Raw genomic sequence first — 227,019 nt, forward strand, 5'->3', positions numbered from 1 at the left:
GTACTGGGCGAGCTGGTCGATGCGGCGCTGGTGGCGCGGGTCGTGCGAGAACGGCTCGTCGACGAACAGCGTGACCAGCGCGAGGGCATCGTCCACGGAGTGCTGACGGGCACCGATCGCGACCACGTTGGCGTCGTTGTGCTGCCGCGCCAGGCGGGCGGTGTCGTCGTTCCAGGTCAGGGCCGCGCGGACGCCCGTCACCTTGTTGGCGGCGATCTGCTCACCGTTGCCCGAGCCGCCGATCACCACCCCGAGCGAACCGGGGTCGGCGACGACGGCCTCACCGGCCTCGAAGCAGAACGACGGGTAGTCGTCCTGCGGGTCGTACGTGTGCGCGCCGTGGTCCACGACCTCGTGGCCGGCCGCGCTCAGGTGCTCGACGACCGCGTTCTTCAGCTCGAAGCCGGCGTGGTCGGAGGCGACGTGGATGCGCATGGCGTCATCCTGCCAGCCCCGTGCGCCGCCCGACGGGCCGCGTCCGCCGTCCCGTCGGTGCCGGTCCGTAGGCTGGCGCCCATGACCCGTAGCGGCATCGACGTCACCGCCCTCGACCCGGCCACCCGTCCCGCGGACGACCTGTTCGCCCACGTGAACGGACGCTGGATCGCCTCCCACACCATCCCAGCCGACCGCGCGTCCGACGGCGTGCTGCGCGCGCTGCGTGACCGCTCCGAGGAGCAGGTCCGCGACATCATCACCGAGCTCGGCGAGCAGGTCGCCGCCGGGCAGCAGCAGGACGACGATGCCGCGAAGGTCGGCGCCGCCTTCGCCAGCTTCATGGACACGGAGGCGATCGAGGCCGCCGGGCTGGCCCCGCTGCGCACCGACCTCGCGCTGATCGAGCAGGCGAGCACGCAGGCGGAGCTGACCGGCGCGCTCGGCGCCCTGCAGCGCACCGGCGCGGGCGGCGCGGTGGCGTTCTTCGTCGACAACGACGCCAGGAACCCCGACCGCTACGTCGTGCACCTGACGCAGTCCGGGCTCGGCCTGCCGGACGAGGCGTACTACCGCGACCCCCAGTACGCCACCTTCCTCGAGGCGTACCGCCCGCACGTCGCCCGCATGCTGCTGCTCGGCGGCGTGGCGTCCGACCAGGCGGACTCGGACGAGCGCGCCGGCCGGGTGGTCGCTCTCGAGACGGCGCTCGCGGCGCACCACTGGGACGTCGTCAAGGACCGTGACGCGGAGCTGACCTACAACGCGACGACGCTCGCCGACCTCGCCGACGAGGCTCCCGAGTTCGACTGGCACGCCTGGGCGCGTGCGCTCGGCGCGCCGGAGGGCTCGATGGACGACCTGGTGATCCGGGAACCGGACTTCGCCCGCGGATTCGCCGGGCTGTGGGAGACGGAGCCGCTGGCGGACTGGAAGGACTGGATGGCGTTCCACGCAGTCAGCGCCCGCGCCGCCTTCCTCACCGACGAGCTTAGCCAGGCGAACTTCGACTTCTACGGCCGCACGCTGACCGGCGCCCAGGAGCAGCGCGAGCGCTGGAAGCGCGGCGTCTCCTTCGTCGAAGGTGTGCTGGGCGAGGCCGTCGGCAAGCAGTACGTCGCCCGGCACTTCCCCCCGGAGCACAAGGCGCGGATGGACGCCCTGGTGGGCCACCTGGTCGATGCGTACCGGGAGTCCATCTCGGGCCTGGAGTGGATGGGGGCGGAGACCCGCGCGAAGGCGCTGGCCAAGCTCGACGCGTTCACCCCGAAGATCGGCTACCCGGTGCGGTGGCGGGACTACTCGGACCTGGTGGTGCGCGCGGACGACCTGGTCGGCAACGTCCGCCGGGCGTCCGCCTTCGAGCAGGACTGGGAGCTGGCCAAGATCGGCAAGCCGATCGACCGCGACGAGTGGTTCATGACGCCGCAGACGGTCAACGCCTACTACAACCCCGGGATGAACGAGATCGTCTTCCCCGCCGCCATCCTGCAGCCGCCGTTCTTCGACGCGGACGCGGACGACGCGGTGAACTACGGCGGCATCGGCGCGGTGATCGGCCACGAGATCGGCCACGGGTTCGACGACCAGGGCAGCAAGTACGACGGCACCGGCCGGCTCGCCGACTGGTGGACCGCCGAGGACCGCGCCGAGTTCGAGGCCCGCACCAAGGCCCTGGTCGACCAGTACGACGGGTACTCCCCCGCCCAGCTGGACGGCAGCCACCACGTCAACGGCGCCCTGACGATCGGCGAGAACATCGGCGACCTCGGCGGCATGGCGATCGCGCTGAAGGCGTACCGGATCGCGCTCGGTCGACCGCTGGAGGAGGCGCCGGTCATCGACGGGCTCACCGGCGTGCAGCGGGTGCTGATCGGCTGGGCGCAGGCGTGGCGGTCCAAGGGCCGCGACGCCGAGGTGATCCGGCGCCTGGCCGTCGACCCGCACAGCCCCGAGCAGTTCCGCTGCAACGGCGTCCTCCGCAACCTCGACGCGTTCTACGAGGCGTTCGACGTCCAGCCGGGCGACGGCCTGTACCTGCCGCCGGAGGAGCGCGTCAGCATCTGGTGACGGGAGCTGGGGACGGGATCTGGTGACGGGCGGGGCCGGTCCGCGGATCAGCCCTTGCCCTTGCCCTTCCCCTTGCCGCCCACCGGACCGGCCGCCGGGCCGCCGCTGGTGACGTTGGACGCGGTGGTCGCGGACGGTGCGGCGGTCGCGGACGGTGCCGTGCCCTGCGGGAGGAGCGTGAGGGACTCGCGTGCCAGCCGGAAGCCGACGCCCCGCGCGTCGGTGCACGTGACCCCGTCCGTCGCGCTGGTGCACGTCCGTCCCCCGAGCGTGCTCGAGCTCCCGTAGGGCAGCGTCGGGACGTCCTCGCCCGCGGGTCCCGGAGCGGGCCCGGTCTCGCAGGGGGTGGCGACACCGTGGGCGTCGAGCACCACCGTGTGCCCGACGGTGCCGGTGCACCCGGCGACCGGCGGCACGGTGAAGGTCGCGTTGGCGATGGTGCACGTCACCGAGTCGGCGGTCAGCGTGCAGGCGATGTTGCCGCTCGGCAGCCGGAAGTGCGCCGGGCCCGAGGACGCCGAACCGCTGGGGGCAGCCGAGGCCGAACCGCCCACCGAGCTGCCGGTGGTGGCAGCGGTGCCGGTCCGGTCCCCCCGGTTGAGCCCCGTGACCACCAGTGCGATGACCAAGGCACCGACCAGCACCGCGTCCACGGCCACGAGGATGCGGATCAGCCGATTCTGGTCCGGACGCCCGGCGCTCACGGCACGCACCTGGTCCGGGTACGGACGGTCCTGGTCCGGGCACCGACGGGCGTCGTCTCGGCACGAGCGGGCACACGGGCTCCGATCTGTCGCAATTGGCCTGACTCGGCTCGAGTCTGCCTGCCCGCAGGGGCCCGGCGCACCTCGGCACCGCCCGCAGGCCGTGTGCACGGGTCGCGTGCCATGATCGTCCGCGGCCGCCACCCGCGGCCTCCGCGCCGGCCCGATCGGTCGGCACATCCCGCAGGAGTCGCACGTGCCCGGACAGAACCTGACCCGTGACGAGGCGCGCCAGCGCGCCTCCCTCGTCCAGACCGCCAGCTACGAGGTGGCTCTCGACCTGACCACGGGCCCGAGCACGTTCCTGTCCCGCAGCACGGTGCGGTTCACGGCCACCGAGGGTGCGTCGACCTTCATCGACCTGATCGCGCCGACGGTGCGCGAGGTGGTGCTCAACGGCCGGGGCCTCGATCCCGCCGACGTGGTGGCGGACTCGCGGATCCGGCTGGACGGGCTGGCGGCCGAGAACGAGCTGGTGGTCGTGGCGGACTGCGCGTACATGAACACCGGTGAGGGCCTGCACCGGTTCGTCGACCCGGTGGACGACGAGGTCTACCTGTACAGCCAGTTCGAGGTGGCCGACAGCCGGCGGGTGTTCGCGGTGTTCGAGCAGCCGGACCTCAAGGCGACGTTCACGTTCACCGTCACGGCGCCGGCGCACTGGACTGTCGTCTCCAACGGGCCCGCGGTCGGCCAGCCGGTCCGCATCGAGGGCGGCGTGAACCGCAACGGCGGCACCGACCACGGCATCGCGGTGTGGCAGTTCGAGACGACACCGCGCATCTCGTCGTACATCACGGCGATCGTGGCCGGCCCGTACCACGGTGAGCACCGGGAGCTGACCAGCATCGACGGGCGCACCATCCCGCTCGGGGTCTACTGCCGCGCCTCGCTGGCCGAGCACCTGGACATCGACAACATCGTCGACATCACGCGCGCCGGCTTCGCGTTCTACGAGAAGACGTTCGGCACGCCGTACCCGTTCGCCAAGTACGACCAGCTGTTCGTCCCGGAGTTCAACGCCGGCGCGATGGAGAACGCCGGCTGCGTCACCTTCGTCGAGACCTACGTGTTCCGCTCCAAGGTGCCGGACGCGACCGTCGAGCGCCGCGCCGTGACGATCCTGCACGAGCTGGCCCACATGTGGTTCGGCGACCTGGTCACGATGCAGTGGTGGGACGACCTGTGGCTGAACGAGTCGTTCGCCGAGTTCCAGTCGACCCGCGCGACCGCCACCGTCACGCCGTGGACCAGCGCCTGGACCACCTTCTCCTCGTTGGAGAAGAGCTGGGCGTACCGGCAGGACCAGCTGCCGTCCACGCACCCGATCGCCGCGGACATCCGTGACCTCGAGGACGTCGAGGTGAACTTCGACGGCATCACGTACGCCAAGGGCGCGAGCGTGCTGCGCCAGCTGGTGGCCTGGGTGGGCGAGGAGGAGTTCGACGCCGGTGTGCGGGCCTACTTCGCGAAGCACGCCTACGGCAACACCCGGCTGCGCGACCTGCTGAGCGAGCTGGAGGTCACGAGCGGCCGGGACCTGAGCGCCTGGTCGCGGCTGTGGCTGGAGCAGGCCGGGGTCACGCTGGTTCGGCCGGCGATCGAGGTGGACGACGACGGTGTGATCACGGCCGCGGCCGTGCTGCAGGAGGTTCCGGGCACGCACCCCGTGCAGCGTCCGCACCGCCTGGCCGTCGGCGGCTACGACCTCGACGCGTCGGGCCGGCTGGTGCGCACCACGCGCATCGAGCTCGACGTCGACGGGCCGAGCACCCCGGTCCCGGAGCTGGTCGGGAAGCACCGTCCTGACCTGCTGCTGGTCAACGACGACGACCTCGCCTACGCCAAGACGCGCCTCGACCCGGTGTCGCTCGCCTTCGCCACGGAGCACCTGGCCGCGTTCGACGCGTCGCTGCCCCGCACGCTGGTCTGGGCGGCCGCGTGGGACGCCACCCGGGACGGCGAGACCCCGGCCCGCGGCTACATCGACCTGGTGCTGGGCAACCTCGCGCACGAGACGGACTCGTCGGTGGTGCTCGTCCTGCTGCGCCAGCTGACCACGGCCCTCGACCTCTACGTCGCCCCGGAGCACCGTGGTGCGACGGCCGCCGCCGCGGCCGACCGGCTGCTCGAGCTGGCCCGGGCCGCCGCCGCCGGCTCGGACCTGCAGCTCCAGCTGGTCAAGGCGTTCGCGGCCCGCGCCGTCACCGAGGCCCAGCTGAGCCTGGTGACGGATCTGCTCGACGGCCGGCTGCACCTGCCGGGCCTGTCGGTGGACACCGACCTGCGCTGGGAGCTGCTCAGCTCGCTCGTCACCGGTGGCCGCGCCGGGGAGCCTGACATCGCGGCCCAGCTCGCCGCCGACCCGACGGCCACCGGTCAGCGTGCCGCCGCCGCGGCCCGTGCAGCCGTGCCGACCGCCGAGGCGAAGGAGTCCGCCTGGACCTCGGTGGTGGACCGGGACGACCTGCCGAACGCGGTGCAGGCCGCCACCATCGCCGGCTTCGGCCGGGTGCACGACGTGGACCTGCTGGTGCCCTTCGTCGACCGCTACTTCGAGGCGATCGAGGAGGTGTGGCGCACGCGGACCAACGAGATCGCGCAGACGATCGTGTTCGGCCTCTACCCGGTGGAGCTCGTCGGCCACGCGGACGTCGACCTGCTGGCCCGCACCGACGCGTGGCTCGGCGCCCACCCGGACGCCGCCCCGGCGCTCCGCCGGATCGTGTCGGAGAACCGCGACGGCGTGCGCCGCGCCCTGGCGGCGCAGGAGGCGGACCGCCGCAGCTGACGCCCAGCGCCCGTGGCCGTCCCGCCGTCGCGGTGGGCCGGCCACGGGCCGAGCTCGTCCGTGGCCGGCCCAGCGACCGGCCCAGCGGCCGATCAGTGGCCGATCAGCGGCCGTTCATCACGGCCGCGAGCGAGAGCAGCCGCTGGTTGTCGAACAGGTCGTCGACCAGCACGACGGCCCCGGAGCTGTCCGTCAGCGGGATCTTCCAGTTCGGGTACTCCGTGTCGGTGCCCGGCTGGTTCTGCGCCCGCCGCTCCCCGACCGCGTCCGCCAGGGACACCCCGATCAGCGCCGCCGGAGTGGCCAGCACCCAGCGGTGCAGGGCCTCGACGATCTCCCGCTCGGACGGGTCGTCGCCGAGCATGCCGCGCTGCCGGAGGGCGGTCAGCATCCGGTTGCGCTCCGCCTCGGCCTCGGCGCGGACCTGCTCCACCGGCGCCGTCAGCAGGCCCAGCCGGTTGCGCAGCGTCACGTGCTCGCCCGCGAGGTAGCCGGCGGTGGGCGGCAGGTCGTGGGTGGTCACCGTGGCCAGCGCCAGCCGACGGTAGTGCTCCGGGGGCACCGGGTTGCCGTGCATGTCCTGCTCGAACCACAGGACCGAGGTGCCGAGGATCCCGCGCTCGGACAGGTAGTCGCGGACCCACGGCTCCACCGTGCCGAGGTCCTCACCGATCACGAGCGCGCCGGCGCGGTGCGCCTCGAGCGCCAGGATGCCGACCAGCGCCTCGTGGTCGTAGCGGACGTACGCGCCCTCGGCGGCCGACATGCCGGTGGGCACCCACCACAGCCGGAACAGGCCGATCACGTGGTCGATCCGCAGCGCCCCGGCGTGCCGGAGGATGGTGCGCAGCATGTCGCGGTAGGGCCGGTAGGCCGCACGAGCCAGGGCGTCCGGCCGCCACGGCGGCTGCGACCAGTCCTGCCCCTGCTGGTTGTACATGTCCGGGGGTGCCCCGACGGTCGCGCCGGACGACAGCACGTCGCCCAGCGCCCAGACGTCGGCACCCTCCGGGTGCACGCCGACCGCGAGGTCGTGCATGACGCCGATCGCCATGCCACCGGACCGGGCGGCGCGGTGCGCCTCCGCGAGCTGGGTGTCAGCCACCCACTGCAGCCACTCGTGGAAGACGATCCGCTCGGCGAGCTCGGTCCTCGCGGCCTTCACCAGCTCGGACGACGGGTCGAGCGCCTCGGCCGGCCACCGCGGCTGGTCGGCGTACCGCTCGCACAGCGCGCACCACAGCGCGAACGTCTCGAGGCCTGCGCCCTGCTCCGCGACGAAGTCGTCGAACGCCTGCTGCCGGGCGGCGGACCGCGGCGCGGCGAACACCACCTCGAGCGCCGCCTTCTTCGCGGTCCAGGCCGCGTCCCGGTCGATCGGACCCGGATCGGCGTCGAGCGCCAGCACCGGCTCGGCGGCCCACTCGACCAGCGCGCGGTCGGCGGCCGACAGGTAGGCCGTCTCCCGCACGTCCTCGACGCGGATGTACACCGGGTTGATGAAGCGCCGGGAGGTCGGCAGGTACGGGCTCGGCGTCATGTGCCCGGCCGGCTCGGCGGCGTGCAGCGGGTTGACCAGGACGAAGTCGGCACCGCACCGCTTCGCTCCGAGCCAGCCGATCTCCGCCAGGTCGCCGAGGTCGCCGATGCCCCACGACGCCCGCGAGCGCACGGAGTACAGCTGCGCCATGTAGCCCCAGGTGTGCCGACCGGCCAGTGCGGCGGGCAGCTCCAGGCGGTCCGGGGTGACCACCACGGCGCAGTGCGCACCCGCGCTCGGTCCCTCGGCGTGCAGCTCGTGCCAGCCCAGCGGGAGGTCGGCGGGCAGGGTGAACGTCGCCCGTCCGACGCGCCGACCGTCCACCACCCGCGGCTCGACGTAGACGTCGATCTGCGTCAGCTCGAGCCGGCCCCCGCCGGTCTCCTCGTCCAGCGCGAGCCAGACGCGGACCGGGTCGCCGTCCGTCACGTGCACGGGCACGTGCGCCTGGCGCCCGCTGCGGGTGACCACGACGGGCGGCACCACGCGGCGCCACGGCATGTCCTCGACGTGCGCGACGGCGAGCGCCACCCGCTCCGGCGAGGACGCGTCGACACCCAGGGCCGCGAGCACACCGCGGAGGGTCGCCTCGGAGGCCCAGTGGTGCAGCCCGTCGTGCCCGCGGTAGTCGGGGACCACCCCGTAGGCCGCCGCGAGGCGCAGCAGCGGCTCGGCTGGGCGGTCGGTCTCGTCTGGCACGGCACCGATCCTGCCAGAGCCGGTGCGGCGCGACCCGGCCACACGCGGCGGCCGCCGTGGCCTGCGTAGCCTGTCGGGTCATGGCCTCCTCGCTCCGCCTGCGCTACCCGCCCGCCCGCGTGGACGACGTCGTCGACGTGCTGCACGGGCGGCCCGTGGCGGACCCGTACCGCTGGCTGGAGGACCCGAACGACGCGTCGACCCGGGAGTGGTCGGCCGCGCAGGACGCGGTGTACGCCGCCTACCGCGCCGAGCTGGTGGAGCGGGCGGCCGGCACGGCCTTCGCCGCCGGCACGCTGGACCAGCGGATGCGGTCCCTGCTGGGGGCTGGCCACGTCGGCACCCCGGTCTGGAGGGGCGACCTGCGGTTCCAGACCCGCCGGGAGCCGGGGGCGGAGCACGCCGTGGTGGTCGTGGCGGAGCCGGCGCCGGACGGCGGCGCCCGCGAGCGCGTCCTGGTGGACCCGATGGCGCTGGACCCCGAGGGCACGACGACGCTGGACGCCTGGCAGCCGTCGACGGACGGACGGCTCCTCGCGTACCAGATCTCGTCCGGCGGCACGGAGGAGAGCGTCCTGTTCGTCCTGGACGTGCAGAGCGGCGAGCTGGTGGACGGCCCGGTCGACCGGGCGCGGTACTCGCCGGTCGCCTGGGTCCCCGACCCGGACGGCGACTCGGCGTTCTACTACGTCCGCCGGCTGGCGCCCGAGCTGGTGCCGGCGGACGAGCGGGCGTTCCACCGGAGGGTGTGGCTGCACCGCGTCGGCACGGACGCCGACCAGGACGTCGAGGTGTTCGGGGCCGGCCTGGAGCCGACCAACTACTACGGCGTGTCGGTGTCCCGCGACGGACGGTGGCTGCTGGTCTCCGCGTCGGCGGGCACGGCTCCGCGCACCGACGTCTGGATCGGCGACCTCTCGGCCGGCCCGGTGCCGGAGCTGCGGGAGGTGGCCGTCGGGCACGACGCACAGGTCGGCGCCCGGGTGGGCCGGGACGGTCTGCTCTACGTGCTGACGGACCTGGACGCCCCTCGCGGCCGCCTCGCCGTGACACGACCGGAGGACCCCGGCGTCGGCACGTGGCGGACGCTCCTCGCGCAGGACGACGAGGCGGTGCTCGAGGACGTCGCGCTGCTCGACGGAGGCGGTGACCAGACCGTGCCGACCGCCCTGCTCGCGTCCTGGCGGCGCCACGCCGTCTCCGAGGTCAGCCGGCACGACCCGGTGACGGGCGCCCGGCTCGGCGAGGTCCCGCTGCCGGGGCTCGGGTCGGTGTCCGGGCTCGTCGCCCGGCGCGACGGCGGCCCCGAGGTCTGGTTCTCCTACACGGACCACACCACGGTGCCGAGCGTGCAGGTGTACGACGGCCGCACCGGTGCCACGAGCCTGTGGGCCGCCCCGCCGGGCACTCCCCCGGACCTGCCGGCGGTGCACGTCGGACGCCTCGAGGTGCCCAGCCGGGACGGCACGGTGGTGCGCGCCTTCGTCGTGACCCGCGCCGACGCGGTCGACGAGGCGGGCCGGCCCCGCACACCCGCGCCGACCGTCCTGTACGGGTACGGCGGCTTCCAGGTCAGCCTCGACCCGGCGTACTCGGCCACCACCCTGGCGTGGGTCGAGGCCGGCGGCACCTACGTCGTGGCCAACCTGCGCGGCGGCGGTGAGGAGGGCGAGGACTGGCACCGCGCCGGCATGCGGCAGCACAAGCAGAACGTGTTCGACGACTTCCACGCCGTGGCGGAGCACCTGGTCGCGACGGGGTGGACGACGGCCGCACAGCTGGCGTGCTGGGGCGGCTCCAACGGCGGCCTGCTCGTCGGCGCCGCGGTCACCCAACGGCCCGACCTGTTCGCCGCGGCCGTCTGCTCGGCGCCGCTGCTCGACATGGTGCGGTACCAGCTGTTCGGGCTCGGCCGCACATGGACCGAGGAGTACGGGGACGCGGAGGTGCCGGAGGAGCTCGACTGGCTGCTCGGGTACTCCCCCTACCACCGCGTGGTCCCCGGTACCCGTTACCCGGCCACCCTCTTCACCGTCTTCGAAGGAGACAGCCGCGTGGACCCGTTGCACGCCCGCAAGCTCGCCGCCGCCCTGCAGGCTGCGACCAGCGCCGCGCCCGACGAGGCGCCGGTGCTGGTCCGCCGCGAGACGGGCGTGGGGCACGGCGGCAGGTCGCTGTCGCGCAGCATCGGACTGACCACCGAAGAGCTGCAGTTCGTCGCGGACCGGACGGGGCTGCTCGCATGAGGCCGCTCGTCGAGCGCTTGGCGACCGTCCCCTGGCTCGCGGCCGCCACGCCGGCACCGCACCCGAGCCAGAGCACCGAGCCCGCGCTGCTGCCGACCAACCCGACCTCGGCACGCAGCTGGTGGCACTGGTTCACCGGCGTCCCGCTGCGGATCCTGCTGATCCTGGTGATCTCCGGCGTGGTGCTCGTGGTGCTGCGCGTGCTGATCAACACGCTGACCGACCACATCGCCAAGGGCATCCCCACGCTGCGGTCGCTCGGCGAGTCGGAACGGGCGGCCGCGCTGCTCGGCACCAACCCGGTCGCGGGAGCCCGGCGCGCGCAGCGCGCGCGCACGATCGGCTCGGTGCTGCGCTCCACGGCCGGGCTCGTCGTCGGCGCCATGGCGGTGTTCCTGGTGCTGGACGCGCTCGGCGTGAACCTGGCACCCTTCATCGCCTCGGCGGGGATCGTCGGCGTGGCGGTCGGCTTCGGTGCGCAGAGCCTGGTGAAGGACACGCTGACGGGGCTGTTCATGCTGGTCGAGGACCAGTACGGCGTGGGCGACGTGGTCGACGTCGGCCCGGCGACCGGGACCGTCGAGGCGGTCGGGCTGCGCGTGACGCGGCTGCGCGATGCCGAGGGCACGCTCTGGTACGTCCCGAACGGCTCGATGGTCCGCGTGGGCAACAAGACGCAGGGCTGGGCCACCGCCACGGTGGAGATCGACGTCGACTACTTCCAGGACCTGGACCAGGTCCGGTCGCTGCTGCAGCAGGCCGCCGCACAGGTGGTCGCCGATCCCCACGTTCGGGACTGGGTGGAGGGCGAGCCCTCCGTGCGCGGGATCGAGCGGCTCAGCGCCGACGCGGTCACCCTGCAGCTGACGGTGCGCACCGCGCCCGCCCGCCAGTGGGAGGTCGCCCGGCGGCTGCGACGCGCGGCACGCGACGTGCTGCAGCGCAACGACGTGCCGCTCGGTGGTCAGCGCGACGCGATGGCCGCACGGCTCGCGGCGCGGAGCGCGGCCACCGGGCCCGGAGCCACGGACCCGGCAGGCGACGCGGGCAGCCCCTCCGCCGCGGCCGACCAGCAGCCGTCACCCGCCGGGGCGGACGCCGACGCCACGGCCCGGGACCCGCACCGCACCCCGGTGGACGAGGTCGTCGAACCGCAGCCGACCGGGTCGACGTCAGACGCCGCCCAGCAGCCGCCGGAGGGCCCGACGCGCTGAGCGGGCGGGCCCCGTCAGCGCAGGCTGTCCAGCTCCGCGGCGAGCGAGTCCGCCTCGGGGCCGACGATCACCTGGACCACCTTGCCGGACCGCACGACGCCGAACGCCCCGCTGGCCCGCAGACCGGCCTCGTCCACCTGCTGGGTGTCCGTGACCTCGACGCGCAGCCGGGTGATGCACGGCTCCAGGTCCACCACGTTGGCGCTGCCACCGAGTGCCGCCAGGATCTGCTCCGCCTTGCTCATCGGTCTCCCTCAGTCGCTCCGCCGCATCCGTCACGGCGAGGGCCGGCGTCGGACCAGCGTATCGCCGCACGTGCGAGCGGTCCCTGTCGTCATGGGTCGTGACGGGTCGTGTGAGGATGGCGCGGTGCGGTCCGACTCCTTCTACACCGCCGTCGGCGGCCACCAGACGTTCGTGCGGCTGGTCGACGCCTTCTACGCCGGGGTGGCCGCCGACCCGGTGCTCCGGCCGATGTACCCCGAGGACGACCTGGGGCCCGCCGCGCAGCGCCTGACGATGTTCCTGGAGCAGTACTGGGGCGGTCCGACGACGTACTCCGAGACGCGGGGCCACCCGCGGCTGCGGCTGCGGCACGCCGAGTTCCGGGTGGACCCGGAGGCTCGCGACCGCTGGCTGGGGCACATGCGGGCGGCGCTCGACACCCTGGACCTGGCACCGCTGCACAAGGGCGAGCTGTGGGACTACCTGGAGCGGGCCGCCCACTCGCTGCTCAACACCTTCGAGGAGGCACGATGACGGACCGGTCGCGCACGGTGGATCCCGAGCCGGTCGGACCGACCGCGCCGTCGCCCACGGGATCGCCGGTCGACACCGCCCAGGTGGAGGCGAGCGACGAGGCCGGTGCCGCAGCCCTCGGCACGGTGCTCCGCACGCTCGACCTCGACGCCGGCGACGCACCGGACACGTTCGTCGGGACGAGCCTGGCGCACCCCAACGGACGCGTCTTCGGCGGCCAGGTGCTGGCCCAGGCCCTCCTCGCCGCCGGCCGGACCCTCGTCGACGACCCCGACGCGGGCCCGCGGCTGCCGCACTCGCTCCACGGGTACTTCCTGCGGGCAGGCGAGATCGACGTCCCCATCGAGTTCGGGGTCGAGCGCCTGCGTGACGGCCGGTCCTTCAGCGCCCGCCGCACGCATGCGGCCCAGCACGGTGCGCCGATCCTGTCCATGACGGCGTCCTTCCAGCAGGAGCAGCCCGGCATCGACTACGCCGAGCGGATGCCGCACGGGGTGCCCGGTCCGGAGGAGGTGCCGACGGCACTGGACCACCTGGCGCGGATCGACCACCCGTTCGCGCGGTTCTGGGCCGACGGTGCGTTCGACGTGCGGCACGTCAACGGCTCGATCTACCTGCGCCCGGACCGGGAGCGCACCGGTCGGCAGCTGGCGTGGGTCAAGGCCCGGGCGGCGGTGCCGGACGACCAGCTGCTGCACCGGGCGCTGCTGGCGTACGCGTGCGACCAGGTGATGCTCGAGCCGGTGCTCCGCCACGCGGGGCTGTCCTGGGCCACGCCGCAGCTGTCCATCGCCTCGCTGGACCACGCGATGTGGTGGCACCGCGACGTGCACGTCGATGAGTGGCTGCTGTACGTGCAGTCCTCCCCCAGCGGTCAGGGCGGGCGGGGGCTCGGTGCAGCGCGGGTGTTCGACCAGGACGGGGCGCTGGTGGCGTCCATCGCCCAGGAGGGCATGGTGCGGGTGCCGCTGGGCTGAGCCCCGTTCGACGAGCCGGGCGGCCACGACGAACGGGGCTGCCTCGGTGGGCGGGGCGGCCTCGGCGGGCGAGGTGGCAGCCGCCAGGTGACACTGCCTGCCATGGTTCGTCTGCGCCGCTCCCGCCTGGACGCCCCGGGCTGGACACGGCGCCGGGCCGGCCGCGGTTTCGTCTACCTCGACGAGGCCGGGCGCCGCATCGACGACCCCGAGGTACGGGCCGCGATCGCCGCCCTCGCCATCCCGCCCGCGTGGCACGACGTGTGGATCTGCCCGTGGCCCAACGGTCACGTGCAGGCGACGGGGGTGGACGCCGCGGGGCGTCGCCAGTACCTGTACCACCCGCAGTGGCGCCGCCGGCGCGACCGGCTCAAGCACGACCACGTGCTCGAGGTGGCCCGCCGCCTGCCTGCCGCGCGCCGGGCCGTCCGTGCCGACGTGCGGCTCGACGGGATGCCGAGGCAGAAGGCCCTCGCGCTGGCGTTCCTGCTGCTCGACCTGGCGTACCTGCGCGTCGGCGGGGAGGGCTACGCGGTCACCAACGGCTCGTTCGGGCTCGCGACGCTGCGACGCGAGCACGTGCGGGTGCATGCGGACGACACGGTGCACCTCACCTTCCCCGCCAAGTCCGGCCAGGTGCGGGACACGCTGGTGGACGACGCCGAGGTGGCGGCGGGCGTGCGCACGCTGGTGCGGCGGCACGACGACAACCCGGAGCTGCTCGCCTGGCGGGACGAGGCCGGCTGGCACGACGTGACGAGCTCCGACGTGGCGGCCTACGTGCGGGAGCGGCTCGGCGGCGAGGCGACGCCGAAGGACTTCCGGACCTGGCACGCGACGGTGCTCGCGGCGCGCGCCCTCGCGGAAGCAGGCCCGGCCCCCGCGTCGGACCGGGCCCGTCGACGTGCCGTCACCCAGGCCGTGCGCGACGTCGCCGCGGAGCTGGGCAACACCCCCGCCGTCTGCCGGGCGTCCTACGTCGACCCGCGGGTGATCGACCTGTGGGAGCGCGGCGAGCACATCGGGCCCGTCCGGACGCAGGCGGCTGCCGAGAGGGCCACCCTGGCGCTGCTCGAGACGTCGCCGTGACTCTGCGCGGCGCGGACCGGGGACGCCGGCCGAGACCCGCGAGCGCCGGGCTGCCTGGCCTCAGCGCAGGGGTCAGCGCAGAGGTCGGCGCAGGGGTCAGCGGCGCCGGCGGAAGCTGATCGGGCCCTCCACGTAGGGCTGCCACGCGATCCGCTCGGCCTCGCTGATGCGCCGCGGGCTGCCCGTCGAGGTGTCCACCAGCACGAGCGTCGCCACCGCACGCGCGTACACCGTCGGCTCCGCGGCGTCGTCGCGCACCTCGTAGCAGACGTCGATGCTGGCCCCGCCCAGGTAGCCGAGCCACATCTCGACGATCACCGGACGACGGCGGTACGGCAGCGGGTGCAGGTACTCGATCTCCTGCCTCGCCACGAGCGTCGACACGTCGGCGCCAGGCCCTGCGTCGAGCACCGCCGTCGGCCACTGCACGGCCGGCGCGGCGTCGGCCGCCTGGTCGGACACGGGATGCCGCCAGAACGCCTGGATGCGTGCCTCCTCGAGGAGCCGCAGCATCGCCACGTTGTTGACGTGCGCGTACGCGTCCATGTCGGCCCAGCGCAGCTGCACGGGCACCTCGAGCCTGGCCATGCGGCATCTCCTTCGTCGGACGCATCCTGCCCTGCCGCCCGTCGCGGCGCCGCCACGTTCGCGGGCGCGCCGGCCCTACCGCGGTCGATCGGAACCGCTCCCGGGGTCGCTGAGCGGTGTCAGCCCGCCGCCCGGGCCGCCAGCTGACGGCACGTGCGCAGGTCGTCGAGGGCAGCCGCGAGGGGTGCCATCACCAACCGTGCCGCGACGCCCCCGACGGCCTCCCGCAGCCGACGCCCCGCCGCGCGGGCCCGCCGACGGGCGGAGATCCGCGCGAGCACCGAACCGAGGCCGGCGACCAGCAGCCCGCAGAGGACGCCGCCTAGCAGCAGCGCGGTGGGCACCGGGAACGGTCCCCACTGCGGCGTGCGCGGCTCCGGGAGCCGGAGGTACCCCATGCCGGCGAGCACGCCGAGCCAGAGCAGACCGGCCAGCGCCGCAGCGAGCAGCAGCCACTGGACCGCACCGAGGGCACGGGTCCAGACCGGTACGCGCTCGGGCAGCAGCGGCGTGGCCGCGACCGCGCGGTCCAGCTCGTCGGGGAGGTCGGCGGTGCGCAGCTGGTCCCGGCCGGCGAGCACCCAGGCGTCCGGGAGGCCCGCGAGCGCGGCGTCGGTGTAGTCACGGACGGCGGTGGCAGCAGCCGAGCGGGCCGCGGGGCTCGCCGGGGGCAGGGACGTCGTGGTCAGGTCGTCCGCCGTGGAGGCCGTGGCCAGGCGCAGCCGGCGCAGCGGGTCGGGCCGCAGGCGTGCGACCCAGCGCACGGGCGGCCAGCCGGTGCGGGCGCCCGTGCGGCGGACGGCCGACCGACGCACCGCCTCGGTCACCACGGGCACGCCGGCCGCGGTCGCCAGCGCGTCGACCAGCCGGTCGGTCGCCGCCGGACGCGACGGCCCGGCCGGCGGTCCGCACGCGGCCAGGACGTGGGCGGCGGCCGAGCGCAGGTCCGCGGTCGAGCGGTCGTTCGCCGCACGGCGACGTGCCGCCGCCTCGTCCAGCAGCCGCCGCAGCTGCTCGATGCCGGCGCCCGTCCGCGCCGAGACGGCCACGATCCGGGCCTTGTCCAGCCCGTCCTCCACGGCGAGCCGGTGCAGGTCCGCCTGCACGGCGTGCACCTGGTCGGCGGGCAACCGGTCGGCCTGGTTCAGCACCAGCACCACGACGGCGGCATGCCCGGCGAGCGGTCGCAGGTAGCCCTCGTGCAGCGCGGCGTCGGCGTACTTCTGCGGGTCGACCACCCACACCAGCAGGTCGGCGCGCTGCACCAACCGGTCGGCACGCAGCCGGTGCTCGGTGACCACCGAGTCGTGGTCGGGCAGGTCGAGCAGCACCAGCCCGCCCTGCGACCCCGGGTCCGCCGCCAGCCGGTACCGCCGCTGCACCCCGAGCCAGTCGAGCAGCGCCTGCGCGCCGTCTCCCCGCACGGCGGCCATCGCCTCCGCGGTCGTCGGTCGCTGCACCCCCACCGCGGCGAGGTCCGCGCCGGCCAGAGCGTTGAACAGGGACGACTTGCCGGAGCCCGTCGCCCCCGCCAACGCCACGACGGTGTGCTCGGCGGACAGTCCCCCGCGCTCGCGCGCCCTCGCCACGACCTCACGGCACCGGCCGACCAGCGTGTCCGGCAGCCGACCGGCACCGGCATCCAGCGCGGCGTCCAGCGACTGGAGGCGATCCTGCACGGTCAGGCTCATGCGGGCGCGTCCCGGCCGAGCAGGCGACGCCAGAAGCCTCGTCGGGGCCGCGGGGCAGCCTCCTCCACCACCGTCCCGGCACCGCGCAGCGGACGGCTGTCACCGGCGTGACCGGGCTGCACGGGCGATCTGTGCTCCCGCTCCGCGCGGGCGGCCGCGACCACGTCGTCGACCACCTCGCGCAGGGGGCCGCCGTCCGCCTGCATCGCTCCGAGGGCGTCGAGCTGTCCGGTGAACCGGGTCGCCTCCCCCTCGAGCAGCGAGGCGACCCGGACGTCCAGCCGCTCGCGAGCCTCGACCGTGAGCCGGCGCACCGCGTCGTCGCCGAACACCGCCTCGAGCAGCTTCTGCGCCAGCACCGCCGTGCCGCCGGCGATGCCGACCTCCACCCCCGTCAGACCACCGGTCGAGGCGAACGCGAGCACCATCAGGCTCACCCCGAGCGCGTTGACGCCGAAGGACAGGTACCGCGCGGTGCCGCGCCGACCGGCCCCCTGCTCGCGCACCAGTCCCAGGACGTCGGACTGCCAGCCGCGTACCTGGCGGTCCACCTCGTCGCGCAGCCCGCGGGAGGCGCGCGACAGCTCGAGCCCTCCCAGCAGCGCCGCCCCTGCGGGATCGGCACGCCAGGCGGCGTGGGCACGGCCCGCCGCCTCGTCGGCGGCATCGAGCAGCACGGCCTGCAGACCGTGCGCGAGTGCCGTCTCCACCCCGGGCGCCGCCGCCGGACGGCCGCGGAAGAACCCGGTCAGCGAGTCACGCAGCCGCCCGACGCCCTGCTCGACCGACCGGAACAGGTCACCCGTCCCGACGAAGTCCTGCCACCGCGCCAGCACCTCTCCGCGCAGCAGTGCACCGTCGGACGTCACGGCCCGCACGTGCGCCGCCGCATCGGCATAGGCGCTGCGCACCCGCTCCCGCAGCCGGGCGTCCGCCTCACGCTGGGCGTCCGCGGCCGCCGCGAGCTCCCGTGCGCGGCCCACCAGGTCGTCCACCACCCCGTCGCGCGTCGCGAGCGCGACGTCGGCCCGCGCGGCCGCGTCCGCACCGAGGTCCGTCAGCCAGCGGGAGACCGCAGCGACCGCCGGCTCGGGCAGCAGCCCGTCGACCAGCACCGTCTCCGGCACCACGAACAGCGGGGAGTCGGCCAGCCCCTCGCGCCCCATCATCCGGCGCAGGTCGTCCACCACCGCCTCGGCGCCGCGGTCCACCCGGTCGACGACCAGGGCCGCTCGGGCGCGCCGACGGGCCGCACCGCGCAGCAGCTCCCACGGCACCGCGTCGGCGTAACGGGCGGCGGTGGTGACGAACAGCCAGAGGTCCGCCGCCGCGAGCAGCTCGCCCGCGAGCGCGCGGTTCGCCACGTCGACCGAGTCGATGTCCGGGGCGTCGAGGAGGGCGAGACCCTGAGGCAGCGTGGCGCTGGGGACCAGACGGAGCTCTCGGCCGACACCGGCGGGTGCGACTGACGACGTCCGGGCCAGCGCGGGCAGCACGCGGTCCGTGCTGAACCACCGGGCGTCCAGCGGATGGTGCACCAGCACGGGCGATCGCGTGGTCGGTCGGAGCACGCCGGGAGCGGAGACGACCTCGCCGAGCAGCGAGTTGACCAGGGTGGACTTGCCTGCACCGGTCGATCCGCCGACCACCACCAGCAGCGGGGCGCTGTGCGCCCGCAGCCGCGGCAGCAGGTAGTCGTCGAGCTGCGCTATGGCGGCGTCGCGCTCGGCGCGGACCGCGTCGACCCCTGAGGTGCGCAGCGGGAGCGGGAGCGCGACCAGCCGGCTGCGCAGCCGTTCCAGCGCGTCGAGCAGCGGCACGTGCACCGCCGCCTCGAGCCGGCCGCTCGCGGCCGGGCGCGGGTCCGGCTCCGGCACACTCATCCGGTCAGTGTGCCGGAACCGCCCCGTCCGGGCCCGTCAGTCGCGATCCCGCTCGCGGCGACCGGCACGCCCTCGATCGAGGTGGCCCCGCCGCGCACGCAGGCCACGGGTCAGTCGCGGCGCAGCTTGCGGTACGTGACGCGGTGCGGACGGGCTGCGTCCGCCCCGAGGCGACCGACCTTGTTCTCCTCGTACGACGCGAAGTTGCCCTCGAACCAGTACCAGCGGGACGGGTCCTCCTCGGTCCCCTCGTACGCCAGGATGTGCGTCGCCACCCGGTCGAGGAACCACCGGTCGTGCGAGACGACGACCGCGCAGCCCGGGAACTCCAGCAGGGCGTTCTCCAGCGAACCGAGCGTCTCGACGTCCAGGTCGTTGGTCGGCTCGTCCAGCAGCAGCAGGTTGCCGCCCTGCTTGAGCGTCAGCGCCAGGTTCAGGCGGTTGCGCTCACCACCGGACAGCACGCCGGCCGGCTTCTGCTGGTCGGGGCCCTTGAACCCGAACGCGGCGACGTAGGCCCGGGACGGCATCTCGACCTGGCCGACCTTGATGAAGTCGAGCCCGTCGGAGACGACCTCCCACAGCGTCTTGGCGGGGTCGATGCCACCACGCCCCTGGTCGACGTAGCTGACGGACACCGTCTCGCCGACCTTCAGCGTCCCGGCGTCCAGCGGCTCGAGCCCGACGATCGTCTTGAAGAGCGTCGTCTTGCCCACACCGTTCGGGCCGATCACGCCGACGATGCCGTTGCGCGGCAGCGTGAAGCTCAGGTCGTCGATCAGCACCCGGTCGCCGAAGCCCTTGCGCAGGTCGGTCGCCTCGATGACCACCGAGCCCAGCCGGGGGCCCGGCGGGATCTGGATCTCCTCGAAGTCGAGCTTGCGGGTGCGGTCGGCCTCGGCCGCCATCTCCTCGTAGCGGGCCAGCCGCGCCTTGCTCTTGGCCTGCCGGCCCTTGGCGTTCTGCCGGACCCACTCGAGCTCGTCCTTCAGCCGCTTGGCGAGCTTGGCGTCCTTCTTGCCCTGGACCTGCAGGCGCTCCTGCTTCTTCTCCAGGTAGGTCGAGTAGTTGCCCTCGTACGGGTACAGACGTCCACGGTCGACCTCGCAGATCCACTCCGCGACGTGGTCGAGGAAGTACCGGTCGTGGGTGACGGCCAGGACGGCACCGTGGTAGCTGGCCAGGTGCTGCTCGAGCCACAGCACGGACTCGGCGTCCAGGTGGTTGGTCGGCTCGTCCAGCAGCAGCAGGTCGGGCTTCTCCAGCAGCAGCTTGCAGAGGGCGACGCGGCGCCGCTCACCACCGGACAGCACCTTCACGTCCGCGTCCGGCGGCGGGCAGCGCAGCGCGTCCATCGCCTGCTCGAGCTGGGCGTCCAGGTCCCACGCGTCGGCGGCGTCGATCGCCTCCTGCAGGTGGCCCATCTCGGCCAGCAGGGCGTCGAAGTCGGCGTCGGGGTCCGCCATCAGCGTCGAGATCTCGTTGTAGCGGTCGAGCTTGCCCTTGATGTCGGCGACGCCCTCCTCGACGTTGCCGAGCACCGTCTTGTCCTCGTTGAGCGGCGGCTCCTGCTGCAGGATCCCGACGGTGTACCCGGGAGACAGCCGCGCCTCGCCGTTGGACGGGTGGTCCAGGCCGGCCATGATCCGCAGGATCGTCGACTTCCCGGCGCCGTTCGGGCCGACGACGCCGATCTTGGCGCCGGGGAGGAAGTTGAGCGAGACGTCGTCGAGGATGACCTTGTCGCCGTGCGCCTTGCGCGCCTTGTACATGGTGTAGATGAACTCAGCCACTGGCCTGCTGTCCGCTCCGCTGCTCGGGTGGCCGGCGCGGGATCTCGCCGCCGGCGGTGGCTACCCGGGCCGTCGCCCGCGCAGGTGCTCCGCGCGGGTCGCAGCAGGCCGGCCACGCTGTGAGCGGGCCGGCGCCGCTGCGTCGTCGCCGGGTGCCGGTGCACCAGCCTAGGCGATCACCTGCTCCCGGCCAGCGTGAGGGCGGCCATCGACAGGTCCTCGTCGCGCTCGTCGGCCCCGTCCGCTGGTTCGAGCTCCACGGAGGACGCGCGCCCCAGCGCCCCCGCCGCGCCGTCCGGTTCCGCCGGTGCGGCGTCCGGCTGCGCCTCGTCGTCGAGCTCGGCCAACCCGCTCAGGTCGGCGGGCGCTCCCTCCGGCGTCTGGTCACGGCCCGGGCTGACGGTCCGTGCGAAGTGGGAGCTGCCGAAGGTCAGGTCCGGACCCAGCGCATCGGCCTCGATGACCAGCGTCGTCCGCGGTCCGTCCGGACCGGTCCACTCGTCCGTGGCGAACCTGCCGTGCACCAGCACCGGGTCACCCTTGCGCAGCGACTGCGCGACGTTCGCCGCGACGTGGCGCCACACCTTGACCGTGAACCACTGGGTCGCGGCGTCCCGCCACTCCCCCGAGGCCCGGTCGTAGAACCGGCGCGTCGCGCCGAGCCGGAACCAGGCGTACGGGACCGCCCCGTCGCCGCCGGGCGAGTACTTCACGTCCGATCCCAGCCAGCCGGTGATCGTCAGGGTCGACTGCGTGCTCATCGGTACCTCCATCGCCGAGGCCCCGACGGTGGCGGGGCGCGTTGGCGGCAGGCTGCCCTCGGCGCGCCGCACCCGTGGCCGGCGGGAACGGAGCCCGACGACGACGGGCGGCAGACCGGGACTGTGGGCGGTTCAGTCGTCGAGCGACCGCGCCGAGGCGACCAGCTCACGGGTGCGCCGGTGCTCGGCGATCACCTGCTGCGCCGGGACCACCAGCCGGGCGCGCGCGGTGCCCTCGATGGACGCCCGTCCGTCGGCCACGACGGCGGCCGCGCGTCGGCCGGCCGCGGCGCGGCGCACGGCCGTCGCTCCCAACCTGGCCAGCACGGCTGCCAGGGCCGTCGCAGCGGCCGAGGGAAGCGCCCAGCCGTCGACGGACCCACCGCCGAGCCATTCGCCGAGGCCCACGGCCGCCGCGATCACGGCCGCGAGGCCGAGCAGCACGGCCAGCGCGGTGAGAGCGGCCGCCCAGCGGGAGCGTCGGGCGGTCACGGTCACCCCCGCCAGGGCGTCCGTCAGCGCGAGGCCGAGCTCCGCGTCCGTCGCCACCCGCTCGTGCACGTCGCGGGCCCACCGCGCCGGCAGTCCCGCCGTGGCGTGCTCGATCCACCCGGAGCGTGCCTGTGCGACCGAGTCCAGAGGCACGGGACCGAACGTCGGTGCTGACCAGGACGCGCCGCGGACGAGGGCCGCGACGGCGTCGGCGACCGCGTCGAGCCCTACCGCGGCAGCCAGCGTCTCGACCACCGGGGCGACGGCGAGCCGAGCAGGTTCCGGCTCGGCGGGCGCGAGCTGTCCCGACAGCAGCCTGGCGGCACCGTCGAGCTCGGCGTCCGCGCGCCGCGCCGCCAAGGAGCGCTGCGCGACCATGCGGGCGAGCTCCGTGCGGACCTCCTGCACGCCCTCGCCGGTGCGGGCCGACACCTGGCGCACCGGTACGCCGCGCAGCCCGTCCTCGACCAGCAGGCGCTCCACGTCGGCGGCGAGGCCGTCGCGGAGCGCGGGCTGGACGGTGTCCACCTGGTTGAGCAGCACCGCCATCGCGGCCTCGTGACCGACGAGCCGGCGCAGGTAGCCGGCGTGCAGGGCGTCGTCCGCGTACTTCTGCGGGTCCACCACCCACACCAGCATGTCCGCCTGGGGCAGCACCCGGTCGACCACGGCGCGGTGCTCCGGGGAGACCGAGTCGTGGTCCGGCAGGTCCAGCAGCACCAGGCCGCGCAGCGCCGCCTCGTGCTCGCCGTCGAGCAGGCTCTCGCGCTCGATGCGGTCGTCCGGGTCCACCCCCAGCCACTGCAGCAGCGGACCGCTGCCCATCCCCCAGACGCAGGCGGTCACCCGGGACGTGGTGGGGCGACGTACGCCGACCTCGGCGAACTGCAGGCCGGCGACCGCGTTGAACAGGCTCGACTTGCCCGAACCGGTACCGCCTGCGAGCGCCACCACCGTGTGGTCCACGCCGAGCAGCAGCCGCTCCCGCACCCGGCCGAGCACCGCCAGCACCTGCTCCACGACCTCCGGGTCCACCCGCTCACCGGCCCGCCGGACGGCCTCCTCCAGCGCGTCCGCCCGCCGACGCAGGGCTGCGGTCTGCTCACCCTGCAGCGTCGACGCGGCGTCCGGGCTCACCGCAGGTCCGGCCGGTGCGGGAGGCGGCTGGTCGGGAAGGGCGGGGGTGCCGTTCACGTCAGCGCCTTGAGCACGGCGAGCCGCAGCCGCAACGTGCTGGCGGCGTCGGCCGCGAGGTCACGCTGCCGCAGCACCGCGTCCACCGCGGCGCGCTCGAGGTCCACCTGGTTCGCGGCGAGCACCGACAGCTGCCCGCGCAGGTTCTCCACGACGGCCGCGCCGGTTCCGCCCAGCAGAGTGCTCAGGAGCTCCTCGGCCCCGCCGACGCCGGCCGCTCCCGTCAGCGCCACGGCGGCCAGCACCGGATCTCCGACGACGCGGCGGACGCGCCGACGACGCCGCGACGCGCCGGCGCCCTGATGAGCCTCGGCAGCCAGGGCTGCGTGCAGGGCGCGCTCGCCCTGGGCCACCCAGCCGCGCGCGGCCTGCTGCGCCGCCGCGATCCGCTCGTCGACGCCGTCGTCACCGCCCAGGACCGCCGCCACGGAGGCCGAGCCGGCAGGCGCGTGCTCGTCCACCAGCGCGGCGTGGACGGCGTCCTGACCTCGTTCGCCCGCGGCGACCAGGACGGACGTGACCGTCGTGACGAGGTCACGCAGCAGCGGCGCGACGGCGGCCTCCCGAGCGCGCGCCGTCCGCGACGAGCCGCGCACCCGGCCGGAGCGCCTGACGACGCCCGCGAGGGGTGCCCCGGAGGCGGTCAGCTCCGCCCAGCGCGCCCGGACGGCTCCGTCGGCCACCGCACCGGCGGCCACGTGCTCGCGGGCTCGACGGCCGGGGGCCACGACGGCGTCGTCGAGCCGTGCACCGATGGCCGCAGCGGCGTCCGCCTGCTCCTGCACGGCGTCGGCGAGCTCGTCGACCCACGGCCGGAGGGCCTCCAGCGCCCCGCGCAGGGTTCGGGCGACCACCGTGCGGGCCCGGTCGGGGCCCGCGAGCATCGTCAGCCACCGGCGGATCGGCGCCACGACGGCCGGTGGCAGGACGCCCTCGTGCGGACCGACGTCCGGCACGACGAAGAGCGGCGCCCCCTGCAGTCCGTGGGCCCGCAGGCGCTCCAGCAGGTCCCCGCGCACCTCCGGCAAGGACTCGGGGGCGACCCGGTTGAGGACCATCGCGATGGTGGTCTGCCGTTCGACCGCGTCCTGGAGCACCCGCCAGGGCAGCGCGTCGCCGTAGCGGGCGGCTGTGGTGACGAAGAGCCACAGGTCCGCGGCCTCGAGCAGGCGGTGGGCGGACTCCCGGTTCGACTCGAGCACCGAGTCGAGGTCCGGGGCGTCCAGCACGGCGATGCCGCGGGGCACCGACTCGTGCTCGACGACCTCGACCGACTCCAGCACCGGGTGGTGGGACAGCAGGTCGGCGTCGTCCGGGTTGTGCACCAGCACGGGGCGTCTGGTGGTCGGCCGCAGCACGCCGGCCGCGCTGACCTCGGTGCCGACCAGCGAGTTGACCAGCGTCGACTTGCCGGCGCCGGTCGAGCCGGACACCACGACCACCGCGGGTGCCGAGAGCTCCGTCAGCCGAGGGACCAGGTGCTCACCCAGCTGGTCCACCAGCCTCGTGCGTGACGTCCGCGCGGGCTCCGCACCCGGCAGGTCGAGCGGGAAGGACGTCGCCTCGACGTCGCGGTGCAGGTCCCGGACGGCGTCCAGCAGCGACGTCGCCGCCAGCGGACGGGCCAGCATCGAGCGCGGATCGTCGCCGGCATGCCGGCCTCCCCCGTGCGACGAGGGGTGCGCCGGCGCGGTGCCGGGCTGCGCGCTCACGGCCCCATTCTCGTGTCCCACTGATGACCTGCACAAACGCGGCGCGCGGGTGAACGACCAGCAGCCGGGCCGGCCGCTCCGGAGCCACCTCCCGGCCTCGTACGATGGCTGCGCCGGACGACCGGCCCGCCCCCGTAGCTCAACGGACAGAGCAACGGCCTTCTAATCCGTCGGTTCCCGGTTCGAATCCGGGCGGGGGCACCGCAGGACGAGCACGCCGCCCACCCGTCGGGTGCGGCCGGCGGGTGCCGTAAATGCCGTGACCGCCCGACGGCGCTGTGGTGTCGTAGATCACGTCCACCTCACCGGTCGCCCCCTCGCACGGGGCTGCCTCGTCGCGCCCAGGAGGCGTCCATGCTGCCCGAGACCACCTACCAGCTGATCTGCTTCGACCACGCCGAGCGCATCGCGCGCGCCGGCGCGGCGCGCCGGGCCCGCACGGTGCCCAGACGTGCACAAGGCGGCGGGAGGCCCGGTCGTCGCACCGGCCACCCTCCGGCCGTGGCGTCTCGCTGACGGCACCGCACGACGAGGCAGCGCACGAGGGGCGCGGTTCTTCCCGACGAGGGCAGGGACCGCGCCCTTCGTCGTGCAGGGCCCGCGACGGCCCGGGACGTGCGACCGTCCGCGGCGTGCCACCATGGCGCCTGGCCGCGCCGTCGACTCGCCTCGCACAGGTGGCACCGCGGCCGACGAGTCCCGGGAAGGACGGCACGGATGGGTCGGCACGGTGCGCCTCCGCCCCATGGGTCCGTCCCGACCGGCCGGCACCTGCGCACCGTGCTCACCACCTGGGCCGAGCGCGCCGCGCTGGGACTCGCCGCGGGCGGCGGCACGTGGGGCGTGCTCCAGTGGGCCGGCACCACCTCCGGCGCTGCCGCCTGGGCCGCTGCCGGCGTCGCGCTCGTCGTGCCGTGCGCCGCGTGGGCGGCGTCCACGCTCCCGGGTCACGACGCGGAGAGGCACGCCGCCGAGGAGCCCCACCGGCACCGCTAGCCGGGCCGGCGCGCGTGGGCGCAGCGTCACCGCCCCGCACCGTCGCGCGACGGTGCTGGTGGGCGGCCCGATCTAGGCTGACCCCCGTGACCAGCACCCCCGCCAACGGCAGCTCCGACCGGATCGTCTGGATCGACTGCGAGATGACCGGCCTCGACCTTCGACAGGACGCCTTGGTCGAGGTGGCAGCGGTGGTGACGGACTCCGAGCTGCACGTGCTCGGCGAGGGCGTGGACGTGGTGATCGCACCGCCGCCGGAGTCTGTCGAGGCGATGGGCGACTTCGTGCGCGCCATGCACACGACGTCCGGGCTGCTCGAGGCGCTGAGCACCGGGGTGACCCTCCGGCAGGCGCAGGACATCGTCATGGACTACGTGCGCACGTGGGTGCCGGAGGCCGGCAAGGCTCCGCTGGCTGGCAACTCCGTCGGGACCGACAAGACGTTCCTCGACCGGGACATGCCGGAGCTCGTCGGGCACCTGCACTACCGGGTGATCGACGTGTCGTCGATCAAGGAGCTCGCCCGCCGCTGGTACCCGCGGGTGTACTTCGCCTCGCCCGCCAAGCAGGGCGGCCACCGTGCGCTCGCCGACATCCTCGAGAGCATCGACGAGCTCCGCTACTACCGTGCGGCGCTCATGCCCGCCGCACCGGGACCGGACTCGGCCACCGCGCGACGCATCGCCGCCGAGGTGCTGGCGAGCCCGTCCGTGGCAGGTGGGACCAGCGCCTGATCTCTCGGGCACCGCGCCCCGACCCGCGCCGCACGGGACGACGAAGGGCGCCGACCTCGCAGGCCGGCGCCCTTCGCGCTGGGGTGGCTAACGGGACTTGAACCCGCGACCCCCTGGACCACAACCAGGTGCTCTACCAACTGAGCTATAGCCACCACGGTCTCCGCGCCGCCGCAGCGGCGAGGACCGACGGAAAGTGTAGCGGGTGCCGGACGGCGGTCCGCCCCGGCGGACCACGCGACGGTCCCCCACCGGCCGACCCGGCCCACCCTCAGCAGCCGAGGGCGGACGCCCTCACAGGCGCGCCTCCACCGCCTCGGCCAACCGTTCCGCGGACCCGGGCGCGTGCTCGAGGAAGAGCGACGGCTCGATCAGCTCGACCTCGAGGATCACCGGCTTGCCCTCGTCGTCCGGGATCAGGTCCACCCGGGCGTAGAGGAGCGCACGGTCCAGGCCGGGAAAGACCTCCGGGATGGTCGCCATCACCCGGTCGGCCACGGCACGCTCCGCCTCGGAGGCGTCGCGCGGCGCCATCCGCTCGCGTCGGTACAGCACGCCCTCCGTCTCGTCACGGCGGTACGGCCCCGCGAGCAGCGCGCTCTTGCGCACGGCGTGGCTGAACTGCCCGTCGATGTACACCAGGGCGGTCTCCCCGACGGCGTCGACCTGGCGCAGGTAGCGCTGCAGCATCACGTGCCGACCGACCCCGAGCAGGTTCTTCGCATGGGTGATCGCCAGCATCCGCGACGGCGTGTCGCCGGCCTCGTAGCGACCGGTGTCGCGCGAGCCGGCGCTCACGGTCGGCTTGATGACGAAGTCACCGAACGCGGGAAACCGGGTGTGGATGGCGCGGGCGTCCATGTTGCGCTCGGGGTCGAGCCAGATGGTCGGGACGATGGGCAGGCCTCGCTGCTCGAGGTCGCGCAGGTAGGTCTTGTCGATGTTCCACGCCACCACGTCGGCGGGGTTCAGCAGGGCCGACGAGTGCTCCACCCGGCGGGTCCAGTCGGCGAACTGACGCGCACGGTCGGTGTAGTCCCACGTCGAGCGGATGAGCACGGTGGGGTACGCCGACCAGTCGACCGTCGGGTCGTCCCAGACGACGGCCGCCGTCGCCACGCCTCGCGCCTCGAGGGCGTCGCGCAGCAGGCGGTCGTCCTGGTCCAGCTCGGGGAGCTCGGCGCACGTGGCGATCGCGAGGCGAGCCGGAGCGGAGCTGGGGGGCACGGTGGTCACTCCGGCAGCGTACCGACGGGTGCGAGGGCGGTGAGCCGGTGCAGGGCGCGCTGGACCGAGGCCGGTCCGGCCCGGCCGACCACGGTGTCCCCGTCGACGACGGTGAGGGACGGCGCCTGCCCGGCGCCGCCCGGCGGGAGCGCGACCAGCGCACCGAGCACCTCGTCGAGACCCGCGCCGAGGGAGACGACACCCGCGACGGTACCGCCCCCAGCCGGCACGGCGCCGCCGACGGACCGCTCGTCACCGCCTCGCCCGGCAGCGCCGTCCGTCGCCCCGGCGGGGGCCGGCTCGTCGAGGTCCGCCCGCTCCAGGGTGCCGAGCGACAGGAGGCTCGCCGTGCGTCCGCGGCCGACCAGGTCGGCGACCGCCGCCGTGGCGGGGCGTGCCACCACCTCCAGCGGCGGGGCGAGCTGCTCCACGTGCGCACCGGTGCTGAGCACCACCATCCGGTCCGCCATCCGCACCGCCTCGTCGACGTCGTGCGTGACCATGACCACGGTGGTGCCGAGGTCGGCGTGCAGCCGCAGGAACTCGCTCTGCAGGCGCGCCCGGCCCACCGGGTCGACCGCACCGAACGGCTCGTCCATCAGCAGCACGGGCGGGTCGGCGGCGAGAGCACGGGCGACGCCGACGCGCTGCCGTTCCCCGCCGGACAGCTCGTGCGGGTAGCGGCGCGCGTACCGGGCGGGGTCCAGCCCCACCAGGGCCAGCAGCTGCACGGCCCGGTCCTGCGTGCGACGACGGTCCCAGCCCAGCAGCGCGGGCACGGTCGCGACGTTCTGCGCGACGGTCCGGTGCGGGAACAGCCCGACGCCCTGGATCACGTACCCGATGCGTCGGCGCAGCTGCACCGGGTCCACGTGCGTGACGTCCTCCCCCGCCAGCTCGATGCGGCCGGACGTGGGCTCCACCAGACGGTTCGCCATCCGCAGCGTGGTCGACTTGCCGCAGCCGGAGGGGCCGACCAGCACCAGCAGCTCGTGCTCACGCACCTCGAGCGTGAGGTCGTCGACCGCGACCTCGCCGCCGTACTCCTTGCGCACGTGCTCGAACCGGATCGCCGGTGTGCTGGTCATGGGCTCGGACGGTAGCGGAGGCGTCCGACAGCCGCAGCGGCTGCGCGTGTCGGTGGCCCTGGCTAGGTTCGGCGCATGCTCCTGCTCGTCCCCGAGCTGGTCCCCTCGCTCGTGCCCGCCCTCGCGTCGGACGCCGCGCCGAACCCGTGGCTGTCCTGGACGTACCTGCAGCGCAACAGCGGCGACGTCCTCGCGGCGACCGGGCAGCACGTCACGCTGACCCTGCAGGCGGTGGCCATCGCGCTGGTGATCGCCCTCCCGCTCGGCGCGCTCGCCCACCTGCGACCACGGCTCGCCGGTCCGGTCCTCGGCGTCACCGGGGTGCTGTACACGATCCCGTCCCTCGCGCTGTTCGCCGTGCTGGCGCCGTGGACCGGGATCGGTCGGGTCACGGTGCTGATCGGCCTGGTGTCCTACGCGCTGCTGGTGATCGTGCGAAACGTGCTGGTCGGCCTCCGCGGCGTCGACCCGGCGATCGTCGACGCGGCGCGCGGCATGGGGTACGGGCGGCTCCGGATGCTGACGCAGGTGGAGCTGCCGCAGGCGCTGCCCAGCATCGTGGCGGGGGTCCGGCTGGCGACCGTCACCACCGTCGCGCTGACCACCGTCGGCCTGGTGGTCGGCTTCGGCGGCCTCGGTCAGCTGATGTTCCGTGGCTTCCGCAGCAACTACCACGCCGAGATCATGACGGCCACGCTGCTGTGCCTGGTGCTGGCGCTCGTGGTCGACCTGCTGCTCGCCGGCATCGGGCGGCTGCTCACGCCGTGGGCGGTCCGGGGGGTGCAGCCGGCATGAACGTGCTGCTCGAGGCGCTGCGGTGGCTCAACGACCCCTTGAACTGGACCGGGCCGTCCGGCGTGCTGGCGCTGACCCGGCAGCACCTGGTGGTCACCGGCCTGGCCGTGCTGCTCGGAGCGTTCGTCGCCGTGCCGACCGGCCTCTACCTCGGCCACCGCGGGCGCGGGGCGACCGTCGGGGTGGTCGTGTCGAACACGTCCCGGGCCCTCCCGACCCTGGCGATGCTGACGCTGTTCGGCGCCACCGGTCTGTTCGGCAACACCGCGACCGCCCTGGCGTGCGCGGTGTTCGCCGTGCCGCCGCTGCTGTCCGGTGCCGTCACCGGGCTCGGCGGCGTGGACGCCGACGTCCGGGACGCCGCGCGCGGGATGGGGATGTCCGGCGCACGGCGGCTGTGGACGGTCGAGGTGCCGCTCGCCGTCCCGCAGCTCGCTGCCGGGTTGCGCACCGCGGTGGTCCAGGTGGTGGCCACCGTGCCCCTCGCAGCCCTCGTCGGCGGCCGCAGCCTGGGCACGATCGTCGTCACCGGCTTCGGCGTGCAGCGGTACGGGCAGGTCGTCGCCGGCGCCGTGCTGGTCGCGGCGCTGTCGCTGGTGGCCGAGGGGCTGCTGGCGCTGCTGCAGCGCGCGGTGACACCCGCCGGCATCCGGGCGCTGGCCCGCTCGGCGCCGGTCGAGAGCGAGTCCGGGCATACGCCGCCCAGCACGCAAGTTGCCCATGTCGTCCGGGCCGGGTCGAACGACCCCGTCCGCGATGTCTGAGTCGTCCGATCCCCGATCTACGAGGAGCACATCAATGCCCGCCAGACGCACCACCCTGCTCACGAGCCTGGCTGTCGCCGTGCTCGCCCTGAGCGCCTGCGGCGCCCCGGGCTCCGGCGGCGGCACGACGCAGGCTCCGGCCGCCGCGGCCTCCGGCACGGCAGCCGCCTGTGCGCCCGTCGCCGGCGACAAGCTCGTCCTGCTGAAGGACGACAAGGGCCTGCAGAACGCCGACAACGTGCTGCCCGCCATCAACACCAAGGCGGCGACGGACCACCCGAGCCTGGTGACCCTGCTCAACTCCGTCTCCGCGAAGCTGGACACGCCGACGCTCGTGTCGCTGAACAAGTCCGTCGACGTCGACCGGCGGACCTCGTCCGACGTGGCCAAGGAGTTCGTGCAGAAGCAGGGGCTCGCCGCGACCGACCAGTCAGGCGGGGCGCCGCCGTGGTGGTCGGAGCCGCGGGCTTCTCGGAGAGCGCCACCCTCGCTGAGATCTACGCCGAGGTGCTCCGGACGGCCGGCTACCAGGCGAGTACCCGCACCATCGGCTCCCGGGAGACCTACCTCCCGGCACTCGAGTCCGGCCAGCTCACGGCCGTCCCCGAGTACGCCGCCTCGCTGGCGACCTACCTGAACTCCCAGGCCAACGGCGCGAGCGCGGCGCCGGTCGCCTCCTCCGACGTGGACAAGACGGTCGCGGCTCTGACGCCCCTGGCCGCCAAGGCCGGTCTGACGATCGGCACGGCGTCCAAGGCGCAGGACCAGAACGGCTTCGCCGTCACCCAGGCCTTCGCCGACAAGCACAAGGTCAGCACGCTGAGCGATCTCGCGTCGGCGTGCGGCGGCGTGGTGCTCGCCGGCCCGGCGGAGTGCCCGCAGCGGCCGTTCTGCCAGATCGGTCTCGAGCAGACCTACGGCCTGAAGGTCTCCGAGTTCAAGTCGTACGACTTCGGCGCGATCGGCCAGGCGATCCGCAAGGGCGACGCGACGATCGGCCTGGTGCTGACGTCGGACGGCAGCCTGGGCTGATCCGGCGATGCGTGCTCGGGACGGCCGGCAGCCCTACAGGCCGGCCGTCTCGAGCAGCCGCAGCCACACCTCGCTGACCGTCGGGTAGGACGGCACCGCGTGCCACAGCCGATCCAGCGGCACCTCGCCCACGACGGCGATCGTGGCGGCATGCAGCATCTCGCCGACGTCGGGGCCGACGAAGGTCGCGCCGACGATCACGTCCCGTGAGGTGTCCACGACGATCTGCGCCCGTCCGGAGTAGTCCGGCGACGTGACCGTCGCACCGGCCAGGTTCTGCAGGTCGTACCCGTGGACCACCACGTCGAGGCTGGCACGTCTCGCCTCGGCCTCCGTCATGCCGACCCACGCGACCTGGGGTCGCGAGAAGACGACCTGCGGGACGGCAGCCACATCGGCGGACGCCCGGTAGCGGCTCCACGGCCGCGCCTCCTGCTCGCCGGACCGGCTCAGGCCCCGCGGCACCGATCCCGCGTCCTGGTCCGCCGAGACGTCCGGGTCCTGTCGAGGGTCGAACCGCGCGGCGATCACGTCCCCGCACACCCGCGCGTCGTACTTGCCCTGGTGCGTGGTGCCCGTCCGGCCCGTGACGTCGCCGACGGCGAACAGCCAGCCGCCGTCCACGCCGACGGCCTGCAGCGCGTCGTCCACCGTGACGGCACGGCCCGGCTCGAGCCCGATCGTCTCCAGGCCCAGGTCGCCCGTGCTCGGCCGGCGGCCCGTCGCCGCGAGCACCTCGTCCACCACCAGGTCCTCCGGGCGCGTGCCAGCCGAACCGTCCCGCGTTCGGGCACCCTCGTGCTGGTGGTGCTGCACCACGAGCTGCACCCCGCCGGGCTCGCGCCGGGCGGACACCACCTCGGCACCGAGCACCACGCGGACGCCGCGCTGCGTGAGCGCCCTGGCGACGGCCTTGCCGGCGAACGGCTCGGCGCGCTCGAGCAGCCGGTCGCCGCGGACCAGGACGGTGACGGCGGACCCCAGGTCGGCGTAGGCCGTCGCCATCTCGACGGCGACCACCCCGCCGCCGATGACGGCCAGCCGCTCCGGCACCTCGTGGGCGGACGTGGCCTCCCGGCTGGTCCACGGACGCACGTCCGCGAGCCCCGGCACCGGCGGCACGACGGCGGTTGAGCCGGTCGCCACCACGACGGCGCAGCGGGCTCGTAGGTCGACGTTTCCGTCGACCTGCTCCAGACGCAGGGTCCGGGGACCGGTGAACCGGGCGTGGCCCCGCAGCACGGTCAGGCCGGCACCCTCGGCCCACTCGACCTGGCCGGTGTCGTCCCAGTGATGGGTGACCTCGTCGCGCCGGGCCAGCACCTCGTGGACGTCCAGCGGGCCCGGGTCGCCGACGCCCCGGGCCTCACGGGCCTGCTGCACCACGTCGCCCGGCCGCAGCAGGGCCTTGGACGGCATGCAGGCCCAGTACGAGCACTCCCCGCCGACCAGGGCCTCCTCCACGAGAGCCACGGACAGGCCGGTGCGGGACGCCCTGTCGGCCGCGTTCTCCCCTACCGCCCCGCCACCCAGCACCACGACGTCGAACTCACGCTCGGTCATGGCGCCATGGTGTCCTGCAGCCCGCCCGTGCGCAGCGCGACGCCCCGCAGCACGCGGCTGCACCGCGATGTCCGGCTCTCCCGCCGCGAGCGACCGCCGCGGTTCGCTGCCGCGGACGCGTCAGGCCAGCGCCTGCACCGCCGCCCGCAGCCGTCGGCAGCCCGCCTCGAACGTGGCGGGCTCCGGAAGCAGGCTGAGGGCCAGCGTCCCGGGGGTCGGCAGGTCGTAGAAGTACCCCGGGTGTACCGCCAGGTGCGCCTCTGCCAGGAGGGTGAGCACCAGCTGTTCGTCGGGCAGGTACCGCGGCACGTCCACCAGCACGGTCCAGCCGCCTCCGCACCGGCGGACCCGGAAGCCGTCGTCGTCGAGCAGCGCGTGCGCCAGGGCCAGGTTCGCGGCGAGCCGCGCCCGCGTGGCCGTGACCGACGCGTCCGCCCGATCGAGGATCTCCGGCAGGGCGAGCGCGACCGGGGACGAGACCGACAGGTAGGTGTCGGCCACGGTCTCGAGGGCGCGATGCACGGCGGGCAGCTCGCCGGCCGGCCCGGCGACGCGCAGCCAGCTCAGCTTGAGCTGGGGCGCGCAGACCAGCTTGGAGAGCCCGTCCAGGGTGAAGGTCGTGCAGAGGCGTTCCGGGTCCGACGACGGCGGGACCGTGTCGCCGGGCGCGGCGTCCAGCCGGAAGGGTGCGAACACCTCGTCCAGCACCAGGGCGGCGCCGCCGGCACGGCACGCCGCTTCCGTCAGGACCCGCTCCTCGGCGCGCAGGTAGGCGCCCGTCGGGTTCCCGGGGCTCACCGCCACCACCGCCCGCACGTCGGGCCGGGCCGCCAGGTCAGCGACCTGCCCCGTGTCCACCGACCAGCCGTACGGGTGCAGGTGGTGCACGGCATACGGCACGGTCCGCACGCCCGCCAGGCGCGCGAGCGGTTCGACGAGCGGATAGCCCGGGGCCGGGACGGCCACCGCGTCGCCGGGGTCGCAGAGCAGCTGGAGCAACCAGGCGTACGCCTCCGAGGTGCTCGCCGTGAGGTAGTAGTCCTCCGGCACGCCGCCGTACCGGCCGGCGAGCGCCAGGCGAGCCGCGTGGGGACCGTGTGGATCCGGCTCGTAGGACGCCGCCGCGGGGACGGCTCGGGACACCGCCTCGAGCACGCCGGGGTCGGTCAGGCGGTGACGGGTGGGGTTCGAGTCGGACAGGTCCAGCACCGGCACCCCGTCGGCGGCCAGACGGGCCCGGAGACGGGCCATCTCGTTGGGTTGCTCGTCGGGCGCCGAACGCTCCGCCAGGTGCACGCCGGGATGGTAGTCCGGGGACGTCGGGGCGTCCGGCCCCGGCGGCCCGAGAGCTCGGTCACCGGCCGGCGACGTCGAGCCTCGACGCTCCTAGCATCGAGTCAGGTGGCAACGAAGCCACCAGGGTCGAAGGAGACAGCCATGGCTCGCACGTACGTGATCACGGGAGCGGCCTCCGGCATCGGGAAGGCGACGAAGGAGCTGCTCGAGTCCCGCGACAACAAGGTGATCGGCGTCGACCTGCACGACGCCGACGTGATGGTGGACCTCACGACGGCTGAGGGACGGGCCGCGCTGGTCGACGACGTCGCCAGGCTCAGCGGCGGCGCGGTGGATGCGGTCCTCGCCATCGCCGGGCTGGCGATCCCGGCCCCGAAGACCGTCTCGGTGAACTTCTTCGGCATGGTGGCCACGCTCGAGGGCCTGCGTCCGCTGCTGCTCGGCTCCGGGGCGCCCCGCGCCGTCGGCGTCTCGTCGATGGCCAGCCTGCACCCGCTGGACGACGAGCTGGTGACGCACATGACGGCCGGCGACGAGACCGCCGCGCTGGCGCGTGCCGAGGTCCTGGCCAAGGACCCGGAGCTGCGCAACCTCATCTACAGCTCCACGAAGAAGGCCTTCGCCCAGTGGGTGCGCCGCAGCGCGCCGACCCCGGAGTGGGCGGGTGCGTCCATCCCGCTCAACGCCGTGGCACCGGGTGTCATCGAGACGCCGATGACCAGCGGGATGCTCACGACCGAGCAAGCCCGCGCCGACCTGCTGCAGCTGGTCCCCATGCCCCTGAACGGCATCGCCCAGCCGATCGTCGTGGCGCGGCTCCTCGCATGGCTCACCAGCGAGGAGAACACGCACCTGTGCGGTCAGGTGGTGTTCGTGGACGGTGGCAGCGATGCGGTGATCCGCGGCGACACCACCTGGTGACCGGCTGCAGGGCGTCCTGACCTCGTCGACACCGGACATGCCAGAGGGCCCCTGACAGCGTCTCCGCCGTCAGGGGCCCTCGTCTGTGCGCCATCAGGGACTCGAACCCCGAACCCGCTGATTAAGAGTCAGCTGCTCTGCCAGTTGAGCTAATGGCGCGCGGGGCGAAACGTTAGCAGGGGTGGGCCGCGGATGCGAAACCGGAGGTCAGCGCGGCGCTGTCGCGCCGGGACACGGTGACCGGGTCAGGCACCGGGCGTCTCGGGCTCCGCCTCCCACCACGTCTCCTCCGGCAGACCCTCCGCCTCGAGGATCTCCTCGGACGAGACGACCGGCGCGACGAGGTCGACCAGCAGGGCGAGCGGCACGTGCTCGGCGAGCAGCTCCTGCGCGACGCGGGACTGCTTCTCACCGGTCGGCTGCACGGGGGGAACCGGGCTCGCCTGGGGCTGGTCGGCCGTGGTCTCGTCGTCCTGCGCCATGGGGCTCCGTCCGATCGTGGGTCCTCCATGGTGACCCACGGATCCGGATTCGCCCAGCCGCCATCCGTGCGAACCTGCGACGCACCGATCGGCTAGAGGTAGAGACCCGTCCCCTGACCCTCGCCGCGGGGCTCCGCGACGGCGTGCACGTCCTTCTCCCGCAGCAGCACGTAGGTGGCACCGGCGAGCTCCACCTCGGCACGGTCCTCCGGGTCGAACAGCACCCGGTCCCCGACCGCCACCTGCCGCACGTGCTGGCCGACCGCGACCACGCGTGCCCATGCCAGCCGCTTCGCCACCGTCGCCGTGGCGGGGATGACGATGCCGGCCGCCGAGCGGCGCTCGGAGCTGTCCTGGTCCAGGGCGACCAGCACCCGGTCGTTGAGCATCCGGATCGGCAGGTCGGCGGAGCTCGTCTCGTCCCGGGTGGTCACGACGGGCACGGTACCCGCCGACATAGGGTGGGCAGAAACGACCCCGGGAGGACCCCGTGCCTCGACTGTCCGCCGGCGACCCGGCTCCCGACTTCACGCTGCCCACCGCCGGCGGTGGCACCGTGACGCTCTCCGACCTGCGCGGTTCGCACGTGATCGTGTACTTCTACCCGGCGGCCATGACGCCGGGCTGCACGACCCAGGCGTGCGACTTCCGCGACTCGCTCGGCTCGCTGCAGGGCGCCGGCTACCGGGTGGTCGGCGTCTCGCCCGACACGCCCGAGCGGCTGGCGCAGTTCGCCGAGGCCGAGCACCTGACGTACCCGCTGGCGTCCGACCCGCAGCACCAGGTGCTCGAGGCGTGGGGCGCCTGGGGCGAGAAGACGCTGTACGGCAAGACGGTGGTCGGCGTCATCCGCTCGACCGTGGTGGTCGATCCCGACGGCGTCGTCGAGCTGGCGCAGTACAACGTCAAGGCGACCGGGCACGTCGCCAAGCTGCGGCGGGACCTGCAGCTCGCCTGACCGGCGCTGGCTCCGCCGGTCACCCCGATGGGGCTCCCGCGCCGGCCGCGTCGCCCGTGCCGCCCTGTGCGAGGATCGGCGACGCGCGGCGGTGCCGCTCGCGCGGGAGTGGTGAAACGGCAGCCACGCCAGGTTTAGGTCCTGGTGCCCTCACGGGCGTGCGGGTTCAAGTCCCGCCTCCCGCACGTCCGCTCGTCGGTCTCGGCAGGCCGACGACGCGCCCGACCTGACGAAGGCCCGCTCACCGTCGAGGTGAGCGGGCCTTCGGTTCGTTCGGGGCGCCGACCGGCGGCGCGGGCGACAGCGGCAGCCGTGGCCCGGCGCGGTCGGCGAGCCGTCAGGCGTTCGCGGTCTCGCGCTGGCTGATCTTCTCGCGCACCTCGTCCATGTCCAGGTCCTTCACCGCGGTGATGACCTGCTCCAGGGTCGGCGCGGGCAGCGCACCGGCCTGGTTGAACACGAGGATGCCGTCGCGGAAGGCCATCAGCGTCGGGATCGAGGTGATCTGCAGCTCGGCGGCCAGGTCCTGCTCGGCCTCCGTGTCGACCTTGCCGAACACGATGTCCGGGTGCTCCTGCGACGCGGCGTCGAAGATCGGGGCGAACATGCGGCACGGGCCGCACCAGGACGCCCAGAAGTCGACCAGCACGATGCCGTTGTCGCGGACGGTGTCGCCGATGGTGGCACCGGTGAGGGTGGTGGTGGCCATGAGTGGTGATCCTCTCGTCGTCGGTCCTGCCCCTTCAGCGTGCGGCGCCCCGCAGGTATTCCGCACCCGGGGTGCGGGCGCACGCGCAGCCGGTGTGCCGCCCGCCGGAGCGTACGGCCGCGTGAGCGCACCGCTACGGGGTAGAACAGGGCGGTGACCGACACCGCCGAGTTCCCGCCCGAGTCCGAGCGCCCCGCCGGCTGGCTGCGTGCCGACCAGATCGCGTCCGCCCGGCTGTGGCTGCCGATCCTGTATGTGGACGCCGTGCCCGTGCGGGTGGACGACTCCGGCGACGTGGTGGCCGTGGGCCTGCTGCTGCGCGTCACACCGGAGGGTGTGATGTCCCGGGCGCTCGTCTCGGGGCGCGTGATGTTCCACGAGCGGGTGCGGGACGCTCTCGTCCGGCACATCGAGAAGGACCTCGGCCCGATGGCCCTGCCGCAGATCCCGGCGAGCCCGCAACCGTTCACCGTGGCCGAGTACCTGCCGACGCCCGGTGTGACGCCGTACCACGACCCGCGCCAGCACGCGGTGTCGCTGGCCTACGTGGTCCCCGTCGCGGGCGACTGCCGTCCGCAGCAGGACGCCCTGGACCTCGCGTGGATCACCCCCGAGCAGGCCTGCGAGCAGGACGTCCAGCTGGAGATGAACGGCGGCCAGGGGCTGCTGCTGCGCCAGGCGATGGCGCACGTGGGGCGCATGCCCTGACCGGGCGGCTCCGTCAGGACAGGTCCAGACGGGGCCAGTCGGCGAGGTCGGCGAGCATCTGCCGGTCGTGGGTCGCGACGACGACGGCGGCCGACGTGGCGCGCAGGGCCGCCGTCAGCTCGTCGACCAGCCCGACGGACAGGTGGTTGGTCGGCTCGTCGAGCACCAGCACGTGCGGCGCCGCCAGCAGGGCCTTCGCCAGCTCGAACCGGCGGCGCTGACCGACGGACAGCTCCGCCAGCGGCCGGTCCAGGTCGTGCTCGGTCAGCAGGCCGAGCGCGGCGACCGGCACCAGCTGCGCGGGGTCGAGGCTGCCGGAGGCGAGCAGACCGAGCGCGTGCTCGGCGTAGGCCTCGAACGCCGTCGGGGCGCTGCCGTCCGGCCGACCCGACCGGGCAGCTGCTCGGGCGGTCCCGTCCGCGTCGGCCGTCACGTCGTCCGACTCCTGCGCCAGCACCCCGAGCCGTGTACCCGGTGCGAGCACCCGCACGCCGCGGTCGGTCCCGAGGGTGCCGGCCAGGACGGCGAGGAGCGTCGACTTGCCGGACCCGTTGGGCCCGGTGACCAGCAAGCGGCTGCACGGGGCCACCTCGATGCGCCGGCCGGGCAGGTCGAGCCGGCCCTCCACGAGCGGGGCACGTACGTCGAGCAGGGGGCCGCCGCCGTAGCCGGCGGGCGTGGACGGCAGGTCGGGGAACGCGAGCGCCGGCGGCGGTACGGGCACCTCGACGGACTGCTCGGCGAGGCGCTGCATCAACCGGTCGACGGTGGTCACCTTGCTGCGCGCGCGGGTGGCCCGACGGTGCGCCTGGCTGCCCTTCGGAGGGCGCCACTCGTCCGACAGCTGCTCGTAGGACTGGTCGAGCCGGTCGGCCAGCGCCGCGGCGCGCTTGCGCTCGGCGCGGTACCGCGCGCGCCACCGGCGCAGCATCTGGTCGCGGGCGTACCGGTAGTCGGCGTACCGCGCGGCCCCGTACAGCGCGGGCCGGCCGTCCATGGACGGGTCGAGGTCGAGGATCCCGGTCATCACGTCGTCCAGCAGCCGCCGGTCGTGGGTCACGACGACGAGCGCACCGCGCCACTGCCGCAGCTGAGCCGTCAGGTACTCCACGCCCGCGGCGTCGAGGTGGTTGGTCGGCTCGTCCAGCAGCAGCAGGTCGGACCGCTCCGCGAGCCGCGCGGCCAGCCGCACGCGGTACCGCTCCCCCACCGACAGCTCCGCCAGCGGACGCCGGGGGTCGCGCGGTGCACCGAACCGGCTCAGCGCCTCGTCAACCCGGCGGTCGGCGTCCCAGGCCGCCAGGTGCTCCATCGCCTCGACCGCCTCGGTCAGCGTGGCGAGCTCACCGCTGGTGTGGTCGAACGCCGCGATGGCGTGCTCGAGCGCCGCCGCAGCGGCCCGAGCAGCCTCCAGCGACGTCCGCACGACGTCGCCCACGGTCGCATCGGTCGGGGCCCGGAGCTCCTGCTCCACCACAGCGAGGGTTGCCGAGCGGCGCACCGAGCCGCCCAGCGGAGGGAGCTCACCGGCCAGCAACCGCAGCAGGGTCGTCTTGCCGGTGCCGTTCTCCCCCACCAGGCCGAGCCGGTCGCCTGCGGACACGACGAGCGACACCCGGTCGAGCACCGGGTGCGCGGGATAGCCGAACGTCAGCTCGTCCGCCACCAGCTGCACCCGGGCGGCGTCCGTCACGCTCAGCCGCCCAGGGCGTGGACCACGAGCGGGGCGAGCGCGCGGAACGCCTTGCCGCGGTGGCTGATGGCGTTCTTCTCCGCGGGCGTCAGCTCCGCGCACGTCCGCGTCTCGCCGAGCGGCACCAGCACGGGGTCGTAGCCGAAGCCGTGCGCGCCCCGCGGCTCGGTGGCGAGCACGCCGTCCAGCGCCCCGGTCCGCACCTCCTCGCGCCCGTCCGGTGTGACCAGCGCCGCCGCGCACATGAACCGGGCGGTGCGGTGCTCCGGGGCGATGTCCGCCAGCTGCGCGAGGAGGAGCTCGAGGTTGGCCGCATCGTCCCCGTGCCGGCCGCTCCACCGCGCCGAGAAGATGCCCGGCGCACCGCCGAGCACGTCCACCGCGAGTCCGGAGTCGTCCGCCACGGCGGGCAGCCCGGTGAAGGCCGCGATCGCGCGCGCCTTGATCAGGGCGTTCTCGGCGAACGTCAGCCCGTCCTCCACCGGCTCCGTGGCGCCCACGTCGCCCGCGCCCACGATGCTCGCCGGGTCCAGGCCAGGCAGCGCCGGCACGAGGATCTCGCGCAGCTCGCGGACCTTGTGGGCGTTGTGCGTGGCGAGGACGAGCCGGACAGGTGCGCTCGCGCCGGACGCAGCCGTCACGAGGCCACCTCGACGCCGGCCGTGACCCGCGCGCCGGGCGCGGCGGCGAGCGCCTGCTGCTGCAGCGCCGTGAGCCGACCGGTACCCACCAGCGCCAGGTCCAGCAGCGTGTCGAGCTCCGCGCGGTCGAACGTCGCGTGCTCGGCAGTGCCCTGCACCTCGACGAACTTCCCGCTGCCGGTCACGACCACGTTCATGTCCGTCTCGGCGCGCACGTCCTCGACGTACGGCAGGTCGAGCATGGGCGCACCGTCGATGATGCCGACGCTGACGGCGCTGACCGAGTCGGTGAGCACGGTGCGACCGGCGGGGACCAGTCCCTGCTCTCGGGCCCACGCCACCGCGTCCGCCAGCGCGACGTACGCGCCGGTGATCGCCGCGGTGCGGGTGCCGCCGTCCGCCTGCAGCACGTCGCAGTCCAGCACGATCGTGTTCTCGCCGAGGGCCGCGACGTCGATGATGGCCCGCAGGGAGCGACCGACGAGCCGCGAGATCTCGTGCGTGCGGCCACCGACGCGGCCCTTGACCGACTCGCGGTCCGACCGCGTGCTCGTCGCGCGCGGCAGCATCGCGTACTCCGCGGTGACCCAGCCCTGGCCCGAACCCTTGCGCCAGCGCGGCACGCCCTCGGTGAACGAGGCGACGCACAGCACCTTCGTCTGCCCGAACTCGACGAGGACGCTGCCCTCACCGGTCTGCAGGAAGCGGCGGGTCAGGGCGACGGGGCGCAGCTCGTCGAGCGCGCGCCCGTCGGCGCGGGCGGGCACGCCGGTGGACGGCGTCGAAGGGGGGACGGTCATGGGCGCGAGCCTATCCGGGCACCCCGACACGCTCCTGGGCTGACCGGGACACGTCCCGCGGGCTCGGCCGGGCGGCGCTCAGAGCGCGTGCACCGCGCCCGGTGCGGCCAGGTGCACGGGACCGTCGAACACCGCCCGGGCCTCGGCGAGGGACACCTCGGCGTCGTTCCACGCGGGCACGTGCGTCAGCACCAGCAGGCCGGCGCCACCGCGGGCAGCCGCCTCGCCGGCCCGTCGGCCCGTCAGGTGCACGCCGCGGAACCTGTCGTCGCGACCCTCGAGGTAGCTCGCCTCGGCGAGCAGCAGGTCCACCCCGGCCGCCAGCGCGTCCAGGCCGGGACCGGAGTCCGTGTCGCCCGTGTACGCGAGTGCGACGGAACGGGACGCGTCGCCCTCCGCGGGTCCGGTGACGCGCACCCCGAAGGTCGGCAGCGAGTGGTTCATCGCCACCGGCGTGAGCGTGAGCGGACCGACGGTCACGGGCGCCGCCGGGTCCCACACCCGCACGTCGAACTGGTCGCTGCAGTCGGCCGCCGGGTCCTTGCCCGCCAGCTGGGCCAGCCGCTCCGCCGTGCCCTCCGGGCCGTGCACAGGCACCGGCGGCAAGGGCGCGCCGCCCGGTCGGTAGCGCCGCAGCACGTTGAGCACCACCATGTCGGCGACGTGGTCCGCGTGCAGGTGGGAGATGCCGATCGCGTCCAGCGTCGTCGGGTCGGCGTACCGCTGCAGCGGGCCGAGAGCGCCGTTGCCGAGGTCGAGCAGCACCGTCCACGTCCGGCCGTCGGCGTCCTCCGCCTGCACCAGGTACGCCGCGCAGGCCGCGTCGGGGCCGGGGTACGAGCCGGCGCAGCCGACGACGACGAGCCTCATCGCAGCGCCAGCGCCGACTCGACGGCGGTCACCTCGGGTCCGAGGAAGCGCCGAGCGAGCCGGGCGAACTGCTCGGGGTCACCGGTCGCGACGAAGCGGTGCTCGGGCGGCGGCCCGTCCGTCGAGCGCAGCAGGTCGTGCGCGACGAGCGTCCGGTACACGTCCTTGGCGGTCTCCTCGGCGCTCGAGACGAGGGTGACGTCCTCGCCCATCACGTAGCTGATCGCGCCGGTGAGCAGCGGGTAGTGCGTGCACCCCAGCACCAGGGTGTCCACCCCGGCCTCACGGATCGGGTCGAGGTACTCGTGCGCCACCTCGAGCACCCGCGGTCCGGAGGTGACGCCGGCCTCGACCAGCGGGACGAACTCGGGGCACGCGGCAGTCGTCAGGCGGACGCCCGGGGCCACCGCCAGCGCGTCGTCGTACGCGCGCGACTCGATGGTCGCCCGCGTGCCGATCACGCCGATGTGCCCGTTCCGCGTCGCCGCCACCGCGCGCCGGGCCGCCGGCAGGATGACCTCCACCACCGGGATGCCCCGCCGCAGCGTGTACCGCTCCCGCGCATCGCGCAGCATCGCCGCCGAGGCGGTGTTGCACGCGATGACCAGCATCTTCACGCCGGCGTCGACCAGGTCGTCGAGCGCCGCGAGGGCGAAGGCACGGACCACGGCGAGCGGCTTGGGCCCGTACGGCGTGTTGAGCGTGTCGCCGATGTAGAGCGTCGACTCGTGGGGCAGCTGGTCGAGGATCGCGCGCGACACCGTCAGTCCCCCGACGCCGGAGTCGAAGATCCCGATCGGCGCGTCGTCCACGCTGCGAGCCTAGTCGCCCGGCCCGACCCGGCCCGGCGGACCCAGGTCCCCGCGGGCCAGCATCGCCTGGACCAGGGACTCCTGCAGCCAGGTCAGCGCGTCGTACACGGTGACGAGGTAGGCGCGGACGTCGTCGGCGCCGTGGCGACGTCGGCGACCCGCCGCGCGCAGCAGGCGGTCGGCGTCCTCGTCCGTCCGGATGCCGAGCCGCTCCGCGAGCACCAGGCGCAGGTCGGTCAGCGTGGCGGCGACGCCGGGCGCCTGCGCCACCGGCACCACCGGTCCGTCGTCCTGCAGCGCGGTCCACAGCCAGCGCAGCCGTGCCAGCTTGGCCGTCCGCAGGTCGTCCTCGGTCAGCCGCCGGAACTCGGCGGCGACGGCCGGGTCGTCCTGCGACGCGTCGGGCAGCAGGCGGCGCACGGCGGGGTCGTCGGGGGGCGGTACGGGCTCCGTGCGCAGCCGCCAGACGGGCGCGACGGACGGGTCGGAGCGCCCTGCCGCATCCGCAGCCCCGTCCGGTGACGCGTCGGCCACGTCCGGCAGCTCGCCGCCGAGCAGCTCGACGACGTTGGCGACGACGGACGCCACCACCTCCCGCTCACCGGCGTCGAGCTCGGCCCGGTAGCCGCCGGACTCGTACCGAAACCCGCGCATCAGGCGTCCTCGCGCTGCAGCGTGGCCCACAGGCCGAACCCGTGCATCGCCTGCACGTCGACCTCCATCGCCTCGCGGCTGCCGGTCGAGACGACCGCGCGGCCCTCCTGGTGCACCTGCAGCATCAGCCGCTCCGCCTTCTGCTCGGAGTAGCCGAAGTACGACCGGAAGACGTAGGCGACGTAGCTCATCAGGTTGACCGGGTCGTTCCACACGATGGTGACCCAGGGCCGGGCGACCACGGTCTCCTCGTCGGACCGTACGTCCTGCTCAGGCACGGTCTCGGTGGGCATCGCCCCACTGTAGAGAACTAGGTTGGCCGGATGACCGCCAGCACGGCCCTGCTGACCGACCGCTACGAGCTGACCATGCTGCAGGCCGCGCTGGCCGACGGCACGGCCGACCGCCGCTGCGTCTTCGAGGTCTTCACCCGTCGGCTTCCTCCCGGCCGCCGGTACGGCGTGGTGGCCGGTACGGGTCGGGTGCTGGACGCGGTGCGCGACTTCCGGTTCGACGAGGAGCAGCTCGAGTGGCTCGCCGCCGAGCGGGTGGTGGACGAGCGGACGCTGGAGTACCTGCGCGACTACCGGTTCACCGGTGACGTCGTCGGGTACGCCGAGGGGGAGGTCTTCTTTCCCCTGTCGCCGCTGATGGTCGTCGAGGGCACGTTCGCCGAGGCGGTGCTGCTGGAGACCGTGGTCCTGTCGATCCTCAACTACGACTCGGCGATCGCCTCGGCCGCGTCGCGGATGACCAGCGCGGCCGTGGACCGTCCGTGCCTGGAGATGGGCGCGCGGCGCGCGCAGGAGGAGGCGGCCGTCGCGGCCGCACGTGCCGCCGTGATCGCCGGTTTCGCCGGCACGTCGAACCTCGAGGCGGGGCGGCGGTACGGGCTGCCGACGATCGGCACCGCCGCTCACGCCTTCACGCTGCTGCACGACGACGAGGAGTCGGCGTTCGCGGCGCAGGTCGCGTCGCAGGGACGCGGGACGACGCTGCTGGTGGACACCTACGACGTGCGCCGCGGGGTGGAGCGGGCGCTCGCGGCGGCCGGCACGGAGCTCGGTGCGGTCCGCATCGACTCCGGTGACCTCGCGGCACTGGCGCAGGAGGTACGGGCCCAGCTGGACGCGGCCGGCGCCCGCCGGACGAAGATCGTCGTGACGTCCGACCTCGACGAGTACGCGATCGCGGCGCTGGCCGTCGCGCCGGTCGACTCCTACGGCGTCGGCACGTCGGTGGTGACCGGCTCGGGGGCGCCGACCTGTGGGATGGTCTACAAGATGGTCAGCCGCGAACGGGCCGACGGCTCGATGGAGGCCGTCGCGAAGGTGTCGCGGTCCAAGGCCAGCGTCGGTGGGCGCAAGGCGGCGGCGCGGCGACTCGGCCCGGACGGTCGAGCGGTCGAGGAGGTGCTGGTCTGCGGACCGCCGGAGCGGGTGCTCGCCTGGCAGGACGCCCAGTGGCGCAGCCCCGAGCCCACGTTGCGGCCGCTGCACGTGCCGCTGATCACGGGTGGCGTGCCGGACGAGCGCTGGACGGGTGCCGCCGGCGTACGGCTCGCGCAGGCGCGTCACACCGCCTCACGCGAGGAGCTGCCCCGGGGTGCCCGCCGGCTGTCCGCCGACGAGGCGGCGGTACCGACCGTCACCGCGCGCCTGGAGCCCTAGGCCCGCGGTCCTCGACGGCGGACCGGGCGTGGCGGGCACGAGACGCCGACGCGCACGCGCGGCGTGGGCGCTCAGCGGCCGACGAACCAGCGCCGCACCAGCTCCACCCGCGCGGTCAGCTGGTCGACGTCCGCCAGCGCCACCTCGGGACCACCCGCCCGCCGCCGCAGCTCGGCGTGCACCTGCGCATGGGTCTGCCCGCTGCGGCGGGCCCACGCGGACACGAGCCGGGACAGCTCTCGCCGCAGCTCCGACCGCTGCCGGTGGTCGCCGAGCGGCGGTGCCGCGGCGCCGGCGGCCCGACGAGCGCTGAGCTGGTCGGCCTGACGCTGGGCCAGCAGCGCGGACACCTGGTCGGGGTCCAGCAGACCGGGTAGCCCGAGGAAGTCCAGCTCCTCGTCGGACCCGACCTCGGCGCCGGTGCCGAACTCGCCGCCGTCGAACAGCACGCGGTCGAACGACGCCTGGGCCTCCAGCGCCTGGAACGTGCCGGCCAGACCGTCCGGACCGACGGCGTCCGGCGTGCTGCGCTCCGTCTCGGCCGCGAGCAGGAGTGCGGCCTCCGGGTCGTCCACCGCCGACGTCGGCCGGTCCAGGGCGTGGTCCCGCTCCACCTCCAGCTGCGCGGCGAGCGCCAGCAGCTGCGGCACGCTCGGGAGGAACACCGAGGCGGTCTCCCCGCGGCGGCGGGCCCGCACGAACCGGCCGACGGCCTGGGCGAAGAACAGCGGCGTCGCGGTGCTGGTCGCGTAGACACCGACGGCCAGCCGCGGCACGTCGACGCCCTCGGACACCATCCGCACGGCGACGAGCCACCGGGACGTGCCGGCGGAGAACTCGTCGATGCGGTCGCCCGAGCCGGCGTCGTCGGACAGCACGACGGTCGGCGACTCACCGGTCAGCCGCGCCAGGTGGCCGGCGTACGCGCGGGCGTCGTCCTGGTCGGTGGCGATCACCATCGCCCCGGCGTCCGGCACGGTCCGCCGGACCTCCGTCAGCCGCGTGTCCGCGGCGGCCAGCACGCTGCCGATCCACTCACCGTTCGGGTCGAGGGCCGTGCGCCACGCCTGCGCGGTGATGTCCTTGGTCAGCGGCTCGCCGAGCCGGGCGCTGACCTCGTCGCCCGTCCGCGTCCGCCACCGCATCGACCCGCTGTACGACAGGAAGATGACGGGCCGCACCACGTGGTCGCGCAATGCCTCGGCGTAGCCGTACGTGTAGTCGGCACGGCTACGTCGGATGCCGTCCGGATCGCGCTCGTAGGTGACGAACGGGATCGCCGCCGTGTCGGAGCGGAACGGCGTACCGGTCAGCGCCAGCCGCCGGGCCGCCGGCTCGAACGCCTCCCGGACCGCGTCGCCCCAGGACAGGGCGTCGCCGCCGTGGTGCACCTCGTCGAGGATCACCAGCGTCGGCGCCGCGTGGGTGCGAGCGGCGTGCAGCGCCGGGCGGCTGGCCACCTGGGCGTAGGTGACCGCCACCCCGTCGAAGGAGGCGCCGTGCCGGCCCTGGGCGTTGGAGAACGTCGGGTCGATCGCGATGCCGACGCGCGCCGCGGCGTCGGCCCACTGCCGCTTGAGGTGCTCCGTCGGCGTCACCACGGTGACGCGCCGCACCACCCGGGCATGGAGCAGCTCGGTGGCCACCCGGAGCGCGAACGTCGTCTTGCCGGCGCCCGGCGTCGCCACGGCGAGGAAGTCCCGCGGCGACCGCTGCCGGTACGCCTCGATCGCCTCGGCCTGCCACGCACGCAACCGTCCCGCCGTGCCCCACGGCGCGCGGCCGGGGAACGCCGGCGGCAGGTTGGACGCCGCCGACGGCGAGACGTGCGGGCTGTGCGGGGACGGCTCCGTCCCCGCCGTCACTTGCCGGAGCCCCGACCGAAGCCCCACCGGCGCCCGGAGCCGCCGGACTCGCCGCCGGAGGACCCGCCGCCGGGACCGTCCTGCGGCGCGCGCAGCCCGTCGTAGATCTCCTTGCAGACCGGGCACACCGGGAACTTGTTCGGGTCACGCCCGGGCACCCAGACCTTGCCGCAGAGCGCGATCACCGGGCTGCCGGACACCGCCGACTCGAGGATCTTCTCCTTGCGCACGTAGTGCGCGAACCGCTCGTGGTCCCCCGGCTCGAGCTCCTCGGCGTGCTCGGTGCGCTCCAGCACCGAGGTGCCGGCCGCCGGCTCTCCGACCGGCCCGGGCCCGAACGGGTCGTCGGGACCGGTGGGAGGCAGCGGCTCGCTCATGGGCTCCATCGTACGTTCCGGGTGCGACACCGCCCGGGCTCGGGCGGCCGCACCGGCGCTCCCCGAGCCGTGCCCGCGCGGTGGACCGCGCCGGTCGGCAGGCGTCAGGTCGGGGCGGCGGGTGCGGGCGTCAGATCCCTTGCCACGCGGGCTTGCCGGCATAGGTCTGGCGGTAGTAGTCGGCGAGCTGCAGCCGGCTGGCCGCCGCGTCGTCGACCAGCACGGTCACCCGGGGGTGCAGCTGCAGGACGGTTCCCGGCCACAGGGCGCTCACCGCGCCCTCGACCAGCTGGTGCACGGCCTCCGCCTTGCCCCTGCCGGTGGCCAGCAGCACCAGGTGCCGGGCGGCCATGATCGTGGCCAACCCCTGGGTCAGGCAGTGCGTCGGCACGGCGCCGACGTCGCCGCCGAAGAAGCGCGCGTTGTCGAGACGGGTCTGCCGGGCCAGCGTCTTGATCCGGGTGCGCGAGGCGAGCGACGAGCCGGGCTCGTTGAAGCCGACGTGGCCGTCCGTGCCGATGCCGAGCAGCTGCAGGTCCACGCCGCCGGCCTCGACGATCGCCCGCTCGTACGCCGCACAGGCGGCCGGTACGTCGTCCGCGGAGCCGTCCGGACCGCGCACCGCGACCGGGTCGAGGTCCACGCGGGACACGAGCTCGCGCTCGATCACCGCCCCGTAGCCCTCCGGGTGCCCCGCCGGCAGCCCGACGTACTCGTCGAGCAGGAAGCCGCGGGCGTGCGCGAACGACAGGCCCTCCTCGGCGTGCCGCCGGGCCAGCTCGTCGTACACGGCGAGCGGGCTCGAGCCGGTCGCCAGGCCGAGCACGGGACGCGGCGTGCCGTCGAGCAGGCGCTGCACCGCGTCCGCCGCCAGCCGTGCCAGCGCGTCCGGCGCGCCGATCACCACCTCCATCAGAACGCCCTCCGCCCGTCGCCGGCCGGTGCCGCGGCTGCGCCGTCGTGCGCCCGTGCCACCAGCGCCGCGCCGAGCGCCCCGGCCGGGACGTCCGCCGGCGCGAGCCGCACCCGCTGGGCGAGGCCGACCGACGCGAGGAACGGCGAGGCGGCCGCCTGTCGGTCCAGCGTCCGGGTGACCGCCTCCAGCAGCGGCGCGCCCACCCGGCTCACCCCGCCGCCCAGCACCACGACGTCGACGTCGCACGTCAGCACCAGCACCCGCACCGCCGCCGCCACCCCCGCCGCGACCTCGTCCCGCACCTCGACGGCGGCTGGGTCCCCCGCCGCGGCGGCCTCGAACAGCTCGGCAGGCGCCGGGCGCCCGTGCCGCGACGGCCACGCCGCCTCGATCGCGCTGCCGGACGCGTACTGCTCCAGGCAGCCCAGCTGACCGCACTTGCACGGCCGTCCGCCCGGCACCAGCGTCAGGTGCCCGATCTCACCGGCCACCCGGTGGGAGCCGCGGCGCAGCGTGCCGTCCAGCAGAAGGCCGGCCGCCACGCCCGTTCCCAGGGCGACGTAGGCGACGTCCTGGACGTCCGACCCGAGCGACGTGCGGCCCAGCGCGTGCGCGGCACCGACCACCGCGGCGTTCAGGTCGTTCTCCACGCGGACCGGGACGTCGCCACCGAGCGCCGTCGCGACCAGCGTCCCCAGCGGCAGCGGCGCCTCGAGGCCGAGGTTGACGGCGTGCGCCACCGTGCCGCCCTGCGGGTCCACGACACCGGGCAGCCCGATGCCGACGCCTGCCACGTCCGCGACCGTCAGGTCCCGGTCGGCCAGCAGGCCGCGCACCAGGGCGACGATCCCGGCGACCACCCCCGAGGGCCCCGGCACCGTGCGGGCGTGCCGCTCGGCCAGCACCGTGCCGGCGTCGTCCACCAGGACGCCCTGCACCTTGGTGCCGCCCACGTCGACACCGACCGTCGGCCCCCTGCGAACGGCCGGCGGTGCTGCCGCGGCCATCAGCCCTTCACCGCCCCGGACACCAGACCGGACGTCATCCGACCCTGCACGAACAGGAAGAAGATGATCACCGGAACGGCGATCAACGACGACGCCGCCATCACCTGCCCCCAGTCGGTGTCCCGGCTGGCGCTCGCCTGCACGAAGCTGCGCAGCCAGATCGGCAGCGTCTTGGCCGTGTCGGACTGCAGCACCACGAGGGCCACGGTGAACTCGTTCCACGCCTGCAGGAAGGCGTACACGCCGGACGCGACCAGCCCCGGGGCGAGCAGCGGGAACGTGATCCGCAAGAACGCCTTGGTGCGGGACAGGCCGTCCACCATCGCGGCCTCCTCCAGCTCCACGGGCACGCCGGCGACGAACCCGCGCAGCATCCAGATGGTGAAAGGCACCACGGCCGCGACGTAGACGATCGAGATGCCCAGCACCGTGTTGAGCAGGTGCAGCGAGCCGATCAGCCGGTACTGGGCGATGAACAGGCCCTCGGCCGGCAGCATCTGGATCAGCAGCACGGCGAGGATGAAGCTGCGTCGACCGCTGAAGCGGTACCGGCTGACGGCGAGCGCCGCGAGGAACGCGAACACCAGGGTGCAGACGATCGTCAGGCCGGTCACCAGCAACGACATGCGCAGCGCCGGCAGGAACGAGCCGGAGCCCCACACGGCCGCGTAGTTGTCCATCGAGGCGTTCACCGGCCAGAACGTCGGGGCGCCCGACTGGAGCCGGATGTTCGACATCAACGAGGAGATGGTCATCCAGTAGACGGGGAACGCCCAGAGCGCCGCGACCAGCAGGGCGACGAGGCCGAGCAGCAGCCGGCCGGGGCGGATGCGACGACGACGGGTGGTCACCGCTCGTCCTCCTCTCGCAGCAACGTGCGCACGTACGCCCAGCTGAGGGCGACGGTGAGCAGCAGGACGAAGATCGACACCGCCGAGGCCGCCCCGAAGTCACCGGAGCCCACACCCAGCTGGTAGATGTACGTGCCGAGCAGGTTGGTCTCGCTCGGGGTGCCGCCGGCGTCCTGCAGCAGCCGGATCTGGGCGAACACCCGCAGGTCCCAGATGATCTGCAGCAGCAGCACGATGGACAGCACCGGCCGGATCATCGGCAGCACGATCCAGCGGAACCGCCGCACCCCGTCGGCACCGTCGATCGCGGCGGCCTCCATCACCTCGTCCGGCACCTGGCTCAGGCCCGCGTAGACGGAGAACGCGACGAACGGCACGGACATCCAGACGATGATCACGGTCGCGACGAAGAAGAAGGACAGCGGGTTGGCCAGCCAGCTGTGCCCCGTGAAGTGGAAGCCCATCGCGGTCAGCACGTAGTTCACGACGCCGCGGCGGTAGTCGAACAGCCACCGCCACACGGTCATCGAGGCGACCACGGGCATGGCCCATGCGAGCAGCATCGCGATCTGCACCGCCAGGCGAGGCACGGTGCCGACGGCCTTCATCAGCAGCGCCACCAGCACGCCGACCAGCACCGTCACGCCCGCGTTGACCAGGCAGAACGCGATCGACCGCGCGACCACGGTCCACAGGTAGGAGTCGGCGGCCAGGTCGAGGTAGTTGCGCAGGCCGACGAACTGCGGCGGCTTGCCGAACTGCTGGGCCAGGCCGAACTTCTGCAGCGACGTGACCACCTGCCAACCCAGCGGGTAGCCGAGGGCGAGCACGAGGATCCCGATCGAGGGGACCAGCAGCGCGTACGGGACGCGGGGGCCGCGGCGACGGCGAGGTGCGGGACGCTGCGCGTCCGGGTCGACGGTCACGACGGCGGTCCGCCGGGTGCGCGCGGACCGGGTCGACCGCGGCGCGGTGCCGTGCGGGGGCCGGGCGGCCGGTTGCTCCGGCACCGGGACCGGACCTGCCGGCGCGGGGGACGCCGAGGCGTCGGGGCGTGACATCGGGGCTCCTGCGGTCGGACGGGAGGGACGGTGCCCCGCGGTGCCGGCCGGACGACGTGCCGGCACCGCGGGGAGCAGGACGTCAGCCCTTGCCGTTGAGGATGGGCGTTGCGGCGTCGTCGAACGCCTTGGCGGTCGACGCGATGTCCGCGCCCTGGGAGATCTTCTGGAAGAACTCCTCGAGCTTCTTGCTGTTCTCCAGCGCGGCCCAGCCCGGTGCGGCCGGGGTGAGCTTGGCGTTGAGCGCCGACTCGGTCAGCGCCTTGGCGAACTGGTCGGTGCCGAGCGAGCTGACGTAGTCGGTGTTCGCCGGGCCCAGGCCGTTCTTGCCCAACATCTGCTGGTACTCCGGCGAGAAGATGATCTTCATCAGGGACTTCGCCAGCTCGGGGTGCTGCGTCTTGGCCGAGATGCCGATGTTGGAGCCACCGGCGAACACCGGCGCGGCACCGCCGTTGACACCCGGCAGCGGGAACACGCCGAACGTCTGGTCGTTCCAGTTGCGGACGTCCTTGCCGTCCTTCTTGGCCAGGTCGCCGATGGACCAGTGGGCCCAGCCGGGCGCCATGATCGTCGCCGCGTCGAGCGAGTAGCTCGTCGTGGAGCCGTCCGCCGCCTTGACCGAGTCGGAGTCGTTCAGATGGTTGTAGGTGTTGGCGTCGGTGGCGTCACGCGGCGCCTTCGAGGCGTTCTTCCAAAGGTCCTGCAGCTGCTGCAGGCCGACGACCGTCTTCGGGTCGGACATCGTCGACTTCCACTGGCCGCCGTCCTTGACGGCCAGCTCGCCACCGTTGGCGAAGATCCAGGAGATCGCGTTGCGCCAGTCCTGGCCGCCGATCCACAGACCGGACAGGTTGGCGATGCCCTTCGGGTCGGCCGCGGCGATCTTCTTCACGTCGTCGTTGAACTCCGACAGGGTCTTCGGCGGGGCGGTCACACCGGCCGCCTGCCACAGGTCGGCCCGGTAGAACACGTACCGGGAGCCGAAGTAGTACGGCAGCGTGTAGTTCTTCCCGTCGACCTTGCCGGCCTCGACGAACCCGGGCAGCAGCTTCGAGCCGCCGAGATCGTTGTACATGCTCGAGATGTCCATGAAGGCGCCGACGTTGGTGAACGTCGAGGACTGCGTGTTGCCCAGCTCGGCGACGTCCGGGGTGTTCGCGGCGTCCGGCAGCGCGGTGGTCAGCTTGGTGACCAGGTCGCCCCAGTCCTGCTGCTCGATCACCAGCGTCGAGCCGGGGTTCTGCTTGGCGAACTCCGTCTTGAGGTAGGTGCGCAGCTCGTCCGGCGTGTCGGCGCCGGCCAGCCACAGCTTGATCGTTGCCGGCGCGGGCGTGCCGCCACCGGCCGCCGTCGTCGTGCTGCTCGAGCCGCCGCCGGAGCTGCAGGCCGCGAGCGCGAGCGTCGCCGCGAGGCCGACGGCCGCGAAACGTAGGATCTTCACGTTGGAGCTCCTCCTGTGAGCAAGGCGTTCGTCGACGACGACGCCGGGTGGTGCTGCGACCTGCTGGACGGTCGGCTCGGGGTCGTCACGTGACCCCGAGCTGACCCGACAGGACCAGGACCGCCGCGCCCGTCAGCGAGGCGTCCTCGTCCAGCGTTGCCATCCGGATGTCGAGCTCCTGCCCGATGACGGGCATGGTCCGCTCGCGCACGGTGGCGAGCGCCGCCTCCCGCAGAGGACCGTCCAGCAGCTCCGGCGGGCCGGAGAGCAGGACCTCCGCGAGGTTCAGCGCACTCGCGACGGGTGCCAGGGTCACTCCCAGCAGCCGTCCGACCGACGCCAGCGCGGCGTCGGCAGCTTCACGGTCGAGACCGGCGACGCGGCGGCGCAGGGCCGGTGCGCTCAGCACGGTCTCCAGGCACCCGCGGCGCCCGCAGGCGCACGGCAGGGGCTCCTCGGACGACGAGTCGTCCACCACGGTCACGTGGCCGATCTCGCCGGCCGCCCAGCGCCGGCCGCGCACCAGCGCGCCGTCCACCAGCAGGCCGGCGCCGACGCCCTGGCCGACGGTGAGCACCATCGCGGCGTCCTGCGCGCCGCCGTAGGTGAACTCGCCCAGCGCGCGGGTGTTGGCGTCGTTGGCGACGTGCACCGGCACGCCGAGCGTCTGTGCCAGCCGAGCCGCCAGCGGCAGCCCGTACCAGCCGCGGTTGGGGGCCTCGACGACCACCCCGTCGGCGTCGACCACGCCCGGGGAGGCGATGCCGATGCCGAGCACCGGCGCCGGTGCGGCGGCGAGCAGGTCGCGGCACAGGCCGGTGAGCAGGTCGGCCGCCTCGTCGCCCCGGCGGCCGTCGAGCGGCACCTCGCGGCGGGCGACGACGTCGCCGGTCAGGGTCATGACGGCGCCCAGCATCCGCGCGTCGTCGGTCAGGTCGACCGCGACGACGACGAAGTCCTCCGTCCGCATCCCGACGAGCGTGGCCGGCTTGCCGACCTTCCCCGCCGACCGGACGCCGAGGTCGGCCACCAGCCCCTCGTCGATCAGGTCCCCCACCAGGTCGGACACCGTCACCCGGGTCAGCCCGGTGCTGCGCGCGATGTCCGCCCGCGACGAGGGCCCGGAGTGGAACAGGTGACCGAGGACCAGCGAGCGGTTGTGCGCACGGGCGTGCTCGGGGAGCACCTTGCCCGTCGGTCGCAGCGCCCGGCTGATCCGGCGGGCGACCACCTGCGTCGTCACGTTTGTTAGTAGACCTTCCTTACTAATCGACGTCAAGCGGTTCCCGTGACCGTGATCACATCGTGACGAGTCGTTCACCTGCACGACTCATGGGGTGTCTGCGCAGGTCAGAGGGGGCGACGAGGTCCGGCCGCTCAGTGGCGAGCCGGGGACGGGACCCAGCCGAGCGCGCCGGCGTGCCGGCACGACTCGGTGGCGACCGGCACCGCCTCGCGCAGGGCCGTGAGCGGGTCACGGCCACGGGCCAGCGCGGCGCCCATCGCCCCGTGCAGCACGTCGCCGGCGCCGAGCGTGTCGACGAGCTCGCCGGGTGCGAGCGGCGGCGGTACCACCTCGTCGTACCGAGCGCCCAGACGCACCCTGACCGCTCCCCCGCCGGCCGACCGGGCGACCACGGAGGGGCCGAGGGCAGCGACGGCCTGGAGCAGCCGGTCCGGCCCGTCGTCGGCCGCGCCCGGCAGCCGGAAGTCGCCCGACAGCACCGCGACGTCCACGTGGGCGAGCAGGGACTCCAGGCCGGGCTTCCAGCTGCCGCCGTCGAGGAGCACCGGGACCCCCTGGCGGCCGGCCTCGGCGGCCAGGACCACGGCAGCAGCGAGGTGGTGGCCGTCGACCAGCAGCGCCGTAGCGCCGAAGAGCACGTCCAGCACCGCCCGCGCCGCCGGTCCCAGGTCGTCCGGGCGACCTGTCGCGTTGGTGGAGGCCACGGCACGCTGGCCGGTCGAGGCCGTCACCAGCACGGTCGACACGGGCGGGTCGGCAGCCCGGCCGGCGAGCAGGTCCACCACCTCGACGCCGGCATCGCGCAGCCCGGCCCTGACCAGGTCCGCGACCGGTCCCTCCCCCAGCGCCGTGACCAGGGTGGCCGGCACGCCGAGCGTGACCGCCGTCGCGGCGGCGTTCGCCGCCGGACCACCGAAGCTGACGTGCAGGTCCCGGGCCACCACCTTCTCGTCGGGACCGGGGACGGCGTCGACCACCTGGACCACGTCGAGCGTGCTCAGGCCGCAGCACACCAGCCGCGCAACGGGGACGTCGGGCCGGTCGGGCACGTCGGCACTCTACGGTCGGCGGCCGCCTCCCGGTCCCCCGGCGGTCCCGGTCGCCCGGTCACCAAGAGGCAATACGGTGGGACGGTCCACACCACGTCCTTGCCGGGAGCAGCCGTGTCCTCGTCGCCCATCGACCCCACCACCACCGACGCCTGGCAGGCGCTGTCGGACCACGAGAGCACGCTGCGCCCGGACCTGCGGGCGTGGTTCGCACAGGACCCGCAGCGCGCCCGTCGGCTGACGTTCGAGCTCGGTGACCTCACCGTCGACCTGTCCAAGAACCTGGTCACGGACGAGACGCTGGCGCTGCTGACGCGGCTGGCGGACGAGGTGGGCGTCGCGGACCGGTTCGGCGCGATGCTGCGCGGCGAGCACATCAACGTGACCGAGAACCGGGCGGTGCTGCACACGGCGCTGCGGCGCCCGGCGGGGTCGTCGCCGCGGCTCGTCGTCGACGGGCAGGACGTCGACGCGGACGTGCAGGAGGTGCTGACCAAGGTCTACGCGTTCGCCGACAAGGTGCGCACCGGCGCCTGGACCGGCGTGACCGGGGAGCGGGTGCGCACGGTCGTCAACATCGGCATCGGCGGCTCCGACCTGGGCCCGGCGATGGCGTACGAGGCGCTCAAGCCGTACGTGCTGGACGGGCTGAGCGTGCGGTTCGTCTCCAACATCGACCCCACGGACCTGGCCGAGAAGGTCAAGGACCTCGACCCGGCGACGACGCTGTTCATCGTCGCCTCCAAGACGTTCGGCACGCTGGAGACCCTGACCAACGCGCGGCTGGCGCGGGCCTGGCTCTGGGAGCGGCTGGTAGCCGAGGGTCGGATCGAGGACACCGACGAGGCCCGCACCGGTGCCGTGGCCCGGCACTTCGTCGCCGTGTCGACCGCGCTGGACAAGGTCGCGGCGTTCGGGATCGACCCGGCCAACGCGTTCGGGTTCTGGGACTGGGTGGGCGGCCGCTACTCGATGGACTCCGCGATCGGCCTCTCGCTGGCGATCGCGATCGGCGAGGACGGCTTCACCGACCTGCTGCACGGCTTCCACGTGGTGGACGAGCACGTGGCGCGGACGCCGTTCGCGCAGAACGTGCCGGTGCTGATGGGCCTGCTCAACGTCTGGTACGTCAACTTCCTGGGCGCGCACACCCACGCGGTGCTGCCCTACGCGCAGTACCTGTCCCGGTTCCCGGCGTACCTGCAGCAGCTGACGATGGAGTCCAACGGCAAGTCGGTGCGCTGGGACGGCTCCCCCGTCACCACGCAGACCGGCGAGGTGTTCTGGGGCGAGCCCGGCACCAACGGTCAGCACGCCTTCTACCAGCTGATCCACCAGGGCACCCGCATCGTCCCGGCGGACTTCATCGCGGTGGCGAACCCCGCGCACCCGCTGAAGGACGGCGACACCGACGTGCACGCCCTGTTCCTGGCGAACTACTTCGCGCAGACCAAGGCGCTGGCCTTCGGCAAGACGGCCGACGAGGTCCGTGCCGAGGGGACGGACGAGGCGATCGTGCCGGCCCGGGTGTTCTCGGGGAACCGGCCGACGACGTCGATCCTGGCGCCGGCGCTCACCCCGTCGGTGCTCGGCCAGCTGATCGCGCTGTACGAGCACATCACCTTCGTCGAGGGCGTCGTGTGGGGCATCGACTCGTTCGACCAGTGGGGCGTCGAGCTGGGCAAGAAGCTCGCGATGGAGATCGCCCCGGCCGTCGAGGGCGACCGGGCGGCGCTCGAGGCGCAGGACCCGTCGACCAAGGGCCTGATCGAGAAGTACCTGGAGCTGCGGCACTGACGCCTCGCGCGCAGGGTGACCGGCACGGGCCGGGCGGGGACGGACTCCCGCCCGGCCCGTGGCACGCTGGGGCGATGCCGGCTGAGCAGGTGCGCGCGCGGGTCGACGCGTGGACGTGGGCCGTGCGGCTGTTCCCGACGAGGTCGGCGGCCGGTGCTGCCTGTCGCGGCGGGCACGTACGCGTGAACGGTGAGCGCGCCAAGCCGGCGACGATCGTCGTGCCGGGCGACGAGGTGCACGTGCGGGGTGCCGAGCGGGACCGCGTGGTGATCGTCGAGCGGACCATCGTCAAGCGCGTGTCCGCGGCGGTCGCGGTGACGTGCTACCTCGACCGCTCCCCCGCACCGGTGCCGAAGGAGCACGTCGCGGCGCTGGGCGTGCGCGACCGTGGCGCCGGGCGGCCGACCAAGCGGGAGCGGCGGGAGATCGACCGGCTGCGCGGGCGCTGACCGGCCGCGCGGACCGCGGGATCAGTCGGTGGCCGGTGGGCCGACGCCCAGCAGGTCCGCGAGCGCCATCGCGTCGAACGGCGCCCGGACCTTCACGTCGTTGTCGAAGTACACGACCACGTCGTGCCCCTCGTCGGCCCACCGCCGGATGCGGTCCGCCCACAGGGTCAGCGCCGGTGGGTCGTAGCCGCTGACGTACAGCTCGGTGTCGCCGTGCAGCCGGACGTACACCAGCGGCGCGGTCGGCTCGAGGAGCAGGGGCCACTTCCCCGCGGTGTCCGCGACCACGACGGCAACGCCGTACGCCCTGGCCAGCGCGGTGAACCGCGGGTCGACGAACCCGGGGTGACGCACCTCGAGGGCGTGCCGCAGCGGCCGGTCCGCATCCGTGGTGGTCCACGCCCGGCCGTCGAGCCGCTCGTCGTGCTGCTCGGCCAGCGCCGCCGCCTCCGCGGTGCTGCGCGGCAGCTGCGCGAAGAAGGCCTCGACCACCTCCGGCTCGAAGGCGAGCCGCTCCGGCAGCTGCCACAGCACGGGCCCGAGCAGAGGGCCGAGGGCGAGCGGTCCGCTGGCGAAGAAGTTGGCGAGCGGCGCGGCGACGTCACGCAGCCGCTTCATGTGGGTGATGAACCGTCCGCCCTTGACGGCGAACAGGAAGTCGGCCGGCACGGCGGCCGCCCAGGCGAGGTAGCTCTCGGGCCGCTGCAACGAGTAGAACGAACCGTTCAGCTCGACCGTGCGCAGGCGCCGCGATGCGTACTCCAGCTCCCGGCGCTGCGGCAGCCCGGGCGGGTAGAACACGCCACGCCACGGCCGGTACCGCCAGCCCGAGATGCCGATGCGCACGTCCACGTCCGTCATGCTGGTCCCGTGCCGCAGACCTCGCCCGACGACGTCGCGGGCGCCGGGGCGCCGGTGGCCGTGGACGTCTACCGGCCGCCACGGCCGCTCGACCTGGTGCACACCCTGGTCCCGCTGCGGCACGGCGGCGGCGATCCCGTGTGGCGGTGGACGCGCGACGGCGCGGTCTGGTGGGCGACGCGGACGGCGGACGGCCCGGCGACGCTGCGCCTGGAACCACGCTCCGGTGCCGTGCACGCCGCGGCGTGGGGTCCCGGCGCGGAGCGCGTGGTGGCCGGGGTGCCGGCGCTGCTCGGCGCGGACGACGACGACTCGACCTTCCCCGCCCACCTGCACCCGCTGGTCCACCGCGCGCACCGCGCGCTGCCCGGGCTGCGCATCGGTCGCACCGGGCAGGTCTGGGAGCAGCTGGTCCCCGCCGTGCTCGAGCAGCGGGTGGTGGGCCTGGACGCGCAGGCGTCGTGGCGGGCGCTGGTCCGGCGGCACGGCACGCCCGCACCCGGCCCGGCACCGGAGGGCCTGACGGTCGCGCCGCCGGCGCCGGTGTGGCGCGACCTTCCGGTCTGGGAGTGGCGGCGCGCCGGGGTGGACGCCCAGCGCCACGGCACCGTGGCACGGGCGGCAGCCGTCGCCCACGCGCTGGGCGCGGACCTCGGCGCCGCCGAGCTGACGCGGCGGTTGCGCACGGTTCCCGGCATCGGGCCGTGGACCGCGGCAGAGGTGACGTCCCGTGCGCTCGGGGACGTGGACGCCGTCAGCGTCGGCGACCTGCACCTGCCGGACCTGGTCGGGTGGTCGCTGGCCGGCCGGCGGACGGACGACGCCGGGATGCTGGAGCTGCTCGAGCCGTTCCGGCCGCAGCGGCTGCGCGCCGTGCGGCTGCTCGAGGTGGCCGGCCGCCTGCACGCGGGGCGCGCGCTCCGCGGGCGCGCGCCCTCGTCTGACCCGGCCCTCGGCCGACCCTGCGCTCGGCTGACCCTGCCCTCGTCCGATCCTGCCCCCGGCTGACCCTGCCGCCCGCCGACCACCCGGGCGGGCTGTCCGACCGGTGCCCTCGCCGGGCAGCCGGCCCCCTTCTGTGGCGATACTGCGAGGGATCACCACTGGAGGGAGCACCCGATGAGCTACGGATACGCGGACCGGTCCGACGAGGACCCGCTCTACGTCGACGACGAGCCCCCGCGCGAGGCGCGACTTGCGGGCCGTGCCGCGAGCACCGTGCTGGCCTTCGTGATGCTGGCCCTGGCCTTCGTGCTGTTCGGGCTGTCCGGCAGCGTGTCCGGCGGCGCGCAGCCCTGGCTGTTCTGCGGCGCGATCGCCTCGTTCGCGCTCGCGTACGCGATCCCTACGGCGATCATGCCGGCCCTCGAGGACCGTTGAGCGGTACCGGTCCCACCGAGCTGGTGCTGGTGCGGCACGGCGAGTCGGTGGGCAACGTCGCCGCCGCCGAGGCGGAACGGACGGGGGCGGACACGATCGCCGTCCAGACGCGCGACGCCGACACCCCGCTCTCCGTGCGCGGCGAGGACCAGGCGCGGGCTCTCGGCGCCTGGCTCGGCGCGCTGCCGCCCGACCGGGCACCGCAGTCGGTGTGGTGCTCCCCGTACGTGCGCGCCGCGCAGACGGCGGCTTCGGCGCTCGACGCGTCCGGCCTCACGGTGCCGGTGCGGTACGACGAGCGGCTGCGCGACCGCGAGCTGGGCATCATCGACCGGCTCACCCGCGCGGGTGTGCAGCGGCGCTTCCCCGAGGAGGACGCCCGCCGGCACCTGCTCGGGAAGATGTACTACCGACCGCCGGGCGGAGAGTCCTGGGCGGACGTGGCGCAGCGGCTGCGCTCGGTGCTGGGCGACCTGATGCGGCTCGAGGACGGCCACCGCGTCCTGGTGGTCACCCACGACGCCACGGTGATGCTGCTGCGGTACGTGCTCGAGGGCATGACGGAGGCGCAGCTGATGGCCGAGGTGCGCCGGCGCGGTGTGCGGAACGCCTCGGTCACGCAGCTGACCAGGCACGACGACCTGTGGCGGCTCGACACCTTCGACGTGGTGGACCACCTCGAGGTGCTCGAGGCGCCGGTCACCAGCCATCCCGGGACGGATCCCCGTGGCGAGTGAGCCGATCACCCCGGAGCTGCTGCGCGGCTGGCCGCTGCCCGACCGCAGCGGCACCAAGGACGTTCGCGGCAGCGTGCTGGTGGTCGGCGGCGCGCGAGCCACCCCGGGCGCGGCCCTGCTGGCCGGGCTCGCGGCACTCCGGGTCGGTGCCGGGCGGCTGACGCTGGCGGTCGCGGAGTCCGTGGCCGGTCCGCTGGCCGTCGCGGTGCCCGAGTCGGGGGTCGTCGGGCTCCCCGAGGACGGCAACGGCTCGGTGAGCGGGCCCAACGACGGGCTGGACGGCCAGCTGGAGCGAGCCGACGCCGTGGTGGTGGGTCCCGGGCTCGACGAGCCGGTAGGCACCCGACGGCTGGTGGAGCACCTGGTGCGCGGGCTGCCGCGGGACGTCCCGCTGGTGCTGGACGCGTTCGCCCTCGGCGTGCTGCGGGACCTGCCCGACGACGTCCGGGAGCTCCTCGGCGGCCGCAGCGTGCTGACCCCGAACCTACGCGAGGCGCAGTTCCTGCTGCCCGACGGCGGCGCGGCGGGGACGGGCGATGAGCCGGACCCGGCGGAGGCGGCCGCCGCGGCCGCGCGCCGGTACCGGGCGGTCGTTGCGTGCGGCGGTCAGCTCGCAGCACCCGACGGCCGTGCCTGGCGGTCCGGCACCGGTGCGTCCGGGCTGGGCACCTCCGGCAGCGGCGACGTGCTGGCAGGGGCGATCGCCGGTCTGCTGGCCGGTGGCGCCGACCCGGCGCAGGCCGCGTGCTGGGGTGTCTGGCTGCACGGGTCCGCCGGTGACCGGCTGGCCGCGCGCGTCGGGCTGACCGGGTACCTGGCGCGCGAGCTGCTCGACGGCCTGCCCGCGGTGCTCGTCGAGCTGTCCACCAGCTGACGCTCGACGGCGTTCACCAACCGCCCGGCCGGGGCCGGATCCCCGGGGCCTGATCCGGGCCCGGGTCCGGCCCGGCACCGCCACCGTGAGGTGTGCGGGCCGGGCCGGGCCGGGACCGCGTGCTACCTGCCACTCAGTCGTGCCGCGGTGCGGTGACCTTGACCGACGCGACGGACCCGTCCGTGTTCAGCAGCACCTGCCGGCCGACCGGACGGTGGAAGTTGAACAGGCCGCCCAGCGACCCCGCCTTGGCGTCGGCGGAGAAGTCGCCGATGCGGCCGGTGCCCCAGTTGGTCTCGACGAACGACAGGATCGACGCCTGGTCGGTCTGCGTGTGGTCGACGTAGTTCGTCTTCGAGAAGGGCGAGATCACCAGCAGCGGCTGGCGCGTGCCGGGGCCGCAGCGGTCGGCGTAGCCGCCTGCGACGCCGACGGCGGCTGCAGCCGAGGTGCAGATCGCCGCGTCCCTGGCCGGGTCGTTCGAGCCGTTGGTGATCACCGCGGACTGGTGGTCGTACCAGCCGTCGGAGTCGTCGTACGCGACGACCACCGCGGTGCTGGACCACTCCGGCGACTTCTGCAGCGCGTTGATCTCCTTGACCAGGAAGTGCTGCTCGTCGATCGGGTCGGAGTAGCCGGCGTGGCCGTCCTGGTACTCGGGCGCCTTGACGAAGCTGACCGCCGGCAGGTTGCCCGCGGCGAGCGCGGCGTCGAAGTCGCTCACGTCGTAGTTGTGGTTCGCCTGGTCGGTGTGCCCGATCGCGGCCACCGAGCTCGGGGCCAGGTGGTGCGGGTTGGACGTCGAGGCGTAGTACTCGAACGGCGAGTGGTGCGGGCTGTAGTCGAGCGACGTGCCGCCACCGATGTTGGTGCTCTTCGCGCCGCACACGGCCTTGGTGCCGGGACCGGCGTAGGGCGTGGTCGGCTTGAAGCCGCCCTGGAACCAGCCCCACGTCACGCCCTTGGCGTTCAGCAGGTCACCGACGTTCTTGCCGCTGGCCACCGCGAGGTTGTTCGACCTGGTCGCGTTGGAGTTGGAGCAGTCGTCGTAGTACGGGTCCGGGTCGTTGATGACCGTGCCGACGCCGTTGGCGTCCGGCGAGGCGACGACGTAGGAGTCGGTGGTCGGCGTGCCGGTGGGCGTGACGGCGCGGATGCCGTGCGTCTGGCCGCTGATCAGGTTGATCGCGCCCGGCGTGGACGGCCCGAACGTCGTCGAGTACGAGTTGTCGCTCATCGCGTAGTGCTGCGCGTAGTTCCACAGCCCCGTCACGGTGTTGCCGTCGTAGTAGTCCATGACCAGCCCGGGCTCGGTGAACAGGCCGGGGGTGCAGGTCTCCACGTCGGTGTTCTGCACGTACAGGTCGTTGCGACCGCCGTCGGCCGCCTTCTGCTCCGCGCTGTACCCGTGGTTCTGGTCGCACGTCATCGCCTGCGAGGACGACAGGCGTTGCGGCAGCGCCGAGTTCGGGTTGCTGGTGAGCAGACCGGCCGCCTGCAGGGTGTTGGCGCGGGGGGTGCCGTGCGCGGCCGTGAACCGGGTGCCGTCGGTGTTGGCGGCGTTCGGGTACGTGGCGAAGTAGTGGTCGAACGAGACGTTCTCGTTGAAGATCACCACGAGGTGCTTGATGGGGGTGGCCGTCCCGCCCTGGCTGTGCTCGTCCCCGCGGTCGTGCGCGGAGGACGCGGTGGCCGATGCGACGACGAGGCCCGCGACGGCCAGGCTCGCCGCGCCGACCGCGGTGACCCGATGCATGCGATGCACGTGCTGCTCCCTTGGTGATGTGGGGCTAGGACGAACGTCCTACACCGAACCTTCACCCGCTCGGGCGAAGCCCGCTATGCGAGCGGGTGAACGACGGGTGAACAGCCCCTCCCGCGCCGGCGCACCGTCTGCGAGCGGGGCAGGCTCCGCCCGGATGACGACGGGCGACGCCACCGTCGCACCGACCTGCCTCACACTGGGGCCGTGGAGACGAGCCAGCCCCGGATGAACGTCGAGTCCTTCAACCTCGACCACCGCACCGTCAGCGCCCCCTACGTCCGCCTCGCCGACCGGAAGGTGCTCCCGCACGGCGACGTGCTGGTCAAGTACGACGTGCGGTTCACCCAGCCGAACCGCGCCCACCTGGAGATGGACACCGTCCACTCGATCGAGCACCTGTTCGCCGAGAAGTCCCGGAACCACTCCGACAAGGTGGTCGACTTCTCCCCCATGGGCTGCCAGACGGGCTTCTACCTGATCCTGGCGGGCGACTGGGAGTACGACGACGTGCTGGCCCTGGTGCAGGCCACGCTGGAGGACGTGCTCACGGCCACCGAGGTCCCCGCCGCCAACGAGGTGCAGTGCGGCTGGGGCGCCCACCACACCCTCGAGGGTGCCCAGCAGGCCGCCCGCGACTTCCTCGCACAGCGCGCGGTGTGGAGCCAGGTGACCGCGTGATCGCCGTCGACGCGGTCGTCGTGACCGCCATGGCGGAGGAGGCCGAGCCGTTCCTGGCCCGTGCCGACTTCGTCGGCGCGCCCACGCAGGTGGGCCGGGCCGTGCACCGGGTGGTGAGCCTCGGCGGGCACGGCGTGCTGCTGGTGGTGTGCGGCATCGGCCTGGTCAACGCCGCGGCCGCCGCGGCGGTCGCGGTCACCAGCACCGCGCCGCGGACCCTGATCAGCGCCGGCAGCGCCGGAGGTCTCGGCGCCGAGGTGCGCGTGCGGGACGTCGTCGTCGGCACCTCGTACGTCTACTCGGGCGCCGATGCGCGCGCCTTCGGGTACGAGCTGGGCCAGGTGCCTGGCATGCCCGCCGTGTTCGACGCGGACGCGCAGCTGGTCGAGGCGATGCTCGCCGTCCGCCCGGAGGGCCAGCGCGTGCTCGCGGGGACCATGCTGTCCGGCGACGCGTTCATCGACCCGTCCGGCGTCGACCGCGTGCGGACCGCCTTCCCCCACGCGCTGTCGACCGACATGGAGTCGGCAGCGCTCGCGCACGTCGCGCACCTGTACGACGTGCCGTTCGTCTCGGTGCGCGGCATCTCCGACCTGTGCGGACCTGCGGACGAGTTCAACCAGCACGTGGACGACGCGGCGGACCGGTCGGCCGCGGTGGTCGTCGGCGCGCTGCAGCGGATCGCCGCGCTGGTCTAGCGCCTGCGCCGCTCGCGCCAGGCGGCGACCTCCGCCTCGAGGTCGCGCAGCGGCGTGACGACCGGCGGTCCGCCGAGCAGCTGCCGCCGCGCCTCGACGATGCGGCGGTTGAGCTCCGCGAGCGCGTCGCGGACCCGGGCCTCCGACCGCATCTCGTCCAGGCGGCCACGCAGCCGCTCTGCGTCGGCGCGCAGCTGGAGGGCCTCCGGAAGCACGCCGGACACGTGCTCGCGCTCGACGTAGGCCTTGAGCCACCAGTCCGGGTCGTGCCGGGTCAGGTTCGGCAGCGGCTTGCCGGCGAGCGGCAGGTGGTCGAACTCCCCGCGGGCGATCGCCTGGTCCACCAGCACGTCGACCCAGCCGGCGCGCTGGTCCATCCGTCCGACGGCGCGCGGCGGACCGGCGGGGTCCGGGCGTGCGGAGCCGCCGGTCTCCTCCGCCGCGGCCGCGAGCCGGTCGGGACGTCCACCGACCTCCGCCGTCGCTGCGTCGTCGGCCTCGACGCGCTCGGTCCGGTAGCGGCTCGCGCGACGGACCGGGTCGTCGCCCGCGGCACGGCGTCGGTGCACGGCGTCCCCCCTCGTCAGCGCGTTCCGCAGCCCGGCAGCCGGGTCGACGACCACGCTACGACGGGTCGGGAAGTTGCGATCTCGATACCCCCGGGGGTATCTTCCTTCCCGTGACCCCCAGCGTGAGCCCCTCATCGTCCATGCCGTCGGCCAGCACGCGCATCGTCGTCGTCGGCGGCGTCGCAGGCGGCATGAGCGCCGCCGCCCGCGCCCGCCGTCTCGACGAGCACGCCAGCATCGTCGTCCTCGAGCGCGGCGCCTACGTCTCGTTCGCCAACTGCGGCCTGCCGTACCACCTCGCCGGTGAGATCGGCCGCGAGGAGAGCCTGCTGGTGCAGACGCCCCAGTCGCTGGCCGAGGCGCTGGCGCTCGACGTGCGCACCGGCAGCACCGTCACGGCGATCGACCGCGACGCCCGCACGGTGCACGTCCGCACCGCCGCGTCCGAGTACGACCTGCCCTACGACTCGCTGCTGCTGGCACCGGGCGCCGTGGCCGTCCGGCCGCCGATCGACGGCCTGGACGACCCGGCGGTGCACGCGCTGCGCACCATCGACGACGTGCAGCGGCTGCGCGGCACCGTGGACCACGTGCTGGCCACCCGCCCGGAGGGTGAGGCTCGGGCGGTCGTCGTCGGCGCGGGTTTCATCGGGCTGGAGGCCGTCGAGGCCCTGGTCACGCGCGGCCTGAGCGTCGACGTCGTCGAGCTGGCGGACCACGTGCTGCCCCCGCTGGACGCCGAGCTGGCCACGCTGGTGTCCGACGAGCTGGTGCACCACGGCGTGCGGCTGCACGTCGGGGTGTCGGCGACGCAGGTGTCCGACGAGCCCGACGGCTCCGTCGTCGTCACCCTCTCCGACGGGTCGCAGCTGCCGGCCGACCTGGTGCTGGTCAACGTCGGCGTGCGGCCCGAGAGCTCGCTGGCGCGCGACGCCGGCCTCGACCTGGGCCCGACCGGTGCGATCCGCGTCGACGCCGACCACCGCACGTCGGACCCGCACGTGTGGGCCGTCGGCGACGCGATCGAGGTCCGCCAGGCCGTCACCGGCGCCGTCGGACCCGTGCCGCTGGCCGGTCCGGCCAACCGGCAGGGCCGCCGCGCCGCCGACTCGATGCTCGGCCACCGCACCACGCCGCAGGCCGACGTGCTGGGCACCGCGATCGTGCGCGTGTTCCGCCTGACCGCCGCGATGACGGGTGCCAGCCAGCGCGTGCTGGACCGTGCGGGCATCGAGCACGAGGTGGTGCGGGTGCACCCCGGGCACCACGCCGGCTACTACCCCGGCGCCCAGCAGGTGCACATCGTCGCGAGCTTCGCTCCGGACGGGCGCCTGCTCGGCGCCCAGGCCGTCGGCCGCGCCGGGGTCGACAAGCGGATGGACGTGCTGGCCACGGCGCTGCGCGCCGGCATGACCGCCGACGACCTCGCGGAGCTCGAGCTGTCCTACGCGCCGCCGTTCGGCTCGGCGAAGGACCCGGTCAACATGGTCGGCTTCGTCGCGCAGAACGCGCTGGACGGCACCGCCCCGCAGTGGCACCCGGACGAGCTGGACGTGGCGCGGCGGGACACGCTGGTGCTCGACGTGCGGACCCACGGCGAGTTCAGCCGCGGCCACCTGCCGGGCGCGATGCACGTGCCGCACATCCAGGTGCGCGACCACCTCGAGAAGATCCGCGCGGCGGCAGCCGGCCGGCCGATCAGCGTGCACTGCCAGAGCGGGGTGCGCTCGTACCTGGCCACCCGCATGCTGATCGGTGCCGGGATGGACGCGCGGAACCTCTCCGGCGGCTGGCTCAGCCTGGTCGCCGCCCACCCTGAGCTGCGCACCAGCGCAGTGCCCACCCAGCCCAAGGAGCCCGCGACCGTATGAGCACCAACCCGTTCCTGCGCCTGCTCGGCCTCGGCAAGGACGACGGCAGGCTGCCGTCCAGCGTGCGCGCCGACCGCGCCGTCGAGCTGGTCCGCGGCGGCGCCGCCCTGGTGGACGTGCGCGAGAACCACGAGTGGAAGACCGGGCACGCGCCCCAAGCGCTGCACATCCCGCTCGCCCAGATCTCCGGCGCACCGCGCCGGTTGAAGGCCGACCAGCAGGTGGTGGTGATGTGCCACAGCGGGATGCGCTCGCGCACCGCCGCCGCCCAGCTGCGCAAGCTCGGCTTCGACGCCACCAGCGTGTCCGGTGGCATCGGCGCCTGGCAGGCCGCCGGCGGCGCCGTCCGGCGCTGACCCCACCCCCAACCCCCGAGGAGACACCCCTATGTGCAGCCCCATCCGTTGTCCCCGTTGCGGCAAGGTCACCTGGACCGGCTGCGGTCAGCACGTCGACGCCGTGATGGCGAACGTGCCGGCCGAGCAGCAGTGCACCTGCCGCTGATCACCTCGCGCCCACCCACCGCCACGACCGTCCGGAAGGACTGACATGAGCACCATCGCCGTCGGCGAGGAGACGTTCGCCGACACCGTCCGCGACAACGACATCGTGCTGGTCGACTTCTGGGCCGACTGGTGCGCGCCCTGCCGGATGTTCGCGCCCGTGTTCGAGCAGGCGTCGACCACCCACCCCGACGTCGTGTTCGCCAAGGTGGACACCGAGGCGGAGCAAGGCCTGGCCGCCCAGGCGGGCATCACCTCGATCCCCACCCTGATGGCGTTCCGCGAGGGGGTGCTGGTGTTCGCCCAGCCCGGTGCGCTGCGCGCCCCGGACCTCGAGCGGGTGATCGCGGGCGTCAAGGACCTCGACATGGACGACGTGCGCCGGCAGATCGCCGAGCACGAGGCGAGCCATGACCGGGCCTGACAGGCCCCGACGTCCGGCTGCGACGGCACCGTCCGACGCAGCCCCGACGGCCACCGCGGACGCCTCTGCCTCCGCGGTGGCCGTCGACCCCGCCCCCGCGGCACCGGACCCGGTGGCGGTGGCGAAGGTCTCCGCGCGCCTGCGGCGGGCGCACGGGCAGCTGGCCGGGGTGATCCGGATGCTCGACGACGGCCGCGACTGCCAGGACGTCGTCACCCAGCTCGCCGCCGTCTCCCGCGCCATCGAACGGGCGGGCTTCGCCCTGGTCGCCGCCAACCTGCGCAGCTGCCTGCGCGACCCGCAGGGTCCCGACGACGTCGCCGCGGACCGGCTCGAGCAGCTCTTCCTCTCCCTCGCCTGACCGCGCCGCTCGCGCGACCCCGGACCAGCCCGGCTGTCAGACCCGGACCCAGGTCCCAGTTCATCCCATGATCGGTCGCCTAGCGTCTCTGCATACCACCTGGGGTATGTGAGGAGACAGCTCGTGAAGATCGTCGTCGTCGGTGGAGTGGCAGCGGGAGCGTCGGTCGCGGCACGTGCGCGACGGCTCGACGAGTTCGCCGAGATCGTGGTGCTCGAGCGCGGTCACCACGTCTCCTTCGCCAACTGCGGGCTGCCGTACCACATCGGCCAGGTGATCGCCGACCGCAGCCGGCTGCTGCTGCAGACCCCCGCCAGCCTGCGCGAGTCGCTGGACATCGACGTGCGGGTCGGGTCGGAGGTCGTCTCGATCGACCGCTCCGCCCGCAGCGTCACCGTCCGCGAGCTCGACTCCGGTCGCGAGTACACCGAGAGCTACGACGCCCTCGCGCTGTGCCCCGGTGCGAACCCGGTGCGTCCGCCGCTGCCCGGCATCGACCACGAGGCCGTGCACGTCTTGCGCCGGCTCGGCGACATGGACCAGATCAAGGCGCGCCTCGACGCCCTGGTCACCGCTGCTGCGAAGGGTGAGCGCGGTCCGGCTCGCACCGTGGTGATCGGCGCCGGCTACATCGGCCTGGAGATGGCCGAGAACTTCCAGCACCGCGGCGCCCAGGTGCACGTCGTCGAGCTGGCGGACCAGATCCTGCCGCCGCTGGACCACGAGATGTCGGTGCCCGTCGAGCAGCACCTGCGCTCGCGCGGCGTCCAGCTGCACCTGTCGACCGGGGCCGCCGCGTTCACGCCCCGGCCCGACGGTGCGGTCAACGTCGAGCTGACCAGCGGTGAGCTGCTGCCGGCCGACCTGGTGATCCTGGCGGCGGGCGTACGGCCCGCCACGGGTCTGGCCGTCGAGGCGGGGCTGGCGCTCGGCCCGCACGGTGGGATCGCCGTCGACGAGCACATGCGGACGTCGGATCCGGCCATCTGGGCCGCGGGCGACGCCGTCGAGACGCCGCACACCGTGCTTCCCGGCACCGCGCTGGCCCCGCTGGCCGGTCCGGCCAACCGGCAGGCGCGGGTGGCAGCCGAGAACATCTGCGGACGGGACACCGTCTACCGGTCGACGCAGGGCACCTCGGTGGTCAAGGTGTTCGACATGGTGGCCGGCGGGACCGGCGCCACCGAGCGGCAGCTCGTCGCCGCCCAGGTGCCCTACCGGGCGGTGCACGTGCACCCGTCGGGCCACGCCGGGTACTACCCCGGCACCGCGATGATGAGCCTGAAGCTGCTGTTCTCCCCCGGCACGGGACGGATCCTCGGCGCCCAGGCCGCCGGGTTCGACGGTGTGGACAAGCGGCTGGACGTGCTGGCCGCCGCGCTGCGCGCCGAGCAGACGGTGTACGACCTCGAGGAGCTCGAGCTCGCGTACGCCCCGCCGTTCGGGTCCGCCAAGGACCCGGTCAACATGGCGGGCTTCGTCGCGTCGAACGTGCTGCGCGGCGACATCGCGCTCTGGTACGCCCAGGACTGGGAGACGGCGACGCCGGGCGCCCGGCTGGTCGACGTGCGCACCCCCGAGGAGTACGAGATCTGGCACCTGCCCGGTGCGGAGAACGTCCCGCTGGCCGTGCTGCGCGAGCGGTGCGTCGACTGGGACCGTTCGGTGCCGGTGCGGCTGTACTGCGCCGTCGGCTTCCGCAGCTACCTGGCGCACCGCGCCCTGGTGCAGCGCGGGTTCGCCGACGTGTCCGTCCTGTCCGGCGGCACCGCGACGTTCCGCGCGTGGCGCGAGCTGATGCCCGAGTCCGACGAGCCGCCGGCGCCGGTCATCGCGTACGCCGAGCCGCCGGAGCTGGCCGCGCAGGTCCGTCGGCAGGCGGCGCAGCCGGTGGTCAGCGGTGTCAGCGTCGACCTCGACTGCTCCGGCCTGGCCTGCCCCGGCCCGATCATGAAGCTCGCCGAGACGATGCGCGGGCTCGGCACCGGCGACGAGGTGGTGGTCACCGTCTCCGACCCCGGCTTCGCCAACGACGGCCCCGCCTGGGCGCGCCGCAACGGGCACGAGCTGGTCGAGCTGACCCCGTCGGGCCCGGGCTACGTCGGACGCTTCCGCAAGGGCGGCACGTCGGCCCCCGCCCCGGCGGCCGCGCTGAGCGCCCTGGCCGGCGTCGCGGCCCCGGCGGCGAAGAACTCCTTCGTCGTGTTCTCCGGCGACCTGGACAAGGTGCTCGCCGCGTTCATCATCGCCAACGGCGCGCTCGCGATGGGCGAGGAGGTGTCGATGTTCTTCACCTTCTGGGGACTGAGCTCGCTGCGCCGCACCGACGCTCCGGCCCGCGACCGCAGCGCGATGGACCGGATGTTCGGGGCGATGATGCCGCAGGGTGCGGACAAGCTCGCACTGTCCCAGATGCACCTGGCGGGCGCCGGCACGGCGATGATCAAGAAGGTGATGAAGGACAAGGCGGTGCCGTCGCTCCCGGAGCTGATCGCCTCCGCGCAGGCGGGTGGTGCGCGGCTGATCGCCTGCACGATGACCATGGACCTGCTCGGCATCGCGCACGAGGACCTGATCGACGGCGTCGAGCTCGGCGGGGTCGCCACCTTCCTCGGCGAGGCGCACGACTCCGGCACGACGCTGTTCATCTGACCGCGTCGGTCGGTCCGGCACCGGATCACCCGCACATTCATCCGGTCGCCCATCGCCACGGGTGCCCGGGCGGGCCGATGCTCGGGGCCATGGACACCCTCAGCCCCGACGGCATGGCATCGGCGATCGAACGCGCTCGCTACTCGGGTCTGCGCAAGGAGCCCTGGGAGGACCTGCGCGACACCGAGCGCGACACCCGGGTGGAGGTGATGCGCACCGCACTCGAGGAGTCCGGGGTGGTCGCGGCCGTCGCGGCCGTGGTGGCACGGGGCGCTCAGGCGGACGGGCTCGCGGAGCAGGTCGCGGCCCGCGACGCCGAGCTGCGCGCGCGCCAGGCGGAGCACGACGCGGACCTGGTGCGGCTGACCGGCCGGATCTCCGAGCTGGAGGACGAGCTGGCCGATGCGCGGGCGGCCCACGCCGCCGAGCTGGCCGACGCGACCGCCGAGTACGAGTCCGAGCTCGCCGAGGCGCGCTCGGGTGAGCAGCGGGCGGTGCACCGTGCGCAGCAGGCCGAACGCGCTCTGGACGCGGTGCGGAACGCCCTCGCCGGAGTCGCGGTCGCGGAGCCGCTGCCGGTCGCCCACGAGCCAGCGGCCGACGACGAGCGGACGGTCGCCGGTGCCGTGCCGGCCGCTGTGACGGCCGGGACAGCGGCGGAGTCGGCGGCACAGCGGGGGCTGTTCGGACGCAGGGCGCGCTGGGCGCACTGAGTGCCGGCGGGCGCCCGCGCAGCCGTCGCCGACGGGACGCCGCAAGGAATGTCAGTGACGGGTGAGAGGTTGCTCACACAGACTGGACGGCGGCCGCCGCGCGCGGTCCCGCGCGGCTAGCCGTACGTCGCCGTCCCGACCGACCTCGCCCTGCCTTGCTTCGGGGCCCGACCTCGCCTGGAGAGTCCCGTGACCGACCGGCCCAGCCCCGAGCTGCTCGAACCCGGCTCGCCCCTCACCGAGGGGCCGCTCCCGGCAGCCACCCCGGAACGGATGGCGCCGCGCGACCGTCTCGCCGTCGTGCTGCTCCTCGTCTCCACGTTCGTGGTGATCCTCAACGAGACGATCATGGGCGTCGCGCTGCCCCGCCTGATGACCGACCTGTCGGTCACGCCCGCGACCGCGCAGTGGTTGAGCACCGCGTTCATGCTCACCATGGCCGTGGTGATCCCCGTGACGGGCTTCGTCCTGCAGCGGATCACGACGCGGGCCGCCTTCCTGACTGCGATGGGCCTGTTCAGCCTGGGTACGGCGGTCTGCACGCTCGCCCCCGGCTTCCCCGTGCTGCTGGCCGGCCGGGTGGTCCAGGCGACCGGCACCGCCGTGATGCTGCCGCTGCTGATGACCACGGTGATGACCGTGACGCCGCCCGCATCGCGTGGCCGCACGATGGGCAACATCTCGGTGGTGATCTCCGTCGCCCCGGCGATCGGGCCGACCATCTCGGGTCTGATCCTGTCCGTGCTGCAGTGGCGCTGGATGTTCGGGCTGGTGCTGCCGATCGCGCTGGGTGCCCTGGCGCTCGGCGCGGCACGGGTGCCCAACATCGGCGAGACCCGCTCGGCACGGGTGGACGTCGGCTCGGTGGTGCTGTCGGCGTTCGCGTTCGGCGGGATCGTGTACGGGCTGTCGACGCTCGGCAGCGCGAGCGGCGACGTGCCGGTGACGGCCTGGGTGAGCCTGGTGGTGGGGCTGACGGCGCTGTCGCTGTTCGTCGCCCGGCAGCTGTGGCTGCAGCGGGCGGACGACGCGCTGCTGGACCTGCGGGTGTTCGGCTCCCGCACCTTCACGGTGAGCGTCGCGCTGATGGCCGTGGTGATGATGGCGATGTTCGGGACCATCATCATGGTGCCGATCTACGCGCAGCAGGTGCTGCACCTGACCACCCTGTCGACCGGTCTGCTGCTGCTTCCCGGCGGGCTGCTGATGGGCCTGCTCGCCCCCGCGGTCGGCCGCGCCTACGACCGGTTCGGGCCCAGGCCGCTGCTGGTGCCCGGCGCGGTGCTGCTGAGCGCGGCGCTGTGGGGCATGACGACGCTCGACCAGCGCAGCTCCCCCGGGCTGCTGCTCGCGGCCCACGTGACGCTGTCGGCCGGGCTGGCCGCGATGTTCACGCCGCTGTTCACGTCCGCCCTGGGCTCGCTTCCGGGACACCGGTACTCGCACGGCAGCGCGATGGTGGGCACCGTGCAGCAGGTGGCAGGTGCCGCCGGCACCGCGCTGTTCGTCACGGTGCTCACCGCACAGGCTGGTCGGCTGGCCGAGCACGGCGCCGACGGCGCGGCGGCGACCGCGGGCGCCGTGCAGGCCGCCTTCCTGGTCGGGGCCCTGGTGTCGCTCCTGGCCATCCCTGCGGCCTGGCTGGTGCGCCGACCGTCCGACGACCCCTCCCCGGCCGCGCCGGAGGGTGTCCCGAGCCCCGCGGTCGCCGCCGAGGAGAGCTGACCGGTCCGCCTCGGACGCCGGTCAGCCGGGCCCCGGCGCTGTCCCGTCCGCCCGGAGGCCGGCGGCCCGTCGTGTCCGCGCGTTGGCGTGCACCGACCACCGCGGCACGGTGACCGCCAGCACCGCGGCCGCCACTCCCCCGACGCCGGCCACGGCCAGCACGCCGGCCGCCAGGCTGCCGAGCGCGGCGCCGGCGGACACGACCAGCGGTCCGGCCGCGAGCCCGGCGTCCTGGAACAGCCGCCACACGCCGAGGAACTGCGAGCGGACGGCCGCGGGCGCCACGTCGGCGCCCAACGTCATCAGCAGCCCGGAGCCCACCCCGTTGGCCAGCCCCATCACCATCGCGACGACCGACAGGGTGCCGACGGACCGCGACAGGGGCAGCGCCGCGATCGACAGGCCCAGCAGGACCATCGACGGCACGGCGACCCACAGCCGCCCCCGACGGTCCATCACCTTCCCCGCCGGGTAGAACACCAGCATGTCGAGCGCGCCCGAGACGCCGTAGACCAGGCTGGTCGTGGCCGGTGCCAGCCCGAGGTGCTCGCCCCACAGCGGCAGCACCACCTGTCGCGCTCCTCGGGTCGCGCCGACGAGCAGCACGGCGACGCCGAGGGTGGCGAACACGCTCCCGTTCTCCCGCAGCACACGCACCAGCGGCACGCGGGGCGCCTCCCGCCGGGCGGCGGTCGCCTCGGCAGCCACGTCCGGGACGGCGGCGACGATGACGAAGGTGACCACCGTGACGCCCACCGCGAGCCAGTAGGCACCGGGCGTCCCGGCCAGGTGCACCACACCGGCACCGAGGAACGGCCCGAGGAACACCCCCATCCGGCCGACCCCACCCAGCGTGGACAGCGCCCGGGCCCGGTACAGCGGTGGCGTGATCTCGGTCAGGTACGCCTGCCTGGCCAGGAGGAACACGGCATTGGCACCGCCGGTGACCAGCACCGCCACGCCGAGCACCAGCAGGCTGTGCGCGGTCGCGCACCCCACCAGCGCCACGATGGCGAGCACGGCGGCGACCAGCATGGCCCGCCGGTCACCCCATCGGGCCGCCAGGGCACCGGCCGGCACGTCCGCGAGGATCTGTCCGATGCCCAGGAACGCCGCCAGCAGGCCGGCCACCGCGAGCGAGGCGCCCAGCTGCGAGGCCGACACCGCCACCATCGGCGTCACCGCGCCGATGCCCACCTCGAACGCGAGCGCCGGGCCGAACACCCCGGCGACGGCCGACCGAGAGAGGAAGCCACCCATCGCCTTCTGCTGAGCGCGGGCGGGGCTGGACATCGGCCTCATTCTCCTCCCGGCCCGAGGTCACGGCTCGCACGGCCGACGGCACGGCTCAGGCGCCAGCGCGGTCCGGACCGTCCGACGGGGCCGACGGCAGCAGCACCACCGCAGCCAGACCGCCCAGCGGGCTGCCGGCGAGCGTCACGTCGCCGCCCTGCTCACGAGCGAGCTCCCGCGCGATCGCCAGGCCAAGCCCCGCACCGCCCGCCTCCCGCTCGCGCGCCTCGTCGAGCCGGACGAACCGCTCGAACACCCGCTCCCGGTCCGCCACCGGCACGCCCCGGCCGTCGTCCTCCACCACCACCCGGCAGGCGTCGGCCCGCTGGTCGACCACCACCCGCACCCGGCTGGCCGCGTGACGGGTGGCGTTGTCCACCAGGTTGCGCAGCACGCGGGTGACCCGTTCCCCGTCCGCGACGGTGTGCCCGCTGCCGATCACCTCGACCGGCACCCGGGCCGGGGTCGCGGCGAGACCGTCCGCCACCGCCCGCAGGTCCACCCGGGCCGGATGAGCGGGGCGCGCGCCCACCCGCGCGAGCAGCAGCAGGTCGTCCACCAGGGACTGCATCCGCAGCGCCTCCGGCTCCAGCTCGGCGGCGAGCTCCGCCACCGTCCACGTGCCGGGGTGCGACCGCGCGACGTCGACCGTCGCCCGCAGCGCCGCGAGGGGCGACCGCAGCTCGTGCGCGGCGTCGGCGACGAACGTCCGCTGCCGCGACGCCGCCCGGTCCAACCGCTCGAGCATCTCGTTCAGGGTGCGCGCCAGCGCCGCGAGCTCGTCGTCCGCCGCGGGGACGGGCAGCCCGCCACCGCCACCCGCCGCGGCGACCTGCGCCGCTCCCCGGCGCAGCTGCTCGACCGGGTGCAACGCCCGACCGACGGCGAACCACAGCGCCAGCGCCACCAGCACGGTCAGCAACGGGACGACGATCAGCAGCGCCACGCGCAGGGCGCCGAGCAGCCCCTGCACCTCGCCGAGCGGCAGGCTGACCACCACCGTCGCCGGTGACCCCCGGTACGTGACGGCGTGCAGCGCCACGCGGCCCGGTCTGCTGTACGCGTCGTCGGCGGTGCTCAGCACCAGCACACCGGTGCCGGCACCGGAGCGGAGGGCCGACAGCGGCCCGGCGGGCAGCACCGGGAGCGTCCGGCTGGCGTTCGGGGAGGACGCGAGCACGCCGCCCTGCCCGTCCAGCAGCTGGGCGACCTCGCCCGCCTCGACGGTCGGCAGCGTGGCGGGCACCGTGTCGCTCTCCACGAGCCCGGTCACCACGCCGACCCGGTCCCGGAGCAGCCCGTCCAACGCCGCCAGCCGGCTGCGCGACAGCACCGCCGTCAGCGCGAAGGCGCCGGCGACCAGCGCCACCGCGACGGCCGCCGCCGTCAGCACGGTCAGCCGCAGCCGCAGCGACAAGCCGCGCCAGCGCGGTCCGCCGCCGCGCCGCTCGGTGGTCATCCCGCCATCCGGTACCCGGCACCGCGGACCGTGAGCACCGCGTCGCGGCCGAGCTTGCGGCGCAGGTAGCCGACGTACACCTCCACCACGTTCAGGTCCTCGCCGGGCGCGTCCCACACGTGGTCGCGCAGCTCGACCTTGCCGACCACCCGGTCGGCGTGCCGCATCAGGTACTCGAGCAGCGCGAGCTCGCGCACCGTGAGCGCCACGGTCTCACCGCCACGGGTCAGCGAGCGGGTGGCCGGGTCGAGCTCGAGGTCGCCGACACGCAGGACCGCCGGCCGCTCGGCGACGGGCCGGCGCAGCAGCGCGCGGATCCGGGCGACCAGCACGACGAACGAGAACGGCTTGGTCAGGTAGTCGTCCGCACCGACGTCGAGGCCGTCGGCCACGTCGTGCTCCCCGTCCTTGGCCGACAGCAGCAGCACCGGCGTCCACACGTCCCGCGCCCGCAGCTCGCGCACCACGTCGTAGCCGTGCCGGCGCGGCAGCATGATGTCCAGCACGATGGCGTCGTAGTCGCGGTCGGTCGCCAGCTCCAGGCCGTGCTCACCGTCGTAGGCGACGTCGACCGCGAACCCCTCCGCCGTCAGCCCCCGCTGCAGCGCACGGACCAGGCCACGCTCGTCGTCCACCACCAGCACGCGCACGCGGTCAGCATCCCATCGCCGTCCGACGGTGCGCCGCGACAGCGCGGACGCCGCGCCCGACGGCTCTCAGCAGCCCCTCAGAGGCGGGGGTGCACCCTGGTGCCATGACGAGCGATGTGACGACCGTCCCCTCGGACGCTCCGCACCCCCCACGCCGCGGCCTGTCCGCACGAGCGCGGTGGGCGGTGCCCGTCGCGGTCGGTGCTGTGGTGGTGGCAGGGTTCGCTGCGGCACCGCTGCTGGCGGACGCCGGTTCGGCGGGGCTCCCCGACATCACGGCCCAGCAGCTGGTGACCAAGGTGCTCGAGGCCAGGCCGGTGCCGATGTCCGGCACGGTGGTCTACACGGCGCGGCTCGGCCTCCCGGACATCTCCTCGCTCGGTGCCGTCAGCGGCACGGTCAGCCCGGCCGACCCGATCAACCTCCTGTCCGGCAGCTCGACGCTGCGGATGTGGACGGACGGCGCCGGCCGCTCGCGCGTGTCGCTGCTGGGTGCGACCTCGGAGTACTCGGTGGTGCACGACACGACGCAGGCGTGGACCTACTCCTCCAAGAAGGACGCCGTCACCCACTACACGCTCTCCGCCGCCGACGCCGCGAAGCTCAAGGCGGAGCAGCAGAAGCACGCGCAGACACCTGTCCCCGGCGCCTCCGAGCTGCCGACGCCGTCCCAGGCCGCCGACCAGGCACTGAGCCAGGCGCAGCAGTACTCGACGGTCACGCTGGACAGCCAGACGACCGTGGCCGGCCGCGGCGCCTACCAGCTGGTGGTGACGCCGAAGACGAGCGGCACGCTGGTCGCGCACATCGTCGTGACGGTCGACGCGGCCACCTACACGCCGCTGCGCGTGCAGGTGTGGAGCACCGACGACGCGAAGGCGCCCGCGCTCGAGGTCGGCTTCACCGACGTGTCGTTCGCGAAGCCGTCCGACGCGGTGCTGTCGTTCTCGGCCCCGCCCGGCGCCAAGGTGACCGAGAAGACCATCGCGCTGCCGCAGCACACGGACGCCACCAAGCCGACGCCGTCGCCTACCGCGGGAGCCCTGCCGCAGAACGTGACCGTCACCGGGACCGGCTGGGCCAGCGTGGTCGAGGTGCGCGGCGTGAACGTCTCGGCGCTGCTGTCCGGGAACGCCGCGGCAGCTGCGGCAGCCGCCCGCGAGCTGCCGCACCCGCCGACCGCCCAGGGTCAGGACGTGGTCAGCCAGTTCATGGGCGGCGACGGCACCGACCCGTCGACGTCCGGGTCGGGCCTGAGCGCCAGCACGCTGTACGACGGTCTGACCAAGGCGGTCCCCGGCGGCCGGCTGCTCTCCTCCGCGCTGGTGTCGGTGCTGGTCCTGGACGACGGCCGGGTGCTGGCCGGTGCCGTGCCCGGTGCCACGCTGCAGCAGCTCGCCGGATGACCGGGCTGCCGACAGGGGTCAGGGGCTCCGCTCCCGGCACCCCACCTGAGGGTTCCTCGGTACCCGGCGCTGCGGCGCCGGGTACCGGCACGTCCGCGGCGAGCACCGCCGCCACCGCGGTCCGGGCTACCGCCGGCTCGACCGCCGGCGGAGCGCCCGCGATCCGCACCAGCGGGCTGACCAAGCGCTTCCGGTCCGGCCAGGTGGCCGTCGACCACCTGGACCTGGAGGTGCCCGGCGGTGCGGTGTTCGGCTTCCTCGGCCCCAACGGCTCCGGCAAGACGACGACGATCCGCATGCTGCTGGGCCTGGTGCGCCCGACGAGCGGCCAGGCCTGGCTGCTCGGCGAGCCGATGCCGGACGCGGCTGCCGTGGTGCTGCCCCGCGTCGGCGCACTCGTCGAGGGTCCTGCCTTCCAGCCGTACCTGTCCGGGCGGGCGAACCTGCAGCGGCTCGAGGCGGTCGACGCGACGGCGGACCCCCGCACCGCCGCCGACCGGATCGACGCGGCGCTGGACCGGGTCGGCCTGACCGCGGCCGGTTCCAAGAAGTACCGCCAGTACTCCCTCGGCATGAAGCAGCGGCTCGGCCTCGCCGCGGCGATGCTGCGGCCGCGCGAGCTGCTGCTGCTCGACGAGCCGACCAACGGTCTCGACCCGCAGGGCACCCGCGAGGTGCGGCACCTGATCCGGGAGCTGTCCGCGGCCGGCACCACGGTGCTGGTCAGCTCGCACCTGCTCGCCGAGATCGAGCAGGTGTGCACCCACGTCGGCATCATGAGCCGCGGCCGGCTGGTGCTGTCCGGCGCCCGCTCGGAGCTGACGGACTCGCGGACCACCCGGGCGACCGTGACGACCACCGCCGCTGACGCACCGGCCGCCGCCCGGGTGCTCGCCGGCCTCGGCCTCTCGGACGTGTCCGTGGCCGGCGACCGCGTGGACGGTCTGCTGGGCGAGGTCCCGGCCGACCGGGTCTCCGCCGCGCTGGTCGGTGCCGACGTCCCCCTGCTGGGGCTGGACGTGCGCAGACCGAGCCTGGAGCAGGTGTTCGTCGAGCTGACCGGGGAGGGTTTCGATGTCGCACGCTGAGCCCGTGGTGGTCGCGCCCGGCCCGGCACCCGACGGTGCGCCCCTCGACCCACCGTCGCCGCAGCGAGGCGCCACCGGCCGGCTGGTCCGCAGCGAGCTGCGGCTGGTGTTCGGCCGTCGCCGCAACCAGGTGCTGCTGGCCGGACTGGCGATGGTGCCGCTGCTGATCGGCCTGATGATCTGGCTGACGCAGGACACCTCGACCAGCGGCGAGGGCCCCGGGTTCATCGGCCGGGTGGCCCAGAACGGCCTGTTCCTCGTGGTCGCCGCTCTGTTCCTCTGCCTGCCCTTCCTGCTGCCGCTGACCGTCGGCATCGCCTCGGGCGACTCGCTCGCCGGTGAGGCCAACGCCGGCACGCTGCGCTACCTGCTCGTTGTGCCGGTCGCACGAGCCCGGCTGCTGGCCGTCAAGGCGCTCGGCGCCCTGGCGTTCGTGGCCGCGGCGGTGCTGGCGATCGCCGTCGTGGGACTGATCGTCGGCGCCGCGCTGTTCGGGGTGCACGACATCGCGCTGATCTCCGGCGGTTCCGTGCCCATCGGCAACTCGGTGCTCCGGGTGGCGGGCATCGTGCTCTACGTCGGGGTGTCCATGACGGGGCTGGTCGCCGTCGGACTGTTCTTCTCCACGCTGACCGAGGTGCCGATCGGCGCGATGGCGGCCACCGTGGTGACCGCGGTGGTCAGCGCCGTGCTGGACACGCTGCCGGCCCTCGCGCGCATCCACCCGTACCTGCTGACCCACCACTGGCTCGACTTCGCCGAGTTCCTGCGGATCGCGCCGGACTCCCACGTGCTCTGGACCGGCGTCGGCGTGCAGGCCGCCTGGGTGGCGGTGTTCGGCGCGCTCGCGTGGAGCCGCTTCACCACGGCCGACGTCTCGTCCTGACCCCACTGACAGGCCGCGCCGGTCGAGGCGGCCGACCCGGCGACCGCGTCAGTCGAACAGCGTCGGACCGTCCCCGAGCGCGACGGCCAGCCGGCCGTGCATCTCCGGGTCCAGCGCCGGCAGCGCGCCGAGCTCGAACCAGGCCGCCTCGGTGTTCTCGCCGTCGGCCGGGTAGGGGTCGCCGCTGACGTGCCGGAACCGGAAGGTCAGGTCGAGGTACTGGGACCGGTCGCCGTTGGCGTAGGTCATGGGCGGCAGCGCCCGCACCCGGGCGAGCCGCTCCGGGACGGCCACCACGCCGGCCTCCTCGAGCACCTCCCGGGCGGCAGCCGCGGCCGGCTGCTCGCCGGGGTCGATGATGCCGGTCACGGGCGTCCAGCGGCCGTCGTCGGAGCGCCGCACCAGCAGCACGCGGTCCCCGGAGGCGTCGAGCACCACGGCGGTCACCCCCGAGAGCCACAGCAGGTCGTGGTCCACCTTGGCGCGCAGGGCGAGGACGAAGTCGGGGGTGGCCACGGGTCCGCATGCTACGTCGGGCGCCACGGCGCAGCGGCTGGGGCTCGACGACGAGTGGTCGCTACGGCTCGACGACGAAGCGCGTCGACCCCGTCGGTGTGGCCTCCTCGACCTCCACCCCGCTGACCGCGGCGTGCCGCGGGCCGCTGGCCAGCTCGTCGACCATCGTCTGCACCGGCTCGGGCTCCCCCTCCACCAGCGCCTCCACGGCCCCGTCGGGGCGGTTGCGCACCCAGCCCGTCACCCCGAGCCGGTCCGCCTCGCGTGCCGCCCACCAGCGGAAACCCACGCCCTGGACCTGTCCGTGCACCACGACGTGCTGTGCGATCACGTCTCCATAGTGGTCCAGACGGCGCCGCTCGGCCGCCCGGACGACGGGTCGGCGCCGTCCCGTCTTGCATGGCGGGCAGCCGCCGTGCAGGACGGGACAACCGCGACGCGGGCCGCAACGGCGCCTCCTGCGCCCGGCACCGGGGAAGATGGCCCGGTGAGCACCGACACCCTGGCCCGCACGGACGGTGGCCGCCGCGTGCGGTGCGCCCTGTTCGTGGACTTCGACAACGTCTACATCGGGCTGCGCCGCCTCGACCCCGCCGCAGCCGAGGCCTTCGCCACCGACCCTGGCCACTGGCTGGCCGAGCTGGAGACCGGCAGCGACTCGCAGGGCGAGTTCAGCCGGCGGTTCCTGATCCGCGCCTGCTACCTGAACCCGTCGGTGTTCTCCGTCTACCGGCCCAACTTCACGCGCGCCGGCTTCCAGGTGGTCGACTGCCCGTCGCTGACCCAGCAGGGCAAGTCGAGCGCAGACATCAACCTGGTGCTGGACGCGGTGGACGCCCTCGCGGCGCCGACCCGGTACGAGGAGTTCGTCATCGTCTCGGCCGATGCGGACTTCACACCGCTGGCCCTGCGGTGCCGTGCGGCCGACCGCATGGTCACCATCATCACCGCGAGCCCCGCCGCCAGCGCCTACCGAGCCGTCGCCGACAACGTGATCACGGCCGACGCCCTGGCCGAGCTGGTCACCACCACCACGTCCCTCTCGGACGAGCCCCTCACGGCCACCACGCCGGAGCCCGTCGCGCCGGAGCCCGCCGCAGCCGGGCAGCGCCCGGGTGCCGAGGAGAAGGCCACGGGGCGGGGCGCGGCATCCGGTCGCACGACGACCGGCTCCCCCAGCACCAGCACGCCGGCCGCCGCCTCTGCGTCGGCTGCCCCGGCGCCGGCCACGCAGGCGCACCCGTCGCCGGCCGCCCGCCGTGCCGTGCTGCACCGGGTCCGCAGCGCCGACCGTCCGGTGCCGCTGGGCGCCGTGGCGCAGGCGGCGCAGCAGGCCGACCCGGGGCTGCCGGGCTCCGGCTGGGGCGGCGCCGGCAGCTTCGCGGCGTGGCTGGGCCGCGTGCTGCCGGAGCTCGGCATGACCAGCCGGCCGCCGGGGTACGTCTGGGACCCGCAGCGGTTCGACGAGGCGGACCTGCCGGGCGTGGTCGCCGACACCGACCCCAGCGCCCTGACCCGCCAGGTGATCGCCGTGACGGACACACCGGGCCTGCCCGCCTCGGGCTACCGGAAGCTGCTGGAGGGCCTCGCGACGGACATCGCGGCCCACCCGTTCGAGCGCGCCGAGACATCCCGACGCGTCCGGGACGCCTGCCAGAAGGCGGGGGCCCAGGTGGGCCGCGCGACGGTGAACACCGTCATCTCGGGCATCCTCTACACCGGCCTCGAGCTGACGACCGCCCACCCGGCCGAGAAGCTGGCGCAGGCGTGGGCGGACAACGTCATCGGCCTGTGCCGGGGCGCCCGGATGGACCTGAGCAAGGGTGACGTCGCCGCGATCCGCGCCTGGGTGGGCGGGGGGCTGCTCGAGGGCTGAAGATCGAGGCGGCCGGTGCGATGAGCCCGACACCGCCGGCCGGTCTGTTGATGAGGGGACGTCCGCGCCGGTCGTGGTGCGGCACCGTCCCGCCGTCCCAGCTCCGGAGGTCACCATGCTCGGTCAGTCACCCGCGTTCAGCGGCTTCTCCGTCGACGACGTCGACAAGGCGGCGGACTTCTACCGCGACGTGCTCGGCCTGACGGTCAGTGTGGACAACGGCATGCTGACGCTCCGGCTCGGGACGGGCGCCAGCGTCCTGGTCTACCCGAAGGGCGCCGACCACACCCCGGCGTCGTTCACGGTGCTGAACTTCCCGGTGCGCGACATCGACAGCACCGTCGCGACGCTGACGGAGCGCGGCGTGGTGTTCGAGCGCTACCCGTCGATGGCGGAGGCGACCGACGAGGCCGGGGTGGTCCGGGGCGCGGGCGGGCCGGCGATCGCGTGGTTCACCGACCCCGCCGGCAACGTGCTGTCCGTCCTCGAGGACCCGTCGGTCCCTGCCTGAGCCCTGCCCGAGCCCTGCCTGAGCCCTGCCTGAGCCCCTGTCTCAGCTCCCTGGCTCTCCCCGCGTCGCCGCCGGCCCGGCCGGAGCCGGCGCGCGCCGGCACGGTCAGCCGCGGGAGCGGTCCACCAGCCCACGCAGGTAGGCGGCCTGCCCGGCGTGCTCGGTGGCGTCCACCACGATGCTGACCAGCCGCACCCCGAGCGTGACGGGCGGCTGCCAGCGCCGGTCCACCACCCGGTCCAGCTCGGCGTGGTTCAGGCCGCCGACGTAGTCGGCCGCGAACGCCGCGACGGCGTCGACGTAGCCGAGCAGGTCCTCGGCCGGGGCCACCACCTGGGCGACCTGTGCCGAGGTGTGCCCGTAGCCGGTGTCGCCCGCGTCGAGCGGCAGGCCGAACGTCTGGGCCCACCCCTCGGACGTCCACACCTGCTCGAGGCCGGCGACGTCCGCCAGCTGGGCGTCCTGCACGCGCGCCGCATGCCACACCAACCAGGCGATCGAGTTCGCCTCGGCGTCCGGACGGAACGCGAGGCCCTCGGCGTCCAGTCCTCCGGCCGCGCGGTGCAGCACCTCGGGGATCCTGCTGAACAGCTCCGTGAGCAGTGTCGACACGTCCATGACCCACCTCCTGCCGGGGACGTTACGCCGCACCTGTGACAACCGCCCCGTGGCCGGGGCCCGCGACCACCACCCCTGACCAGCACCCCCTGACGACCGCCCTGACGACCATCCCTGACCAGCAACTCGGGAGACGGCTCACACCGCGGCGAGGAACCCGTCGACCAGCTGCGCCAAGGTGGCCGGCCGCTGCTGCGGCACCGCGTGGCCCGCACCGGCCACCACGGCGAGCCGCCCGGCCGGCAGCGAACGGGCGATCAACCGGCTGTGCGCCGGCAGCACCACGTCGCGCTCCCCCACGACCACCAGCACCGGCAGCTCCACGCCGGCCAGCTGCGCGGGCGTCAGGTGCGGGTCCTCGATCATGAGGTCCAGCAGCTCGATGCGCCGCGCCGCGCCCGACCAGAGACGTCCCGACCTCACGAGAGCGCGGCGCGTGGCCACCATCGCGCGCAGCACGCCCGGACGCAGGCCCGACGGGTGGAGGTTCGCCCCGCACACCACCAGGCGGCGCAGCCGGACCGGGTGGCGCACCGCGAGCTCCAGTGCCACGTTGCCGCCGTCGGAGTACCCGAGCACGTCGGCTCCGTCGACGTCGAGCTCCTCGAGCACGGTGGCGACGTCGTCCGCCATCGAGGCGATCGTCAGCGGTCCCTCGCCGCGCGGCGACCTGCCGTGGCCGCGCGAGTCGATGCCGACCAGCCTGCGTCCGGGCGCCAGCAGCGGCACCATCCGGTCGAACACGTGGTGGTCCTCACCGTTGCCGTGCAGCAGCACCAGCGGCCGGCCGGTCCCTCTGCTGACCACCCAGAGGCCCGCCACCAGCTGGCCTGCTTCCGTCCCCGCTGTGCGCACACCCCCGTCCTACCGTGCGCGGTGCGCTCGCGTCACGGCGGGCGGCGCGCGCGGCCCCGACCGCGTGGCGACGGGTGCGCGTCGACGCGGCGAGGCGGTGCCGTGTCGGCCGGGCCGCGTACGGTGCGCCTCGTGGTCGATCACGCGGATCCCGACGTTCGTCGGGCGCGGCTGCACGCCGTCGCCATGGGGCTGGAGTGGGCCGAGCTCACGCATCCGTTCGACGCCACCACCGCGGTGTACAAGGTCGCCGGCCGGATGTTCGCCCTGGTCGGGGCGTCGGCGCCCTACCGGCTCAACGTCAAGGTGGACCCGGAGGACGGCGCCGCGCTGCGCCGCGAGTTCCCCACGCTGCTGCCCGGCTGGCACATGGACCACCGGCACTGGCTGACGGCACGGCTGGACGACGACGAGGTGCCGGACCAGCTGCTCGAGGAGCTCCTGGTGGACTCGTACCGGACGGTGCACGCCAACCTGTCCCGCCGGACCCGGGGCCTGCTCGCGGCGGGTCTCTGGCGGCCGGAGCCGGCGAGGGTCCGACGGCCGCGCGAGCCCCGGCAGCCCGGCGGCACCACGCGCCGCTGACCTAGCTCCCCGCCCCGGTGGTCCGGTCAGCCCTCGCGCCCGAGCAGCACCAGCACCTCGGCGTGCGTGGTCTGGGGGAACATGTCCAGCAGCCGCGCACGGCGGGGCCGCCACGACGGCATCGCGGCCAGGTCCCGCGCCAGGGAGTCCGGGTTGCAGCTGGAGTAGAGCACCGACCGGGCGGACGAAGACTCGAGCCAGCCGGCCAGCTCCGCACCCAGCCCCCGTCGAGGCGGGTTCACCACCACCAGGTCGGGCGCCCGTGCCGCGGTCCGGGCGAACGACGTGGCGTCGCCGGCGAGGAAGCGCACGCCGTCGAGACCCAGCTCCGCAGCACTCGCCTCGGCGCTGGCCACCGCCTCGGCGCTGACCTCCACGCCGGTCACCTCGCGTCCCGGTGCCGCGGCGTGCAGGGCGAACCCGCCGACACCGCAGTACAGGTCCCACACGGTGGCCGGGGCCACCTCGTCGATCCACCCGGCAGCCTGCCGGTAGAGCGCGGCCGCCACGACGGTGTTCGTCTGGAAGAAGCTGCGCGGCCGCAGGTGCAGGTCCACCTCGTTGACCCGCATGCGCAGCGTCTGCCGCTCGGTGAGCGGGAACTCCCGCTCACCCTCGAGCACCGCGGCGTGGGCGGGCTGCACGTTGACGGAGGCCACCCCGAGCGCGGGCAGCGTCTGCTGCAGCGCCGGCAGGTGCTTGCGGATCCGGGCCAGCGCCTCGGTGGACCGCAGCACCAGCCGCAGCATCAGCTCACCGTCGGGTGACGCCGTCAGCAGCACGTGCTTCAGCTCGCCGACGCGCGACGGCACGTCGTACGGCACCAGGCGGGCAGCCGCGATCCACCGGGCCAACGGCTCCAGCACGTCGCTGATCGCCGGCTCGTACAGCCCGCACTCACGCAGGTCGACGCCGCGACCCGCACCGTCGAGGATCCCGAGGGTCGGGGCGTCGACGGTGCCGCCCACCACGAGCTTCGCCTTGTTGCGGAACCGCTCCTGCGGCCCCGTCACCGGCGGCAGCCACACCAGCCCGTCAGGGTCGCCGAGCGCCCGGACGCACGCGTCCTGCTTGGCCCGCACCTGCTCGTCGTACGGCTGCTCCAGCAGGGTGCAGGACCTGCAGACCCCCGCCTCGAAGTAGCCGCACCGCACGAGCGGACCGGTCAGCGGGCCAGATCGGCCGCGAACGCCTCGGGGACGGCCGCGCGGACCTTGGCCGGGGTGTCCTCCCAGCCCGTCACCGCGATGCAGGGCACGCCCGTGGCGATCACCGGGTAGTCGTTGCCGCCCTCGTCGAGACGGTCACCGAAGAACACCGCCTGGTCGGGGCGCAGACCGAGGCGGTCGAGCAGCCGGTTGACGCCGTAGGCCTTGTCGATGCCCTTGCGGGTGATGTCCACCGAGGTGGACCCACCGGAGCGCACCTCGAGGTCCGGAAGCTTCTCCGCCACGTAGGCCCGCAAGGACTCCTTCTTGCGCCCGTCCGGGTCCCACGCCGCCTTGGCGTCAACCGGAGCCGCCTGGCCGAGCGCCGAGAACGTCACCTGGCTGCCGCGCAGCTCGATGCGGTCGCCCCAGGTGCTCTCCTCCCACAGGCCGAGCGCCTTGGCGCCCTCCCCGAGGGCTGCCGTCGCGCGGTCCGCCTCGTCCGCGGTCAGCGGCTCGGAGTACACCTCGGTCCAGTCGCCGCCCTGGTGCACCAGGTAGCGGGTGCCGCAGGTCGGCAGCACGTGGATCTGGCCGAGCGCCGCGTCGTCGTGGATGGACGAGAGCAGCTGGGCGTCGAACTGCTCGAACCGACCGCCGGAGATCACACCGACCTGCACCACCTTGGTGAGGGCGACGATCATGTCGATCACCTCGTCGCCGACCTTGCTCTTGGAGGGCGCGAGCGTGTCGTCCAGGTCGAACAGGGCCAGTGCTGCAGTCACGGGGACGTCCTTCGGTGCGGCGTACGGATGGCGGCCGACGAGCCGGTGGAGGCCCGCCGGGAGGGCGTCACCGGCGGGCCGCGCGAGGGGGCCGGCGCCGGGAACGACCCACCACGGTACCGTGCCGCGCCGCGCGGACGGGATCCGTGCACCTCGGCGGCACCTCGGCGGCACCTCCGCGGCAGGTGGGTCGCGGGTCGGCGGCGGGTGGGCGGCCGGTGGCGCGCACGACGGCCCGACATACGCTCGCGCGGTGACCGAGTCGCGGTGGGACGTCCTGGACTGGCGCCGTCAGGTGGCCGAGCTGTACCGCGCGGTGCGCGCGGAGCAGGACGTCGCCGAGGCGCACCGCCGCTGGGTCGCCGGCCGGGAGCGGCTGCTCCGCACGCACCCCGCGTCGCCCGTGCCGGTCGGCGAACGGGCCGGCTACGACGGTCCTGGGGTGGCCCCGTACGACGAGGCGTTCCGCTTCGTCGTCCCCGTGGACCGGTCCGTACCGCCGCAGCGTCGCGAAGTACGCACCGGGACCGACGGCGTGGTGCCGCTCGAGCGGGTGGGACGGGTGGAGCTGCCGGGTCTGGGCGGCCTGGACGTGTGGTGGGTGGCCGTGTACGGCGGCGGCGTCTTCGTCCCCTTGAAGGACGCGACCAGCGGCCGGCAGACGTACGGCGGTGGGCGCTACGTGCTCGACACCGTCAAGGGTGCCGACCTCGGCGGCACGCCGGACGCGCTGGTCGTCGACCTCAACTTCGCCTACCCGCCGTCGTGCGCGTACGACGAGGCGTGGGCCTGCCCGCTGCCGGGACCGGGCAACACGCTGACCGGAAGGGTCCCCGTGGGCGAGCTCTCCCCCGCCTGACCGCCCGGCAGGCCGCCGGCACACGACCGTCAGGTGCTGGACCGCACCACCAGCGAGGTCGGCAGCGTGATCGCCGCCGGTGTCTCACCGTCCACCACCTCGAGCAGCAGGCGCACCATCTCCTGGCTGATCCGCGCGAACGGCTGCCGCATCGTCGTCAGCGGCGGGTCGAGCGTCTCGGCCAGGCCGGAGTCGTCGAACCCGCCCACCGCCACGTCGTCCGGCACCGAGCGCCCCGCCTCGCGCAGCGCCTGCATCGCGCCGGCGGCCATCAGGTCCGAGCCGACGAACACGGCGTCGAGGTCCGGCCGCCGCTCGAGCAGCGCGCGCATCGCCGCGACGCCGCTCTCGCGCGTGTAGTCGCCGTTCTCCACCAGCGTCTCGTCGTAGTCGTCGCCCAGCTCGGCGCGGTACCCGTCGAGCCGCATCCGACCGCCGGGAGTGTCCAGCGGGCCGGTGATCATCGCGATCGTCCGGCGGCCCCGCTCGCGCAGGTGCCGCGTCATCAGCCGCCCACCGCCCAGGTCGTCGGCCGCCACGTACCCCACCGCACCCTCGTGCCCCAGCGGGACGCCGCACGCGATGGTCGGCACCCGCTGCGCCACCAGCGCGTCGACCACCGGGTTGCCGGCGTGGGTGGAGATCAGCAGCACCCCGTCGACGTGCCCGGCGCCGACGTAGCGCAGCACCTGCTGCTGCTCGTCCCGCGTGCCGGCCACCATCAGCAGCAGCGGCATGCCCTTGGCCGCGAGCGCCTGCGCGGCACCCCGCAGCAGGATCGAGAAGTTGGGGTCCTCGAACAGCAGGTGCTGCGGCTCGGTCAGCAGGAACGCGACCGAGTTGGCCCGGCCGGTCACCAGGCTGCGCGCGTACTGGTTGGCCTGGAAGCCGGTCTCCTTGATGGCCCGCTCGACGGCTGCCGCCGCCTCCGGTGACACCCAGTGGCCTCCGTTGAGCACCCGCGAGACCGTGCCGCGGGACACGCCGGCCGCGGCCGCGACGTCCACGATCGTCGGCCGCCTGCGTGCGCCCCCTGTCGACTCCATCGGTCCGAACTCTAGGGGTCGTCTGCGGCCCATCAGGCCTTCACCGCACCGGCCGCCAGGTCCACCTGCCAGTACCGCTGCAGGGTGAGGAACAGGGCGCCGAGCGGCAGGATCGACAGCAGCGCGCCGGTGATCACCGACGTGTACATCGCCGGCTGGGACGCCCCCTGGTTCAGCAGCCCGGACAGCCCCACCGTGATGGGGAACAGCCGGTCGTTGCCCAGCATGATGTAGGGCAGCATGAAGTTGTTCCAGATGGCGACGAACTGGAACAGGAACACCGTGACCAGGCCGGGCATCATCATCGGCACCGAGATCGAGCCGAACACCCGCCACTCCCGGGCGCCGTCGGTGCGCGCCGCCTCGATCACGTCGTCGGGCACCGACGCCGCCGCGTAGATGCGGGCCAGGTAGATGCCGTAGGGGCTGATCATGCTGGGCAGCAGCACCGACCAGTAGGTGTTGGTCAGCCCCACCTTGGCCAGCAGCAGGTACTGCGGGATCGCCAGCACCACGCCCGGCACCAGCACGCCGGCCAGGATGACGTTGAACACCGCCTTCTTGCCGGGGAACACGAACTTGGCCAACCCGTACCCCGCCATCGCGGAGACGAGCGTCGACGCCAGCGCGCCGACGCCGGCGTACAGGGCGGTGTTGGCCATCCACCGCCAGTACAGCCCGCCGCGGTACGCCGACAGCTCGCGGATGTTGTCCCACAGGTGCGTGGACGGCACGAAGGTCAGCGTGGAGAACAGCTCGTTGGCGCTCTTGGTGGAGGCCGTCAGCACCCACACCACCGGCATCAGGCAGTAGAGGGCGCCGATCAGCAGCACCACGGTGCCGATGCGGTTGGGTCGCTGCGCCGACGAGCTGACGCTTCGGCTCGGGGCTGCGGGGCGGGCGGAGGCGACCTGCGGGCCGCTGACGACGGTGGCCATGTCAGCTGTTCTCCTGGCTGAAGGCGCGGCGCTGCACCAGGCGCAGGAAGCCGAACGAGAGGACGAAGGTGGCCAGCGCGATCACCACGGACGTGGCGGCGGCCGAGTAGATGTCGTTGCGCGTGAAGGCGTCCCGGTACACCTTCATCAGCGGGCTCCACGTGGAGGAGATCGTGTTGGTCAGGGGCCGCAGCGTCATCGGCTCCGCGAACACCTGCAGCGTCGCGATCATCGAGAACAGGAAGGTGAGGATCAGCGACGGCGCGACGACGGGCACCTTGATCCGCCACGCGATCGCCGCCTCGGAGGCGCCGTCAAGCCGGGCCGCCTCGTACAGCTCGCTGGGGATCGCCTTGAGCGCGGTGTAGATGACGATCATGTTGAAGCCGACGCCGCCCCACAGGCCGATGTTGGCGATCGCGAACGTGACCCACTGCTGCGACAGCACGTCGGGCTGCGGCCAACCGAGCCGGCCGGCGACGTACAGGAACGGGCTGACGCGCGGCAGGTAGAGGAACCCCCACAGCAGCGAGGCGATCACGGCGGGGACGGCGTACGGCAGGAAGATCGACACCCGCGAGAAGCCGCGAGCCCGTGCGCCGCGCGCGTCCAGCAGCAGGGCGAACAGCAGCGCGAGCCCGAGCATCGTGGGCACGAGCACCAGGCCGTAGACCGCGACCCGGCCGACAGAGCCCAGGAAGTCAGGGTCGCCGACCAGCGCGTGCCGGTAGTTGCTCAGCCCCGCCCAGACCTCGGTCCGCGCCCCCCTGCCCAGGCCCAGACCCTTCACCTTGACGGTGCGGAAGCTGAGGTAGAGCGCGTACACGATCGGCAGCGCCAGGAACAGGGTGAACAGCACCGCGGCCGGGGCGAGGTAGCCGTAGGCCCTCAGCCCGGTGTGGCGGCGCACCCCACGGTTGGGCGTGGCGACGGTGGCACGGTTCACGGGTCACTCCAGTGGGACGACGAGCCGGACGACGACGGGCGGACGACGACGGGTCCGCGAAGGACCGGACGCCAGTGGCCGCCCGGCGCAGGTGCCGGGCGGCCACGGGGCCGGGTCACTGCTTGACGGTGAAGCCGCCGTTCTTCAGGTCGGCGACGGTCGCGTCCTGCATCGTCTTGACCGCGGCGACGAACGCCGCGGACGACTTCGCCTGCGTCGCCTTGCCGAAGGCGTCGTTGTAGGAGGAGAACGCCACGTTGACGTTCGGCCCGTACGTGAACGGCTTCACCGACTTCGCGATGTCAGCGGCGGTGGAGTAGAAGTCCGTCTGCTGCGGGAAGAAGGCCGGCGGTGCCGACAGCGCCTCCGACTGGCCCGGCAGGTCGGCCGGGTAGAGCCCGCCGGACTTGGCGAGGATGTCGACGCCCTCCTGGCTGGAGTTCATCCACGCGATGAACTTGGCGGCCTCCGCCTTGTGCTTGGACTGCGACGTGACCGACGAGGCGGAACCGCCCCAGTTGCCCGTGGCGTTGTCACCCGCGTTCCACTGCGGCAGCGGCGCCATGGCCCACTTGCCCTTGGTGTCGGCCGCGTTGCCCTGCAGCACCCCCGGCGCCCAGATCGCCGACACCCAGCCGGCCTGCGTGCCGTCGTTCAGCGCCGCGTTCCACTCCGGCGTGTACATCGGCTTGTTGTCGATGACGCCCTGCTCCACCAGGTCGCCCCAGTACTTGGCGACCTTCTGCGTGGCCGCGGAGTCGATGTTCACCGACCAGGCGGTGCCGTCCACGCCCCACCACGAGGCGCCGGCCTGCTGCGCGAGGCCGGTGAACCAGCCGGCGTCCGTCGCGGAGAACGTGCCGAGGTACTTGGTCGGGTCGGCGGCGTGCAGCTTGGCCGCGACCTGCGCGTACTCGTCCCACGTCTTGGGGACGGTGAGGCCGTACTGCTGGAAGATGTCCGTGCGGTAGTAGAACTCCATCGGGCCGGAGTCCTGCGGCACGCCGTACACCTGGTCGCCACCGAGGGTGACCGCCTGCCACGTGCCGTCGGAGTAGTGGCTCTTGAGGTCCTTCGGCAGGTCGCCGGAGATGTCCGCGAGCGCGTCCGACGAGACCAGCGTCGGGATCTTCTGGTACTCGGTCTGCATCACGTCCGGCGCGCCCGAGCCCGCCTTGATCGCGGTGAGCAGCTTGGTGACGGCCGGGTCGCCGCCGTCCTGCTTGTTCACCGTCACCTGGATGTTCGGGTTCTCCGCGTTCCACTTGGCGACGATGGCGTCCATCCCCGGTGCCCACGTCCAGAACGTCAGGTCGACCTTGCCTCCGGCGGCCGTGGACCCGCCCGACGAGCCCGCGGTGGAGCCGCCGGCCGAGCCGCCGCCGCTGGAGCAGGCGGTGACCAGCAGGGCGGACGCGGCCAGGACCGCGCCGATCCGGATGCCTGAGTGCAGGCGCATGTGACCTCCTCGTCAAAGCCGTCGCGGCAGCGCGACGGATGCGCCGGTGCGGCGCGGGTGCCTGTGCACGCTCACAGTAATGGCAGTGCCGCGATCCTTGTCAACCGCTCACGACGTGGTGTTTCCTGGGGGACGGTGTGCCGCTGGCGGCTGTGATCGTGCACACCTATTGATCCCACGAGCTCGACGGAGAGTCATGTCTTCCCACCCCACGGGGCCACTGGTCCCGCGTCCCGGCAGCCTGCGAGCCGTCGGCCCCACCACGCCGCGCTGGCCGCTGGGACCCGACGGGATCGCCTACGGCGGGGACTACAACCCCGAGCAGTGGCCCGAGGAGGTGTGGCAGCAGGACGTCGAGCTGATGGCGCAGGCCGGGGTGAACCTGGTCAGCGTCGGCATCTTCTCCTGGGCGCTGCTCGAACCGCGCGAGGGTGAGCTGGACCTCGGCTGGCTGGACCGGCTGATCGAGCTGCTGCACGCGCACGGCATCGCCGTCGACCTCGGTACCCCGACCGCGTCTCCCCCCGCCTGGTTCTTCGCCGCCCACCCCGAGGCGCGCGTGGTCACCCGGGACGGGACCGTGCTGGGCTTCGGCTCACGGGGCATGGCCGGCCCCAGCTCACCGGCGTACCGGCAGGCCGCCGTCCGGATCACCACGGCCCTCGCCGAGCACTACGGCCGCCACCCCGCCGTGGTGCTGTGGCACGTCCACAACGAGTACGGCGCGCCGGTGTCCGAGGACTACTCGGAGTCGTCCGCGGCGGCCTTCCGGCTCTGGCTGCGCGAGCGGTACGGGAGCCTCGACGCGCTGAACGCCGCCTGGGGCACCGCCTTCTGGGGGCAGCGGTACGGCGAGTGGGAGCACGTCGGCGTGCCGTCCGTCGCGCCCAGCGTGGTCAACCCCGCCCAGCGCCTCGACTTCGCACGGTTCAGCGACCACGCGCTGCGCGAGTGCTTCCGCGCCGAGCGGGACGCGATCCGCCCGCACTCCGACCGGCCGGTGACCACCAACTTCATGGCGACGGCCTGCCCCTCCACCGACCTGTGGGAGTGGGCGCGGGAGGTCGACGTGGTCTCGGACGACCACTACCTCGACGCCGCCGACCCGCGCGGGTACGTCGGCCTGGCGATGGCGGCGGACCTGACCCGTTCGGTCGCCGGGGGCCGGCCGTGGATCCTGATGGAGCACTCCACGTCGGCGGTCAACTGGCAGCCGCGCAACGTGGCCAAGCGCCCCGGCGAGATGGCGCGCAACGCGTTGACCCATCTGGGCCGCGGCGCCGACGCCGTGCTCTTCTTCCAGTGGCGTGCCTCTCGCTCCGGCGCCGAGAAGTTCCACTCGGCGATGCTTCCGCACGCCGGCACCTCGTCGCGGGTGTGGCGCGAGGTGTGCGAGCTCGGCGCGGTGGTCGGTCGGCTGGGTGAGGTGCGCGGGTCCCGGGTCCGCGCCGACGCCGCGATCCTGTGGGACTGGGAGTCGTTCTGGGCGCAGGACCTGGAGTGGCGTCCGAGCGTGGACCTCGGCCACCGCGAGCGGACGCGGGCGGTGTACGACCGGCTGTGGCGCGACGGCCTCACGGTGGACTTCGCGCACCCCGAGGCGGACCTGTCGGCCTACCCCCTGGTGGTCGCTCCGGCGTCGTACCTGCTCAGCGACGTGGCGGCCCGCAGCCTCACGGCCTACGTCGAGGCCGGAGGCACGCTCGTGGTGATGTGCTTCTCCGGCATCGTCGACGAGCACGACGCCGTGCACCCGGGCGGTTACCTGGCACCGCTGGTCGACGCGCTGGGCGTGACCGTCGAGGAGTTCCTGCCGTTGCGCGCCGGCGAGCGCGTGCGGCTGGCATGGGCCGACGGCGCCGACGACGTCGTGTCCGACGTGTGGGCGGACCACCTGGTGCTGCGCGGCGCGCAGGTGCTGGCGCACTACGTCGACGGGCCCGCGGCGGGCGGCGCGGCGGTCACCCGCCACGTCCGGGGTGACGGCACAGGCTGGTACGTGTCCACGCACCTGACCGGTGAGGGCCTCGCCGCGGTGCTGCACCGGGCCTACGCCGACGCCGGTCTCGCGGCCTCCGAGCTGCCGGACGACGTCGAGGTGGTGGTCCGCCACGGCGACGGCGCCGACTACCAGGTCGTGGTCAATCACACCGAGGAGGCCGTGGCGGTGCCTGCCGAGGGAACGGAGCTGCTGTCCGGGGAACCGGTGTCCGGTGCGGTCAAGGTGCCCGCCGGCGGCGTGGTGGTGGTCCGCGGCCCGATGCGCTAACGTACAATCCGATGGTTGTAGAATTTCTGGACCCGGACACCGTCGACCGCATGTTCGCCGCACTGGCGGACCGGACCCGGCGGGACATCGTCACGCGCGTGCTGCACCACGAGGAGTCCGTCTCCAACCTGGCGCAGCGCTACGAGATGAGCTTCGCCGCGGTCCAGAAGCACGTCGCGGTGCTGGAACGCGCGGGCCTGGTCACCAAGCAGGTGCACGGGCGCGAGCGACTGGTGCGCGGCAACGTCGAGACGGTCCGGGCCGCAGCCCGGCTCCTCGAGGAGTACCAGGAGATCTGGCACGGGCGCCTCGACCGCATCGACACCCTGCTGGCCGAGCCGAACCCCGACCGGCCACCAGCCCAAGGAGGACCCGCATGACCGTGCTCACGTCCGTCACCGACCCGACAGCCCTCACCCTCACCGTCACCGCGCAGTACGCCGCGCCGCCGGCGCAGGTGTGGACCGTCTTCTCCGACCCGCGTCGGCTCGAGCGGTGGTGGGGACCGCCGACGTGGCCGGCCACCTTCGTCGACCACGACTTCCGCCCCGGCGGCCGGGCCACCTACTACATGACCGGACCCGACGGCGAGAAGGCGTGGGGCTGGTGGCGGTTCGTCAGCCTGGAGGAGCCGCGGGCGCTGACGTTCGACGACGGTTTCGCCGACGACTCGGGCACACCGAACCTCGAGATGCCGACCGCGCACGCGAGCGTGGCGCTCGAGCCGGTGGACGAGGGGACGCTGCTGACGATCGTGTCGCGGTTCGACTCCGCGGAGCACCTGCAGAAGGTGCTCGACATGGGCATGGAGCCGGGCATGAAGCAGGCGCTCGGGCAGATCGACGACCTGCTCGCCGCGAGCTGACGGGTCCGCTAGAGCGCGGCGACCACCGTCAGCACCGCGACGGCGTCCTCCAGCGCCGTCAGCCCGTGCCGGGACGGCGGGATGGTGACCAGCTCGCCGGCACCACCCTCCCAGGACAGGTCCCCCGCCGTGAGCCGCATCCGGCCGCGCAGCACCTGCAACGTCGCGTCACCGGGACTGTCGTGCTCGGCCAGCGCACGGCCGGCGACCAGCGCGAGGACCGTCTGCCGCAGCGGGTGACCCGTGCCGCCGTGCACGGTGCGGGACGCGCGGCCGGAGTCGGCGGCGTGCGCCGCGGCGATCAGCTCGTCCGCCAGCGTGTCGAGGTTCGTCGAGTCCATGAGATCTCCTTCGTCGTCCGGGTGCGACCCATCGTGCGCCCGTCCGGCCCGGCATCAGCCCGACCGAACCGCCGCCAGGTGCGCCACGCACAGGTCGGGCTGAGCGAACGGGTCCAGCCGGTCCACCGTCACGGGTGCGGACCACACCTCCATGGCGCCCTGCATGAGCCCGAGGTGCACCGGGCACACCACCGCCGAGCTGGCGCTCGACACCTCGAGGAAGGGGCACCGCCGCAGCCCGATGCGGACCGCGTCGCCGGCAGGCGCGTCGGCCGGCTGCCGCACGCGGTCGCCAGCAGGGTCCGGCTCGCGGAGCACCACGGGGTCGAAGTCCAGGTCGTCCAGCAGTACGACCAGCCGGTCCACCTCGGCGGCCCGCCCGGGCGCGTCCGCTCGCCCACCGGGGCTGCCGGACAGCGCCGCGGGGGTGTCGACGCCCGCAGCCACCTCCCGACCCCAGACCCGGCCCTGCTCGAGCGCCCGCGCGGGGCCGTCCGGCACGCCGTCCAAGGCGGCCGCCAGCACCCGGGCCAGCTGCCCGAACCGCCGCGGACCGGTCCCGTCCATGGCCGCGGCAGGGGCGAACAGCTGCGCCGGGCGACCCGGTGCGCGCCGCACGCTGTCCGCACGCCGCACCAGCCCGGCCGCCAGCAGCGCCTCGAGGTGGAACCGCACCGTGTTGGGGTGCACGTCCAGGGCGGTCGCCAGCTCGGCGATCCCCAGCGGTCGGGCCGCCGCGCGAAGCCGGGTCAGCACCTCCAGGCGGCGGCCGGAGACGCCCGTCCGTGCACCGGCACCCGGACCGACCGGGTCGGCACCGGTCCCGGGCTGGTCCCCCCGCACGGCCTCAGGCGGCGGGGTCGGTGGTCGGCAGGCCGGCGACCAGCGGTGTGTCCACGCCGAGGGCGCCGAGCTTTCCCGCCCCGCCCGGCGAGCCGAGCGGCACCGACCGGCCCGGCAGCGTGTCGGCGAAGAACGCCGCGTTGTCCGCCAGGTACGCCCGCTCCGCGTCCGGCAGGTCGTCCTCGTAGTAGATCGCCTCGGTGGGGCACACCGGTTCGCAGGCGCCGCAGTCCACGCACTCGTCGGGGTGGATGTACAGCGTGCGAGCGCCCTCGTAGATGCAGTCGACGGGGCACTCGTCCACGCAGGCGCGGTCCTTGACGTCCACGCACGGCGATCCGATCACGTAGGTCATGCGACGGAGTTTACACAAGTCCGACTTGTATAAACCCCTCGGACGCGCCTCCTCAGACGCGAACCAGACCGCCGTCGGCGGTCACCAGGTCGGCGTCCGCGTCGTCGAACCAGCGCCCCTGCTCGCCGAGGTAGCGGAACCGCACGTCGGTCCCGGCCGGCACGGTGACCGAGGCGCTGGCGGTGCCGTTGGAGCGCCGGCGCAGCACGTGCACACCCGGCGTCCAGTCGTTGAAGGTCCCGACGACGCTGACCGACCCGTCGAGCTGCGCGACGGGCAGCGCGAACGTGAGCGTGCAGGTGGCGGACTTGGCGGAGCGTGACTTCTTCAGCATGGGTGATCGATCCCTCGTCAGGCCGTGCGACCGCGGGGCGACGGTCGCGGGCCGAGGGTGGCGTGCCGGCGGCTCGTCGGGGAACCGGACACGCCGCCGCTGGTGAGGATGCGACACGGATCACACCCGCGCCGGTGCGCACGGGTGGAGGATCGGAGCACCGACGTCGCAAAGGAGCAACCATGGGAAGCAACCGGGAGCACGGCCGCCGCGGCCCGTCGATCGGCCGGCTCGTCGTCCTCGGCCTGGCCGTCGCAGCCGTCGTCAAGGAGCTGCGCACCCCGGAGGACCAGCGCACCTGGCACGGCGAGGTCGTCGGGTTCGTGCCCTACGACTTCCGGCCGCCGACCGTCGCGCGGTTCAAGGAGCGCGTCTGGGACCCGAAGGGCGACCACCTGCTCAGCCCGCAGGTGTTCGGTGTCGGGTGGACGGTCAACATCGGACGTGTCGTCGAGCTGGTCCGGCGGAAGATCGAGGCCTGAGACGCGTTGAGGCGGACATGAAGACCATCGGCTTCCTGTCCTTCGGGCACTGGACCCCGTCGCCCGCCTCGCAGACCCGGTCCGCCTCCGACGCGCTCCTGCAGTCGATCGACCTGGCCGTCGCCGCCGAGGAGCTGGGCGCCGACGGCGCCTACTTCCGGGTGCACCACTTCGCCCGGCAGCTCGGCTCGCCGTTCCCGCTGCTCGCCGCGGTCGGCGCCCGCACCGGCCGCATCGAGATCGGCACCGCCGTGATCGACATGCGGTACGAGAACCCGATGTACATGGCCGAGGACGCGGGGGCTGCCGACCTGATCGCCGGCGGCCGGCTGCAGCTCGGCATCAGCCGGGGGTCGCCCGAGCAGGTGCTCGACGGGTTCCGATACTTCGGCTACGAGCCCCCGGAGGGCAGCACGGACGCCGACATGGCGCGCGCCCGTTCCGAGACGTTCCTGCGCGTGGTCGAGGGTGCGGCGTTCGCGCAGCCGAATCCGAGCCCGATGTTCCCCAACCCGCCGGGCCTGCTGCGCGTCGAGCCGTACTCCCCCGGCCTTCGCGACCGGATCTGGTGGGGTGCCGGGTCCAACGCCACCGCGCAGTGGGCGGCGCAAGCCGGGATGAACCTGATGAGCTCGACGCTGAAGAACGACGAGAGCGGCCAGCCGTTCCACGTGCAGCAGGCCGACCAGATCCGGCTGTTCCGCGAGGCGTGGACGGCGGCGGGCCACGAGCGGGAACCTCGGGTGTCGGTCAGCCGCAGCATCTTCGCCCTGGTGGACGACCGGGACCGGATGTACTTCGGGCACGGGTCGGAGGACGAGGACCAGATCGGCAACATCGACGCCACCACGCGGGCGATCTTCGGCCGCAGCTACGCCGCCGAGCCGGACGCGCTGATCGAGCAGCTGCGGGGCGACGAGGCGATCGCCGACGCCGACACCCTGCTGCTGACGGTGCCCAACCAGCTCGGGGTCGACTACAACGCGCACGTGATCGAGTCGATCCTCACTCACGTCGCACCGGCGCTCGGCTGGCGCTGACAGCGCGCCGCCGGGCGCTCGTCAGGCCTGGACGACGACGCGGTCCCGTCCCCGCCACTTCGCCTGCAGCAGCATGCTGTCAGCCCGTGCCATCAGGGACAGCGGCACGTCGTCGGAGCGCACCAGCGCGCCACCGCCCGAGACCGTCACGGGCTCGTCACGGCCGAACCGCTCCATCCGGATGCTGGCCACCATGGCGCGCATCTGCTCCCCGACCGCCTCGAGGCCGGTGAGGTCGTCGCACGGCACCACGGCGACGAACTCCTCGCCGCCGAAGCGCGCCAGGTCGCAGCCGTCGGGTGCCGCCAGCCGCAGGCTGTCGGCGACGGCGCGCAGCACCTCGTCGCCGGCCAGGTGCCCGAGCGCGTCGTTCACCTGCTTGAACCGGTCGAGGTCCAGCAGCAGCACGCCGAAGGCGGCCGTCGGGTCCTGGCGCCACGCCGACAGGCGAAGCTCCAACCGACGGTCCAGGTACCGGCGGTTGCCGAGACCGGTGAGCGCGTCGTGGCTCGCCGTCTGGTCCAGCTCGTCGATGCGCTGCCGGTCGGCGCGGTGCTCGGAGTCGTCGCTGAACACCTCCACGGCGCCGATCACCTCGCCGTCGAGGTCGCGCAGCGCGGTCGCGCGCACCCGCACCGGCACCAGATGACCGTCGCGGTGGTGCAGCTGCACGCGGCACGCGCGCGGCTCACCGTCCAGCATGGTGAGCGCGAGCGGGCACCGCCCGGGCCCGCACATCGAGACACCGGCGTCGTCGACGTGGTTGAGCAGGCCGTCGCCGCACCAGCGACCGACGGCCTCGGTGGCCGTGCGGCCGGTCAGCACCTCCGCCGCGTCGTTCCAGTACTGGATGCGCCGCTCGCGGTCCACGACGTAGACCGCCTCGGAGAGCTGCTGGAGCACCTGGGTGTGCAACCCGGTGGGGAGCCCGGCGGGGACGCCGGACGCCCTCGGCGACGCACCGCCCGTGCCCTCCGGCAACCCGCACCACCTCTGACGCCCGCAGCGGACCAGGACGGAGGAACCGTGCCGGCTTTAGCGTCACTACATCGGCATCTGCGCGCCCGCTGCGCCGGACCTAGGTCCCGGTCAGGGGCTCTGACGATTTCTCACCCGCCCCGTGGGCGACGTAGGCCCACGACGCCACGACCAGCACCACGGTCGACGCGACCACGGCGGTCAGCACCGGACCGACCCACGTCACGGGGATGAGGAAGAAGACGTCGAGGTCGGTGAGCGCGGCCGGCCAGCCGTCGAGCACGCGCAGGAACAGGTAGTACGTCAGGTCCCACACCGCGAAGGCGATGAAGAACGCGGCCACCCGGCGCCGCAACGTGTCCGCCGCGAGCACCGCGACCGCGAGCAGCATCAGCAGCGTGGCCGCCTCCCGTGCGACCTCCACCTGGGTGAGCACCGGGTCGACCAGCACGGTGTGCTCCGGCCGCACGAAGGCGATCACCCGCAGGTCGAGGTAGACGTGCTGCGCGGCCACCTCGTAGCCGGCGTGGTAGCCGATCACCCGGCGGAGGTAGTGCACCACGGCCGCCTCGACGTACCCGAAGCCGGTGCCGAACAGCAGCAGCGCGGTCCACGGGACCCAGACCGATCCGTGCGAGCCTCGCCGGTGCGCAGCCACGAGACCACCTCCGATCGTCGTCCCGCCCATCGTGCCGCCCTCCGCCCCTCGGGTGCGGCACCTCCGCCGGGCGCGGCAGCCCGTCGGGCGCGGCAGCCCCATCAGACGGCCGGCGCCCAGGGCCGCCGCGCCGGCGCCGGCCGGTCGAGCGTCGCCCACGCCTCCGCGATCCGCTGGACCGCGGTGACCAGCACGGGTTCCGGCTCACCGAAGGTCAGCCGCAGCCGGTCGTCGAAGGTGCCGTCGGTCCCGAAGGCCGTGCCCGGCACGAGATGGACGCCGCACGCCGGGCCCCGCAGCGCGAGCGCCGTGGACGCCGGTGCACCGAGGTCCACCCACAGGCTCAGACCGCCCGCCGGGGGTCGGGCGCTCCAGCCCGGCAGATGGGTGCCGAGCAGCCCCAGCAGCACGTCGCGCTGGCGCCGCAGGTCCGCACGACGACGGGCGAGGATCGTGTGCCGCTCGGCGAGCAGGCGCACCAGCACCAGCTGGTCGAGCACCGACGTGCCGACGTCCATGCTCGCCCGGCGGGCGGCGAGCCGGGCGACGAGCTCGGGGTGGGCGCGCACCCAGCCGACGCGGAGGCCGCCCCAGTACGCCTTGGAGCTGGAGCCGATGCCAATCACGGCGCGGCCGTCGCCGGCCACCAGCGACGGCGCCGGCTCGCCGAACGCGAGCTCACTGAACGCCTCGTCGACCACGAGCGGCACGCCGGCCCGGGCCAGCCCGCTCCGGACGGCGGACCGGCTCTCCGGGTCCAGCACGGTGCCGGTGGGGTTCTGGAAGTCGGGGATCAGGTAGGCCAGGCGGGGGTCGGTCCGGGCGACGGTGGCCCGCAGCAGCTCGACGTCGACCCCACCTCCGCCGACGGGCACCGGCACGGGTCGGGCACCGGCGGAGCGGACCGCCTCGATGGCCAGCGGGTAGGTCGGGTGCTCGAGCACCACGCGGTCCCCACGGCCGGCGAGCAGGGCCATGAGCAGGTGGATCGCGTGCTGGGCGCCGGTGGTGACCAGGATCTGCTCGCTCGTCGTCGGCACGCCGCGCTCGTCGTACCAGTCCGCGAGCGCCGCGCGCAGGCTCGGTAGGCCGAAGGAGCTGTACCCGCGGCCAGCGACGTGGCGCAGGTCGTCGACGGCGGCCTCGCACGCGGCGGCGAGCTCGGGGGGCTGACCGGGCGCCGCCTTGGTCAGGTCCAGCAGGTCCGCACCCGGCAGGTCGGAGAACCGGGGCGAGGGTCGCACCCCGCCGGGCAGCGCCGTGACGGTGCCGGAGCCCTGCCGGCTGACCAGGTACCCCTCGCCCCGCAGCACGTCGTAGGCGGTGGACACCGTCGTCCGGGAGATGCCGAGCGCGGCCGCGAGCTCACGCTCCCCCGGCAGGCGGGTTCGCGGCGGCAACGCTCCGGCGAGCACGGCGGACCGCAGTCCGTCGGCCAGCGCCGCGTACGCCGCCCCGGAGCCGGCGCAGCCGTCCATCAGCGCCGCCACCCGGTCCGGACCGACGCGACGGTCGCTGCTCACGCGCACCAGGCCACTGTCGGGCAAGTGGCCCTGGAGCACAAGGCCACTTGTGTCGCAGGATCGCCGTCGTGACCACCGCGATCAGCCCCGCCGACGGCCGGCGCACCACCACCGGCCGGCTCCACCTGCGCCGCGGCGCCCAGCTCGCCGTCGGCCTGGCCCTCTACCCCGTGTCGATGGCCCTGCTGGTGCACGCCCGCCTCGGCGCGATGCCGTGGGACGTGCTGACGCTCGGCATCCGCCGCCACACGCCGCTCTCCTTCGGGCAGATCACCCTCGTGGTCTCGGTGCTGGTGCTCGCGGCGTGGTGGCCGCTGCGGCAGCGGCCCGGCATCGGCACGATCGCGAACGTCGTGGTGATCGGCGTGCTCGTCGACCCGGTGCTGAGGCTCCTGGACCTGCTGCCGCACCTGTCCCTGACGTGGCGCGCGGCGATGCTCCTGGCCGGGGTGGCGCTGAACGCCCTGGCGACGGCGCTGTACATCGGGGCCCGCCTGGGTCCGGGGCCGCGCGACGGCCTGATGACCGGGCTGGTGGCCCGCACGGGCTGGTCCGTGCGAGTGGTCCGGACGTCGATCGAGGTCAGCGTGGTGCTGGTCGGCTGGCTGCTGGGAGGTGCCCTGGGCGTCGGCACACTGGTGTACGCGGTCGGCGTCGGCCCCCTGGTGCATCCATTGCTGGCCCGGATGACGGTGCGCCAGCGCGGTTGACCGCCCGCCGCGGCTGACCGCCGCGCGCTACTCGATGACGGCGAACAGCAGGCCGCCCAGCATCGCCATGTTCTTCTGGAACTGGAGCTTCTGAGCGGCACGCTTGGCCGGGTCGTCGATCCGCCAATAGGGGTGGCCGGCGACCGACGTCGGCAGCAACGAGGCCGCGAGCACGGCGGCCGAGGTGCGGGGCAGGATGCCGAGGGCGAGCGTCGCACCCGCCACCAGCTGGGCCGCACCGTTGGCCTTCACCAGAGCTTCGTCGTCCGCGGGCAGCGGGACCACCTTGCGCAGGGTGCCCAGGGTGCCGGCCGCCAGGTCCACGCGGCCGCCCGGCTCCTTCACCACCGCGTACCCGGCCTCGACGAACAGCCAGCCGGTCAGCCCGCGGGCGGCGGTCCGCAGCACCGCCCGCCCTGCCGTCCCCAGCACCGACCGATCTCCGCGAGCACCCGACATCCGACAGACCTCCGCTCCGGCACGCCGCTCGGCGGCCCGCGACCATCGTCTCCCCGCGGTCGGCGTCCGCGCGCGATGGGCGGACGCTCCCGGCTCCGCCCGACGCGGAGGCGACCCGACGGGTCGACGTGGGACCTGCGGGGCACACTGGCGAGATGGACGACGCCGCGCTCGACGACGCGGCGCGCACCACCTACCGGTACCTCCGCGTCTCCGTGGTGGCGCTCACCCTGCTGCTGGCGGTCTCGCTGACCCTCGAGGTCGCCCGCGGCGGGGAGCGGTTCGGCTCGATCAGCGGGTACTACTACTCCCCCGTCCGCAGCGTGCTGGTGGGCACCCTGATGGCGATCGGCCCGGCGCTGATCGCGATCAAGGGCCGCCCCGGCTGGGAGGACACGCTGCTCGACCTCGCCGGCATGGCGGTGCCGCTGGTCGCGTTCGTCCCGACGCCGCGCGAGCTGGGCCCCGAGGTCTGCGGCCCCGGCACGGCCAGCTGCGTGCCGCCGGAGTACGTGCCGGCCGTCCGCAACAACGTGACGGCCCTGCTAGTGGTGGGCGCCCTCGCGCTCGGCGTCGCGTGGTGGGGTGCCCGACGTCGCGGCCGTCCGGCCGCCATCGGCCTCACAGCCGCCAGTGCGGCGTGGCTGACGGTCACAGTGGTGTTCGTCGTCGCACCGCACCTGTTCCTGCGGGTGGGTCACTACGCGGCCGCGGTCGTGTTCTTCCTGCTCACGGCTGCCGTCGCGTGGCTCGCCGGTCGACGAGCCGGCGAGCGGACGGACCTGCGGCTGATGTCACCGGACCGGTACGGCCGGGCATACCGCACCATCGCCACCCTGATCCTCGCGACGCTCGTCGTCGGCGCCGGCGTGGTGGGCGGCGCCCGGCTGCTCGGCCTCCGGCCCTGGTTCGGCACGGTGTTCGTGGTCGAGTCGGTCCTGCTGGTGCTCTTCGTCGTGTTCTGGGTGCTGCAGACCGCCGAGAACTGGGACGACGAGGCCGTCGAGCACCGTCCTGGCACCGAGGGCTGACCGCGCCTCAGCCGTCGGCGGCGTCCCCCGCGACAGGGTGAGCGGGGGCTCCGGCAGCAGCCCCGACCCCCGGCACCTCGTCGGGCATCAGCACCCGGGCGTCCCCCGGGTAGGGCGCGCTGAAGCCGTTCCCCGCGTACCACACGTCGCGGTTGCCCTGGTCCATGTTGACCATGTCCTCGCGCGTCCAGTCCTGCGCGGCCGCCCAGCGTGCCCACGCCTGCTGGTACACCGCCGGAGTGGCCGCGACGGACGCAGGCGGGGGCCCCGCGGATGCGGTACCTGTGGCCGTCGGGCTCCGCGGCGGCGCGGCTCCGGGGTTCGTCTCGGTCAGGGAGACGTTGCTCGGCAGCGCGGTGTACGGCGTCAGGTCCGGCTTGTCGGTGAAGGCGTCGAACATCGGCTCGGCCGTGAGGTCCTCCTGGTTCATCGGCGGCAGGCCCAGGATCTGCTCGATGGTGCGCATCACGTTCAGCTGCGTGTAGTACGTGTGCACCACGACGCCCCGTCTCGCATAGGGACTGACGACGAGCGTCGGGTTGCGGTGCCCGTCGACGTGGTCGACCCCGTTCTGGGAGTCGTCCTCGATGACGAAGATCGCGCTGCTCTTCCAGTACGGGCTGTGCGAGATCGTGTCGACCACCCGGCCGACCGCGAGGTCGTTGTCGGCGACGTGCGCCTCCGGGCTGATCCGCCCCGGCGCCGTTCCTTCGGTGTGGTCGTTCATGAGCCACAGCATGTTCAGCGCCGGCAGGTTGCCGTTCTTCACGTACCCCGCGAAGTCGTTGCCGAACATCGCGGCGCGGTACTGGTCGGGGATGTTGAGGTCCAAGTCGGGGAAGTTCGGCTTGGTGACCGCGGCCAGCGACGGGATGTCGGTCTTGGCGGTGTACGTGCCCAGCGGGTAGCTGAGCGCGCCGGACGCCGAGCCGTCGAGCACGTGGGAGTCGGCCAGCCATGTGCTCCAGGTCCCGACGGCCGGCCCCTCGCCCTTGCTGTCGGTGTAGCTGTTCATCAACTCGCCCCAGTTCGCGACGGGCTTGCCGTGCGCCAGCGCGTCGTCCCAGATCCAGCCGGTGCGGACGTCGGTCAGGGGGTCACCGGTGAGGTACGACCGGGTGTTGTTCCCGTACAGCTGCTGGAGGTAGGTGTTGACGAAGGCCTGGTCCAGCCAGTGGTGCCCCTCGTAGGAGTTGGTGCCGTCCGAGTAGAGGTTGTCGATCAGGGGGAACGTCGTCGCCAGCGCGTGGGTGTTCGGCGTGACCCGCTGCCCGAACTGCGCCAGGCTCGCGTCGCCGTTGCCCTTCGCCACGTCGCCGAGCACCTGGTCGTAGGTGCGGTTCTCCTTCACGATGAGGAACACGTGCTGGATGGTCGACGGGTCGCCGATCCGCACAGGCACCGCCACCGGTGCCGCCTTTCGACCCTGCGACGTGGGGTTCCGTTGCACGAGGTCGGTCCAGCTGTTGTTCCTGAAGACCTGCTCGCTGTACGTCGCCATCTGGGCGGCCGTCGGCGTCGCGATCGTCTGCACGGTCCCGACGAGGTTGAAGCCCAGGTGCGAGGTGGCGGCGCGGGTGCCGACGCCTTCCTTGAGGGTCGCGTCGGCGCCGAGCGAGCCCACGCCCTGCTGGCTGGCCACGACGAGCCGGTCGAGGGCCACGTCCTCGGCGATCGCGGTGGGGAACGACCCGGTGGGGATCAGCCCCTCGAAGCTCGGCTGGTCGTACGGGTCCTGGTAGCCGTACACGGCCACCGCGTTGTCCCGGCCCAGGCTGACCGCCAGGTGCGTCGGGTCGAGCATGGTCAGGCCGTTCGGTTGGGCGCCGAACGGCGCCCCGGGCGCGGGGTTGGCGCTGAACGTGCGCGCCACCTGCTGCTTCACGGTGTCGATGCTGGTGACCGAGTCGTCGTCCGTGTTGGCCACCAGAACCGCCGACCCCACAGCCAGCATCGCACTCGGTTCGAGCCCGACCGCGAACGTCGCGACCTGTGTACCGGTGGTCAGGTCGACCTCCGACACCGTCCCGGTGGTCGGTGCCGCGCTCGCGTCCGTCACGATCGGGGTGCCGTACGACGAGTCGGTGCGGTCGCCGGCCTGCGCCGGGCGGCCACCCTGGTTGCTCACGTAGGCCTTGTCGCCCACCACCGCGACGCCGTTGGGTGCGTTCCCCACCGCCGTCTGGCCGACCAGCGCGTTCGTGGCGGGGTCGACGACGCCGAGGGTGTTGTTGCCGCTGAGCGTGACGAGCAGCTTGCCGTCCGGCGCCCAGGCGAGCCCCGCGGGAACCGGCTTGCGGCCGCTGACGCCGGGCAGCGGGACGGTGACCGGCGTGCCGAGGGTCCCGTCGGCGTTGACGGGGAAGCGCTGCAGGTCACCCGGCTGAGCCGCCCACAGGAAGGCGCCGTCCGGCGAGTAGAGGATCCCGCCGTCGGAGATCTTCCCGCTGCCCGTCTGCTGCAGCATGGTGTGCTTCACCAGGTCGAACACCGTCACGATCCCTGTCGTGGCACCACCGGTGTTCAACGCGGCCGCCGTCTTGCCGTCCGGCCTCAGCGCCAACCCGAACGGACGGCCGTTCTCCTTGATCACGTCGCCCACCGGCGTGATCAGCTGCCCCGTCTGGGTCGCATACGACCCGTTCGTCTGCGGGCCCACGGTGAGTGCGTCCGCTCCGCTGGTCGGCGTGGAGGTGGAGCCGCCGCTCGAGCACGCGACCAGCGTCGCGAGCACCGCCGCCAGCACGAGGGAGCCCCACACGGCTCTGGGATGGAGCACCGGCTGCCTCCGAGGGTCGTGGTCCGGCCGTCGGCTGGATGTGACCCGGGAAACATACGCGACGCCGCTGAGAACAGAACGGCTGAAGTTCCCGCAGGCATGGCCCCTGACCACCGCGCGGCATCGCCGGTCGCAGCACGCCGGCGCCCGAGGTGCCGAACGACGACCCGGCGTTCGTGCGCCTAGTTGTCGGCTGTCCCTCCGGCGGGCGTCTGGGCCGCCCCCGCCCCCGCCGCGGCGTCCGTGTCCGGGCCGCTGTCGGCGCCGGGCACCTCGTCCGGCATCAGCACCTTGGCGTCACCCGGGTACGGCGTGGTGAAGCCGTTGCCGGAGTACCAGACGTCGCGGTTGCCCTGGGCCATGTTGACCATGTCCTCCGACTTCCAGTCCTGCCTGGCGGACCACCGGGCCCAGGCCGTCTGCAGCGCCGACGTGGTGGACCCCTTCGCCGCGACGGTGGTCGCCGTCGGCGCCGCACCGGGCTGCGGATTCGTCTCGGTCAGGGAGACGTTGCTCGGCAGCGCCGTGTACGGCGTCAGGTCCGGCTTGTCGGTGAACGCGTCGTACATCGGCTCGGCCGTCAGGTCCTCCTGGTTCATCGGCGGCAGGCCCAGGATCTGCTCGATGGTGCGCATCACGTTCAGCTGGCTGTAGTACGTGTGCACCACGGCGCCCCGCTTGGCGTACGGGCTCACCACCAGCGTCGGGTTGCGGTGGCCGTCGACGTGGTCGACCCCGTTCTGGGAGTCGTCCTCGACGACGAAGATCGCGCTGTTCTTCCAGTACGGGCTGTGCGAGATGGTGTCGACGATGCGGCCGACCGCCAGGTCGTTGTCGGCCACGTGGGCCTCGGGCGTGATGCCTCCCGGGGTGGTGCCGGCCGTGTGGTCGTTCATCACCCACAGCATGTTCAGCGCCGGCAGGTTGCCGTTCTTCACGTACGCGGCGAAGTCGTTACCGAACATCGCGGCGCGGTACTGGTCGGGGATGTTCAGGTCGAAGTTGGGGAAGTCCGGCTTGGTGACCGCGGCCAGCGACGGGATGTCGGTCTTGGCGGTGTAGGTGCCCAGCGGGTAGCTCAGCGAGCCGGTCGCCGAGCCGTCGAGCACGTGGGAGTCGGCCAGCCACGTGGTCCAGCTGTCGGAGGTGGTGCCCTTCCCGCTCGCGTCGGTGTAGCTGTCGATCTGCTCGCCCCAGTTGGTCACCGACTTCCCGTGCGAGACGGCGTCGTCCCAGATCCAGCCCGTCTTCACGTCGGAGAGCGGGTCACCGGTCTGGTAGGAGCGGGTGTAGTTGCCGTACATCTGCTGCATGTAGCTGTTGACGAACGCCTGGTCGAGCCAGTGGTGTCCCTCGGCCGAGTTGGTGCCGTCCGAGTAGAGGTTGTCGATCAGCGGGAACGTGGTCGCCAGCGAGTGGATGTTCGGGGTGATCCGCTGCCCGAACTGGGCCAGGCTCGCGTCGCCATTGCCCTTGGCCACGTCGCCCAGCACCTGGTCGTAGGTGCGGTTCTCCTTCACGATGAGGAACACGTGCTGGATGGTCGACGGATCGCCGATCCGCACGGGCACCGCGACGGGTGACGCCTTCTTCTTGTCCGCCGTCTGGTTGCGCTTGTCGAGGTCGTTCCACTGGTTGTTGCGGAACACCTGCTCGGTGTCGGTGGCCATCTGCGCGGGCGTCGGCGTCGCGATGGTCTGCACCGTGCCGACGAAGTTGTAGCCGAGGTGCGACGTTGCCGGCGTGGTGTCGACCCCCTCGGCGACCGTCCCGTCGGGCCCGACGGAGCCGACGCCCTGCTCGCTCGCCACCACCAGCTTGCCGAGCGCGGCGTCCTGCGCGATGCCGGTCGGGAACGACCCGGTGGGGATCAGGCCCTCGAAGGTGGGCTGCGAGTACGCGTCCTGGTAGCCGTACACGGCCACCGCGTTGTCCCGGCCCAGGCTGACCGCCAGGTGCGTCCGGTCGAGCATGGTCAGTCCGTTCGGCTGGGCGCCGAACGGCGCCCCGGGTGCCGGGTTGGTGCTGAACGTGCGCGCGACCTGCTGCTTCACGGTGTCGATGCTGGTCACCGAGTCGTCGTCGGTGTTCGCGACGAGCACGGTGGGGCCGACGGCGAGCAGCGCGCCCGGCTCCAGCCCCACGGCGAAGGTCTTCACCTGGGCGCCCGAGCCGAGGTCGACCTCCGAGACCGTGCCGGTGGTCGGCGCCGCGTTGTGGTCCGTGACGATCGCCGTGCCGTAGGAGGTGTCGGTCTGGTCGCCCGGCTGGGCGAGGCGGCCGCCCTGGTTGCTCACGTACGCCTTGCCGCCGACGACGACGACGCCGTTCGGCACGTTGCCGACCGGGATCTGCTTCACGAGCGTGCTGCTGGCCGGGTCGACCACGCCCAGCGTGCCGTTGGCGCTCAACGTGACGAGCAGCGTGCCGTCCGGCGCCCACGCGAGGCCGGCCGGCACCGCCTTGCGGCCGCCGGTACCGGGCAGGGCGACCGTGACGGGCGTGCCGAGCGTGCCGTCGGCGTTGACCGGGAACCGCTGCAGGTCGGCAGGGCGGGCGGCCCACAGGTAGTTGCCGTCAGGCGAGTAGAGGATCCCGCCGTCGGAGATCTTCCCGCCGCCCGCCTGCTGCAGCACCTTGCCGCTGACCAGGTCGAACACCGTGACGATGCCGGCGGTGGCACCCCCCGTGTTGAGGGCGGCGGCCGTCTTGCCGTCCGGGCGCAGCGCCAGGCCGAAGGGCCGGCCGTTCTCCTTGATCACGTCGCCGACCGGCGTGACGAACTGGTTGGTCTGGGTCAGGTACGACCCGTCGGCCTGCTTGCCGACCGTGCGGTGCGCGAGCGGCGAGTTGCCGAACGCTCCGTCCGCATAGGCGGCGCCGGTGCCGACCGCGGCGGCCAGGAGTGCCGCGGTCACCACCGTCGCCGGTCGGATGAGCTTGCGCTCGAACATGGGTGCTCCCGTCGTCAGGGCTGTGGGTGCTCGTCGCGGCATCGAGGCCGGCGACACGGCGACGGTAGGAATGGGACCAAGGTCCCCACCACTGACGGCACGTGGCCACCTGGTGAACCCAGCTGACCTGCACCGATGTGCACGGCGAGCCGTGAACTCGCTGGTCAGCCCCTGGCACAACCCTGTGAGCGGGTGAAACTACGGGTGAACTCCCGGTGACCGGGCCCCAGAGCTGCGCCCACGCCCGGGCCCCGCCCCCGGTCCCGAGCCACGCCCCCTACAGGCTCTCGGCGATCTGCTTGATCGTCGCGAGCCGGCGCTCCCACTGCGCCCCGACCTGCTCGAGCGTCCGGGCGGTCTCGCCGAGCCGGGCACCGAGCACGCGGTAGCGCACCTCCCGCCCCACCCGCACCGGCTCCACCAGCCCGACCTGCTCGAGCAGCTGGAGGTGCTTGGCGATCGCCTGGCGGCTGACCGGCAGACGCCCGGCGAGGGCGGACGCCGAGGCGTCGCCCTCGCCGAGCGCGGCCAGGATGCTCCACCGCGTGTCGTCGCCGAGCGCGGCCAGCACCGGGACCAGGGTGCTGGTGCTCACGCGATGCTCTCGACGTAGGCGACCAGCTCGTCGAGCTCGGCCGTCCACCCGCCGCGGTTGCTCTCCAGGGCCGCCTGCGGATCCGTCAGCGTGCCGAAGCCCCGCTCGACCACCGTCAGGACCGTGCCGGCACCGGCGGGCTCGAGGGTGAACCGGAACACGGTCGAGTGCTCCAGGTCCACGTCGGTGCCGTTCAGCGCCCGGGCGTTGTCGTTGCTCCACCGGTAGGCGATCACCCGCAGCGGCTCGAGCTCCTCGATCAGCACCGGGAAGTCGCCGTAGCCGTCGAAGGAGAAGACGCCGCGGGCGCCGAGCGCCAGCTCGTCGAGCACCGTGCGCTGCCCGAACCACCGGGAGATGTGCTCCGGCTCGGTGATCGCGGCCCAGACCTTCTCCACGGGGGCGTCGATGGTCACGGCGCGCGTGACGGTCAAGCCCTCCAGGTCGCTGACGGCGGGCGGGTTGGTGGTCAGGGTCATGAGTCTGTCCTCTCAGGTCGGTGTAGTGCAACCACAGAGTTGCACTCGTCCGACGGAAGTGCAATAGAACAATTGCAGTTGTAGATCAGGCCCCGGACCCGGGCGGCGACGGCCCCCATCCGGCGTACCGTCTGCCCATGACCGCCGAGTACGACGCGTTCGGGCCGTGGGTCTACCAGGTCCGCACGCCCGAGGAGGTCCCGCGGCTGTTCCGGGACGGGCCGCTCGACCTGGACAGCAGCGAGCTGGTCCTCAAGGTGCCGCGCAACATCGCCCGCCGGGACGCGACCCCGCAGATGGACCTGTACGACCACCTGCTTGCCGCCGGTCCCGACCAGCTGACCGTGCTGAGCAGGCAGCCGGGCGGGTACACCACCGCCACCGTCCCGTACGCGGGCATCGCGGCGATCGAGTCCGGCACCGACCTCCTGGACGGGGCACTCACCTTGCACCTGACCACGGGTGATCCCGCACTGACGGTCCGGTACAACGGGTCGTCGCAGGCGATGGTCGACCGCCTGGTCGGCGTCGTGCGCACGCGGTACCTCGCCGGGTCGACGGCGGACGTGCGGCTGCCCGGCGAGGCCCGGGACGGCGACGTCGAGTTCGAGCACTTCGCCGCCGACCTCGCCCTGGTCAGCGAGTACGGCGCCGTGCTGCGCAGCGAGCCGGCCGTGACGTTCCTCGCCGCCCACCAGCGACGCGTGGTCACGCCCCGAGACTCTCGCGGGCTCGTGGGAGCCGTCTCCCGGCTGGTCCACTTCGCGTGGCCGATGACGCTGCAGGCGGCGATCCTGTGCGCCGAGCCGCGCGAGCTGACGGTGATCCACCGACGCGCGTGGTGGGTGCGCGGGCACGTCCCGGTGCACTCCGTGTGCCGGACGACGATCCCCCTGGACCGCGTCGACCAGCTCACGGTGCGTCCGCACCAGACCTACGCCGGCGTCGTCGTCGCGGCGCTCCGGCTGGGCCGGACGGTGCTGGAGCTGCCGGTGCCCGAGACGTCCGACGCGGCGTCCGTGCTGCGGCGTGCGCCGCTGCCGCACGCCTGAGCGACGCGTCGCCGCCCCCGCCGGCCGGAGCTCAGAGCTCCTTGCGCCGGAACACCAGCGCGGCCGCCGCGACGAGCACCACCGACAGCACCAGCGAGGTGACCACGGGCCACAGCGCCGACGCCTCCGTCCCCGCGGCCAGGGCGGTCGCCTGGGTCGGCAGGCCGGCGGGTGAGTACCGGGCGAGCGGCTTCCAGATCGAGGCGATCGACAGCACCACGTAGACGCCGAGGCCCGCGCCCGCGGCACCCGCCGCCGAGCCGATCAGCACCGACAGCAGCGTCATCAGGGCGATGAACTGCACGGCGAGCGCCAGCCACACCAGCGCCGACCCCCACAGCCCCGACCCGGGGGCCGTGCCGAAGAACGCCGCCGTCAGGCCCCACGTCACCAGCGTCCCGCCCACCAGCAGCACGGCGACGAACCCGGCGTTCACCAGCGCCTTGCCCAGCACGAACGCGCTGCGGGACACCGGCTTGGTCAGCACCAGCACCGCCGTGCCGCTGCGGCTCTCCGCCGAGACCAGGCCGCCGTAGATGATCACCAGCGCGAACAGCGCGATCTGGGTGAGGTTCTTCGCCCACTGCGCGTACGAGTCGAGGTAGGTCGGCTCCGGGACGGTGAACCCCGCGAGCTGGTTGCCGGCGACCGCCTGGACGATCTGAGGCGTGTACCGGGCCAGCGGCGGACCGGTCAGCGCGAAGAACGCGAGGATCCCCGGCAGCACCCACAGCCGCCACGTGCGCAGGATCTCGGACGCCTCCTTGCGCGCGAACACCGAGAACCCGGTCACCGCCGCTCCCCTCCCACCAGCTCGACGAACACGTCCTCCAGCCCCAGCTCCCCCGCGTCCAGGCGGGACAGCCCGCTGCCGCGCGCCGCGACCATCGCCGGGATCTCGTGCTGCGCCGCGGCCAGGTCGACCACCGTCACCTCGATCGACCCGTTGGTGCCCCGCTCGACGGCCGACGCCCATGGGCGCCCGGCCAGCTCGGCGGCCAGCCCGTCGGCGTCGTCCGTGACGTCGAGCACCACCTTGCGTGCGCCGTACGTCGCCTTGAGCTCGGCGATGGGCGCCTGGGCGACGACGCGCCCGAGGTCGAGGATCGCCACGGCGTCGCAGACCCGTTCGACGTCACCGAGGATGTGCGTCGAGAAGAACACCGTCGTGCGCCCGCGCAACGACGCGATCATCTCCAGCAGGTCCTTGCGGCCCATCGGGTCCAGGGCGCTGGTCGGCTCGTCGAGCAGCAGCAGGCGGGGCGCGTTCACCAGCGCCTGCGCGACGCCCAGCCGCTGCTTCATGCCGCGCGAGTAGCCCCCGATCCGCGTGCCGACGCCGGTGAGGCCGGCGAGGTCCAGCAGCATGACGACGCGCTTGTCCAGCGCGTCGCCGGTCAGGCCGAACAGCCGCCCGGCGAAGCGGAGGAAGTCCTCGGCCGTCATCCAGTCGTAGAACCCCGGCACGTCCGGCAGGAAGCCGATCTGCGCGCGGACGGCGTTCCCCGCCGTCGCGACGTCGTGGCCGAGCACCTCCACACGACCGCTGGTGGGTCGCGCCAGACCGGTGATCAGGCGCAGCATCGTCGTCTTGCCCGCGCCGTTGGGGCCGAGGAAGCCGAAGATCGAGCCCTCCTCGACGGTGAGGTCCACGGCGTCGAGCGCGCGCTTGGCGCCGTAGGCCTTGGTCAGCGCGGTCGTGCGGATCGCCGCGGTGGCAGGGGTGGTCGCGGTCATCGCGGGTCGACGTCGTCTCGGCCGGGGTTCGTGGCCTGCTCGTCGACGGGAGTCGGGCCGACCGGGCCCGGAGCAGCACCGGCGCCCGGCCCGCCCGGCAGCGGCGGTCGCGGCCCGTAGAGCGAGTCCGCCACGCTGCCGGCGCGTGGGGCGAACTGCTCGGGCGAGGCCGCCTCGGGCACGGGTGCCGGCCGGCGGCCCACGAGGAGGTAGAGGATCGCCCCCAGCAGGTTGACCAGCAGGATGATCGCCACCCACACCCACTTGTTGCCCAGCGCGACCTGGTCCACCGGCCGGCGGACCAGGTCGACGAGGGCGATGACGTCCAGGGTCAGCTGGACCACCCCGAGCACGATCACCACGACCAGCAGGGGGCCGGGAAGGCTGGTCAGCTGCGTGTTCACCACGACTGTCCTTTCGAGGAGGAGAGGTCGCGCCGCTGCTCCGCGGCACGGCCGAGACGCGAGACGCCGACGAGCAGGGCCAACGGCAGCACCACGAAGCCGACGATCCCGAGCCAGGTGATCCAGGGGCGCGTGCCACCACCGGCGCTGACGAGGGTCTGGACGGCGATCGCCAGCGCCACGGTGCCGAGGCCGAGGCTCAGCGCCGAGGCGACCACCCGGTTGACCGCGCTCCGGCGGCGCAGGTGCACCCCCACCGCGAAGAGCAGCGGCACGACCGCGATCAGCCCGACCAGGACGAGCGCGGCGCCGCGGCTCGAGTAGCCGTTGGCGTGGCCCACCGCGTCCCAGTGCGTGGGGACGGTGGCCGGCAGCGTGCGCCAGCGGGTGGCGACGAGCGCGCCAAGCACGACGACCACGGCGATCGGCGCGGCGAGCGTGCCGGTCACCACGCCGGGCGGTGCGGAGGCGAACGGCGCGTCCTCGTCGTCGGGGCGCACCAGGTGCAGGGCCACCGCCATCGCGCCGAAGTTGACCGTCCAGCCGACGCCGAGCGCCTTGGGCACCAGGACGTGCGGGTCCGACGGGTCCCACATGCGCGTGGCGTACCGGTCCGAGCTCGGGTTCCGCAGGTCGTACGGCATGCCGAGCACCCGTCCGACGAGGGAACCGCCCCCGGCCGGCCCCTCGCCGCCGTCCTCACGAGCGGCGGCGAACTCGCGGGCCAGCCGCGTGGGGTCGCCGAGCTCGGCGAGCACCCGCTCGGCGTCCTGCACCGTGCCGGCGGTCGAGGCCAGCCGCTCCGCGACGTGCGCCCGCAGCTCCGCGACCTCGTCGGGGCCGATCGGCACACCGTTTCGCTCCGCTGCCGCCGCGAGCGCCGCGAAGTACCCGTCGACCACGGCCTGAGCGGCCGGCGACCGCCCGCTCATGGCGCCACGTCCGTGCCGAGCAGCTGGTCCATGTCGTTCTTCATCCCGCTCCATGCCCTCGCCAGGTCGGCGAACGACTCCTCGCCGTCGGCCGTCAGCCGGTAGTACTTGCGCGGCGGGCCCACCGGCGACTCCCGCCACATCGAGGCGATCAGCCCCGACCGCTTGAGCCGCGACAGCAGCGGGTACGCCGTGCCCGCGCTGATCGCCAGCCCCGGGAACGCCGCCAGCCGGTCGACGATCTCGCCGCCGTAGGCCTCCTCCTGGTGCAGCAGCGCCAGGATGGCCAGCTCGACCACGCCCTTGCGGAACTGCGACGGGATGCCCTCGCGTCCGTCTGCCACGCGAGACCTCCCCTACCGTGTCGCACCTAGTTCTATGCAATGCAAGGTAGACGGTAGTGCCAGCCTGCGGCTCGGGCAAGGGACCGAGGTCCACGATGAGTCCGTGCCACCACGGCGGTCTGCACGACGACGGGGCGGCAGCCGACGCTGGTCACCGCCCGACGATCACCGCCCGACGACAGGAGCGCCGCCATGCCGGACACGATCTCGACGCAGCACCTGGAGCTGCCGACCGCCACGCTCGCCTACGACGTGCACGGTCCCCTACCGACGTCGGACGGCCGGCCACCCCTGCTGATGATCGGTCAGCCGATGGACGCCCGCGGGTTCGCGACGCTCGCCTCCCTGCTCCCCGAGCGCACCGTCGTCACGTACGACCCGCGGGGCCTCGCCCGCAGCACCCGCCGGGACGGCTCCACCCGCAACAGCCCCACCCAGCAGGCCGACGACCTCCACCACCTGGTGGCGCACCTCGGCGCCGGACCGGTCGACCTCTTCGCCAGCAGCGGCGGGGCCGTCACGGCGCTCGCCCTGGTCAGCGAGCACGCCGAGGACGTCCGCACGCTCGTCGCGCACGAGCCACCCCTGCTCTCGGTGCTGCCGGACGCCGAGCGGGCGTTCGCCGCCGAGCGCCGGGTGCAGCAGGAGTACGCCGCCCACGGCTGGGGTGCCGGCATGGCCATGTTCATCGCGTTCACCTCGGTGCGCGGCGAGATCGGCGACGACTTCGGCGTGCAGCCGCCGGACCCTGCCGTGTTCGGGCTGCCGACGCAGGACGACGGGTCGCGCGATGACCCGCTGCTGTCCGGCGTGTCCGACGACGTCACGGCCTACCGCCCGGACATCGCCGCGCTCCGGGCCGCACCGACCCGGGTGGTGGTCGCCGCCGGCATCGAGAGCCAGGACCTGGTCACCTGGCGTGCCTCCGCGGCACTCGCCGCGGCGCTCGGCACCGAGCTGACCGTGTTCCCCAGCCACCACGCCGGCTTCGTCGGTCCCGGCTTCGGCCAGCCCGGCCAGCCGGAGGCCTTCGCCGCCCGTCTCCGCGAGGTGCTCGGCGACGCGGCCGGCCGCTGAGGGGGCGACCGCGAGGGAGACGTCACCCGGGCCGACGAGCCAGACAGGGTGACCGCTCGGTAACATCGGCACGAGCGGCTGGCCCGTTCGGTGCGGGTCCCGCTGCGGGAGGCTCGCCGTGAGCAACGTCGCCGTGAACCAGGCTCCCACCCCGGGTGAGCGCAAGGCTCGTGAGGTCGCGGAGGCGGCCCGTGAGACGCAGTGGACCCGGCCGAGCTTCGCCAAGGGGCTGTACCTCGGCTCCTTCGACGTCGGCCTGATCCACCCGTACCCCACGTCCGAACCGGACGCCGAGGCACGCGGGGCCACGTTCCGCGCGGGTCTGCTCGAGGTGTGCCGCACCATCGACGGCCGGGCGATCGAGCGCGAGGACCACATCCCCGAGCACGTCGTCGAGGCCCTGCGACGGGTCGGCGCCTTCGGCATGAAGATCCCGCAGCGGTACGGCGGCCTCGGGCTGTCGCTGGTCGACTACGGCAGGGCGCTGATGCTGGTCAGCACCGTGCACCCGAGCCTGGGCGCGCTGCTGTCCGCGCACCAGTCGATCGGTGTGCCGGAGCCCGTCCACCAGTTCGGCAGCCCCGCGCAGAAGCAGGAGTACCTGCCTCGCTGCGCCGCGGGCGCCATCTCGGCCTTCCTGCTGACCGAGCCCGACGTCGGCTCGGACCCCGCGCGGCTCGGCACCACGGCCACCCCGACGGAGGACGGTGCCGCGTACCTGCTGGACGGCACCAAGCTGTGGACCACCAACGGCCCGATCGCCGAGCTGCTGGTCGTCATGGCCGTCGTGCCCCCGCACGACGGCGAGCGCGGCGGCATCAGCGCCTTCGTCGTCGAGGCGGACACCCCGGGCATCACCGTCGAGCACCGCAACCGGTTCATGGGGCTGCGCGGCATGGAGAACGGGGTCACCCGGTTCCGGCAGGTGCGCGTCCCCGCGGAGAACCGGCTGGGCCGCGAGGGACAGGGCCTGAAGATCGCGCTGACCACGCTGAACACCGGACGGCTGTCGATCCCGGCGATCTGCGCGGGCGGCAGCAAGTGGGCCCTGTCCATCGCCCGGCAGTGGTCCACGGAGCGGGTGCAGTGGGGCCGACCCGTCGGTGAGCACGAGGCGATCGCCTCGAAGCTGGCCTTCATCGCCGCGACGACGTTCGCGCTGGAGTCGGTGTTCGACCTGTCCGCCCGGCTGGCCGACGCCGGCCAGAAGGACGTCCGCATCGAGGCGGCGCTGGCCAAGCTGTGGGCCAGCGAGATGGGGTACCGGGTGGCCGACGAGCTGGTGCAGATCCGCGGGGGGCGTGGGTACGAGAGCGCTGACTCCCTCGCGGCCCGTGGTGAACGGGCCGTCGGTGCCGAGCAGCTGCTGCGGGACATGCGCATCAACCGGATCTTCGAGGGGTCGTCGGAGATCATGCGGCTGCTGATCGCCCGCGAGGCGGTGGACGCGCACCTGGCGGCGGCCGGTGAGCTGGCGTCGCGGGACGCCTCGTTGGGCGCCAAGGCGCGCTCGGCGGTCGGTGCGAGCAGGTTCTACGTGCGCTGGTTCCCTTCCTTGCTGGCCGGTGAGGGCTCGCGTCCCGGCACGTACGCGGAGTTCGGCCGGCTGGCCCGGCACGTCAGGTTCGTCGAGCGGTCGTCGCGCGCCCTGGCCCGCCGCACGTTCTACGCGATGGCCCGCTACCAGGCGCGGCTGGACCGCCGGCAGGTGCTGCTCGGCCACATCGTCGACATCGGGGCCGAGCTGTTCGCGATGTCCGCGGTCTGCACCCGCGCCGTCGCGATGCGCCGCTCGGACCCGGTGGCGGGGGCGGACGCCGTCCGCCTGGCCGACGCGTTCTGCGAGCAGTCCCGAGCTCGGGTCGACGCGCTGTTCCGAGGTCTGGGCGGCTCGACGGGCCCCACCGACAACCGGCTCGCACGCGCCGTCATGGCCGGGCGGATGACCTGGGTGGAGGACGGCATCCTCGACCCGTCCGAGGGCACCGGACCCTGGATCGCCCCGCGCGGCTGACGGGAGGCTAGCCGGCAGCCGGACGACGGCGCAGGACGCGCTGCGGGAGCACCACCAGCACCGTCGCCGCCGTGATCATGGCGACGGCCAGGTACGTCCACCCGCGAGCGCCCACGCCCCAGATCAGGTCCACGCCCACCGCCGCGACCATCTGACCGGCGAGCACGCCCAGCGTGAGGGCAAACGTGCCCAGGTGCCGGATGGACCACGCGGCCAGCACCGTGATGGCGGCGCCCAGCGGACCGCCGAGGTACAGGTACCACTGGTCCGGACGGCTCGGCAGCGCGACCCCGTGCAGCCCACCGGCTGCCGCGACCACGGCGACCAGCACGCTGACGCCCACCGTGCCGCCCGCCGACGAGGTGAGCGCCGGCAGCACCGCGTCGCGCGTCAGCAGGTTCACCCGTCCGTTGCCCGCCTGCTGACCGGCGAGCACCGCACCGGAGACGAACATCAGCGCGCCGAGCACCATCACGCGGCCGAGGTCCGACGACGGCGCCGAGCCGACGGCGACGACGAGGCCCGCCACCGCGACCACCGCGGCGACCAGCCGCCGTCCGGTGAGGCGCAGGGCTGCGGGGATGCCGACGCCGCGGGCGTCCAGCACCAGCCCGGCGACGGTCTGGCCGGCCACCGAGCACACGGACGCGATCGCCACGCCGACCACCGGGATGCCCACCGCGAACATCACGACGATCGGCACCCCGCACAACCCGACGGCGTACCACCACCATCGCGCCTGGTGACGCAGGATCCGCACCGTCGGTCCGGCCCGTCCCTGGACCACGATCACCAGGACCACGGTGACCAACGTGCCGACGTAGGACAGCCAGGCGGACAGCAGCGCCCCGGCACCGGCCGTGGCCAGGTCGCCGTTCAGCCGCCCCTGCGTGGCGACGAAGGCACCGGCCAGCGCGGCCAGCAGCACGGCGGGGACGACGAGCGCCCGGCCCGTCGTCGTCCTGGTCGCCGTCACGCTCGGGACCCTACCGGCGTGGCACCGTCGGGCACCGGACGGCCGGCCGCAGCTACCGCACCCCTACCGCGCGGCGTCGACCGCCTCGGGAGCCCGCCCCGGCTCCGCGGAGTCCAGCGCCCAGCGGATCGTCGCCGTGACGGCCCGGCCGCCCGCGCGGCGCAGCGGGTCCAGCACCGGCGCGGCGTGCACGCCGAGCTCCCGCCGCGCCCAGGGCGGCAGCAGCGCCAGCGCGCCGGACGTGATCAGCGCGTAGCCCGGACGCGCGGCGCGCGGCAGCGGCGGGGTGTGCAGCAGGAACGTGGCGACGTCGCGAGCGGCCGGGGTGGCGGCCAGCTCGCCGCGGAAGTCGGCGAGCTGCGCGCGCAGGCCGGCGTACGTCACGGGCGGGTCGACGACGCCCAGGGCCCGCGCCACCACCGCCGTCTGCGCGACGTACTCGTCGCAGCCGGCCCGGTCGAGCGGCCGCCGGCCCAGGTGCTGGTGCGCCAGCAGGAAGCTCTCCGCCTCGCCGAGGTGCACCCAGGACAGCAGGTGCGGGTCGCCGGCGGCGTAGGGCGTGCCGTCGGGCATGGTGCCGACCACGCGCTTGTGCACCGCCTTGACGATCGCGATCGCGCGCTCAGCGGCGGCGCTGGTGCCGAACGTGGTCGCCGCGATGAAGGTCGCGGTGTTCTGCAGCCGTCCCCACGGGTCCTGGCGATAGCCGGAGTGGTCGGCGACCGCCGTCATCACCAGCGGGTGCAGCGACTGCAGCAGCAGCGCCCGCACCCCGCCGACGAACATCGAGGCATCGCCGTGCACCCGGCCGATCGGGCTGTCCGGGTCGAACCACCGCGGGCCCGGCGTCAGGTGGATGCGGTCACGCGCCTCGTCCGGCTCCGGTCCGGCGACGCGCGTGAGCAGGGCGTGGGCCAGGGCGGCTCGCGGGTTCACGACGGGGCTCACCCTCTGATGGTCACACGCGCGCGCCGGCACGTCGCAGCCGTCGAGACGCTCGGGCCGGGGCCGCCGTCGGACGCCCGGCACGAGGCCTTGAAATTCGCCGCACCCGCGGTGTCGGATCGGGACGCACCCGTTCGTAGCAGGGGTGAGAGGCGGCCCACCGCCGCACCGAGCACCGAAGGAGACGACGAGATGCCCAAGTACCTGCTGTCCGTCTACGGCCCCGCCGAGCGCAACCAGTTCGGCGACTACCCCGACAAGGAGTCGATGCTCCAGGCGTTCGCGGACACCGGAGCGTTCAACGACAAGCTGGTCGCCGACGGCTACTTCGTGTTCGCCGACGGCCTGGAGCAGGCGACCACGGCGACGGTGGTCGACGGCCGCGGCGAGCAGCCGGTGATCACCGACGGCCCGTACCTGGAGGCCAAGGAGCACCTCGGTGGCTTCTGGGTCATCGAGGCGCCCGACCTGGACGTCGCGCTGCGCCTCGCAGCGGAGGGCTCCAAGGCCTGCCGCGGCAAGGTCGAGGTGCGGCCGTTCCAGACGGAGGAGTCGTTCAAGGCGCTCCTCGAGCCGTGACGCGGCTCGACCCGACCCGCTTCGACCCGGTCGAGGAGGCGATCACCCGGGCCCACCGTGAGGAGTGGGCCCGGGTGGTCGCCACCCTCACCCGACGGCTCGGCGACCTGGGTGCCGCCGAGGACGCCGCCGCCGACGCGTTCGCGACCGCCGTCGAGCGCTGGCCGCACGACGGCGTCCCGCCCAACCCCGGCGGCTGGCTGACCACCACCGCGACCCGCAAGGCGATCGACCGCCTGCGCCGCGAGCTGCGCCGTGACGAGAAGCACCAGGAGGCCGCGTTGCTGCACGACGACGACCCTCCGCTGGACCGCGGCGCCGTGGAGGACGACCGGCTGCGCCTGGTGTTCACGTGCTGCCACCCGGCGCTGTCGCCCGAGGCGCGGGTCGCGCTGACGCTGCGGATGGTCGGCGGCCTGACGATGCCGCAGATCGCGCGGGCGTTCCTGGTGCCCGAGGCGACGATGGGCCAACGGCTGACCAGGGCGAAGGCGAAGATCCGGGCCGCGCACGTGCCGTACCGGGTGCCGACGGCGCAGGACCTGCCGGCGCGGCTCGACGCGGTGCTCACGGTGCTGTTCCTCGTCTTCAACGAGGGCTACCTCGCCACCGGTAGCGACACCGAGCCCGTCCGTGCCGACCTGACCGCCGAGGCGATCCGGCTGACCCGGCTGGTCCGCGAGCTGCTGCCGGACGACTCCGGCGAGGTGACCGGGCTGCTCGCGCTGATGCTGCTGACCGAGGCGCGCCGGCCGGCCCGCGTGTCGTCCACCGGCGAGCTGGTGACGCTCGGCGAGCAGGACCGCAGCCGCTGGGACACAGAGCTGGTCGACGAGGGGCACCACCTGGTGCGGGAACGCCTCGCGGTCGTGGCCGCCGGTGGTCCGCCTCCGGGCCGTTACCAGCTGCTGGCGGCGATCAACGCGGTGCACACGGCGGCGAAGGACGCGCGCGACACCGACTGGTCGCAGGTGGTGACGCTGTACGACCGGCTGGTGCGCGTCGACCCGTCACCGCTGGTGGCGCTCGACCGCGCGATCGCCGTCGCCGAGCTGGACGGCCCCGACGTCGCGCTCGCCCTGGTCGACCGGCTGCCGCTCGCCGGCCACCACGCGTTCCACGTGACGCGCGCGGAGCTGCTGCGCCGGCTCGGCCGGCGTGCCGAGGCGCTGGAGGCCTACGACCGCGCCCTGGCCCTCAGCGCAAACACGGCCGAGACGGCCTACCTGACCCGCCGGCGCAGCCAGCTCGACTGAGCCGGCTCAGCCGGCCGCCAGCACCGCGATCATCCAGAACCCGTAGGCGAGCGTCACCGCGCCGAGCGCGCTGAGCCCGACGGTGACCCGCCGCCGGGCGCGCGCACCCAGGCCGAGGTCGAAGAGGATCGAGCGGACGCCGAGCAGGGCGTGCCACGTCACCGTGAGCATGAACGCCGACTCGATCACCACGATCACCGGGTTGCCCAGGTAGGCGAGCACGGACGCCCGGTCCCGCAGGCCGCCCGGCGCCGAGACGACGAAGTGCTGGGCGACCAGGTGCACAACCACGAGCACCAGCAGCGCGGCGCCGGTGACCACCTGCAGGATCCAGCCCCAGCCGCCGCCCCGGCGACCCGGCTCCACATCGGTACGGGGTCGGTCGACGGTCTGCGCGGGGACAGAGGGCCGGGCGCGACGACGCAGCTCGATGCTCATCGCTCACTCCCTCGCCAGCAGCAGCACCGCGGCGGCTGCGGTCACCAGCACGGTGACCACGAGCACGCCGACGAGCAGGGCGCGCTGCCGCCGCACGGCCACGTCGGTCCCGACCAGCGCCACCCGCACGCCGTTCGCGGCGTGCCACACGACGGCGGCGAACAGCACCACGTCGACCGTCACGAACGCCCGCGTTCCGGCGATCGCCAGGAACGAGTCCCAGCTGGCCGAGCCACGCAGCAGCATCGACAGCACCACCAGGTGCAGGTACAGGTACCCGACCAGGATCAGAGCGGACACCCGGTTCGCCACGAAGGCCCACGTCGGGGTCCCGGCGCCGGGGTGCGTCATCCACCCCCGCAGGCCCCGGCGTCCCGTGCCGCGCGTCGTGCCCGGTTCGCTCGTCATCGCGCTGCCGTCCTCTCCTCCTCGGCCGGCCTGGCGGCGCTGCGTCCGTCGGACCGCCACCTCAGGTGCTCCCGCGTGAGGGCGCCGCGCAGCGCCATGATCCCGGCCGCCGGGTCCGCCCCCGTGGGACAGACCTCGCTGCACGCGAAGCTCAGGTGGCAGCGCCAGCAGCCGTCGTGGTCGTCCACCCACGTGAGCACCGACCGCACGTCCTGGCCGCGCGGCTCGGCGACCACCCGGGCGGCCGCGCCGAGCACCGCGGGGCCGAGATACGCCTGGTCGGTCCCGGTGATCGGGCAGGCGGAGACGCACAGCCCGCACTCGACGCAGTCCTCCAGCCGCACCGACGCCGGGCCCGTCCCGGACCGGCGGACCTTCGCCCTGCGCCCGCGGCCCGGCGTCTCGACCTGCCGCACCAGCGGACGGCCCGACCGCTCGAGCCCGTCGTACAGCCGGGTCATGTCGACCACCAGGTCGCTGAGCACCGGCGCGTTGGCCATCGGCTCGACCGTGACCGCGCCCGCCGGCAGGTCGGCCAGCACCGTGACGCAGCCGAGCACCTCCGCGCCGTTCACCCGCACGCCACACGTGCCGCACGACGAGTGGCAGCAGGAGTGCCGCACGGTCAACGACGCGTCGTCGTGCCACCTGATGCTGCGCAGCGCGTCGAGCACGGTGGTGCGCGGCTCGACGGGGACGACGTACTCGAGCTGAGCCGGGGCCGGCCAGCCGGGCTTCCAGCGGGAGACGCGCAGCACGCGGTTCGGCGGGGCCGTCGTGCCGCTCGTGCTGGTCGTGGTCGTGCCGCCGGTCGTGGCGGTCCGGCTCGTCGTGGCGGTGCGGGCCACCGCTCCGGGCGTGGCAGTGCGCGTCGCCGCGGCACCGGAGCGCCGGGGGCCGGTCACCGCGGGCGCTTCTTGCGTCGTCGAGGGCATCGACTCGTGCGACGTGTAGTACGCGTTGTTCGGCAGCAGCACCTGCTCGCGGGTGCGGCACGGGGCCTCGACGCCGAGCCGGCGGCAGACGACGTCGGCCGTCGCCTCCGCCATCGCGCGCAGCGTGGTCGCCTTGCCGCCGGAGATGGTGACGAACCCCTCGACGCCGTCCCGCTCCGCGTGGTCGAAGCACTTGAAGGTGCGCGACAGCTCCCGTCCGGTCGTGCTGCCGCCGCCACCGATCAGCGGTCGCACCGCAGACCAGGCCGCCCGGATCTCGGCGTGCGCCACCGCCGGCACCAGCCTCGAGCCCTCCGTAACCATCGTGCGGATGTGGTCCTCGGGGAGGTGCAGCTCGTCCGGGTCGTCCACCACCCACGAGCTGGTGCCGATCACGCTCAGACCGCGCTGGGGGAGCACGATGTCGCCGTCGCCGGACCGGTGCAGCCGGTTGACCACCATGTCGCACCACCGGCCGCGCACGGCGACCAGGACGCCGGGCGAGCACCGGATCGGGACGTCGACACCGGCCATCTCGGCGATCCGCTGCGCCCAGGGCCCGGCGGCGTTCACCACCAGGTCGGCGGTCAGCAGCCCCTCCTCGCCGGTCACGTCGTCGCGGTACGCGACACCGGTCACGGCACCGTCCTGCCGCCGCAGCCCGACCACCTCGGTGAAGGTCCTGATCACGGCGCCGTTCGACTGTGCCGTCGCGAAGAAGCGCAGCGGCAGCCGCATCGCGTCCATCGTGCCGTCCGGCACCTGCACGGCGGCCCTGACCTCCGGGCCCAGCCCGGGCTCGCGACGCAGCGCCTCGGCCCTGTCGAGCACCTCCGCCGGGATGTCGCAGGCACGGCACGCCTCGACGAACCCCGGCAGGTACGCCAGGTCCTCGTCGGTCAGCGCGACGAACAGCCCGTCGTTCTCCTCGAAGGACCCCGGTGCGATCCGCCGGAGGATCCGGTTCTCGGCGATGCACTCGACGGCGGACGTCGCGTCCGCCACCGCGTACCGGGCACCGCTGTGCAGCAACCCGTGGTGCCGGCCGGTGGTCCCGGACGTCACCTCTCCCCGCTCGAGCACCGTGACGCGCAGCCCGCGCAACGCCAGGTCGTGCGCGACGGCACCGCCGGTCCCACCACCACCCACCACGACGACGTGCGGCATGGCTGACCGGGCAGCTGTGGGCACTGTCTCCACCTCCTCGACGAGGCGCGCAGCACGTCCACGCTATTGCCCAGGCCAGCCCGGGCGGCAGGGCCCATCGTCCTTCCCGCACGAACGTGCACGACGGGTCCCGGGACGCGGCCGAGCGGGAGCGCGACGGCGTGGAATCAGGTCCGCTGACGGCACGCACCCGCTGACGACGTCTCGGCTACGCCGCCGATCGGTCGCCGGCCCGACGCCGGCGCAACGCGCTGTCGCCCACCTCGGGCCCGCGGTAGACCATGTCCATCGCCCCGACGCTCTCCCCCGGCGGCACGATCGCGTCGATGCGGTCGAGGATCTCGTCGCTCAGGGCCACGTCGACCCCGGCGAGGGTGTCCTCGAGCTGCTCCATGGTGCGCGGACCGGCGATCGCCGACGTCACACCCGGGTGCGCGATGACGAACGCCATCGCGAGATGGGTCAGCGTGATCCCGGTCTCCTCGGCGAGCGCGACCAGCTGCTCGACGGCCGCGAGCCGGCGCTCGTCCCGGAAGTGCCGCATCCCGGTGCGCGTCGAGCGGAAGTTGTCGTTGTCCTGACCGGCTCGGTAGCGACCGGTCAGCATGCCGCCGGCGAGCGGGCTGTAGACCAGCGTGCCCATGCCGTAGCGCTGCGCGACCGGCAGGATCTCCCGCTCGATCTCGCGGTCGAGGATCGAGTAGTTGGGCTGCTCGGTGCGGAACCGCTCGTAGCCGCGTCGCTCCGAGGTCCACTGCGCCTCGACGATCTCCGAGCCGCGCATCGACGAGGACCCGATGGCACGCACCTTGCCCTGCCTGACCAGGTCGGTGAGGGCCGAGAGCGTCTCGTCGATGTCCGTCTCGGGGTCGGGGCGGTGCAGCTGGTACAGGTCGATGTGGTCGGTCTGGAGCCGGCGCAGGGAGCGCTCGACCGCCTGCACGATCCAGCGGCGGGAGGCGCCGCGGTGGTTCAGGTCGTCGTCGACGGGGCCCCAGAACTTGGTCGCGAGCACCACGTCGTCGCGTCGCCCCTTGAGCGCCTCCCCCACCACCTCCTCGGAGTCGCCGTAGCGGTCGGCGGTGTCCACGAAGTTGATGCCGGCGTCGAGCGCCCGGTGGACGATGCGGATCGCCTCGGAGCGGTCCGGGTTGCCGAGCGATCCGAGCATCATCGCGCCGAGCGCGTAGGGGCTGACCTTGATGCCGGTGCGGCCGAGCGTGCGGTACTGCATGGTGACTCCCTGCTGGCACCCGAGCGGACGCCGTACGATGAGGCAGAAGCGGAACAATGTCCCGCTACTCGACTATACGGAACGCTGTCCCGTTTATCAACGACGGGTCCACCGACGACGACGGAGAGACCGATGCCTCGCGCGGACGCCCGACGCAACCTCGACGCCCTGCTGGAGGCGGCCAAGCAGGAGTTCGCCGCCCACGGCGTCGACGTGCCGGTGCGCGCCATCGCCGCTCGCGCCGGGGTCGGCACCGCGACGCTCTACCGCCACTTCCCGCTGCGCTCGGACCTGATCGCCGCGGTGTTCCGGCGGGAGATCGACGACGTGACGGCGCAGGCGGCCCTCCTTGCGCAGCAGCACGAGCCCGCCGAGGCGCTCGAGCTCTGGGCCCGGCGCTACACGCAGTTCGTCGCCACCAAGCACGGTCTCGGCGCGGCACTGCACTCGGGCGACCCCGCGTACAGCGGCCTGCGCGAGTACTTCGAGGCCAACGCCGCGCCGGCCCTGCAGCGCCTGCTCGATGCCGCGGCGGAAGCGGGGACCATCCGCGACGACGTCGACCCGCTCGAGCTGATCAGCGCGATCGCGAACCTGTCGCTGCCGGCACCGGGCGGCGGCACGGACCGCGCCGACCGGATGGTCGGGCTGCTGCTGGACGGCCTGCGCTACGGCGCCCGGGCCAACGCCCGCTGAACGGCCGGTTCCGCCACTCTGGCGCGCCGGTTCGACCCTTCGCCGACCTGCCTCAGCGACGACGGAGGAACCGCACCAGCGCGACGACACCCATCGCGACGAATCCGCTGACCAGCAGGACCGGTGCACCGACCACGCCCATGAAGATGACCAGCCCGACGTTCGGGGGCGGCACGCACCCGAAACCGATGCCCTCGCACTGGCCGGAGGCGTTGTGGTGGGGCAGGAAGACGTAGCCCAGGACCGTCAGGACCACGGGAAGCACCCAGAACAGCCCTACCACCCACAGGTAGGGCCGCATCGACCGACCACGGGGGTCGGGTGGCGCGCTCATCGCCGGACAGCCTGCAGCACGCGCGCGCCAGGCGTCGAGCGCCCCGATGGGAACCACCCGGACGGCTCACGCGGAGAACGGCTCGGAACCGACCTCACATGCGCAGTCGGACGACGAACAGCAAGAAGCACAGCACCGGAAGCGCGACGATCGATACCGCTGCGACGACCGCACGCACCCGGCCGGCGTCTTTGAGGACCACCCTAGCCAGGAGCGCCAGCAGGATGCCGATGAACCCTCCGACGCAGTTGAGGATCATGTCGTCGATGTCTGACGCCCCCAGGGCGAACACTCCCTGAAGGATCTCCACCGCCACGCTCGCCGACGCGACGACCAGCATGGTCCTCGCCACGGCCCACCTCGTCAGAACCGACACGTAGGCGCCGAGCGGGACGAACAGGAGGACGTTTCCCGCGACGTTGCCGAACGCGAACCTGCGGACGCCTGACGACCCGCTCACCAGGTAGTGCGAGATCGTCGCGAACGGGACGAGGTTGATCGACCGTTCCGAACCAGGCGGCCGCGAGAAGAGCAGCAGTTTCAGCGCGAACGCCACGTAGAGCGCGAACACCGCGGAGATGACGACTGTCTCGAGCCTCGCGCGCGTCGTCATGAGGTGCCAGCGCAACCGCTCCTCGGCCCGGTCGCGCAGTGACTGCTCAGGCATCCCGGCACGGTACGCGCCGAGCCTGTCAACGAACGCTGCGAGACGCCCGGCAGGCTGGACGCTCCTGCAGTCACTCGGCGCCCCGAGCCGGAACGACGACGAGGCCCGTCCCCACAGGGGGAACGGGCCTCATAGCGGCACGCGCCGACGCATACGCAGCCGTCGGCGGAGCATGGGTGGAGGTGGCGGGAATCGAAGTGTCCGGATGGTGAGACACCATCGCCTAACATTGGGAAACGTCGGGCGCCAACACGTCTTGAGTGAGCGCATGCAGACACTCCGTTGACGCGCGTTGACAAGCATGATGCCAAGGCGCCCAGGAAGGACACCGAAGCCGGGCGGGCCAAGGGCGCGCCCCGCTACTCGCCGCACTGGCGGGCAAGGCGCGTCGACTGACGGTGCCCGTCCCGGGGATCACACTTCTGCCGTGACCGACTCGATCGCGGCGAAGCGGGGCATCGCTGACCGCGCCTCAGGTGCGGACATCACCGAGCAGGCACAGAAGCGGATGCGCCACGAGATCGTCCAGAAGGTGCCGGCTGGCTTCCCCTTCACCCATGACACGTTGGCCATGCTCGGCCTTGTCACGCGACTGCATGCCTTCCAGGAGGCGGCGTCGCGAGAGATCGCGGCCGACAACCCGTTCGCCAGCGCCTCGCTACTGCGCTCACTCGCCGAAGTCGTCGCGCTTCTCAGCTACCTCATCGAGAAGCCCGCGGACCTGCGGCGCGTGTCCCTGCTGGCCGGTGACCGCGACCGGTTCAGCATCGGCAAGATCGTGGAAGCGGCCAACCGACAGGCACCTGGGTTCAAGGCGGTGTACGCCCAGCTCAGCAACTGGGCTCATCCGTCCCACATCGGCGGGAACACATCCATGACCGTCAGCGACGACAATCACTTCACGTGGCAGTCAAACCCGACATTCAAGGACGACGACGACGCCTGCACCATGTACCTGTGGTTGCTGGAACTCACTGAGGTCGCCGGGCCGCTCTGGTGCCGACTCTGGGACGCCGCCAGCGGCGAGGCCACGGCATGAACGGCCGGAGGGATCCCTCGGCGACTCCACTGCGGCCCCGCTTCGTGGTCTCGCGGTCACGGTCGGTCAACAACCTGCGGCCGAATGTCCCCGGGTGCCGCAAAGTGGCAGGAAGCGACGGGCCGGCAGCCACCCGCTCCGGCGCACCAAAGGAGGATCGCAGTGACTGCGGATCGGGGTCCGGAACAGAGCACCGAGTCGGTAATCTCCACAACTCGGGAAGCGACGGAAGCGCCCGCCATGCCGCGCGAGGGCATCTCCGGCGATGACAGAGTCGCGCAAATCTCCCGGTGGGTTCATGAGGCACACCAGAAGACACCCGAGCCCGGCAAGGGCAGGCGTTGGTGGGATACTCCCTATAGAATGCTTCGGTGGCTCGCCAGAGGAAGAAGACACAACTTCTTCCCCCGGAAATTCCGCCACACCTGCAATCGCGGTTCCAACTACCTTCTTTCGTACTACGAACATGAAGTGAACAAGAACTGGAGTCGCGAAGACCCGCTTCACAACGTTCACGTACCGGACGACGAGCACATCGCGATTCCCGCGATTTGGGTCGTCGAGCTCCTAACGCCTACAACGGCCGACGCGTTCAAGCGCGCGCTCGTGCGGAACAAGTGGGACCGGGATCGCCGATTCTTTCGGAGCGAAGACAACGCCGACCTACTAAGCAAGCGACGATCCCGCGACGGAGCAAGCTGGTGGAGGCTCGCGGAGGTCGTCAGCACGAACGACGCAGGCTGGGACCCACTCGCGGCCCGCGATCGCCTACCGTCTCAATTCGGTCGAGTAGATATTAAGGCGATCCAGGTTGGTGCGGGCCTGACAGCGATCGTGGCGTGCTTCCACCTGGAGGACAATGCTGCCCGCAGCATCGATGTCGCCTGGCATGCGCCACGTGAGCCCGAACTTGTACGGAGCGGCTGGAAGCGACCACGTGCCATGGAACCTCAAGCGGTCGCGTGGCGAGACACACAGCGAGCCCGTCGCTTGCTTCACAACGCCGCGCGGAAGTGGATGGCAGAGAAGTGCCCGGGCTTCTTCGCGAACCACCGTGAGCACCAACTCGTCATGGATTTGTTGCTCATGGAAAGACTCGACCCATTCGCCACGAGCCAGATCCAGCCCGACCTGAGCGATGCGCTCCGGGCAATCGGGATCACCGACATCAACTTCGAGCAGAAGACATCAGCAGCATTGCCGATGATGCGGTTGACGGAGGTAGAGCCTGACCTCGCGCCCGAACTCCAATCTCGGACTGTCGCCCTCTGGGGCCAGCGGCAGGCGATCGCCGACGCGAACGACGAATTCCAGTACTACGGCGGGTCAACCGATCAAGCAGTCGCCCACCACGTCGATGGGCATATCCTCGGCTTCCTGGTGACCCTCGCAATTGGCGGATTCCTTTCGGTGATCGAAGCGAAGTACAGCGAGCTGCGCGATCGAGCGCGGAACCAGCACGCAGCGTTCAAGCCGGGAGGGATCAGGCAGCTTCGGGACTCGATGCTGACTTTGAGCCTTGATCTCACGAGCGTCAAGCGGGATGTCGAGAACTACCGGTCTCACGCGTGGCGAAGCTTCGACGTCGCGCCGTTCATGGCTGAATATGAGCCATGGATCATTGCGGAGAATGAAGCGGCGGGGCGCAAAGCGCGCGAGCCTCGCAACTTGAACGACAGAATCGCGGATAACCAGGCTGAGACCTTTACGCGATTAATCGAAGCTGATCGCGAGTATCGGGACATTCTGGCGACGGTCGCATCGCTTGGCGCATCCGTCGATAGCCTCGGAATCGCGCGACGCGCCCTTTGGATAGCCCTCGCGTCGTTGGTCGTTGCCGGGGCAACCCTGCTCGTCGCCAATATGGGCGACCAGAGCGTGCTTCGCGCCGTACTCAACTTGCTGGCCCACATCGGCTGACCAGGGATCTGTGTCCGAGGCGCCGGTCAGGCGAGCTCCACAGCCACGTTTCGCTTGGCGAGCCACCATCCTCCCCGGGTTCACGCTGGGCCGAGAAGGCCGCACAGTCGAGCGCGGTAGGCCTCGATTAAGCTCGGCCGACGATGCCGGAGGTCGCGAAGCCGCCGACGTGCACTGGGAAGCGCGATACAAGCGGGCTCTGCCCTCGGCCGACGATGAACGTCTCATAGCCGGCGTCCTTGAACTGGTGCGCGGTCAGGTCGACGAAGAGATCGTCCCGAACGAGCCAGTCGTGGCGTGGGGACCGTGCAGGCGTGGTGGCGTTTTGGATGGTCCACGTGCCGAAGCCGCGCTCCCGCAGGATCTCACCGCCGGCGTAGCTAATCCACGTGCACATGCCCCTAGGGAACGTCAAGGCGCCCTCGATGTCCGTGAAGTCTCCGTCGGTCGCCAAACGAACCAAGCGGGCGCAGAACTCGTCGAGCCTTCGCAGATCCCCTCCCCGGCCGCTCACAATCACGCCGCCGAACGTACCCTGGCGACGCGACGGCACCCGGACTGCTGTGAAGCACCCCGGGCCTCTCTCTTCCCGCGAAGACGGCTCGGTCGACCAGGACGTCACCGCAGAGTCGCCGCTGCCCAGCGACGGGTGAGGCTTTGGACCCTTCGACGGTTCCCGCTTTGTGGCTGGACGCCAGGTTCTTTGACGCTCACGTTCGCACCAGGCCTGAGCACGGCTCCGTTGCTGGAGTCCAGCACCGGTACGCGACCGAGCGCCCGCCCGTGAAGACACCCTCGAGAGTGGCCTGCTCGGCCGTGCACCCCATGAGCAACTTGGGCGGCGCCAAGCCGGGACAAGTCCGGTTGTCGGCTAATGCCAGATGAGTCCCGACACCTGTTCCTTCCTCAGGGCAACGAAGGTTGTCGCGGACGGCTCGGGTCGGGCCGGTGAATGCCGATCGCCGGACTGGCTGACCAGCCGAGCCATTTGCGACCCGGCGGCGACTGTCTCCATCCAGATCGGATGGCGCCGCGTCGCGTCTTCGCCGTCGCCTGCACACCTGTTGGTAGGGCAACCGCTTGCATCCTGTCGTGAACCTTCGGGCACCGTGGTGCCGCATCTCCTGCCGCGACGGAGGACGGCGTCGTGCGACGTCCGATCGCATGTTGCGGGTCCAGTGCACACGTAGGGGTAGCAAAGAACGGAGGGGCCGATATGGGGAAGGCCAGTCGGGAGCGGGCGCGGCGCAGGGTGGCGCTGGGCACAACGGTGCTCGCCGAAGCGCCGTCCGCTCGATCGGTGTCCGGCGGCGCGGCCTTCGGACTCGGTCTCGACGGCCGCCCGGCGGGTCTACCTCGGCCCATCACTCCGTCGCCGGCGAGGACTCAGAACCAGCCGGCCCATGCCGCCTACGAGCCGTCCCCCGAGCTGCTGCGCCGAATTCAGCATGCGGACCCACTTCGTGAAGGGCTCACGCGCCTCAAGGATCTCGCGGCGCGACGGGCCGAAGCGCGGACCGTCGTCGTGCGCCACGACGAGCAGATCCGCTCCGCCGTCGCGCACCTGCGCGTTGACGGCGCCAGCTGGAGCCAGATCGGCACCGCGCTTGGCATCAGCAGGCAGGGCGCCCGCCAGCGGTTCAGCGCCCGCCCCGACGGGGACAAACGAGTCCCCCTGCGATCCACCACATCCGGCAGCCACCGCACGCGATCCGACGTTCCGGGCGGACAGCTGCCCGCGCAATCCGACCAGGAGGAGGAACAGGAATGGACAAGCTCGAGACTCTGAGCCCCGAACAGGTCGCGGATGCGATCGGTGCCTCGTCGTGGTGGGTGCGCGAGCAGGCTCGCCGTGGGCGCATCCCGCACCTGCGGCTCGGTCGCGGCCGCATCCGATTCCTGCCCGATCAGGTCGACGCGCTGATCCGACGCGCCACCGTCAAGGAGCACGAGGTCGAGCCTGAACCGGTGGACATCACTGCGCTCGGCGCGACGGACCGCTCGGTGCGGGCGCACCTCAAGCCACGGCGGGCCGAGGGCGAGCCGCTGTTCTGAACACCCGCATTGTCGACGGCGACACACGTGTGAACCCTCGTTGTCGCTCCGTCCGCCACTGGCATCCGGAGCGTGCCCGAGTCGACACTCCGACTGCGCTACTTCGGGCTGCGCCGACTGTTCACGACGTAGTAGACGAGCGCGGCGACCACACCACCCAAGACGATGAGGGATCCGACGATCATGACGGTAAACCCGTACATTCCCGTGCCTTCCTAGAAGGACAAGCTCGTTAGGCGCGAGATTAGCCGTCGATCGGGGCGTTGAGTTGCAGTCCGCCGAGTCGGGGGCACTGATCTTCGCCCGTCGGCCGACCACGCTGGTCGTGCCGCCAGCGCTCTCCGGTACGACAGTCACGTCGTTCGCGCACCCTCGAGCATGCGCCGGCGGTCAGTACGGGGACATCTGGTCCAGAGTGCGGCCTGCGAGGTCGACGATCGCTCGCGCCCGCTCGAGGTCCTCCGTCACGTCGGCCGCGATGACCGTGGGCGCGTCGAAGTCCGGGTACTCGAGGCTGTTGCGCCGGCGCCGCATGCGATCGAAGGGGCGGAGCGTCGCACCGAGCGGCGGGTCGAGCTGGGCCTGGACAGCGCGGTAGATCGCGATGTGACCGCCGCGGCTCGTCGCGCGGAGACCCTGGTTCTCCAGGACTGCGGCAAGCGCCTTGCGGCTCGCGTCGTAGCCGATCGCGTACGCACCTTCCGGGTCGGTCGCCACCACGGACCGCGCACTGGCGAGGTGCTGCACGGCCAGTGCGAGCAGGTTGTCAGCGTGCTCACGGCTGGCAGGCACCCGCTGCAGCTCCCCTGCCGCGAGCATCGCGTCGACCTCGGCACGCCCTTGGTTCCACCTCATACCGCTCCCCTGTCAACCAGCTCGAGGGCGACGAGCGGCCGCGTGCGGACAGACGCCAGGAAGGCATCGTTGGCGGGCGGATCCGCCCAGGTCGAGGGACTAACACGGTGGATCGCGACCTCGCGGCGCAGGCGTGTTCCGGCCTCGCGGGCGACCTCGTCGAGCGTGTCGAGATCCGCGGTGCCGACGACGAGCACGTCGACGTCCCCGGGCACCGGACCGGGCTCTCCGCGGTAGCGCGCCGCCCACGAGCCGTAGACGTAGGCCGCCTCGATGCCCGGCACTGCCGCCAGCGCCTCCGCCAGCACCGGGATCGCGCCGTACGTCACCGCCAGCAGGTCCGTCAGCGGCTGCGTCAGCGGCGTGACGGGACCTCGCCGCACCAGTCGCAGGTTGCCGGCTCGCCGGTCGGCGAGCAGTCCGGCGTCGACCAGCCGAGCGACCTCGTGGGCAACCGCCTTGACGCTGACGCCCGCGCGGTGGGCCAGTTCGGTGACACTGAACTCCGAGTCGGGCGACAGGTACACGGTGGCGAGCACGTCGCCCTGCACCTGCGAGCGCAGCAACGGCAGAAGCGCAGGAGGAGTCGTTCGCATAAGTCTTCCTCTTTCGTTACCTCTTATGCGAATAAGATAGTCGATCCGGACCGTGTTGGCGAGACCGTCGACGTGTTGCGGTATGACGCAGACCCGGCGGCTGCGGACAAGAGGCCCGCTCCCTTGGGGGACGGGCCTCTTGTCCTTACGGGACCCGACGCGCCCGAGGCGCTGGTGCGCCAAGCGCGCGAGTGCTCATGCTCCTGGGCAGCCCCGCATGCGACAGCGCGGGAAGCGCCACAGTCGGATTGGATGTCTCGGACCTCGGTGCCCGGGGGCGGCCCAGGCGTCGTCGAGTCTCGACCGGGCGGGGCTCAGGCTGTGAGCGAGCGGCGAGCCTCGTACAGGGTCTGCTCACGACGCGGCCATGCGACTACCTGCTGGACGATGACGCCCGGACCGTAGCTCGAATCGTCGCCGGCCGGAATGTCTAGCGCGGTGAGGTAGCGCAGGAGGAGAGGACGGTCGAGCCTGTCCCGGATTCGCCTCACGGTGTACCGGTTCGTTTCTTCGAACTGGAACGGCCGACCGGACTCGTGCCAAGTCCAGCGACCGTCGGTGGCGTGCGCAGCGAGCGTGCGCTCGTACATCAGAGGCGGCTCGCCCGCCGGTCCCTGGACCCACAGCTGGGTCGCCTGGTGGCCGGGGCCGTATCGCGGCGTGCACTCGGCGACCACGCAGCGAACCCCGAGGTCTCTGGCGAGGGCGGCCCCCGCGGCGGTGGGGTCCCCGCCGTTCAGGCCGTTGTTCATATAGGCGGACCACCGGTCCCCGCACGCCATGACCAGCTCCCGTGTCCAAGGGGCCTCAAACGGCACGAGGTGCTGCAGGACGTAGGGGTAGGCAACTGGCTGCGACACACGTACGTGCTGGCCGAGCCCGACGCGCCACGAGTGGAGCGCCCGAACAAGGTCCGATGCGCCGATCTCGAGATACTGCACGCTCCACCCGATCGGGCTCGCCGCACCGCCGAGGAGCTGGGTCACGCGGTCGACGGTATCTCTGCCTGTCGCCCTGTGGACGTGGATTGCTGTTCGAACGGCGCTGCTCGCGAAGCAACTTGGGCAAGACCGAGGCACCCACGATCCGACCGGCAAGGTTGCCGCCACCTCGGCCGCGAGACGCCAGGGCCGAGCCCGGCCGCGACCGGCCCAACGCGCTCACGGCAAGTGCGTCGACCACCCACGCGTCACCAGCGGTGCATCGGGCGGGGACCTCGCCTCGATGGACACGCCGCTCAACCTGACGTCTGCGAGACGCACGACGCCGACCAGTCTCAGCGGTCGTCACCTCGCTCACGCCATAAGTGGTCGCCTGGGCGACCATTTATGTCTGGGCGTCGCGGTTGAACACGGCACCCACCCACGTCGACGCAGCAGTGAGGCACCCGTCCAGCTCATATGGCTTCTGCGTTCGCTGGTTGCGTGAGGTCGTCGCTGGGGACAATGGGAGCCGAGCATCCCGCTGGCCGATGTCTCAACGAGGGGGTGGCCGGTGCTGTGGTTCACGTTCGCGATGGGGCTGCTGATACCCGTGGCGATGGTGGCCTGCTACCCGGTGTTCGTTCACCGGTCGCACGGTGAGCCGAACTCCTGGTCGGGGTACCGCAGCCCGTTGGCGATGAAGAACACCCGCAACTGGCGCGAGGCGAACCGGCTTTGCGGGCGCTACTGGTTGCGCTGGGGCATCGGCTTCGGACTCGCGTGCCTGCTGGTCTTCGTCGCGTTGTTCGCCTCGGGCAACCGAGTCGTCGGCGTCTGGGAGACGACGTCACTGGTGCTCGCAGGCCTTGGCTTGGTCGCGATGGCGGTGCCCGCCCTGCTGGTGGAACGTCGCCTCGTCGAGTTTGACGCGTCCGCTGACGCGTCCACATCGTCCGCAGCCCGCTGAACGCGCCGCACCCCACGCCGGCTCGTGGTCGGCGTGTCGGTCGGGCCCGGGCCAGCGCAGGACGCGGTCCGCGAGGAACCGGGCCAGCTCGGCGACCGTCGCTTACGAGCTGCCGGTCAGCGCCACGGCGTACAGCCCTGGATCTTCTCGAGTCGTCTTCGAAACGACCAACAGGTGGCTACCGATTCGGCGGGCGTAGTGGCCCCGGTACGGCAGGACGAGGATCGAGTCGATCCCGGTGCGCCACGCTGCCGCGACCGCATCGACGGAACGACGCTCTGGCTCGTCCTCGAGACGCACCAAGCGCGGGCCTCTGGCGGCCTCTCTCCACTGGTTGAGGGCGTCGCGGTCGATCCCGTCGGGGCCGTACTGCGCTTGCCACATCGGAGGGAAGCTCGGCGTCGGACCGACGGCACCCGGATCCTCGTACCAAGCCCATGTGCGCTCCCAGGCGGTGAGCCACCGGGCCGACCACTCGTCTCGCGACGCGGTAGCTGGGAGCGCGGAACGGCCGCCATGGGCCACCGGATCGAGGTCGGCCAGTGTCACATCCGGGGCGAGGCCCCACGCGTCGCGAATGAACAGCAAGGTCAGCAGCGCGGCCGGCTCGTCGTCGACGCGGATCACCATGTCGCGCGGCCACCCGCTGCTCGACCCAGCCCAGCGCGATCGCATCGAACCGTCCCCGTTCCAGCTCGCACCGGCCGGTGCCACGCTCAGTCTCGCGCGCCCGAATGCCGATCGGCACTCAAAGCAACGGCTGCCAGCGGCGCTGGCGTCGCGCTGGGTTGACTCCGAACCGGGACCAGCCCGCTCAGCGCCTTCGCGGCAGCGTCGGCGGCGGCCTTCTGCTGATCCGGCATGAGGTGCGCATACGTCTCGGTGGTGGTCGTGATCGACTCGTGGCCCAGCCGACGCTGCAGCACGAACAGGTCGGTCCCGGCGGCGAGCATCCACGAGGCGTGCGTGTGCCGCAGGTCGTGCACCCGCGGCCGCTTCGTCAGCCGCGGCGCGTCGGGGTCCGGTGACCCGTCGGGCCGCCGAGGGTTGCAGGCCGCATCCAGCGCCGGTGTCCACGTCGAGGTCCAGAAGCGGGACGACGAGAGCCACTGCCCCACCGTGTTGGGGAACAGCAGCTCGTCCGGCGCCTTGGTCGCCAGCAGCGGCAGCAGCACGTCGACCAGCTCGTCGGGCAGCGAGATCGTCCGCCGCGCACGACGGGTCTTTGGCGGACCGATGTAGTACCGCGAATCCTCGTCGCGCTTCCACGCCTTCGTCACCCGGATCGTCGCCGGCCGCGCCGTCACGTCGACGTCGGCAGGCGTGAGCGCGGTCGCCTCGCCGAAGCGCAGGCCGGTGGCGACGAGGGTGAGGACGAGCGGCTGGTAGAACGGCGCGACCTTGGACAGCAGCAGCGCGAACTCGTCGCGCGTGAGCACCGTCATCTCGTCGTGCGTCAGCTGGGACTTCGGCAGCGAGACGCCGACACAGGGGTTGTCAGGCCGGTAGCCCAGCCGCACGGCCGTCGTCATCGATGCCGAGAGCAGTCCGTGGATGTTCGCGATGGTCTTCGGCGACAGCCCCTTGGCGGACAACCCGTTGATGAAGCCGGCCACCTCGCGGTAGCCGACGGCGGTCACCGGCGAAGAGCCGAGCAGCGGGCCGATGTGGTGGCGCAGGTACCGCCCGTACGACGCTCGGGCGTTCGGGCCGATGCCGGTCAGCAGGTCGATGTGCTCGCGGACGAGGGCGGCGATCGTCGGGCCGCCGGCGGGCGCGACCGCAGCGGCGGCCGGCAGGGAATGCGCGCCACCCGAGGACGAGGACGTACTTGCGGCGGCGGCGCCGGATTGCGGGGGCAAAGAAATGGACGCGGCAATCTCTGCCGCGTCCTTCGCGTGTCCGTGCGCCGCCTCGAGCAGCTCCATCGCCACCCGAGCCTCGTTGCGCGAGGCGTAGGTCATGGAGGATTGACGTCCGGTTCGCGGGTCGCGCCAGAGCACCGCAAAGGCGGTGCTGCCGTCGGCACGACGACGCTCACGAAGGGACGCCATGGGCGTGAGAGTCCGCCCGCACGAGCATCCGTGTCAACAGAGCCGGGGCCCGTGTCAACGAAATCAGCGTCGTGCGGGACGAACCCGCAGGTCAGACGTGGTGGAGGTGGCGGGAATCGAACCCGCGTCCGATGACACTAAACCAGGGCTTCTCCGGGCGCATTCTGCTGCGCTTTTCTCAGCCCCCACGATCACGCAGACAAGTCGTGGACAGGCTCAGTCAGCTGAAAGTCCCCACAACGTCACTGACGAACGCCGTGAGCAGTGGCTCCCTAGATGACGCCAGGAACCGAGTCGGAAGCTAGCTCGGGCTGACGGACTTCACAGCTCGCTCAGGCGGCGAGGGCGAAGTCGGTGCGCGATGTATTGGCACCTATGGGTTTGCGCGGATCGTTAACGAGATAACCGTGCGTCCTCGGCCCGCTTCCCCTGGATCGGCGACCACCGTCGAAACCGATCACCCCCATGTTGAGTTGTCAAGCACCGCCCGTGGGCGGCTGGTCGATCGTACTGGAGAACACCGGGCGGGTCCCGCTCATTCCCGCGGGCCCGCCCGGCACCCGGCTCCCCGCCCGGTCAGGCGACCGGACCCGTCGCCAGCGTCACGGTGGCCGTGTGGCTCGTACCGGTGCTTGCGGAGGTCCAGGTGATGGTCACCTTGTCCCCCGGCTTGTGGCCGGCCAGGACGGTGGACAGCTGGTCGGACGAGGTGATGGCCGTGCCGCCGACCTTGGTGATGGTGTCGCCGGCCACCAGCCCGGCGTCCGCGGCCGGCGTCCCGGTGATCACGCCGGCGATGGTCGCGCCGCTCGTCGTGCCGGTCGATCCGGTGGTGTCGCCCGGCACGCCGCGCGTCTGCGCCGACGAGCCGATGGACACCCCGAGGAACGCCGGGTACCCGATCACGACGTCGGCCGAGCCCTGCCCTGCCTCGATCTGCTTGACGATCGCCATCGCGTCCTGGATGTCGATCGCGTAGGCGACCGTGGAGCCGGGCCCGCTCGAGGCGGCCGTCGTGATGCCGACCACCTGGCCGTTCGAGTCGAGCACGGGACCGCCCGAGTCGCCGCTGACCACCGAGGCGGAGAACTCGATCAGCCCGGACAGCGTCTCCGCCGTGGCGGAGTCGGTCGACGCCGTCATCGTCTGGTCGGTCGCCGTGACGGAACCCGCCGCGGCCACCAGCGTGCCCGTGCCCTCCGCGTTGCCGATCGCCGTCACCGCCTCGCCGCTGGTCACGCCCGCGGTGTCCAGGGTGACCGGAGTCAGGCCGCTGGCGCCCTGCAGCTTGAGCACGGCCACGTCGGCCTTCTTGTCGGTGCCGAGCACCGTCGCCGTGTAGCTCGTGCCGGTGCTCTCCACGGTCACCTGGATCGCGGTGGCGTTCTCCACGACGTGGTTGTTGGTCAGCACCACGCCGTCCGCGGTGAGGATCATGCCGGTGCCGGCGGAGGTCGCGTTCTCGTAGCCCAGCTGGCTGGTGATCGTCACCACGCCCACCTGCTGCGTCGCCGTCGCGGTCGTGGCGCCCGAGGTTGTGGTGCCGTCCGACGGAGCCGCGCCCGACCCGTCGGACGACCTGCCGTCCGACGAGGAGCCGGGGGCGCTCGGGACGAACCCGCCGCGTCCGGAGTAGCCGTACCCGTCGTGCGACCAGCTCCATGGGGCGCGCTCGTCGGTCGCGGTCGCCGCGGTCCCGGTCGGAGCGGCGCCAGGGTGCACGGCTGCGCCGACGACGAGGGCGGCAGCGATCACCGCGGCCGCGGAGCTGCCCAGGATCGCCCGACGACGACGCGTGCGCCGCCGCGGGTCGACCGCGAGCGGCACGTCCCCGACCGGAGGCGCCACCGGGTAGCCACCGTCGGCGGGGACGGCGTACGGGTCGCGGAGGACCGGCGGCACGGGCTCGCCGTGCACCGCGTCGCCGTCGACCGGGGGCGTCGCAGCGGGCGGCGCGGCGATCGGCTGCACCACCGGCTCCGCGACCGGTCCACCGGCCGGCTGCTGCGCCTGCCCGGCGTCGCCTGCACCGACCTGCTGCGGTTCCTGCTCGGACATCCCGTCCACCTCCCCCGCCGCCGTCACCGTGACGTCGACGGTGACCATCAGACCTCGGCAGTCCGGAAGGGCGCTGGACGACCGATGTGGGCTTCCTGTGCACCGGCGACCCAACCTGGGAAGCACCTGGATCCGGGCCCTGGCTGGCCCCGGACCGCACCTCAGCCCTCGGCGAGCAGCCGCTGCACCAGCCGGTCCGCGGCACCGGCCACCTCGTCAGCATCACCCAGCAGCGGCCCGGCCACCACCGCGAGCAGGTGCACGGCGGCCAGCCCCAGGGCGGTGTCCCGGTCCCCGCGGGTCGGTTCGGCCGGTGCACCGGTCCGCGCGGTGTGCACCAACCGCGCCAGCACGTCCATCGACCCACGCGCCAGCGGGGCCAGCTCGGTCTGCGCCTCCGGGTGCCGCACGGCGTACGTGTACAGCTCCAGGGTCAGCAGCATGCGGGTCAGCAGGTCGTCGTCGGGCACCCGGACCGCGAGGTGGCGCCGCAGGTCCGCCGGCGTCCAGCCCGACGTCTCCACCGCCTCCTGCTCCGTGAGCTCGCGGGCGATCTCGAGGAAGATCGCCTCCTTCGACTCGAAGTTCGAGTACAGCGCCCCCTTGGTGTACCCCGCCTCGGCGGCGATGTCCCCCACCGCCGCACCCTCGTAGCCCTTGGCGGCGAACACCCGGCGCGCGGCGGCCAGCAGGTCGGCACGGGTGCGCTCCACCTTCGCGCGGCGCCGACGCTCGCCGGCGTGACGACCGAGCTGGGCCGACGCCTCCGCCAGCTCGCGGGAGGCGTCCTTCAACGTCCGGGAGAGCGTGTCGCTGACCTGCTCCCCCGCGGCCGCGGCGCCGAGGCTCATCGCGCGGGTGAGCACGGCTGCGGCGTCGACGAGGGCGCGCGAGGCCGCGCTCACCGTCTCATCGTCGTCCCAGTCCCGGGGGTCCCGTGAGCGCGCCATGCACCCAGAGTACATCCCGTCCGGAATCTGTATCTCATACCGTTCGGTATCTGCTACGTTCCGGCGTGACGGCAGATCGGTATCTGAGGAGGCGTGATGGACGCGGTGCTGGAGGTGCACGGGCTGCGCAAGCGGTTCGTGCGGAGGGGGCACGTGGTGCAGGCGAACGCCGGGGTGGACCTCCGGGTCGCGCCGGGGCAGGTGGTCGGGCTCCTGGGCCACAACGGTGCCGGCAAGACGACGCTCGTCAACCAGGTCGTCGGGCTCACCCGGCCCGACTCCGGCTCCGTGCGGGTGTGCGGCGTCGACGCGGTGGCCCGGCCGGACCTCGCGCGACGGCTGGTCAGCGTCCAGGCGCAGGCCAACGTGCCCATCACCGGGCTGACCCCGGCCCGCGCGGTCGAGCTGGTCGGCCGCATCCGCGGCGCAGGTGCGGTCACCGCACGCCGCCGCACCGCGGAGCTGCTCGAGGCGCTCGACCTGCAGCCGTGGGCGCAGACACCCGCGCAGAAGGTGTCGGGCGGCGTCGCGCGGCTCACCGCCTTCGCCATGACGGCGGTGGCTCCGGGCCGGTTGGTGGTGCTCGACGAGCCCACGAACGACGTCGACCCGATGCGTCGGCGCCTGCTCTGGCAGCAGATCCGGCGCCTGGCCGACGACGGTGCGGGCGTGCTGCTGGTCACGCACAACGTGCGCGAGGCGGAGCGCGTGGTGGACCGCCTCGTCGTGCTCGACCAGGGCAGGGTGCTGGCCGACGAGACGCCGGCGGCCATGACGGCGCGGCACGGCGGCGCGCTGACGCTCGAGCTGGACCTGGCGCCGGACCGCCGGCCCAGCGCACCCGACCACCTGCTGCTCGTGGACCGTGGGCGCCTCCGCGCCACAGCCAACGTGCCGGCTGCGCACGCCGCCGCGGCCGTCCAGTGGGCGTCCGACGAGCTCGCTGCCGGGCGTCTCGAGCGGTACGCCCTGGCACCGGCCTCGCTGGAGGACGTCTACGTGGAGCTGGTGGGAGAGGGCAACGGCGACGGCGCCGCCGCGGGTGCCGCCGACGAGGCGACGGAGGTGGCGGCGTGACGACGACGACCGCGGCACCCGCCACCGTGTCGAGCGCACTGGCGACGCCTCGAGTCTCGGCACTGCAGCAGCTGCCCCTGCTGCTGCGCTGGCAGGCCCGCCGGATGGCCTCCGCACTCCCCCTGCTGGTGCTGGTGCAGATCCTGCTGTCCGTCGCGACGGTGATCGGCTACGGGTTGCTCGTCGGCCAGCCGGCACCCGCCGAGGCGTTGTACCTGGCCACCGGTGCGCCGACCGTCTCGCTGGTCATGGTGGGGCTGGTGATGACGCCCCAGCTGGTGGTGCAGTCCCGCACGGAGGGCAGCGCCGACTGGATGCGGACGCTCCCGGTTCCGCGCGAGCTGTTCCTGGCCGCGGACCTGCTGGTCTGGACGCTGATCGCACTGCCGGGCGTGGTGCTCGGCGTGCTCGCCGGGGTGCTGCGGTTCCACGTGCACCTCGCGCCGACGTGGTGGCTGCTACCGACGGCACTCGTCGTCTCGCTGACGGCCGCCGCGGTCGGCTACGCCATGGCGTGGCTGCTGCCGGGCACCATCGCCCAGCTGATGTCACAGGTGCTCGTCTTCGTGGTGCTGCTGTTCTCGCCCGTCAGCTTCCCGGCGGACCGGATGCCGGTCTGGCTGCAGCACGCCCACCACTGGCTGCCGATCGAGCCGATGGCCGAGGCGGTCCGGGCCGGCCTGGCGCCCGGGTCGTTCACGGTGCCGGGCCGGTCGGTCGCGGTGCTGCTGACCTGGTGCGTCGTCTGCGTCGCCGGCGCCGCGTTCGCCCTGCGGCGACGCGCCTGACGGTCGCGCCCGCACCGGCGGCCTTGACCGCCCGGCGCGCAACGGCCGGACCGACGGTCACCGCAGCCCGGGTCAGCGCCCGGCCAGCACGTCCGCCAGGTCGTAGGTGACTGGCTCCTCCAGCTGCGCATAGGTGCAGCTGGAGGGGTCACGGTCCGGCCGCCACCGCCGGAACTGCGCGGTGTGCCGGAACCGGTCGCCCTCCAGGTGGTCGTACGCCACCTCGACCACCCGCTCCGGACGCAGCGGGACGAACGACAGGTCACGGTCCCGCGCCCATCGGCTGTGCTCGGCCTCCCGCGGCGTACGACCCGTCGCCATCGCCCCCCACGGGTGGTCCTCGAGGGTGGTGACCAGGGGTGCGAGCTCGGTGAGCAGCTCCCGTCGACGCGCCATCGGGAACGCGCCTACCACGCCGACCGAGGCCAGCACCCCGTCCGGCCGGTACAGCCCCAGCAGCAGCGACCCCACGGCGTCCGTGCCGGACGTGTGCAGCCGGTACCCGGCCACCACGCAGTCGGCCGTCCGCTCGTGCTTGATCTTGGTCATCGTGCGCTTGCCCGGTTGGTAGGTGCCGGCGGCGTCCTTGGCGACCACACCGTCCAGCCCGGCGCCCTCGAACTGCTCGAACCACCGCTGAGCCTGCGTGAGGTCGTCGGTCTGCGGCGTGACGGACACCACCTCGCCCGGCCCGACCAGCGTCTCGAGGACAGCACGGCGCTCGGCGAACGGCCGCTCCCGCAGGTCGTCGTCCCCCACCGCGAGCACGTCGAAGAGCACCAGCCGCGCCGGGGTCTCCGCGGCGAGCAGCCGCACCCGGGACTCGGCGGGGTGCACGCGCTGCAGCAGGGCCTCGAAGTCCAGACCGGTGTGCCGGGTCGAGGGGACGACGATCTCGCCGTCGACCACCACCCGCTCCGGCAGCTGCGCCAGGATCCCGGCGACCACCTCGGGGAAGTACCGCTGCATCGGCTTGGTGTTGCGCGAGCCGATCTCCACGGCGTCGCCGTCCCGGAACACGATCGAGCGGAAGCCGTCCCACTTCGGCTCGTACAGCAGCCCTGGCGGGATGGACGACGAGACCTTGGCCAGCATCGGGTCGATCGGCGGCATCACCGGCAGGTCCATCGCGCCAGTGTCCCCGAGCCCACCGACACGGACCAGCGCTGGCTCCGCGCTCCCCCGCACCCGGTGGAGCGGACCTACCAGCCCCCGCCGCCCCCGCCACCGACGCCCCCGCCGGAGAACCCGCCGCCACCGAACCCGGACCCCCCGGACGACCCCGGCGTCGGCGCGGACAGCGACTGCGTCGCGATCGTCGAGAACCGGTCCATGGCCCCCGCGAAGCTCTGCGCCCAGAACATGCCGGCGCCGACGTTGTAGTACCCCGTGTACCAGGTCGGCTGCGGGATCGCCCGGCCGCGGGCCGCCAGCTCGGCGAACACCCGGGCCCAGCGGTCGGCCAGCCCGAACACGATGGCGTAGGGCAGGTACCGGCTGAAGATGTCCTGGCCCTCCTCGAACCGGATCTGGTTCGCCTCGGCCGTGGCCAGGTACTGCCGGAAGCCGAGCGCCTGCGCCAGCACGGCCGTCCCGTCCGCGGTCCGCGCCGGCGCACGTCGGGCCAGCACCAGCGTCAGCAGGCCGACCAGCAGGATCGCGACGCCGATCAGCGAGACGCCGCGCACCTGCACCCGCGCGGTCAGCGGCGCGACCAGCGCGATGATGCCGCCCGCCGACAGCAGCCCGCCGCCGACCCGCCACCGCTTCCGCACCACCTGCGGGTCGCTGCGGAACCAGCCCCGCTCCGTGACGTGCTGGTAGAGGCTGCTCTGCACGGCCGCCATCGAGGCGGCGAACGTCGTCCGCAGCTCCGACAGCCGGACCTGCCGGCGGCCGGCGAACACGGAGCCGAGCAGCGCGGTCTCGAACGGCAGCAGCTCCGGGCCCGCATCACGCAGCTGCACCAGCGTCCAGTCCTTCGGCTTCTTGCTCGGGTCGCGGCGCGACACCTCCTCGATGCGCAGGTAGCCGCGGACGGCGAGGTCCACCAGCGTCGCGGTGACGTCCACCGCGTTCGCCCGCTCGTCCACGAGCGTCCCGACCGCGCCGGGGCCGGTGCCCTCGGGCGGCGTGAACTGCACCGCGACGGCCTGCCTGCCCCGCAGCCCCGTCGCCACCTGCTGGCCGGACGCCGGCCGCAGCCCCGGCGTCAGCCCGAGGTACGCCTGGTCCCGGCCCGTCCGCAGCACGCGCCGCACCACCACCACGGCACCGAGCACCAGCACCGCGAGCGCCGCTCCGCCGGCGACGCTGAACGGTTCGAGGGCTGCGGTCGGGTCGAACCGCGGGCCCAGGATCGGCTGGGAGCGGAACGTGCCGGCCGGCCACCCGGTGACCACCGACCACTGCTGGCCGACGTCCACCACGTCCTGCGTGAACCGGCCGCCGGTGCCCTGCACCGCGGCCGACGTGCACGGGTCGGTGCTGCCGTAGCTGCCGACGTAGCAGGCGGCGCCCACCGCCGACGCAGGCCCGGTCACCACCAGCGACAGGTGCGAGACCGGCACCACCCACCCGGACCCGATCACGTTCCAGTACAGCTCGTCACCGCTGTGCTGGCTGTTGGCCGGGTTCACCCAACCGTCCACCGTGTAGGCGATCCGGTAGGTCTGCACGCCCTGCACGTCGCCGTTCTTCGGGTCGCCGATCCGCAGGACGATCGCGTCCCGGTCGTTCTCCTTGTTCACGTGGGCCGGTGCCCCGGTCGGGCTCGACGCGGTGATGTCGGAGTACTGGTACAGGCGGTCGTGGGAGTCGTCGTACCGCTGCCGCGTCGTCAGCGTCAGGTACGGGCCGTGCCCGGGATCGTTGCCGAAGTCGAAGTCCAGGTCGATGGTCACCCTGGTGCGACCGTCCGCGCCGACGTCCGCCCGGACGTCGTACCGCGTCACCTCCCGGCCGGCGGTCATGTCCCCGGGCCTGTGCGAGAGCCCCGCGGAGGCGGTCTGGATGCCCGTCGGCGCCGTGGTGGCCAGCCCCGTGGTCACCGCCGCGTGCGGCGCTGCTGTGGCGGGCCGGGCGCTCGCGACGAGGCCCCCGGTGACGGCGGCGACGAGCCCGACTCCCGTCAGCGCAGCCGCCGCGGCACGCCTCAGGCCCCCGCTCCTGCTCACCGGTCCCGTCGCTCCCGGATGGCCCGCTGCGACTCCAGGTTGTCCTGGCGCTCGCGGAGCGCCTGACGCTTGTCCCAGTCCTTCTTGCCGCGGGCCAGGGCGATCTCCACCTTGGCGCGCCCGTCCAGGAAGTACAGGGCCAGCGGGACGATCGTCTGACCCTTCTCCCTGGTGCCGGCAGCGAGGCGCTCGATCTCGTCGTGGTGCAGCAGCAGCTTGCGCTTGCGCCGCGGAGCGTGGTTGGTCCAGGTGCCCTGCGAGTACTCGGGGATGTGGACGCCGTGCAGCCACGCCTCGCCGCCGTCCACCTCGCACCAGCCGTCCACGAGGGAGGCGCGGCCGGCGCGCAGCGCCTTGACCTCGGTGCCGGTGAGGACGACGCCGGCCTCGTAGACGTCCTCGATCGTGTAGTCGTGGCGGGCCTTGCGGTTGGCCGCGACGAGGCTACGCCCGGTCGGCTTGACCACCGTGCCGCCTCCCCTCGATCAGCCCACCGTCCCGGCGGGCCCGTGGAAGCCTACACAGCGCACGGACCCGGACGCAGGTGGATTCAGATGCCCAGGTAGGGGCGCGGGTTCACGGTCGCGCCGTTGACGTACACCTCGAAGTGCAGGTGGCACGCGGTGGACACACCACCGGTCATGCCCGCGTAGCCGACCACCTGGCCGGCGTGGACGTGCTGGCCGGGCGACACGGCGAAGCTGTTCATGTGGTTGTAGCTGGACATCAGCGACGCGCCGTTGACCCAGCCGTGGTCCAGCATCACCTGGTTGCCGAGCCCGTCGCGGTACATCGCCCACTGGACGGTGCCGTCGCGGCCCGCGTACACCGGCTCGTTGCAGTGGTCCATCAGGTCGATCCCGGCGTGCAGACGCCAGATGTGCAGGATCGGCTGCAGCCGCATCCCGTACTCCGAGGTCACGTAGATGGGGTCGTGCGCCGTGGGGTTGACGAACCACGCGCCGGCCGGGGCCTGAGCAGGCCTCCCGCTCGCAGCGGCAGCACGGGCTGCGGCGGCAGCCTGGGCAGCCTGCTCGGCGACGATCTGCGCCAGCTGCTGGTCCAGCTGGCTGCGCGCGGTGTCGAGCGCTGCCTGGTCCGCCTGGGCCTGGGCGATCTGCCCCTGGACCGCGGCCTGCTTCGCCGTCTGCTGGGCGAGCAGCTGGTCGAGCTGCGCCTTCGCCGCCGCCGCGTCCTTGCTGGCCTGGTCGGCGATCACCACCTGCTGGTCGGCGGCCTTCTTCAGCTCGTCGATCCGCTGCCGGACCGCCGTCAGGCGGGCCTGCGAGTTGCGGTCCTGCGCCTCGAGCTGCTGCATCTGGCCCAGCACCTGCTCCTGCGTGCGCTGAGCCGTCGCGGCCATGGCGAACCGGGCGACGAAGTCCTGGGCGTTGCTGGCGCTGAGCACCACCGACAGGCCGGACGCGTCGGCCGCGGCACCGCCCTGGTACGCCTGACGCGCCATCTGCCCGATCGCGGTACGCACCTGGGCGGCCTGCGCCTGGTCCTTGGCGACCGCGTCGGTGATGGCCGACTCCTGCGACTTGGCGTCCGCCAGCTCGTCGGCGATCCTCTGCGCCTCGCGCTGGGCGGCCTGCAACGTCGCGTTCGCCTCGTCCACCTTCTGCTGGGCCGCCGGCAGCTGCGCCTGCACGTTCTGCAGGTCGGACACGACCTGGGCCAGGTTGGCCGACAGGTCCTCCAGCGAGGCCTGGAGAGCATCCTGCTGCGCCTGGTTCGCCTGGATCTGCGCCTGCGTCTGCTTGCGCTTGTTCGACAGGTCGTCGGCACCGGCCGGTGACGCCGTCGCGACGAGGCCGAGCAGCAGCGCGGACAGCACCGCGGCGAGCGCCCGGCGCAGGTCGCGCGCTCGACGGCGGCGAGGAGTCATCGGTCGGTTCATGTCACACCTTCGTGTAGCGGCTCAGAGTGACGACGGACGAGACACCGGCCAGCAGGATCGCCACCGCGACGAGGATCGGCGCGACCGACATCACGTCGCCGGTCCCGACGTACGGGATCCAGCCGACGGACGAGCCGAGCCAGTCGGTGACCAGGTACCGCACGCCCAGCCACAGGGCGCCGACGGCCAGGGCGGCACCGATGGTCGCCGCGATCGCACCCTCGAGCATGAACGGCAGCTGGATGAACACCGTGCTCGCGCCGACCAGCCGCATGATCCCGGTCTCCCGGCGGCGGCTGAGCGCGGACAGCCGGATGGTGGTGGTGATCAGCAGCACCGCAGCCAGCAGCATCACCGCCGCGAGGCCGCCGGCGAGCAGGGTGGCCCGGTCGAGCACCAGGAACAGCTTGTCGAACAGCGCCCGCTGGTCCTGCACCTGCTCCACGCCCTGCCGACCGGACAGCACGTCCGCGACCACCTGGTACTTGGTGGGGTCGGTCAGCTTGATGCGGTAGGAGGAGTTCATGTCGTCGACCGTCGCGGCGCTGGCCCAGAACTGGCCGGCGAACTGCTTCTGGAACGACGCGAAGGCCTCCTGCTTCGTCTCGAAGTAGACCTTCTGGATGTACGGCTTGACCTCGGGGGCGTCGAGCGCCGACTGGATGTCCGCCTTCTGCGCGTCGGTCACCTCCCCCGACGAGCACGTCGTGGCCGACGAGTTGGCCGGGCAGAGGAACACCGACACCTCGACCTTGTCGTACCACTGGTCCTTCATCTTGCCGATCTGCGTCTGCAGCAGACCGGCGACCCCGACGAAGGTCAGCGACACGAAGGTGACGAGGATGACCGAGATGGTCATCGACAGGTTGCGGCGGAGACCGATGCCGATCTCGGAGAGGATGAACTGCAGTCGCACGGTCCCGGTCCCCTCAGCGGTCCGAGCCGTAGACGCCGCGCGACTGGTCGCGCACCATGGCCCCGGTGTTCAGCTCGACCACCCGCTTGCGCATCTGGTCGACGATCTCGTCGTCGTGCGTGGCCATCACCACGGTGGTGCCGGTGCGGTTGATGCGGTCGAGCAGGCGCATGATCCCCAGTGACGTGGTCGGGTCGAGGTTTCCGGTCGGCTCGTCGGCGAGCAGGATCGACGGGCGGTTGACGAAGGCGCGGGCGATGGCGACGCGCTGCTGCTCGCCACCCGACAGCTCGTGCGGGCGACGCTTCTCCTTGCCGGCCAGCCCGACCATCTCGAGCACGTCCGGCACCGTGGTGAGGATGTGGTGGCGCGGCTTGCCGATCACCTGCAGCGCGAAGGCGACGTTCTCGAAGACCGTCTTGTTGGGCAGCAGGCGGAAGTCCTGGAACACGGCGCCGATCTGGCGGCGCATCTGCGGCACCTTCCACGACGAGAGGGTGCTCAGCTCCTTGCCGGCGACGAACACCTTGCCCGCGGAGGCGCGCTCCTCGCGCAGCACGAGCCGCAGGAAGGTCGACTTCCCCGAGCCGGACGAGCCGACGAGGAAGACGAACTCACCGCGCTCGACGTCGAGGCTCACCCGGTCGAGCGCGGGCCTCGCACCGCGTGCATAGACCTTGGTGACGTTCTCGAACCGGATCACGTGCCTGCCCATGCCTCGTCGTGCCCCGAGCGCCGGCTCACGCCGACGTCCGGACGGCCCACCCCTCGCGAGCCTCCTCGAGGCTACGAACGGCCGGCGACCCCTCCGGGCAGGACACGCCGCCCCGGGTGCTGTGAATCGGCACCCGGTGCCCGGTATGCCGGATACGTCCCGGACAGCCGTCCGACTTCACCGGTCGGCAGCAGGCGCGCCGGTCCGACAGCGGCCGTCGGACGCGGCAGCGTGCCCGTGGAGCAGCACGCGTCGCGGATCAGACCGTGCCGTTCTCCTGGCCACGGCGCCAGCGGATCCCCGCCTCGATGAAGCCGTCGATGTCACCGTCGAAGACGGCCATCGGGTTGCCCACCTCGTAGTCGGTGCGCAGGTCCTTGACCATCTGGTACGGGTGCAGCACGTAGCTGCGCATCTGGTCGCCCCAGCTGGCCTTGATGTCGCCGGCCAGCTCCTTCTTCTTCGCGTCCTCCTGCTGCTGCCGCAGCACCAGCAGACGCGACTGCAGCACGCGCATGGCGGCCGCCCGGTTCTGGATCTGGCTCTTCTCGTCCTGCATCGACACCACGAGACCGGTCGGCAGGTGGGTGATCCGCACCGCCGAGTCGGTGGTGTTGACCGACTGGCCGCCGGGGCCGGAGGACCGGAACACGTCCACCCGGATGTCCGACTCGGGCACGTCGATGTGGTCGGTCTGCTCGATCAACGGGATGACCTCGACCGCCGCGAAGCTCGTCTGACGGCGTCCCTGGTTGTCGAACGGCGAGATGCGCACCAGCCGGTGGGTGCCCGCCTCCACCGACAGGTTCCCGTAGGCGTAGGGGATCTTCACCTCGAAGGTGGCGCTCTTCAGCCCCGCCTCCTCGGCGTAACTCGTGTCCAGCACCTTGGTGGGGTACCCGTGCCGCTCCGCCCACCGCAGGTACATCCGCATCAGCATCTCGGCGAAGTCGGCCGCGTCCACGCCGCCGGCACCGGACCGGATCGTCACCACGGCCTCGCGCTGGTCGTACTCCCCCGACAGCAGCGTGCGGACCTCGAGCTCCCCCATCGCCTTGCGGACGGCGCCGAGCTCCGTCTCGGCCTCGGCGGCGCTGTCGGCGTCGTCCTCCTCCGTGGCGAGCTCCACCAGCGTCTCGAGGTCGTCGATGCGCGCCTTCAGCTTCGCCAGCCGCTCGAGCTCGGACTGAGCCGCGGACAGCTGGCTCGTCACCTGCTGCGCCGACTCCGGGTCGTCCCACAGGTCCGGCGCGGACGCCTTGCTCGACAGGTCCGCGATCTTCTCCCGCAGCGCCGCCGGGTCGATCACAGCCTCGATCGAGTCGAGGGTGCTGCGCAGCGCGCGGATCTCAGCGGGGAAGTCGGTGGCCACGACCGTCCAGGCTACCGGTTCGCCGCTGACCACCTGCCGGGCCTGCCGGTCAGGCACCGGACCGGCACCGGCACACCGCCGCGCGGCCGACCCGGTGGCTCACCACGCGCGAGCCGTCGCGGTCGCCTCGATGCGGACCCCGTCGGACCATGGCGCCAGCAGCGGTCCGACCAGGGCCAGCCGGCTCACCGCACCCAGTCGCACGACGACGGTTCGGCCGTCCGCGGTCCGGGCCTCGAGCACCTGCACCGCCGACCACCGAGCGAACCGGTCCGGATGGTCGCGGACGTACCGCTCGACCGCGGCACGCACCGCGTCGGAGCTCAGCGGCACCTCACGGGCACCTGACGCCGTGCCGTTCGTGAAGTACCCGTCGTCCGTGACGGTGTCCGCCGCGGCGAGGCTCGCCAGGTCCGAGAGGTCCAGCAGGCGCTTGCGGTCGAGGTGCACACCGGTGGCGGCCACCACCACCGTGATCAGGGCGACGGCGAGCAGCACGAAGCCGAGGACGAGCAGGGTGACCTGCCCCTCGTCGTCCCCGGCCACCGCTCGGCGCGTCCACCGTGTGCGCGGGGCGAGCCCCGAGCGGCTCACGGTGCCGCCCGGTAGTCGTCCACCATCGCCGTGTGCTCCGCGGACACCGCGATCTCGAGCGGGACCGCGCTGCGGACGAAGGGCGGCACGAACGGCAGCGGCACCCTCACCTGGACGACGGCGTCCACCTCGCTGCCCGGCGCCAGGCACTGCGCAGAGCAGGTCAGCCGCAGGGCATCCGCCGGTGCGGCATCGAAGCCCTGGTCGTCGAGCGCCACGCCGACGGCGGCGAGGGCTCGGGCGGCACCGGCATCGGCTGTCTGCGCGCCCGCGTACGCACGCGCCGCGTCACGGGACGCGGCGTCCGCGGCGAACGTGCCGGCCTGCAGCCTGCCCAGCACGAGGACGAGGTACACCAAGGGGACGAGCAGCGTCACGGCGAGGCCGAGGAACTCGACGACGGCGTTGCCCGAGTCGTCGCTCCACCGGGACGGCACTCGTACGTCCCGACGGCCTGGGCGACCGGTCACCGGCCGCCGGCTCATCCGCCCTCCACGAGCGCATGACCACGCACGACCAGCTCCCCGCTCGGCCCGACCAGCCCGACCACCGGGAACGGCGCGCGGACCGTCACCTCGACCAGGTCCACCCCGTCGACGACGGTCCGGACCGCCGTGACGTCGCCCGCGTAGCCGGACGACACCGCCTGGCTCGCCAGCAGCCGGGTGCGCTCGACGCCGTCGGCCGGACGGTGCCCCGCCTGGGCGGCGTACCGCGCACCCGCGCCGGCGCAGTCCACCAGCGTCGCCCGCACGTGCAGCACGAGCGCGAGCTGCAGCACGGCGACACCGAGCACCGCGACCAGCGCCCCGACCAGGACGAAGTCGACGACCGCCGAACCGCGCTCCGACGCCGGGCGCCCGCCGCACCAGACGCGCCGGATCAGGGCGCGACGTGACTGATCGCCGTCTCGAACAGGTTCACCAGCGCCTTGCCCGCCACCAGCCACAGAGCCGAGACCAGTCCCGCCGTCATCAGGGTGACCAGCACCCACCCCGGGACGTCTCCCCGGTCTGCGGGCACGCTCGCCGCCACGGCGTCCTCGTCCGTCCCGGTCGCGGACGTCGCGGCCCCGACCGTGGTGGCGTCCGGACGGCCGCCGGTCGGGCCGACCACGCGGGAGACCAGGCTGCGGAACCACCTCAGGATCCGTCCACGGGATGTCGTCATGCTCGTCCTCCTTGTCCTGCCGGCCCTCCGCCGGCGACGTGTCGGTCACAGGCCCACCCGCAGCACCACGAGGCTGGGGAACACGGCGAACAGGACGGTCACCGGGAGGATGAGGAACACCACCGGGACCATCATCAGCACCTCCTTGCGGCCGCCCGCCTCCATCAGCGCCCGGCGGGACTCCTCCCGGACGTCCTGCGCCTGCGCTCGCAGGACGTCGGCCAGCGGCGTGCCGCGATCGAGCGCGACGGCGACCCCTTCGGCGAACCGGGTCAGCGCCGGCAGACCGGTACGGCCGGCCAGGGCATCGAGCGCCTCGGTGAGCGGTGCGCCCGCCCGCGCGTCGGAGAGCGTCGCGCGCAGCTCGTCCGTCAACGCTCCGCTGGTGGACCGCACCACGCGCTCGAGGGCACCGGCAGCACCCTCGCCGGCACCGACCGCGAGCGCGAGCAGCTCCGCGACGGTCGGCATCTCGGTGAGGATCCGTTGCTCCCGCTCTCTGACCTGCCGGCTCAGCAGCCAGTCGCGCAGCAGGACGCCGCTCACGCCGCTGACGGCCACGAGGACGGCGAGCGCCAGGGGCGAGCCGCCGCGGACCGTGCCCACCAGCAGGGCGCCGGCGAGCCCGCCCGCCAGGCCCAGCACTCCCCACACGACCTGACCAGCGCGGAACTGCTCCACCGACTCCGTCCGGCCCGCGCGAGCGAGCCTGCGCCGCAGCTCTCGAGCCGGTGAGCCGAGCCGGCCGACCAGGCGCGTCGCGTCCGCCATGAAGGGTGCCGCCAGCCGCTCCGCCACCCCGAAGGGCGACGTCACGACGGGCGTGCGGAGCAGCGCGGACTCGGTGCGACGCCCGCGCAGGTACGGCGCCAGCCGCGAGTCGAGGGACGGCCGTCGCGTGGGCCACCGGAGCACGACGAGGAGGAGCCCGACACCGCCGAGGAGGCCGATGGCGCCGCCGAGCGTCACCGCGCTCATCGCAGCACCCGCGGATCGTCGGGCAGGCGCGCCGCTCGCAGCATCAGCAGGTAGGCCCCGACCGTGCACCCGGCCCCCAGCAGCAGGACGAGCGCACCGGCAGGGGTGCCGAAGGCCTGGACCGCCTCGTGACGTGATGCCAGGGTCGCCAGCACGATCCACGGCGCCGCGGCGGCGAGGCGCGCCGAGTTGACGGTCCAGCTCTGGCGCGCCTCGAGCTCGCCTCGGGTGCGCAGGTCGTCACGGAGGAAGGCGGACAGCGTGCGCAGCAGACGGCCGAGGTCCGTCCCACCGACGTCCCGCGTGAGCCGGAGCGCCTCCACGATCCGGTCCGCCACAGGGTCCGCCAGACGGTCCTTCAGCGCGTCCAGGCTCTCGCCGAACCGACCGGACGCCCGGTAGTCCGCGGCGAACGCCGCGAACGGTTCCCGAAGCTCCGCGGGGCCCCGGTCGGCGAGCTGCGCGAGCGCCTCCGGGAGGGACAGGCCTGCACGGACGCCCGAGGCGAGGTGGTCGACCACGTCGGGCCACAGCTGCCGCAGGCGACCGACGCGCCGTCGCGCGCGGCCCCGGAGCAGCAGCCACGGTGCGCCGGCGCCGAAGCAGGTGAACGCCACCACGATCGGCGCGACCGGGACCATGGCGAACGCGACGACCGCCACCACGAGGCCGGCCAGGGCGCTCACGCCCACCACGGCCGCGGGCTCCACACCACTGACACCGGCCTGGGCCAGCGTGTCCCGCATGGTCTCGGCCCACCGGGAACGCCGCCGCGCGACGGTCGAGGACGGCCAGCACGACCACCAGATGCAGGCGAGCCCGCCACCCAGCAGCAGCCCGAGCAGGACACCCACGCCGTCAGTCCCGCCCACGCAGCAGGGCCGCGAGGTCGACGCCCGCACGCGAGAACCGCTCGGCGTGCGGCGGGAAGCCGTCCGCGCGGACGAGCCGCCGGTCACGGGTGACGAACAGCTCCGCCGTCTCCACGACGCCGGCCTCGACGCGGCCGGGCACGGCCAGCACCTCCCGTACCGACCGCCGCCCCGACGGGTCCAGGTCGAGGTGGACGACCAGGTCGACGGCGGACGCGACGGTCGGCACGACGAACCGGTCGGAGACGTTCTCACCGGCGAGCAGCGGTAGCGTGCACAGCTTGGTCAGCGCCTCCCGCGCCGAGTTGGCGTGCAGGGTGCACATCGCCGGCACGCCGGCGTTGAGAGCGATCAGCAGGTCGAGCGCCTCGGCCTCGCGCACCTCACCGACCACCAGGCGGCTCGGGCGCATCCGCAGCGCCTCCTTGACCAGCCGCCGCAGCGGGATCTCGCCCGTCCCCTCGAGGTTGGGCTGTCGGCACTGCATCGCCACCCAGTCGCGCGCCGCCAGGCGCAGCTCGAAGACCTCCTCGCAGGTGATGACGCGCTCCCGCGGAGGGATCGAGCCGCAGAGGGCGTTCAGCATGGTCGTCTTCCCGCTCTGCGTGCTGCCCGAGACGACCACGTTGAGACCCACGCGCACGGCCGCGTGCAGGAACGCGGCGACGACCGGTGGGACGCTGCCCAGCGTCACGAGGTCGTCGAGACCGGCGGCACGCACGACGTACTTGCGGATGTTCACGGACCAGTGGCGACGCGTGACGTCCGGGATCACCGCATGGAGCCGCTCACCGCCGGGCAGGGACGCGTCGACGAAGGGGCTGCTGAGGTCGAGCCGCCGGCCGGAGACCTTGAGCATCTGCTCCACGAGGTCCCGCACCTGGCTGTCGGTGAGGATCGTCGTGGTCAGCTCCGCCTCGCCGCCGCGGGCGACGAACACCTGGTGCGGGGAGTTGATCCAGATCTCCTCCACGGTGTCGTCGTCGAGGTACCGCTGCAGCGGCCCGAGCCCGGCCACCGAGTCGACCACCTGCTTGTGGACGGCGCCAGGATCCGCCAGCGGAGGCAACGCACCCAGCACCGAGCGCTCGTCGTAGTCCGCGATCGCCGCCGCCACGAGGGCATCCACACCGGCTCGGTCACGCACCGGGTCGACGCCACGGCGACGGATCAGCTCGCGCACCTCGCGCTCGACGATCACGACGCCGTCCACGGCATTTCTCCGTTCTGCCCGAAGTGTCCGGTTCTTCGGCAGCGCGACGCTAGGGCACACGGCGGCGGGCCGGGGGCGGTTCCGCACAAGTCACGTCACCCCGCACTCCATCGGGGGGCCGCCGTGACGGCGTCCGTCGGCCATGGGTGGGCCTTCCGTCCCAGGCCGCGCAGCTGCTGCACATCGTCGCCGGACGAGACGCCGCTCGGGCAGGCGCCCGCTCCGCGGCTCCGCGCGGCGGGCCTCGGGCGACGCCCGCTAGCGTGTGCGGGTGATCACACCGCTGCCCTCCGGCACCCAGCACCACCTGCACCACGGCGACCAGGAGGCGGTGATCGCCGAGGTCGGCGCGAGCCTGCGGCTGTACCGCGTCGGCGGCCGCGACGTGGTCCGGCCCTACGACGAGGACGTCCTCACACCGGCGTTCTCGGGCGCCCTGCTCGCACCGTGGCCCAACCGCCTGGCGGACGGCCGCTACGGGTTCGGGGGTGCCGTCTACCAGGTCCCGGTCACCGAGGTCGACCGGATGACCGCGCTGCACGGGCTCGTCGGTCACGAGCGCTTCACGGCGAGCGGCCCGCGGGACGACGAGGCCTCGGTGACGCTGCAGCACGACCTCGTCCCCACCGGTGGCTACCCGTGGCCCCTGCTGATCACCGTGACGTTCACCCTCTCCGACACCGGGCTCGAGTGCACCGTCACCGCGCTCAACCGGGGTTCGAGCACAGCCCCCTACGGGGTCGGCGTGCACCCGTGGCTGTCCACCGGCGGAGCCGCCGTCGACGACTGCTCGCTGAGCGTGGGCGCCTCCCGGCACGTCACCGTGGACAACCGCCTCCTCCCGACGGGCACCGAGCCGGTGGCCAACCAGTTCGACCTGCGCCAGGCGCGGTCGCTCGCCGGACTGGCGCTCGACGACGCGTGGGTGGACGTGCTGCGCGACGAGGACGCGCGGACGTGGGCGACCCTGGGCCGGCCCGACGGCAGCACCGTCGCGATGTGGGGCGACGCGGCGACGACCGCATGGCAGGTGTGCACGGGCGACCAGGTGGAGAGGATCGGGCGCACCGCCGTCGCGGTCGAGCCGATGAGCTGCGTCGCCGACGCGTTCCGCACCGGCGACGACCTCGTCCGGCTCGAGCCGGGTCAGGAGCACGTGCTGCGCTGGGGCCTCCAGCTGCGCTGACGACGGATCCGGTTCGGCGCCCCCACGGGCGCCGGACCAGGCCGTGGCCGGTCAGTTGCCGTGGGCCGGTCAGTTGAAGCCGGACTCCGCGACCGCCTTGGTCAGCTCCCAGTGCCACCGCTCGTACGGTCCGCTGCCGCCGGGCTGCGCCCACGCCGGGTTGCCGAAGCCGTAGACGGCGGCGTTCTTCTGCAGCCAGGTCCAGCGCGCGCCGGAGGTCTCCTCGGAGCAGAAGTCGACCGCCAGGCCCCAGCCGTGGTTGCTGCGTCCCGGGTCGGCCGCGAGGCTGCCGCGGGTGGCCTTCACCGCCCGCTGCTCGGCCAGCGAGCGGTAGCCGGATGACAGGCACAGATCGGCGCCGAACCGCTGGACGAACGCCTCGTTCATCTGGGCCAGGGCGACGGCCGCGTCGGCACGCAGGCGCGTGTGGCCGTCGAACAGCGTGCACAGCCAGGCGTCCGGGATCGCGCCGTTCTCGCCCCCGGGATGCGGCTGCCCGTCGCAGTCCGGCAGCGGGCTGCGGTCGGCGGAACGGGACACCGCTGCGGCGGAACGCAGCGAGAGGGCGGCATCGGCCGTGACCAGGGAGGCGGGCGGCAGCTGGGTGGCGGGCGTCGAGGTCAGGGCCTGGACGGTCGACGGCAGCGCGGCGTCGGACACGGTCGCGTAGCCCGAGCCGGCATCGGCGAGCGCGCCCTGGGTGACGGGCACCACGACGGTCACCGCGACGAGGGCGCCGAGCACGCCGACCCGTCCGAAGGCGCGGGTCGCTCCACGGCGCCGCCGTCCGGAGGTGGCGGCAGGTGCGCTGCTCACCGGTGCCGGGACGGCGTGGTCGCGACCGGTCGCACCGTGGTGCACACGTGCGGCACGAGGCAGCGTCCGGGTCGCCGGCTCTGCACGGTGCGAACCCACGACACCTCCTGCTCTGGCACGACCCGGGACGAGACCGCGAAGGGGCCGGCCATCAGGCCCGGGCGTCGCGGTCACGAAACCATAACGGGGTGGCCCCCACCGTTCCAAGCCCCCTGGACGGACGTCCGACGTCGATCCCGCGCGCGAACGGCCGTCGCCCAGCACGACACGCAGGTGCGGTGGGACGAAGGTCACACCCCGGACGGCCGACGGCGGCCCGGCGGGGTCCGCTCGCGTGCAGGCGGCGGGCCCCCAGGGCGTGCACCCGCAGGGCCCCTGCGCGTGCACCGGCCGACGACAGGCGCCTGTGCCACGCTGACCCCATGGCGCTCTCGCAAGGACCCGCCGGGCCGGGCGGGTCGACGACCGTCCTCGTCGTGGAGGACGAACCGGCCATCGCGCAGGCGATCGTGCACCGGCTCTCGGCCGAGGGATGGCAGGTGCACGCCGTCGGCGACGGGCTGCTCGCGGTCGACACGGCGGCGCGGCTGCACCCCGACGTGGTGCTGCTCGACGTGATGCTGCCGGGCATCGACGGCCTGGAGGTGTGCCGGCGGATCCAGGCGGAGCGACCCGTCCCCGTGCTCATGCTCACCGCCCGCGACGACGAGACGGACATGCTCGTCGGGCTCGGCGTCGGGGCGGACGACTACATGACCAAGCCGTTCTCGATGCGCGAGCTGGTCGCACGCACCAAGGCGCTGCTGCGCCGGCAGCAGCGGGCGTCGCAGGCGGCCGAGCTGAGCGCCGTGCACCAGCCGGAGCCCCCGCTGGTCGTGGGCGACGTGACGGTCGACCGCGCGCAGCGACGGGTGCTGCGTGGTGCCGACGAGGTGCACCTGACGCCGACCGAGTTCGACCTGCTCGTCGCGCTGGCCACCCGGCCGCGCACCGTGCTGAGCCGCGAGCGTCTCCTCGCCGAGGTGTGGGACTGGGTGGACGCCAGCGGGACGCGCACCGTCGACTCCCACATCAAGGCGTTGCGCCGCAAGCTCGGCCCCGACCTGGTCCGCACCGTGCACGGCGTGGGCTACGCCTTCGAGCCCGCCGAGCCCACGACCCCGGCCGAGCACGCCGCGCCGGCAGGCACGTGACGGCGGACCGCACCACCGACCCCGGTCCCACCCCGGGTGGGCAGCCGGCGCGCGCGCCGTGGTGGGACTTCGTCCACGGCCAGGACGCGGGCGACGACCGGGACGCGGGTCCGGTGGCGCGGCACCGGCGGCCCATCGGTGACCGGCTGCCCGACATCCGCCCGCTGGACCGGGTCACGTCGATCAAGATCAAGCTGGGCGTGCTGGTGGCGGCGACGGTCACCCTGGCCGCGTTCATCACCTGGATCGGGCTGTACCGGCACCTGGGACCGACCCGCACGCTGCCGCTGGCGATCGTGCTCTCCCTGGTGCTGACCCAGCTCCTGGCACGCGGGATGACCTCTCCGCTGCGGGAGATGACCGCGGCGGCGCAGGCGATGGCGGCCGGCGACTACACGCAGCGGGTGCACGCCTCCAGCCACGACGAGGTCGGTCAGCTCGCTGCGGCCTTCAACACGATGGCCGACGACCTCGAGCAGTCGGACAGCTTCCGGCGCGAGCTGGTGGCCAACGTCTCGCACGAGCTGCGCACGCCGGTGGCGGCGCTGCGCGCGCAGCTGGAGAACATGGTGGACGGGATCAGCGAGCCGGACGAGGCGACGCTGGCCGCCGCGCTGTCCCAGACCGAACGCCTCGGCAGGCTGGTCACCTACCTCCTCGACCTGTCCCGCCTCGAGGCCGGGGACGCGGCGCTCGACCTCGAGGAGGTGCGGCTGGCGGACTTCCTCCAGGAGGCCGCCGACGGGTCCGCCCTCGTCGCGGCTGCGCGCCAGGTCCGGTTCGAGGTGTCCGTGACACCGCCGGGGCTGACCGTCCCCGCCGACCCGGAGCGGCTCCACCAGGTGGTGGCCAACCTGCTGCACAACGCGGTGCGGGCATCCCCCACAGGTGACGTGGTGCGGCTGGTGGGACGGCGGTCCGGACGCGACGTGCAGATCGACGTGGTGGACAACGGTCCCGGCATCGCGGTGGACCAGCGGGCGCACGTGTTCGAGCGGTTCGTGCGCGGCAACTCCCCTGCCGTCACCGGCCAGGGCTCCACGGGCGGGACCGGCCTCGGCCTGGCGATCGTCCGTTGGGCGGTGCAGCTGCACGGGGGTGCGATCGAGGTGGCCGACACGCCCTCGGGGTGCACGATGCGGGTCACCCTGCCGGGACGCCCCGCCCCGGGTACCGGCGCCGTGCCGCGCGTCCCGGAGCCGTAGCGCACCGGCCGTTGAGGGCCTGCGAACCGACCGCTTGCCCGGTCTTGACCTGCTCATTCACGTTCGGGCAGCACGTCGGTCGGAGCGGGTGAAGACGGTGTGCGGATCGGCACCTGGACCGGCGCCCGAGGCGGGACCTAAGACCCTCAGGCCGTAGTGTTGTGATCAACAGATCAGTCAACGACGCGGTCGACTGGCCGCAGCGGAAGTGGGCGAGTTTCGCGTGGCGCAGAAGGCCGAGATCGATTCGAGGCGCGCCGACTTCGGCGCCAACGAATGGCTCGTGGACGAGCTGTACGAGCAGTACCTCCGCGACCCCAGCACGGTCGACCCCGCCTGGTGGGACTTCTTCGAGGGGTACCGGCCGCTCGCGCCGGGGTCCGAGGCCGCCGGCGGCAACGAGCCGACCGCCTCCCCGTCCGACGGCGCGCCGACGGCCCCCGCGCCCGTCCCCCCGGCCCCGGCCCCCGCCGCCGCTCCCCGCCCGTCCGGCGACGGCGTCGGCGGCCAGGCGAAGCTGCTGCCGACCGGTCCCGTCCCCGTCGCCCGCGCCCTGCCCGCCACCGCGCCGTACGCAGCGGCCGCGGCCCTCGGCCACGAGCACACCGAGCAGGACCAGGCCGCCGACGAGGTGCAGAAGCTGCGCGGCCCCGCGGCCCGCGTGGTGACCAACATGGAGTCCTCGCTGGAGGTCCCCACCGCCACCAGCGTTCGTGCCGTCCCGGCCACGCTGATGGTGGACAACCGCATCGTCGTCAACAACCACCTCGCCCGCGGCCGCGGCGGCAAGGTGTCGTTCACGCACCTCATCGGCTTCGCGATGGTCGAGGCGCTGACGCAGATGCCGGCGATGAACTCGTCGTACACGCAGCAGGACGGCAAGCCGGCGGTGCTGACGCCGGCCCACGTCAACCTCGGCATCGCCATCGACTTGTCCAAGCCGGACGGGACGCGGCAGCTGCTGGTGCCGTCGGTGAAGAAGGCGGACACGCTCGACTTCGCCCAGTTCTGGGCCGCCTACGAGGACGTGGTCCGCCGAGCCCGGCAGAACAAGCTCGGGGTGGACGACTTCGCCGGGACCACGGTGTCGCTGACCAACCCCGGCACGATCGGGACGGTGCACTCCGTGCCCCGCCTGATGCAGGGCCAGGGCACCATCGTCGGCGTCGGTGCGATGGACTACCCGGCCGAGTTCGCCGGCACGTCCGTCGAGCGGCTGAACCAGATGGGCATCTCCAAGGTGCTCACGCTGACGTCGACGTACGACCACCGGATCATCCAGGGCGCCCAGTCCGGCGACTTCCTGCGGATCATCGCGGAGAAGCTGACCGGTCAGGACGGCTTCTACGACCGGATCTTCACGTCGCTGCGCGTGCCCTACGAGCCGGTGCGCTGGGTGCGGGACAACACGGCCGACCCGGACGACGAGGCGATCAAGCCGGCGCGCATCGCCGAGCTGATCCACGCCTACCGCTCGCGCGGGCATCTGATGGCGGACACCGACCCGCTCGCCTTCCGCCTGCGGAAGCATCCCGACCTGGACGTGCAGAACCACGGCCTGACGCTGTGGGACCTCGACCGCACGTTCCCCACCGGTGGCTTCACCGGCAAGTCCCGGGCCACCCTGCGGGAGATCCTCGGCCTGCTGCGCGACTCGTACTGCCGCACGGTGGGCGTCGAGTACATGCACCTGCAGGACCCGCGGCAGCGGCGGTGGCTGCAGGAGCGGCTGGAGTCCGGCTACGCCCGGACGCCCCGTGAGGACCAGCTGCGCATCCTGCGGCGGCTGAACGCGGCGGAGGCGTTCGAGACCTTCCTGCAGACCAAGTACGTCGGCCAGAAGCGGTTCTCGCTGGAGGGTGGCGAGTCGCTGATCCCGCTGCTGGACGCGATCCTCTCGAAGGCGGCGGACGCGGGCCTCGACGAGGTCGGCATCGGCATGGCGCACCGCGGTCGGCTCAACGTGCTGGCCAACATCGCCGGCAAGTCGTACGGGCAGATCTTCAGCGAGTTCGAGGGCAACCAGGACCCGAAGAGCGTCCAGGGCTCCGGCGACGTGAAGTACCACCTCGGCACCGAGGGTCGGTTCACCGCCGAGTCGGGCGCGACCACGCGGGTGCACCTGGCGGCCAACCCGTCGCACCTGGAGGCCGTCGACCCGGTGCTCGAGGGCATCGTGCGGGCCAAGCAGGACCGCATCGACCTGGGCGGCGACGGCTTCTCCGTGCTGCCGATCCTGGTGCACGGCGACGCCGCGTTCGCCGGTCAGGGCGTCGTCTTCGAGACGCTGAACCTGTCGCAGCTGCGCGGCTACCGCACCGGCGGCACAATCCACGTGGTCATCAACAACCAGGTCGGTTTCACCACGGGCCCCTCGTCGTCCCGGTCCTCGCAGTACGCGACCGACGTGGTCAAGGGCCTGCAGGTGCCGGTGTTCCACGTCAACGGGGACGACCCGGAGGCCGTGGTGCGCGTCGCCGAGCTCGCCTTCGAGTACCGCGAGCAGTTCGACCGCGACGTCGTGGTCGACATGCTGTGCTACCGCCGCCGCGGCCACAACGAGGGCGACGACCCGTCGATGACCCAGCCGCTGATGTACAACCTGATCGAGGCCAAGCGCTCCGTGCGCAAGCTCTACACCGAGACGCTGGTCGGGCGGGGCGACATCACGCTCGAGGAGGCGGAGCACGCGCTGCGCGACTACCAGTCGCAGCTGGAGCGGGTGTTCGCAGAGACGCGCGAGGACGGCTGGACGCCGACGAAGGCACCGGAGACGGTCGCCGGGCTGGAGCGTCCGGAGGCGCAGCACGAGGACGCCGGCGTGATGGTCGGCTGGCGCACCGCTGTGCCGGCGGAGGTGCTGGAGCGCATCGGCGCCGCGCACGTGCAGGCCCCCGAGGGCTTCACCGTGCACCCCAAGCTGGCGACCCTGCTCACCCGTCGCGAGGCGATGAGCCGCGAGGGCGGCATCGACTGGGCGTTCGGCGAGCTGCTCGCGTTCGGCTCGCTGCTGGTCGAGGGCACGCCCGTGCGGCTCGCCGGTCAGGACAGCCGGCGCGGCACGTTCGCCCAGCGGCACGCGGTGCTGCACGACCGTGAGACGGGCGCCGAGTGGACGCCGCTGAGCTACCTGTCGGCCAACCAGGCGAAGTTCTGGACGTACGACTCGTCGCTGTCCGAGTACGCCGCGCTCGGGTTCGAGTACGGCTACTCCGTCGAGCGTCCCGACGCCCTCGTGGTGTGGGAGGCCCAGTTCGGCGACTTCGTCAACGGGGCGCAGACGATTCTCGACGAGTTCGTCAGCTCGGCCGGCCAGAAGTGGGCGCAGCAGTCGTCCGTCACGCTGCTCCTCCCCCACGGGTACGAGGGCCAGGGGCCGGACCACTCGTCGGCGCGGATCGAGCGGTTCCTGCAGCTCGCCGCCGAGGACAACATGACGATCGCGCAGCCGTCGACCCCGGCGTCGTACTTCCACCTGCTGCGCCGGCAGGCCTACGACCGGCCGCGCCGGCCGCTCGTCGTCTTCACCCCGAAGTCGATGCTGCGGCTGAAGTCGGCGACCTCCGACGTGGCGGACTTCACGTCCGGCACCTTCCGCCCGGTGATCGGCGACGAGCTCGCCGCCGCGCAGGCCGACCAGGTGACGCGCGTGCTGCTGTGCAGCGGCAAGGTCTACTGGGACCTGCTGGCGCACCGGGTGTCCTCGGGAGACCGGCACACGGCGATCGTCCGCCTCGAGCAGCTGTACCCCTTCGACGCCGAGGCGGCGCGTGAGGCGCTGGCGCCGTACGGGGACGCGGAGCTGGTCTGGGTGCAGGACGAGCCGCGGAACCAGGGCGCGTGGTCCTACCTGTCGCTGCACGTGCCTCCGGTGCTGGGCCGCCAGCTCCGCGTCGTGTCGCGTGCCGAGTCGGCCGCCACCGCGACGGGCTCCGCGAAGAAGCACGCGGTGCAGCAGACCGAGCTGATCGCCGAGGCGTTCGCCCGCTGACGCGCGACCCGGCCGCCGCCTCCCCGGGCTGGCGGCCGGGCGCTGCCAGACTGGCCCCCGTGCGGCGCGCCGGTCGGCGCACGGGAGGCGGTGAGGGGCGTGGCTGACCTGCCGGTCAGGCTGGTGGTGGTCGGGGACGAGCTCGCGGCAGGCGCAGGTGACCCACGGGCGCTCGGATGGGTGGGACGCGTCGCGGCCCGCACCAGCACCCCCGGACCACTGGCCGTGCTGACCCTCGCGGTGCCGGGCGAGAACACCACCCAGCTCGGCGCCCGGTGGGACCTCGAGGCGTCCCGTCGCTGGGTCCCCGAGGCGGACAACCGGCTGGTGGTCGCGCTGGGACGGGCGGATGCGGACGCCGGCCTCTCGTTGGCGCGCAGCCGGCTGAACCTGGCCAACATCCTCGACGTCGCCGAGCAGCGCCGCGTCCCCGCCTTCGTCGTCGGACCGCCGCCCGGCTCACCCGACCAGGCGCAGCACCTCGCCGAGCTGTCCGCGGCCTACGCCGACGTGGCGGGGCGGCGGCGCGTGCCGTACGTCGACACGTACACCCCGCTGGTCGCCCACGACCAGTGGCTGGCGGACCTCGCCGCGGGCGACGGGCAGCTGCCCGGCCAGGCCGGGTACGGGCTGATCGCATGGCTGGTGCTGCACACCGGCTGGCACACCTGGCTCGGGCTGCCGGACGACGCCTGACCGCTCCTGCTAGCGCGGCAGCGTGCCCCGCACCGCCCGCAGCGCCTGGTCGAGCACCGTCCCGACGGTGTCCACGGTCAGCGGGGCCACCCCCGGTCCCGCGTCCGCTCGCCGCAGGTCCGCACGCAGCTCGTCGGCGAACCGCCGCACCAGGGCGTCGGCCTCCATCCGGTTGACGTGCGACGCCGTCCGCGCCTCGTCGGCAGGGGCCGGCGGCGCCGGCACCGCGTGGGCACGGGCCTGCTGGGCGGCCGATGCGAGGTCCGCGCGCAGCCCCCGCATCGCGTCCCGCACGTCGTCCCGCAGCTGCACGGCCCGGTCGCGGACCGTCTCGGCGATGCCGGCCTCCAGGTCCGCGAGGTCGTCGCGACGGTCCTCGAGCTCGGCGCGGCCCGCCGGCGTCAGCGCGTAGGTCGTCTTGCGACCCTCGTCCGTCCGCACGACGAGCCCCTCCTCCTCGAGCCGGGCGAGCCGCGGGTACACCGTGCCCGCGCTCGGTCGGTACGTGCCGCCGAACCGGTCCGAGAGCGCCGTGATCAGCTCGTACCCGTGCCGGGGACCGTCCTCGAGCAGCGCGAGCAGGTACAGGCGCAGCTGACCGTGGGCGAACACCGAGGCCATCATGCGGTGGCCGCGACGCCGCGCAGCACGGTGACGTGCCCGGACACCGTGTTGGCCGTCAGGTAGCAGCTGCCGTCGCCGGAGCTGAGGTCCACGGACTTCTGGCCCGGCGACGTGCCCTTGTACTCCTGCCCGTCCACCACCAGCCGTCCCGAGACGGTGTGCGCCGTCGCCCGCAGCCCCTTGTCGAGCGGCAGCCGGACGGTGACGTCGCCCGAGACCGAGCTGACGGTGAACGACGACGCCTCGGCGGCGGTGTCGAGCGTCAGGGCGCCGGACACCGTCGTCCCCTGCACCACGACGAGCTGGCCGGACGCCGCCACGTCGCCGGACACGCTGGTGATCCGCAGGTCGCCACGGTGGTCCCGCACGGCGATCTCGCCGGACACCGCGTTGGCGCTCAGCCGCCCGCGCGTGCCGTCCACGACGACCGACCCGGACACCGTCGAGACCGCGCAGTCCTGCTGCACGCCCGCGAGCAGGCCGTCGGCGCTCACCGTGCCCAGGCGCACCGCGATCTCCCGCGGGACCGCCACGTGCACGTCGGCCCGGTCCCGGCCACGGAAGTTCCGCACCGTCTCCAGGAACCCCTCCCAGCCGCCGAGCGTGAACGCGTACCCGACGCGCAGCTCGCCGTCGGACAGCGTCACCTCGAGCGGACGGCCGTCGACGGAGTGCACCTCGAGCCGCACGCCCGGCTCGTCGTGCGCGACGACGTCGACCCGTCCCGCCACCAGCCCGACCCGGACGGCGGTGACCTGCTCCAGCTCGATCACGCGCGGCCCGTCGACCACCCAGGACTCCGTGGGCATGACCCCTCCTCAGCCTCGCGATATATCTCGTCGAGGCTCACGATATATCGCGTCTTGCGGCGGGACAAGGGCCGCGTGAGGTGCCGGGGACGCGAGAGCCCGCACCGGGCCGTGCTGCGGCCGAGGGTGCGGGCTCCGTGCGAGCTACGTGCGCGATCCGAGGGGCGAACGCGCGGTCAGACGACGACGCCGGCGGCCTTGAGCTCCACCGTGAGGTCGTGCGGGTTCGACGAGGCCGCGAGCGCCTCCTCGTAGGTGATGACGTCGTCACGGACCAGGCTGAACAGGTGCCGGTCGAAGGTCTGCATCTTGTAGAACTCACCGTCGCGGATCAGATCGATCAGCGGCGGGTTGTCCAGAGGCTCGACGATCGCCTCGGCCGTGCGGCCGGTGTTCACCATCACCTCGACGGCAGGACGCCGGCCGGTGCCGTCCGCCTTGCGGACGAGCCGCTGAGAGACGATCCCGCGCAGGGACTGGGACAAGGCGATGCGGATCTGCTTCTGCTCGTGCGGCGGGAAGAAGTCGACGATCCGGTTGATCGTCTCCGGCGCGTCGATGGTGTGCAGCGTCGACATGACGAGGTGGCCGGTCTCCGCGGCGGACAGGGCGGCGCGGACCGTCTCCTGGTCGCGCATCTCGCCCACCAGGATCACGTCGGGGTCCTGCCGCATCGCGGCGCGCAGCGCCACCGCGAAGTCGGCCGTGTCCTGGCGCACCTCACGCTGGGAGACGATCGCCTTCTTGTCCGAGTGCAGGATCTCGATCGGGTCCTCGATGGTGATGATGTTCACCTCGCGGTACGAGTTCACCAGGTCGACCATCGACGCCAGCGTCGTCGTCTTGCCGGAGCCCGTCGGGCCGGTCACCAGCACCAGGCCGCGAGGCTCGAGCGCGAGCTCCCCCACCACCTCGGGCAGCCCCAGCTCGCTCAGCGACTGGGCCCCGACTGCGACCCGCCGGAAGACGAGCCCGTACGCACCGCGAGCCTGGTAGGCGTTGACGCGGAACCGCCCTACGCCGGGCAGGGAGTAGGCGAAGTCGGCCTCGCGGGAGCGCCGGAACACCTCGACGAGGTCGTCCGGCAGCACCTCCTCGAGCATCCGCTCGGTGTCCGCGGGGGTGAGCTCGGGCGCCTGCAGCTTGCGCAGCCGGCCGTCGACGCGCACGCGCGGCGCCGAGCCGACCTTGCAGTGCAGGTCGGAGCCGCCCGTGCTGGCCAGCGCGTGCAGGAACGGGATGACGGACTGGATCTGCGCGCTCACCCTGCGGTCATCGGCTGGCGGGCTCGCCGACTTGAGCCTCCGCCGCCGGCGCAGGTACCCCACCCTCGCCGCGAACGAGCCTCCTCGTCCGGTGTGGGACCATGGACGACGACGTCGCGCACCGCCGTGCGCCGCAGCCGTACCCCCAGCCGAGGAGAGAACCCGATGAGCAAGCGTGGTCGCAAGCGCAAGTCCCGCGCCGGCAGCGCCGCCAACCACGGCAAGCGCCCCAACGCCTGAGCCGTGATGCACGCGAGGCCCCGACCGTCCGGTCGGGGCCTTCGTCGTCTGTGCTCCCGCTGACCGTCCGCGGACCAGGGGCGCGGCAGCGCTGCGGCGCTGGAGCGTCAGGCGGTGCCGTCAGGCCTGCGGCTCGGCCCCGCCGCGCAGCAGCGTCTGGTGGATCCGGACGCGCAGCGTCTCCGGCGCCGACTCCTGGCAGCCGCGACGCACGACCGTCTTGAGCACCACGTCGATCCCGTACTCCTCGAGGCACGGCGTGCACTCGGCGAGGTGCTCGCGCAGCTCGTCGGCCTCGCTGACGTCGAGCTCGTGGTCGACGTACGACCAGAGGCGCTCGACGGCCGCCGCGCAGGGGTCGTCCTCGGCGTGCGTGTGCTGACCGAGCTCGGGCCGGGCCTCGTCGTCCGGCTGCAGGTGCGTCATCGTCATGCCTCCGGTGCGGCGGGGCCGCTCGGCACCAGCCCGCGGTCGCGGGCGTAGTCGTGCAGCAGCTCCCGCAGCTGTGCCCGGCCACGGTGCAGCCGGGACATCACTGTTCCGATGGGAGTGCCCATGATCTCGGCGATCTCCTTGTACGCGAAGCCCTCGACGTCCGCGTAGTACACGGCCATCCGGAAGTCCTCGGGCAGGCGCTGGAGGGCGTCCTTCACGTCCGAGTCGGGCAGGTGGTCGAGGGCCTCGGCCTCGGCCGAGCGCAGCCCGGTCGACGTGTGCGACTCCGCGCGCGCCAGCTGCCAGTCCTCGACCTCCTCGGCGTGGGACTGCTGCGGCTCCCGCTGCTTCTTGCGGTACGAGTTGATGTAGGTGTTGGTGAGGATGCGGTACAGCCACGCCTTGAGGTTGGTCCCGGGACGGTACTGGTGGAACGCGGCGAACGCCTTGGCGAACGTCTCCTGCACCAGGTCCTCGGCGTCCGCAGGGTTGCGCGTCATCCGCAGGGCAGCGCCGTACATCTGGTCGAGGTAGACCAGAGCCTCGGCCTCGAACCGCTCGGCGCGCGCGGAGTCGCCCTCGCCCTGGGGGGCCCGCGTGGTGTCGTCGCTCATCGGCGCCGAGCCTAGCCGTCGCACCTGGACGTCCGCCGAGTACGGGGCCCACACGGCCGTCGTCGCGACCGGTGGGATGCCGAGCACCTCGTCCGTGGAGCGGTCTGCCGCACGGGGGCGGTCGAGCACACAGGTCATGGTTGCTGCAACACCGGCGCCCGGCGGGGTCATTCCCCCGGCGCTAGCGTGGGCGTACGCACCGGCGTCGGTGCGCGGTCCCGAGGAGGTCTGCCGTGCTGCTGCGCCGCGTCGCCCGTCCGATGTTCGCCTCGTGGTTCCTGGTCGAGGGCCTCGACGCCGTGCGGCATCCCTCCTCCCACGCGGCCGCGGCGCGCGAGGGTGTCACGGCGCTGCGAGCACGCCTGGCGCGGTACGCGCACCTGAGCGGCGCCGAGCGCGTGCTCGACGACCGCTACGGCGTGGACGTGCAGGCCGTGCTCGACCAGGCGCTCGGCCGTGAGCTCAGCGACCGGCAGCTGACCACCGCGGTGCGGCTGCACGGAGCCGCGATGCTGGTCGCCGGCGGGATGCTGGCCACCGGACGTGCCCCGCGGACCTCCGCGCTGGCGCTGGCCGCGCTCGCGGCACCGGTCGCCCTGGTCAACGCGCCGGCGGGCCGCGGCGTGACGGTCGCGACCCTCGACCAGCCGAGCGCGCGTGCCGTGCGGCGACGCCGGTTCTGGTCCGCGGTGTCCGCCACCGGCGGTGCGCTGCTGGCGGCGGCGGACCACGAAGGCCGACCGGGGCTGGCGTGGCGCTGGCAGAACGCCTGGGACACCCGCGCAGCAGTCAAGGACGCGGTGCGCGAGGCGACGGCCGACGACTGACGGGCGGCGCGGACCGGCCGCTGAGGTGGACGACCCCGCCGGTACCCTGCAGCCATGACCGACGCCCTCCGGCCAGCGCCTCGGCCAGCACCCTGGCCAGCACCCTCCGCCGTCGGTCCGCTCGACGCGGTCGTCGAGGTGCCCGGCTCGAAGTCCTTGTCCAACCGGTACCTGGTCCTCGCGGCGCTCGCCTCCGGGCCGAGCCGCCTGCACGGTGTGCTGCAGTCCCGCGACACCCGCCTGATGGCGGCGGCGCTCGGTGCCCTGGGCAGCCGGGTGGTCGAGGAGGACGGCGACTGGCTGGTGGACCCCGGGCCCGTCCTGGGGGGTGTGACGGTGGAGTGCGGGCTGGCCGGCACGGTGATGCGGTTCCTGCCGCCCGTTGCCGCGCTGGCCGACGGAGCCGTGCACTTCGACGGTGACGCGCAGGCGCGCGTGCGGCCGATGGGTCCCGTGCTGGACGCCCTGCGGGCGCTCGGCGTGCACGTCGAGCAGCAGGGCGAGCCCGGCCGGCTCCCGTTCACGGTGCGGGGCCACGGAGCGGTGGACGGCGGTCAGGTGGACGTCGACGCCAGCGGCTCCAGCCAGTTCGTCTCCGGGCTGCTGCTGGCCGGCGCGCGCTACCGGGACGGGCTGACGGTCCGGCACACCGGACCGACGCTGCCGTCCCTGCCGCACATCGAGATGACGGTCGAGGTGCTGCGCGCCGCGGGCGTGCGCGTCGACGACTCCCGGCCGGCGATCTGGCAGGTGCTGCCGGGAACGATCGAGGGTCGGGACGTCCGGGTCGAGCCGGACCTGTCGAACGCCGCACCGTTCCTGGCCGCCGCGCTGGTGACCGGCGGGACGGTGTCCGTGCCCGGCTGGCCGGCGACCACCACCCAGCCCGGAGCCCTGCTGCCGGACATCCTGACGAGCATGGGCGGCACCGCGACGCTCGTGGGCGACGTGCTGACGGTCGGCGGCACGGGTGCCGTGCACGGGGTCGACCTCGACCTGCGTGCGGCGTCCGAGCTCGCCACGACGGTGGCCGCGCTGGCGGTCCTCGCCGACTCCCCCACGCGGCTGCGCGGGATCGGGCACATGCGCGGTCACGAGACCGACCGCCTGGCAGCGCTGGCCGCCGAGATCACGGGCCTCGGCGGACGGGCCGAGCAGACGTCGGACGGACTGGTCATCACCCCGCGCCCGCTGACGGGCGGGGCCTGGCACAGCTACGCCGACCACCGGATGGCGACCGCGGGTGCGCTGATCGGGCTGGCAGTCCCGGGGGTCGACGTGGACGACGTCGCGACCACCGCCAAGACGATCCCCGACTTCGTCGGGATGTGGACCGCGATGCTGGCCGGGAACGGGACGCCTGCCTGATGGCGGCGCGGCGGTACGACGAGTCGGACGTCCGGGTACGCCCCGGCCGCGGCTCTCGGCCGCGGACCAAGCAGCGGCCCGAGCACGCCGACGCACGGGTCGGCATGGTCACCGGCGTGGACCGCGGCCGGTACGCGGTGCTGGTCGACCTGGGTGGTCCTGACGAGCAGCACGTGGTGGCGATGAAGGCACGCGAGCTCGGCCGCGAGCGCGTGGTGCCGGGCGACCTGGTCGACGTCGTCGGCGACACGTCCGGCGACGCGGGCACGCTGGCCCGCATCGTGCGCATCGGGGAGCGCCGGACGGTGCTGCGCCGGACGGCGGACGACACCGACCCCGTCGAGCGGGTCATCGTCGCGAACGCGGACCAGCTGGTGATCGTCACGGCGCTCGCCGACCCCGAACCCCGCCCGCGGATGATCGACCGGTGCGTGGTGGCGGCGTACGACGCCGGCATGTCGGCGGTGCTGATGCTGACGAAGGCCGACCTGGCCGACCCGGCTCCCCTCAGCGCGATGTACACGCCCGTGGGCGTCCGGGTGCTGGTGACCGGCATGGACGGCGACCGGCTGGTGTCCGGCCTCGAGGACGTCCGCGCGGTGCTCGCGGGCAAGGTGTCGGTGCTCGTCGGCCACTCGGGCGTGGGCAAGTCCACGCTGGTGAACGCCCTGGTGCCCGGGGCGTACCGCGCGACGGGCGCGGTGAACGACACCACGGGACGCGGCCGGCACACCTCCTCCTCGGCGATCGCGCTGCGGGTCCCGGGCGACGGGCCCGTCACGTGGGTGGTCGACACGCCCGGGGTGCGCTCGTTCGGCCTCGCCCACGTGGAACCGGCCCACCTGCTCGCGGCGTTCGCCGACCTGGCCGAGGTCGCCGAGGCGTGCCCGCGCGGGTGCACGCACGCCGGCGACGCCCCGGACTGCGCGCTGGACGACTGGGTGTCCGCCGCGCCGGACGACGTCGCACGTGCGGCTCGCGCAGCGCGGCTCGACTCGTTCCGCCGCCTGCTCGCGGCGCGCACGGGCACCGCCGAACCGGACGACCGCACCGAACGCTGACGCGCCGCGCCGGACCGGCGCCCTGGGCCTGCCACCCGGCGCGCTAGCGTGACGGCGACGCGGCCGACCGGCGCCGCCGACCGGAGGGACTCCACGATGGGCTCGCGCCCCGGGTACGACGACGACCTGCGACTGGCCCACGTGATCGCCGACCAGGTGGACGCGCTGACCATGGAGCGGTTCCGCGCCCAGGACCTGCACGTCGAGACGAAGCCCGACCTGACGCCGGTCACGGACGCGGACCGCTCGGCGGAGGAGCTGGTCCGCTCCCAGCTGTCGCGGACGCGGCCCCGGGACGCCGTGCACGGCGAGGAGCTGGCGGACACCGGCCACGGGCCGCGGCGCTGGGTGGTGGACCCGATCGACGGCACCAAGAACTTCGTGCGGGGTGTCCCGGTGTGGGCGACGCTGCTCGCGCTGATGGAGGGCGACGACGTGGTGCTGGGCGTGGTCAGCGCCCCCGCCCTGAACCGGCGCTGGTGGGCGGCCACCGGCTCGGGAGCCTGGACTGGACGGTCGCTCGCCGCCGCGCGGCAGATCCACGTCTCCGCCGTCGACCGGCTCTCCGACGCCTCGCTCTCCTACTCCAGCCTCTCGGGCTGGGAGGAGCACGGCCGGCTGCCGGCGTTCCTCGACCTGACCCGGAAGGTGTGGCGCACCCGTGCCTACGGCGACTTCTGGTCGCACGTGCTCGTCGCGGAGGGCGCCGTGGACGTCTCGGCGGAGCCGGAGCTCGCGCTGCACGACATGGCGGCCCTGGTGCCGATCGTCACCGAGGCGGGCGGCCGGTTCACCTCCGTGCGGGGCGTGCCGGGTCCGCTCGGCGGCTCCGCGCTGGTGACCAACGGACGCCTGCACGACGAGGTGCTCGAGCTGCTGGACCCGCTGCCCGGTCGCTGACCGGCGGCGGCCCCGCCGTTGCCCCGCCGCTGACCGGTCCGCTCAGACGCCGAGCGCCTCGGGCAGCTCCGCAAGGCTGTGGATCACCAGCACGTCCGCGTCGACGATCTGCTGCTCGGACACCGGGACGCGCCGCCCACCCGGGCGGTCCACCCAGACGCCGAGCAGGCCCGCCTCGGCAGCCGCCACCGCGTCGACGTCGAGCTCGTCGCCCACGTAGGCGGTGCGTGCGGGCTCGGTGCCGAGCAGCCTGCAGGCCTCGAGGAACACCGACGGGTCCGGCTTCCCGACGCCGAGCGTGTCGATCCCCACCAGCATCGGGACCCGGTCGAGGAAGCCCGTCCGCGCCAGCTTGTCGGTCTGGTAGGCGACGTGCGCGTTCGACAGGGCGCCGACCTGCAGTCCCGCCGCCAGCAGGTGGTCGATCACCGTGGACGCCTCCGGGTGGGCGGCCCAGGCCGCGGTGAAGCCGCCCTCGAACACCTGGTCCCAGGCCTCGAAGGCGGCGTCGTCCAGCTCCGGGCCGCCGAACAGCGCGTGCAGCTCGTTCGCCCGCGCCATGCGCTGCTCGCGGTGACCGGTCTCCCCGCGGGTGTACGCCCGGTAGTGACCGCTGGCGTCGGCCCGCCAGGTCGCCAGCACCTCCGGCAGCCGTTCGGGCGGCAGGTCGGGCAGGTAGCGGTGGGCGATCACCTGGAACGCGGCGCGGAACGCGCCGCGGGTGTCCACCAGGGTGTCGTCGATGTCGAACAGCACGCCGTCCAGCCGTGCGCCCGCGCGCGGCGCGACAGCCGTCACAGCGCCGCCCGCAGCGCGGCCAGACGCGCCAGCGTGGCGTCGCGGCCGAGGATCTCCATCGACTCGAACAGCGGCGGCGACACCCGCCGACCGGTCAGCGCGACCCGCAGCGGCGTGTAGGCCAGCCGGGGCTTGAGCCCGAGACCGTCGATCAGCGCCGCCTGCAGCGCATCCTGCGTGGCGGCCGTCGTGAACCCGTCGGCCCCCAGCTGCTGCAGCGCCGCGGTCGCGGCGTCCAGGATCGTCGCCGCGTCGTCCTTGAGCCCACCGCGAGCGTCGTCCTCCACCACCACCGCGTCGTCCGCGACGAAGAGGAAGCCCAGCATGCCGACGGCCTCGCCGAGGAGCGTCATGCGGGTCTGCACCAGCGGCGCCGCGGCGGTCAGCACGCCCTGCTGGTCCGCGGGCAGCTCGGCGAAGCTCGCCCCCGCCACCAGCCCGGCGGCGTGCAGGTACGGCACCAGCCGGTCGCGGAAGTCCTCGGGCTCCAGCAGGCGCACGTGCGAGGCGTTGATCGCCTCGGCCTTCTTCAGGTCGAACCGAGCGGGGTTCGGGTTGACGTTCGCGATGTCGAAGGCCTCGACCATCTCCGGCACGCTGAACACGTCGTGGTCCGGAGAGATGGACCAGCCGAGCAGCGCCAGGTAGTTGAGGAGGCCCTCGGGGGTGAACCCGCGCTCCCGGTGCAGGAAGAGGTTCGACTCGGGGTCACGCTTCGACAGCTTGCGGTTGCCCTCGCCCATCACGTACGGCAGGTGGCCGAACTGCGGCATCACCGTCGCGATGCCGAGGTCGAGCAGCGCCCGGTAGAGGACCACCTGCCGGGGGGTGGAGGCCAGCAGGTCCTCCCCGCGGAGCACGTGGGTGATGCCCATCAGCGCGTCGTCCACCGGGTTGACCAGCGGGTACAGCGGGAAGCCGTTCGCCCGGACGATCACGTAGTCGGGCACCGAACCTGCCCGGAACGTCACCTCGCCGCGGATCAGGTCGGCGAACGTCACGTCCTCGTCCGGCATCCGCAGGCGCAGCACCGGCTCACGACCCTCGGCGCGGTACGCGGCCTTCTGCTCCTCCGACAGGGCCCGGTCGAACCCGTCGTACCCGAGCTTGGGGTCGCGCCCCGCCGCCCGGTGCCGCGCCTCGATCTCCTCCGGCGTCGAGAACGACTCGTAGGCGTACCCGCCCTCGAGCAGCCGCCGGGCGACGTCCGCGTAGACGTCCATCCGCTGCGACTGCCGGTAGGGCTCGAAGGGGCCACCGACCTCGACGCCCTCGTCCCAGTCCAGGCCCAGCCAGCGCAGCGCCTCGAGCAGCTGCTGGTAGCTCTCCTCCGAGTCGCGCGCCGGGTCCGTGTCCTCGATGCGGAAGACGAACGTGCCGCCGACGTGCCGCGCGTACGCCCAGTTGAACAGCGCCGTGCGGATCAGGCCCACGTGCGGGGTTCCGGTCGGTGACGGGCAGAAACGGACTCGGATCGGGCTCGTGGGGGTCACCGGACAAGCCTATCGAGGCGCCCGCGCACGCCCTGACGCCGGTCAGGCCGACGGGACGCCCTTGTTCGCCAGCTGGTCCGCCCGCTCGTTGCCGGGGTCTCCGCGGTGACCGTGCACCCACGTCCAGCTGACCTGGTGCCGAGCGAGCTCGGCGTCCAGCTCCTGCCACAGGTCCTGGTTCTTCACCGGCTGCTTGGCACCGGTCTTCCAGCCGTTGCGCTTCCAGCCGGCGATCCACCTGGTCACGCCGTTCATCACGTACTGCGAGTCCACGTGCAGCGTCACGGTGCAGGGCCGCGTCAGCACGCGGAGCCCCTCGATCACCGCGGTGAGCTCCATGCGGTTGTTGGTGGTGAGCACCTCACCGCCGAACAGCTCGCGCTCATGGTCGCCGTAGCGCATCAGCACGCCCCAGCCACCGCGTCCCGGGTTGCCCTTGCAGGCGCCGTCGGTCCACATCTCGACGGTGGTCGGCGCGGCCGCCGCGCCGGCGGGCGGCTCGCCGACGGTTCGCTCGCTCACCGGCGCAGCACCGGGTTGCGCAGCACGCCGATCTCCTCGATCTCGACCTCGACCACGTCGCGGTGGTTCAGCGGTCCCACCCCCGCCGGGGTGCCGGTGAGGATCACGTCGCCCGGGAGCAGCGTGAACACCTCGGAGACGTAGCTGACCAGGTACGCGACGTCGAACACCATCTGCGACGTCCGGCCCGACTGGCGGGTCTCACCGTTGACGCGGGCGCTGACGGCCAGGTCGTTCACGTCGAGCCCGGGCACGATCCACGGCCCCAGCGGGCAGGACGAGTCGAACCCCTTGGCCCGGGCCCACTGCGAGTCGGTGCGCTGGATGTCGCGCGCCGTCACGTCGTTGGCGACCGTGAAGCCGAACACCTTCTCGAGGGCGCGCTCGGGGCTGACGTCCTTGGTGACCTTGCCGATCACCACGGCGAGCTCGGCCTCGTGCTCGACCTGCTGCGACCAGTCGGGCAGCACGATCGGGTCGTCCGGGCCGATCACCGAGGTGTTCGGCTTGAGGAACAGCAGCGGCGAGGTCGGCACCTCCACCCCGTGCTCGGCGGCGTGCTCGGCGTAGTTGCGGCCGACGCCGACGATCTTGGACCGCGGGATCACCGGTGCGAGCAGGCGCACCCCCTCGTCGGCGAGCGGGATGCGCTCACCGGTGGCCTGGACCGGGGTGAAGATCGGGTCGCCGGCGATGACGACGAGCTCCTCGTCACCGGGAGCCCCTTCGACGAGGGCGAAGCGGGGATCCCCGCCGGTGGTGAACCTGGCGATGCGCACGGGGCAACCCTAACCAGGCCGACGAGCCCGGGCCGACGGCACCTGCGCCGCTCAGGCCCGGGCGAGCACCTCGCCGTGCAGCACCGCGAACCAGCCGTCCTCCTGCTCGCCCCAGTCCCGCCATGCGTCGGCCAGCAGCTCCAGCCCTACCTCGTCCGCGAGCCCGTGCTGCACCGCCTGCGCGGCGAAGTTCGACGTCACGCACCGCTCCGCCCACAGGCCGGCCCACCAGCGCCGGTCGTGCGGCGTCGCGTACGACCAGACTCCGGCACCGGGCGCGATGCCGTCGGGGTCGAACCCGGCCTCGCGCACCCAGGCGAGCAGGTGCCGCCCGGCGTCCGCCTCCGCGCCGAGCGCCGAGGTGACCTCGTGGTAGAGCGCCTGCCACTCGTCGAGCCCGGGCGACGGCGGGAACCACGTCATGCCCGCGTAGTCGGAGTCCCGCACGGCGACCAGGCCGCCCGGACGCGCCACCCGCCGCATCTCGCGGAGGGCGGCGACCGGGTCGGTGAGGTGCTGCAGCAGCTGGTGGGCGTGCACCACGTCGAACGAGCCGTCCTCGAACGGCAGCTCGTAGGCGTCGGCGCTGCGGAACTCGACGTTGGTGGTGCCCCGCTCACGCGCCGTCTCGCGGGCGATGTCCACGACGGCGGCCGAGGAGTCGACGCCGACCACCGCGCCCGGCGCCAGCCGGTCGGCGAGGTCGAGCGTGATGGTGCCGGGCCCGCACCCGACGTCGAGCAGGCTCATGCCCGGCTCGAGCGACGGCAGGAGGTAGCCCGCGGAGTTCTCGGCCGTGCGCCAGCGGTGCGACCGCAGGACGCTCTCCTGGTGGCCGTGGACGTACACGTCCGGGTGCGTGGAGGTGGACACACGTCATCGTAGGCGTCGGCGGCCCCCTCGTTTCAAGAGACGGAACAGTACGTACCACGATCTGGGATCAGGGCTCTCGTGGGAGACTGGAGGGGTGACCGTCGCAGCACCGGGTCAGCGCCTCGTCGACCGGGTGCCCGCGGATCCCCATGACCCGGACGCCCTCTACGCGGCGTTCAGCGGCTGGGCTGCGGACCAGGGCCTGGCCCTGTACCCGCACCAGGAGGAGGCGCTGCTCGCCCTGGTCAGCGGCGAGCACGTGATCGTCTCCACGCCCACCGGGTCGGGCAAGTCGCTCATCGCCGCCGCCGCGCACTTCGTCGCGTTCGCGGCCGGCCGCCGCAGCGTCTACACCGCGCCGCTCAAGGCGCTGGTCAGCGAGAAGTTCTTCGCGCTGGTGCACATGTTCGGCTCCGCCAACGTCGGGATGATGACCGGCGACTCGGCAGTGAACCCGACAGCACCGATCCTGTGCTGCACGGCGGAGATCCTGGCCAATCTCGCGCTGCGCGACGGTCCGGACGCCGACGTGGCCCAGGTGGTGATGGACGAGTTCCACTTCTACGCGGACCCGCAGCGCGGCTGGGCGTGGCAGGTGCCGCTGCTCGAGCTGACGAAGGCGCAGCACGTGCTGATGTCGGCGACGCTCGGCGACGTGTCCTTCTTCGCCGAGGACCTGACCCGTCGCACCGGCCGGTCGGTGGCCGTGGTCACCAGCGTCGAGCGCCCGGTCCCCCTCACGTACTCCTACGCCGTCGAGCCGCTGCACGAGCTGCTGGACGAGCTGGTGCACACCCACCGCGCCCCGGTCTACGTCGTGCACTTCACGCAGAAGGAGGCCGTCGAGCGCGCTCAGGCGCTGCTGTCCACTCCCCTCGCTTCCCGGGAGCAGCGCGACCGCATCGCCGACGAGCTGGGCAGCTTCCGCTTCGGACCCGGCTTCGGTCGGACGCTGTCCCGCCTGTTGCGGCACGGCGTCGGCGTGCACCACGCCGGCATGCTGCCCAAGTACCGGCGCGTCGTCGAGCGGCTGACCCAGCAGGGGCTGCTGCCGGTGGTCTGCGGCACGGACACGCTCGGCGTGGGCATCAACGTGCCGATCCGCACGGTGGTGCTGACGTCGCTGGTGAAGTACGACGGCGTGCGGATGCGGCACCTGTCGGCACGGGAGTTCCACCAGATCGCCGGACGCGCCGGCCGGGCGGGGTTCGACACCGTCGGCGAGGTCGTCGTGATGGCGCCCGAGCACGTGATCGAGAACCGCAAGGCGCTGGCGAAGGCCGGTGACGATCCGCGCAAGGTACGCAAGATCGTCCGCAAGCAGGCGCCGCCCGGCCACGTGAACTGGACGGACAAGACCTTCGAACGGCTGCGGGACGCACCGCCCGAGCCGCTGACCTCGTCCTTCGCGGTGACGCACGCGATGGTGCTCAACGTGCTCGGCCGCCCCGGCGACCCCGTGGCGGCGATGACCCACCTCCTGGCGGACAACCACGAGCCCGTGGGGGCCCGCGGTCGCCACGTCCGCCGCGCCGTCGAGGTGTACCGGTCGCTGCGCGCGGCCGGCGTGCTGCAGCGCGAGTGGGTCGACGACCCGTCGGCACCCAAGGGTCGTCGCCGTGCCGTTCGCCTCACCCACGACCTGCCGCACGGCTTCGCCCTGAACCAGGCGCTGTCCCCCTTCGCCTACGCCGCCCTCGACCTGCTCGACCGCGACGACCCGGGCTACGCCCACGACGTCGTGTCCGTGATCGAGTCCACCTTGGACGACCCCCGCCAGGTGCTCGCCGCCCAGGAGAACAAGGCGCGCGGGGAGGCGGTCGCGGCGATGAAGGCGGACGGCCTCGAGTACGACGAGCGGATGGCGCTGCTCGAGGACGTCACCTACCCCCGGCCGCTGGCGGAGCTGCTGACGGCGGCCTTCGCCACCTATCGGCAGACCAACCCGTGGGTGGCCGACCTGTCCCCCGCACCGAAGTCCGTGGTCCGCGACCTGCACGAGCGCGCGATGACCTTCGCCGAGTACGTGTCGTTCTACAAGCTCGACCGCACCGAGGGCGTGCTGCTCCGCTACCTCGCCGACGCGTACCGCGCCCTGCGCCAGACCGTCCCGGAGGAGCGCCGCACCGAGGAGCTCGAGGAGATCGTCGAGTGGCTCGGCGACCTGGTCCGCCGCACCGACTCCAGCCTGCTGGACGAGTGGGAGCGGCTGGCGCACCCGGACGAGGCAGACGAGCCGGTGCCGACGACGGCCGACGAGGCGCCCCCGCCGATCACCGGCAACCCCCGCGTGTTCCGCGCCCTGGTCCGCGGCGCGCTGTTCCGTCGCGTCGAGCTGGCCGCCCGGGACGACGTCCACGGCCTGGCCGCGCTCGGCGACGTGGACGAGGAGGGCCGCCCCTGGGACGTCGACCGCTGGGCGGACGCGCTCGAGCCCTACTGGCAGGACCACGACGAGATGCTCACCGGTGCCGCGGCCCGGGGGCCGGCCCTGTTCCAGGTCACCCCGGGCGCCACGACCTGGCGCGTGCGGCAGCTGATCGACGACCCGGCGGGCGATCACGACTGGCGCATCGACGCCCTCGTCGACCTCGCGGCGAGCGACGAGGCCGGCGAGGTACGCCTGGTGGTCGAGGCCGTCGGGGCCCTGTGACGCCGCTCTACCCTGGCTGACCGTGGCACGCGCGAAGAGCGGCGGTACCGGCACCCCGGCCCTGCTGCTGCTCACCGAGACGGGGACCCCGCACACCGTGCACTCCTACGACCACGACCCCCGCACCGACCTGGGCTACGGCCTCGAGGCGGCGACCGTGCTGGGTCTCGACCCCGGCCAGGTGTTCAAGACCCTGATGGCGGAGGTGGACGGCACGCTCACGGTGGCCGTGGTGCCTGTCACCGGCATGCTCGACCTCAAGGCGCTGGCGCACGCGGTGGGTGGCAAGCGCGCGGCGATGGCCGACCGGGCCGACGCCGAGCGCGCCACCGGGTACGTGGCGGGAGGCATCTCCCCGCTCGGCCAGAAGACGCCCCACCCGACGGTGCTCGACGAGACGGTGTGGCTCTACGACCAGGTGTACGTGTCCGGCGGTCGGCGCGGTCTCGACGTCGGCCTGGCGCCGGACGACCTGGTGCGGCTGACCGACGCTCGCGTCGCCCCGATCGCCGCCGGCTGACCTGCGGACCGTCGGGACGTGGCGCCGCCGGTCTGGGTAGCGTGCGTGATCGTGGACGACGACCTGCGCGCACGCCTGCTGAGGGTCCGGGAGCGGATCGCGGCGGCTGCGGAGGCCGCCGGTCGTCGTCCGGACGACGTCGTGCTGCTCCTGGCCACCAAGACGCAACCGGTGGACGCGGTCCGTGCGGCCGTCCTCGCCGACCGTGCGGCGGGGAGCAGCCCCCTGCTGCTCGGTGAGAACCGCGTCCAGGAGCTGGTCGCCAAGGCGCCCGCCCTGACCGACCTCGACGTCGCGTACCACCTGATCGGGCCCCTGCAGACGAACAAGGTGAACGCCGCGCTGCGGGTCGCGGACTCGGTGGACTCGGTCGAGTCGGTGGACCTCGCGCAGCGGCTGTCCGGCCGCTGCGCCGACCGGGAACGACCGCTCGACGTGATGGTTCAGGTCAACGTGTCGGGCGAGCCCAGCAAGCACGGCGTGGAGCCGGCCGCGGCCGTCGACGTCGCGCTCGCGGTCGCCGCCCTGCCGGGGTTGCGGCTCACCGGCCTGCAGACCGTCGGGGCGAACTCCTCCGACGAGGCCGAGGTCCGGGCGGGGTACGCGATGCTGGCCCGGCTGCGCGACGAGCTGGTCGGGTCGCACTCCCCCGGGGCGTCCGGGGCCGTGCAGCTCTCCATGGGCATGAGCGGCGACCTGGAGGCGGCGATCGCCGAGGGCGCGACGGTCGTCCGGGTGGGCACGGCCGTGTTCGGCGCCCGCCGTCCGCCGCAGGCCTGAGCCGCGGTGTTGACACCCCGCACCGCTTTCTCCGATAGTGGGTGCACGGATAATCTCTGCACCTATGGAGGCATCATGTGGACGCACGAGTGCACGACGGAGACGGACGTCCCGGTCGACCGGATCTGGCAGACGTTCGTCGACATCCACTCCGGGCGGCTCCGGCTGCCCGGCGGCGACGTGTTCCGACCGGAGGGTGACCTGGCGGTCGGCACGCGGATCGCGGTCACACCGGCTGGTCAGGACACGATGACGTCCGTCGTCACCGAGCTCGAGCCGGGCGCCGCCTACGCCGACGAGACCAGTTACGGGGACCTGGTCCTCACCTTCCGGCACCGTTTCCAGCCGCTCGAGGGCGCCACCCGCATCACGCACGCCCTGACCATCACGGGGCCCGGGTCGGACGAGGCCGGACCGGTGGTGGGGCCGCAGATCAGCGCCGACTTCCCGGAGCAGCTCGACGCCCTGGTCGACGCGGCTCGCCGTGCCTGACAGCAGCGCGGCCAGCCGCTTCGCCGACCCCGGCGCCGACAGCCCGGGCTTCGCCCTCTGGCAGGTGACGTTGGCGTGGCAGCGCGACGTCGCCGAGGCGCTGCGCCCGCTCGACCTGACCCACGTCCAGTTCGTGCTCCTCGCGTGCACGTGGTGGCTGGGCAGGTCGACGACGCTGCCCAGCCAGCTGGACGTCGGCCGGCAGGCGGGGACCGACCCGAAGATGACGTCCGAGGTGCTGCGCAGGCTGGAGGCCAAGGAGCTGCTGGTGCGCACGGTGGACCCGGCGGACACGCGGGTCCGACGCGTGCAGGTCACGGCCGCCGGTGCCGAGCTCGCGCAGCGGGCCGTCCGCGTCGTGGAGGCCGCGGACGCCGAGTTCTTCGGTGCGCACGGTCCCGCGGTCCTCGACTCGCTCCAACCGCTGGGGACGCGGCGGGGCGCTCCGGGCGGCAGCTGAAGGCGGGACGGTCAGCCGAGCCGACGGCTCCCCGCACGGTGCGCCCGGTGCCTCACGGGAGACGACGCGTCCAGAGCGGGTTCTCGAACTTCTCGTGCTGCAGCTGGGCGGCCCGGTGCAGCTCGTCCGGCCGGAGCTCGCCGTCGACGGTGGGGTACCGCGAGCGGAAGTGCTCGGTGAACGCCGTGATCACCGCCTCGCGCGGGAGACGGGTCTGGGACCGCACCGGGTCGACCCGCTTGACGGCGCTGACCGTGCCCTTGTCCGAGAGCTTCTCGCGGCCGATCCGCAGCACCTCGTTCATCTTCTCCGCGTCGATGTCGTAGGCCATCGTCACGTGGTGCAGCACCGCCCCGCCGACCATCCGCTTCTGCGCAGAGCCGGCGATCTTGCCGGCGGGTGAGGAGATGTCGTTGAGGCCGGACAGCCCTGCCTCGACCCCCACGTCCGCGAGGGCCCCCAGCACCCACTGGTTGAGGAAGGCGTACGACTCCTCGAACGAGAGGCCGTCCACCAGGGACTCGGGCACCACGAGGGAGAACGTGATGCAGTTGCCCGCCTCCATGAACATCGCGCCGCCGCCGCTGATCCGCCGGATCACCTGCACGCCGTACCGTTCCGCCGCCTCGGCGTCCACCTCGTTGCGCACGGACTGGAACGAGCCGATGATCACCGCCGGCGTCTGCCACTCCCAGAACCGCAGGGTCGGTCCACGGCGTCCGGCGGCGAGCTCCTCGGTGAGCACCTGGTCGAGGGCCGTGTGCATCGCAGGCGGCAGCGGGCCCGGGTCCAGCAGCTCGAACGTGTGCTCCTGCCAGGTCGTCGACAGGCCGAGGGCCCGGCGCACCGCCACCGCGACGTCCCGGGTGGTGAACCCGATCATCGCGGGGGCGGACGGCAGGCGTGCGTCGTCCAGCGCCTCGTCCATGGCGTGCGTCAGGCGCGTCACCGCGCTCTCGGCCGGCATCGCCTCGAGCGCGTCGCGGAGCACGTCGAGCACCTCGTCGGGTTCGACGAAGAAGTCCCCGCTGAGCTCGACGTCGGTCAGGCGGCCGTCGACCACGTCCAGGTCGACGACGACGAGCTTGCCCCCGGGAACCTTGTACGCACCGTGCACCCCGCCACTCTAGGCACGCGACGAGGCCGGTCAGGCGACGGTCGACCCTCGCTCAGCGGGCGGGGACGCCCGCCTTGTACAGGCCCCAGATCACCGAGTCGGTCAGCGCCTCCCACGACGCCTCGATCAGGTTGGGACCCACCCCGACGGTGCTCCAGGACGAGCTGCCGTCCGTGGTCTCGATCAGCACCCGCGTGACGGCGTCGGTGCCGAGCTGCGAGTCGAGGATCCGGACCTTGAAGTCGATCAGCACGAACGGCTCGAGCTCGGGGTAGACACCGAGCAGGGCGTGCCGGAGCGCGTGGTTCAGGGCGTCGACGGGACCGTTCCCCTCCCCCGTGCTGACGAGCCGCTCGCCGCCGGCGTGCAGCTTGACCGTGGCCTCGGCCGTCGCCGGGGTGCCCCGCCCGCCCCGGCGCTCGATGATCGTGCGCCAGGACTCGACCGTGAAGTAGGCGGGCTTGCCGGCACCCGCCTCCTCCAGCAGCAGCAGCTCGAACGACGCGTCGGCCGCCTCGTACGTGTACCCGTTCGCCTCGGCGTCCTTGACCCGGTTGGTCACCGCCGAGAGCACCTCCGGGCGGTTCGAGAGGTCGAAACCGAGCTCGCGGCCCTTGAGCTCGATCGACGCCCGCCCGGCCATGTCGGAGACCAGCATGCGCATGTCGTTGCCCACCGCCGCCGGGTCGGCGTGCTGGTAGAGGTCGGGGTCCACCCGGATCGCGGAGGCGTGCAGACCCGCCTTGTGCGCGAAGGCGCTCGCACCGACGTAGGGCGACCGGGCGAACGGGGAGATGTTGGTGATCTCGCTGATCGCGTGGGCGATCCGGGTCAGCTCGCGCAGCCCACCGCCGTCGACCGGCGTCAGGACGGTCCGTCCGAGCTTGAGCTCGAGGTCGGCCACCACCGTGAGCAGGTCGGCGTTGCCGGTGCGCTCGCCGTAGCCGTTGACGGTGCCCTGCACGTGCTCGCACCCCGCTTCGACGGCGGCCAACGTGTTGGCCACGGCGCAGCCGGAGTCGTTGTGCGCGTGCATGCCCAGGATGCCGGCGGGGCCGACCGCCTCGCGCAGCTCGGTGACGATGCGCGTCACCCAGGCCGGCAGCATGCCGCCGTTCGTGTCGCACAGCGTCACCACCTCGGCGCCCGCCTCGAAGGCCGTCAGCACCGCCGAGCGCGAGTACCCGGGGTCGTAGCGGTAGCCGTCGAACAGGTGCTCGGCGTCGACCACCACCCGCCGCCCCTCACGGACCAGGAACCGTACGGTGTCGGCGATCATCGCCAGACCCTCGTCGGGCGTCGTCCGCAGCGCCCGCTCCACGTGCCGGACGTCGCTCTTGGCGACCACCGTCACCACCGGCGTCTCGGCGTCCACCAGCGCCCGGACCTGCGGGTCGTCGACGGCACGGGCGTCGGCCCGGCGCGTCGCGCCGAACGCCGCGAGCACCGCGTGCCGCAGGTCCAGCTCCTTGGCCGCACGCTTGAAGAACTCGGTGTCCTTGGGCACCGCGCCCGGCCAGCCGCCCTCGATGTAGCCGACGCCGAGCTCGTCGAGCAGCGGGACGATGGCCAGCTTGTCGGCGACCGACAGGGCGATGCCCTCCTGCTGGGCGCCGTCGCGCAACGTCGTGTCGTACACCTGGAAGCCAGTGCTCACGGGGCTCTCCTGCTCGTGCGGTGCGGGACCGGCGGGGGTGCTGCCGGGGACGACGTACCGGGCGGGGGTGGTGCCCGGGAACCGTCGGTGACAACAAAAAGACCCCCCGAAGGTCGGGAGGTCTGCGCGTCGGCGGGGGTGGGTGCCGACGCGCTATCCAATGATGAGGTGGAACCGGGTCACGCCGCCATGGTGGCACAGGTCACGTCTCGTGGACACCCCGTCCGGCCTGTGGACGACGCTGCGGCTGACGTGCAGCGCCGTCCACGGCCGGTGGGACCAGCGGGTGAGCGACGAGGGACGGGCGTGACAGGACGCCGGTCGGCGCCCCGTGCGGTCAGGCGATCCGGTGCAGCCAGCCGTACCGGTCCTCGGCGCGGCCGTACTGGATGTCGGTCAGCTGCTGCCGGACCAGGGTGGTGACGGGACCGGCCTCGCCGGTGCCGACGGTCAGGTCGAAGTCGTCGGAGGCGAGCCGGCCGATCGGCGTCATCACGGCGGCGGTGCCGCACGCGAACACCTCGGTCACGGACCCGTCGGTCAGGCCGGCCTGGAGGTCGGTCAGCAGCACGGGCTCCTCGCTGACCGGGTGCCCCGCATCGGCGAGCAGCTGGATGATCGAGGACCGGGTGACTCCCTCGAGGATCGAGCCGGACAGCGGCGGTGTGCTGACGTGCCCGTCGGCGTGCACCACCATCACGTTCATCCCGCCGAGCTCCTCGAGCTGCGTGCCGGTGGTCGCGTCGAGGAAGCACACCTGCTCGAAGCCCTTGGCGTAGGCCTCCTGCTGGGGCAGCAGGCTGGCGGCGTAGTTGCCGCCGCACTTGGCGGCTCCCGTGCCGCCGGGGCCCGCGCGGTGGTACTGGCGGTCCACCCAGATCGACACCGGCTTGACACCGCCGGCGAAGTACGGGCCGACGGGCGAGGCGATGACCAGGAACTCCACGGCGCCGGCGGGCCGCACGCCGAGGAAGGACTCCGAGGCGTACATGAAGGGCCGCAGGTACAGGCTCATCTCCTCGCCGGCCGGCACCCAGGCCCGGTCGACGCCGACGAGCGCCCCGATGGCGCCGAGGAAGTCCTCGGTCGACAGCTCCGGCAGGGCCAGCCGGCGTGCCGAGCGCGCGAACCGGGCGGCGTTCACCTGCGGACGGAACGTCCACACGGAGCCGTCGGCGTGCCGGTACGCCTTCAGGCCCTCGAAGATCTCCTGGGCGTAGTGCAGCACCGCCGTGGCCGGGTCCAGCTGCAGCGGCCCGTACGGCTCGACGCGGCGGTCGTGCCAGCCGTCGGCCGTTGACCAGCTGATCCGCGCCATGTGGTCGGTGAACACCGTGCCGAACCGGGGCGACGCCAGCGCGGCCTCACGGTCGGCATCGGTCACCCGATGCGCGCTGGGACGGATCTCGAACAGGTCCGGCGTGGTGGTGCTCATGTCCGTGCTCATATCGGGGCCTTTCACCAGGGTCGGGACGACGGTACCGGTGACGACGGCCGAGCGGCAGGACGGGTCGCGACGCGACCCGCAGGTCAGCCGACGATGCGGGAGACGAGGTCCTGGCCCACCTCGGCCGTCGACCGTACTCGCGCGGCCCCGCCGCGGTCCGCCAGGTCGGCCGCGACGGCACGCTCGACGCGCGCAGCGGCGTCCGGCAGGCCGAGGTGGTCGAGCAGCATCGCGACCGACAGGACGGTGGCGGTCGGGTCCGCCTTGCCCTGACCGGCGATGTCGGGCGCCGAGCCGTGGACCGGCTCGAACATGCTCGGCGACGTGCGGTCCGGGTTGACGTTCCCCGAGGCGGCGAGGCCGATGCCGCCCGTGATCGCGGCGGCGAGGTCCGTGAGGATGTCGCCGAACAGGTTGTCGGTCACCACGACGTCGAACCGCGACGGGTCGGTGACCAGGTAGATCGTGGCGGCGTCGACGTGCGAGTAGTCGACCGTCACGTCGGGGAACTCGGCGTTCACCGCGTCGACCGTGCGGCGCCACAGGTGACCCGCGTGGACCAGCACGTTGTGCTTGTGCACCAGCGTCAGCTTCTTGCGGGGCCGGCGCGAGGCGACCTCGAACGCGTAGCGGACCACCCGCTCGACGCCGAAGGCGGTGTTCAGGCTCACCTCGGTGGCGACCTCGTGCGGCGTGCCGGCGCGCAGCGCACCACCGTTGCCGACGTAGGGGCCCTCGGTGCCCTCACGGACCACGACGAAGTCGACCTCGCCCGGGTCGGCCAGCGGGGACCGCACGCCCGGGTAGAGGCGGCCGGGGCGGAGGTTGACGTAGTGGTCCAGCGCGAACCGGAGCCGCAGCAGCAGGCCGCGCTCGAGCACGCCGGACGGCACCGTCGGGTCGCCGACGGCGCCGAGGAGGATCGCGTCGTGGGTGCGGATCGCGGCGAGGTCGTCGTCCGTCAGGGTCTCTCCCGTCGCGTGCCAGCGGCGCGCACCGAGGTCGAACTGTGTGGTGCGCAGCGCCGGGCCACCACCCGCGAGCGCCGCCTCGAGGGCGAGGAGGCCCTGCTCCACCACCTCGATGCCGATGCCGTCCCCCGGCACGACGGCCAGGTCGATCACGGTCGGGTCGGCGAGGGCGGGCACCTGCGGGGCGGCGTCGGACATGGGGGCAACGCTAGCGGGCCGTCCCATCCTTCGGGATGGTGGTCTCACCTAGTGGTCGCGCCCCCCTACTCCGCGGGCGTGGGACCCAGCGTCGGGTACACCACCTCGAACCGCTCGAGCACCATCGGCATCCGCGGGTCGAACGGCTCGGCGGGCAGCCTACGTCGCCACACCGCCTCGTGGTCGCGTCGCCACTGCTCCAGCGACCGGTCCCCCTCTCCCTCGAGGGCGGCATGCTCCGCCCCCACCTCGTCGAACGGCACCACGTCCACCTGCGTGGCGCGCAGCACGACTCGGGGCGCCCCCGACCCGTCGGTCACGATCGACACGTCGCCGACCTGCGGGAGCGCCTCCCCCGCCGCTTCGTAGTCGCCGAGGGCGCCGGCCGTCGCCGTCTTCCGGCCGGCCAGCACGAGCTCGAGCAGCTCGTCCGCGAGCTGCGGGCTGTCCCCGAACGACCACACCGGCGGAGCGACGAGGTCCCGGTCGCCCGGGCCCATCACCACGTCCATCCGGCCCAGGCCGAGGTGCGCCTGAGCCGCCTGCCAGAACGCCACCAGGGCGTCCTCCTCCTCGAGGTCACCCCCCACGGCAGGCACGTCCGACAAGCCGTCACCGTCCACGTCCCCAGGAACCGCCGACCCACCCGCTGCCGGCACCAGCTGCTCGTCCGTCTCGTCGGTCTCGTCCGTCATGGGGACATCGTGGCGGGCCGGGGCCGGACGTGCGAGGTGGGGGCCGCCCGAAGGACGACCCCCACCTGCACGACTGCGGTCAGCGCGCCGCCGAACCCGCTCCACCTGTGGTCGGGAAGCGCTCTGCCCTGCCCTGCGACGCGTGCCGCCCTACGGGCGACCCGCACCTTCGGTCAGCGCGCCGCGCTTCCCTCCGTGTAGTCGGCGTCCGACGGCTTGACCCACGCGAACAGCTTGCGCAGCTCGCGGCCGACCGGCTCGATCGGGTGGTTCTGGCCCTTCTCGCGCAGCGCCTTGAACTCCGGTGCACCGGCGTCCTGGTCGGCGATGAACCGCTCGGCGAAGGCGCCCGACTGGATGTCGCCGAGCACCGCCTTCATGTTCTCCTTCACGTGCGGGTCGATCACCCGCGGGCCGGAGACGTAGTCGCCGTACTCGGCGGTGTCCGAGACCGACCAGCGCTGCTTGGTGATGCCGCCCTCGTAGATGAGGTCGACGATCAGCTTCAGCTCGTGCAGCACCTCGAAGTAGGCGATCTCCGGCTGGTAGCCGGCCTCGGTCAGCGTCTCGAAGCCGTACTGGATCAGCTGCGAGACACCGCCGCAGAGGACGGCCTGCTCACCGAACAGGTCGGTCTCGGTCTCCTCGGTGAACGTCGTCTTGATCCCCGCCGCCTTCAGGCCGCCGATCGCCTTGGCGTAGGACAGCGCGAGCGGCCACGCCTGGCCGGACGCGTCCTTCTCCACGGCGATTGCGACCGGCACGCCGCGGCCCGCGACGTACTCACGGCGAACGAGGTGCCCCGGGCCCTTCGGGGCGACCATGAACACGTCGGCGTCGGCCTTGGGCGTGATGTAGCCGAAGCGGATGTTGAAGCCGTGCCCGAACACGAGCGCGGTGCCCGGGTTAAGGTTCGGCTCGATCTCCTCGGCGTACAGCTTCCGCTGCGCCTGGTCCGGCGCCAGGATCACGACGACGTCGGCCTCCTTGACCGCGTCGGCCACCTCGAGGACCCGCAGGCCCTGCTGCTCGGCCTTGGCCCGGGACGCCGAGCCGGCACGCAGGCCGATGCGGACGTCGACGCCGGAGTCGCGCATGTTCAGCGCGTGCGCGTGCCCCTGGCTGCCGTAGCCGATGACGGCGACCTTCTTGGACTGGATGACGGCCAGGTCGGCGTCGTCGTCGTAGAACAGCTCAGCCACGGTGGAACTCTCCTCGGTTGTCGGTTGTGCAGAGTGCGGGGGGAAGACGGCGGGAGATCGGCCGGTCAGGCCGACCGGCTCACCCGCTCGAGGGCTCGGTCGGTGATGGAGCGCGGGCCGCGGCCGATGGCGACGGTGCCCGACTGGACGATCTCACGGATGCCGAACGGCTCCAGGGCCGCCAGCAGCGCGGTCAGCTTGGTGGGGCTGCCGATCGCCTCGACCACCACGGACTCCGTGCCGACGTCGACGACGTGGGCGCGGAACAGGTCCACCACCTCCAGCACGCCGGTGCGCTGGGACTGGTCGGCCTTCACCTTGACCAGCAGCAGCTCACGGCGCACGGAGGCGTCGTCCTCGAGCTCGACGATCTTGATGACGTTGACCAGCTTGTTCAGCTGCTTGGTCACCTGCTCGAGCGGGTTCGCGTCGACGTCGACGACGACGGTGATGCGGCTGATCTCCTCGTGCTCGGTGGGGCCCACCGCGAGGGAGTGGATGTTGAACGAGCGCCGCGCGAACAGGCCGGCGACGCGCGTGAGCACGCCGGGCTTGTTCTCGACGAGCACCGAGAGGGTGTGCCGGGTCATGGTCGGATCTCCTCAGTCTTCCCGGTCCCACGCCGGGGTCAGGTGCCGGGCGTACTGGATGTCGTCGTTGCTCACACCGGCGGCCACCATCGGCCACACCATCGCGTCACGGGAGACGGTGAAGTCGACCACCACCGGCTGGTCGTCGATCTCCATCGCGCGCTTGATGGTCGCGTCCACGTCCGCCTTGGTCTCGCAGCGCAGCCCGACGGCGCCGTACGCGTCGGCCATCTTGACGAAGTCGGGGATGCGCACGGTGCCGTGACCGGTGTGCAGGTCGGTGTTGGAGTAGCGCGACTCGTAGAACAGGGTCTGCCACTGGCGGACCATGCCGAGCGAGGAGTTGTTGATCACCGCCACCTTGATCGGGATGTCGTTGATCGTGCAGGTCGCCAGCTCCTGGTTGGTCATCTGGAAGCAGCCGTCACCGTCGATCGCCCATACCGTGCGGTCCGGCTGGCCGACCTTGGCGCCCATGGCCGCCGGCACGGCGTAGCCCATGGTGCCGAGACCACCGGAGTTCAGCCACGACTTGGGCCGGGCGTACCTGATGAACTGCGCGGCCCACATCTGGTGCTGGCCCACGCCCGCCACGAAGATCGACTCCGGACCGGAGATCTCCCCGATCCGGCTGATCACGTGCTGCGGCGCCAGGTGGCCGTCCGACGGCTCGTCGTACCCGAGCGGGAACGTCTCGCGCCAGGCGTCCAGCTGCCGCCACCAGGCCTCCAGGTCCGGCTTGCCGTGGTGCGCCTGCTCGCGCTCCAGCTCCGGCAGCAGGTCGGCGATCACCTCCTTGAGGTCGCCGACGATCGGCACGTCGACCCGCACGTTCTTGCCGATCTCCGCCGGGTCGATGTCCGCGTGCACCACGGCGGCGTTCGGCGCGAAGCTCGACAGCAGGCCGGTGACGCGGTCGTCGAACCGGGCGCCGAGCGCCACGATCAGGTCCGCGCGCTGCAGGGCCGCCACGGCGGGCACCGTCCCGTGCATGCCCGGCATGCCCAGGTGCTGCGGGTGGTCGTCGGGCAGCGCGCCGCGGGCCATCAACGTGGTGGTCACCGCCGCACCGGAGGCGTCCACCAGCCGGCGCAGCAGGGCGGTGGCGTCCGCGCGGATCACGCCACCACCGACCAGCAGCACCGGCCGCCGCGCGGTCGCCAGCAGGCGGGCCGCCTCGCGCACCTGCTTGGCGTGCGGCTTGGTCACCGGGTGGTACCCGGGCAGCTGGATCTCCTGCGGCCAGGAGAACGTGGTGCGCGCCTGCATCGCCGACTTGGCGATGTCGACCAGCACCGGCCCGGGCCGTCCGGTCGAGGCGATGTGGAACGCCTCGGCGATCACCCGCGGGATCTCGTCCGCATCGGTCACCAGGTAGTTGTGCTTGCTCACCGGCAGCGTGATGCCGACGATGTCGGCCTCCTGGAACGCGTCGGTGCCGATCAGGGCCGCGCCGACCTGACCCGTGATCGCCACCATCGGGATCGAGTCCATGTTGGCGTCGGCGATCGCCGTGACCAGGTTGGTCGCACCAGGGCCGGACGTCGCCATCGTCACGCCGACCTTGCCGGTGGCGTGCGCGTAGCCGGAGGCAGCGTGGCCGCCGCCCTGCTCGTGGCGCACCAGGATGTGCCGGACCTTCGCCGAGTCCATCAGCGGGTCGTAGGTCGGCAGGATGGCGCCGCCGGGGATGCCGAAGACGACCTCGACGCCGACCTCCTCGAGCGACCGGACGATCGACTGCGCGCCGGTGACCTGCTCGGGCCCGATCGTCGAGCCGTGCTGCGGTGCGGCGGGCGGCCGCGCGGCGGCCGTGGGCCGCGGCGTCGCGGGTGGTGCCGGGTGAGGACCCTGGACCATCGGTGTCTCCTCGGGGTCGGACTGCGGGACTGCTGGACTTCGGTGCTACGGGTCCCCGAACACGAAAAAACCCCTCGGCCCGGGGACGGGCTGGTCGAGGGGTGCGCGCGGACGAAGACCGGAGCGGGAGGTCGTCGCCGGCGCTCAGGTAAGTACTACGAGGAGGTTCGTCTGCACCCGCCGGACACTACGCCACGTGCCCACGCGCTGTCACGCGTGGGCACGTACGTCTCACATCGCGGTGCACGGTCTCGGATCGCGGGACGTCACGCGTGCAGCCTGCGATAGACGCGTGCCTCCCACGGGCGCAGGGCCGTGTCGGGTCCCGGGGTCCGGCCCGGGTACGAGCCGATCAGCACCTCCGCGTCGGCGGGCCACGGGTCGTCGAGCGCCACCGGCTGCGGGTCCCCCGTGAAGTTGCCGAGCACCAGCAGCTCCTCGGCGCCGAGGCGGCGCGTGAACGCGTACACGTGCTCGTCGTCCGGCAGCACCATGGTGAAGTCGCCCAGCGCCACCACCGGGTGGTCGTGGCGCAGCGCGATCAGCCGGCGGTAGTGGGCGAACACCGAGTCCGGGTCGGCCCGGTCCTCGCGCGCGTTGATCGTCGTGCGGTTCACGTTGACCGGCAGCCACGGCTGGCCGGTGGTGAACCCTGCCTGCGGCGAGTCGTCCCACTGCATCGGGGTGCGGGCGTTGTCCCGGCTCATCGCCGCGAGCGCCGTGAGCAGCTGCTGGTCGGTCAGCGTCCCGGCGGCGCGCATCTCCTCGACGTACCGGAGCGACTCGATGTCCCGGTAGTGGTCGAACGTGTCCCAGTGGGCGTTCGTCATGCCCAGCTCCTCGCCCTGGTACACGTACGGCGTGCCGCGGTGCAGGTGCAGGACGGTGGCGAGCATCCGGGCCGACTCGCGGCGGTAGCGCCCGTCGTCACCCCACCGCGAGACGATCCGCGGCTGGTCGTGGTTGTCCCAGTAGAGCGAGTTCCAGCCCCGCTCGGCGAGCCCGACCTGCCACCGGCCCAGCACCGCCTTCAGGTCGGTCAGCTTCAGCGGCCGCACGTCGAACTTGCCGCCCGGACCGTGGTCGAGGTCGACGTGCTCGAAGGTGAACACCATGTCGAGCTCGTGCCGCGCGGGGTCGGTGTAGCGCTCACCGTCGGCCACCGTGGCACCGGGGGTCTCCCCCACGGTGATCAGCTTGTCGGCCCGTCCGGCGAACACCTCCCGGTACATCTCCGCGAGGAACTCGTGCACCCGCGGGCCGTTGGCCACCAGCGGACCGGCGTGGGCACCGTGCTGCGCCTCACCGTCGGGCAGCCGCGGGTCCTTGGAGATCAGGTTGACGACGTCCATCCGGAAGCCGTCCACCCCGCGGTCGAGCCACCAGCGCATCATCGAGTAGACGGCCGCGCGGACGTCGGGGTTCTCCCAGTTCAGGTCCGGCTGGCGGCTGGAGAACAGGTGCAGGTAGTACTCGCCCGTCGCCTGGTCGTACTGCCATGCCGGACCTGAGAAGAAGGAGCCCCAGTTGTTCGGCTCGGCACCGGCCGTGCCCGGCTCCATGCCGGCGCGCGCCGGCCGCCACCAGTACCAGTCCCGCTTGGGGTCGTCCTTCGACGAGCGCGAGGCGACGAACCACGGGTGCGCGTCGGACGTGTGGTTGACGACGAGGTCCATCACCAGCCGGATGCCGTGGCCGTGCAGCGTGTCGATCAGCTCGTCCAGGTCCGCCAGCGTGCCGAACATCGGGTCGACGTCCTGGTAGTCGCTGATGTCGTAGCCGTTGTCGTCCTGCGGGCTGCGGTACACCGGCGACAGCCAGACGACGTCCACGCCGAGGTCCACCAGGTGGTCGACGTGCTGCAGGATCCCCCGCAGGTCGCCCATGCCGTCACCGTCGGAGTCGGCGAAGGAGCGGGGGTAGATCTGGTAGACGACGGCACGCGTCCACCACGGCGCGTCGGCGGGGGTGAAGGTCACCCGTCCATCAAACCCGAGGACACCGCCCGCGCCAGCCGGGCAGCGCCGGCCGCCCGGTCCCGCCGGTCAGCCGAGCACCGCTCCGCGGGACGCCGAGCCGACCAGCTTCTGGTACTTGCCGAGCACGCCGGTGGTGAAGCGTGGGGCGATCGGCGTCCAGCCCTCGCGCCGCGCGGCCAGCTCCTCGGCGTCCACCAGCAGGTCGAGGCGGGCGTTCGCGACGTCGAGGCGGATCCGGTCGCCGTCCTGGACGAACGCGATGGGGCCGCCGTCGACGGCCTCGGGGGCGATGTGGCCGACGCACAGGCCGGTGGTGCCGCCGGAGAAGCGGCCGTCGGTGACCAGCAGCACGTCCTTGCCGAGACCGGCACCCTTGATCGCCCCGGTGATGGCGAGCATCTCCCGCATGCCCGGACCGCCCTTCGGGCCCTCGTAACGGATCACCACCACGTCGCCGGCCTGGATCGTGCCGTCCTCGAGCGCGTCCAGCGCCGCCCGCTCGCGCTCGAACACCCGCGCGGTGCCCTCGAACACGTCCGAGTCGAAGCCGGCGGACTTCACCACGGCACCCTCGGGCACCAGGCTGCCGCCCAGGATGGTGATGCCGCCCGTGCGGTGGATCGGGTTGTCCAGCGCCCGCAGGATCACCCCGTCCGGGTCCGGCGGGTCGATGGCCGCGAGGTTCTCCGCGACGGTCCGGCCGGTGACCGTCAGACAGTCGCCGTGCAGCAGACCCGCGTCGAGCAGGGCCTTCATCACGACGGGGACGCCACCGACCCGGTCGACGTCGTACATCACGTACCGGCCGAACGGCTTGAGGTCGCCGAGGTGCGGCACCCGGGCGGCCACCCGCGAGAAGTCGTCGAGCGTGAGCTCCACCTGCGCCTCGTGCGCGATGGCCAGCAGGTGCAGCACGGCGTTAGTCGAGCCGCCGAACGCCATCACCACGGCGATGGCGTTCTCGAACGCCTCCTTCGTCATGATCTGCCGCGCCGTGATGCCGAGCCGCAGCAGGTTGACGACGGCCTCGCCCGAGCGGTGGGCGTAGGAGTCGCGGCGGCGGTCGGCCGACGGCGGCGCGGCCGACCCGGGCAGCGACATGCCGAGCGCCTCGGCCACCGATGCCATGGTGTTGGCGGTGTACATGCCGCCGCAGGCGCCCTCACCAGGGCAGATGGCCCGCTCGATCCGGTCCAGGTCGCCCTTGCTCATCAGCCCGCGGGCGCAGGCGCCGACGGCCTCGAAGGCGTCGATGATCGTGACGTCCTTCTCGGTGCCGTCCTCGAGCTTCACCCAACCGGGCATGATCGTGCCGGCGTAGAGGAACACGCTGGCCAGGTCGAGCCGAGCGGCCGCCATCAGCATGCCGGGCAGGGACTTGTCGCAGCCGGCCAGCAGCACCGAGCCGTCGAGCCGCTCCGCCATCATCACCGTCTCCACCGAGTCGGCGATCAGGTCGCGGCTGACCAGCGAGAAGTGCATCCCCTCGTGGCCCATCGAGATGCCATCGGACACCGAGATGGTGCCGAACTCCAACGGGTAGCCGCCCGCGGCGTGCACCCCGCCCTTCACCGCCTGCGCCAGCCGCTGCAGCGACAGGTTGCACGGCGTGATCTCGTTCCACGAGCTGGCGACGCCGATCTGCGGCTTGGCGAAGTCCTCGTCGCCCAGTCCGACCGCGCGCAGCATGCCGCGCGCCGCCGTCGCCTCGATCCCGTCCGTCACCTGCCGCGAGCGCGGCTTGAGGTCGATCCCGTCGCTGCCTGCACCTGCGGTGGCCGTCATGCCCTCGGAGTGTAGGTCGCCCTCACCTGCTCGACCGGAGAACCGCTCTGCCGGTCAAGACCCCCTGGCGCCGGGCCGATGTAGCAGCCATGGCCCTGGTGCGCGAACCGTGAGAGCGCGCCGCACCGAGCTCGCCCTGATCGCTGGGCTCGGAGCCGCATCGATCGCCGCAGTCGCTGCGTACGCCGTCGTGCCTCGCGTGCTGGGTCGTCCGCACGCAGGGTCGTCCGTCTCTATCTCCGCCTCCCCCTCCGCCGCGCCCTCCTCTGGTGCCACGCCGACCGCCCGAGCGTTCGCTGCGGCGATGGCGGCCGGGCAGGTCCTGGAGCCCGCGGCCCTCCCCGAACGAACTGTGGTGCACGCCGCACTTCTCATCGATGTCGCGGGCCTGGACGGCCAGTCCGGGACCACCACCGTGGCCTGGGACGCCGACGCCGCGACGTGGGTTCGCACCAGGTTGCCCGACGGCGCCGACCGGAGCGCCGGCCTCGCGCTGTCTCCTGACGGCACGCGAGTGCTGGAGCGACACCTGTCGGGCGGTGGGCGGGTGACGCTCGACGTCCTGCGCCTGGAGACCGGCGAGGTGCAGGAGGCACCGGTTCCCGATCGCTTTGGGGACTGCGAGCTGGACGACGCCGCATGGGCGCCCGACTCCGTCCACCTGGCCGTCGTCTGGGGTTGCGGACGGTATGCGCCCTCTGACATCCCCGAGTTCGCCGGCGGGAGGATCTGGCAGCCCTACGACACCTGGGTCGACGAGGTGGACCTCGCCGGCGGCCGCTCCCGCGTCGTGGAGCATGCGCTCAACGTCTACCCCGGGGAGACCTACCCCTCCTACTCCCCCGACGGGCGACGCCTGATCTACGGCGCGGGTCCGCTCAGCGGAGACGCGATGTCGACGCTGCGGGTGGTGGCCCTCGACGGCAGTGGAGCCGTCAACGTCCCGGGCGACCTGCACCTCGTCTACGGCGATCCGTGGCTGACCGCCGGCACCGCGCTGGCGTGGGACGAGAGCACTGATGTCGGGTCCGACGACTCCTTCACCCGTGTCGACGCGTCGAGCGGCGATCACGCTCCGCTCGGTGTCCCGTCGTTGACCAACCTGTCGGGCGTGGTGGGAGGGCGCGTCGTGGTGCAACGAACCGACTGGCTCGACCGCGCCAACCCGTGCACCGTCGAGCTGTGCCTGCTCGATCCGGGCACCGGATCGGTGAGCCCGTGGCTGGACCTTCCGGGCAGCCCGCGGATCGGTTCTGTGCAGGTCGCTCGCGCGCTGGTCTCCGGCTGAGGCCCGGAACCCTCGCTCAACCGCGGCGGATGCGCGACAGGTCGCGCACGGCACCCCGGTCCGCAGAGGTCGCCATCGCCGCGTACGCCTGCAGCGCCTGGGACACGTACCGCTCGCGGTCCACCGGCTGCCACGGCCGCTCGGACGCCTCCATCTTGGCGCGGCGCGCCGCGAGCACGTCGTCCGGCACGTTCAGCCTGATCAGCCGCGTCTCGACGTCGATCTCGATCTCGTCTCCGTCCTCGACCAGGCCGATCGTGCCGCCCGCGGCCGCCTCCGGGGACACGTGGCCCACCGAGATGCCGCTCGACCCGCCCGAGAACCGGCCGTCGGTGATCAGCGCGCACACCTTGCCCAGCCCGCGGCCCTTGATGAACGACGTCGGGTAGAGCATCTCCTGCATGCCGGGGCCGCCCGACGGGCCCTCGTACCGCACGACGACGACGTCTCCGGGCTTCACCTGCTTGGACAGGATCTTCTCGACCGCCTCCTCCTGCGACTCGCAGACGACGGCCGTGCCGACGAAGTGGAACAGCTCGGGGTCGATGCCGGCGGTCTTGATGATCGCGCCGTCGTCGGCGAGGTTGCCGCGCAGCACCGCGAGCCCGCCCTCGACCGTGTACGCGTGCGCGACGTCGCGGATGCAGCCGTTCTCCGCGTCCGTGTCGAGGTGGTCCCAGCGGTTGGCCGTGGAGAACGCCTGGGTGGTGCGGACCCCGCCGGGGGCGGCGTGGAACAGCTCGAGCGCCCGGTCGGTCGCCTTGCCGCCGCGCACGTCCCAGTCGTCGAGCCAGGCGCGCAGCGTCGGCGTGTGCACGCTGGTCACGTCGTGGTCCAGCAGGCCGGCGCGGTCCAGCTCACCGAGCAGGGCGGGGATGCCACCGGCGCGGTGCACGTCCTCCATGTGGAAGTCGGGGTGGTTCGGCGCGACCTTGCTCAGGCAGGGGACGCGGCGGGACAGCCCGTCGATGTCGGCGAGCGTGAAGTCGACGCCGGCCTCCTGCGCCGCCGCCAGGATGTGCAGCACCGTGTTGGTGGAGCCGCCCATGGCGACGTCGAGGGTCATCGCGTTGGCGAACGCCGCCTTGGTCGCGATGCCGCGCGGCGTGACGGTGTCGTCGTCGTCCTCGTAGTACCGCTTGGCCAGCTCCACCACGGTGCGCCCCGCCTCGAGGAACAGCTCGCGACGGGCCACGTGCGTGGCCAGCGTCGAGCCGTTGCCGGGCAGGGACAGGCCGAGCGCCTCGGTCAGGCAGTTCATCGAGTTGGCCGTGAACATGCCGGAGCACGAGCCGCACGTGGGACAGGCGTTCGCCTCGACCAGACCCAGGGCGTCGTCGGACACGTTGTCGTCCGCCGAGTAGTTGATCGCGTTGATCAGGTTGAGGTGGGTGCTGGCGACGCCGTCGGCGACGACGGCCTTGCCGGCCTCCATCGGACCGCCGGAGACGAACACCGTCGGGATGTTCAGGCGTACCGCGGCCAGCAGCATGCCGGGCGTGATCTTGTCGCAGTTGGAGATGCAGACCAGCGCGTCGGCGGTGTGCGCGTTGACCATGTACTCGACGGAGTCGGCGATGAGGTCACGGCTGGGCAGGGAGTAGAGCATCCCGCCGTGGCCCATCGCGATGCCGTCGTCGACCGCGATGGTGTTGAACTCCTTGGCCACGCCGCCGGCCTCGCGGATCGCCGAGGCGACCAGGTCGCCCATGTCCTTCAGGTGCACGTGGCCCGGGACGAACTGCGTGTACGAGTTCGCGATCGCGATGATCGGCTTGCCGAAGTCGTCGGCACCCATGCCGGTGGCGCGCCACAGCGCGCGGGCGCCGGCCATGTTGCGGCCGTGGGTCGAGGTACGTGAGCGCAGCGGACGGCTCATCGCGGGCATCTCCTCGGGCGTGACGGTGGCCACCGCCTGGTGGCGCCCGCCAACGGTACGTCCGTCTCACGTGGAGAGAAGGGGGCGTCCCGCTGGGTGAGCGTCGCCGCCGCCCGGCGGGCGCACCGGGGAACGCCACGCAGACCACCTGGTGCTCTGTAACTACTAGTAGGTACAGTGCCGTCATGACCTCCACCCGGGAACGCCTGACCGAGGCCATGGCGGACCTGCTCTGGGAGCGCGGCTACGCCGCCACCAGCCCGCACGACGTGCTCGCGAAGGCCGGCGTGGGGCAGGGCAGCATGTACCACCACTTCTCCGGCAAGCACGAGCTCGCGGTCGCGGCCTTCCGGTCCGCGATCGACACCCTGATCGCCGAGTCGCAGGTGCTCGAGAACGAGAACGACGGCGGCACGCCGCTCGACCGGATCGAGGGCTACCTGCAACGGCCGCGACCCGGCACCAAGGGCTGCCGCGCCGGACGCATGACGCAGGACCCGCAGGTGGTCCAGGACCCCGAGCTGCTCGCGGAGGTGGCGCGCGCGTTCGACACCCAGGCGGACCGCTGGACGCGCGCGGTGGAGCAGGCGATCGAGGCCGGCGAGCTGCCCGCCACCATCCCGGCGCAGGACCTGGCCCTGGCGCTGTCCGCGGTGCTGCAGGGCGGTTACGTGCTGGCCCGCGCCCACGGGTCCCAGGAGTACATGGACCGAGCGGTCCGTGGAGCGGTGGCGCTCCTCGAGGCGGCGCGGGCACAGACCGGAACGACGAAGGAGACAGCATGACGGTACGGATCGGCATCAACGGGTTCGGGCGCATCGGCCGCACGGTGCTCCGCGCGGCGCTGACCAGCGGTGCGGACGTCGAGGTGGTGGCCGTCAACGACATCACCGACGTCACCACGCTGGCCACGCTGCTCGAGTGGGACTCCATCTCCGGGCACCTGGCAGGCGTGCGGGTCGAGGGTGACGACATCGTCGTCGGCGAGCGCCGGCTGCGCGTCTTCGCCCAGCGCGACCCCTCGCAGATCGCCTGGGGAGACGTGGGTGCAGACGTCGTCATCGAGTCGACGGGACGCTTCACCGACGCCGACAGCGCCCGCCAGCACCTGACCGGCGGCGCCCGCAAGGTGATCGTCTCGGCGCCGGCCAAGGGTGACGTGCCGGCCGTCGTGCTGGGCGTGAACACCGAGGCGGTCGACCCGACGGCGTCCGACGTGTTCTCCAACGGCTCCTGCACCACCAACTGCCTGGCACCGATGGCCAAGGTGCTGAACGACGCCTTCGGCATCGAGTCAGGGCTGATGACGACGGTGCACGCCTACACCAGCGACCAGCGGCTGCACGACGCACCGCACTCCGACCTGCGGCGCGCCCGCGCCGCTGCGGTGTCGACCATCCCGACGTCGTCGGGGGCGGCCAAGACGATCGGCCGGATCATCCCGGAGCTGGACGGCAAGCTCACCGGTTTCGCCCTGCGCGTGCCGGTGCCGGTCGGGTCGATCACCGACCTCACCGCCGTGCTGTCGCGCACGGCGAGCGTCGAGGAGGTCAACGAGGCGTTCCGGGCCGCCGCGGCGTCCGACCAGCTGCGGCCGTACCTGCAGTACTCGGAGGCGCCGCTGGTGTCGGCCGACATCGTCGGCAACCCGCACTCGGCGATCTTCGACGCCCCGCTGACCCAGGCCGTGGGCAACCAGGTGAAGGTGCTGGCCTGGTACGACAACGAGTGGGGGTTCTCGCACCGGCTGCTCGAGCTGGCCGAGCTGGTGGGTGGCGAGCGGTAGTCGTCGCTCCCGCTGGTCCCGAGGGGCCGACGACCGGGTGATCGTCGGCCCCTGCGGCTGTCAGGCGAGGCTGTAGGCGCCGGCCGCGACGTCCTCGAGCAGGGTGGGGCCGGTGGGCGTCCAACCGAGCAGGTCACGGGTCGCGTCGCTGGTGGCCTGCAGGTCCATGCCGAAGAACGTGCCGATCCAGCCGAAGTGCTCGGCGACGTCGTCGGGGTCCACCGACCGGACGGGTACACCGACCGCAGCGCCGATCGCCTCGGCGATCTGCCGCACCGGAACACCCTCCTCGGCCACCGCATGCACCCGGGTGCCCGCCGGTGCCGCCGCCAGCGCCAGCGCCACCAGCCGGGCGGCGTCCGACCGGTGCACCGCGGCCCAGCGGTTGGTGCCGTCGCCGGGGTAGCCGGAGACACCCTTCTGCCGGGCGACCGCCGTGATCGCCGCGATGAACCCGTGGTCCCGCGCACCGTGCACGGTCGGCGCGAAGCGCAGCGCGACCGACCGCACGCCGGGCAGGCCGAGCGCCAGGTTCTCGGTGCCGCCGCGCGGCGAGTCGGGGCCGTGGAAGGGCGACGGGTCCGACTCGGTCGCGGCGCGTCCGGCGGTCAGTCCTGCCACACCCGAGGCGAGCAGCAAGGCCTTCCCGGTACCGGCGAGCGCCTCCCCGATCGTCTCCACCGCGCCACGCTCCGCCGCGACGGACGCGGCCGGGTTCGACCAGTCGTGCTTGTTGGCCAGGTGCAGCACCGCATCGGCGGCCAACGCGCCCGACCGGATCGAGCCCAGGTCGTCGAGGTCGCCGCGCAGCACGGTGACACCCTTGGCCGCCAGCGCCGCAGCGGACGAGTCCGAGCGAGCGAGCCCGGCGACGGTGTGGCCGGCGGCGAGCAGCTCGTCGACGGCGGCGGAGCCGATCCACCCGGACGCTCCGGTGACGAACACATGCATGGGACGCTCCCTCTCGACGGGTGTCGCCGATGTCAGCGACAGACATCACTCTAGATCCCATGTCAGCGGCTGTCATCACTAGACTGGGCTGATGGTGCGCTGGGAACCGGGCACGCGGGAACGTCTGCAGGCCGCCGCGCTCGAGCTGTTCACCGAGCGCGGGTTCGAGCAGACGACCGCCGCCGACATCGCCGCGGCCGTCGGCGTGAGCGAGCGGACGTTCTTCCGGCACTTCCCGGACAAGCGTGAGGTGCTGTTCGACGGTCAGTCCCGGCTGGTCGAGGCGTTCCTCGCGGGGGTGGCGGACGCGCCGGCCGACGCTCCGGCGCTCGACGTGGTGGCCGCGGCACTGCACTCGGGAGCCGGTTTCTTCCCCGACGACCGACGCTCGTGGGCGCGGCTCCGCAGAGGAGTGATCGAGCAGCACCCGGCGCTGCTCGAACGGGAACGGCACAAGATGGCCGAGCTGGCCGGGATCATCCGTGCCGCCCTGGTCGCGCGGGGAGTCGCCGAGCCGGCCGCGACGCTCGCGGCGGAGTCCGGCACCACCGTCTTCACCATCGCCTTCGGGCAGTGGATCGCAGAGGGCGAGCACCGGTCGCTCGACGAGCTGCAGACGCGCGTCCTCGCCGACCTGCGGTCCTTGACCGCGTCCGACGCCGGGCGAGCCGCGAGGCCATAGGCCCGGCGGTGCGTGGGCTCCACCGTCCGCCGCGCTCTCGGTGGGTCCCGACCCGTAGCGTCGCGGTGTGCCCACCGTCCTGTGGTTCCGTCGGGACCTGCGACTGACCGACCACCCGGCTCTGCTCGCCGCAGCGCGGGGCCAGGAGCCGGTGGTCGCTCTGTTCGTCGTCGATCCCCGGCTGGTCGCCGCAGCGGGTGGACCACGGCTGCGGCGGCTGGCCGCGAGCCTGCGGGCGCTGGACGAGTCGCTCGGCGGGGCGCTGGTGGTGCGCGTGGGCGAGCCCGAGGTGGTCGTCCCGGCGGTCGCGCGGGAGGCAGGAGCCACCGTCGTGCACGTCACCGCGTCCACCGAGCCGTACGGCAGGCGTCGGGACGCCGCCGTGGAGACGAGCCTCGACGTGCCGCTGGTGCGGACCGGTTCGCCGTACGCCGTCGCACCGGGTCGGCTCCGCACGCAGCAGGGCACGCCGTACACGGTGTTCACGCCGTTCCGGCGGGCGTGGGAGCGGCACGGCTGGTCGGCACCGGCGGCGCCCGCCGGCGCGGTGACGTGGGAACGGCTCAGCGGCGACGGCTGGGCGGCGCTCCCGCGGCCCGACGACGGCGGCGTTCCCGGAGACGACGAGGCCGGCGAGCGTGCCGCGGGGACGGCGTGGGACCGGTTCGTCGACGGTGCGCTGCGCGACTACGCGACCGACCGGGACCGTCCCGACCGGCCCGGGACCTCACGGCTCTCGGCGGCACTGAAGCTCGGCGAGGTCCACCCGCGGACGCTGCTGGGCCGCCTCGAGCAGGCCGTCGCCGCCGACCCCGAGCTGGCAGCGGCCGCCGAGGTGTTCATCGGTCAGCTCGCCTGGCGCGAGTTCCACGCCGACGTGCTGTGGCACCGGCCCGAGGCGGCGCACCGGTCGCTCCGCGCGGTCGTCCACGACGAGGCGTGGGCCCGAGGCGCGGATGCGGACGCGGCGTTCGCGGCCTGGGCGGCGGGCCGGACCGGCTACCCGCTGGTGGACGCCGGCATGCGGCAGCTGGCCGCGACCGGCTGGATGCACAACCGGGTCCGGATGGTCACCGCATCGTTCCTGGTCAAGGACCTGCACCTGGACTGGCGCCGCGGCGCCGCGCACTTCATGGCGCACCTGGTGGACGGCGACGTCGCGCAGAACCAGCTGAACTGGCAGTGGGTCGCCGGGACCGGGTTCGACGCGGCGCCGTACTTCCGGGTGCTCAACCCCGTCACGCAGTCCCAGCGGTTCGACCCCGACGGTGCGTACGTCCACCGCTGGGTTCCGGAGCTGCGGGACGTCCCGGCGCCCGCCGTGCACCAGCCGTGGACGCTCGGTGAGCGCGCACCCGGGGACTACCCCGCGCCGATGGTCGACCACGCGACGGAGCGGCGCGCGACGCTCGAGGCGTACGGACGCGGGCGGTAGCGGGCCCGGCCGAGCCCCCGGTCAGGTCCGGGCGACGACGTTCTGCGGCTCACGGCCGGCGAGAAGGTCCTCGATCATCCTGCGGACCACTGCCGCGACCCGGGGGTCCGTGGCGTCCGTGTTGCCGCCCTGGTGGGCGGTGATCAGCACGTTCGGGGCGTGCCAGAGCGGGTGGTCCGGCGGCAGCGGCTCGGGGTCGGTGACGTCCAGCGCCGCCCGCAGCCGTCCGGCGCTCAGCTCCGCCAGCAGGGCGTCCGTGTCGACCACCTTGCCGCGGGCCAGGTTGACCAGCAGCGCACCGTCCTTCATGCGTGCCAGCAGGTCGGCGTCGACCAGGTGGTGCGTGCTGGCGTCGAGCGGCACGACGAGGATGACGACGTCGGCGTCCGCGACGAGGTCGGGCAGCTCGGTGACGGCGTGCACGTGGCCGTCGGCGGTGTCCCGCGCGCGACGACCGACCTGGACGACGTCCACCTCGAACGGCCGCAGCCGGGCCACGACCGCGGCGCCCACCGAACCGGCGCCGACCACCACCACCCGCCGGTCGGCGAGCGAGTGCAGCATCGGCGAGCTCCATCGGCCGTCCGCCTGTGCCGCGACCGCGTCGGGCAGGCCCCGCTGCATCGCCAGCGTCAGCGCGAGAGCGAGCTCCGCGGTACCTGTGCTGTGCACGCCGCGGCCGTTGCACAGCGTGATCCCCGCCGGCATGTGCGGCAGGGCGTGCTCGAACCCGGCGCTGGGCAGCTGCACCAGCCGCAGCCGTGGCAGGCCGTGCAGCACGGCGAAGCCACCGGGCCGGACGAAGTAGTGCGGGACCACCACCACGTCCACGTCGGGCGCCACGTCCGGGTCCAGCGGGGCCGCGAGGTCCCACCGGACCAGCCGCACGCGGTCGGCCAGGTCGGCCAGACGGCCGAGCAGGTCCTGCGACGGCACGGTGACGGTCAGCACGCCGATCCCTTCTAGGCCGGCTGCCCGGCCCGGTACTCGTCCTCCAGCAGAGCCATCACGATCCCGTCGCACCAGCCGTCGCCGTCGCGGTGGGCGTCGCGCAGCCGGCCCTCCACGCGGAACCCGAGGTTCTCGTACAGGGACTTCGCGCGCGCGTTGATGGCGAGCACCTCGATGCCGACGCGGTGCAGACCGAGCCCGTCGAAGGCGAAGCCGAGCACCAGCTCGATCGCCTCGGTGCCGTACCCGCGGCCCCGGTACGCCGGCCGCATCTGCAGCGTCACGGAGGCGGAGCCGACTACGGGGTCGATGGACTCGAGCGCGATCTGGCCCAGGTACTCGTCGTCCCCGTTGGCGGTCACGGCCAGCACCAGGCGGTCGTCGGACGCGGTGGCCTGAGCGATCGCCGCGGGAACCTCCGACCGGGTGTACTGGCGGCTGCCGCCGACCAGCCGCCGGCCCTCCGGGTCGGCCAGCAGCTCGTACACGGCGTCGGCATCACGTGCCTCGATCGGCCGGAGCACGATCATCTCGCCCTGCAAGGTGGGTGCCTTCATCGCCCGCACGCCTCTCGTCGCCGCGTCCTGCCGGATCGGATCGTAGGGACGGCATGTGACCCGGATGTTGCCGACGTGGGGGCGCGCGGGTGGGACCGGCCGGCGCCCGGGCCCCCCCGGNGGTTCGACCGGCCGGTCGCACGTCGGCACCGGTCAGCCCTGCACCCGCTCCAGCACCAGCTCGCGCACCCGCGCGGCGTCCGCCTGCCCGCGCGTCGCCTTCATCACCGCACCGATGATCGCGCCCACCGGACCGAGGTTGCCGCCCCGGATCTTCTCCGCCACGTCCGGCTGAGCCGCCAGGGCGTCGTCGATCGCGGCGAGCAGCGGCCCGTCGTCGGAGACGACCTCAAGGCCGCGGGCGACGAGCACCTGCTCCGGCTCGCCCTCGCCGGCCAGCACGCCCTCGAGCACCTGGCGGGCCAGCTTGTCGTTGATCCGCCCGGCGTCCACCAGCTGCTGCAGCGCGCCGATCTGCGCCGGGGTGATCGGCAGGTCCGCCAGCTCGATCTCCTGCTGCTTGGCGGTACGAGCGAGCTCGCCCATCCACCACTTGCGCGCCGCCGCCGGCGACGCCCCCGCGGCGACCGTCGCCTCGATCAGCTCCACGGCTCCGGCGTTGACCACGTCGCGCATCTCGGCGTCGGCGTAGCCCCACTCCCCCTGCAGCCGGCGACGGCGAGCCGCCGGCAGCTCCGGCAGCGCGGCGCGGATCTCCTCGACCCACGCCGGGTCGGGTGCGATCGGCACGAGGTCTGGCTCCGGGAAGTACCGGTAGTCCTCCGCGTCGGACTTCACGCGACCCGGCGTCGTGATGCCGGTGTCCTCGTGCCAGTGCCGGGTCTCCTGGACCACGGTCTCGCCGGCGTCGAGCACGGCCGCCTGCCGGGCGACCTCGTACCGCACGGCACGCTCGACGGCCCGGAAGGAGTTGACGTTCTTCGTCTCGGTGCGGGTGCCGAGCGGCGCGTCGGGGCTGGTGCGCAGCGACAGGTTGACGTCGGCGCGCACGTTGCCGCGCTCCATCCGCGCCTCGGACACGCCCAGCGTGCGGAACAGGTCCCGCAGCGTCTGGACGTATGCACGGGCGACCTCCGGGGCGCGGGCCCCGGCCCCCTCGATCGGGCGGGTGACGATCTCGACGAGCGGGACGCCGGCCCGGTTGTAGTCCACCAGCGAGTACGTCGCACCGTGGATGCGGCCGCCCTCACCGCCGACGTGGGTGTTCTTGCCGGCGTCCTCCTCCATGTGCGCGCGCTCGATCTGCACGCGGAAGGTGGTGCCGTCCTCCAGGTCGACGTCCACCCACCCGTCGTACGCGATCGGCTCGTCGTACTGCGACGTCTGGAAGTTCTTCGGCACGTCCGGGTAGAAGTAGTTCTTCCGGGCGAACCGGCAGCGCTCCGCGATGGAGCAGTTCAGCGCCAGGCCGATGCGGATCGCGTACTCGACCGCCGTCCCGTTCACCGCCGGCAGCGCGCCGGGCAGCCCCAGGCTCACCGGCGTGATCTGGGTGTTCGGCTCGGCTCCGAAGGACTGCTCCGCGCCGTCGAACATCTTCGTGCGCGTCCCCAGCTCGACGTGCACCTCGATGCCGAACACCGGGTCGTACCGGGACACCGCCTCGTCGTAGTCGACCAGGTCCACGCTCGTCGTCACCGTGCCACCTCCAGCTCGGGCGCGCGCGAGAGCAGCGGCCCCTCCCAGCTCTGCTCCAGCAACGCCTCGAGGGCGCCCCCCACCCGGTACAGCCGCGCGTCCTCACGGGCGGGCGCCAGCACCTGGAAGCCGACGGGCAGGCCGTCGTCGGACAGTCCCGACGGCAGCGACATGCCCGGGACGCCGGCGAGGTTCGCCGGGATGGTCGCCACGTCGTTGAGGTACATCGCGAGCGGGTCGTCCAGCTTCTCGCCCAGGCGGAACGCGGTGGTCGGTGCCGTCGGGGACACCAGCACGTCCGCCTGCTCGAAGGCCGCGGTGAAGTCCCGCTGGATCAGCGTGCGGACCTTCTGCGCCGAGCCGTAGTAGGCGTCGTAGTACCCGGCCGACAGGGCGTAGGTGCCCAGGATGATCCGGCGCTTGACCTCGTCGCCGAACCCGGCGCCTCGCGTCGCCGCCATCACACGCTCGGCGGTCGCCGGACCGTGGTCCGGCTCGACGCGCAGGCCGAACCGCATGCCGTCGAACTTCGCCAGGTTGCTCGACGCCTCCGCGGGGAGGATCAGGTAGTACGCCGCCAGCGCGTACTGGAAGTGCGGGCAGGAGACCTCGACGATCTCCGCACCCGCCTCGCGCAGCAGGTCCAGCGACTCGTTGAAGCGAGCCAGCACGCCCGGCTGGTAGCCGTCGCCCTGCAGCTCGTGGATGACGCCGACCCGCACGCCGCGCAGGTCCCCGGAAGCGCCGGCACGGGCGGCGGCCACGTAGTCCGGCACCTCGTCGGGCAGGGAGGTGGAGTCGAGCGGGTCGTGGCCGGCGATCAGCTGGTGCAGCAGCGCCGCGTCGAGCACCGTGCGCGTGACCGGGCCGGCCTGGTCCAGGCTCGACGCCAGGGCGATCAGGCCGTAGCGGGACACGCTGCCGTACGTCGGCTTGACGCCGACCGTGCCGGTGACGGCCGCCGGCTGACGGATCGAGCCGCCCGTGTCCGTGCCGATCGCCAGCGGCGCCTCGTAGGCCGCGACGGCCGCGGCCGAGCCGCCGCCCGAGCCGCCAGGGATGCGGTCGAGGTCCCACGGGTTGTGCGTGTTCCCGTACGCCGAGTGCTCGGTGGACGAGCCCATCGCGAACTCGTCCATGTTGGTCTTGCCCAGGATCGGCAGGCCGGCGGACTTGATCTTCTGCACCAGGGTCGCGTCGTACGGCGGCACCCAGTCGCGCAGGATGGCGGACCCGGCGGTGGTGGGCAGGCCGCGGGTGACGACGACGTCCTTGACGGCGATCGGCACGCCCGCCAGCGGGTGCACCGGGGCGCCGGCGGACCGGCGGGCGTCGACGTCCGCCGCCGTCGCGAGCGCCTGGTCGGCGCTGACGTGCAGGAACGCGTGCACGGGGCCGTCCACCGCGCTGATCCGGTCCAGGTGCGCGGTGGTCGCCTCGACGGCACTCACCTCGCGGGTGGCCAGGCGCTCGGACAGCTCGGCGGCGGTCAGCCGTGTCAGGTCGGTGCTCACGCGTCCTCCCCCAGGATCTGCGGGACGGCGAACTTGCCCTCCTGGGCGGCCGGCGCGCCGGCCAGCACCTCGTCGCGGTCGAGCGGCGGCACCGGCTCGTCGGCGCGGAACACGTTGGTGAGCGGCAGCGGGTGGCTGGTGGCCGGGACGTCCGGGGTGGCGATCTCGGCGACCCGGGCGACCGACTGGACGATGACGTCGAGCTCACCGGCGAGGCGGTCCAGCTCGACGGACGTCAGGTCGATCCGCGCCAGGGCCGCCACGCGCGCGACCTCGTCGCGAGAGAGGGTGGACATGCGGTGGAGTCTAGTGGCGCCCTCGGACGGCCCCTCGGCCCCCGGGGCCCGGCCGACGACCGCCGGCCCGGCCGTCCGGCGCGTCCCGCCGACCACCCCAGTCGCTGGTCAGCCGCGTTCGAGGGCGACGGCGAGCAGCTCGAGCAGCGCCTCCGCGTAGGCGTCCGCGGCCGAGTCCGCCCCGAACACCTGCTCGGGCCGGCCGGCGAGCTCGACGAGCACCTCGAAACGACCGTCGAACGTGCGCGCCAGGCTGCGGAACGTGCCGCCGAGCAGCTCGCGCAGCTGGTCCTCGCGAGGCAGCCACAGGGCGTCGTCCTGCTCGACGGAGTCCAGCGCCCACTCGGTGGTGCCGTTGAAGCCCAGCACCGTCCCGCTGGGGTACGGGTGCGCCTCCACCACCATGTCGCTGATGGTGAACACCTCACCGGACAGCTGGGCCGAGCGGAGCGCGAACCGATCCCCGGCCTGGGGGTGCCAGACGAGGCCCGCCCGGTGCAGCCGCTCGGCGGCAGAGGTCGAGATCACCGTTCCAGTATCCGCGGCAGACGGCTCAGTGCAGCGGGCGCTCGCGGTACGCGTACCGCTGCGCCGGACGGAACCCGAGACCGGCGTAGAGCCGGGCGGCACCGGAGTTGGCCGCCTCGACCTGCAGGAACGCGCGCCGCGCACCGGCTTGCCGGGCCTCGTCGAGCGCGGCGACCGTGAGCGCCCGGCCGAGACCACGCCGTCGCTGCGACGGGTCGACGGCGAGGCACGACACCCCGGCCCATCCCTCGGCGAACGCCACGCGCACCCGTCCGACCAGCCGACCGCCGTCGTGCACCGAGAGGTACCGCGCCGGTGCGCCCGTCAGCAGCGCGCGGCCGGCACCCCGCAGCCCGGCAGCCGAGGACCCGCTCGACGACTTGCCGGCCAGCCAGTCCTCGAGCCAGTCGTCGTCCGGCTCGTCGGACAGGTGCAGGCCCGCCACCTGCCTCGGTGAGGCGCCGGGCCCCGGCTGCACGTCGAGGCCGCGCACCAGGACGTCGGTTCGCGTGACGACCCCGTAGCCCCGCGCCTCGAGCACCGCGTCCAGGCCGCTCGGTCGCGTCTCCTGGCCGATGCGGAACACCGACGGCAGCCCCTGGTCCGCGTACAGCATCTCGACACGCTCCAGCGCCGCGACCGGATCGGCCGGCTCGCCCAGGGCCACGACGCTGTTGGCACGGCGGGTCAGCCCGCCCGAGAGCCCGACGCGCCAGCCGTCGACGTCCACCACCTGCGTCGGCGTCCAGGTGGCCACCTCCACCAGCACGCCCGGCGACGCGGGTGCGGTCCACACGTGGACGCGCAGGTGGACGTCACCGTGGTGCCAGTCCCGGTCCGGCTGTGGTTCGAAACCGAGCCGGGAGTACAGCCGCTGGGCCGCCGTCATCACGTCGAGCGTGGACAGCACCACGCGGCGCGCGCCCCCGGCCACGGCTTCGCGGAGAGCCGCGTGCAGCAGCTCCTCGGCGACGCCACGTCGGCGCGCCTCCGGCGCGACGGCGAGCATCCGCAGCTCCACCTCGTCCGGCTCCGCCACCTCGGCATAGGACGAGCCGTACGGCGCGAGCGTCAGCGAGCCGACCACCGCGTCGCGCCCGTCACCGGTCGGCACGGCCGCGACCAGCAACGTCGCCTCGCGCGCTCGCCGGTGCGCGTCCCGCAGCTCCTCCTCGTACGGGTCGGCGGCGAGCAGCAGGCCGTCGGCCTGGTAGGCCTGTGCCGTCAGCTCCCCCGCCGCCTGCTCGTCCTCGCCGCGGGCCACGCGCACCGCGACGGGCAGCCTGGTGACCTCCGCCGTCATGCCGGCACCCCGTCCGGACCCTGCCGGAGCAGCGCCACGAACCCGGCCTCGTCCAGGATCCGCAGGCCGAGCTCGCGAGCCTTCGCCTCCTTGGAGCCCGCGTTCTCCCCCACGACGACGAAGTCGGTGCTCTTCGAGACCGAGCCGGCCGCCTTTCCCCCGCGGGTGAGGATCGCCTCCTTCGCCTCCTCGCGGCTGAAGCCCTCGAGCGAGCCGGTGACGACGACGGTCAGGCCCTCGAGGGTGCGCGGCGTCGACTCGTCACGCGCGTCCTGCATGCGGACCCCGGCGGCCGCCCACCGGTCGACGATCTCGCGGTGCCAGCCCGACTCCGGACCGGTGAACCAGTCGACGATCGACTCCGCGATCGTGGGTCCGATGCCCTCGATGCCGGACAGCCGGACCAGCGCCGCCTCCCGGTCGTCCAGCAGCTCGCGCAGCGCCGCCATCGAGCCGAGCTCGGACGCGAGCGCGCGCGCCGCGATCGGACCGACGTTGCGGATGCTGAGCCCGACGAGGACCCGCCACAGCTCCTTCGACTTGGCGGCATCCAGCTCGTCGAGCAGCTTGCGAGCCTGCTCGGACGGCTCCCACTCCGGCAGCGTGCGGCCGTCCGCTGCCGCCGCTCGGCGAGCTGCCGGCGTGTGCTTCGCCTGCCGCCGGAAGGGTGCGCGCCGCCGCACCGCCCCGTCGGGGTCCTCCCGCGGCAACCCGGTCTCGGGATCGCGGACCACCACCTCGACCTGGGCGAGCAGCTCCATGCTGGCGGCCCGGACACGCTGCACCGTCTCGGCGGGGGCGTCGGCGGGGTAGCCGACCAGGTCGAACAGGTACGCCTCGGTGGGGACCGGCGGGGTGCTCGGCACCTCGGGCTGCGTCAGCGCGGCGGCCGTCACCTCTCCGAGGGCCTCGATGTCGAGGCTGCCGCGGGACCCGATGTGCTCGAGACGACCACGAACCTGGGCCGGGCACGACCGCGCGTTCGGGCAGCGCAGGTCGACGTCGCCCTCCCGCATAGGGCGAAGCGGGGTGCCGCACTCCGGGCAGTCGGCCGGCATGTGCCACTCCACGCGGGGCACGGTGTCGTCCGGGGCCGCCGGTGCAGGGCCGACGATCTCCGGGATCACGTCCCCCGCCTTGCGGAGCACCACCATGTCGCCGATCCGCACGCCCTTGGCGCGCACCACGTCCTGGTTGTGCAGGGTGGCCTGCCGGACGGTGCTGCCGGACACGAGCACCGGTTCCATCACCGCGAACGGGGTCGCCCGGCCGGTGCGCCCGATGCCGACCTCGATGGCGAGCAGCCGGGTGTTCACCTCTTCAGGCGGGTACTTGTAGGCGATCGCCCAGCGCGGAGCCCGGCTGGTGCTCCCGAGTTGACGCTGCAGCGCGATCTCGTCGACCTTGACGACGATCCCGTCGATCTGGTGCTCCACGTCGTGCCGGTGCTCGCCGTAGTGCTCGACCATCGCCCACACGTCGTCGAGCGAGCCGACCACGCGGCTGTGGGAGGACACCGGCACGCCCCACCCGGCCAGCAGGTCGTACACCTGCGACTGCCGGTCGACGCCGACCCCTCCGCCCGGGCCCCAGCGCAACGCACCGAACCCGTGGGCGTACATCCGCAGCGGCCGCGACGCGGTCACCCGGGGGTCCTTCTGCCGCAGCGACCCCGCGGCGGCGTTGCGGGGGTTGGCGAAGGGCGGTCGCCCCGCCTCGACCTGCGCGGTGTTGAGCTGCTCGAAGGCCTCGACCGGCAGGAACACCTCGCCGCGGATCTCGATGCGCTCCGGGTGCGACTCCGGCGGCCCGGCCAGCACCGCCGGGATCGTCGGGATGGTCCGCACGTTGAGGGTGACGTCCTCTCCGGTGCGCCCGTCGCCTCGGGTGGCGGCGCGGACCAGCCGGCCGCGCTCGTACAGCAGCGCGATCGCGAGCCCGTCGATCTTCAGCTCGCACAGCCAGTGCAGCGGCACCCCGGCCGGTACGTCGCGCTGCACGCGGTCGGCCCAGGCGGTCAGCTCCTCGCGGGAGAAGACGTTGTCCAGCGAGAGCATCCGCTCGGCGTGCTGCACGGCGGCGAACTCGGTCGAGAACGTCCCGCCCACCTGCTGCGTCGGCGAGTCGGGGGTGCGCAGGCCCGGGAACTGGTCCTCGAGCACGGCCAGCGCCCGCAGGCGCTCGTCGTACTCCGCGTCCGACGACGGCGGCGAGTCGAGCACGTAGTAGGCGAACTGGTCGGACCGCACCCGCTCGGCGAGCTCGGTCCACCGGCGCCGGACCTCGGCCGGCACCTCCGGCTCCTGCCGCGGGCCGACGCCCTGGTCACCGCCCTGCGCCGCCTCGTCGGACCCTGTCTGGTTCGCCTCGCTCACGCAGCACATCATGGTCCGCACCACCGACAGCCGCCGACCGTGCACCGCGGCTCCGGCGCGCCCGGCCGCCCGGGGCGCCGGCCACCGGCCGAGCGCTACCCGGCGGCGCGGTCGGCGACCCGCTGCGCGGCCTGCACCGCCTCCGCGAGCCCGCTGCGCGCGGACGGGGCACCGTCGGCGACCGCGGCCATCAGCACCACGCCCTCGAGCTGCGCGGTGGCCAGCCCGATGCGCGACCACGGCTGCAGCAGCTGCTGCGCGTGCGCCGCGACGTCCACCGCCCCTCCCGGCGCACGGGGTGCCGGGGCCAGCTGGGCCCACAGCGCCGTCCCGGCCTCCACCGCTCCGGCGAGCTGCTCCCAGCCCGCGGCCGGCAGGTCCTGGATCTCCACCGCCACGCCCTCGGCCCCGGCCGCGAGCGCTGCGGGCAACCCCACCACGGAGCTCCCGGTGTGCACCACCACGTGCCCGGCCCCGGCCGCACGAGCGGCAGCCGCCACCGCGGCGATGCGCTCACCGGCCACCTGCATCGGCACCGCACGCAAGGTGGCCCGACCGGAGAACGTGGGCACCCGAGCCTCGATGGCGGCCGCGAGGGCGGGCTCGTGGAGCAGCAGCGTCGGGCGCGCGCCCGGGACCGCACGCCGCAGCGACGCCAGGTGGTCGACGACGCCTGCGGCCAGCGACTCCGCCACGTCCCGGGAGGCGCCGGCGTCGCTCAGCACGCGGTCGCCGCGGGCGAGGTCCACGGAGGCGGCCGTCGTCACGGGTCCGCACACGGGGACCACGAGCGGGCCGGACCAGCCGTGCGCCGCCACCGCGAGGGCGTCGACGTCCTCGCGCAGGTAGGAGCGGCTCCGCACCAGGTCGCCGCCGGGCCGACCGGTCAGCCGCCAGCCGTGCGGCCCCAGCTCGACCGGCAGGTCGACGAGCATCCCCACGGCTCGTCCGAGCAGGTCGGACCACGGCCCGCGCTGGGTCAGCACCACCGCGAACGGCATCCCGGTGACACCCTCGGGTGTCGAACCGAGCTCGCCGAGCACCACGTTCTGCGCCTCGAGCGCATCAACCCCTGGCCACGGGCCGGGACCGGTCACCGCCGTCATGCGCGCACCGCGGGCTCCCGGCCCGTCGGGGCCGACACCGGCCCGGTGGTTCCCGTGACCGTCGCCTGTCCCAGCACCCGGCTCCCCGCGTAGAGCACCAGCGACTGCCCCGGCGCCACGCCCCGCAGCGCGGCATCCGTGTCGAGCGCCACCTCGACCCGGTCGTCCGCCCGGATCACCTGGGCGCCCGCCGCCGCACCGTGCGCCCGCACCTGCACCTCGCACGCGGTCCCGGCAGCCGGCGCGTCGCCGAACCACACGGCACGGTCCGCCCGCACCGCGGTCACGGCGAGCGCCTCGGCCGGCCCGACCACCACCCGGTTCTGCACCGGCTCGACCGCGAGCACGTACCGCGGTCGACCGTCCGCCGCCGGCCGTCCCAGGTGCAGCCCGCGCCGCTGCCCCACCGTGTAGGCGTACGCCCCGTCGTGCGCGCCCACCACGGTGCCGTCGGCGTCGACCACCTCGCCCGGGCGCGAACCGAGCCGGTCCCGCAGGAACCCCTGGGTGTCCCCGTCGGCCACGAAGCAGATGTCGTACGAGTCGGGCTTCGCCGAGACGGACAGGCCCCGGCGCGCCGCCTCGGCACGCGTCTGCTCCTTGGAGACGACGTCCCCGAGCGGGAACAGCGCACGTGCGAGCCGCTCCGGCCCCATCACCGCCAGCACGTACGACTGGTCCTTGGCCGCGTCCGTCGCCCGGTGCAGCTCGCGGGACCCGTCGGGACCCTCGACGACGCGCGCGTAGTGCCCCGTGCAGACCGCGTCGAACCCGAGCGCCACGCCCTTGTCCAGCAGCGCCGAGAACTTGACGTGCTCGTTGCACCGCACGCACGGGTTCGGGGTGCGGCCCGCCTGGTACTCGGACAGGAAGTCGGCGACCACCGTCTGCTCGAACTGCGCCGACAGGTCCCACACGTAGAACGGGATGCCCAGCACGTCCGCCGCACGACGGGCGTCGCCGGCGTCCTCGATCGAGCAGCAGCCGCGTGACCCGGTGCGCAGCTGGTCGCGGTTGCGGGACAGGGCCATGTGCACCCCGACCACCTCGTGACCCGCATCGACCGCGCGAGCGGCCGCCACCGCCGAGTCGACACCGCCGGAGAGCGCCGCGAGCACCCGCATCAGGCCGGCACCGCCGCACGCAGCGCCCGGCCGGCCGCCCGCGCACGGTCCACCGCGGCCGGCAGCGCCTCGAGCACGGCGTCGACGTCCTCCTGCGTGCTCGTGTGGCCCAGGCTGAACCGCAGCGCGCCCCGGGCGTCGTCCTCGCCGAGCCCCATCGCCAGCAGCACGTGGCTCGGCTGCGGGACGCCGGCCTGGCACGCGGAGCCGGTGGACGCCTCGATCCCCGCCGAGTCCAGCAGGTACAGCAGCGAGTCGCCCTCGCACCCGTCGAAGGTGAAGTGGGCGTTCGCGGGCAGCCGTCGCGACGCCTCCGCCGGTCCCCGCAGCCGCGCCCCCTCCGCACGCTCGAGCACGCCGGCGACCAACCGGTCGCGCAGCGCGCCGACGCGGACCGCGAGCTCCGGCATCGTCACGACGGCCTCCTGCGCCGCGACCGCGAACGAGGCCACCAGCGCAGCGTGCAGCGTGCCCGACCGCACGCCGCGCTCCTGGCCACCGCCGTGCAGCACCGGCGTCAGGTCGAGGCCGCGCCGGGCGAGCAGCGCACCGATGCCGCCCGGCCCACCCAGCTTGTGCCCGGTGACCGTCATCGCGTCGAGCCCCGAGCCGGCGAAGTCGACGGGCACCTGACCCACGCCCTGCACGGCGTCGGCGTGCACGGGAACGCCGTAGCGGTGTGCCAGCGCCACCACCTCGTCCACCGGCTGCAGCGCACCGACCTCGTTGTTGGCCCACATCACCGACACGAGAGCCGTCCGGGAGCCGTGCTCGGCCAGCTCGGCCGCGAGCGCCGCCGTGTCCACCACGCCGTCCCCGTCGACCGGCAGCAGCACCACCTCGGCGCCCGCGTGCTCCGCCATCCAGAACGCCGGGTCCAGCACCGCATGGTGCTCCACGCTGGACACCAGCAGCCGGCGTCGGTCCGGGTCGGCGGTGCGCCGCGCCCAGAACAGACCTTTCACCGCGAGGTTGTCGGCCTCCGTCCCCCCAGAGGTGAGGACGACCTCGCTGGGCCGGGCGCCCAGCGCGGCTGCGAGCCGCTCGCGGCCCTCCTCGACCGTGCGCCGGGCGGCACGGCCGGACGCGTGCAGGGAGGACGGGTTGCCCGTGCGGGCCAGCTCGGCGGTGAGCGTCTCGACGGCGGCCGGGAGCATCGGCGTGGTGGCCGCGTGGTCGAGATAGACGCTCACCGTGCGAGTCTACGAACCGGTGGATGGACGAACCGCCACCGGGACAGGACGGGCTGGCAGTATGACCTCCGTGGGTGCCGACGACGCCATCGCCCTGCCGCTTGCCTTCAGCGGCCAGCGGCTCGACTGGCGCGACCTGCCGACCCGCGTGCGCCGCGCGATCAGCACCCTCGCCGGCTCGCAGGTGACGGCGGAGATCACGGCGACGGAGGGCTTCTCCCCCGGCTTCGTCGCGGTGCTGGAGCTGGCGGACGGTGGCGACGTCTTCGTCAAGGCCGTCTCCGCGGAGATCAACCCCTCCTCCGTCGAGCTGGCGCGCCGCGAGATCGTCGTGGCCGCGGCGCTGCCCCCTGAGGTGCCCGCGCCACGGCTGCTGTGGTCCGGCGAGGAGGACGGCTGGCTGCTGCTCGGCTTCGAGTCCGTGCACGGTCGCTCCCCCGAGATGCCGTGGCGGCCGAGCGACCTCGCCTCCGTCCTGGACGCCGTCGACGCGCTCGCGGACGCGGAGCCGCTGCCGGGCCACGGCCTGCCCCGTACCGACGACCTGCTGGCGGAGGACCTGACCGGCTGGCGTCGCCTGTTCCACGGCCCGGTCGCGGACCGCGCGACCCTCGCCGGGCAGGGGCCCGTCGCGCTGTGGGCGCTGGAGCACCTCGACGACCTGGTGCGCTGGGAGCAGGACACGCCGGGTGTCCTCGCCGGTGACGGGCTGGTGCACGGCGACCTTCGCGCGGACAACGTGATGATCGACGACCACCACCGCGTGTGGCTGATCGACTGGCCCCATGCCAGCGTCGGGGCCCCATGGCTGGACCTGGCATTCATGCTGCCGTCCGTCGAGCTGCAGGGCGGTGGCGACCCGGCCAGCATCTTCGCGTCGCGGGCGGTGTCGGACGGTGTCAGCCGCGACGACCTGCGCGCGGGGCTGGCCGGTCTGGCCGGGTACCTCGTGTGGGGGTCGCTGCAGCCCGCGCCGGCCGGCGTGCCGAACCTCCGGCCGTTCCAGGCCGCCCAGGGCGAGGCGACGCTGCGCTGGCTGCGCGACCTGTCCTGACCCGCCCGGCCGCGCCCCTCGGGCGCTCGGCGGCCGTCGTACCGCGACGGCGGACGGTCAGCCGAGCAGCCGACGAAGCTCCGCGGTCGCCTGCGGAAGCACGGTGAACAGGTCTCCAACGATGCCGAAGTCGGCGATCTCGAAGATCGGCGCGTCCGGGTCGGAGTTCACCGCGACGATCGTGCCGGCGGCCTGCATGCCGCCGCGGTGGTGCACCGCACCGGACACCCCGGCGCCGATGTAGAGCCGCGGCGTCACGGTGACGCCGGTCTGTCCGATCTGCGCATCCTTGGCGATCCAGCCCTCGTCGGTCGCCACCCGGGTGGCGCCGACCGCCGCACCGAGCAGGTCCGCGAGCTCCTCGATGGGTCCGAAGTCGCCCTCCGTCCCGCGCCCGCCGACCACGACCACCTGCGCACCGGAGAGGTCGGGCCGGTCGGACGGTGCGCGCTCGGTGCGCTCCACCAGCTCGACGCGCCGTGCCGCGGGGCTCACCGTGAGCTCGTGCTCCACCACGACGGGCTCCGTCGGTGCGGCGACCGGCTCGGCGGGCACGGCGTTGGCCTTCACCGTCACCACGGCGGGCGCGCCGACCACGGAGCACCGGGTGGTCCAGGTCCCCGCGAGCACGGTCTTGCTCGCCACCGGCACGCCGTCCTGCAGCTGCACCCCGTCCGCGTCCGTCACCACGCCGGCGCCGGTCGACGCGGCCAGGTGGGCGGCGACCTCCTTGCCCTCGAACGTCGAGGGGATCAGCACCAGTCCCGCCCCGGTCGCGCCCAGCACGGCCGTCACCGCCTCGGCGGTGACGGCGCTGAGCGCGGGATCGGCGTCCGGGCGCACCACGTGCACCGCCGCGACACCGTGGGCAGCGAGGACGGCAAGCGCGTCCGAGCCCGGTCCGTCACCCACCCAGGCGGCGAGCACGCCGCCGTCACCGGCGAGCGGGCGAGCGAGCGTCACCAGCTCCGCCGCCGAGGGTCGGAGCGCGCCGTCGGCGGCGTGGTCGAGCAGCACGAGCACGGGGGAAGTCATCGCAGGTCCTCGGGTCCGGGGTCAGACGAGCTTGTTCTCGACGAGGTAGGCCGCGAGGCGCACACCGGCGTCGCCCCCGTCGGTCACCAGGACGCGGTCCTCTCGGGCGGGCCTCTCGGCGGCCGCGACCACCGCGGTGTGCGCCCCTGCCGCACCGACCTGGTCCGGCTCGATGCCGAGATCGGCCAGCGTCCACGTGGTCACGGCCTTCTTGCGGGCCGCCATGATGCCCTTGAAGCCGGGGTACCGCGGCTCGTTGGCGCTGTCGGTCACCGAGACGACGGCCGGCAGCGGTGCGCGCAGCAGCTCGACCGCGTGGTCCAGCTCGCGGCGGACGGTCACCGTGCCCGCCGTCTCGTCCACCATCACCTCGGTCGCCAAGGTCAGCGCCGGCAGCTCGAGCAGGTCGGCCAGCACGGTCGGCACCAGGGACGTCAGGCCGTCGAGGGCTGCCATTCCGGTGAGCACCAGGTCCACCGGCTGCTGCTCGGACAGCCGGTGGACCGCGGCCGCCAGCACGCGGGCCGTGCTGACGGCGTCCGAGCCGGCGATCGCGTCGTCGACGACGTGGACGGCCTCGTCGGCTCCCATCTGCAGCCCTCGGCGCACCGCGTCGACGGCGTCGTCCGGACCGACGGTCAGCACGACCACCTCGCCGTCCTCCGCCTCCTCGACCAGGGTGAGCGCGGCCTCGACGGCGTTCTCGTCCAGCTCGTTCAGCGTCCCGTCACCGCCGTCGCGGACCATCCGGCCATCGGGTCCGAGGGAACGCTCGGACTGGATGTCCGGCACGTGCTTCACGGCGACGAGGATCCTCACGCGCGGAACGTTACCTGGCGTCACCGGCGCGGTCCCGAGGCGTCCGCTGCTCGTCGCATGCCGCAAGGACCGACGGTCCCAGGCGAGGCGTGCGCGGGCTCCCGGCGGCGGGCGGTGACAATGGGTCGCGTGAGCTCCCCGTCCCGACGACCGCCACGCCTCGGGGTGCACGTCGTCGACGACGGCATCGAGGTCGCCGTGCTGGCCCCGCACGCCGATGCGATCGACCTGTGCCTGCTCGACGAGGGCACGGAGCGCCGCGTCCGGCTCGACGGTCCTTCGCTGGGCGTCTTCAGCGCCCACGTGCCCGGCGTGCAGCCCGGTCAGCGGTACGGCTTCCGCGCCCACGGGCCGTGGGAGCCTTCCTACGGCCTCCGCTACAACCCGGCGAAGCTGCTGGTGGACCCCTATGCGCGCGGTCTCGTCGGCGCGCTCGGCTACGGCCCGGCCACCTACGGCCACGTCGTCGACGACCAGCTCCGTGGGGACCCGCACGGCGCAGCGGACGGCCGTGACTCCGCCGCGCACGTCCCTCATGGCGTCGTCGTGGACACCCGCGACCTCGCCGGCCCGGACCCGGCCGCCAACCGACCCTGGACGCCCTGGCGGGACACGGTCGTGTACGAGGCGCACGTCAAGGGCCTCACCGCGCTGGCCGAGCACGTGCCGCCCGAGCTGCGCGGGACCTACGCGGGGCTGGCGCACCCGACGGTCATCGAGCACCTGGTGCGGCTCGGGGTGACCGCCGTCGAGCTGCTCCCGGTGCACGCGCACGCCTCGGAGCCGCACCTCGTCCGCCGGGGCCTGACCAACTACTGGGGCTACAACACCCTCGGCTTCTTCGCACCGCACGCCCCGTACGCCACCGAGCTGGCCCGGCGGCTGGGACCGGCGGCGGTCCTCGCCGAGCTACGGACCGCCGTGCACGCCCTGCACGAGGCGGGGCTCGAGGTGCTGCTGGACGTCGTCTACAACCACACCTGCGAAGGCGGGGCCGACGGCCAGCACCTGTCCTGGCGCGGCCTGGACAACGCGGTCTACTACGCCCACGACGGCAACATCCCGGCGGGGATCGTCGACGTCACCGGCTGCGGCAACACCCTGGACTTCCGGCGGCCCGAGGTGGTCGCCCTGACGATGGACTCGCTGCGCTACTGGGCCGACGTGGTGGGGGTCGACGGTTTCCGGTTCGACCTCGCCGTCACGCTGGGGCGCGGGACGCAGGGTTTCACCCCGGACCACCCGCTGCTCGTCGCCGCCTCGACCGACCCGTCGCTGCACGCGCTCAAGCGGATCGCGGAGCCGTGGGACATCGGGCCCGGCGGCTGGCGCACGGGCCAGTTCCCGCCACCGTTCGGCGAGTGGAACGACCGGTTCCGCAACGCCGTCCGCTCCTTCTGGCTGGCCGACCCGGGCCGTGCCGCGCACGGTCTGCCGGGCCATCGCGTCCGCGAGGTCGCCACGCGCCTGTCCGGCTCGGTCGACCTGTTCGGCAACGGCACACCGCCGCTGGCTCGTACGCCCACCGCGTCGGTCAACTTCCTCACGGCGCACGACGGGTTCACGCTCGCGGACCTCGTCGCCTACGAGCACAAGCACAACGCCGCGAACGGGGAGCAGAACCGGGACGGCAGCGACGACAACCGGTCCTGGAACCACGGCGTCGAGGGGCCGGTGCCGCCCGACTCACCTGGTGCCGACGTGCTCCCCCTGCGGCGACGCTCGATCCGCAACCTGCTCGGCACGCTGGTGCTCGCCGCCGGCACGCCGATGATCACGGCCGGCGACGAGCTCGGCCGCACCCAGCACGGCAACAACAACGCCTACTGCCAGGACTCCGAGCTGTCGTGGATGTCCTGGAAGCTGCCGCCCTGGCGACGCAACCTGCTCGAGACCGCCCGCCACCTCCTGACGCTGCGCCGCGCCCACCCCGCGCTCCGGGCCACCGCCTTCTACACGGGTGGGCCGGCCGGCGACGGCGAGGCACCGGACCTGGCCTGGTTCGGCCCCGACGGAGCGCCGTTCGACCACGCCCGGTGGCACGACGCGTCCATCCGCACGTTCCAGATGGTCCGCACGACGGCCGCACCGGAGTCCGACTCCGTCCTCGTCGTCGTCAACGGCGCCCTGGACCAGCTGGCGGTGCGGCTGCCGCCGGACCACGTCGCGAGGTGGCAGCTGGCGTGGGACTCGGTGTGGGAGCACCCCCGCGAGGAGCGCCTGACGGCGATCGCAGGCGGTCTGCACGCGGGCGGCGGCGAGAGCGTGGTCCTCGAGCCGCTCAGCATGCGCGTCTACGTCCGCGCGTGACCGGTACCGCAACCGACCTGCGCCGCGTGCGCGGCCCCGCCGCTCCGCAGCACCGGATCCCCACCTGACCAGGACACGCGTCCAGCGACGTGCCGTGCGGATGCCCACCTGCGGCACGGGCGGATAGGTTCGGACCGTGCGACCGTCGTCGTCCCCGTCCCCCCGTCCGCAGCCCCAGCCCACGGTGGCGCGCGGGGTCCCCGCCACCCCTGCGGCCGCCCCGGCGCGCCGTGCGACTTCCTCCGGCGCGACCGCCTCGGGCGCGCCCGCACGGCACTCCGCGGTGGACGCGGCCCATCCGGCGCCGCCCGACGAGCCGCCCGTCCGCATCGGACGCATCCCGGTGCTCGACGTGGCGCCGGTCGCGGAGGAGGGCCGGTTCCCGGCGAAGGCCGTGGTGGGCGAGGCGGTGCCGATCCAGGCGACCGTCTTCCGCGAGGGTCACGACGCGTTCGGCGCCACCGCCGTGCTGGTCCGGCCGGACGGCGAGGTGCACCAGCGGGTGCGCATGACCGAGGTGCTCAAGGGGCTGGACCGGTACGAGGCCCGCGTGGTGCCCGACGCCACCGGCGCCTGGTCGTTCCGGGTCGAGGGCTGGTCCGACCCGTACGGCACGTGGGCCCACGACGCGGGGATCAAGGTGCCGGCCGGCATCGACGCCGAGCTGATGCTCACCGAGGGTGCGCGGGTGCTGACGCGCGCGGCCGAGCGCACCGGGCCGGATGCGATGCCCGAGCAGGACGCGGTGGTGCTGCAGGACGCCGCGGCGGCCCTGCGGGACCGGGAGCGCCCGGCCGACGAGCGCCTGGGCGTCGCCCTGTCCGACGCCGTCCGGGACGCGCTCGCCCGTACGCCGCTGCGCGACCTCGTCTCCCCGTCGGCCGACTACCCGCTCGTCGTGCACCGCCCGCTCGCCCTGGCGGGCTCGTGGTACGAGCTGTTCCCCCGGTCCCACGGCGCGCACGTCGACCCGGACACGGGGCGCTGGGTCTCCGGCACGCTGCGCACCGCCGCCGAGCAGCTGCCGCGCATCGCCTCGATGGGCTTCGACGTCGTCTACCTGACGCCGATCCACCCGATCGGCACGACGTTCCGCAAGGGCCGCAACAACACGCTCGTCGCCGAGCCCGGCGACCCCGGCTCCCCCTATGCGATCGGCTCGGCGGCCGGTGGTCACGACGCGATCGAGCCGAGCCTGGGGACGTTCGACGACTTCGACGCCTTCGTGGCGTCCGCCCGAGGGCTCGGCCTCGAGGTGGCCCTGGACCTCGCCCTGCAGTGCTCGCCGGACCACCCATGGGTCCGCGAGCACCCGGAGTGGTTCACCACGCGTGCCGACGGCTCGATCGCCTACGCCGAGAACCCGCCCAAGAAGTACCAGGACATCTACCCGCTCAACTTCGACAACGACCCCGAGGGCATCTACGCCGAGATCCACCGCGTCGTGGAGCTGTGGATCTCCCACGGCGTGACCGCGTTCCGCGTCGACAACCCGCACACCAAGCCACTCGCGTTCTGGGAGCGGCTGCTCGCGGAGGTCGCGCGCGACCACCCGGACGTCCTCTTCCTCGCAGAGGCCTTCACCCGGCCGGCGATGATGCTCGCGCTGGCCAAGATCGGCTTCCACCAGTCGTACACGTACTTCTCCTGGCGCAACACGAAGGAGGAGCTGGAGGAGTACATCGCCACGGTCGCCGGCCCGGACGGCGCGTGGATGCGCCCCAGCTTCTGGCCGACGACGCACGACATCCTCCCCCCGTACCTGCAGGCCACCGGCCTGGGCGGCTTCGCCGTCCGGGCGGTGCTAGCCGCCACGGGCTCGCCGACGTGGGGCATCTACTCCGGCTACGAGCTCGTCGAGCACATCCCGCGTCCGGGTGTCGAGGAGCAGATCGACAACGAGAAGTACGAGTTCCGCCCCCGCGACTGGTCGCAGGCGGACCGCTACGGCATCGCGCTGCTGATCGGCCGGCTGAACGCGGTGCGGCGCGCCCACCCGGCTCTCCAGCAGCTCCGTGACGTGCGCGTGCACCCGACGACGGACGACGCCCTGGTCTGCTTCTCCCGCCACGTCGCGGCCGAGGACTCGTCGACCGGCGTCGCGGACACCGTGGTGGTCGTCGTGAACCTCGACCCGTTCCACCCACGGGAAGGCATGGTCCTGCTGGACCTCGAGGCGCTCGGGCTGCCGGCCCTCGGCCCCGTGCGAGCGCACGACCTGCTGACCGACGCCACGTTCTGGTGGGGCCCGGAGGCGTTCGTCCGGCTCGACCCGACCGTCAGCTGTGCCCACGTGGTGCACGTGGACGTGCCGTGACCGAGCCGCCACCGACCACCGCCGCGCTGGCGCTGCACGGCCTGCCCGCGCGCCGCCAGCCCCAGGTGCCCGCCGCGGAGCTGCCGGGCGCCCCGACGCCGGACTCCCAGTGGTACCGCACCGCCGTGTTCTACGAGGTGATGCTGCGGTGCTTCTCCGACTCGCGGGGCGAGGGCTCCGGCGACATCCAGGGCCTGATCCAGCGCCTGGACTACCTGCAGTGGCTCGGCATCGACTGCCTGTGGCTGCCGCCGTTCTACCCGTCGCCCCTGCGTGACGGCGGCTACGACGTGGCGGACTACACGGCCGTCGCCGCGCAGTACGGCTCGATCGCCGACTTCACGGAGCTGGTGCAGCAGACCCACGCCCGCGGCATGCGGATCGTCGTCGACCTGGTGATGAACCACACCAGCGACCAGCACCCGTGGTTCCAGGCGTCGCGTGCCGACCCCGAGGGGCCCTACGGCGACTTCTACGTCTGGCGCGACGACAACGCGGGCTATCCCGATGCCCGCATCATCTTCGTCGACACCGAGACGTCCAACTGGACCTTCGACCCCGTCCGGCGGCAGTACTTCTGGCACCGGTTCTTCAGCCACCAGCCGGACCTCAACTTCGAGAACCCGCGCGTCGCGGAGGCGATGCTCGACGTCGGCCGGTTCTGGCTGAACCTCGGCGTCGACGGCTTCCGGCTCGACGCGGTCCCCTACCTGTTCGAGGCGGAGGGCACCAACTGCGAGAACCTGCCGGCCACGCACGCCTTCCTGCGCCGGGTCCGGCGGATGCTCGACGAGGAGTTCCCCGGCCGCATCATGCTCGCCGAGGCGAACCAGTGGCCGGAGGACGTCGTCGACTACTTCGGCACCGCGGAGGAGCCGGAGTGCCACATGTGCTTCCACTTCCCGGTGATGCCGCGCATCTTCTACGCGCTCCGCGATCAGCGCGCGACGCCGATCGTCGACATCCTCGCGGACACGCCGCCGATCCCGGCCGGCGGCCAGTGGAGCACCTTCCTGCGCAACCACGACGAGCTGACGCTCGAGATGGTGTCCACCGAGGAGCGCGCCTCCATGTACGGCTGGTACGCGCAGGACTCCCGGATGCGCGCCAACGTCGGGATCCGGCGTCGGCTGGCCCCGCTGCTGGACAACTCGCGCAAGGAGATCGAGCTCGCCCACGCCCTGCTCCTCTCGCTGCCCGGCAGCCCCTGCCTCTACTACGGCGACGAGATCGGGATGGGCGACAACATCTGGCTCGCCGACCGCGACTCCGTCCGCACCCCGATGCAGTGGACCCCGGACCGCAACGCGGGCTTCTCCACCGTCGACCCCGGCAAGCTGTACCTGCCGCTGGTCCAGTCCCTGGTGCACCACTACGCCCACGTCAACGTCGAGGCGCAGCTGGCCCAGCCCACCTCCTTGCTGCACTGGGTCAAGGGCATGCTCGCCGTCCGACGCCGGTACCCGGCGCTCGGCATGGGCGACTTCACGGTGGTGCCGTGCGACAACGACTCGATCCTGGCCTTCCTGCGCCGGACGCCGACGCAGACCGTGCTCGTCGTGGCCAACCTCGCCTCGACGGCCCGCGCCGCCCGCGTCACGCTCCCGGGTGCCGCAGGGTCCGCGCTGCGTGACGTCTTCGGCGGCGCTCCGTTCCCCGCCGTGGGTCCGGACGACGCCTGCACGTTCACCCTCGGCTCTCGCGACTTCTACTGGCTGGAGGTGGTCGCCCCGTGACGCTCACCGCGACGGCGGGGTCGGCGGACCTCCCCCTCGAGCCGCTGACGGAGCTCGTCCGGACGTGGCTGCCGACGCGCCGCTGGTACCCCGCCAAGGGGACCGAGGCGCAGCTCGCCGTGGTGGCCACGCTGCTGCTGGACGACGAGGCCGTGCGCATCCCTCTGGTCCGCGTGCGCTTCGGTTCGGTCGACACGCTGCTCCAGGTACCGCTCGTGCTCGAACGGCTCGCCCCGAGCGCCACGGCGCCAGCCCACCCGTCGCAACCGATCGACCCTGACACCGTCGGCCGGCTCGGCGACCTGCTGCTCCTCGACGGCACCGGCCACCCCGCGTTCCTGCGCGCCTGGCTCGCCGCCGCCGACGGCCCCGACGGCCGTGCGCCCACCGACCTGGATCCGACCACCGCCCGCGTGATCACGGGCGAGCAGTCGAACACCTCCGTCGTGCTCCGCCGTGCCGGCGAGGAGCTGCAGGCACCGGCGGTCGGCATCCTCAAGGTGTTCCGCACGCTCGCCGCCGGACCGAACCCGGACGTGGACGTACCGCGCCGGCTCGTCGAGGTCGGCTGGGACGGGGTACCGGCACCGCTCGGCTGGCTCGTGGGACGTTGGCCGGACGCGGACGGGCAGCTGGTCGAGGGCTACCTCGGCGCGCTCTCGGCGTTCGTCCCCGGGGCGCGTGACGGCTTCGAGCTCGCCTGCGAGCTCGCCGGTGCCGGCGCACCGTTCGACGACGCGGCCGGCCAGCTCGGCACCCTGATCGCCGGCATGCACGACGCCCTGGTCCGGGGTTTCGGTGCGGAACCGAGCGCCGCCGACGACGGCGACGGCGCCGCGGGTCCGGCGCAGGTCGCCCGCCAGCTGGAGGACCGGTTCGCCTGGGCCGCGGAGTCCGTGCCCGCGCTTCAGGGGTACGGGGACGCGGTCGACGGCGTCGCTGCCCGCGTCCGCGCTCTGCCGGACGCACCGCCGCGGCAGCGGGTGCACGGTGACCTGCACCTGGGCCAGGTGCTCCGATCGGCGGACCGG

216 protein-coding genes, 4 tRNA genes, 1 other RNA gene and 1 pseudogene (2 of these 222 running past the window's edge) are annotated in these 227,019 nt (G+C 73.4%); 86 read left to right on the top strand and 136 right to left on the bottom strand.

What is annotated here, in order from left to right:
• A protein-coding gene (locus ACFQTY_RS16275) for a ribose-5-phosphate isomerase (protein WP_378102579.1) crosses the window boundary here: on the bottom strand, positions 1-435 show its 5' portion. 18 nt of this gene lie to the left of the window's left edge; the window shows 435 of its 453 coding nt (coding positions 1-435); it begins with the start codon at positions 433-435; its stop codon lies beyond the left edge, outside the window.
• An 81-nt stretch (positions 436-516) separates the two neighbouring features.
• Between ACFQTY_RS16275 and ACFQTY_RS16280 the strand changes: the two genes are divergently transcribed.
• Complete coding sequence (locus ACFQTY_RS16280) at positions 517-2,505, top strand: M13 family metallopeptidase (RefSeq protein ID WP_378102581.1); 1,989 nt, start codon at positions 517-519, stop codon at positions 2,503-2,505.
• A 47-nt stretch (positions 2,506-2,552) separates the two neighbouring features.
• Here ACFQTY_RS16280 and ACFQTY_RS16285 read toward each other — a convergent pair whose 3' ends face one another.
• Entirely contained in the window at positions 2,553-3,209 is a 657-nt protein-coding gene (locus ACFQTY_RS16285; protein WP_378102584.1) for a hypothetical protein, read from the bottom strand.
• A 256-nt stretch (positions 3,210-3,465) separates the two neighbouring features.
• Between ACFQTY_RS16285 and pepN the strand changes: the two genes are divergently transcribed.
• Complete coding sequence (gene pepN, locus ACFQTY_RS16290; protein ID WP_378102587.1) at positions 3,466-6,060, top strand: aminopeptidase N; 2,595 nt, start codon at positions 3,466-3,468, stop codon at positions 6,058-6,060.
• Positions 6,061-6,163: 103 nt separating this feature from the next.
• Here pepN and malQ read toward each other — a convergent pair whose 3' ends face one another.
• On the bottom strand, positions 6,164-8,299 hold the full coding sequence (gene malQ / locus ACFQTY_RS16295) for a 4-alpha-glucanotransferase (protein WP_378102590.1): 2,136 nt from the start codon (positions 8,297-8,299) through the stop codon (positions 6,164-6,166).
• 80 nt (positions 8,300-8,379) lie between these two features.
• Between malQ and ACFQTY_RS16300 the strand changes: the two genes are divergently transcribed.
• Both ACFQTY_RS16300 and ACFQTY_RS16305 read left to right on the top strand, forming a co-directional pair.
• The gene (locus tag ACFQTY_RS16300) at positions 8,380-10,545 is read left to right on the top strand and encodes a prolyl oligopeptidase family protein (protein WP_378102592.1); all 2,166 of its coding nucleotides are present in this window, start codon (positions 8,380-8,382) and stop codon (positions 10,543-10,545) included.
• Positions 10,542-11,759, top strand: coding sequence for a mechanosensitive ion channel family protein (locus ACFQTY_RS16305; RefSeq protein ID WP_378102594.1), 1,218 nt, complete (start codon positions 10,542-10,544; stop codon positions 11,757-11,759). The genes ACFQTY_RS16300 and ACFQTY_RS16305 overlap by 4 nt, the downstream gene beginning before the upstream one ends.
• Positions 11,760-11,773: 14 nt before the next feature.
• On the opposite strand, the gene ACFQTY_RS16310 is transcribed toward ACFQTY_RS16305, so the two are convergent.
• Positions 11,774-12,004 carry a PTS glucose/sucrose transporter subunit IIB gene (locus ACFQTY_RS16310; RefSeq protein WP_263730150.1) on the bottom strand — a complete coding sequence of 77 codons (231 nt, stop codon included), beginning with the start codon at positions 12,002-12,004 and terminating at the stop codon, positions 11,774-11,776.
• A 124-nt stretch (positions 12,005-12,128) separates the two neighbouring features.
• Between ACFQTY_RS16310 and ACFQTY_RS16315 the strand changes: the two genes are divergently transcribed.
• From ACFQTY_RS16315 to ACFQTY_RS16325, 3 genes are all read left to right on the top strand, one after another.
• Positions 12,129-12,518 carry a globin gene (locus tag ACFQTY_RS16315; protein ID WP_378102597.1) on the top strand — a complete coding sequence of 130 codons (390 nt, stop codon included), beginning with the start codon at positions 12,129-12,131 and terminating at the stop codon, positions 12,516-12,518.
• Positions 12,515-13,495 (top strand): acyl-CoA thioesterase, encoded by a 981-nt coding sequence (locus tag ACFQTY_RS16320; protein WP_378102599.1) that lies wholly within the window; start codon positions 12,515-12,517, stop codon positions 13,493-13,495. The genes ACFQTY_RS16315 and ACFQTY_RS16320 overlap by 4 nt, the downstream gene beginning before the upstream one ends.
• Positions 13,496-13,597: 102 nt before the next feature.
• Positions 13,598-14,584: a DNA topoisomerase IB gene (locus ACFQTY_RS16325; RefSeq protein ID WP_378102602.1), complete on the top strand. Its 987-nt coding sequence runs from the start codon at positions 13,598-13,600 to the stop codon at positions 14,582-14,584.
• A 96-nt stretch (positions 14,585-14,680) separates the two neighbouring features.
• Here the strand turns inward: ACFQTY_RS16325 and ACFQTY_RS16330 are convergent, their stop codons facing one another.
• The 7 genes from ACFQTY_RS16330 to ACFQTY_RS16360 form a co-directional block, all read right to left on the bottom strand.
• On the bottom strand, positions 14,681-15,172 hold the full coding sequence (locus ACFQTY_RS16330; protein ID WP_378102605.1) for an acyl-CoA thioesterase: 492 nt from the start codon (positions 15,170-15,172) through the stop codon (positions 14,681-14,683).
• 119 nt (positions 15,173-15,291) lie between these two features.
• Complete coding sequence (locus tag ACFQTY_RS16335; RefSeq protein ID WP_378102608.1) at positions 15,292-16,863, bottom strand: GTPase family protein; 1,572 nt, start codon at positions 16,861-16,863, stop codon at positions 15,292-15,294.
• Positions 16,860-18,746 (bottom strand): dynamin family protein, encoded by a 1,887-nt coding sequence (locus ACFQTY_RS16340; RefSeq protein WP_378102611.1) that lies wholly within the window; start codon positions 18,744-18,746, stop codon positions 16,860-16,862. The genes ACFQTY_RS16335 and ACFQTY_RS16340 overlap by 4 nt, the downstream gene beginning before the upstream one ends.
• A gap of 110 nt (positions 18,747-18,856) precedes the next feature.
• Positions 18,857-20,539: an energy-dependent translational throttle protein EttA gene (ettA, locus tag ACFQTY_RS16345; RefSeq protein WP_378102614.1), complete on the bottom strand. Its 1,683-nt coding sequence runs from the start codon at positions 20,537-20,539 to the stop codon at positions 18,857-18,859.
• A 176-nt stretch (positions 20,540-20,715) separates the two neighbouring features.
• On the bottom strand, positions 20,716-21,300 hold the full coding sequence (locus tag ACFQTY_RS16350; RefSeq protein ID WP_378102616.1) for a single-stranded DNA-binding protein: 585 nt from the start codon (positions 21,298-21,300) through the stop codon (positions 20,716-20,718).
• Between the two features lie 132 nt (positions 21,301-21,432).
• Positions 21,433-22,986, bottom strand: a complete 1,554-nt coding sequence (locus tag ACFQTY_RS16355; RefSeq protein WP_378102619.1) for a GTPase — start codon at positions 22,984-22,986, stop codon at positions 21,433-21,435.
• The gene (locus ACFQTY_RS16360) at positions 22,983-24,698 is read right to left on the bottom strand and encodes a dynamin family protein (protein ID WP_378102621.1); all 1,716 of its coding nucleotides are present in this window, start codon (positions 24,696-24,698) and stop codon (positions 22,983-22,985) included. The genes ACFQTY_RS16355 and ACFQTY_RS16360 overlap by 4 nt, the downstream gene beginning before the upstream one ends.
• 128 nt (positions 24,699-24,826) lie before the next feature.
• On the opposite strand from ACFQTY_RS16360, the gene ACFQTY_RS16365 reads away from it, so the two are divergent.
• From ACFQTY_RS16365 to orn, 3 genes are all read left to right on the top strand, one after another.
• A tRNA-Arg gene (locus ACFQTY_RS16365) sits at positions 24,827-24,899 on the top strand.
• Positions 24,900-25,415: 516 nt separating this feature from the next.
• Positions 25,416-25,694 carry a hypothetical protein gene (locus ACFQTY_RS16370; protein WP_378102623.1) on the top strand — a complete coding sequence of 93 codons (279 nt, stop codon included), beginning with the start codon at positions 25,416-25,418 and terminating at the stop codon, positions 25,692-25,694.
• A gap of 86 nt (positions 25,695-25,780) precedes the next feature.
• Positions 25,781-26,428: an oligoribonuclease gene (gene orn / locus ACFQTY_RS16375; RefSeq protein ID WP_378102626.1), complete on the top strand. Its 648-nt coding sequence runs from the start codon at positions 25,781-25,783 to the stop codon at positions 26,426-26,428.
• Between the two features lie 79 nt (positions 26,429-26,507).
• Here orn and ACFQTY_RS16380 read toward each other — a convergent pair.
• The 3 genes from ACFQTY_RS16380 to ACFQTY_RS16390 all read right to left on the bottom strand — a co-directional run bounded on the left by ACFQTY_RS16380 (position 26,508) and on the right by ACFQTY_RS16390 (position 28,743).
• A tRNA-His gene (locus tag ACFQTY_RS16380) sits at positions 26,508-26,583 on the bottom strand.
• 139 nt (positions 26,584-26,722) lie between these two features.
• Positions 26,723-27,664, bottom strand: a complete 942-nt coding sequence (locus ACFQTY_RS16385) for a RimK family alpha-L-glutamate ligase (RefSeq protein WP_378102629.1) — start codon at positions 27,662-27,664, stop codon at positions 26,723-26,725.
• Entirely contained in the window at positions 27,661-28,743 is a 1,083-nt protein-coding gene (locus tag ACFQTY_RS16390; protein ID WP_378102631.1) for an ABC transporter ATP-binding protein, read from the bottom strand. Before ACFQTY_RS16390 ends, ACFQTY_RS16385 begins: the two co-directional genes overlap by 4 nt.
• A gap of 75 nt (positions 28,744-28,818) precedes the next feature.
• Here ACFQTY_RS16390 and ACFQTY_RS16395 point away from each other — a divergent pair, with 75 nt between their 5' ends.
• The 4 genes and pseudogenes from ACFQTY_RS16395 (at position 28,819) to ACFQTY_RS16410 (ending at position 31,334) form a co-directional block, all read left to right on the top strand.
• Positions 28,819-29,538, top strand: a complete 720-nt coding sequence (locus ACFQTY_RS16395) for an ABC transporter permease (RefSeq protein ID WP_378102635.1) — start codon at positions 28,819-28,821, stop codon at positions 29,536-29,538.
• On the top strand, positions 29,535-30,302 hold the full coding sequence (locus ACFQTY_RS16400) for an ABC transporter permease (protein ID WP_378102638.1): 768 nt from the start codon (positions 29,535-29,537) through the stop codon (positions 30,300-30,302). Before ACFQTY_RS16395 ends, ACFQTY_RS16400 begins: the two co-directional genes overlap by 4 nt.
• Before the next feature lie 34 nt (positions 30,303-30,336).
• Positions 30,337-30,648: pseudogene (locus ACFQTY_RS16405) on the top strand (glycine betaine ABC transporter substrate-binding protein); the annotation flags it as partial.
• Between the two features lie 101 nt (positions 30,649-30,749).
• Entirely contained in the window at positions 30,750-31,334 is a 585-nt protein-coding gene (locus tag ACFQTY_RS16410; protein ID WP_378102641.1) for a glycine betaine ABC transporter substrate-binding protein, read from the top strand.
• 33 nt (positions 31,335-31,367) lie between these two features.
• Here ACFQTY_RS16410 and ACFQTY_RS16415 read toward each other — a convergent pair whose 3' ends face one another.
• Positions 31,368-32,897: a dihydrolipoyl dehydrogenase family protein gene (locus ACFQTY_RS16415; RefSeq protein ID WP_378102644.1), complete on the bottom strand. Its 1,530-nt coding sequence runs from the start codon at positions 32,895-32,897 to the stop codon at positions 31,368-31,370.
• A gap of 120 nt (positions 32,898-33,017) precedes the next feature.
• Positions 33,018-34,193, bottom strand: coding sequence for a pyridoxal phosphate-dependent aminotransferase (locus ACFQTY_RS16420; RefSeq protein ID WP_378102647.1), 1,176 nt, complete (start codon positions 34,191-34,193; stop codon positions 33,018-33,020).
• Between the two features lie 141 nt (positions 34,194-34,334).
• Here ACFQTY_RS16420 and ACFQTY_RS16425 point away from each other — a divergent pair, with 141 nt between their 5' ends.
• Entirely contained in the window at positions 34,335-35,114 is a 780-nt protein-coding gene (locus ACFQTY_RS16425; protein ID WP_378102649.1) for an SDR family oxidoreductase, read from the top strand.
• Positions 35,115-35,200: 86 nt separating this feature from the next.
• Here ACFQTY_RS16425 and ACFQTY_RS16430 read toward each other — a convergent pair.
• The 3 genes from ACFQTY_RS16430 to ACFQTY_RS16440 form a co-directional block, all read right to left on the bottom strand.
• Positions 35,201-35,273: transfer RNA gene (locus ACFQTY_RS16430), tRNA-Lys, on the bottom strand.
• Between the two features lie 86 nt (positions 35,274-35,359).
• The gene (locus ACFQTY_RS16435; RefSeq protein WP_378102652.1) at positions 35,360-35,596 is read right to left on the bottom strand and encodes a hypothetical protein; all 237 of its coding nucleotides are present in this window, start codon (positions 35,594-35,596) and stop codon (positions 35,360-35,362) included.
• Positions 35,597-35,688: 92 nt separating this feature from the next.
• A complete protein-coding gene (locus ACFQTY_RS16440) occupies positions 35,689-36,054 on the bottom strand; it encodes a GroES family chaperonin (RefSeq protein WP_378102655.1) in 366 nt (121 codons plus the stop codon).
• Between the two features lie 32 nt (positions 36,055-36,086).
• Between ACFQTY_RS16440 and bcp the strand changes: the two genes are divergently transcribed.
• Positions 36,087-36,554: a thioredoxin-dependent thiol peroxidase gene (bcp, locus tag ACFQTY_RS16445; protein WP_378102658.1), complete on the top strand. Its 468-nt coding sequence runs from the start codon at positions 36,087-36,089 to the stop codon at positions 36,552-36,554.
• A 102-nt stretch (positions 36,555-36,656) separates the two neighbouring features.
• Positions 36,657-36,739, top strand: a tRNA-Leu gene (locus ACFQTY_RS16450).
• 152 nt (positions 36,740-36,891) lie between these two features.
• Here the strand turns inward: ACFQTY_RS16450 and trxA (ACFQTY_RS16455) are convergent.
• Complete coding sequence (trxA, locus tag ACFQTY_RS16455) at positions 36,892-37,263, bottom strand: thioredoxin (RefSeq protein WP_337975142.1); 372 nt, start codon at positions 37,261-37,263, stop codon at positions 36,892-36,894.
• 153 nt (positions 37,264-37,416) lie between these two features.
• Between trxA (ACFQTY_RS16455) and ACFQTY_RS16460 the strand changes: the two genes are divergently transcribed.
• Positions 37,417-37,971 carry an NUDIX hydrolase family protein gene (locus ACFQTY_RS16460; protein WP_378102660.1) on the top strand — a complete coding sequence of 185 codons (555 nt, stop codon included), beginning with the start codon at positions 37,417-37,419 and terminating at the stop codon, positions 37,969-37,971.
• Positions 37,972-37,984: 13 nt separating this feature from the next.
• Here ACFQTY_RS16460 and ACFQTY_RS16465 read toward each other — a convergent pair whose 3' ends face one another.
• The 7 genes from ACFQTY_RS16465 to clpS form a co-directional block, all read right to left on the bottom strand.
• A complete protein-coding gene (locus ACFQTY_RS16465; RefSeq protein ID WP_378103076.1) occupies positions 37,985-39,646 on the bottom strand; it encodes an ABC-F family ATP-binding cassette domain-containing protein in 1,662 nt (553 codons plus the stop codon).
• Between the two features lie 20 nt (positions 39,647-39,666).
• Positions 39,667-40,305, bottom strand: coding sequence for an RdgB/HAM1 family non-canonical purine NTP pyrophosphatase (rdgB, locus tag ACFQTY_RS16470; protein WP_378102662.1), 639 nt, complete (start codon positions 40,303-40,305; stop codon positions 39,667-39,669).
• Complete coding sequence (gene rph / locus ACFQTY_RS16475; RefSeq protein ID WP_378102665.1) at positions 40,302-41,105, bottom strand: ribonuclease PH; 804 nt, start codon at positions 41,103-41,105, stop codon at positions 40,302-40,304. Before rph ends, rdgB begins: the two co-directional genes overlap by 4 nt.
• A 78-nt stretch (positions 41,106-41,183) precedes the next feature.
• On the bottom strand, positions 41,184-41,975 hold the full coding sequence (locus tag ACFQTY_RS16480; protein WP_378102667.1) for an MBL fold metallo-hydrolase: 792 nt from the start codon (positions 41,973-41,975) through the stop codon (positions 41,184-41,186).
• Positions 41,972-42,787, bottom strand: coding sequence for a glutamate racemase (gene murI / locus ACFQTY_RS16485; protein WP_378102669.1), 816 nt, complete (start codon positions 42,785-42,787; stop codon positions 41,972-41,974). Before murI ends, ACFQTY_RS16480 begins: the two co-directional genes overlap by 4 nt.
• Positions 42,788-42,796: 9 nt before the next feature.
• Positions 42,797-43,441, bottom strand: a complete 645-nt coding sequence (locus ACFQTY_RS16490) for a DUF2017 family protein (protein ID WP_378102672.1) — start codon at positions 43,439-43,441, stop codon at positions 42,797-42,799.
• On the bottom strand, positions 43,441-43,734 hold the full coding sequence (clpS, locus tag ACFQTY_RS16495) for an ATP-dependent Clp protease adapter ClpS (protein WP_378102675.1): 294 nt from the start codon (positions 43,732-43,734) through the stop codon (positions 43,441-43,443). The genes ACFQTY_RS16490 and clpS overlap by 1 nt, the downstream gene beginning before the upstream one ends.
• 30 nt (positions 43,735-43,764) lie before the next feature.
• On the opposite strand from clpS, the gene ACFQTY_RS16500 reads away from it, so the two are divergent.
• Entirely contained in the window at positions 43,765-45,111 is a 1,347-nt protein-coding gene (locus tag ACFQTY_RS16500; RefSeq protein WP_378102678.1) for a nicotinate phosphoribosyltransferase, read from the top strand.
• 71 nt (positions 45,112-45,182) lie between these two features.
• Here ACFQTY_RS16500 and ACFQTY_RS16505 read toward each other — a convergent pair whose 3' ends face one another.
• The 9 genes from ACFQTY_RS16505 to ACFQTY_RS16545 all read right to left on the bottom strand — a co-directional run bounded on the left by ACFQTY_RS16505 (position 45,183) and on the right by ACFQTY_RS16545 (position 54,927).
• Positions 45,183-46,976 (bottom strand): DEAD/DEAH box helicase, encoded by a 1,794-nt coding sequence (locus ACFQTY_RS16505; protein ID WP_378102681.1) that lies wholly within the window; start codon positions 46,974-46,976, stop codon positions 45,183-45,185.
• Positions 46,973-47,353 (bottom strand): DUF3039 domain-containing protein, encoded by a 381-nt coding sequence (locus tag ACFQTY_RS16510; protein ID WP_378102684.1) that lies wholly within the window; start codon positions 47,351-47,353, stop codon positions 46,973-46,975. Before ACFQTY_RS16510 ends, ACFQTY_RS16505 begins: the two co-directional genes overlap by 4 nt.
• A 130-nt stretch (positions 47,354-47,483) precedes the next feature.
• Positions 47,484-48,266, bottom strand: a complete 783-nt coding sequence (gene nagB, locus ACFQTY_RS16515) for a glucosamine-6-phosphate deaminase (RefSeq protein WP_378102686.1) — start codon at positions 48,264-48,266, stop codon at positions 47,484-47,486.
• The gene (locus ACFQTY_RS16520; RefSeq protein WP_378102689.1) at positions 48,266-49,276 is read right to left on the bottom strand and encodes an ROK family protein; all 1,011 of its coding nucleotides are present in this window, start codon (positions 49,274-49,276) and stop codon (positions 48,266-48,268) included. Before ACFQTY_RS16520 ends, nagB begins: the two co-directional genes overlap by 1 nt.
• Positions 49,276-50,127, bottom strand: coding sequence for a carbohydrate ABC transporter permease (locus ACFQTY_RS16525; RefSeq protein WP_378102692.1), 852 nt, complete (start codon positions 50,125-50,127; stop codon positions 49,276-49,278). The genes ACFQTY_RS16520 and ACFQTY_RS16525 overlap by 1 nt, the downstream gene beginning before the upstream one ends.
• A complete protein-coding gene (locus ACFQTY_RS16530) occupies positions 50,124-51,188 on the bottom strand; it encodes a carbohydrate ABC transporter permease (protein ID WP_378102695.1) in 1,065 nt (354 codons plus the stop codon). Before ACFQTY_RS16530 ends, ACFQTY_RS16525 begins: the two co-directional genes overlap by 4 nt.
• An 82-nt stretch (positions 51,189-51,270) precedes the next feature.
• Positions 51,271-52,632: an extracellular solute-binding protein gene (locus ACFQTY_RS16535; RefSeq protein ID WP_378102698.1), complete on the bottom strand. Its 1,362-nt coding sequence runs from the start codon at positions 52,630-52,632 to the stop codon at positions 51,271-51,273.
• 85 nt (positions 52,633-52,717) lie between these two features.
• Positions 52,718-53,875, bottom strand: coding sequence for an ROK family protein (locus tag ACFQTY_RS16540; RefSeq protein ID WP_378102701.1), 1,158 nt, complete (start codon positions 53,873-53,875; stop codon positions 52,718-52,720).
• Positions 53,876-54,009: 134 nt separating this feature from the next.
• On the bottom strand, positions 54,010-54,927 hold the full coding sequence (locus ACFQTY_RS16545) for a PfkB family carbohydrate kinase (RefSeq protein ID WP_378102704.1): 918 nt from the start codon (positions 54,925-54,927) through the stop codon (positions 54,010-54,012).
• Between the two features lie 114 nt (positions 54,928-55,041).
• Between ACFQTY_RS16545 and pgi the strand changes: the two genes are divergently transcribed.
• Together pgi and ACFQTY_RS16555 are read left to right on the top strand one after the other, a co-directional pair.
• Positions 55,042-56,724, top strand: a complete 1,683-nt coding sequence (gene pgi / locus ACFQTY_RS16550; protein ID WP_378102707.1) for a glucose-6-phosphate isomerase — start codon at positions 55,042-55,044, stop codon at positions 56,722-56,724.
• A gap of 74 nt (positions 56,725-56,798) precedes the next feature.
• A complete protein-coding gene (locus tag ACFQTY_RS16555; protein ID WP_263730102.1) occupies positions 56,799-57,173 on the top strand; it encodes an RNA-binding S4 domain-containing protein in 375 nt (124 codons plus the stop codon).
• Between the two features lie 21 nt (positions 57,174-57,194).
• Here the strand turns inward: ACFQTY_RS16555 and ACFQTY_RS16560 are convergent, their stop codons facing one another.
• Positions 57,195-58,034 (bottom strand): DUF72 domain-containing protein, encoded by an 840-nt coding sequence (locus tag ACFQTY_RS16560; RefSeq protein WP_378102710.1) that lies wholly within the window; start codon positions 58,032-58,034, stop codon positions 57,195-57,197.
• A gap of 9 nt (positions 58,035-58,043) precedes the next feature.
• On the opposite strand from ACFQTY_RS16560, the gene ACFQTY_RS16565 reads away from it, so the two are divergent.
• From ACFQTY_RS16565 to ACFQTY_RS16580, 4 genes are all read left to right on the top strand, one after another.
• Positions 58,044-59,042, top strand: a complete 999-nt coding sequence (locus ACFQTY_RS16565) for a DNA-3-methyladenine glycosylase family protein (RefSeq protein WP_378102713.1) — start codon at positions 58,044-58,046, stop codon at positions 59,040-59,042.
• A gap of 111 nt (positions 59,043-59,153) precedes the next feature.
• Positions 59,154-59,414: a hypothetical protein gene (locus ACFQTY_RS16570; protein ID WP_291761837.1), complete on the top strand. Its 261-nt coding sequence runs from the start codon at positions 59,154-59,156 to the stop codon at positions 59,412-59,414.
• Positions 59,411-60,151, top strand: coding sequence for a histidine phosphatase family protein (locus ACFQTY_RS16575; RefSeq protein WP_378102717.1), 741 nt, complete (start codon positions 59,411-59,413; stop codon positions 60,149-60,151). Before ACFQTY_RS16570 ends, ACFQTY_RS16575 begins: the two co-directional genes overlap by 4 nt.
• On the top strand, positions 60,141-61,025 hold the full coding sequence (locus tag ACFQTY_RS16580; protein WP_378102719.1) for an NAD(P)H-hydrate dehydratase: 885 nt from the start codon (positions 60,141-60,143) through the stop codon (positions 61,023-61,025). The genes ACFQTY_RS16575 and ACFQTY_RS16580 overlap by 11 nt, the downstream gene beginning before the upstream one ends.
• 133 nt (positions 61,026-61,158) lie before the next feature.
• On the opposite strand, the gene ACFQTY_RS16585 is transcribed toward ACFQTY_RS16580, so the two are convergent.
• Positions 61,159-62,781: a phospholipase C gene (locus ACFQTY_RS16585; RefSeq protein ID WP_378103077.1), complete on the bottom strand. Its 1,623-nt coding sequence runs from the start codon at positions 62,779-62,781 to the stop codon at positions 61,159-61,161.
• 234 nt (positions 62,782-63,015) lie between these two features.
• On the opposite strand from ACFQTY_RS16585, the gene ACFQTY_RS16590 reads away from it, so the two are divergent.
• Both ACFQTY_RS16590 and mtnN read left to right on the top strand, forming a co-directional pair.
• Positions 63,016-63,468, top strand: coding sequence for an S-ribosylhomocysteine lyase (locus ACFQTY_RS16590; protein ID WP_378103079.1), 453 nt, complete (start codon positions 63,016-63,018; stop codon positions 63,466-63,468).
• Positions 63,465-64,166 (top strand): 5'-methylthioadenosine/S-adenosylhomocysteine nucleosidase, encoded by a 702-nt coding sequence (mtnN, locus tag ACFQTY_RS16595; RefSeq protein WP_378102721.1) that lies wholly within the window; start codon positions 63,465-63,467, stop codon positions 64,164-64,166. Before ACFQTY_RS16590 ends, mtnN begins: the two co-directional genes overlap by 4 nt.
• Here mtnN and ACFQTY_RS16600 read toward each other — a convergent pair.
• Complete coding sequence (locus ACFQTY_RS16600) at positions 64,163-64,789, bottom strand: DUF1992 domain-containing protein (RefSeq protein WP_378102724.1); 627 nt, start codon at positions 64,787-64,789, stop codon at positions 64,163-64,165. The two genes, mtnN and ACFQTY_RS16600, sit on opposite strands and share 4 nt — an antisense overlap.
• A gap of 56 nt (positions 64,790-64,845) precedes the next feature.
• On the opposite strand from ACFQTY_RS16600, the gene ACFQTY_RS16605 reads away from it, so the two are divergent.
• From ACFQTY_RS16605 to ACFQTY_RS16635, 7 genes are all read left to right on the top strand, one after another.
• The gene (locus ACFQTY_RS16605; protein WP_378102727.1) at positions 64,846-66,606 is read left to right on the top strand and encodes an FAD-dependent oxidoreductase; all 1,761 of its coding nucleotides are present in this window, start codon (positions 64,846-64,848) and stop codon (positions 66,604-66,606) included.
• Complete coding sequence (locus ACFQTY_RS16610; RefSeq protein WP_378102730.1) at positions 66,603-66,962, top strand: rhodanese-like domain-containing protein; 360 nt, start codon at positions 66,603-66,605, stop codon at positions 66,960-66,962. The genes ACFQTY_RS16605 and ACFQTY_RS16610 overlap by 4 nt, the downstream gene beginning before the upstream one ends.
• A gap of 193 nt (positions 66,963-67,155) precedes the next feature.
• Positions 67,156-67,533: a thioredoxin gene (gene trxA, locus ACFQTY_RS16615; protein WP_291761823.1), complete on the top strand. Its 378-nt coding sequence runs from the start codon at positions 67,156-67,158 to the stop codon at positions 67,531-67,533.
• A complete protein-coding gene (locus ACFQTY_RS16620; protein WP_348773399.1) occupies positions 67,520-67,894 on the top strand; it encodes a metal-sensitive transcriptional regulator in 375 nt (124 codons plus the stop codon). Before trxA (ACFQTY_RS16615) ends, ACFQTY_RS16620 begins: the two co-directional genes overlap by 14 nt.
• 123 nt (positions 67,895-68,017) lie before the next feature.
• Positions 68,018-70,546, top strand: coding sequence for an FAD-dependent oxidoreductase (locus ACFQTY_RS16625; RefSeq protein ID WP_378102733.1), 2,529 nt, complete (start codon positions 68,018-68,020; stop codon positions 70,544-70,546).
• 89 nt (positions 70,547-70,635) lie between these two features.
• Positions 70,636-71,259 (top strand): hypothetical protein, encoded by a 624-nt coding sequence (locus tag ACFQTY_RS16630; RefSeq protein ID WP_378102735.1) that lies wholly within the window; start codon positions 70,636-70,638, stop codon positions 71,257-71,259.
• A gap of 273 nt (positions 71,260-71,532) precedes the next feature.
• Positions 71,533-72,984, top strand: a complete 1,452-nt coding sequence (locus tag ACFQTY_RS16635) for a DHA2 family efflux MFS transporter permease subunit (RefSeq protein ID WP_378103080.1) — start codon at positions 71,533-71,535, stop codon at positions 72,982-72,984.
• Positions 72,985-73,005: 21 nt separating this feature from the next.
• Here the strand turns inward: ACFQTY_RS16635 and ACFQTY_RS16640 are convergent, their stop codons facing one another.
• The 3 genes from ACFQTY_RS16640 to ACFQTY_RS16650 are packed head-to-tail and all read right to left on the bottom strand — an operon-like array spanning position 73,006 to position 76,386.
• A complete protein-coding gene (locus ACFQTY_RS16640; RefSeq protein WP_378102737.1) occupies positions 73,006-74,277 on the bottom strand; it encodes an MFS transporter in 1,272 nt (423 codons plus the stop codon).
• Positions 74,278-74,332: 55 nt separating this feature from the next.
• Positions 74,333-75,736, bottom strand: coding sequence for a sensor histidine kinase (locus ACFQTY_RS16645; protein ID WP_378102739.1), 1,404 nt, complete (start codon positions 75,734-75,736; stop codon positions 74,333-74,335).
• Positions 75,733-76,386, bottom strand: a complete 654-nt coding sequence (locus tag ACFQTY_RS16650) for a response regulator transcription factor (protein ID WP_291761814.1) — start codon at positions 76,384-76,386, stop codon at positions 75,733-75,735. The genes ACFQTY_RS16645 and ACFQTY_RS16650 overlap by 4 nt, the downstream gene beginning before the upstream one ends.
• A 104-nt stretch (positions 76,387-76,490) precedes the next feature.
• On the opposite strand from ACFQTY_RS16650, the gene ACFQTY_RS16655 reads away from it, so the two are divergent.
• Genes ACFQTY_RS16655 through ACFQTY_RS16665 form a run of 3 tightly spaced genes read left to right on the top strand, consistent with a single transcriptional unit; the run spans position 76,491 to position 79,766 of the window.
• Positions 76,491-77,792 carry an outer membrane lipoprotein carrier protein LolA gene (locus ACFQTY_RS16655; RefSeq protein ID WP_378102741.1) on the top strand — a complete coding sequence of 434 codons (1,302 nt, stop codon included), beginning with the start codon at positions 76,491-76,493 and terminating at the stop codon, positions 77,790-77,792.
• Entirely contained in the window at positions 77,789-78,880 is a 1,092-nt protein-coding gene (locus tag ACFQTY_RS16660) for an ABC transporter ATP-binding protein (protein ID WP_378102744.1), read from the top strand. Before ACFQTY_RS16655 ends, ACFQTY_RS16660 begins: the two co-directional genes overlap by 4 nt.
• Positions 78,867-79,766, top strand: a complete 900-nt coding sequence (locus ACFQTY_RS16665) for an ABC transporter permease (RefSeq protein ID WP_378102747.1) — start codon at positions 78,867-78,869, stop codon at positions 79,764-79,766. Before ACFQTY_RS16660 ends, ACFQTY_RS16665 begins: the two co-directional genes overlap by 14 nt.
• A 48-nt stretch (positions 79,767-79,814) precedes the next feature.
• Here the strand turns inward: ACFQTY_RS16665 and ACFQTY_RS16670 are convergent, their stop codons facing one another.
• On the bottom strand, positions 79,815-80,282 hold the full coding sequence (locus ACFQTY_RS16670; RefSeq protein ID WP_378102750.1) for an NUDIX domain-containing protein: 468 nt from the start codon (positions 80,280-80,282) through the stop codon (positions 79,815-79,817).
• 61 nt (positions 80,283-80,343) lie between these two features.
• Entirely contained in the window at positions 80,344-80,613 is a 270-nt protein-coding gene (locus ACFQTY_RS16675) for an acylphosphatase (RefSeq protein ID WP_337975105.1), read from the bottom strand.
• Positions 80,614-80,769: 156 nt separating this feature from the next.
• Between ACFQTY_RS16675 and ACFQTY_RS16680 the strand changes: the two genes are divergently transcribed.
• Both ACFQTY_RS16680 and ACFQTY_RS16685 read left to right on the top strand, forming a co-directional pair.
• Positions 80,770-82,158 (top strand): NYN domain-containing protein, encoded by a 1,389-nt coding sequence (locus ACFQTY_RS16680; protein WP_378102754.1) that lies wholly within the window; start codon positions 80,770-80,772, stop codon positions 82,156-82,158.
• A gap of 115 nt (positions 82,159-82,273) precedes the next feature.
• The gene (locus tag ACFQTY_RS16685; RefSeq protein WP_378102756.1) at positions 82,274-82,669 is read left to right on the top strand and encodes a VOC family protein; all 396 of its coding nucleotides are present in this window, start codon (positions 82,274-82,276) and stop codon (positions 82,667-82,669) included.
• A gap of 105 nt (positions 82,670-82,774) precedes the next feature.
• Here the strand turns inward: ACFQTY_RS16685 and ACFQTY_RS16690 are convergent, their stop codons facing one another.
• Positions 82,775-83,287, bottom strand: a complete 513-nt coding sequence (locus ACFQTY_RS16690; protein ID WP_378102758.1) for a DUF664 domain-containing protein — start codon at positions 83,285-83,287, stop codon at positions 82,775-82,777.
• Positions 83,288-83,425: 138 nt separating this feature from the next.
• Positions 83,426-84,109 carry an alpha/beta fold hydrolase gene (locus tag ACFQTY_RS16695; protein ID WP_378102760.1) on the bottom strand — a complete coding sequence of 228 codons (684 nt, stop codon included), beginning with the start codon at positions 84,107-84,109 and terminating at the stop codon, positions 83,426-83,428.
• Positions 84,110-84,274: 165 nt separating this feature from the next.
• On the opposite strand from ACFQTY_RS16695, the gene ACFQTY_RS16700 reads away from it, so the two are divergent.
• A complete protein-coding gene (locus ACFQTY_RS16700; RefSeq protein WP_378102764.1) occupies positions 84,275-84,727 on the top strand; it encodes an MmcQ/YjbR family DNA-binding protein in 453 nt (150 codons plus the stop codon).
• 26 nt (positions 84,728-84,753) lie between these two features.
• Here ACFQTY_RS16700 and rlmC read toward each other — a convergent pair whose 3' ends face one another.
• Both rlmC and ACFQTY_RS16710 read right to left on the bottom strand, forming a co-directional pair.
• Positions 84,754-85,881 (bottom strand): 23S rRNA (uracil(747)-C(5))-methyltransferase RlmC, encoded by a 1,128-nt coding sequence (gene rlmC / locus ACFQTY_RS16705; RefSeq protein WP_378102766.1) that lies wholly within the window; start codon positions 85,879-85,881, stop codon positions 84,754-84,756.
• An 11-nt stretch (positions 85,882-85,892) separates the two neighbouring features.
• Positions 85,893-86,660 (bottom strand): HAD-IIB family hydrolase, encoded by a 768-nt coding sequence (locus ACFQTY_RS16710; protein ID WP_378102769.1) that lies wholly within the window; start codon positions 86,658-86,660, stop codon positions 85,893-85,895.
• A 253-nt stretch (positions 86,661-86,913) separates the two neighbouring features.
• On the opposite strand from ACFQTY_RS16710, the gene ACFQTY_RS16715 reads away from it, so the two are divergent.
• Positions 86,914-87,519, top strand: a complete 606-nt coding sequence (locus ACFQTY_RS16715; protein WP_378102772.1) for a DUF1684 domain-containing protein — start codon at positions 86,914-86,916, stop codon at positions 87,517-87,519.
• 29 nt (positions 87,520-87,548) lie between these two features.
• Here ACFQTY_RS16715 and ACFQTY_RS16720 read toward each other — a convergent pair whose 3' ends face one another.
• The 4 genes from ACFQTY_RS16720 to ACFQTY_RS16735 form a co-directional block, all read right to left on the bottom strand.
• On the bottom strand, positions 87,549-88,565 hold the full coding sequence (locus tag ACFQTY_RS16720; protein WP_378102775.1) for a LacI family DNA-binding transcriptional regulator: 1,017 nt from the start codon (positions 88,563-88,565) through the stop codon (positions 87,549-87,551).
• A gap of 32 nt (positions 88,566-88,597) precedes the next feature.
• Entirely contained in the window at positions 88,598-89,503 is a 906-nt protein-coding gene (locus ACFQTY_RS16725; protein WP_378102777.1) for a carbohydrate ABC transporter permease, read from the bottom strand.
• A gap of 1 nt (position 89,504) precedes the next feature.
• Positions 89,505-90,413: a carbohydrate ABC transporter permease gene (locus ACFQTY_RS16730; RefSeq protein WP_378103082.1), complete on the bottom strand. Its 909-nt coding sequence runs from the start codon at positions 90,411-90,413 to the stop codon at positions 89,505-89,507.
• Between the two features lie 151 nt (positions 90,414-90,564).
• On the bottom strand, positions 90,565-91,908 hold the full coding sequence (locus ACFQTY_RS16735) for an ABC transporter substrate-binding protein (RefSeq protein ID WP_378102780.1): 1,344 nt from the start codon (positions 91,906-91,908) through the stop codon (positions 90,565-90,567).
• A 196-nt stretch (positions 91,909-92,104) separates the two neighbouring features.
• Here ACFQTY_RS16735 and ACFQTY_RS16740 point away from each other — a divergent pair, with 196 nt between their 5' ends.
• Genes ACFQTY_RS16740 through ACFQTY_RS16750 form a run of 3 tightly spaced genes read left to right on the top strand, consistent with a single transcriptional unit; the run spans position 92,105 to position 95,042 of the window.
• Positions 92,105-94,177 (top strand): beta-galactosidase, encoded by a 2,073-nt coding sequence (locus ACFQTY_RS16740; RefSeq protein WP_378102783.1) that lies wholly within the window; start codon positions 92,105-92,107, stop codon positions 94,175-94,177.
• Between the two features lie 50 nt (positions 94,178-94,227).
• Entirely contained in the window at positions 94,228-94,557 is a 330-nt protein-coding gene (locus tag ACFQTY_RS16745) for an ArsR/SmtB family transcription factor (protein ID WP_378102786.1), read from the top strand.
• Entirely contained in the window at positions 94,554-95,042 is a 489-nt protein-coding gene (locus ACFQTY_RS16750; protein ID WP_378102789.1) for an SRPBCC domain-containing protein, read from the top strand. Before ACFQTY_RS16745 ends, ACFQTY_RS16750 begins: the two co-directional genes overlap by 4 nt.
• Positions 95,043-95,050: 8 nt before the next feature.
• Here the strand turns inward: ACFQTY_RS16750 and ACFQTY_RS16755 are convergent, their stop codons facing one another.
• Genes ACFQTY_RS16755 through ACFQTY_RS16770 form a run of 4 tightly spaced genes read right to left on the bottom strand, consistent with a single transcriptional unit; the run spans position 95,051 to position 96,915 of the window.
• Positions 95,051-95,383, bottom strand: a complete 333-nt coding sequence (locus ACFQTY_RS16755) for a cupin domain-containing protein (RefSeq protein WP_378102793.1) — start codon at positions 95,381-95,383, stop codon at positions 95,051-95,053.
• A gap of 54 nt (positions 95,384-95,437) precedes the next feature.
• Positions 95,438-96,226, bottom strand: coding sequence for a helix-turn-helix transcriptional regulator (locus tag ACFQTY_RS16760; RefSeq protein ID WP_378102796.1), 789 nt, complete (start codon positions 96,224-96,226; stop codon positions 95,438-95,440).
• A 4-nt stretch (positions 96,227-96,230) separates the two neighbouring features.
• Entirely contained in the window at positions 96,231-96,581 is a 351-nt protein-coding gene (gene fdxA / locus ACFQTY_RS16765) for a ferredoxin (RefSeq protein ID WP_378102799.1), read from the bottom strand.
• A gap of 52 nt (positions 96,582-96,633) precedes the next feature.
• Entirely contained in the window at positions 96,634-96,915 is a 282-nt protein-coding gene (locus tag ACFQTY_RS16770; RefSeq protein ID WP_378102802.1) for an isoamylase early set domain-containing protein, read from the bottom strand.
• Between the two features lie 182 nt (positions 96,916-97,097).
• Between ACFQTY_RS16770 and ACFQTY_RS16775 the strand changes: the two genes are divergently transcribed.
• Together ACFQTY_RS16775 and ACFQTY_RS16780 are read left to right on the top strand one after the other, a co-directional pair.
• On the top strand, positions 97,098-97,397 hold the full coding sequence (locus tag ACFQTY_RS16775; protein ID WP_378102805.1) for a DUF5808 domain-containing protein: 300 nt from the start codon (positions 97,098-97,100) through the stop codon (positions 97,395-97,397).
• Positions 97,398-97,414: 17 nt separating this feature from the next.
• A complete protein-coding gene (locus ACFQTY_RS16780; protein WP_378102808.1) occupies positions 97,415-98,437 on the top strand; it encodes an LLM class flavin-dependent oxidoreductase in 1,023 nt (340 codons plus the stop codon).
• Between the two features lie 21 nt (positions 98,438-98,458).
• On the opposite strand, the gene ACFQTY_RS16785 is transcribed toward ACFQTY_RS16780, so the two are convergent.
• The 3 genes from ACFQTY_RS16785 to ACFQTY_RS16795 form a co-directional block, all read right to left on the bottom strand.
• Entirely contained in the window at positions 98,459-99,418 is a 960-nt protein-coding gene (locus ACFQTY_RS16785; RefSeq protein WP_378102810.1) for a diguanylate cyclase domain-containing protein, read from the bottom strand.
• A 97-nt stretch (positions 99,419-99,515) separates the two neighbouring features.
• Positions 99,516-100,073: a hypothetical protein gene (locus ACFQTY_RS16790; protein WP_378102813.1), complete on the bottom strand. Its 558-nt coding sequence runs from the start codon at positions 100,071-100,073 to the stop codon at positions 99,516-99,518.
• A gap of 101 nt (positions 100,074-100,174) precedes the next feature.
• A complete protein-coding gene (locus ACFQTY_RS16795; protein ID WP_378102816.1) occupies positions 100,175-101,602 on the bottom strand; it encodes a PLP-dependent aminotransferase family protein in 1,428 nt (475 codons plus the stop codon).
• 62 nt (positions 101,603-101,664) lie between these two features.
• Between ACFQTY_RS16795 and ACFQTY_RS16800 the strand changes: the two genes are divergently transcribed.
• Positions 101,665-102,306: a YitT family protein gene (locus ACFQTY_RS16800; RefSeq protein ID WP_378102818.1), complete on the top strand. Its 642-nt coding sequence runs from the start codon at positions 101,665-101,667 to the stop codon at positions 102,304-102,306.
• Positions 102,307-102,333: 27 nt separating this feature from the next.
• Here the strand turns inward: ACFQTY_RS16800 and ACFQTY_RS16805 are convergent, their stop codons facing one another.
• Positions 102,334-102,738, bottom strand: a complete 405-nt coding sequence (locus tag ACFQTY_RS16805) for a DoxX family protein (protein WP_378102821.1) — start codon at positions 102,736-102,738, stop codon at positions 102,334-102,336.
• A 182-nt stretch (positions 102,739-102,920) separates the two neighbouring features.
• Between ACFQTY_RS16805 and ACFQTY_RS16810 the strand changes: the two genes are divergently transcribed.
• The gene (locus ACFQTY_RS16810; RefSeq protein ID WP_378102824.1) at positions 102,921-103,796 is read left to right on the top strand and encodes a hypothetical protein; all 876 of its coding nucleotides are present in this window, start codon (positions 102,921-102,923) and stop codon (positions 103,794-103,796) included.
• A gap of 7 nt (positions 103,797-103,803) precedes the next feature.
• Here ACFQTY_RS16810 and ACFQTY_RS16815 read toward each other — a convergent pair whose 3' ends face one another.
• From ACFQTY_RS16815 to ACFQTY_RS16830, 4 genes are all read right to left on the bottom strand, one after another.
• Complete coding sequence (locus ACFQTY_RS16815; protein ID WP_378102826.1) at positions 103,804-106,575, bottom strand: bifunctional YncE family protein/alkaline phosphatase family protein; 2,772 nt, start codon at positions 106,573-106,575, stop codon at positions 103,804-103,806.
• Positions 106,576-106,757: 182 nt separating this feature from the next.
• Positions 106,758-109,529, bottom strand: coding sequence for an alkaline phosphatase family protein (locus tag ACFQTY_RS16820; protein WP_378102828.1), 2,772 nt, complete (start codon positions 109,527-109,529; stop codon positions 106,758-106,760).
• A 277-nt stretch (positions 109,530-109,806) separates the two neighbouring features.
• Positions 109,807-110,124 (bottom strand): ArsR/SmtB family transcription factor, encoded by a 318-nt coding sequence (locus ACFQTY_RS16825; RefSeq protein WP_378102831.1) that lies wholly within the window; start codon positions 110,122-110,124, stop codon positions 109,807-109,809.
• Positions 110,121-110,603 carry an SRPBCC family protein gene (locus tag ACFQTY_RS16830; RefSeq protein WP_378102834.1) on the bottom strand — a complete coding sequence of 161 codons (483 nt, stop codon included), beginning with the start codon at positions 110,601-110,603 and terminating at the stop codon, positions 110,121-110,123. The genes ACFQTY_RS16825 and ACFQTY_RS16830 overlap by 4 nt, the downstream gene beginning before the upstream one ends.
• A 137-nt stretch (positions 110,604-110,740) precedes the next feature.
• On the opposite strand from ACFQTY_RS16830, the gene ACFQTY_RS16835 reads away from it, so the two are divergent.
• On the top strand, positions 110,741-111,655 hold the full coding sequence (locus tag ACFQTY_RS16835) for a hypothetical protein (protein WP_378102836.1): 915 nt from the start codon (positions 110,741-110,743) through the stop codon (positions 111,653-111,655).
• A gap of 31 nt (positions 111,656-111,686) precedes the next feature.
• Here the strand turns inward: ACFQTY_RS16835 and ACFQTY_RS16840 are convergent, their stop codons facing one another.
• The 5 genes from ACFQTY_RS16840 to ACFQTY_RS16860 are packed head-to-tail and all read right to left on the bottom strand — an operon-like array spanning position 111,687 to position 115,072.
• Positions 111,687-112,448 carry an ABC transporter permease gene (locus ACFQTY_RS16840; RefSeq protein ID WP_378102838.1) on the bottom strand — a complete coding sequence of 254 codons (762 nt, stop codon included), beginning with the start codon at positions 112,446-112,448 and terminating at the stop codon, positions 111,687-111,689.
• Positions 112,445-113,392 (bottom strand): ABC transporter ATP-binding protein, encoded by a 948-nt coding sequence (locus ACFQTY_RS16845; RefSeq protein ID WP_378102841.1) that lies wholly within the window; start codon positions 113,390-113,392, stop codon positions 112,445-112,447. The genes ACFQTY_RS16840 and ACFQTY_RS16845 overlap by 4 nt, the downstream gene beginning before the upstream one ends.
• Positions 113,389-113,796 carry a PLD nuclease N-terminal domain-containing protein gene (locus tag ACFQTY_RS16850; RefSeq protein WP_378102844.1) on the bottom strand — a complete coding sequence of 136 codons (408 nt, stop codon included), beginning with the start codon at positions 113,794-113,796 and terminating at the stop codon, positions 113,389-113,391. The genes ACFQTY_RS16845 and ACFQTY_RS16850 overlap by 4 nt, the downstream gene beginning before the upstream one ends.
• Positions 113,793-114,728, bottom strand: coding sequence for a DUF1648 domain-containing protein (locus tag ACFQTY_RS16855; RefSeq protein ID WP_378102847.1), 936 nt, complete (start codon positions 114,726-114,728; stop codon positions 113,793-113,795). The genes ACFQTY_RS16850 and ACFQTY_RS16855 overlap by 4 nt, the downstream gene beginning before the upstream one ends.
• Positions 114,725-115,072: a PadR family transcriptional regulator gene (locus ACFQTY_RS16860; RefSeq protein WP_378102850.1), complete on the bottom strand. Its 348-nt coding sequence runs from the start codon at positions 115,070-115,072 to the stop codon at positions 114,725-114,727. The genes ACFQTY_RS16855 and ACFQTY_RS16860 overlap by 4 nt, the downstream gene beginning before the upstream one ends.
• Positions 115,073-115,264: 192 nt before the next feature.
• On the opposite strand from ACFQTY_RS16860, the gene ACFQTY_RS16865 reads away from it, so the two are divergent.
• Both ACFQTY_RS16865 and ACFQTY_RS16870 read left to right on the top strand, forming a co-directional pair.
• A complete protein-coding gene (locus ACFQTY_RS16865; RefSeq protein WP_378102853.1) occupies positions 115,265-116,149 on the top strand; it encodes an alpha/beta fold hydrolase in 885 nt (294 codons plus the stop codon).
• A gap of 118 nt (positions 116,150-116,267) precedes the next feature.
• On the top strand, positions 116,268-118,163 hold the full coding sequence (locus ACFQTY_RS16870; RefSeq protein ID WP_378102856.1) for an acyl-CoA dehydrogenase family protein: 1,896 nt from the start codon (positions 116,268-116,270) through the stop codon (positions 118,161-118,163).
• Between the two features lie 7 nt (positions 118,164-118,170).
• Here ACFQTY_RS16870 and ACFQTY_RS16875 read toward each other — a convergent pair whose 3' ends face one another.
• Positions 118,171-119,139, bottom strand: coding sequence for a DMT family transporter (locus ACFQTY_RS16875; RefSeq protein ID WP_378102858.1), 969 nt, complete (start codon positions 119,137-119,139; stop codon positions 118,171-118,173).
• Between the two features lie 63 nt (positions 119,140-119,202).
• The gene (locus ACFQTY_RS16880) at positions 119,203-120,087 is read right to left on the bottom strand and encodes an oxygenase MpaB family protein (RefSeq protein WP_378102860.1); all 885 of its coding nucleotides are present in this window, start codon (positions 120,085-120,087) and stop codon (positions 119,203-119,205) included.
• Positions 120,088-120,351: 264 nt separating this feature from the next.
• On the opposite strand from ACFQTY_RS16880, the gene ACFQTY_RS16885 reads away from it, so the two are divergent.
• Both ACFQTY_RS16885 and ACFQTY_RS16890 read left to right on the top strand, forming a co-directional pair.
• Complete coding sequence (locus ACFQTY_RS16885; RefSeq protein ID WP_378103083.1) at positions 120,352-120,663, top strand: YciI family protein; 312 nt, start codon at positions 120,352-120,354, stop codon at positions 120,661-120,663.
• Complete coding sequence (locus ACFQTY_RS16890; protein WP_378102862.1) at positions 120,660-121,919, top strand: RNA polymerase sigma factor; 1,260 nt, start codon at positions 120,660-120,662, stop codon at positions 121,917-121,919. Before ACFQTY_RS16885 ends, ACFQTY_RS16890 begins: the two co-directional genes overlap by 4 nt.
• 6 nt (positions 121,920-121,925) lie before the next feature.
• Here the strand turns inward: ACFQTY_RS16890 and ACFQTY_RS16895 are convergent, their stop codons facing one another.
• The 4 genes from ACFQTY_RS16895 to ACFQTY_RS16910 form a co-directional block, all read right to left on the bottom strand.
• On the bottom strand, positions 121,926-122,357 hold the full coding sequence (locus ACFQTY_RS16895; protein ID WP_378102864.1) for a hypothetical protein: 432 nt from the start codon (positions 122,355-122,357) through the stop codon (positions 121,926-121,928).
• A gap of 3 nt (positions 122,358-122,360) precedes the next feature.
• Positions 122,361-122,765 carry a hypothetical protein gene (locus ACFQTY_RS16900; protein WP_378102866.1) on the bottom strand — a complete coding sequence of 135 codons (405 nt, stop codon included), beginning with the start codon at positions 122,763-122,765 and terminating at the stop codon, positions 122,361-122,363.
• On the bottom strand, positions 122,762-124,891 hold the full coding sequence (locus tag ACFQTY_RS16905; RefSeq protein WP_378102868.1) for an FAD-dependent oxidoreductase: 2,130 nt from the start codon (positions 124,889-124,891) through the stop codon (positions 122,762-122,764). The genes ACFQTY_RS16900 and ACFQTY_RS16905 overlap by 4 nt, the downstream gene beginning before the upstream one ends.
• Positions 124,892-125,075: 184 nt before the next feature.
• Positions 125,076-126,101: an aldo/keto reductase gene (locus ACFQTY_RS16910; protein ID WP_378102870.1), complete on the bottom strand. Its 1,026-nt coding sequence runs from the start codon at positions 126,099-126,101 to the stop codon at positions 125,076-125,078.
• A 132-nt stretch (positions 126,102-126,233) separates the two neighbouring features.
• Between ACFQTY_RS16910 and ACFQTY_RS16915 the strand changes: the two genes are divergently transcribed.
• Positions 126,234-126,797 carry a TetR/AcrR family transcriptional regulator gene (locus ACFQTY_RS16915; protein WP_378102873.1) on the top strand — a complete coding sequence of 188 codons (564 nt, stop codon included), beginning with the start codon at positions 126,234-126,236 and terminating at the stop codon, positions 126,795-126,797.
• Positions 126,798-126,849: 52 nt separating this feature from the next.
• Here ACFQTY_RS16915 and ACFQTY_RS16920 read toward each other — a convergent pair whose 3' ends face one another.
• Complete coding sequence (locus ACFQTY_RS16920) at positions 126,850-127,131, bottom strand: hypothetical protein (RefSeq protein WP_378102875.1); 282 nt, start codon at positions 127,129-127,131, stop codon at positions 126,850-126,852.
• A gap of 94 nt (positions 127,132-127,225) precedes the next feature.
• A complete protein-coding gene (locus tag ACFQTY_RS16925) occupies positions 127,226-127,744 on the bottom strand; it encodes a VanZ family protein (protein WP_378102878.1) in 519 nt (172 codons plus the stop codon).
• Between the two features lie 481 nt (positions 127,745-128,225).
• On the opposite strand from ACFQTY_RS16925, the gene ACFQTY_RS16930 reads away from it, so the two are divergent.
• Both ACFQTY_RS16930 and ACFQTY_RS16935 read left to right on the top strand, forming a co-directional pair.
• Complete coding sequence (locus ACFQTY_RS16930; RefSeq protein WP_378102881.1) at positions 128,226-128,837, top strand: hypothetical protein; 612 nt, start codon at positions 128,226-128,228, stop codon at positions 128,835-128,837.
• 471 nt (positions 128,838-129,308) lie between these two features.
• Complete coding sequence (locus ACFQTY_RS16935) at positions 129,309-130,757, top strand: hypothetical protein (RefSeq protein WP_378102884.1); 1,449 nt, start codon at positions 129,309-129,311, stop codon at positions 130,755-130,757.
• A 127-nt stretch (positions 130,758-130,884) separates the two neighbouring features.
• Here the strand turns inward: ACFQTY_RS16935 and ACFQTY_RS16940 are convergent, their stop codons facing one another.
• Positions 130,885-131,277: a hypothetical protein gene (locus tag ACFQTY_RS16940; protein WP_378102887.1), complete on the bottom strand. Its 393-nt coding sequence runs from the start codon at positions 131,275-131,277 to the stop codon at positions 130,885-130,887.
• A gap of 696 nt (positions 131,278-131,973) precedes the next feature.
• On the opposite strand from ACFQTY_RS16940, the gene ACFQTY_RS16945 reads away from it, so the two are divergent.
• Positions 131,974-132,546, top strand: coding sequence for a hypothetical protein (locus ACFQTY_RS16945; protein ID WP_378102890.1), 573 nt, complete (start codon positions 131,974-131,976; stop codon positions 132,544-132,546).
• Positions 132,525-132,812: a helix-turn-helix domain-containing protein gene (locus tag ACFQTY_RS16950; protein ID WP_378102892.1), complete on the top strand. Its 288-nt coding sequence runs from the start codon at positions 132,525-132,527 to the stop codon at positions 132,810-132,812. Before ACFQTY_RS16945 ends, ACFQTY_RS16950 begins: the two co-directional genes overlap by 22 nt.
• A gap of 390 nt (positions 132,813-133,202) precedes the next feature.
• Here ACFQTY_RS16950 and ACFQTY_RS16955 read toward each other — a convergent pair whose 3' ends face one another.
• The 3 genes from ACFQTY_RS16955 to ACFQTY_RS16965 all read right to left on the bottom strand — a co-directional run bounded on the left by ACFQTY_RS16955 (position 133,203) and on the right by ACFQTY_RS16965 (position 135,249).
• A complete protein-coding gene (locus ACFQTY_RS16955; RefSeq protein WP_378102895.1) occupies positions 133,203-133,667 on the bottom strand; it encodes a hypothetical protein in 465 nt (154 codons plus the stop codon).
• The gene (locus ACFQTY_RS16960) at positions 133,664-134,263 is read right to left on the bottom strand and encodes a hypothetical protein (RefSeq protein WP_378102898.1); all 600 of its coding nucleotides are present in this window, start codon (positions 134,261-134,263) and stop codon (positions 133,664-133,666) included. Before ACFQTY_RS16960 ends, ACFQTY_RS16955 begins: the two co-directional genes overlap by 4 nt.
• 314 nt (positions 134,264-134,577) lie before the next feature.
• A complete protein-coding gene (locus ACFQTY_RS16965; protein ID WP_378102901.1) occupies positions 134,578-135,249 on the bottom strand; it encodes a hypothetical protein in 672 nt (223 codons plus the stop codon).
• A 508-nt stretch (positions 135,250-135,757) separates the two neighbouring features.
• Here ACFQTY_RS16965 and ACFQTY_RS16970 point away from each other — a divergent pair.
• Complete coding sequence (locus ACFQTY_RS16970; protein ID WP_378102903.1) at positions 135,758-136,153, top strand: SdpI family protein; 396 nt, start codon at positions 135,758-135,760, stop codon at positions 136,151-136,153.
• Positions 136,154-136,255: 102 nt separating this feature from the next.
• Here the strand turns inward: ACFQTY_RS16970 and ACFQTY_RS16975 are convergent, their stop codons facing one another.
• From ACFQTY_RS16975 to ACFQTY_RS16995, 5 genes are all read right to left on the bottom strand, one after another.
• Positions 136,256-136,783 (bottom strand): hypothetical protein, encoded by a 528-nt coding sequence (locus ACFQTY_RS16975; RefSeq protein WP_378102906.1) that lies wholly within the window; start codon positions 136,781-136,783, stop codon positions 136,256-136,258.
• A gap of 86 nt (positions 136,784-136,869) precedes the next feature.
• Positions 136,870-138,117: a tyrosine-type recombinase/integrase gene (locus ACFQTY_RS16980; protein WP_378102909.1), complete on the bottom strand. Its 1,248-nt coding sequence runs from the start codon at positions 138,115-138,117 to the stop codon at positions 136,870-136,872.
• A gap of 188 nt (positions 138,118-138,305) precedes the next feature.
• Positions 138,306-138,672, bottom strand: a transfer-messenger RNA (tmRNA) gene (gene ssrA / locus ACFQTY_RS16985).
• A 111-nt stretch (positions 138,673-138,783) separates the two neighbouring features.
• Entirely contained in the window at positions 138,784-140,313 is a 1,530-nt protein-coding gene (locus tag ACFQTY_RS16990; protein ID WP_378102912.1) for a S1C family serine protease, read from the bottom strand.
• 113 nt (positions 140,314-140,426) lie between these two features.
• Positions 140,427-141,215 (bottom strand): helix-turn-helix domain-containing protein, encoded by a 789-nt coding sequence (locus tag ACFQTY_RS16995; RefSeq protein WP_378102915.1) that lies wholly within the window; start codon positions 141,213-141,215, stop codon positions 140,427-140,429.
• A 96-nt stretch (positions 141,216-141,311) separates the two neighbouring features.
• Here ACFQTY_RS16995 and ACFQTY_RS17000 point away from each other — a divergent pair, with 96 nt between their 5' ends.
• Entirely contained in the window at positions 141,312-142,292 is a 981-nt protein-coding gene (locus tag ACFQTY_RS17000; RefSeq protein ID WP_378102918.1) for an ABC transporter ATP-binding protein, read from the top strand.
• Positions 142,289-143,080: an ABC transporter permease gene (locus ACFQTY_RS17005; RefSeq protein WP_378102921.1), complete on the top strand. Its 792-nt coding sequence runs from the start codon at positions 142,289-142,291 to the stop codon at positions 143,078-143,080. Before ACFQTY_RS17000 ends, ACFQTY_RS17005 begins: the two co-directional genes overlap by 4 nt.
• Positions 143,081-143,152: 72 nt before the next feature.
• Here the strand turns inward: ACFQTY_RS17005 and ACFQTY_RS17010 are convergent, their stop codons facing one another.
• The 14 genes from ACFQTY_RS17010 to ACFQTY_RS17075 form a co-directional block, all read right to left on the bottom strand.
• Entirely contained in the window at positions 143,153-144,208 is a 1,056-nt protein-coding gene (locus ACFQTY_RS17010) for an ATP-dependent DNA ligase (RefSeq protein ID WP_378102924.1), read from the bottom strand.
• Positions 144,209-144,282: 74 nt separating this feature from the next.
• Complete coding sequence (locus ACFQTY_RS17015) at positions 144,283-146,256, bottom strand: DUF2207 domain-containing protein (RefSeq protein WP_378102927.1); 1,974 nt, start codon at positions 146,254-146,256, stop codon at positions 144,283-144,285.
• Positions 146,253-146,723: an SsrA-binding protein SmpB gene (smpB, locus tag ACFQTY_RS17020; RefSeq protein ID WP_337975039.1), complete on the bottom strand. Its 471-nt coding sequence runs from the start codon at positions 146,721-146,723 to the stop codon at positions 146,253-146,255. The genes ACFQTY_RS17015 and smpB overlap by 4 nt, the downstream gene beginning before the upstream one ends.
• Positions 146,724-146,806: 83 nt before the next feature.
• Positions 146,807-148,159, bottom strand: a complete 1,353-nt coding sequence (locus ACFQTY_RS17025; RefSeq protein ID WP_378102930.1) for a peptidoglycan DD-metalloendopeptidase family protein — start codon at positions 148,157-148,159, stop codon at positions 146,807-146,809.
• Between the two features lies 1 nt (position 148,160).
• Positions 148,161-149,075 carry a permease-like cell division protein FtsX gene (gene ftsX, locus ACFQTY_RS17030; protein ID WP_378102933.1) on the bottom strand — a complete coding sequence of 305 codons (915 nt, stop codon included), beginning with the start codon at positions 149,073-149,075 and terminating at the stop codon, positions 148,161-148,163.
• 13 nt (positions 149,076-149,088) lie between these two features.
• A complete protein-coding gene (gene ftsE, locus ACFQTY_RS17035; protein WP_263730485.1) occupies positions 149,089-149,778 on the bottom strand; it encodes a cell division ATP-binding protein FtsE in 690 nt (229 codons plus the stop codon).
• A gap of 271 nt (positions 149,779-150,049) precedes the next feature.
• Positions 150,050-151,162 (bottom strand): peptide chain release factor 2, encoded by a 1,113-nt coding sequence (gene prfB / locus ACFQTY_RS17040; protein ID WP_378102936.1) that lies wholly within the window; start codon positions 151,160-151,162, stop codon positions 150,050-150,052.
• A gap of 99 nt (positions 151,163-151,261) precedes the next feature.
• The gene (locus ACFQTY_RS17045; RefSeq protein ID WP_378102939.1) at positions 151,262-151,756 is read right to left on the bottom strand and encodes a pilus assembly protein TadG-related protein; all 495 of its coding nucleotides are present in this window, start codon (positions 151,754-151,756) and stop codon (positions 151,262-151,264) included.
• Positions 151,753-152,193 carry a pilus assembly protein gene (locus tag ACFQTY_RS17050; protein ID WP_378102942.1) on the bottom strand — a complete coding sequence of 147 codons (441 nt, stop codon included), beginning with the start codon at positions 152,191-152,193 and terminating at the stop codon, positions 151,753-151,755. Before ACFQTY_RS17050 ends, ACFQTY_RS17045 begins: the two co-directional genes overlap by 4 nt.
• A 44-nt stretch (positions 152,194-152,237) precedes the next feature.
• Positions 152,238-152,552 carry a pilus assembly protein gene (locus ACFQTY_RS17055; RefSeq protein ID WP_378102945.1) on the bottom strand — a complete coding sequence of 105 codons (315 nt, stop codon included), beginning with the start codon at positions 152,550-152,552 and terminating at the stop codon, positions 152,238-152,240.
• A gap of 86 nt (positions 152,553-152,638) precedes the next feature.
• Positions 152,639-152,926, bottom strand: a complete 288-nt coding sequence (locus ACFQTY_RS17060) for a hypothetical protein (RefSeq protein WP_378103090.1) — start codon at positions 152,924-152,926, stop codon at positions 152,639-152,641.
• 45 nt (positions 152,927-152,971) lie between these two features.
• A complete protein-coding gene (locus ACFQTY_RS17065; RefSeq protein ID WP_378102947.1) occupies positions 152,972-153,904 on the bottom strand; it encodes a type II secretion system F family protein in 933 nt (310 codons plus the stop codon).
• A complete protein-coding gene (locus ACFQTY_RS17070; RefSeq protein WP_378102950.1) occupies positions 153,901-154,758 on the bottom strand; it encodes a type II secretion system F family protein in 858 nt (285 codons plus the stop codon). Before ACFQTY_RS17070 ends, ACFQTY_RS17065 begins: the two co-directional genes overlap by 4 nt.
• A gap of 4 nt (positions 154,759-154,762) precedes the next feature.
• Positions 154,763-155,989 carry a CpaF family protein gene (locus ACFQTY_RS17075; RefSeq protein WP_378102953.1) on the bottom strand — a complete coding sequence of 409 codons (1,227 nt, stop codon included), beginning with the start codon at positions 155,987-155,989 and terminating at the stop codon, positions 154,763-154,765.
• 271 nt (positions 155,990-156,260) lie between these two features.
• Between ACFQTY_RS17075 and ACFQTY_RS17080 the strand changes: the two genes are divergently transcribed.
• Positions 156,261-157,175, top strand: a complete 915-nt coding sequence (locus tag ACFQTY_RS17080; protein WP_378102955.1) for an aldose 1-epimerase family protein — start codon at positions 156,261-156,263, stop codon at positions 157,173-157,175.
• Positions 157,176-157,244: 69 nt separating this feature from the next.
• Here the strand turns inward: ACFQTY_RS17080 and ACFQTY_RS17085 are convergent, their stop codons facing one another.
• A complete protein-coding gene (locus ACFQTY_RS17085; protein ID WP_378102958.1) occupies positions 157,245-158,090 on the bottom strand; it encodes a M15 family metallopeptidase in 846 nt (281 codons plus the stop codon).
• A gap of 323 nt (positions 158,091-158,413) precedes the next feature.
• On the opposite strand from ACFQTY_RS17085, the gene ACFQTY_RS17090 reads away from it, so the two are divergent.
• The 4 genes from ACFQTY_RS17090 (at position 158,414) to ACFQTY_RS17105 (ending at position 165,076) form a co-directional block, all read left to right on the top strand.
• Positions 158,414-159,184, top strand: coding sequence for a response regulator (locus tag ACFQTY_RS17090; RefSeq protein WP_378102961.1), 771 nt, complete (start codon positions 158,414-158,416; stop codon positions 159,182-159,184).
• 113 nt (positions 159,185-159,297) lie between these two features.
• A complete protein-coding gene (locus ACFQTY_RS17095) occupies positions 159,298-160,389 on the top strand; it encodes an ATP-binding protein (protein ID WP_378103085.1) in 1,092 nt (363 codons plus the stop codon).
• A gap of 208 nt (positions 160,390-160,597) precedes the next feature.
• Entirely contained in the window at positions 160,598-164,380 is a 3,783-nt protein-coding gene (locus ACFQTY_RS17100; protein WP_378102963.1) for a multifunctional oxoglutarate decarboxylase/oxoglutarate dehydrogenase thiamine pyrophosphate-binding subunit/dihydrolipoyllysine-residue succinyltransferase subunit, read from the top strand.
• Positions 164,381-164,479: 99 nt separating this feature from the next.
• On the top strand, positions 164,480-165,076 hold the full coding sequence (locus ACFQTY_RS17105; RefSeq protein WP_263732473.1) for a GDSL-type esterase/lipase family protein: 597 nt from the start codon (positions 164,480-164,482) through the stop codon (positions 165,074-165,076).
• A gap of 9 nt (positions 165,077-165,085) precedes the next feature.
• On the opposite strand, the gene ACFQTY_RS17110 is transcribed toward ACFQTY_RS17105, so the two are convergent.
• The 3 genes from ACFQTY_RS17110 to ACFQTY_RS17120 all read right to left on the bottom strand — a co-directional run bounded on the left by ACFQTY_RS17110 (position 165,086) and on the right by ACFQTY_RS17120 (position 167,774).
• Complete coding sequence (locus ACFQTY_RS17110) at positions 165,086-165,697, bottom strand: PadR family transcriptional regulator (protein ID WP_378103086.1); 612 nt, start codon at positions 165,695-165,697, stop codon at positions 165,086-165,088.
• Entirely contained in the window at positions 165,697-166,509 is an 813-nt protein-coding gene (locus ACFQTY_RS17115; RefSeq protein ID WP_378102966.1) for a DUF4097 domain-containing protein, read from the bottom strand. Before ACFQTY_RS17115 ends, ACFQTY_RS17110 begins: the two co-directional genes overlap by 1 nt.
• Before the next feature lie 176 nt (positions 166,510-166,685).
• Entirely contained in the window at positions 166,686-167,774 is a 1,089-nt protein-coding gene (locus tag ACFQTY_RS17120; RefSeq protein WP_337975026.1) for a type IV pilus twitching motility protein PilT, read from the bottom strand.
• 165 nt (positions 167,775-167,939) lie between these two features.
• Between ACFQTY_RS17120 and ACFQTY_RS17125 the strand changes: the two genes are divergently transcribed.
• Positions 167,940-168,014 carry a 50S ribosomal protein bL37 gene (locus tag ACFQTY_RS17125; protein WP_378103088.1) on the top strand — a complete coding sequence of 25 codons (75 nt, stop codon included), beginning with the start codon at positions 167,940-167,942 and terminating at the stop codon, positions 168,012-168,014.
• Positions 168,015-168,134: 120 nt separating this feature from the next.
• Here the strand turns inward: ACFQTY_RS17125 and rsrA are convergent, their stop codons facing one another.
• Complete coding sequence (rsrA, locus tag ACFQTY_RS17130; protein WP_378102969.1) at positions 168,135-168,440, bottom strand: mycothiol system anti-sigma-R factor; 306 nt, start codon at positions 168,438-168,440, stop codon at positions 168,135-168,137.
• 2 nt (positions 168,441-168,442) lie between these two features.
• Complete coding sequence (locus ACFQTY_RS17135; protein ID WP_378102972.1) at positions 168,443-169,201, bottom strand: sigma-70 family RNA polymerase sigma factor; 759 nt, start codon at positions 169,199-169,201, stop codon at positions 168,443-168,445.
• Positions 169,202-169,296: 95 nt separating this feature from the next.
• Here ACFQTY_RS17135 and ACFQTY_RS17140 point away from each other — a divergent pair, with 95 nt between their 5' ends.
• The 4 genes from ACFQTY_RS17140 (at position 169,297) to hisN (ending at position 173,219) form a co-directional block, all read left to right on the top strand.
• A complete protein-coding gene (locus ACFQTY_RS17140) occupies positions 169,297-169,890 on the top strand; it encodes a DoxX family protein (RefSeq protein ID WP_378102975.1) in 594 nt (197 codons plus the stop codon).
• Positions 169,891-169,944: 54 nt separating this feature from the next.
• Positions 169,945-171,258, top strand: a complete 1,314-nt coding sequence (gene aroA / locus ACFQTY_RS17145; RefSeq protein ID WP_378102978.1) for a 3-phosphoshikimate 1-carboxyvinyltransferase — start codon at positions 169,945-169,947, stop codon at positions 171,256-171,258.
• Complete coding sequence (rsgA, locus tag ACFQTY_RS17150) at positions 171,258-172,319, top strand: ribosome small subunit-dependent GTPase A (protein WP_378102980.1); 1,062 nt, start codon at positions 171,258-171,260, stop codon at positions 172,317-172,319. The genes aroA and rsgA overlap by 1 nt, the downstream gene beginning before the upstream one ends.
• A gap of 96 nt (positions 172,320-172,415) precedes the next feature.
• Positions 172,416-173,219, top strand: a complete 804-nt coding sequence (hisN, locus tag ACFQTY_RS17155) for a histidinol-phosphatase (RefSeq protein WP_378102984.1) — start codon at positions 172,416-172,418, stop codon at positions 173,217-173,219.
• 42 nt (positions 173,220-173,261) lie between these two features.
• Here the strand turns inward: hisN and ACFQTY_RS17160 are convergent, their stop codons facing one another.
• Genes ACFQTY_RS17160 through ACFQTY_RS17180 form a run of 5 tightly spaced genes read right to left on the bottom strand, consistent with a single transcriptional unit; the run spans position 173,262 to position 177,684 of the window.
• Positions 173,262-174,017 carry an HAD family hydrolase gene (locus tag ACFQTY_RS17160; protein ID WP_378102987.1) on the bottom strand — a complete coding sequence of 252 codons (756 nt, stop codon included), beginning with the start codon at positions 174,015-174,017 and terminating at the stop codon, positions 173,262-173,264.
• The gene (gltX, locus tag ACFQTY_RS17165) at positions 174,014-175,510 is read right to left on the bottom strand and encodes a glutamate--tRNA ligase (RefSeq protein ID WP_378102990.1); all 1,497 of its coding nucleotides are present in this window, start codon (positions 175,508-175,510) and stop codon (positions 174,014-174,016) included. The genes ACFQTY_RS17160 and gltX overlap by 4 nt, the downstream gene beginning before the upstream one ends.
• 42 nt (positions 175,511-175,552) lie before the next feature.
• The gene (rnhA, locus tag ACFQTY_RS17170; protein ID WP_378103089.1) at positions 175,553-175,969 is read right to left on the bottom strand and encodes a ribonuclease HI; all 417 of its coding nucleotides are present in this window, start codon (positions 175,967-175,969) and stop codon (positions 175,553-175,555) included.
• Positions 175,970-176,028: 59 nt separating this feature from the next.
• Positions 176,029-176,811: a fumarylacetoacetate hydrolase family protein gene (locus tag ACFQTY_RS17175; protein WP_378102993.1), complete on the bottom strand. Its 783-nt coding sequence runs from the start codon at positions 176,809-176,811 to the stop codon at positions 176,029-176,031.
• A gap of 51 nt (positions 176,812-176,862) precedes the next feature.
• Complete coding sequence (locus ACFQTY_RS17180; RefSeq protein ID WP_378102996.1) at positions 176,863-177,684, bottom strand: methyltransferase domain-containing protein; 822 nt, start codon at positions 177,682-177,684, stop codon at positions 176,863-176,865.
• Positions 177,685-177,778: 94 nt separating this feature from the next.
• Here ACFQTY_RS17180 and ACFQTY_RS17185 point away from each other — a divergent pair, with 94 nt between their 5' ends.
• The 5 genes from ACFQTY_RS17185 (at position 177,779) to ACFQTY_RS17205 (ending at position 182,589) form a co-directional block, all read left to right on the top strand.
• Positions 177,779-180,337, top strand: a complete 2,559-nt coding sequence (locus ACFQTY_RS17185; RefSeq protein ID WP_378102999.1) for a DEAD/DEAH box helicase — start codon at positions 177,779-177,781, stop codon at positions 180,335-180,337.
• 22 nt (positions 180,338-180,359) lie between these two features.
• Positions 180,360-180,857, top strand: a complete 498-nt coding sequence (gene ybaK, locus ACFQTY_RS17190; protein ID WP_378103002.1) for a Cys-tRNA(Pro) deacylase — start codon at positions 180,360-180,362, stop codon at positions 180,855-180,857.
• A gap of 51 nt (positions 180,858-180,908) precedes the next feature.
• Complete coding sequence (locus tag ACFQTY_RS17195) at positions 180,909-181,637, top strand: YggS family pyridoxal phosphate-dependent enzyme (RefSeq protein WP_378103005.1); 729 nt, start codon at positions 180,909-180,911, stop codon at positions 181,635-181,637.
• Between the two features lie 75 nt (positions 181,638-181,712).
• Positions 181,713-182,129 carry a hypothetical protein gene (locus ACFQTY_RS17200; RefSeq protein WP_378103008.1) on the top strand — a complete coding sequence of 139 codons (417 nt, stop codon included), beginning with the start codon at positions 181,713-181,715 and terminating at the stop codon, positions 182,127-182,129.
• Positions 182,122-182,589: a MarR family winged helix-turn-helix transcriptional regulator gene (locus ACFQTY_RS17205; protein WP_378103011.1), complete on the top strand. Its 468-nt coding sequence runs from the start codon at positions 182,122-182,124 to the stop codon at positions 182,587-182,589. The genes ACFQTY_RS17200 and ACFQTY_RS17205 overlap by 8 nt, the downstream gene beginning before the upstream one ends.
• A 52-nt stretch (positions 182,590-182,641) precedes the next feature.
• Here the strand turns inward: ACFQTY_RS17205 and ACFQTY_RS17210 are convergent, their stop codons facing one another.
• The 10 genes from ACFQTY_RS17210 to ilvD (ACFQTY_RS17255) form a co-directional block, all read right to left on the bottom strand.
• Positions 182,642-183,706: a biotin/lipoate A/B protein ligase family protein gene (locus tag ACFQTY_RS17210; protein ID WP_378103013.1), complete on the bottom strand. Its 1,065-nt coding sequence runs from the start codon at positions 183,704-183,706 to the stop codon at positions 182,642-182,644.
• Positions 183,707-183,758: 52 nt separating this feature from the next.
• Complete coding sequence (gene cimA / locus ACFQTY_RS17215) at positions 183,759-185,363, bottom strand: citramalate synthase (RefSeq protein WP_378103015.1); 1,605 nt, start codon at positions 185,361-185,363, stop codon at positions 183,759-183,761.
• 337 nt (positions 185,364-185,700) lie between these two features.
• The gene (locus tag ACFQTY_RS17220) at positions 185,701-186,798 is read right to left on the bottom strand and encodes a branched-chain amino acid aminotransferase (protein ID WP_378103018.1); all 1,098 of its coding nucleotides are present in this window, start codon (positions 186,796-186,798) and stop codon (positions 185,701-185,703) included.
• A 95-nt stretch (positions 186,799-186,893) separates the two neighbouring features.
• Entirely contained in the window at positions 186,894-187,979 is a 1,086-nt protein-coding gene (locus ACFQTY_RS17225) for a 3-isopropylmalate dehydrogenase (RefSeq protein WP_378103020.1), read from the bottom strand.
• A gap of 65 nt (positions 187,980-188,044) precedes the next feature.
• Positions 188,045-188,674, bottom strand: a complete 630-nt coding sequence (locus tag ACFQTY_RS17230) for an ASCH domain-containing protein (RefSeq protein WP_378103022.1) — start codon at positions 188,672-188,674, stop codon at positions 188,045-188,047.
• Between the two features lie 173 nt (positions 188,675-188,847).
• Positions 188,848-189,876, bottom strand: a complete 1,029-nt coding sequence (gene ilvC / locus ACFQTY_RS17235) for a ketol-acid reductoisomerase (protein ID WP_291761619.1) — start codon at positions 189,874-189,876, stop codon at positions 188,848-188,850.
• 65 nt (positions 189,877-189,941) lie between these two features.
• Positions 189,942-190,466, bottom strand: coding sequence for an acetolactate synthase small subunit (ilvN, locus tag ACFQTY_RS17240; protein ID WP_378103025.1), 525 nt, complete (start codon positions 190,464-190,466; stop codon positions 189,942-189,944).
• Between the two features lie 12 nt (positions 190,467-190,478).
• Entirely contained in the window at positions 190,479-192,326 is a 1,848-nt protein-coding gene (locus ACFQTY_RS17245) for an acetolactate synthase large subunit (protein WP_378103027.1), read from the bottom strand.
• 266 nt (positions 192,327-192,592) lie between these two features.
• Entirely contained in the window at positions 192,593-194,305 is a 1,713-nt protein-coding gene (locus tag ACFQTY_RS17250; protein ID WP_378103030.1) for an alpha-glucosidase, read from the bottom strand.
• Positions 194,306-194,371: 66 nt separating this feature from the next.
• Positions 194,372-196,090, bottom strand: coding sequence for a dihydroxy-acid dehydratase (gene ilvD / locus ACFQTY_RS17255; protein ID WP_378103032.1), 1,719 nt, complete (start codon positions 196,088-196,090; stop codon positions 194,372-194,374).
• Between the two features lie 304 nt (positions 196,091-196,394).
• Between ilvD (ACFQTY_RS17255) and ACFQTY_RS17260 the strand changes: the two genes are divergently transcribed.
• Positions 196,395-197,378, top strand: coding sequence for a hypothetical protein (locus ACFQTY_RS17260; RefSeq protein ID WP_378103035.1), 984 nt, complete (start codon positions 196,395-196,397; stop codon positions 197,376-197,378).
• A 16-nt stretch (positions 197,379-197,394) separates the two neighbouring features.
• Here the strand turns inward: ACFQTY_RS17260 and ilvD (ACFQTY_RS17265) are convergent, their stop codons facing one another.
• A complete protein-coding gene (ilvD, locus tag ACFQTY_RS17265; protein ID WP_378103038.1) occupies positions 197,395-199,257 on the bottom strand; it encodes a dihydroxy-acid dehydratase in 1,863 nt (620 codons plus the stop codon).
• Between the two features lie 185 nt (positions 199,258-199,442).
• Between ilvD (ACFQTY_RS17265) and ACFQTY_RS17270 the strand changes: the two genes are divergently transcribed.
• Positions 199,443-200,042 carry a TetR/AcrR family transcriptional regulator gene (locus tag ACFQTY_RS17270; protein WP_378103040.1) on the top strand — a complete coding sequence of 200 codons (600 nt, stop codon included), beginning with the start codon at positions 199,443-199,445 and terminating at the stop codon, positions 200,040-200,042.
• Positions 200,039-201,043, top strand: a complete 1,005-nt coding sequence (gap, locus tag ACFQTY_RS17275; RefSeq protein ID WP_378103043.1) for a type I glyceraldehyde-3-phosphate dehydrogenase — start codon at positions 200,039-200,041, stop codon at positions 201,041-201,043. Before ACFQTY_RS17270 ends, gap begins: the two co-directional genes overlap by 4 nt.
• Before the next feature lie 60 nt (positions 201,044-201,103).
• Here gap and ACFQTY_RS17280 read toward each other — a convergent pair whose 3' ends face one another.
• Positions 201,104-201,994 (bottom strand): NAD-dependent epimerase/dehydratase family protein, encoded by an 891-nt coding sequence (locus ACFQTY_RS17280; protein WP_378103045.1) that lies wholly within the window; start codon positions 201,992-201,994, stop codon positions 201,104-201,106.
• Positions 201,995-202,085: 91 nt separating this feature from the next.
• Here ACFQTY_RS17280 and ACFQTY_RS17285 point away from each other — a divergent pair, with 91 nt between their 5' ends.
• Together ACFQTY_RS17285 and ACFQTY_RS17290 are read left to right on the top strand one after the other, a co-directional pair.
• Complete coding sequence (locus ACFQTY_RS17285; RefSeq protein ID WP_378103048.1) at positions 202,086-202,676, top strand: TetR family transcriptional regulator; 591 nt, start codon at positions 202,086-202,088, stop codon at positions 202,674-202,676.
• A gap of 67 nt (positions 202,677-202,743) precedes the next feature.
• Positions 202,744-204,111: a cryptochrome/photolyase family protein gene (locus ACFQTY_RS17290; RefSeq protein WP_378103050.1), complete on the top strand. Its 1,368-nt coding sequence runs from the start codon at positions 202,744-202,746 to the stop codon at positions 204,109-204,111.
• Positions 204,112-204,132: 21 nt separating this feature from the next.
• Here ACFQTY_RS17290 and ACFQTY_RS17295 read toward each other — a convergent pair whose 3' ends face one another.
• From ACFQTY_RS17295 to ACFQTY_RS17345, 11 genes are all read right to left on the bottom strand, one after another.
• On the bottom strand, positions 204,133-205,062 hold the full coding sequence (locus ACFQTY_RS17295) for an NAD(P)-dependent oxidoreductase (protein WP_378103053.1): 930 nt from the start codon (positions 205,060-205,062) through the stop codon (positions 204,133-204,135).
• Between the two features lie 11 nt (positions 205,063-205,073).
• Entirely contained in the window at positions 205,074-205,619 is a 546-nt protein-coding gene (locus ACFQTY_RS17300) for a GNAT family N-acetyltransferase (protein ID WP_378103055.1), read from the bottom strand.
• Positions 205,620-205,772: 153 nt separating this feature from the next.
• Positions 205,773-207,278: an Asp-tRNA(Asn)/Glu-tRNA(Gln) amidotransferase subunit GatB gene (gatB, locus tag ACFQTY_RS17305; protein WP_378103056.1), complete on the bottom strand. Its 1,506-nt coding sequence runs from the start codon at positions 207,276-207,278 to the stop codon at positions 205,773-205,775.
• On the bottom strand, positions 207,275-208,792 hold the full coding sequence (gatA, locus tag ACFQTY_RS17310; protein WP_378103057.1) for an Asp-tRNA(Asn)/Glu-tRNA(Gln) amidotransferase subunit GatA: 1,518 nt from the start codon (positions 208,790-208,792) through the stop codon (positions 207,275-207,277). The genes gatB and gatA overlap by 4 nt, the downstream gene beginning before the upstream one ends.
• Positions 208,789-209,088, bottom strand: coding sequence for an Asp-tRNA(Asn)/Glu-tRNA(Gln) amidotransferase subunit GatC (gene gatC / locus ACFQTY_RS17315; protein WP_263732509.1), 300 nt, complete (start codon positions 209,086-209,088; stop codon positions 208,789-208,791). Before gatC ends, gatA begins: the two co-directional genes overlap by 4 nt.
• A 108-nt stretch (positions 209,089-209,196) precedes the next feature.
• Positions 209,197-209,616, bottom strand: a complete 420-nt coding sequence (locus tag ACFQTY_RS17320) for a pilus assembly protein CpaE (RefSeq protein ID WP_291761591.1) — start codon at positions 209,614-209,616, stop codon at positions 209,197-209,199.
• Between the two features lie 25 nt (positions 209,617-209,641).
• Complete coding sequence (locus ACFQTY_RS17325; RefSeq protein ID WP_378103059.1) at positions 209,642-210,919, bottom strand: GNAT family N-acetyltransferase; 1,278 nt, start codon at positions 210,917-210,919, stop codon at positions 209,642-209,644.
• Positions 210,916-213,294 carry an NAD-dependent DNA ligase LigA gene (gene ligA / locus ACFQTY_RS17330; protein WP_378103061.1) on the bottom strand — a complete coding sequence of 793 codons (2,379 nt, stop codon included), beginning with the start codon at positions 213,292-213,294 and terminating at the stop codon, positions 210,916-210,918. Before ligA ends, ACFQTY_RS17325 begins: the two co-directional genes overlap by 4 nt.
• Before the next feature lie 95 nt (positions 213,295-213,389).
• Positions 213,390-214,400, bottom strand: coding sequence for a hypothetical protein (locus tag ACFQTY_RS17335; protein WP_378103063.1), 1,011 nt, complete (start codon positions 214,398-214,400; stop codon positions 213,390-213,392).
• On the bottom strand, positions 214,397-215,524 hold the full coding sequence (mnmA, locus tag ACFQTY_RS17340) for a tRNA 2-thiouridine(34) synthase MnmA (protein WP_378103064.1): 1,128 nt from the start codon (positions 215,522-215,524) through the stop codon (positions 214,397-214,399). The genes ACFQTY_RS17335 and mnmA overlap by 4 nt, the downstream gene beginning before the upstream one ends.
• On the bottom strand, positions 215,524-216,717 hold the full coding sequence (locus ACFQTY_RS17345; RefSeq protein ID WP_378103066.1) for a cysteine desulfurase family protein: 1,194 nt from the start codon (positions 216,715-216,717) through the stop codon (positions 215,524-215,526). Before ACFQTY_RS17345 ends, mnmA begins: the two co-directional genes overlap by 1 nt.
• Before the next feature lie 61 nt (positions 216,718-216,778).
• Here ACFQTY_RS17345 and ACFQTY_RS17350 point away from each other — a divergent pair, with 61 nt between their 5' ends.
• Positions 216,779-217,771 (top strand): phosphotransferase, encoded by a 993-nt coding sequence (locus ACFQTY_RS17350; protein ID WP_378103067.1) that lies wholly within the window; start codon positions 216,779-216,781, stop codon positions 217,769-217,771.
• A gap of 57 nt (positions 217,772-217,828) precedes the next feature.
• On the opposite strand, the gene ACFQTY_RS17355 is transcribed toward ACFQTY_RS17350, so the two are convergent.
• Together ACFQTY_RS17355 and ACFQTY_RS17360 are read right to left on the bottom strand one after the other, a co-directional pair.
• Positions 217,829-218,806 carry an electron transfer flavoprotein subunit alpha/FixB family protein gene (locus tag ACFQTY_RS17355; RefSeq protein ID WP_378103069.1) on the bottom strand — a complete coding sequence of 326 codons (978 nt, stop codon included), beginning with the start codon at positions 218,804-218,806 and terminating at the stop codon, positions 217,829-217,831.
• Positions 218,807-218,827: 21 nt separating this feature from the next.
• Positions 218,828-219,625: an electron transfer flavoprotein subunit beta/FixA family protein gene (locus ACFQTY_RS17360; protein ID WP_378103070.1), complete on the bottom strand. Its 798-nt coding sequence runs from the start codon at positions 219,623-219,625 to the stop codon at positions 218,828-218,830.
• 120 nt (positions 219,626-219,745) lie between these two features.
• Here ACFQTY_RS17360 and glgX point away from each other — a divergent pair, with 120 nt between their 5' ends.
• From glgX to ACFQTY_RS17380, 4 genes are all read left to right on the top strand, one after another.
• Complete coding sequence (gene glgX / locus ACFQTY_RS17365; protein WP_378103071.1) at positions 219,746-221,935, top strand: glycogen debranching protein GlgX; 2,190 nt, start codon at positions 219,746-219,748, stop codon at positions 221,933-221,935.
• 136 nt (positions 221,936-222,071) lie between these two features.
• Positions 222,072-224,252: an alpha-1,4-glucan--maltose-1-phosphate maltosyltransferase gene (locus ACFQTY_RS17370; RefSeq protein WP_378103072.1), complete on the top strand. Its 2,181-nt coding sequence runs from the start codon at positions 222,072-222,074 to the stop codon at positions 224,250-224,252.
• Positions 224,249-225,988 (top strand): maltose alpha-D-glucosyltransferase, encoded by a 1,740-nt coding sequence (treS, locus tag ACFQTY_RS17375; protein ID WP_378103073.1) that lies wholly within the window; start codon positions 224,249-224,251, stop codon positions 225,986-225,988. The genes ACFQTY_RS17370 and treS overlap by 4 nt, the downstream gene beginning before the upstream one ends.
• Positions 225,985-227,019, top strand: the 5' portion of a protein-coding gene (locus tag ACFQTY_RS17380) for an aminoglycoside phosphotransferase (protein ID WP_378103074.1). 354 nt of this gene lie beyond the right edge of the window; 1,035 of the gene's 1,389 nt are visible here — the first part of the coding sequence; its start codon is at positions 225,985-225,987; its stop codon lies off the right edge, out of view. Before treS ends, ACFQTY_RS17380 begins: the two co-directional genes overlap by 4 nt.

The sequence above is a fragment of the Cellulomonas sp. T2.31MG-18 genome, assembly GCF_964266755.1.
Lineage (GTDB): Bacteria > Actinomycetota > Actinomycetes > Actinomycetales > Cellulomonadaceae > Cellulomonas.

Excerpts from the sequence above, each read along its gene's own strand:
- ACFQTY_RS16635 (WP_378103080.1), top strand. The coding sequence starts at position 71,533 with ATGGCGCCGCGCGACCGTCTCGCCGTCGTGCTGCTCCTCGTCTCCACG.
- ACFQTY_RS16780 (WP_378102808.1), top strand. The coding sequence starts at position 97,415 with ATGAAGACCATCGGCTTCCTGTCCTTCGGGCACTGGACCCCGTCGCCC.
- ACFQTY_RS17135 (WP_378102972.1), bottom strand. The coding sequence starts at position 169,201 with ATGACCTGTGTGCTCGACCGCCCCCGTGCGGCAGACCGCTCCACGGAC.
- ACFQTY_RS16745 (WP_378102786.1), top strand. The coding sequence starts at position 94,228 with ATGTTCGCCGCACTGGCGGACCGGACCCGGCGGGACATCGTCACGCGC.
- ACFQTY_RS16415 (WP_378102644.1), bottom strand. The coding sequence starts at position 32,897 with ATGACCGAGCGTGAGTTCGACGTCGTGGTGCTGGGTGGCGGGGCGGTA.
- gap (WP_378103043.1), top strand. The coding sequence starts at position 200,039 with ATGACGGTACGGATCGGCATCAACGGGTTCGGGCGCATCGGCCGCACG.
- ACFQTY_RS16395 (WP_378102635.1), top strand. The coding sequence starts at position 28,819 with ATGCTCCTGCTCGTCCCCGAGCTGGTCCCCTCGCTCGTGCCCGCCCTC.
- ACFQTY_RS16570 (WP_291761837.1), top strand. The coding sequence starts at position 59,154 with ATGAGCTACGGATACGCGGACCGGTCCGACGAGGACCCGCTCTACGTC.
- ACFQTY_RS16325 (WP_378102602.1), top strand. The coding sequence starts at position 13,598 with ATGGTTCGTCTGCGCCGCTCCCGCCTGGACGCCCCGGGCTGGACACGG.
- ACFQTY_RS16990 (WP_378102912.1), bottom strand. The coding sequence starts at position 140,313 with ATGGTCACCGTCGACGTCACGGTGACGGCGGCGGGGGAGGTGGACGGG.
- clpS (WP_378102675.1), bottom strand. The coding sequence starts at position 43,734 with ATGCCCACCGAGACCGTGCCTGAGCAGGACGTACGGTCCGACGAGGAG.
- rnhA (WP_378103089.1), bottom strand. The coding sequence starts at position 175,969 with ATGTGGACCGACGGCGCCTGCAAGGGCAACCCGGGACGCGGTGGCTGG.
- ilvN (WP_378103025.1), bottom strand. The coding sequence starts at position 190,466 with ATGACCCGGCACACCCTCTCGGTGCTCGTCGAGAACAAGCCCGGCGTG.
- ACFQTY_RS17025 (WP_378102930.1), bottom strand. The coding sequence starts at position 148,159 with ATGAACCGACCGATGACTCCTCGCCGCCGTCGAGCGCGCGACCTGCGC.
- ACFQTY_RS16900 (WP_378102866.1), bottom strand. The coding sequence starts at position 122,765 with ATGACGAGCGAACCGGGCACGACGCGCGGCACGGGACGCCGGGGCCTG.
- ACFQTY_RS16560 (WP_378102710.1), bottom strand. The coding sequence starts at position 58,034 with ATGACGGACGTGGACGTGCGCATCGGCATCTCGGGCTGGCGGTACCGG.
- ACFQTY_RS16350 (WP_378102616.1), bottom strand. The coding sequence starts at position 21,300 with ATGAGCACGCAGTCGACCCTGACGATCACCGGCTGGCTGGGATCGGAC.
- ACFQTY_RS16960 (WP_378102898.1), bottom strand. The coding sequence starts at position 134,263 with ATGCGAACGACTCCTCCTGCGCTTCTGCCGTTGCTGCGCTCGCAGGTG.
- mnmA (WP_378103064.1), bottom strand. The coding sequence starts at position 215,524 with ATGCGGGTGCTCGCGGCGCTCTCCGGCGGTGTCGACTCGGCGGTGGCG.
- ACFQTY_RS16925 (WP_378102878.1), bottom strand. The coding sequence starts at position 127,744 with ATGACGACGCGCGCGAGGCTCGAGACAGTCGTCATCTCCGCGGTGTTC.
- ACFQTY_RS16845 (WP_378102841.1), bottom strand. The coding sequence starts at position 113,392 with ATGACCGCGACCACCCCTGCCACCGCGGCGATCCGCACGACCGCGCTG.
- ACFQTY_RS16300 (WP_378102592.1), top strand. The coding sequence starts at position 8,380 with ATGGCCTCCTCGCTCCGCCTGCGCTACCCGCCCGCCCGCGTGGACGAC.
- ACFQTY_RS16945 (WP_378102890.1), top strand. The coding sequence starts at position 131,974 with ATGGGGAAGGCCAGTCGGGAGCGGGCGCGGCGCAGGGTGGCGCTGGGC.
- gatC (WP_263732509.1), bottom strand. The coding sequence starts at position 209,088 with ATGTCCACCCTCTCTCGCGACGAGGTCGCGCGCGTGGCGGCCCTGGCG.
- ACFQTY_RS17230 (WP_378103022.1), bottom strand. The coding sequence starts at position 188,674 with ATGACGGACGAGACCGACGAGACGGACGAGCAGCTGGTGCCGGCAGCG.
- ACFQTY_RS16915 (WP_378102873.1), top strand. The coding sequence starts at position 126,234 with ATGCCTCGCGCGGACGCCCGACGCAACCTCGACGCCCTGCTGGAGGCG.
- rsgA (WP_378102980.1), top strand. The coding sequence starts at position 171,258 with ATGGCGGCGCGGCGGTACGACGAGTCGGACGTCCGGGTACGCCCCGGC.
- trxA (WP_337975142.1), bottom strand. The coding sequence starts at position 37,263 with ATGGCCACCACCACCCTCACCGGTGCCACCATCGGCGACACCGTCCGC.
- ACFQTY_RS16610 (WP_378102730.1), top strand. The coding sequence starts at position 66,603 with ATGAGCACCAACCCGTTCCTGCGCCTGCTCGGCCTCGGCAAGGACGAC.
- fdxA (WP_378102799.1), bottom strand. The coding sequence starts at position 96,581 with ATGACCTACGTGATCGGATCGCCGTGCGTGGACGTCAAGGACCGCGCC.
- ACFQTY_RS17090 (WP_378102961.1), top strand. The coding sequence starts at position 158,414 with ATGGCGCTCTCGCAAGGACCCGCCGGGCCGGGCGGGTCGACGACCGTC.
- ACFQTY_RS16520 (WP_378102689.1), bottom strand. The coding sequence starts at position 49,276 with ATGGCCGCGGCAGCACCGCCGGCCGTTCGCAGGGGGCCGACGGTCGGT.
- ACFQTY_RS17355 (WP_378103069.1), bottom strand. The coding sequence starts at position 218,806 with ATGACTTCCCCCGTGCTCGTGCTGCTCGACCACGCCGCCGACGGCGCG.
- ACFQTY_RS17065 (WP_378102947.1), bottom strand. The coding sequence starts at position 153,904 with ATGAGCGCGGTGACGCTCGGCGGCGCCATCGGCCTCCTCGGCGGTGTC.
- ACFQTY_RS16510 (WP_378102684.1), bottom strand. The coding sequence starts at position 47,353 with ATGAGCGAGCCGCTGCCTCCCACCGGTCCCGACGACCCGTTCGGGCCC.
- ACFQTY_RS16740 (WP_378102783.1), top strand. The coding sequence starts at position 92,105 with ATGTCTTCCCACCCCACGGGGCCACTGGTCCCGCGTCCCGGCAGCCTG.
- ACFQTY_RS16895 (WP_378102864.1), bottom strand. The coding sequence starts at position 122,357 with ATGAGCATCGAGCTGCGTCGTCGCGCCCGGCCCTCTGTCCCCGCGCAG.
- ACFQTY_RS16835 (WP_378102836.1), top strand. The coding sequence starts at position 110,741 with ATGACCGCCGAGTACGACGCGTTCGGGCCGTGGGTCTACCAGGTCCGC.
- hisN (WP_378102984.1), top strand. The coding sequence starts at position 172,416 with ATGGGCTCGCGCCCCGGGTACGACGACGACCTGCGACTGGCCCACGTG.
- ACFQTY_RS16950 (WP_378102892.1), top strand. The coding sequence starts at position 132,525 with ATGGACAAGCTCGAGACTCTGAGCCCCGAACAGGTCGCGGATGCGATC.
- ACFQTY_RS17060 (WP_378103090.1), bottom strand. The coding sequence starts at position 152,926 with ATGACGACATCCCGTGGACGGATCCTGAGGTGGTTCCGCAGCCTGGTC.
- ACFQTY_RS16590 (WP_378103079.1), top strand. The coding sequence starts at position 63,016 with ATGAACGTCGAGTCCTTCAACCTCGACCACCGCACCGTCAGCGCCCCC.
- aroA (WP_378102978.1), top strand. The coding sequence starts at position 169,945 with ATGACCGACGCCCTCCGGCCAGCGCCTCGGCCAGCACCCTGGCCAGCA.
- ACFQTY_RS17200 (WP_378103008.1), top strand. The coding sequence starts at position 181,713 with ATGTGGACGCACGAGTGCACGACGGAGACGGACGTCCCGGTCGACCGG.
- ACFQTY_RS16955 (WP_378102895.1), bottom strand. The coding sequence starts at position 133,667 with ATGAGGTGGAACCAAGGGCGTGCCGAGGTCGACGCGATGCTCGCGGCA.
- ACFQTY_RS16500 (WP_378102678.1), top strand. The coding sequence starts at position 43,765 with ATGACCGCCAGCACGGCCCTGCTGACCGACCGCTACGAGCTGACCATG.
- ACFQTY_RS16755 (WP_378102793.1), bottom strand. The coding sequence starts at position 95,383 with ATGGACTCGACGAACCTCGACACGCTGGCGGACGAGCTGATCGCCGCG.
- ACFQTY_RS16440 (WP_378102655.1), bottom strand. The coding sequence starts at position 36,054 with ATGTCGGCGGGTACCGTGCCCGTCGTGACCACCCGGGACGAGACGAGC.
- ACFQTY_RS16720 (WP_378102775.1), bottom strand. The coding sequence starts at position 88,565 with ATGGAGTCGACAGGGGGCGCACGCAGGCGGCCGACGATCGTGGACGTC.
- ACFQTY_RS16685 (WP_378102756.1), top strand. The coding sequence starts at position 82,274 with ATGCTCGGTCAGTCACCCGCGTTCAGCGGCTTCTCCGTCGACGACGTC.
- ACFQTY_RS16725 (WP_378102777.1), bottom strand. The coding sequence starts at position 89,503 with ATGGCCACCGTCGTCAGCGGCCCGCAGGTCGCCTCCGCCCGCCCCGCA.
- ACFQTY_RS16645 (WP_378102739.1), bottom strand. The coding sequence starts at position 75,736 with ATGACCACCGAGCGGCGCGGCGGCGGACCGCGCTGGCGCGGCTTGTCG.
- ACFQTY_RS16370 (WP_378102623.1), top strand. The coding sequence starts at position 25,416 with ATGGGTCGGCACGGTGCGCCTCCGCCCCATGGGTCCGTCCCGACCGGC.
- ACFQTY_RS16735 (WP_378102780.1), bottom strand. The coding sequence starts at position 91,908 with ATGCGCCTGCACTCAGGCATCCGGATCGGCGCGGTCCTGGCCGCGTCC.
- ACFQTY_RS16975 (WP_378102906.1), bottom strand. The coding sequence starts at position 136,783 with ATGGTGATCCGCGTCGACGACGAGCCGGCCGCGCTGCTGACCTTGCTG.
- ACFQTY_RS16630 (WP_378102735.1), top strand. The coding sequence starts at position 70,636 with ATGGACACCCTCAGCCCCGACGGCATGGCATCGGCGATCGAACGCGCT.
- ACFQTY_RS17000 (WP_378102918.1), top strand. The coding sequence starts at position 141,312 with ATGGACGCGGTGCTGGAGGTGCACGGGCTGCGCAAGCGGTTCGTGCGG.
- ACFQTY_RS16390 (WP_378102631.1), bottom strand. The coding sequence starts at position 28,743 with ATGACCAGCACACCGGCGATCCGGTTCGAGCACGTGCGCAAGGAGTAC.
- ACFQTY_RS16490 (WP_378102672.1), bottom strand. The coding sequence starts at position 43,441 with ATGCGCGGGTTTCGGTACGAGTCCGGCGGCTACCGGGCCGAGCTCGAC.
- ACFQTY_RS17285 (WP_378103048.1), top strand. The coding sequence starts at position 202,086 with ATGGTGCGCTGGGAACCGGGCACGCGGGAACGTCTGCAGGCCGCCGCG.
- ACFQTY_RS17280 (WP_378103045.1), bottom strand. The coding sequence starts at position 201,994 with ATGCATGTGTTCGTCACCGGAGCGTCCGGGTGGATCGGCTCCGCCGCC.
- ACFQTY_RS16775 (WP_378102805.1), top strand. The coding sequence starts at position 97,098 with ATGGGAAGCAACCGGGAGCACGGCCGCCGCGGCCCGTCGATCGGCCGG.
- ACFQTY_RS16655 (WP_378102741.1), top strand. The coding sequence starts at position 76,491 with ATGACGAGCGATGTGACGACCGTCCCCTCGGACGCTCCGCACCCCCCA.
- nagB (WP_378102686.1), bottom strand. The coding sequence starts at position 48,266 with ATGGAGGTGGTGATCGGCGCGCCGGACGCGCTGGCACGGCTGGCGGCG.
- ACFQTY_RS16425 (WP_378102649.1), top strand. The coding sequence starts at position 34,335 with ATGGCTCGCACGTACGTGATCACGGGAGCGGCCTCCGGCATCGGGAAG.
- ACFQTY_RS16320 (WP_378102599.1), top strand. The coding sequence starts at position 12,515 with ATGACGGACCGGTCGCGCACGGTGGATCCCGAGCCGGTCGGACCGACC.
- ACFQTY_RS16330 (WP_378102605.1), bottom strand. The coding sequence starts at position 15,172 with ATGGCCAGGCTCGAGGTGCCCGTGCAGCTGCGCTGGGCCGACATGGAC.
- trxA (WP_291761823.1), top strand. The coding sequence starts at position 67,156 with ATGAGCACCATCGCCGTCGGCGAGGAGACGTTCGCCGACACCGTCCGC.
- ACFQTY_RS16400 (WP_378102638.1), top strand. The coding sequence starts at position 29,535 with ATGAACGTGCTGCTCGAGGCGCTGCGGTGGCTCAACGACCCCTTGAAC.
- ACFQTY_RS17260 (WP_378103035.1), top strand. The coding sequence starts at position 196,395 with ATGGCGGCCGGGCAGGTCCTGGAGCCCGCGGCCCTCCCCGAACGAACT.
- ACFQTY_RS17350 (WP_378103067.1), top strand. The coding sequence starts at position 216,779 with ATGACCTCCGTGGGTGCCGACGACGCCATCGCCCTGCCGCTTGCCTTC.
- ACFQTY_RS16830 (WP_378102834.1), bottom strand. The coding sequence starts at position 110,603 with ATGACCCTGACCACCAACCCGCCCGCCGTCAGCGACCTGGAGGGCTTG.
- ACFQTY_RS16885 (WP_378103083.1), top strand. The coding sequence starts at position 120,352 with ATGCTCCAGGCGTTCGCGGACACCGGAGCGTTCAACGACAAGCTGGTC.
- ACFQTY_RS16770 (WP_378102802.1), bottom strand. The coding sequence starts at position 96,915 with ATGCTGAAGAAGTCACGCTCCGCCAAGTCCGCCACCTGCACGCTCACG.
- rph (WP_378102665.1), bottom strand. The coding sequence starts at position 41,105 with ATGACCGTCCCCCCTTCGACGCCGTCCACCGGCGTGCCCGCCCGCGCC.
- ilvD (WP_378103032.1), bottom strand. The coding sequence starts at position 196,090 with ATGACGGCCACCGCAGGTGCAGGCAGCGACGGGATCGACCTCAAGCCG.
- ACFQTY_RS16530 (WP_378102695.1), bottom strand. The coding sequence starts at position 51,188 with ATGTCACGCCCCGACGCCTCGGCGTCCCCCGCGCCGGCAGGTCCGGTC.
- ilvD (WP_378103038.1), bottom strand. The coding sequence starts at position 199,257 with ATGAGCCGTCCGCTGCGCTCACGTACCTCGACCCACGGCCGCAACATG.
- ACFQTY_RS16865 (WP_378102853.1), top strand. The coding sequence starts at position 115,265 with ATGCCGGACACGATCTCGACGCAGCACCTGGAGCTGCCGACCGCCACG.
- ACFQTY_RS16855 (WP_378102847.1), bottom strand. The coding sequence starts at position 114,728 with ATGAGCGGGCGGTCGCCGGCCGCTCAGGCCGTGGTCGACGGGTACTTC.
- ACFQTY_RS16660 (WP_378102744.1), top strand. The coding sequence starts at position 77,789 with ATGACCGGGCTGCCGACAGGGGTCAGGGGCTCCGCTCCCGGCACCCCA.
- ACFQTY_RS16305 (WP_378102594.1), top strand. The coding sequence starts at position 10,542 with ATGAGGCCGCTCGTCGAGCGCTTGGCGACCGTCCCCTGGCTCGCGGCC.
- ACFQTY_RS16810 (WP_378102824.1), top strand. The coding sequence starts at position 102,921 with ATGGACGACGCCGCGCTCGACGACGCGGCGCGCACCACCTACCGGTAC.
- rsrA (WP_378102969.1), bottom strand. The coding sequence starts at position 168,440 with ATGACGCACCTGCAGCCGGACGACGAGGCCCGGCCCGAGCTCGGTCAG.
- ACFQTY_RS16585 (WP_378103077.1), bottom strand. The coding sequence starts at position 62,781 with ATGCATCGGGTCACCGCGGTCGGCGCGGCGAGCCTGGCCGTCGCGGGC.
- ACFQTY_RS17335 (WP_378103063.1), bottom strand. The coding sequence starts at position 214,400 with ATGACGGCGGTGACCGGTCCCGGCCCGTGGCCAGGGGTTGATGCGCTC.
- ACFQTY_RS16995 (WP_378102915.1), bottom strand. The coding sequence starts at position 141,215 with ATGGCGCGCTCACGGGACCCCCGGGACTGGGACGACGATGAGACGGTG.
- ACFQTY_RS16335 (WP_378102608.1), bottom strand. The coding sequence starts at position 16,863 with ATGAGCCTGACCGTGCAGGATCGCCTCCAGTCGCTGGACGCCGCGCTG.
- ACFQTY_RS16480 (WP_378102667.1), bottom strand. The coding sequence starts at position 41,975 with ATGAGGCTCGTCGTCGTCGGCTGCGCCGGCTCGTACCCCGGCCCCGAC.
- ACFQTY_RS17225 (WP_378103020.1), bottom strand. The coding sequence starts at position 187,979 with ATGTCCGACGCCGCCCCGCAGGTGCCCGCCCTCGCCGACCCGACCGTG.
- ACFQTY_RS16750 (WP_378102789.1), top strand. The coding sequence starts at position 94,554 with ATGACCGTGCTCACGTCCGTCACCGACCCGACAGCCCTCACCCTCACC.
- ACFQTY_RS17245 (WP_378103027.1), bottom strand. The coding sequence starts at position 192,326 with ATGGTCCAGGGTCCTCACCCGGCACCACCCGCGACGCCGCGGCCCACG.
- ACFQTY_RS16980 (WP_378102909.1), bottom strand. The coding sequence starts at position 138,117 with ATGACCTACGCCTCGCGCAACGAGGCTCGGGTGGCGATGGAGCTGCTC.
- ACFQTY_RS17110 (WP_378103086.1), bottom strand. The coding sequence starts at position 165,697 with ATGGCCTCGGTGTTCGCCCACGGTCAGCTGCGCCTGTACCTGCTCGCG.
- ACFQTY_RS17325 (WP_378103059.1), bottom strand. The coding sequence starts at position 210,919 with ATGACGGCGGAGGTCACCAGGCTGCCCGTCGCGGTGCGCGTGGCCCGC.
- ACFQTY_RS16690 (WP_378102758.1), bottom strand. The coding sequence starts at position 83,287 with ATGGACGTGTCGACACTGCTCACGGAGCTGTTCAGCAGGATCCCCGAG.
- ACFQTY_RS16280 (WP_378102581.1), top strand. The coding sequence starts at position 517 with ATGACCCGTAGCGGCATCGACGTCACCGCCCTCGACCCGGCCACCCGT.
- ACFQTY_RS16640 (WP_378102737.1), bottom strand. The coding sequence starts at position 74,277 with ATGTCCAGCCCCGCCCGCGCTCAGCAGAAGGCGATGGGTGGCTTCCTC.
- ACFQTY_RS16910 (WP_378102870.1), bottom strand. The coding sequence starts at position 126,101 with ATGCAGTACCGCACGCTCGGCCGCACCGGCATCAAGGTCAGCCCCTAC.
- ACFQTY_RS17010 (WP_378102924.1), bottom strand. The coding sequence starts at position 144,208 with ATGGACCTGCCGGTGATGCCGCCGATCGACCCGATGCTGGCCAAGGTC.
- ACFQTY_RS16555 (WP_263730102.1), top strand. The coding sequence starts at position 56,799 with ATGCCGGCTGAGCAGGTGCGCGCGCGGGTCGACGCGTGGACGTGGGCC.
- ACFQTY_RS17115 (WP_378102966.1), bottom strand. The coding sequence starts at position 166,509 with ATGCCCACGGAGTCCTGGGTGGTCGACGGGCCGCGCGTGATCGAGCTG.
- ACFQTY_RS17270 (WP_378103040.1), top strand. The coding sequence starts at position 199,443 with ATGACCTCCACCCGGGAACGCCTGACCGAGGCCATGGCGGACCTGCTC.
- ACFQTY_RS17220 (WP_378103018.1), bottom strand. The coding sequence starts at position 186,798 with ATGAGCACCACCACGCCGGACCTGTTCGAGATCCGTCCCAGCGCGCAT.
- ACFQTY_RS16340 (WP_378102611.1), bottom strand. The coding sequence starts at position 18,746 with ATGAGTGTGCCGGAGCCGGACCCGCGCCCGGCCGCGAGCGGCCGGCTC.
- ACFQTY_RS16620 (WP_348773399.1), top strand. The coding sequence starts at position 67,520 with ATGACCGGGCCTGACAGGCCCCGACGTCCGGCTGCGACGGCACCGTCC.
- ACFQTY_RS16820 (WP_378102828.1), bottom strand. The coding sequence starts at position 109,529 with ATGTTCGAGCGCAAGCTCATCCGACCGGCGACGGTGGTGACCGCGGCA.
- ACFQTY_RS16665 (WP_378102747.1), top strand. The coding sequence starts at position 78,867 with ATGTCGCACGCTGAGCCCGTGGTGGTCGCGCCCGGCCCGGCACCCGAC.
- ACFQTY_RS16435 (WP_378102652.1), bottom strand. The coding sequence starts at position 35,596 with ATGGCGCAGGACGACGAGACCACGGCCGACCAGCCCCAGGCGAGCCCG.
- ACFQTY_RS16310 (WP_263730150.1), bottom strand. The coding sequence starts at position 12,004 with ATGAGCAAGGCGGAGCAGATCCTGGCGGCACTCGGTGGCAGCGCCAAC.
- glgX (WP_378103071.1), top strand. The coding sequence starts at position 219,746 with ATGGGTCGCGTGAGCTCCCCGTCCCGACGACCGCCACGCCTCGGGGTG.
- ACFQTY_RS16920 (WP_378102875.1), bottom strand. The coding sequence starts at position 127,131 with ATGAGCGCGCCACCCGACCCCCGTGGTCGGTCGATGCGGCCCTACCTG.
- ACFQTY_RS17300 (WP_378103055.1), bottom strand. The coding sequence starts at position 205,619 with ATGAAGGCACCCACCTTGCAGGGCGAGATGATCGTGCTCCGGCCGATC.